The sequence below is a fragment of the Paenibacillus sp. JNUCC32 genome, assembly GCF_014863545.1.
Lineage (GTDB): Bacteria > Bacillota > Bacilli > Paenibacillales > Paenibacillaceae > Paenibacillus_AQ > Paenibacillus_AQ lautus_A.
In genome coordinates this window covers 576716-807401 of record NZ_CP062260.1, presented here as the reverse complement: position 1 = coordinate 807401, position 230686 = coordinate 576716, and the positions used below count along the sequence as shown (strand labels likewise).

213 protein-coding genes, 2 tRNA genes, 1 other RNA gene and 1 riboswitch (2 of these 217 cut by a window edge) are annotated in these 230686 nt (G+C 51.5%); of the genes, 69 read left to right on the top strand and 147 right to left on the bottom strand.

Features of this window, described 5'->3' with window-relative positions; genetic code table 11:
* Positions 1–767, top strand: the 3' portion of a protein-coding gene (locus JNUCC32_RS03635) for a lipase family protein (RefSeq protein WP_192572586.1). It extends 40 nt beyond the left edge of the window; the window shows 767 of its 807 coding nt (coding positions 41–807); its start codon lies beyond the left edge, outside the window; the stop codon is at positions 765–767.
* An 80-nt stretch (positions 768–847) separates the two neighbouring features.
* On the opposite strand, the gene JNUCC32_RS03630 is transcribed toward JNUCC32_RS03635, so the two are convergent.
* The 18 genes from JNUCC32_RS03630 to JNUCC32_RS03545 all read right to left on the bottom strand — a co-directional run bounded on the left by JNUCC32_RS03630 (position 848) and on the right by JNUCC32_RS03545 (position 25147).
* A complete protein-coding gene (locus tag JNUCC32_RS03630) occupies positions 848–1684 on the bottom strand; it encodes a PIG-L deacetylase family protein (RefSeq protein WP_096775941.1) in 837 nt (278 codons plus the stop codon).
* Positions 1685–1732: 48 nt separating this feature from the next.
* On the bottom strand, positions 1733–2155 hold the full coding sequence (locus JNUCC32_RS03625; RefSeq protein ID WP_009589923.1) for a VOC family protein: 423 nt from the start codon (positions 2153–2155) through the stop codon (positions 1733–1735).
* 52 nt (positions 2156–2207) lie between these two features.
* A complete protein-coding gene (locus JNUCC32_RS03620) occupies positions 2208–2582 on the bottom strand; it encodes a VOC family protein (RefSeq protein ID WP_192571128.1) in 375 nt (124 codons plus the stop codon).
* 50 nt (positions 2583–2632) lie between these two features.
* Positions 2633–3190, bottom strand: a complete 558-nt coding sequence (locus JNUCC32_RS03615) for a GNAT family N-acetyltransferase (protein ID WP_192571127.1) — start codon at positions 3188–3190, stop codon at positions 2633–2635.
* A gap of 76 nt (positions 3191–3266) precedes the next feature.
* Entirely contained in the window at positions 3267–3662 is a 396-nt protein-coding gene (locus JNUCC32_RS03610; protein WP_192571126.1) for a DUF6508 domain-containing protein, read from the bottom strand.
* A gap of 75 nt (positions 3663–3737) precedes the next feature.
* Positions 3738–4505: a class I SAM-dependent methyltransferase gene (locus tag JNUCC32_RS03605; protein ID WP_192571125.1), complete on the bottom strand. Its 768-nt coding sequence runs from the start codon at positions 4503–4505 to the stop codon at positions 3738–3740.
* Between the two features lie 66 nt (positions 4506–4571).
* Positions 4572–5495: a DUF7638 domain-containing protein gene (locus tag JNUCC32_RS03600; RefSeq protein ID WP_192571124.1), complete on the bottom strand. Its 924-nt coding sequence runs from the start codon at positions 5493–5495 to the stop codon at positions 4572–4574.
* 333 nt (positions 5496–5828) lie between these two features.
* The gene (locus JNUCC32_RS03595; RefSeq protein ID WP_192571123.1) at positions 5829–6305 is read right to left on the bottom strand and encodes a DinB family protein; all 477 of its coding nucleotides are present in this window, start codon (positions 6303–6305) and stop codon (positions 5829–5831) included.
* Between the two features lie 150 nt (positions 6306–6455).
* The gene (locus JNUCC32_RS03590) at positions 6456–7337 is read right to left on the bottom strand and encodes a carbohydrate ABC transporter permease (protein ID WP_009589917.1); all 882 of its coding nucleotides are present in this window, start codon (positions 7335–7337) and stop codon (positions 6456–6458) included.
* Between the two features lie 17 nt (positions 7338–7354).
* Complete coding sequence (locus tag JNUCC32_RS03585) at positions 7355–8254, bottom strand: ABC transporter permease (RefSeq protein ID WP_009589934.1); 900 nt, start codon at positions 8252–8254, stop codon at positions 7355–7357.
* A 113-nt stretch (positions 8255–8367) separates the two neighbouring features.
* Positions 8368–10050 (bottom strand): extracellular solute-binding protein, encoded by a 1683-nt coding sequence (locus JNUCC32_RS03580; protein WP_192571122.1) that lies wholly within the window; start codon positions 10048–10050, stop codon positions 8368–8370.
* A gap of 94 nt (positions 10051–10144) precedes the next feature.
* The gene (locus tag JNUCC32_RS03575) at positions 10145–11830 is read right to left on the bottom strand and encodes a response regulator (protein WP_192571121.1); all 1686 of its coding nucleotides are present in this window, start codon (positions 11828–11830) and stop codon (positions 10145–10147) included.
* The gene (locus JNUCC32_RS03570) at positions 11796–13601 is read right to left on the bottom strand and encodes a sensor histidine kinase (RefSeq protein ID WP_228468870.1); all 1806 of its coding nucleotides are present in this window, start codon (positions 13599–13601) and stop codon (positions 11796–11798) included. The genes JNUCC32_RS03575 and JNUCC32_RS03570 overlap by 35 nt, the downstream gene beginning before the upstream one ends.
* A 173-nt stretch (positions 13602–13774) precedes the next feature.
* Positions 13775–16066: a glycoside hydrolase family 3 N-terminal domain-containing protein gene (locus tag JNUCC32_RS03565; protein WP_192571120.1), complete on the bottom strand. Its 2292-nt coding sequence runs from the start codon at positions 16064–16066 to the stop codon at positions 13775–13777.
* A gap of 301 nt (positions 16067–16367) precedes the next feature.
* Positions 16368–19484: an alpha-amylase family protein gene (locus tag JNUCC32_RS03560; protein WP_192571119.1), complete on the bottom strand. Its 3117-nt coding sequence runs from the start codon at positions 19482–19484 to the stop codon at positions 16368–16370.
* A 3-nt stretch (positions 19485–19487) separates the two neighbouring features.
* Positions 19488–20861: an alpha-L-fucosidase gene (locus JNUCC32_RS03555; RefSeq protein WP_192571118.1), complete on the bottom strand. Its 1374-nt coding sequence runs from the start codon at positions 20859–20861 to the stop codon at positions 19488–19490.
* Between the two features lie 363 nt (positions 20862–21224).
* Positions 21225–22742, bottom strand: a complete 1518-nt coding sequence (locus JNUCC32_RS03550) for a DUF3502 domain-containing protein (RefSeq protein WP_192571117.1) — start codon at positions 22740–22742, stop codon at positions 21225–21227.
* A gap of 125 nt (positions 22743–22867) precedes the next feature.
* Positions 22868–25147: a helix-turn-helix domain-containing protein gene (locus tag JNUCC32_RS03545; RefSeq protein ID WP_192571116.1), complete on the bottom strand. Its 2280-nt coding sequence runs from the start codon at positions 25145–25147 to the stop codon at positions 22868–22870.
* Positions 25148–25606: 459 nt separating this feature from the next.
* On the opposite strand from JNUCC32_RS03545, the gene JNUCC32_RS03540 reads away from it, so the two are divergent.
* Together JNUCC32_RS03540 and JNUCC32_RS03535 are read left to right on the top strand one after the other, a co-directional pair.
* Positions 25607–26533 (top strand): ABC transporter permease, encoded by a 927-nt coding sequence (locus JNUCC32_RS03540; protein WP_009589944.1) that lies wholly within the window; start codon positions 25607–25609, stop codon positions 26531–26533.
* A gap of 37 nt (positions 26534–26570) precedes the next feature.
* The gene (locus tag JNUCC32_RS03535) at positions 26571–27449 is read left to right on the top strand and encodes a carbohydrate ABC transporter permease (protein WP_009590031.1); all 879 of its coding nucleotides are present in this window, start codon (positions 26571–26573) and stop codon (positions 27447–27449) included.
* Positions 27450–27688: 239 nt separating this feature from the next.
* Here the strand turns inward: JNUCC32_RS03535 and JNUCC32_RS03530 are convergent, their stop codons facing one another.
* The 3 genes from JNUCC32_RS03530 to JNUCC32_RS03520 form a co-directional block, all read right to left on the bottom strand.
* Entirely contained in the window at positions 27689–28093 is a 405-nt protein-coding gene (locus JNUCC32_RS03530) for an NUDIX hydrolase (RefSeq protein WP_192571115.1), read from the bottom strand.
* A 37-nt stretch (positions 28094–28130) separates the two neighbouring features.
* On the bottom strand, positions 28131–28748 hold the full coding sequence (locus tag JNUCC32_RS03525; RefSeq protein ID WP_192571114.1) for an SUKH-4 family immunity protein: 618 nt from the start codon (positions 28746–28748) through the stop codon (positions 28131–28133).
* Between the two features lie 64 nt (positions 28749–28812).
* Complete coding sequence (locus tag JNUCC32_RS03520; RefSeq protein WP_192572584.1) at positions 28813–29607, bottom strand: hypothetical protein; 795 nt, start codon at positions 29605–29607, stop codon at positions 28813–28815.
* 267 nt (positions 29608–29874) lie between these two features.
* Here JNUCC32_RS03520 and JNUCC32_RS03515 point away from each other — a divergent pair, with 267 nt between their 5' ends.
* Positions 29875–32208 (top strand): helix-turn-helix domain-containing protein, encoded by a 2334-nt coding sequence (locus JNUCC32_RS03515; RefSeq protein ID WP_192571113.1) that lies wholly within the window; start codon positions 29875–29877, stop codon positions 32206–32208.
* 56 nt (positions 32209–32264) lie between these two features.
* Here the strand turns inward: JNUCC32_RS03515 and JNUCC32_RS03510 are convergent, their stop codons facing one another.
* From JNUCC32_RS03510 to JNUCC32_RS03485, 6 genes are all read right to left on the bottom strand, one after another.
* On the bottom strand, positions 32265–33281 hold the full coding sequence (locus tag JNUCC32_RS03510) for a glycoside hydrolase family 130 protein (protein WP_192571112.1): 1017 nt from the start codon (positions 33279–33281) through the stop codon (positions 32265–32267).
* A gap of 63 nt (positions 33282–33344) precedes the next feature.
* Positions 33345–34961, bottom strand: coding sequence for an extracellular solute-binding protein (locus JNUCC32_RS03505; RefSeq protein WP_192571111.1), 1617 nt, complete (start codon positions 34959–34961; stop codon positions 33345–33347).
* A gap of 56 nt (positions 34962–35017) precedes the next feature.
* The gene (locus JNUCC32_RS03500) at positions 35018–35929 is read right to left on the bottom strand and encodes a carbohydrate ABC transporter permease (protein ID WP_192571110.1); all 912 of its coding nucleotides are present in this window, start codon (positions 35927–35929) and stop codon (positions 35018–35020) included.
* 16 nt (positions 35930–35945) lie between these two features.
* Positions 35946–36935, bottom strand: coding sequence for an ABC transporter permease (locus tag JNUCC32_RS03495; protein ID WP_096775961.1), 990 nt, complete (start codon positions 36933–36935; stop codon positions 35946–35948).
* A 510-nt stretch (positions 36936–37445) separates the two neighbouring features.
* Complete coding sequence (gene dhaK / locus JNUCC32_RS03490) at positions 37446–39206, bottom strand: dihydroxyacetone kinase subunit DhaK (RefSeq protein WP_192571109.1); 1761 nt, start codon at positions 39204–39206, stop codon at positions 37446–37448.
* 1 nt (position 39207) lies between these two features.
* Positions 39208–40326, bottom strand: coding sequence for a glycerol dehydrogenase (locus JNUCC32_RS03485; protein ID WP_096775963.1), 1119 nt, complete (start codon positions 40324–40326; stop codon positions 39208–39210).
* A 204-nt stretch (positions 40327–40530) separates the two neighbouring features.
* Between JNUCC32_RS03485 and JNUCC32_RS03480 the strand changes: the two genes are divergently transcribed.
* Complete coding sequence (locus tag JNUCC32_RS03480) at positions 40531–41577, top strand: PocR ligand-binding domain-containing protein (RefSeq protein WP_096775964.1); 1047 nt, start codon at positions 40531–40533, stop codon at positions 41575–41577.
* 89 nt (positions 41578–41666) lie between these two features.
* On the opposite strand, the gene JNUCC32_RS03475 is transcribed toward JNUCC32_RS03480, so the two are convergent.
* The 9 genes from JNUCC32_RS03475 to JNUCC32_RS03435 all read right to left on the bottom strand — a co-directional run bounded on the left by JNUCC32_RS03475 (position 41667) and on the right by JNUCC32_RS03435 (position 50255).
* Entirely contained in the window at positions 41667–42245 is a 579-nt protein-coding gene (locus tag JNUCC32_RS03475; protein ID WP_192571108.1) for a GNAT family N-acetyltransferase, read from the bottom strand.
* 5 nt (positions 42246–42250) lie between these two features.
* Entirely contained in the window at positions 42251–43261 is a 1011-nt protein-coding gene (locus JNUCC32_RS31775) for a nucleoside-triphosphatase (RefSeq protein WP_192571107.1), read from the bottom strand.
* Between the two features lie 97 nt (positions 43262–43358).
* Complete coding sequence (locus JNUCC32_RS03465) at positions 43359–44117, bottom strand: ABC transporter ATP-binding protein (protein WP_192571106.1); 759 nt, start codon at positions 44115–44117, stop codon at positions 43359–43361.
* 3 nt (positions 44118–44120) lie between these two features.
* Positions 44121–46436: an ABC transporter permease gene (locus tag JNUCC32_RS03460; protein WP_192571105.1), complete on the bottom strand. Its 2316-nt coding sequence runs from the start codon at positions 46434–46436 to the stop codon at positions 44121–44123.
* 120 nt (positions 46437–46556) lie between these two features.
* The gene (locus tag JNUCC32_RS03455; RefSeq protein ID WP_192571104.1) at positions 46557–47210 is read right to left on the bottom strand and encodes a TetR/AcrR family transcriptional regulator; all 654 of its coding nucleotides are present in this window, start codon (positions 47208–47210) and stop codon (positions 46557–46559) included.
* Positions 47211–47376: 166 nt separating this feature from the next.
* Positions 47377–47751, bottom strand: a complete 375-nt coding sequence (locus tag JNUCC32_RS03450) for a hypothetical protein (RefSeq protein ID WP_192571103.1) — start codon at positions 47749–47751, stop codon at positions 47377–47379.
* 133 nt (positions 47752–47884) lie between these two features.
* The gene (locus JNUCC32_RS03445) at positions 47885–48439 is read right to left on the bottom strand and encodes a GNAT family N-acetyltransferase (RefSeq protein ID WP_096775970.1); all 555 of its coding nucleotides are present in this window, start codon (positions 48437–48439) and stop codon (positions 47885–47887) included.
* Positions 48436–49545 carry a sensor histidine kinase gene (locus tag JNUCC32_RS03440; protein WP_192571102.1) on the bottom strand — a complete coding sequence of 370 codons (1110 nt, stop codon included), beginning with the start codon at positions 49543–49545 and terminating at the stop codon, positions 48436–48438. The genes JNUCC32_RS03445 and JNUCC32_RS03440 overlap by 4 nt, the downstream gene beginning before the upstream one ends.
* Positions 49536–50255, bottom strand: a complete 720-nt coding sequence (locus JNUCC32_RS03435) for a response regulator transcription factor (RefSeq protein ID WP_096775972.1) — start codon at positions 50253–50255, stop codon at positions 49536–49538. The genes JNUCC32_RS03440 and JNUCC32_RS03435 overlap by 10 nt, the downstream gene beginning before the upstream one ends.
* Before the next feature lie 192 nt (positions 50256–50447).
* Here JNUCC32_RS03435 and JNUCC32_RS03430 point away from each other — a divergent pair, with 192 nt between their 5' ends.
* A complete protein-coding gene (locus tag JNUCC32_RS03430; protein WP_228468970.1) occupies positions 50448–51170 on the top strand; it encodes an ABC transporter ATP-binding protein in 723 nt (240 codons plus the stop codon).
* Positions 51163–51861, top strand: a complete 699-nt coding sequence (locus tag JNUCC32_RS03425) for an ABC transporter permease (protein ID WP_192571100.1) — start codon at positions 51163–51165, stop codon at positions 51859–51861. Before JNUCC32_RS03430 ends, JNUCC32_RS03425 begins: the two co-directional genes overlap by 8 nt.
* 265 nt (positions 51862–52126) lie before the next feature.
* Here JNUCC32_RS03425 and JNUCC32_RS03420 read toward each other — a convergent pair whose 3' ends face one another.
* The 4 genes from JNUCC32_RS03420 to JNUCC32_RS03405 form a co-directional block, all read right to left on the bottom strand.
* On the bottom strand, positions 52127–52879 hold the full coding sequence (locus tag JNUCC32_RS03420; RefSeq protein WP_015736603.1) for a hypothetical protein: 753 nt from the start codon (positions 52877–52879) through the stop codon (positions 52127–52129).
* Between the two features lie 56 nt (positions 52880–52935).
* Complete coding sequence (locus JNUCC32_RS03415; RefSeq protein WP_192571099.1) at positions 52936–53400, bottom strand: GyrI-like domain-containing protein; 465 nt, start codon at positions 53398–53400, stop codon at positions 52936–52938.
* 260 nt (positions 53401–53660) lie between these two features.
* Positions 53661–54434 (bottom strand): SDR family NAD(P)-dependent oxidoreductase, encoded by a 774-nt coding sequence (locus JNUCC32_RS03410; protein WP_192571098.1) that lies wholly within the window; start codon positions 54432–54434, stop codon positions 53661–53663.
* A gap of 54 nt (positions 54435–54488) precedes the next feature.
* The gene (locus JNUCC32_RS03405) at positions 54489–55226 is read right to left on the bottom strand and encodes an SDR family NAD(P)-dependent oxidoreductase (RefSeq protein ID WP_096775978.1); all 738 of its coding nucleotides are present in this window, start codon (positions 55224–55226) and stop codon (positions 54489–54491) included.
* A gap of 196 nt (positions 55227–55422) precedes the next feature.
* On the opposite strand from JNUCC32_RS03405, the gene JNUCC32_RS03400 reads away from it, so the two are divergent.
* Entirely contained in the window at positions 55423–56037 is a 615-nt protein-coding gene (locus tag JNUCC32_RS03400) for a TetR/AcrR family transcriptional regulator (RefSeq protein ID WP_192571097.1), read from the top strand.
* A 35-nt stretch (positions 56038–56072) separates the two neighbouring features.
* On the opposite strand, the gene JNUCC32_RS03395 is transcribed toward JNUCC32_RS03400, so the two are convergent.
* The 8 genes from JNUCC32_RS03395 to JNUCC32_RS03360 form a co-directional block, all read right to left on the bottom strand.
* A complete protein-coding gene (locus JNUCC32_RS03395; RefSeq protein ID WP_096775980.1) occupies positions 56073–56720 on the bottom strand; it encodes a FusB/FusC family EF-G-binding protein in 648 nt (215 codons plus the stop codon).
* A gap of 250 nt (positions 56721–56970) precedes the next feature.
* Positions 56971–57429 carry a GyrI-like domain-containing protein gene (locus tag JNUCC32_RS03390; RefSeq protein WP_192571096.1) on the bottom strand — a complete coding sequence of 153 codons (459 nt, stop codon included), beginning with the start codon at positions 57427–57429 and terminating at the stop codon, positions 56971–56973.
* A gap of 46 nt (positions 57430–57475) precedes the next feature.
* Positions 57476–58219, bottom strand: a complete 744-nt coding sequence (locus tag JNUCC32_RS03385; protein WP_192571095.1) for a GNAT family N-acetyltransferase — start codon at positions 58217–58219, stop codon at positions 57476–57478.
* A 51-nt stretch (positions 58220–58270) separates the two neighbouring features.
* A complete protein-coding gene (locus JNUCC32_RS03380; RefSeq protein WP_192571094.1) occupies positions 58271–58810 on the bottom strand; it encodes a DinB family protein in 540 nt (179 codons plus the stop codon).
* A 53-nt stretch (positions 58811–58863) separates the two neighbouring features.
* Positions 58864–59271, bottom strand: coding sequence for an NUDIX hydrolase (locus tag JNUCC32_RS03375; RefSeq protein WP_192571093.1), 408 nt, complete (start codon positions 59269–59271; stop codon positions 58864–58866).
* Positions 59268–59816: an HAD-IIIA family hydrolase gene (locus JNUCC32_RS03370; RefSeq protein ID WP_192571092.1), complete on the bottom strand. Its 549-nt coding sequence runs from the start codon at positions 59814–59816 to the stop codon at positions 59268–59270. The genes JNUCC32_RS03375 and JNUCC32_RS03370 overlap by 4 nt, the downstream gene beginning before the upstream one ends.
* Before the next feature lie 107 nt (positions 59817–59923).
* Positions 59924–60430: a DUF6985 domain-containing protein gene (locus JNUCC32_RS03365; protein ID WP_192571091.1), complete on the bottom strand. Its 507-nt coding sequence runs from the start codon at positions 60428–60430 to the stop codon at positions 59924–59926.
* On the bottom strand, positions 60427–60960 hold the full coding sequence (locus tag JNUCC32_RS03360; protein ID WP_192571090.1) for a GNAT family N-acetyltransferase: 534 nt from the start codon (positions 60958–60960) through the stop codon (positions 60427–60429). Before JNUCC32_RS03360 ends, JNUCC32_RS03365 begins: the two co-directional genes overlap by 4 nt.
* Before the next feature lie 251 nt (positions 60961–61211).
* On the opposite strand from JNUCC32_RS03360, the gene JNUCC32_RS03355 reads away from it, so the two are divergent.
* The 3 genes from JNUCC32_RS03355 (at position 61212) to JNUCC32_RS03345 (ending at position 63287) form a co-directional block, all read left to right on the top strand.
* Positions 61212–61643 carry a BlaI/MecI/CopY family transcriptional regulator gene (locus JNUCC32_RS03355; protein ID WP_192571089.1) on the top strand — a complete coding sequence of 144 codons (432 nt, stop codon included), beginning with the start codon at positions 61212–61214 and terminating at the stop codon, positions 61641–61643.
* Complete coding sequence (locus JNUCC32_RS03350; protein ID WP_192571088.1) at positions 61640–62440, top strand: M56 family metallopeptidase; 801 nt, start codon at positions 61640–61642, stop codon at positions 62438–62440. Before JNUCC32_RS03355 ends, JNUCC32_RS03350 begins: the two co-directional genes overlap by 4 nt.
* 88 nt (positions 62441–62528) lie before the next feature.
* Positions 62529–63287 (top strand): prolipoprotein diacylglyceryl transferase, encoded by a 759-nt coding sequence (locus JNUCC32_RS03345; RefSeq protein ID WP_192571087.1) that lies wholly within the window; start codon positions 62529–62531, stop codon positions 63285–63287.
* Between the two features lie 247 nt (positions 63288–63534).
* Here JNUCC32_RS03345 and JNUCC32_RS03340 read toward each other — a convergent pair whose 3' ends face one another.
* From JNUCC32_RS03340 to JNUCC32_RS03330, 3 genes are all read right to left on the bottom strand, one after another.
* Positions 63535–64719 carry an alanyl-tRNA editing protein gene (locus JNUCC32_RS03340; protein WP_192571086.1) on the bottom strand — a complete coding sequence of 395 codons (1185 nt, stop codon included), beginning with the start codon at positions 64717–64719 and terminating at the stop codon, positions 63535–63537.
* Positions 64720–64940: 221 nt separating this feature from the next.
* The gene (locus tag JNUCC32_RS03335; protein ID WP_051425392.1) at positions 64941–65294 is read right to left on the bottom strand and encodes an acylphosphatase; all 354 of its coding nucleotides are present in this window, start codon (positions 65292–65294) and stop codon (positions 64941–64943) included.
* Positions 65295–65384: 90 nt separating this feature from the next.
* Positions 65385–65933, bottom strand: a complete 549-nt coding sequence (locus JNUCC32_RS03330) for a GNAT family N-acetyltransferase (RefSeq protein WP_192571085.1) — start codon at positions 65931–65933, stop codon at positions 65385–65387.
* Between the two features lie 172 nt (positions 65934–66105).
* Here JNUCC32_RS03330 and JNUCC32_RS31770 point away from each other — a divergent pair, with 172 nt between their 5' ends.
* A complete protein-coding gene (locus tag JNUCC32_RS31770; protein ID WP_375119554.1) occupies positions 66106–66195 on the top strand; it encodes a putative holin-like toxin in 90 nt (29 codons plus the stop codon).
* Between the two features lie 333 nt (positions 66196–66528).
* Here JNUCC32_RS31770 and JNUCC32_RS03325 read toward each other — a convergent pair whose 3' ends face one another.
* The gene (locus tag JNUCC32_RS03325; protein ID WP_192571084.1) at positions 66529–67143 is read right to left on the bottom strand and encodes an alpha/beta hydrolase; all 615 of its coding nucleotides are present in this window, start codon (positions 67141–67143) and stop codon (positions 66529–66531) included.
* A gap of 774 nt (positions 67144–67917) precedes the next feature.
* Between JNUCC32_RS03325 and JNUCC32_RS03320 the strand changes: the two genes are divergently transcribed.
* From JNUCC32_RS03320 to JNUCC32_RS03305, 4 genes are read left to right on the top strand one after another with little or no spacing between them, the layout of a single operon-like run.
* A complete protein-coding gene (locus JNUCC32_RS03320) occupies positions 67918–69081 on the top strand; it encodes an ABC transporter ATP-binding protein (RefSeq protein ID WP_192571083.1) in 1164 nt (387 codons plus the stop codon).
* 1 nt (position 69082) lies between these two features.
* Positions 69083–69748, top strand: a complete 666-nt coding sequence (locus tag JNUCC32_RS03315; RefSeq protein WP_096775994.1) for an ABC transporter permease — start codon at positions 69083–69085, stop codon at positions 69746–69748.
* A gap of 47 nt (positions 69749–69795) precedes the next feature.
* Complete coding sequence (locus JNUCC32_RS03310; protein ID WP_192572583.1) at positions 69796–70698, top strand: glycine betaine ABC transporter substrate-binding protein; 903 nt, start codon at positions 69796–69798, stop codon at positions 70696–70698.
* Between the two features lie 12 nt (positions 70699–70710).
* A complete protein-coding gene (locus JNUCC32_RS03305; protein ID WP_192571082.1) occupies positions 70711–71412 on the top strand; it encodes an ABC transporter permease in 702 nt (233 codons plus the stop codon).
* A gap of 81 nt (positions 71413–71493) precedes the next feature.
* Here the strand turns inward: JNUCC32_RS03305 and JNUCC32_RS03300 are convergent, their stop codons facing one another.
* A complete protein-coding gene (locus JNUCC32_RS03300; protein ID WP_192571081.1) occupies positions 71494–72018 on the bottom strand; it encodes a P-loop nucleotide/nucleoside kinase family protein in 525 nt (174 codons plus the stop codon).
* 188 nt (positions 72019–72206) lie between these two features.
* Positions 72207–72482, bottom strand: coding sequence for a YciI family protein (locus JNUCC32_RS03295; RefSeq protein ID WP_096775998.1), 276 nt, complete (start codon positions 72480–72482; stop codon positions 72207–72209).
* A gap of 197 nt (positions 72483–72679) precedes the next feature.
* On the opposite strand from JNUCC32_RS03295, the gene JNUCC32_RS03290 reads away from it, so the two are divergent.
* The 9 genes from JNUCC32_RS03290 (at position 72680) to JNUCC32_RS03250 (ending at position 83367) form a co-directional block, all read left to right on the top strand.
* A complete protein-coding gene (locus JNUCC32_RS03290) occupies positions 72680–74275 on the top strand; it encodes an extracellular solute-binding protein (protein ID WP_192571080.1) in 1596 nt (531 codons plus the stop codon).
* A 71-nt stretch (positions 74276–74346) separates the two neighbouring features.
* Complete coding sequence (locus JNUCC32_RS03285; RefSeq protein WP_192571079.1) at positions 74347–75309, top strand: ABC transporter permease; 963 nt, start codon at positions 74347–74349, stop codon at positions 75307–75309.
* A 12-nt stretch (positions 75310–75321) separates the two neighbouring features.
* Positions 75322–76203, top strand: a complete 882-nt coding sequence (locus tag JNUCC32_RS03280) for a carbohydrate ABC transporter permease (RefSeq protein ID WP_096776001.1) — start codon at positions 75322–75324, stop codon at positions 76201–76203.
* Between the two features lie 96 nt (positions 76204–76299).
* A complete protein-coding gene (locus JNUCC32_RS03275) occupies positions 76300–78672 on the top strand; it encodes an AraC family transcriptional regulator (protein ID WP_192571078.1) in 2373 nt (790 codons plus the stop codon).
* A gap of 230 nt (positions 78673–78902) precedes the next feature.
* On the top strand, positions 78903–80330 hold the full coding sequence (locus JNUCC32_RS03270; RefSeq protein ID WP_192571077.1) for a PQQ-dependent sugar dehydrogenase: 1428 nt from the start codon (positions 78903–78905) through the stop codon (positions 80328–80330).
* A gap of 140 nt (positions 80331–80470) precedes the next feature.
* Positions 80471–81166 carry an ATP-binding cassette domain-containing protein gene (locus JNUCC32_RS03265; protein WP_267132952.1) on the top strand — a complete coding sequence of 232 codons (696 nt, stop codon included), beginning with the start codon at positions 80471–80473 and terminating at the stop codon, positions 81164–81166.
* On the top strand, positions 81166–82023 hold the full coding sequence (locus tag JNUCC32_RS03260; protein ID WP_192571075.1) for an ATP-binding cassette domain-containing protein: 858 nt from the start codon (positions 81166–81168) through the stop codon (positions 82021–82023). Before JNUCC32_RS03265 ends, JNUCC32_RS03260 begins: the two co-directional genes overlap by 1 nt.
* A 1-nt stretch (position 82024) precedes the next feature.
* The gene (locus JNUCC32_RS03255; RefSeq protein ID WP_192571074.1) at positions 82025–82789 is read left to right on the top strand and encodes an energy-coupling factor transporter transmembrane component T family protein; all 765 of its coding nucleotides are present in this window, start codon (positions 82025–82027) and stop codon (positions 82787–82789) included.
* Positions 82786–83367, top strand: a complete 582-nt coding sequence (locus JNUCC32_RS03250; RefSeq protein ID WP_192571073.1) for a hypothetical protein — start codon at positions 82786–82788, stop codon at positions 83365–83367. The genes JNUCC32_RS03255 and JNUCC32_RS03250 overlap by 4 nt, the downstream gene beginning before the upstream one ends.
* Positions 83368–83448: 81 nt before the next feature.
* On the opposite strand, the gene JNUCC32_RS03245 is transcribed toward JNUCC32_RS03250, so the two are convergent.
* From JNUCC32_RS03245 to JNUCC32_RS03215, 7 genes are all read right to left on the bottom strand, one after another.
* A complete protein-coding gene (locus JNUCC32_RS03245; RefSeq protein WP_192571072.1) occupies positions 83449–84303 on the bottom strand; it encodes a phosphotransferase family protein in 855 nt (284 codons plus the stop codon).
* Between the two features lie 108 nt (positions 84304–84411).
* The gene (locus tag JNUCC32_RS03240) at positions 84412–84918 is read right to left on the bottom strand and encodes a DinB family protein (protein WP_192571071.1); all 507 of its coding nucleotides are present in this window, start codon (positions 84916–84918) and stop codon (positions 84412–84414) included.
* Between the two features lie 388 nt (positions 84919–85306).
* Entirely contained in the window at positions 85307–86362 is a 1056-nt protein-coding gene (locus tag JNUCC32_RS03235) for an ankyrin repeat domain-containing protein (protein WP_192571070.1), read from the bottom strand.
* Between the two features lie 159 nt (positions 86363–86521).
* Entirely contained in the window at positions 86522–86902 is a 381-nt protein-coding gene (locus tag JNUCC32_RS03230; protein WP_192571069.1) for a VOC family protein, read from the bottom strand.
* A 246-nt stretch (positions 86903–87148) separates the two neighbouring features.
* Entirely contained in the window at positions 87149–87622 is a 474-nt protein-coding gene (locus tag JNUCC32_RS03225) for a hypothetical protein (protein WP_192571068.1), read from the bottom strand.
* 721 nt (positions 87623–88343) lie between these two features.
* Entirely contained in the window at positions 88344–89765 is a 1422-nt protein-coding gene (locus tag JNUCC32_RS03220; RefSeq protein ID WP_192571067.1) for a sensor histidine kinase, read from the bottom strand.
* On the bottom strand, positions 89765–90478 hold the full coding sequence (locus tag JNUCC32_RS03215) for a response regulator transcription factor (protein WP_192571066.1): 714 nt from the start codon (positions 90476–90478) through the stop codon (positions 89765–89767). The genes JNUCC32_RS03220 and JNUCC32_RS03215 overlap by 1 nt, the downstream gene beginning before the upstream one ends.
* A gap of 161 nt (positions 90479–90639) precedes the next feature.
* Here JNUCC32_RS03215 and JNUCC32_RS03210 point away from each other — a divergent pair, with 161 nt between their 5' ends.
* Genes JNUCC32_RS03210 through JNUCC32_RS03195 form a run of 4 tightly spaced genes read left to right on the top strand, consistent with a single transcriptional unit; the run spans position 90640 to position 93423 of the window.
* The gene (locus JNUCC32_RS03210; protein WP_192571065.1) at positions 90640–91557 is read left to right on the top strand and encodes an ABC transporter ATP-binding protein; all 918 of its coding nucleotides are present in this window, start codon (positions 90640–90642) and stop codon (positions 91555–91557) included.
* Entirely contained in the window at positions 91554–92306 is a 753-nt protein-coding gene (locus JNUCC32_RS03205; RefSeq protein WP_192571064.1) for an ABC transporter permease, read from the top strand. Before JNUCC32_RS03210 ends, JNUCC32_RS03205 begins: the two co-directional genes overlap by 4 nt.
* A gap of 12 nt (positions 92307–92318) precedes the next feature.
* Positions 92319–93050: an ABC transporter permease gene (locus JNUCC32_RS03200; protein WP_192571063.1), complete on the top strand. Its 732-nt coding sequence runs from the start codon at positions 92319–92321 to the stop codon at positions 93048–93050.
* A gap of 22 nt (positions 93051–93072) precedes the next feature.
* Positions 93073–93423, top strand: a complete 351-nt coding sequence (locus JNUCC32_RS03195) for a YxeA family protein (RefSeq protein ID WP_192571062.1) — start codon at positions 93073–93075, stop codon at positions 93421–93423.
* A 415-nt stretch (positions 93424–93838) separates the two neighbouring features.
* On the opposite strand, the gene JNUCC32_RS03190 is transcribed toward JNUCC32_RS03195, so the two are convergent.
* Positions 93839–95230 (bottom strand): family 4 glycosyl hydrolase, encoded by a 1392-nt coding sequence (locus JNUCC32_RS03190; protein ID WP_192571061.1) that lies wholly within the window; start codon positions 95228–95230, stop codon positions 93839–93841.
* A gap of 173 nt (positions 95231–95403) precedes the next feature.
* On the opposite strand from JNUCC32_RS03190, the gene JNUCC32_RS03185 reads away from it, so the two are divergent.
* Positions 95404–96255 (top strand): AraC family transcriptional regulator, encoded by an 852-nt coding sequence (locus JNUCC32_RS03185; protein WP_192571060.1) that lies wholly within the window; start codon positions 95404–95406, stop codon positions 96253–96255.
* A gap of 377 nt (positions 96256–96632) precedes the next feature.
* Here JNUCC32_RS03185 and JNUCC32_RS03180 read toward each other — a convergent pair whose 3' ends face one another.
* The 8 genes from JNUCC32_RS03180 to JNUCC32_RS03145 all read right to left on the bottom strand — a co-directional run bounded on the left by JNUCC32_RS03180 (position 96633) and on the right by JNUCC32_RS03145 (position 107804).
* Positions 96633–97715, bottom strand: a complete 1083-nt coding sequence (locus tag JNUCC32_RS03180; RefSeq protein WP_096776012.1) for a Gfo/Idh/MocA family protein — start codon at positions 97713–97715, stop codon at positions 96633–96635.
* Between the two features lie 18 nt (positions 97716–97733).
* Positions 97734–98717: a Gfo/Idh/MocA family protein gene (locus tag JNUCC32_RS03175; protein WP_192571059.1), complete on the bottom strand. Its 984-nt coding sequence runs from the start codon at positions 98715–98717 to the stop codon at positions 97734–97736.
* Between the two features lie 40 nt (positions 98718–98757).
* Positions 98758–99546: a phytanoyl-CoA dioxygenase family protein gene (locus JNUCC32_RS03170; RefSeq protein WP_192571058.1), complete on the bottom strand. Its 789-nt coding sequence runs from the start codon at positions 99544–99546 to the stop codon at positions 98758–98760.
* Between the two features lie 94 nt (positions 99547–99640).
* Complete coding sequence (locus JNUCC32_RS03165) at positions 99641–101299, bottom strand: extracellular solute-binding protein (RefSeq protein WP_192571057.1); 1659 nt, start codon at positions 101297–101299, stop codon at positions 99641–99643.
* A 92-nt stretch (positions 101300–101391) separates the two neighbouring features.
* A complete protein-coding gene (locus tag JNUCC32_RS03160; RefSeq protein WP_015736650.1) occupies positions 101392–102312 on the bottom strand; it encodes a carbohydrate ABC transporter permease in 921 nt (306 codons plus the stop codon).
* Between the two features lie 33 nt (positions 102313–102345).
* Complete coding sequence (locus tag JNUCC32_RS03155) at positions 102346–103296, bottom strand: ABC transporter permease (RefSeq protein ID WP_096776017.1); 951 nt, start codon at positions 103294–103296, stop codon at positions 102346–102348.
* A 497-nt stretch (positions 103297–103793) separates the two neighbouring features.
* The gene (locus tag JNUCC32_RS03150; RefSeq protein ID WP_192572582.1) at positions 103794–104936 is read right to left on the bottom strand and encodes a GntR family transcriptional regulator; all 1143 of its coding nucleotides are present in this window, start codon (positions 104934–104936) and stop codon (positions 103794–103796) included.
* Positions 104937–105161: 225 nt separating this feature from the next.
* The gene (locus JNUCC32_RS03145; protein WP_430623460.1) at positions 105162–107804 is read right to left on the bottom strand and encodes an adenosylcobalamin-dependent ribonucleoside-diphosphate reductase; all 2643 of its coding nucleotides are present in this window, start codon (positions 107802–107804) and stop codon (positions 105162–105164) included.
* Positions 107805–108224: 420 nt separating this feature from the next.
* On the opposite strand from JNUCC32_RS03145, the gene JNUCC32_RS03140 reads away from it, so the two are divergent.
* The 3 genes from JNUCC32_RS03140 to JNUCC32_RS03130 all read left to right on the top strand — a co-directional run bounded on the left by JNUCC32_RS03140 (position 108225) and on the right by JNUCC32_RS03130 (position 112207).
* Positions 108225–109982, top strand: coding sequence for a DEAD/DEAH box helicase (locus JNUCC32_RS03140; RefSeq protein ID WP_192571055.1), 1758 nt, complete (start codon positions 108225–108227; stop codon positions 109980–109982).
* A 1-nt stretch (position 109983) separates the two neighbouring features.
* Positions 109984–110946: a YqhG family protein gene (locus tag JNUCC32_RS03135; protein ID WP_192571054.1), complete on the top strand. Its 963-nt coding sequence runs from the start codon at positions 109984–109986 to the stop codon at positions 110944–110946.
* A gap of 145 nt (positions 110947–111091) precedes the next feature.
* Positions 111092–112207 (top strand): hypothetical protein, encoded by a 1116-nt coding sequence (locus tag JNUCC32_RS03130; RefSeq protein WP_228468867.1) that lies wholly within the window; start codon positions 111092–111094, stop codon positions 112205–112207.
* Positions 112208–112505: 298 nt separating this feature from the next.
* Here the strand turns inward: JNUCC32_RS03130 and JNUCC32_RS03125 are convergent, their stop codons facing one another.
* Complete coding sequence (locus tag JNUCC32_RS03125; protein ID WP_036660256.1) at positions 112506–112697, bottom strand: YqzE family protein; 192 nt, start codon at positions 112695–112697, stop codon at positions 112506–112508.
* 147 nt (positions 112698–112844) lie between these two features.
* On the opposite strand from JNUCC32_RS03125, the gene JNUCC32_RS03120 reads away from it, so the two are divergent.
* Together JNUCC32_RS03120 and JNUCC32_RS03115 are read left to right on the top strand one after the other, a co-directional pair.
* A complete protein-coding gene (locus tag JNUCC32_RS03120; RefSeq protein WP_192571052.1) occupies positions 112845–113648 on the top strand; it encodes an N-acetylmuramoyl-L-alanine amidase in 804 nt (267 codons plus the stop codon).
* Positions 113649–113853: 205 nt separating this feature from the next.
* Complete coding sequence (locus tag JNUCC32_RS03115; protein WP_192571051.1) at positions 113854–116094, top strand: methyl-accepting chemotaxis protein; 2241 nt, start codon at positions 113854–113856, stop codon at positions 116092–116094.
* 171 nt (positions 116095–116265) lie between these two features.
* On the opposite strand, the gene JNUCC32_RS03110 is transcribed toward JNUCC32_RS03115, so the two are convergent.
* Together JNUCC32_RS03110 and JNUCC32_RS03105 are read right to left on the bottom strand one after the other, a co-directional pair.
* Positions 116266–117147, bottom strand: coding sequence for a divergent polysaccharide deacetylase family protein (locus JNUCC32_RS03110; protein WP_096776025.1), 882 nt, complete (start codon positions 117145–117147; stop codon positions 116266–116268).
* Positions 117148–117473: 326 nt separating this feature from the next.
* Positions 117474–117557, bottom strand: a tRNA-Leu gene (locus JNUCC32_RS03105).
* 178 nt (positions 117558–117735) lie between these two features.
* Here JNUCC32_RS03105 and JNUCC32_RS03100 point away from each other — a divergent pair.
* The gene (locus JNUCC32_RS03100; protein ID WP_096776026.1) at positions 117736–118155 is read left to right on the top strand and encodes a YhjD family protein; all 420 of its coding nucleotides are present in this window, start codon (positions 117736–117738) and stop codon (positions 118153–118155) included.
* Positions 118156–118236: 81 nt separating this feature from the next.
* On the opposite strand, the gene JNUCC32_RS03095 is transcribed toward JNUCC32_RS03100, so the two are convergent.
* The 4 genes from JNUCC32_RS03095 to JNUCC32_RS03080 form a co-directional block, all read right to left on the bottom strand.
* A complete protein-coding gene (locus tag JNUCC32_RS03095; RefSeq protein ID WP_009594838.1) occupies positions 118237–118566 on the bottom strand; it encodes a carboxymuconolactone decarboxylase family protein in 330 nt (109 codons plus the stop codon).
* Between the two features lie 69 nt (positions 118567–118635).
* A complete protein-coding gene (locus JNUCC32_RS03090) occupies positions 118636–118854 on the bottom strand; it encodes a hypothetical protein (protein ID WP_015736661.1) in 219 nt (72 codons plus the stop codon).
* 118 nt (positions 118855–118972) lie between these two features.
* Positions 118973–119302 (bottom strand): hypothetical protein, encoded by a 330-nt coding sequence (locus JNUCC32_RS03085; RefSeq protein WP_009594840.1) that lies wholly within the window; start codon positions 119300–119302, stop codon positions 118973–118975.
* 211 nt (positions 119303–119513) lie between these two features.
* The gene (locus JNUCC32_RS03080; RefSeq protein WP_119851127.1) at positions 119514–120083 is read right to left on the bottom strand and encodes a xanthine phosphoribosyltransferase; all 570 of its coding nucleotides are present in this window, start codon (positions 120081–120083) and stop codon (positions 119514–119516) included.
* Between the two features lie 252 nt (positions 120084–120335).
* On the opposite strand from JNUCC32_RS03080, the gene JNUCC32_RS03075 reads away from it, so the two are divergent.
* On the top strand, positions 120336–121382 hold the full coding sequence (locus JNUCC32_RS03075; RefSeq protein WP_192571050.1) for a YkvI family membrane protein: 1047 nt from the start codon (positions 120336–120338) through the stop codon (positions 121380–121382).
* A 48-nt stretch (positions 121383–121430) separates the two neighbouring features.
* On the opposite strand, the gene JNUCC32_RS03070 is transcribed toward JNUCC32_RS03075, so the two are convergent.
* The 3 genes from JNUCC32_RS03070 to JNUCC32_RS03060 are packed head-to-tail and all read right to left on the bottom strand — an operon-like array spanning position 121431 to position 127093.
* The gene (locus JNUCC32_RS03070; protein ID WP_228468866.1) at positions 121431–124628 is read right to left on the bottom strand and encodes an AAA family ATPase; all 3198 of its coding nucleotides are present in this window, start codon (positions 124626–124628) and stop codon (positions 121431–121433) included.
* An 11-nt stretch (positions 124629–124639) separates the two neighbouring features.
* Entirely contained in the window at positions 124640–125947 is a 1308-nt protein-coding gene (locus tag JNUCC32_RS03065; protein WP_192571048.1) for a metallophosphoesterase family protein, read from the bottom strand.
* A 9-nt stretch (positions 125948–125956) separates the two neighbouring features.
* Positions 125957–127093, bottom strand: a complete 1137-nt coding sequence (locus JNUCC32_RS03060; protein ID WP_015736665.1) for a glycosyltransferase family 4 protein — start codon at positions 127091–127093, stop codon at positions 125957–125959.
* 108 nt (positions 127094–127201) lie between these two features.
* Between JNUCC32_RS03060 and JNUCC32_RS03055 the strand changes: the two genes are divergently transcribed.
* Positions 127202–128365, top strand: a complete 1164-nt coding sequence (locus JNUCC32_RS03055; protein ID WP_192571047.1) for a GGDEF domain-containing protein — start codon at positions 127202–127204, stop codon at positions 128363–128365.
* A gap of 191 nt (positions 128366–128556) precedes the next feature.
* Positions 128557–129945 (top strand): RsmF rRNA methyltransferase first C-terminal domain-containing protein, encoded by a 1389-nt coding sequence (locus JNUCC32_RS03050; protein ID WP_192571046.1) that lies wholly within the window; start codon positions 128557–128559, stop codon positions 129943–129945.
* A 293-nt stretch (positions 129946–130238) separates the two neighbouring features.
* Here JNUCC32_RS03050 and JNUCC32_RS03045 read toward each other — a convergent pair whose 3' ends face one another.
* The 13 genes from JNUCC32_RS03045 to JNUCC32_RS02985 all read right to left on the bottom strand — a co-directional run bounded on the left by JNUCC32_RS03045 (position 130239) and on the right by JNUCC32_RS02985 (position 150552).
* On the bottom strand, positions 130239–131687 hold the full coding sequence (locus JNUCC32_RS03045) for an MDR family MFS transporter (RefSeq protein ID WP_192571045.1): 1449 nt from the start codon (positions 131685–131687) through the stop codon (positions 130239–130241).
* Complete coding sequence (locus JNUCC32_RS03040; RefSeq protein ID WP_192571044.1) at positions 131684–131911, bottom strand: MbtH family protein; 228 nt, start codon at positions 131909–131911, stop codon at positions 131684–131686. The genes JNUCC32_RS03045 and JNUCC32_RS03040 overlap by 4 nt, the downstream gene beginning before the upstream one ends.
* Positions 131895–139124 carry an amino acid adenylation domain-containing protein gene (locus JNUCC32_RS03035; protein WP_192571043.1) on the bottom strand — a complete coding sequence of 2410 codons (7230 nt, stop codon included), beginning with the start codon at positions 139122–139124 and terminating at the stop codon, positions 131895–131897. Before JNUCC32_RS03035 ends, JNUCC32_RS03040 begins: the two co-directional genes overlap by 17 nt.
* Before the next feature lie 15 nt (positions 139125–139139).
* Positions 139140–140123, bottom strand: coding sequence for an isochorismatase family protein (locus JNUCC32_RS03030; RefSeq protein ID WP_192571042.1), 984 nt, complete (start codon positions 140121–140123; stop codon positions 139140–139142).
* A gap of 21 nt (positions 140124–140144) precedes the next feature.
* Positions 140145–141797 carry a (2,3-dihydroxybenzoyl)adenylate synthase gene (locus tag JNUCC32_RS03025; protein WP_192571041.1) on the bottom strand — a complete coding sequence of 551 codons (1653 nt, stop codon included), beginning with the start codon at positions 141795–141797 and terminating at the stop codon, positions 140145–140147.
* A gap of 3 nt (positions 141798–141800) precedes the next feature.
* Positions 141801–143045, bottom strand: a complete 1245-nt coding sequence (gene dhbC, locus JNUCC32_RS03020; protein WP_192571040.1) for an isochorismate synthase DhbC — start codon at positions 143043–143045, stop codon at positions 141801–141803.
* 78 nt (positions 143046–143123) lie between these two features.
* Positions 143124–143909 (bottom strand): 2,3-dihydro-2,3-dihydroxybenzoate dehydrogenase, encoded by a 786-nt coding sequence (locus tag JNUCC32_RS03015; RefSeq protein ID WP_192571039.1) that lies wholly within the window; start codon positions 143907–143909, stop codon positions 143124–143126.
* Complete coding sequence (locus JNUCC32_RS03010) at positions 143890–144762, bottom strand: alpha/beta hydrolase (protein WP_192571038.1); 873 nt, start codon at positions 144760–144762, stop codon at positions 143890–143892. Before JNUCC32_RS03010 ends, JNUCC32_RS03015 begins: the two co-directional genes overlap by 20 nt.
* Positions 144763–144771: 9 nt before the next feature.
* Positions 144772–145842 carry an ABC transporter substrate-binding protein gene (locus tag JNUCC32_RS03005; protein ID WP_192571037.1) on the bottom strand — a complete coding sequence of 357 codons (1071 nt, stop codon included), beginning with the start codon at positions 145840–145842 and terminating at the stop codon, positions 144772–144774.
* Positions 145843–145890: 48 nt separating this feature from the next.
* Positions 145891–147105: an ABC transporter substrate-binding protein gene (locus JNUCC32_RS03000; RefSeq protein ID WP_192571036.1), complete on the bottom strand. Its 1215-nt coding sequence runs from the start codon at positions 147103–147105 to the stop codon at positions 145891–145893.
* Between the two features lie 253 nt (positions 147106–147358).
* Positions 147359–148159, bottom strand: coding sequence for a Cof-type HAD-IIB family hydrolase (locus JNUCC32_RS02995; RefSeq protein WP_015736678.1), 801 nt, complete (start codon positions 148157–148159; stop codon positions 147359–147361).
* 30 nt (positions 148160–148189) lie between these two features.
* On the bottom strand, positions 148190–148951 hold the full coding sequence (locus JNUCC32_RS02990) for a pseudouridine synthase (RefSeq protein ID WP_096776043.1): 762 nt from the start codon (positions 148949–148951) through the stop codon (positions 148190–148192).
* Entirely contained in the window at positions 148948–150552 is a 1605-nt protein-coding gene (locus JNUCC32_RS02985; protein ID WP_192571035.1) for an RsmB/NOP family class I SAM-dependent RNA methyltransferase, read from the bottom strand. Before JNUCC32_RS02985 ends, JNUCC32_RS02990 begins: the two co-directional genes overlap by 4 nt.
* Positions 150553–150711: 159 nt before the next feature.
* Here JNUCC32_RS02985 and JNUCC32_RS02980 point away from each other — a divergent pair, with 159 nt between their 5' ends.
* Both JNUCC32_RS02980 and JNUCC32_RS02975 read left to right on the top strand, forming a co-directional pair.
* Positions 150712–151239, top strand: coding sequence for a thioredoxin family protein (locus JNUCC32_RS02980; RefSeq protein WP_096776045.1), 528 nt, complete (start codon positions 150712–150714; stop codon positions 151237–151239).
* Positions 151236–151691, top strand: a complete 456-nt coding sequence (locus tag JNUCC32_RS02975) for a PCYCGC motif-containing (lipo)protein (RefSeq protein ID WP_090909435.1) — start codon at positions 151236–151238, stop codon at positions 151689–151691. Before JNUCC32_RS02980 ends, JNUCC32_RS02975 begins: the two co-directional genes overlap by 4 nt.
* Before the next feature lie 88 nt (positions 151692–151779).
* Here JNUCC32_RS02975 and JNUCC32_RS02970 read toward each other — a convergent pair whose 3' ends face one another.
* Genes JNUCC32_RS02970 through JNUCC32_RS02960 form a run of 3 tightly spaced genes read right to left on the bottom strand, consistent with a single transcriptional unit; the run spans position 151780 to position 154145 of the window.
* Complete coding sequence (locus tag JNUCC32_RS02970) at positions 151780–152223, bottom strand: DUF309 domain-containing protein (protein WP_090909553.1); 444 nt, start codon at positions 152221–152223, stop codon at positions 151780–151782.
* Positions 152213–153025, bottom strand: a complete 813-nt coding sequence (locus JNUCC32_RS02965; RefSeq protein ID WP_096776046.1) for a GTP diphosphokinase — start codon at positions 153023–153025, stop codon at positions 152213–152215. Before JNUCC32_RS02965 ends, JNUCC32_RS02970 begins: the two co-directional genes overlap by 11 nt.
* A gap of 25 nt (positions 153026–153050) precedes the next feature.
* Positions 153051–154145: a quinone-dependent dihydroorotate dehydrogenase gene (locus JNUCC32_RS02960; RefSeq protein WP_175320810.1), complete on the bottom strand. Its 1095-nt coding sequence runs from the start codon at positions 154143–154145 to the stop codon at positions 153051–153053.
* A 195-nt stretch (positions 154146–154340) separates the two neighbouring features.
* On the opposite strand from JNUCC32_RS02960, the gene JNUCC32_RS02955 reads away from it, so the two are divergent.
* A complete protein-coding gene (locus JNUCC32_RS02955) occupies positions 154341–154478 on the top strand; it encodes a hypothetical protein (RefSeq protein WP_015736685.1) in 138 nt (45 codons plus the stop codon).
* Here JNUCC32_RS02955 and JNUCC32_RS02950 read toward each other — a convergent pair.
* The 3 genes from JNUCC32_RS02950 to JNUCC32_RS02940 all read right to left on the bottom strand — a co-directional run bounded on the left by JNUCC32_RS02950 (position 154475) and on the right by JNUCC32_RS02940 (position 157795).
* Positions 154475–155878, bottom strand: a complete 1404-nt coding sequence (locus JNUCC32_RS02950) for a L,D-transpeptidase (protein ID WP_192571034.1) — start codon at positions 155876–155878, stop codon at positions 154475–154477. The genes JNUCC32_RS02955 and JNUCC32_RS02950 overlap by 4 nt on opposite strands.
* 167 nt (positions 155879–156045) lie before the next feature.
* Positions 156046–156285: a ferredoxin gene (locus JNUCC32_RS02945; protein WP_009594795.1), complete on the bottom strand. Its 240-nt coding sequence runs from the start codon at positions 156283–156285 to the stop codon at positions 156046–156048.
* Between the two features lie 187 nt (positions 156286–156472).
* Entirely contained in the window at positions 156473–157795 is a 1323-nt protein-coding gene (locus JNUCC32_RS02940; protein ID WP_096776050.1) for a DNA polymerase IV, read from the bottom strand.
* A gap of 352 nt (positions 157796–158147) precedes the next feature.
* Between JNUCC32_RS02940 and cimA the strand changes: the two genes are divergently transcribed.
* The gene (gene cimA / locus JNUCC32_RS02935) at positions 158148–159764 is read left to right on the top strand and encodes a citramalate synthase (protein WP_015736688.1); all 1617 of its coding nucleotides are present in this window, start codon (positions 158148–158150) and stop codon (positions 159762–159764) included.
* Between the two features lie 90 nt (positions 159765–159854).
* On the opposite strand, the gene JNUCC32_RS02930 is transcribed toward cimA, so the two are convergent.
* Positions 159855–160406 carry a TlpA family protein disulfide reductase gene (locus JNUCC32_RS02930; protein WP_096776051.1) on the bottom strand — a complete coding sequence of 184 codons (552 nt, stop codon included), beginning with the start codon at positions 160404–160406 and terminating at the stop codon, positions 159855–159857.
* Between the two features lie 164 nt (positions 160407–160570).
* Here JNUCC32_RS02930 and JNUCC32_RS02925 point away from each other — a divergent pair, with 164 nt between their 5' ends.
* On the top strand, positions 160571–161104 hold the full coding sequence (locus JNUCC32_RS02925; protein ID WP_192571033.1) for a M67 family metallopeptidase: 534 nt from the start codon (positions 160571–160573) through the stop codon (positions 161102–161104).
* A 36-nt stretch (positions 161105–161140) separates the two neighbouring features.
* Here the strand turns inward: JNUCC32_RS02925 and JNUCC32_RS02920 are convergent, their stop codons facing one another.
* From JNUCC32_RS02920 to JNUCC32_RS02910, 3 genes are read right to left on the bottom strand one after another with little or no spacing between them, the layout of a single operon-like run.
* Positions 161141–161881 carry a 3'-5' exonuclease gene (locus JNUCC32_RS02920; protein ID WP_015736691.1) on the bottom strand — a complete coding sequence of 247 codons (741 nt, stop codon included), beginning with the start codon at positions 161879–161881 and terminating at the stop codon, positions 161141–161143.
* The gene (locus tag JNUCC32_RS02915; RefSeq protein ID WP_192571032.1) at positions 161878–162957 is read right to left on the bottom strand and encodes a DUF294 nucleotidyltransferase-like domain-containing protein; all 1080 of its coding nucleotides are present in this window, start codon (positions 162955–162957) and stop codon (positions 161878–161880) included. Before JNUCC32_RS02915 ends, JNUCC32_RS02920 begins: the two co-directional genes overlap by 4 nt.
* Positions 162958–163008: 51 nt before the next feature.
* Positions 163009–164448: an ammonium transporter gene (locus JNUCC32_RS02910; protein WP_096776053.1), complete on the bottom strand. Its 1440-nt coding sequence runs from the start codon at positions 164446–164448 to the stop codon at positions 163009–163011.
* A gap of 316 nt (positions 164449–164764) precedes the next feature.
* Between JNUCC32_RS02910 and JNUCC32_RS02905 the strand changes: the two genes are divergently transcribed.
* Complete coding sequence (locus tag JNUCC32_RS02905) at positions 164765–165214, top strand: MerR family transcriptional regulator (protein WP_009594823.1); 450 nt, start codon at positions 164765–164767, stop codon at positions 165212–165214.
* A 43-nt stretch (positions 165215–165257) separates the two neighbouring features.
* Complete coding sequence (locus JNUCC32_RS02900; protein ID WP_009594846.1) at positions 165258–165938, top strand: zinc metallopeptidase; 681 nt, start codon at positions 165258–165260, stop codon at positions 165936–165938.
* 134 nt (positions 165939–166072) lie between these two features.
* On the opposite strand, the gene JNUCC32_RS02895 is transcribed toward JNUCC32_RS02900, so the two are convergent.
* Positions 166073–166993, bottom strand: coding sequence for a glutamate biosynthesis transcriptional regulator GltC (locus JNUCC32_RS02895; RefSeq protein ID WP_009594790.1), 921 nt, complete (start codon positions 166991–166993; stop codon positions 166073–166075).
* Positions 166994–167084: 91 nt separating this feature from the next.
* Positions 167085–167699 (bottom strand): rhomboid family intramembrane serine protease, encoded by a 615-nt coding sequence (locus JNUCC32_RS02890; RefSeq protein ID WP_096776054.1) that lies wholly within the window; start codon positions 167697–167699, stop codon positions 167085–167087.
* A 122-nt stretch (positions 167700–167821) separates the two neighbouring features.
* Here JNUCC32_RS02890 and tpx point away from each other — a divergent pair, with 122 nt between their 5' ends.
* Positions 167822–168340: a thiol peroxidase gene (gene tpx, locus JNUCC32_RS02885; protein WP_009594784.1), complete on the top strand. Its 519-nt coding sequence runs from the start codon at positions 167822–167824 to the stop codon at positions 168338–168340.
* 72 nt (positions 168341–168412) lie between these two features.
* On the opposite strand, the gene JNUCC32_RS02880 is transcribed toward tpx, so the two are convergent.
* From JNUCC32_RS02880 to JNUCC32_RS02870, 3 genes are all read right to left on the bottom strand, one after another.
* Positions 168413–168805, bottom strand: a complete 393-nt coding sequence (locus JNUCC32_RS02880; RefSeq protein WP_006211699.1) for a DUF1499 domain-containing protein — start codon at positions 168803–168805, stop codon at positions 168413–168415.
* A gap of 145 nt (positions 168806–168950) precedes the next feature.
* Positions 168951–169142: non-coding RNA, 6S RNA (ssrS, locus tag JNUCC32_RS02875), on the bottom strand.
* Between the two features lie 45 nt (positions 169143–169187).
* Positions 169188–169991, bottom strand: a complete 804-nt coding sequence (locus tag JNUCC32_RS02870) for a YesL family protein (protein ID WP_015736695.1) — start codon at positions 169989–169991, stop codon at positions 169188–169190.
* Between the two features lie 188 nt (positions 169992–170179).
* On the opposite strand from JNUCC32_RS02870, the gene JNUCC32_RS02865 reads away from it, so the two are divergent.
* Positions 170180–170281, top strand: a complete 102-nt coding sequence (locus JNUCC32_RS02865; protein WP_015736696.1) for a hypothetical protein — start codon at positions 170180–170182, stop codon at positions 170279–170281.
* Positions 170282–170476: 195 nt separating this feature from the next.
* On the opposite strand, the gene JNUCC32_RS02860 is transcribed toward JNUCC32_RS02865, so the two are convergent.
* A complete protein-coding gene (locus tag JNUCC32_RS02860; protein WP_192571031.1) occupies positions 170477–172078 on the bottom strand; it encodes a degradosome RNA helicase CshA in 1602 nt (533 codons plus the stop codon).
* Between the two features lie 286 nt (positions 172079–172364).
* Between JNUCC32_RS02860 and JNUCC32_RS02855 the strand changes: the two genes are divergently transcribed.
* From JNUCC32_RS02855 to JNUCC32_RS02840, 4 genes are all read left to right on the top strand, one after another.
* The gene (locus JNUCC32_RS02855) at positions 172365–173186 is read left to right on the top strand and encodes a YitT family protein (protein WP_192571030.1); all 822 of its coding nucleotides are present in this window, start codon (positions 172365–172367) and stop codon (positions 173184–173186) included.
* Between the two features lie 173 nt (positions 173187–173359).
* Complete coding sequence (locus tag JNUCC32_RS02850) at positions 173360–173554, top strand: hypothetical protein (RefSeq protein WP_006211704.1); 195 nt, start codon at positions 173360–173362, stop codon at positions 173552–173554.
* Between the two features lie 394 nt (positions 173555–173948).
* Positions 173949–175160 (top strand): putative glycoside hydrolase, encoded by a 1212-nt coding sequence (locus JNUCC32_RS02845; protein WP_015736698.1) that lies wholly within the window; start codon positions 173949–173951, stop codon positions 175158–175160.
* A 272-nt stretch (positions 175161–175432) separates the two neighbouring features.
* Positions 175433–176809 carry an MATE family efflux transporter gene (locus tag JNUCC32_RS02840; protein ID WP_096776058.1) on the top strand — a complete coding sequence of 459 codons (1377 nt, stop codon included), beginning with the start codon at positions 175433–175435 and terminating at the stop codon, positions 176807–176809.
* A gap of 135 nt (positions 176810–176944) precedes the next feature.
* Here the strand turns inward: JNUCC32_RS02840 and pfkA are convergent, their stop codons facing one another.
* Together pfkA and JNUCC32_RS02830 are read right to left on the bottom strand one after the other, a co-directional pair.
* The gene (gene pfkA / locus JNUCC32_RS02835; RefSeq protein WP_009594803.1) at positions 176945–177916 is read right to left on the bottom strand and encodes a 6-phosphofructokinase; all 972 of its coding nucleotides are present in this window, start codon (positions 177914–177916) and stop codon (positions 176945–176947) included.
* 21 nt (positions 177917–177937) lie between these two features.
* The gene (locus JNUCC32_RS02830) at positions 177938–179020 is read right to left on the bottom strand and encodes a tetraprenyl-beta-curcumene synthase family protein (RefSeq protein ID WP_228468865.1); all 1083 of its coding nucleotides are present in this window, start codon (positions 179018–179020) and stop codon (positions 177938–177940) included.
* Between the two features lie 249 nt (positions 179021–179269).
* Here JNUCC32_RS02830 and JNUCC32_RS02825 point away from each other — a divergent pair, with 249 nt between their 5' ends.
* Positions 179270–180460, top strand: coding sequence for an MFS transporter (locus JNUCC32_RS02825; RefSeq protein ID WP_192571029.1), 1191 nt, complete (start codon positions 179270–179272; stop codon positions 180458–180460).
* A 193-nt stretch (positions 180461–180653) separates the two neighbouring features.
* On the opposite strand, the gene JNUCC32_RS02820 is transcribed toward JNUCC32_RS02825, so the two are convergent.
* Complete coding sequence (locus tag JNUCC32_RS02820) at positions 180654–180851, bottom strand: cold shock domain-containing protein (RefSeq protein WP_006211711.1); 198 nt, start codon at positions 180849–180851, stop codon at positions 180654–180656.
* 196 nt (positions 180852–181047) lie between these two features.
* Here JNUCC32_RS02820 and JNUCC32_RS02815 point away from each other — a divergent pair, with 196 nt between their 5' ends.
* The 5 genes from JNUCC32_RS02815 to JNUCC32_RS02795 all read left to right on the top strand — a co-directional run bounded on the left by JNUCC32_RS02815 (position 181048) and on the right by JNUCC32_RS02795 (position 184971).
* The gene (locus tag JNUCC32_RS02815) at positions 181048–181281 is read left to right on the top strand and encodes a hypothetical protein (protein ID WP_009594800.1); all 234 of its coding nucleotides are present in this window, start codon (positions 181048–181050) and stop codon (positions 181279–181281) included.
* A gap of 3 nt (positions 181282–181284) precedes the next feature.
* Positions 181285–181467 (top strand): hypothetical protein, encoded by a 183-nt coding sequence (locus JNUCC32_RS02810; RefSeq protein WP_015736702.1) that lies wholly within the window; start codon positions 181285–181287, stop codon positions 181465–181467.
* Between the two features lie 202 nt (positions 181468–181669).
* Positions 181670–183460 carry an oligoendopeptidase F gene (gene pepF, locus JNUCC32_RS02805; protein ID WP_192571028.1) on the top strand — a complete coding sequence of 597 codons (1791 nt, stop codon included), beginning with the start codon at positions 181670–181672 and terminating at the stop codon, positions 183458–183460.
* A gap of 111 nt (positions 183461–183571) precedes the next feature.
* Positions 183572–183898 carry a LapA family protein gene (locus tag JNUCC32_RS02800; protein ID WP_009594827.1) on the top strand — a complete coding sequence of 109 codons (327 nt, stop codon included), beginning with the start codon at positions 183572–183574 and terminating at the stop codon, positions 183896–183898.
* Between the two features lie 38 nt (positions 183899–183936).
* Positions 183937–184971 carry a M42 family metallopeptidase gene (locus JNUCC32_RS02795; RefSeq protein WP_096776061.1) on the top strand — a complete coding sequence of 345 codons (1035 nt, stop codon included), beginning with the start codon at positions 183937–183939 and terminating at the stop codon, positions 184969–184971.
* Positions 184972–185056: 85 nt separating this feature from the next.
* Here JNUCC32_RS02795 and taeA read toward each other — a convergent pair whose 3' ends face one another.
* The 7 genes from taeA to hemE all read right to left on the bottom strand — a co-directional run bounded on the left by taeA (position 185057) and on the right by hemE (position 192835).
* The gene (gene taeA / locus JNUCC32_RS02790) at positions 185057–186994 is read right to left on the bottom strand and encodes an ABC-F type ribosomal protection protein TaeA (protein WP_192571027.1); all 1938 of its coding nucleotides are present in this window, start codon (positions 186992–186994) and stop codon (positions 185057–185059) included.
* Positions 186995–187059: 65 nt separating this feature from the next.
* Positions 187060–187866 carry a DUF92 domain-containing protein gene (locus tag JNUCC32_RS02785; protein WP_192571026.1) on the bottom strand — a complete coding sequence of 269 codons (807 nt, stop codon included), beginning with the start codon at positions 187864–187866 and terminating at the stop codon, positions 187060–187062.
* Positions 187867–187898: 32 nt separating this feature from the next.
* The gene (locus tag JNUCC32_RS02780) at positions 187899–188522 is read right to left on the bottom strand and encodes a fumarylacetoacetate hydrolase family protein (protein ID WP_015736707.1); all 624 of its coding nucleotides are present in this window, start codon (positions 188520–188522) and stop codon (positions 187899–187901) included.
* A 3-nt stretch (positions 188523–188525) separates the two neighbouring features.
* Entirely contained in the window at positions 188526–189299 is a 774-nt protein-coding gene (locus JNUCC32_RS02775; RefSeq protein WP_009593791.1) for a glycerophosphodiester phosphodiesterase, read from the bottom strand.
* Between the two features lie 32 nt (positions 189300–189331).
* Complete coding sequence (locus JNUCC32_RS02770; protein ID WP_192571025.1) at positions 189332–190651, bottom strand: CapA family protein; 1320 nt, start codon at positions 190649–190651, stop codon at positions 189332–189334.
* Between the two features lie 148 nt (positions 190652–190799).
* Entirely contained in the window at positions 190800–191741 is a 942-nt protein-coding gene (hemH, locus tag JNUCC32_RS02765; RefSeq protein ID WP_096776066.1) for a ferrochelatase, read from the bottom strand.
* A 35-nt stretch (positions 191742–191776) separates the two neighbouring features.
* The gene (hemE, locus tag JNUCC32_RS02760) at positions 191777–192835 is read right to left on the bottom strand and encodes a uroporphyrinogen decarboxylase (protein WP_015736711.1); all 1059 of its coding nucleotides are present in this window, start codon (positions 192833–192835) and stop codon (positions 191777–191779) included.
* Between the two features lie 237 nt (positions 192836–193072).
* On the opposite strand from hemE, the gene JNUCC32_RS02755 reads away from it, so the two are divergent.
* Positions 193073–194284, top strand: a complete 1212-nt coding sequence (locus tag JNUCC32_RS02755) for an MFS transporter (RefSeq protein WP_192571024.1) — start codon at positions 193073–193075, stop codon at positions 194282–194284.
* A 94-nt stretch (positions 194285–194378) separates the two neighbouring features.
* On the opposite strand, the gene JNUCC32_RS02750 is transcribed toward JNUCC32_RS02755, so the two are convergent.
* Complete coding sequence (locus tag JNUCC32_RS02750; RefSeq protein WP_192571023.1) at positions 194379–195014, bottom strand: O-methyltransferase; 636 nt, start codon at positions 195012–195014, stop codon at positions 194379–194381.
* 160 nt (positions 195015–195174) lie between these two features.
* Here JNUCC32_RS02750 and JNUCC32_RS02745 point away from each other — a divergent pair, with 160 nt between their 5' ends.
* Both JNUCC32_RS02745 and JNUCC32_RS02740 read left to right on the top strand, forming a co-directional pair.
* The gene (locus JNUCC32_RS02745; RefSeq protein WP_192571022.1) at positions 195175–196323 is read left to right on the top strand and encodes a THUMP domain-containing class I SAM-dependent RNA methyltransferase; all 1149 of its coding nucleotides are present in this window, start codon (positions 195175–195177) and stop codon (positions 196321–196323) included.
* Positions 196324–196493: 170 nt separating this feature from the next.
* Positions 196494–198479, top strand: a complete 1986-nt coding sequence (locus JNUCC32_RS02740) for an LTA synthase family protein (RefSeq protein ID WP_192571021.1) — start codon at positions 196494–196496, stop codon at positions 198477–198479.
* 322 nt (positions 198480–198801) lie between these two features.
* Here the strand turns inward: JNUCC32_RS02740 and JNUCC32_RS02735 are convergent, their stop codons facing one another.
* The 6 genes from JNUCC32_RS02735 to racE all read right to left on the bottom strand — a co-directional run bounded on the left by JNUCC32_RS02735 (position 198802) and on the right by racE (position 202570).
* Positions 198802–199068 carry a hypothetical protein gene (locus JNUCC32_RS02735; protein ID WP_009593780.1) on the bottom strand — a complete coding sequence of 89 codons (267 nt, stop codon included), beginning with the start codon at positions 199066–199068 and terminating at the stop codon, positions 198802–198804.
* A 127-nt stretch (positions 199069–199195) separates the two neighbouring features.
* The gene (locus JNUCC32_RS02730; RefSeq protein WP_015736716.1) at positions 199196–199417 is read right to left on the bottom strand and encodes a YuzB family protein; all 222 of its coding nucleotides are present in this window, start codon (positions 199415–199417) and stop codon (positions 199196–199198) included.
* A 30-nt stretch (positions 199418–199447) separates the two neighbouring features.
* Complete coding sequence (locus tag JNUCC32_RS02725) at positions 199448–199750, bottom strand: HesB/IscA family protein (RefSeq protein ID WP_009593786.1); 303 nt, start codon at positions 199748–199750, stop codon at positions 199448–199450.
* 103 nt (positions 199751–199853) lie between these two features.
* The gene (locus tag JNUCC32_RS02720) at positions 199854–200129 is read right to left on the bottom strand and encodes a hypothetical protein (protein WP_192571020.1); all 276 of its coding nucleotides are present in this window, start codon (positions 200127–200129) and stop codon (positions 199854–199856) included.
* A gap of 194 nt (positions 200130–200323) precedes the next feature.
* On the bottom strand, positions 200324–201526 hold the full coding sequence (locus JNUCC32_RS02715; protein WP_192572580.1) for a M14 family metallopeptidase: 1203 nt from the start codon (positions 201524–201526) through the stop codon (positions 200324–200326).
* A 237-nt stretch (positions 201527–201763) separates the two neighbouring features.
* Complete coding sequence (racE, locus tag JNUCC32_RS02710) at positions 201764–202570, bottom strand: glutamate racemase (protein ID WP_192571019.1); 807 nt, start codon at positions 202568–202570, stop codon at positions 201764–201766.
* Between the two features lie 231 nt (positions 202571–202801).
* Here racE and JNUCC32_RS02705 point away from each other — a divergent pair, with 231 nt between their 5' ends.
* On the top strand, positions 202802–203899 hold the full coding sequence (locus tag JNUCC32_RS02705) for a nitric oxide synthase oxygenase (protein ID WP_192571018.1): 1098 nt from the start codon (positions 202802–202804) through the stop codon (positions 203897–203899).
* A 128-nt stretch (positions 203900–204027) separates the two neighbouring features.
* Here the strand turns inward: JNUCC32_RS02705 and JNUCC32_RS02700 are convergent, their stop codons facing one another.
* The 5 genes from JNUCC32_RS02700 to JNUCC32_RS02680 all read right to left on the bottom strand — a co-directional run bounded on the left by JNUCC32_RS02700 (position 204028) and on the right by JNUCC32_RS02680 (position 207529).
* Positions 204028–204390 (bottom strand): YtxH domain-containing protein, encoded by a 363-nt coding sequence (locus JNUCC32_RS02700; RefSeq protein WP_036660184.1) that lies wholly within the window; start codon positions 204388–204390, stop codon positions 204028–204030.
* Positions 204391–204405: 15 nt separating this feature from the next.
* Entirely contained in the window at positions 204406–204858 is a 453-nt protein-coding gene (locus tag JNUCC32_RS02695) for a DUF948 domain-containing protein (RefSeq protein ID WP_192571017.1), read from the bottom strand.
* A 278-nt stretch (positions 204859–205136) separates the two neighbouring features.
* Positions 205137–205559, bottom strand: a complete 423-nt coding sequence (locus tag JNUCC32_RS02690) for a DUF86 domain-containing protein (protein WP_009593787.1) — start codon at positions 205557–205559, stop codon at positions 205137–205139.
* Positions 205560–205600: 41 nt separating this feature from the next.
* Positions 205601–205888, bottom strand: a complete 288-nt coding sequence (locus JNUCC32_RS02685) for a Dabb family protein (RefSeq protein WP_015736721.1) — start codon at positions 205886–205888, stop codon at positions 205601–205603.
* A 210-nt stretch (positions 205889–206098) separates the two neighbouring features.
* The gene (locus tag JNUCC32_RS02680) at positions 206099–207529 is read right to left on the bottom strand and encodes an NAD(P)/FAD-dependent oxidoreductase (RefSeq protein ID WP_096776075.1); all 1431 of its coding nucleotides are present in this window, start codon (positions 207527–207529) and stop codon (positions 206099–206101) included.
* A gap of 75 nt (positions 207530–207604) precedes the next feature.
* A riboswitch (purine riboswitch) is annotated at positions 207605–207704 on the bottom strand.
* Positions 207705–207992: 288 nt separating this feature from the next.
* On the opposite strand from JNUCC32_RS02680, the gene JNUCC32_RS02675 reads away from it, so the two are divergent.
* Positions 207993–208592, top strand: coding sequence for a helix-turn-helix domain-containing protein (locus tag JNUCC32_RS02675; protein WP_009593788.1), 600 nt, complete (start codon positions 207993–207995; stop codon positions 208590–208592).
* Positions 208593–208763: 171 nt separating this feature from the next.
* Positions 208764–208955 (top strand): hypothetical protein, encoded by a 192-nt coding sequence (locus JNUCC32_RS02670; RefSeq protein WP_090909398.1) that lies wholly within the window; start codon positions 208764–208766, stop codon positions 208953–208955.
* A gap of 100 nt (positions 208956–209055) precedes the next feature.
* Here JNUCC32_RS02670 and JNUCC32_RS02665 read toward each other — a convergent pair whose 3' ends face one another.
* The 3 genes from JNUCC32_RS02665 to JNUCC32_RS02655 form a co-directional block, all read right to left on the bottom strand.
* On the bottom strand, positions 209056–209781 hold the full coding sequence (locus JNUCC32_RS02665) for a WD40/YVTN/BNR-like repeat-containing protein (protein ID WP_228468864.1): 726 nt from the start codon (positions 209779–209781) through the stop codon (positions 209056–209058).
* Positions 209782–209959: 178 nt separating this feature from the next.
* Positions 209960–210043 (bottom strand) — tRNA-Leu (locus JNUCC32_RS02660).
* A 134-nt stretch (positions 210044–210177) separates the two neighbouring features.
* The gene (locus JNUCC32_RS02655; RefSeq protein WP_192571016.1) at positions 210178–211158 is read right to left on the bottom strand and encodes a copper amine oxidase N-terminal domain-containing protein; all 981 of its coding nucleotides are present in this window, start codon (positions 211156–211158) and stop codon (positions 210178–210180) included.
* Positions 211159–211438: 280 nt separating this feature from the next.
* Here JNUCC32_RS02655 and JNUCC32_RS02650 point away from each other — a divergent pair, with 280 nt between their 5' ends.
* Positions 211439–212122 (top strand): lysoplasmalogenase, encoded by a 684-nt coding sequence (locus tag JNUCC32_RS02650; RefSeq protein WP_192571015.1) that lies wholly within the window; start codon positions 211439–211441, stop codon positions 212120–212122.
* A gap of 126 nt (positions 212123–212248) precedes the next feature.
* On the opposite strand, the gene JNUCC32_RS02645 is transcribed toward JNUCC32_RS02650, so the two are convergent.
* The 5 genes from JNUCC32_RS02645 to JNUCC32_RS02625 all read right to left on the bottom strand — a co-directional run bounded on the left by JNUCC32_RS02645 (position 212249) and on the right by JNUCC32_RS02625 (position 217748).
* Positions 212249–212962, bottom strand: coding sequence for an MgtC/SapB family protein (locus JNUCC32_RS02645; RefSeq protein WP_009593619.1), 714 nt, complete (start codon positions 212960–212962; stop codon positions 212249–212251).
* Between the two features lie 42 nt (positions 212963–213004).
* On the bottom strand, positions 213005–213610 hold the full coding sequence (locus JNUCC32_RS02640; protein ID WP_009593577.1) for a glycerol-3-phosphate responsive antiterminator: 606 nt from the start codon (positions 213608–213610) through the stop codon (positions 213005–213007).
* A 70-nt stretch (positions 213611–213680) separates the two neighbouring features.
* A complete protein-coding gene (locus JNUCC32_RS02635) occupies positions 213681–214490 on the bottom strand; it encodes an HAD-IIA family hydrolase (protein WP_192571014.1) in 810 nt (269 codons plus the stop codon).
* Positions 214491–214815: 325 nt separating this feature from the next.
* Entirely contained in the window at positions 214816–216579 is a 1764-nt protein-coding gene (locus JNUCC32_RS02630) for a glycerol-3-phosphate dehydrogenase/oxidase (RefSeq protein WP_192571013.1), read from the bottom strand.
* A gap of 311 nt (positions 216580–216890) precedes the next feature.
* Positions 216891–217748 carry an AraC family transcriptional regulator gene (locus JNUCC32_RS02625; protein ID WP_096776080.1) on the bottom strand — a complete coding sequence of 286 codons (858 nt, stop codon included), beginning with the start codon at positions 217746–217748 and terminating at the stop codon, positions 216891–216893.
* A 126-nt stretch (positions 217749–217874) separates the two neighbouring features.
* On the opposite strand from JNUCC32_RS02625, the gene JNUCC32_RS02620 reads away from it, so the two are divergent.
* Genes JNUCC32_RS02620 through JNUCC32_RS02610 form a run of 3 tightly spaced genes read left to right on the top strand, consistent with a single transcriptional unit; the run spans position 217875 to position 220733 of the window.
* On the top strand, positions 217875–218933 hold the full coding sequence (locus JNUCC32_RS02620) for a Gfo/Idh/MocA family protein (RefSeq protein WP_015736732.1): 1059 nt from the start codon (positions 217875–217877) through the stop codon (positions 218931–218933).
* Positions 218930–219787, top strand: a complete 858-nt coding sequence (locus JNUCC32_RS02615) for a sugar phosphate isomerase/epimerase family protein (RefSeq protein ID WP_015736733.1) — start codon at positions 218930–218932, stop codon at positions 219785–219787. The genes JNUCC32_RS02620 and JNUCC32_RS02615 overlap by 4 nt, the downstream gene beginning before the upstream one ends.
* A 49-nt stretch (positions 219788–219836) precedes the next feature.
* Positions 219837–220733, top strand: a complete 897-nt coding sequence (locus JNUCC32_RS02610) for a sugar phosphate isomerase/epimerase family protein (protein ID WP_145037202.1) — start codon at positions 219837–219839, stop codon at positions 220731–220733.
* Positions 220734–220886: 153 nt separating this feature from the next.
* Here JNUCC32_RS02610 and JNUCC32_RS02605 read toward each other — a convergent pair whose 3' ends face one another.
* Positions 220887–221918: a Gfo/Idh/MocA family protein gene (locus JNUCC32_RS02605; RefSeq protein WP_096776082.1), complete on the bottom strand. Its 1032-nt coding sequence runs from the start codon at positions 221916–221918 to the stop codon at positions 220887–220889.
* Between the two features lie 26 nt (positions 221919–221944).
* A complete protein-coding gene (locus tag JNUCC32_RS02600; RefSeq protein ID WP_036660164.1) occupies positions 221945–222832 on the bottom strand; it encodes a sugar phosphate isomerase/epimerase family protein in 888 nt (295 codons plus the stop codon).
* A 213-nt stretch (positions 222833–223045) separates the two neighbouring features.
* Between JNUCC32_RS02600 and JNUCC32_RS02595 the strand changes: the two genes are divergently transcribed.
* Complete coding sequence (locus tag JNUCC32_RS02595; RefSeq protein ID WP_192571012.1) at positions 223046–223951, top strand: helix-turn-helix transcriptional regulator; 906 nt, start codon at positions 223046–223048, stop codon at positions 223949–223951.
* Here the strand turns inward: JNUCC32_RS02595 and JNUCC32_RS02590 are convergent.
* The 6 genes from JNUCC32_RS02590 to JNUCC32_RS02565 all read right to left on the bottom strand — a co-directional run.
* Complete coding sequence (locus tag JNUCC32_RS02590) at positions 223937–225139, bottom strand: aminotransferase class I/II-fold pyridoxal phosphate-dependent enzyme (protein WP_192571011.1); 1203 nt, start codon at positions 225137–225139, stop codon at positions 223937–223939. The genes JNUCC32_RS02595 and JNUCC32_RS02590 overlap by 15 nt on opposite strands.
* 6 nt (positions 225140–225145) lie before the next feature.
* A complete protein-coding gene (locus JNUCC32_RS02585) occupies positions 225146–226063 on the bottom strand; it encodes a D-alanine--D-alanine ligase (RefSeq protein ID WP_192571010.1) in 918 nt (305 codons plus the stop codon).
* Between the two features lie 269 nt (positions 226064–226332).
* A complete protein-coding gene (locus JNUCC32_RS02580) occupies positions 226333–227787 on the bottom strand; it encodes an aminotransferase-like domain-containing protein (protein WP_192571009.1) in 1455 nt (484 codons plus the stop codon).
* A gap of 48 nt (positions 227788–227835) precedes the next feature.
* Complete coding sequence (locus JNUCC32_RS02575; protein ID WP_162939100.1) at positions 227836–228000, bottom strand: hypothetical protein; 165 nt, start codon at positions 227998–228000, stop codon at positions 227836–227838.
* Positions 228001–228154: 154 nt separating this feature from the next.
* Positions 228155–229819: a DUF4091 domain-containing protein gene (locus JNUCC32_RS02570; RefSeq protein WP_192571008.1), complete on the bottom strand. Its 1665-nt coding sequence runs from the start codon at positions 229817–229819 to the stop codon at positions 228155–228157.
* A gap of 176 nt (positions 229820–229995) precedes the next feature.
* Positions 229996–230686, bottom strand: partial view of an alpha-L-fucosidase gene (locus JNUCC32_RS02565; protein WP_192571007.1) — the final stretch only. 734 nt of this gene lie beyond the right edge of the window; only the last 691 of its 1425 coding nucleotides appear in the window; its start codon lies off the right edge, out of view; the stop codon is at positions 229996–229998.

Here is a 230686-nt window from a genome sequence, read left to right as displayed (position 1 = left end):
TGGCGGCGATCTGCGGACAAACCTATACACAATTCACCAGCACGGACGGCTCATTTGTCCTTCCGCTAAACTTCTCGCTGTTCGACACCATTGAAGCGAATTCCTTGATCCGCGTGTCGGAACGCTTCGGGTTTATCCTTGAATCGCCGGAGGAGATTATAATCGCCTTTCGGGGTACCATGTCCTCCACGGATTGGATCACGGATGCCATAGCCTCCCAAAAGAACTTCAAATACATCAAAGATCCCGCGCTCACGCACCGCGGCTTCACCAGCATCTACGCTTCCGCCCGCGGGCAGATCATGTCGGCGCTTGCAAGATTGCCTGTCGATAAGACCTTGTTCATTACAGGCCACAGTCTCGGAGGGGCACTTGCTACCTTGTGCGCCGTGGATGTTGCCGCGAACACGGATCACCAATCCCCCCATGTTTTCACTTACGGATCACCGCGCGTAGGGGATCCCGATTTTGCCAAGGCCTTTGCCAAATATGTTCGAAGCAGCTTTCGTATAGCCAACCTGTTCGATGTCGTCACTCATGCACCGCCCAGTATCTACAAACTGCCGAAACGGGAAAAGAAATACTATTACAGTCACGTCCATACTCATTGGCCATTGAACTTCCAGAATGGGTCGGTTAGCGGCAATCATGTAATCAGCAGTTATTATGCGGAGCTTGCCAAGCTCCAGCCGCCATTTGCCGAGCTTTTAAATTCGGCGAATCCCGGATTCTGTCCCGTCACAGAATTACCAATAGAGAAGGTGTAAGCTTATCTGGAGGGTCATATAAAGAAAGCGGATTTCCCTGAAGAGGAAATCCGCTCTTTTATGGCTTAACCGAGAATCGATTACACGCGAGTACCCGTTAGCATCGGGAACAATACCTTCATCTCAGCGTCATTCGGTCTTCGGCCATAATCCGCAATTTCGAAAGGCTCGGCATATTGTACGCCGGCTGCATACTCTTGACCATACAGCTTGGCAAGCGTAGGCAGCATTTCGTCCGACACGCGCAGAAACCGATTCCAAAACTTCAGAATAAAATCCCGCTTCTCTTCCCACGTATCCGGTACGGCATGCAAGAAACCGCCCTGCCAAGGGGCAAACTCGTAAAACTGGGAAGCATGGGCATCGCAGGCCAGCAATTTCTTCTCGATGACGCCTCCGGCATCGATGACCATATCCGGTTGATATGACGCCCGTGCCGCGTAATCCGGCATCAGCAGATAGATCGGGGATTTTTTTAATGACGGTACTTCGGGCACGGCATTAGGTACATTCGCCACAAAATCTGCGGCATCCCGCACGACCTTCCCGGCATTTCGGTTATCCACATGGCCGGGACCGTCCGGATGGAACGTGATGACGATATCCGCCTCCCAGCCGCGGATTTGACGGATCACTTCCTTGCGTACGTCCGGTGTCGGCATCAATTCGCCATCGGGTATGGGCAGAACGACATATTCCAGAACCCCAAGATGCCGGGCAGCCTCATGGGCTTCCCGTATACGACGGTCGATCAGGTCCTGCCCGCTCATTTCATGATGACCGCAGCATCCATCGGTTAACGTAACGAACTTCACCCGATGACCCATCTCTGCGTAGGCTGCGGAGATCGCTCCTGCATAGATTTCGGGTTCATCGGGATGCGCTGCAATGACAATCACATTGAGAATAGTGGACATCTATTGCTTCCTCCTTATCGTTTCTTCAATAAACGATCGATGTATCGATTACTTCAAACGTTTCATCAATGGATGATCTTCTTTCAGCTCCAGCAAATCCCACAGGTTCCCGTACAAATCCTTGAATACCGCTACCATGCCGTAATCCTGCTCTTTCGGCTCTCTTACAAACTCGATTCCCCGCGACACCATTTCGCGATAATCTCTCCAGAAGTCATCGGTATTCAGGAACAGAAACACTCGGCCGCCCGACTGGTTGCCTATAAACGGCTCTTGTTCCGGCTTGGATGCTTTGGCAAGCAATATCGTCGTGCCGACCGACCCGGGAGGAGCAACAACCACCCAGCGTTTGTCTTGTTCGGGCTGATATGTATCTTCGATCAAAGTAAAATTCAGCTTCTCGGTATAAAATGCAATGGCCTCGTCATAGTCCTTCACGACTAACGCGATATGAACAATGGATTGTATCATGTCCTTCCAGCTCCTTAAGGTTGAGTATGCAGCTAGTCTTCAATATTTGTTTCTAGTTATCCTCCTGCACGATCATCATGAGATTCCCGTCGGGATCTTGAATCGAAACAAACGAAATATCCGGAAACCGCTCAATCTCTCCGATGATCGTCACGTCAATGGATTTTAGATATTCGTAGGTTTGGTCAATGTCATCCGTTGGCAGTGCGAATAAAGCCTGCTCTTCAGGCGTAAACCGACCGGATCGGTGGCTGTCCAGCAGGATCAACAGATTGTCCAGCTGGATGCTGTACATCTCCTCATAGGGACCGGATCTGAAAGGCACACCCAGAAGCCTTGCATACCATTCTACAGCTTTTTCCATATCGTTAACATGAATAAATACAGACGCTATCCTTTTCTGAATGGGCATTGGGGTATGAGTCATTATTAAATCCCTCCATCTTATAGATATAGTTCCGTTTCATAATTCACAGCTTACCTAATCCCGTCTTCCTCGTCACCAAAAAACTCTTTTTCAAGAATGGAGTAATAAAACTGGTCCGTCCAGTTCCCATTCCAACATAGTTCTTCTTTAAAAACAGCTTCTTTGGTCATCCCGATATGCTCCATTAGCGCTGCTGAACGATTATTTAGCGAGTTGCACATGCCTACCACTTTATGAGCGCTCAACTGTTCGAAAGCAAACTTCAACAATAGCTTGGCCGCCTCACTCCCGTACCCTTGACCGCTTTGTTCCGGGAGAATAGCGAAGCCTAATTCCCAACTCTTCCTAAAGCCAATATAACTCCATACTTGAGCCAGTCCGATCGGTGCCCGCATCTCATCATCAGCTAATCTGACTATAAAATCATAGGCTGTTGCTTCGCCTCCCTCATTGATTCTGGCCATATATTTGCTGCGAACGACTTGTTGATCTGACTCAACCGATTCTTCAAAATGCCATAGATCCCGATCGCATTCTATTCCGCAAATAAAATCCAGATCATGTATAGTGATTTTTGATAAAATGACGTTCTCTCCAAAGATCTCCATAAAGGCACCTTTCTTATAAGTTTCAGAGTATCAATATATTCAAAAATGCGATATTTCCCCGCTCAACCTTCCAATATTATAACGAGCCCTTCAACTCTCTCAGTCGCAATAAAATTTCAGCAACATATCCTTTCATGCATACGCTGAGGAATAACCCTTCATTGAATCGGTCACCGCGAACATAACTGGTCATCAATTTTCTAAGGGTTACCAGATCGGCGCTGCGAATGCTGCTCCCCACAGGGTTATCTAAATCTCGATAAGCCTCATTCTCCGCTAACCATTCGCTCCAGTTAAATACTATGAGGAAGCCGACGTCATCCAACGCTTTACGAAAACTTCCGATTTCTTTGCTTTCACATCGATATCCATTAACGTCATGGCAAAAAACGGACCCGGGATTTTGGAAATATTCGAGGTATGGGAGCAACCGCTCCACATCTGAAGCAGTTAAGTCTGAGTCATACGGCATACCGTCACCTCATTGATTTTTATTCGTCATCGCGCAAGGTACCCATGGCACCACATATAAACGCCCTGATGCCTGTTAACGCCCCCTTGAAGCCTTCCTAGCCTCGTATGTAATCATCTGACCCGCGTTTACAGGTTGATTCATCCAGCGATAGTCAGCCGACTTCGTAATCTCATCGTATCCCTGCTTCTCTAACATGAGTTCAAACTCATGCATCCCATACCAGCTTAGAGGAAAACGCTGCAGCTCGGTCTGAACCAGATGGCCTTCCTTCCATTTTTCATATTTCAGGATCGATACGATGCGCTGGTCAAGCAGATTGCATTCCGTACGTCTTTCCTCCAAAACGATGACTTCGTTATCGGAAGTTTCCCAGCTTCTAGTCGAGGTGTGATTCGCGTCGAAATCCGTAGGAATATACAAATCCACGATCAACCTGCCCCCAGGCGTCAAATTGGAAGCATAGTGTTCCAGAGCCGATTCAGCCCGCTCGCGTCCTTCCACTAACTGAAAAGATCCTGCTGGAATGATAATGGCGTCAAAGGCAGCCGCCAACGAAAAGTTATGCATCTCGTCTTCAAACAGCTTCGCCTCAAGGCTCAATTCCGCTAATCTTCTTCTGCAGGAGTCCAGCATCGCAGCCGAATTATCCACGCCTTCGATGTTAATGCCTGCTTGGAGCAACGGGATTAATACCCGGCCCGATCCGCATCCAACTTCCAGCACCTTGCCTTCAACGTCTTTTAGGCGCTCTGTATAATATTCCACGTCGCCAAACGAGAAACCTAACGGTTTGCTCAGATCATACACTTCCGTACACAGCGCTCCGTACGAACTATACATTGTAATGGCCTCACTTTCTTTAAAATGTTTTTTGTTTCCCATCCACCCGGCTGATATGATAGCCCACTACACTTCCCGCTTCTCATCCGGCCGATAGAGGATTCTTTGGTAGTCCCAATCTTTAGAATCCATATCACCCAAGTACATCCGCTCATGCTCGGGCACCCGTTCATATTTCTCTCTTAAATGTTCCCTGTAAAACTCGGTGGGATTTTCTAGATATAAATAATAAGCGTCCCTGCATTCTTCATGCGCTGATTTCTCCCCGTTCAATTTCCTGTGGATGTCGATAAGTTCCTTGAACTTCTCCTCCTTGTCTGCCGCATACAACGGTTCAGACAGCGTAACCTCGCCAAGTCCCGCTATGCTAAGAGGCAGCGCGCCATCGAATATCGTGAACAGCGTCCCGTCCTGAAACCATTCGATTAGCTCATCGAGATGGCTGCGGACGTCAAGGGGCAGGTCGTGTACCAAGACTTGACCGTCCTGGTACACATTCAAATAAACTAAATAATTCGCACCCTCATATTTCATGAAAATGTGGAAACCGTCGCCCTCCACCGTTTGATAGAACATTTCATCCTTCACATAAAAATCAGTGGGACGAGGGGAGTGGGCCACTCTTCTGGTCTCCCATTGCTTCTGCTCACGCTCTGAAACTTCATAGATATTCACGAATTCCGGATTCATCACGCGAATGGTCTGCTTAATATGTTCATAATAGCTGTCTGGATGGAATCTCCAGTTCGTTTCCTTGACTCGGAACGCACCCAGTCCATGGATCGACAGATTTTCGCCAAGCGGAACGACAGGCGTCAGCCAGTTCGAATCGATCTTGTTTTTTAGGCCTTTGAGGTCAACCAGCTCCCAGCAATTGATCATGCCGTCTTCATAGATATCTACGCCAATATAAAAGTACTGACCTCCGTTGCAGATTATTCCCGGTATGGAAGTACCTTCAACGATTTTGGATCTCCGAATCTTTTTCATATGAATCACCTTCCGTTTATAGGCAGTATATGGCTTCGTGTTTTGGTATTCCTCGAATGTGTCAGCGATTCACCCGCGTCGCTCTATTGATCCTATGAATTTCTATAGCTATGAGGGCATTCCTTACATCATATAAGAGAGCCGCAGGAAGCTCTATACCAACGATATTTATAAACATTCTCTACCAAAACCGACTCCTCATCATCCCTCTTGTAAACCTGGCATTCTTATTCTATTTTACATCCTCTTTTCCGTTTGGTAAAAATAGCAAAAGAACTACCCGGCTCATGTGATCATGGCAGCAGGAAGTCCCCTATGTGTGGTGCGTTTAAACTACACTCTTAAAAAAGCAATATAATCCGTTATGATTCCTTTGTGTCCCAAATGCCGAAGCATGGTCGTGATATTGCCTCTATGGTAGGTTCCATGATTTACGACCTGCTGGAGAATTTCCGAAATCGAATTCTGAAATGCCTCACCCGCAGTGTTGTGATAAGTCACAACCTTCCCCATATCGCCAACCGATGCCAAATATTCATGGTGCCCGGTTTGGAGCCGGCTCAGGTATTGACGAGCTGCTGCCATATCCCCGAACGGTCTCGCGGCAAGCGACGGAGGTCTTTCCTCCTTGATTCGGGCAAACCAAACTTCCTCCGCAGCTGCAAGGTGACCGAAGACTTCGGCGATGGATGTAAAGCCCAGGTTCACTTCCTGGTGAAACACGCCTTCCGGCAAGGATTGCAAATGGTCCAATAATCTTTCGTTCGCCCAAATGTGATAATCGTACAATTGAAGATACGCTTCGTTCATGGTGCACTCTCCTCTCTTGATCGCTGTATCGGTAAGCCTGAATTGACGATGCTAGCCATAGCACCTAGCCCCTAGCAGCCCACTAGAAAATTATACCATATATAACGAAAAAGCACGGAGATCAAACGAAACACAACGCATATTTTCGGATTACTCTTTGACGCTGCCAAGCACGATGCCTTTGACGAAAAAACGCTGGAGGAAGGGATACAGCAGCAGAATCGGCAGCGAGCCGATGAATATTTGCGCGGCTTTAAACGTTCGGTTGGACACTTCGGAGAGTGCCGCGGCATCGTCTGCATTGATCGACGTCAGGTTGGTCTGCACGATAACGGTCTGAAGATAACTCGACAACGGGTATTTTTCCGGAGAATTCATCAGCAACAGTCCGTCAAACCATTCGTTCCATTGGCCGACGATCGTAAACAGCGTTACGGTAGCCATGGCCGGCAGCGACAGCGGCGCGTATATTTTCCACAGGCTGGTGATGTAGCTCCCGCCGTCAATGAAGCAGGATTCCTCCAGCTCCTTGGGCAGGCCGCGAAAAAAATTGAGCAGCAAAATCACGTTGAACACAGCTACCGCACCCGGGATGACCAATGCCCAAATCGTATCGATCAGTCCGGTATCCCTTATCGTCATATACCTTGGAATAAGGCCTCCGGAGAACAGGGTCGTGAACACGAAGAACCAGGCATATTGCGTGCGGAATTTAAAATCCCGCGGTTCCTTCGACAGCGGATAAGCGATGAGCAGGGTCAGCAGCATGCTGATCCCGGTCCCAAGAACGACGCGCTGCACGGTGACCCACATCGCTACCATAAATTGCGGTTTGTTCAATACGTACTGATAGGAGCTGAGCGTAAAATCGACGGGCCACAGCTTCACGATCCCTGCCGTCGCCGCGCCTTTGGAGCTGAGAGAAACCGCCAGGATATGAACGATGGGAAGAAAGCAGAGCAGCCCCAGACCGATCAGAAAAGCGTAGTTGAAGCCAAGAAAAAATTTGCGGCTGAGTGACGGTTTATGCATACGGGACACCTTCCTTCCTAAAATATTCTGTAATTGGCGAACTTGGATGCCAGGGCGTAGGACGTCACGATAAAGACGAACGAGATCAAGGATTTGAACAGGCCGATCGCCGTGGCTACCCCATACTGGGCACCCTGCATGCCGATCCGGTATATAAACGTATCCAGAATGTCCCCGCTCTCATACACCTGCGGGCTGTACAAGTTGAACACCTGGTCAAAACCGGCATTCAGCACGTTCCCGAGCGAGAGGGTTGCCAGCAAAATGATGATCGGCATCATGCCGGGAAGCGTGATGTGCCAGGTCTGTTTCCAGCGGTTTGCGCCATCGACCGTAGCCGCCTCATACAGGGAAGGATTGATGGAGGTTAACGCGGCCAAATAGACGATGGTGCTAAAGCCGAATTCCTTCCAGATGTCCGTTATGACAAGGGTATAAGGAAACCATTGGTTGCTGCCCAGGAAAAAAATCGGCTCGATGCCGAACCAGCCCAATATTTGGTTCGCGATCCCGTTCGTCGGCGACAAAATGTCGATAAAGATTCCGCCGAGGATGACCCACGACAAAAAATGCGGCAAATAGACGAGCGTCTGCACGCCCCGTTTGATCAGCTCGTTCCTCAGCTCATTCAGCAGCAGCGAAACCAGGATCGGCACGACCAATCCCCCGATGATTTTCATGAAGGCGATAAACACCGTATTCCAAATGATTTGGCCGGTTTCCGGCAGATCGAACACATAGCGGAAATTGTCCAGCCCGATCCAGTCCGAGCCGAATAGGCCTTTGAACGGAACGAATTTCTGAAAGGCCATGGCGATGCCGATCATCGGCCAATAGCTGTAGATCAGTACGATGACGATGCCGGGCAAGATCATCAAATGAAGCGGCCACTGCCGCCGAAATTTTTTGCTTAACATAGCGATCCTCCTGTCTGTCAATGTGTATCCCATTCGCCTTCAGCAGGTGGTGAAATGAGAACAGGGGCGGGTGTCAGAAACCTCCCTCCCCTGTTCCCGTTAGCCGAGCTCCTTTATCTGTCGGCCTTCCATGCATTAACTTCTTCCGTAATCTTGTCGCCGCCGAGCTTCTTCCAATTGGCTACGAACTCATCAAAGGCGTCGATGCTCGCCTCGCCCAAAATGATTTTGATGAACGTTTCCTGTTCCAGCCGGTCGAGCGTCGCTTTTTTGTCGGCCATGGTCTCGGTCGGAGCGCCGACATAACCGTTCGAGATGACTTTGCCCGCATCGTTCAAATCGCGAAGCTGCTTCATGGAGCCTTCCGGCCCGTTGGCGGCATAGCCGGACCAGCCCATCGGGTTGTTGCCTGCGAGATATTCCTGAAATTCCTTGAACATGATCTTCGTTTCGGCGCTGGTGATGTCCGCGTCGCTTTCGGATTCCAGCGCTTTGGCCAGCTCCTCCTGCCGGATCAGGTCTTTGTTCGGATTGACGACCTCGACCAGCGAATATTTGTTGACTCCGATGGATACGCCGTCTTCGATGATTTGGCCGTACTTGTCAAATTCCGCATTGTCGCTGTACAGCTTCTCGTAGTACTGGTTAGCCAGCTTGACGATGACCTCGGGATGCTCGTACCCCTTTTTGACCACGTAATATTGGGATACGGCAAAAGGCATCTGCACCGTCGCCGGACCGCCCTCCAAAGACGGGATAGGGTAGGACTTCCAATTCACCGATTCATCTTCTTTCACCATGTCCCAGAAAGGCCATGCCGGATACCAGCTTGGTCCGATCAGCATGCCGATTTTGTGGGTGGTCACGGATTCAAAGACCTTGACGGTATCCTTTACGCCGAACTCGGGGTCGATCAGCTTGTTCTTGAACATGTCCTGCAGCTTGGCCAGCGCTTCCTTCATCTCCGGCTGAATGCTGCCGAACTGCAGTTGCCCCTCCGCGTCTTCGATCCAAATTTGCGGGAAACCGCCGAAGCCGTTAAAGAAACCTACCGAAGAGCTGTTTAATCCGATATCCTTGGTCAGCGCAAGTCCGTAGGTATCCGCCTTGCCGTTACCGTCCGGATCCTGCTGGGCAAACGCCTCCGCAATGGCCACAAGGTCATCCATCGTGTTCGGTTCAGGCAGATTCAGCTTCTCCATCCAATCCTCCCTGACCCACAGCAGGGGAGCCGAGCCGCCGATTACCGGCTGGGTGGACGGGATCGCCAACAGCTTGCCGTCAAACGTCGCGGAAGGGAGCGCGTTTTTCTCGATCTCCATGACCTTCTTCAGGTCATCGCTGGCGTAATTCTCGAAAGCGGGCGTCAAGTCCGCCAATTGCCCGGCGTCCGCAAGCTGGCGCAGCTGCTCCGGCGTCACCTGCATGATATCCGGGAGGTCATTCGAAGCAATCGCGATATTCATTTTGGATTCATATTGCTCCTGGCCCGTTACCACCCATTTATAGTTGAGGTTGATGCCCATTTCCTTATATAGGTCGGTCCACACGTTGTTTTTAATATCCTGTCCGGACGGGAACTTCACTTCTTCTCCCACAAACCGGACGGCATCCAGCTGAATGGGAGGATCATACTTGCCGAACGGGTCGCCCGGCTCCATGGCCGAGGCTTCGCTATCGGCGGATGAACCAGCAGCGCTGCCTCCGCCTCCTTCCCCTTTGCTGCAAGCGCTTAAAATAAACACGAAAGCCAGCATACTGATCCACAATACGGACAAGATCTTATTTCTCTTCATGTTTGCGACCTCCTTGAATTCGATGTTTGTATAGAGTATAAGGGAACAAAAAAAGAGCTATCTACTTCAAGCTCTTTACTTTGATATCTTCTCTTTACATGTTGTGAAGTTCTCTGTATTCCTGCGGCGTCAAATGGGTCGTTTTTTTGAAAAAGCGGTAAAAATACGGCGGAGAACTGAAACCCACCGCAGCGGCGATGACATGGATTTTGTCCGTCGTCTCCTTCAGCAGCTGCTTCGCTTTGGCCAGCCGTGCCGCATTAATCGACTCGGACAGGCCCTCACCGGTCACTTGTTTGTACAATCTGGACAAATACGAAGGGTTGTGTCCCACGGCCTCCCCGATTTGCGTCAAGGACAGGTCGCCGCTTAAGTGATCCTCGATATACCGCTGAACTTTGGCAATCACTTCATGCTGCTGATCCTGCTTCCCCTGCTCTTTCCGGTTGAAGATGATGTCCGCCAGCCTTTCGAAATATTTGGCCGCCTCCGTCCAGGAATCATGCTCCTCCAAATGAGTCAATGTGATATAATCCACCGCCCCTTCCACGTTCCGGCAGAGAGCTTCCATATCCACCAGGGACGGCATCATCACGGACACCAGGCCGTAATATACCTCCATTTTCAGCAAATATTCAACCTCCGGCGGGAAGGAAGAGGTATCGGTCACCTCATGGAACAGCTCCATGAATTCCTCCCGGTCCCCATTGTCTAAACAGCCGCGCAGCAGCTCCATCCGCTTCAGATGCGAGCGAGAGCGCCCCAGAAAATGCCCCGTACGATCCGGGCGGTTGCGCTCACGGGCTTCGGTCAACAAAGATTCGTGGCCGATCCCGAGGCCGCTGTCCAGCAGCTGCTTCAGTCCTTCGAACTTGTCCGGCAGCCGTTCCCAATCGACCCACTCGCCAGCCATGGCAAACGACGTCTTCAATTTCAGAAGCGTTTTGCAAACGTCCTGAATTTGTTCCAGCATCCCGTGGACAAAACGCTGGACCCGTTCCGCCGCCGGACTTCGAACCTCCTCCGGATGCTCCTCCCCCTCCTCTTTGTGCTGCAATATCCAGATCATCTTGGCCCTGCCGAACTCCACGGCCATGCCGTCGGTCATCGGGCCGAGCAGCTCGCCGATGATATTCTGGACTGCGTACAGCATCAGCGATTGGGCCGATGGACTTTCTTGCCTTTGCCAGCCGTCCAGCCTGCATAACAGCAGCAGGCATGGCTTGCCGGGATCCAGCTTCATCTCCAGCTCCGCAAAGCGCTGCTCCAGCTCCTCCCGCCGAATAGGACCAGGGGCTTTTTGCATCAGCTCCAGAACGTACTGCTGCTGTAAAAAAGGCAGCGCCATGCGCATATTGTCCCTCGCTTTGGCAAGCAGAATGTCTGCTTCCATCTCCTGGTCAAGCAGCTCCACGGTCTTCTCGATCGCGCTCAGCACGGCATCGTTTCCCTCGGCCTTGAGAACGTAATCGACGCTTCCTTGCCGGGTGGCCTCCTGGATATAAGAAAAGTCGTCGTATCCGGTCAAAAAAATCACTTTGCAATGGGGCCACTGCCTGGATATTTCCTTTTGCAGGGCAAGGCCGTTTAACCCCGGCATTTTGATATCCGACAAAACGATGTCCATTTTCGCCCGTTTAAGCCAGCCCAAGGCTTCCGAAGAGGAATAAGCCTTATATACCTCAAGCTCGAGAAACTCCGCGCCAAGGCACAATTCCGCAAGCCCGTTCACGATAAAAGGTTCGTCATCCACGATCAGTATTCTGAACCTGCTCTTCATCCGTCTCGCTCCTTTCTTGCTTTGGCAGTGTCATATCGATTCTCAAACCGCCCAGCCGGCTTCTCGAAAAGGTCAATCCGCCCGCAGGCCCGAATTTTAATCGAAGGCGTCGGTGCACGTTGGATAAACCGGTGATCTCTCCTTTCACGTCCGAATTCTCGATCATGGATTGCAGGTTCCGCAGCCTTTCGTCCGTCAACGTCTCCCCATTATCCTCCACGACGATATGCAGGACATGCCGCTCAGCGGCGATGGTAACCCGGATTTGCCCGTCCGCCTCCTTCTCCTCAAGTCCGTGCTCGTATGCATTTTCGATTAAGGGCTGAAGGATGAGCAGCGGAACGTCCAGTTGCTCCCAATCACCGGGGATGCCATCCCAATAAGCCGATATCCGGTTATGGAAACGGATGGACTGAATGTCCACGTAAGCTTTGGCATGCCCCACTTCCGCCTTCAACGAAACTTCGTCGGCAGCGTTGCGGGTGATGAACCTGAAATATTCCCCCAAATGCCTCGTAAAACGAACGATATTCTCGTAATCCTCCATCTCTCCCATCTGATGAAGCGTAAAGAAGCTGTTATATAAAAAATGGGGGTTGATTTGGGATTGGAGCTGCTTCAGCTCGGAACGCTGCGAGCGGATTTTCTGCTCAAACACTTCGTGGATCAGTACCTGCAGGCGCTTCACCATATGGTTAAACTGCTCGTACAGATAGTGGAACTCGTCATGATGCTTATGGCGCAGCTCCACCCGGGGACTGTCGAAATCGATGTTGCGGAATGCCCTCACCATCCGCTGAAGCGGCTGATGAATTCGGCTGTAGATCCAGCCCGAGAACAGAATAACCACCAGCAGGGAGAAGCCCGACAGCCCGAAAAAGATCATGCGGTATTTCCCCAGCGGGCCCAAGAATTCGGCTTCGGGCACATACACCACCAGGTCGGCATTCAAAAAGGCGGAGCGCTCCACGCTAACCCAATAGTTGGCCCCGTCCGCCTTTACCTTCGTGTTGTAGGGAAGCTTTGAAAACTCGGTGCTTGTTAGCGCTTCCAAGTCAATGCGTTCGGCCAACCGCGGACCGATGCCGCCTCCGTCCTCCTGAGTCAGGACCCAGCTATTGTCCACGCCGATGAGAACGGCGCCCCCGTCCCCCGTGGCCAGCTGCAGGAGCGCCGTTTGCATCTTCGGAACGGAGAGCTCCGCCGCAATCGCAAAATTAGGCGGATGGCCGTTTCGCAATCGTTCCGGGTATACCATACCCAGCAGAAGCTTGTTCTTCCATTCGAAAATGACCCGTTCGGGATGCTCCTCAAGCGCCTTCATCTGCTCTGGCGGCATGGCTCCTTCGTACGACACCTGCTCAATCGTTTTCTCAATCAACGGAATATACGTTTTGGCTTCCTGAACGTATTGATTGGAGCTTTGCAGCAGCCGCATTTTGCCCTGCAGGCGGTTGATCGCCTGAAAATATTCGGAACGGCTCATGGCAGGCGCGATGGTGCTTAGCTTTTGCAGGTCGGAGTCCTGCGACAAATCGTTCATCAGCAGCACCGTCGATCGCAGCTCCTGTTCCAGCGTGCGCATGAAAAAATTAGTCCTCGCATTCAAGGATTGGGTAATTTCCTGCTCCACGCTCGCAAGCCCGGACTCGTTCATGTAGAGGGCAGCGGCGTAAACCGGCATAATGGCCAACAAAAAGCCGGCCACGATTTTGGGATAAATCGATTTGAACCACAGCAGCTTCATCGTTTTCCTCCACTTCGTTACCATGATCGCTTCGCCTTACCGATATACAGGATGAAAACGGACCATAACGGTTAAACGATTGTTCACGACCGGTTAGCCCGGGTAAAGCAAGGACATCCGACAACTTCAGGATATCCGCTTTCGCCGGGTTGAACCTGTATCGTTAAGATTCATTATGTTTGGGAGGGACGGACCGGTTAGCCTTCCACCATCAAGCTTGCGACCTCTCCTCTCGTCGAGTCGGGACCGACCTGAATGCGGAACTCGCCCGGCTCCACCACCGGCTTCAGGTCAAGGCCGATCAATTCCAGCTGCTCGCTGCCGATGGTGAACGTTACTTCCTGCGTTTCCCCGGCCTTCAGGAACACCTTTCGGAACCCTTTCAGGGCCTTCTCGGGACGGGTAACGGAGGCGGCCAGATCCGAGACGTACAGCTGAACGACTTCCGCGCCGTCCCGTGCTCCCGCGTTGGTCACGTCGATCCGGACCGTGGCTTCGCCGCCTATGGGAACAACGGCCGGCTCGACCGTCAGACGGCCGTAACGGAATTCCGTATAGCTTAAGCCGAAGCCGAACGGATACCGCGGCGCAAGATCCGTCTCCAGGTAACGCTTGCCCCGGGTCCGTCTGGCATTATAAGAGACCGGCAGCTGGCCAACCTCCTTCGGAATGGACAGCGGCAGACGGCCGGACGGGTTGATATCGCCAAACAGCAGGTCCGCAATCGCGCTGCCTCCCTCTTGGCCGGGATACCAAGCTTCGACGATCGCCGGAATAAACTCGTCGATCCACGGCTCCGTAATCGGCCGTCCGTTGATATAGACAACAATCACCGGCTTGCCGAGCTTCTGGAGCTCCTGCAGCAGCTCCAGCTGCACGCCCATCAGCGTCAGGGTCGAGCGGTCAATCCCTTCCCCGCATTCCATATCGCTCTCGGCATGTCCGGTCACGACCGAGGCACCGGTTCTCAGATCGATGGTGCCCTCCCCGAAATCCCGTGCGCTGGAGCCGCCAAGCACCATCACGATGACGTCGGCTTGCTCGGCGCATGCCAGCGCCCGAGGAAACCCTTCCCTTGAATCGCCTTGTATGCGGCAGCCCGGCGCATACAGCACGCGGCTGTCTCCCAGCCGTCGGCGGATGCCGTCCAGCACCGTTACGATCTGCCCCGGCGGCTGGGGGGAGGTATAATCGCCAAGCTGATGGTACGGCGCATGGGCGTTGGGGCCAATGACGGCAATGGTTCCGCTGCTCGAATCCAGAGGCAGCAGGTTCCCCTCGTTTTTCAGGAGCACGATGCCTTCAGCCGCCGCCTGGTAGGCCAGAGCGATATGCTCCTTGCAGCCTATGATCTGCTCTGCCCAGGCTGGATCCACATAAGGCCGATCAAAGAGTCCCAGGCGAAACTTCAGCTCCAACACGCGTCCGGCTGCCATATTCAGATCGTCTTCAGTGACCAGCCCTTGCTCCAGCGCTTGCTGAAGATGTGCCCGGAACATGGTCCCGGACATCTCCATGTCGACACCGGCCTTCAGCGACTGGGCCGCCGCCTCCACGCCCGATCCGGCCGTATTGTGACCGCATGCCAACATATGGATCGCGCCGCAATCGGTAATGACGAAGCCGTCAAAGCCCCACGCCTCCCGAAGAACGTCTTGCAGCAGGTACCCGCTGGATGTGCAAGGGACTCCGTCGATTTCATTATAGGCCGTCATGACCGACAAGGCACCCGCTTCAACGGCCTTGCGGAACGGCAGCAAATCGACCTCGTGAAGCTCCCGAAGGCCCATGTGAACAGGGGCCCCATTGCGTCCCCCTTCGGAAGCGCCGTAGCCTACGAAATGCTTCAGCGTAGCCAGCAGGCTGGTATGCGAATCCAGGCGCTCGCCTTGCAGTCCCTGCACGGCGGCAACCGCGAATTCGGCCACCAAATGGGGATCCTCGCCAAAGGTTTCTTCGGTACGGCCCCAGCGGGGATCCCGTACCACGTCCAGCACCGGCGAATAGGTGGCCGCTCCCCCCTGAGCTCTTGTCTCGGCGGCAACGGCGCGGCTTATGCTGCGGAACAGCTCCGTGTTCCAGGTGCTGCCGATCGTAAGCGGTACGGGAAACACCGTCGCCCCGATCGCCATATGCCCGTGGGAGCATTCTTCCCCGAACAGAATCGGAATCCCCAGCCGCGAGTGCTCCATCGCATAACGCTGAATCGCATTAACCGCTTCCGCCCCTTCCCGCGGGGACAGACCGTTCGCCAGCGTCACCCCGGTCCAGGGATCGGCCCGCAGCGTTCCGTACAAGGAACCGATTCCTCCCTCCGCAAGCTGCGACTTGAACTCCTCGGTTAGCTTGATCGTACCGTCGTCGCTTCTTATGTAAGCTTTCCAGCCGAACGGCTGGATCAGCTGCCCGATTTTCTCCTCGACCGTCATCCGCTTCAGCAAGTCCTCGACCCGCCGCGAAACCGGCCATGCAGCGTCCTTGTAGTCCATGGCGCACACCCTTTCCTATTCCTGTTAGATTCGTTCTTATTGATCTCATGCAACCGTTTGTTGAATGTTCCAGCATCCTATGGGGTTTCGGTTTTATGCTCTTCCCCATCGGATTCAGCGCCACACCGCCTAAGCAGCAGCCCTGCCGAAATTCCCGATGGAGGAAAAAGGCTCTCCGGCACGATCCGCTCGGCCGAAGAACCTCCCACTATGCGTATCCTGCAGAATGGCTGCACCGCACCTGGACAAACCAGATCAACGGCTAGAACCGTCTTCCAACCTTTTCATGGGCGAGCACGCCTCAAGATGGTTGGATCTGCCGGATGCGAACCTCCTCCGGCCGGTAAACCGTCTGCACTTGTCCCCCGGCATCGGTCGTAAACATCACGGTCCGCTCCCGTTCCAATTCGAAGGCGTAAACCTTTCCGGTTGCCGGGTCCTTTACCTCGACCTCTGCGCTTGCCCCATGCTCGGAGACGAAGACGTACAAGCTTCCTTGCCCGAACGTCAGCTTGCGGCCGTAAATACCCGGAAGCTCGCCTCCCTTCGGCCATTCCAGCTCAGGCGAAACGGCTGCGGAGCGGATAGCTTCCGCGTACAGCGCCTGGATCGGCTCCCAGCGCTCATTCATCTCGACCGGGAGCGGGCACCAGATGAACCGTCCCGAGCCCAAGGTCACCGTGACGGGTGCCAGCGTCCCATCCAACCGGCCCGCCGGACGATCCACCGCCAGCGCGTTAATCTTCCGCTCCCCGAACGAAACGGCGAAATGCTCTCCCGCCAGCTCCAGCGTTTCTTCCCGAAGAACGTTGGCATGGACGGTTTCGCCGATCTCCTGCTGCAGACGATGCGGTGCCGGTCCCCAATACGCATCGGTGCGAAGCGGGCCGGTCCACAAGACCGTGCTCCCTTCCCTTGCCAAGTCGAGGAGCTGGGCAAAAGCGCCATCGTCGAAATTATGCGCGCTCGGCACAATGATCAGCTTGGCCGGATAGCGCTTCAGGTCCTCCAGCTGATATTCGCCGATGCCCCGCGGATGGACGTTCATGCCGAACGTCAATGCGCGCATGGCTCTCGTCGTCGCTTCGTACGCCAGCTTGCGGCTGGAAAAATCATTCGAATACGGGTAAACGACGGCGATATCCTCCAGCTGCCGTTCATCGTCGAACAGGCCGGCTGCTTCCTTCATGAAGCGGCCGAAGTCATAGGACACATCGGCCTCCGGCTTCTGCGTTCCGTCCGCCCGAAGCGCCCCGATGTTGGATTCGTTGGCATTATCCATGAAGTAGTTAATATTCCAAATCCACTGCACGGCACCCGCGCCCCCGGTCGAAAACGAATACGCGTACTTCCGCTCCAGGATGCTGCGAAGCTCTTCCTCCGTCCGCTTGGCGATGCCGTCCGGACGCTGCACGTGCATGATGCCGGTCTCCTGGATCAGATTCGGCTTGTCCGGCGTTTTCGTAAATATGCCGTCCCAGGCCAGGTGATCGTTCTGCCACCAGGAGTGGACCGTCGTGTAATCGACCGCGGGGCCATAGAACGAAGGCGACGGACGCTGGGAGCAGATGCCCTCATCCTGCCCGACCGTTACCAGCTGGCGGGGATCGGAGCGGCGAATGGTGCCGATGAGCTCGGACGCCCACCGATTATGCATGTCCATGGTGAACAGCGTGAAATCGATCCACGGTCCCCACTTCTTCGGCTGCAGCACGCTGTTGAACAGCTTGTCGTCCGGACTCGGCGCAGGCGCCGACTCGAATGAAGGCAGCTCGCCCGGCGTCATGTTCCAGCGCTCCTGAAGCAGCGCCAGATCATCCCCGTGGCGCTGCCGCAGCCACTCGGACCAGGCCTGCCGCTCGAACCGGTCCCCTATCGATACCGGCCCCTCGAAGATTCGCTTCGGATCGAACAGCGAAGGCTCGTTGATCAGGTCCCAATGCACGTTGGTCGTGCCCCTGTGACGTCCGACGATGGAGGCGACGAAGCGCTTTTGCGCCTCCACCGATCGCGGATCCAGGTAGGGGTTCACGCCTTCCCAGGCTTCGGGCGCAAACGAGAAGAACGTAAACGTCACTTCAAGCTCATGCCGCTTGGCCGTCAGGATAAAGCCATCGATCGCCCGCATGACGTCCTCGGCCGCATGGCCGTCGGCAAACATGATCATCCGGTACCCCGTCCATATGCCCGTCCGGATCAGGTTGATTCCTGCCCGCTTCATCTCCGCCATATCCGCATCCCAACGCTGCACGTTCGGCAGATGGAGGAATTTGCGCGCGACGTCGGAGGTCATGTACGTCATGCCAACGATCGGAACCGTCCGCCCGCCGCGGCGGAAGTAATCGCGCCCGCATTCCAGCCGCTCTCCCGCCTGCAGCAGCGGACGATCGACGCCCCATACCGCCTGGGTCAGGGTGCGGCGCTCCCCGGAATCGGACTCGGCTTCGCAAACGATCCGGTACAAGCCCGCTTCCAGCCGTACGGGTACGGACAAGCGAAGCTGCTGCAGATCCCGCTGTTCCATGCCGGCTTCCGACTTCTCTTGTCCGGTCCAGACGGTCTCGCCGTCGGCTTCCTTGATAAGACTCACTGCAAAATGCCAGGTCTGCGCCGGGGCAGACGTCCGGGACAACGACTGCAGCTGGATCGTCAGCCGCATCTGCTCGCCCGGCTCGTAGGAGGCGTAGTTCGGCTTCAGCCACAGCTCCGTCACGCCTGTTCCCGCGTATTCGGCCAGATCCTTCAGGACGTCCATCCCTTTCGTCTCCCAGAACGATGCCCTCAGCTGCTGGTTGATCAGAATCCAGCGGCCCCCGGCGTAATCGCCCTTATGCTGCTCCAGCATGACGACCGGAGCGGACCGCTCGCGTCGATCACGGTCCATGCCGATCAGCAGCGGCGAGATGACGGCGTCCATCGGACCGCATGCCCCCATCTCGGCCGGGATGTCGCTCGCTTTGGTCGGATGCAGCGTCAAGCCCCAGGTCGGCTCCATGCCGAACAGCTCCTCGCGCCCCAGCAGGATCGGGCATTCGGCGGAGGCCTTCAGCTCCCGGACGCGCGATACGTCAACCGCCAGCGCATCATGGATATCCATTCGCTGATGGTAAGCCAGCTGCTCGCGTTCGGCATGCCAGCTTCCGTTCAGCTCTCGAACCGGCCTGCGGAAAGGCACGCCTCCGGCATGAACCAGACCGCCGCCGGCCTTCAGGTGGGCTTCGATGGCCGCCCAAGCCGCTTTCGGAAAGTATGGCCCGTGCAGATGAACCAGCGCGTCCCAGCCGCCTTCCGTCAGACGATCAGCCACGTCCGCGGCACCTGCGACCACCGCCCATTCCCGCAATCGCTCCAGTGCTTCAGCAGACGGACGTTCGCCTTCGTAAGGAAAATGCTCGTCGTAAAATACCAGCGTTCTCATCGCCTACTCCTTTCTTGTCCGCGGCTGGCCGTCGACGTATACGGATGTACCGCGCGTTCGCGCCCAGTCGGCGATCCGGGAAGGGTCGCCGGTCCAAAGGCGGTTCACTCCCCATGGATTGGTCTGCGGCCGCTCCTCGCATTCGATGCGGATGACCGGGAACAGCTCGGTCGGACGTTCCCGCGGCAGCCCTTCGATCCACAGCACGTCGCCTTCCTGTCGGAACGACAGCTCCTGCCCCGTTGTCAGCAGCGTCACCCGTGATACCGGCGTCACCAGATCCGCCAGCCTCAGCACCGGCCTCCCATCCCAGAAGCGGATGATGAGATACAGCTTGTTGTCTTTCATCGTCTGCCGCCCGTAGGTGATGAACTCCGTGAGGTTCCCGCCGTCGGAGCCGTAGATGGCCTCGCCGTGAACGTCCAGCCACTCCCCGATCTTCAGCGCCCGCTCAACGAACGCCGGCGGAAGCTGTCCGTCGGGCTGCGGTCCGACGTTAAGCAGCAGATTGCCGCCCACGGTCCCCCCTTTTTCCGCGCACTCGCACAGCATGTCGAGCAGAACGTCGGCCGGACGCCATCGTTCGCCGTTCGTGTACCCCCACAGCCTCCACGTGGTGACCTGGCTGGATTCCCACAGCCGCTTCTGATCCGGGACGATGACATGCTCCGGCGAGCCGAAATCGCCCAGCACCTCGGAATCGCCCGAGCCGCCGCCGCCGTCCGCATGCAGCTTCTCCTCCTCGGACAGCCCAAGACGGTTGTTGACCAGGATATCCGGCTGAATCGACTTCATCCGTTCCACAAGCTTGATGCTGTCCAGGTCCTCCGCGGTTCGCGGCCAGACCCCGTCAAAAAAGAAATGATCGATGCGCCCGTATTTCGTGACCAGCTCTTCCACTTGGGCATGCAAATACTGCTTCATCGTCTCCCAGCCCACGGGATCCTTCTCCGGTCCGTCGAAATAAGCCGGGATCCGCCAATCGATCCAGGAATAATATAAGCCGACCCGGAGCCCCTGGGCCCGGAACGCATCGGTAAATTCGCGCACCAGATCCCGGCCGGGCGCCTGCTTCGCGCTGGAATAATCCGTCGTGGCCGTATCCCACAAGCAATACCCGTCATGATGCCGCGTCGTTAAGCAGGCATATCTCATCCCCGCCTTGCGCGCGGTGTACGCCCAAAGCTCGGCGTCAAAGAATTCCGGATTCCACTCGCAGGCCTTCCGCGCGTATTCGGCCTGGTCCAAATGCTCCCGGAACAGAACCTGCTCGCCGCGCCCGTATTGGGCATAAGGCCCGAAATGAATAAACATGCCGTACCGGCTTTCCGTAAACCATTGCCAGCCTTCCCGGATGGCTTGTGTTTGCTTGGTCATGAACTACGTCCTCCTTATTCTGCACGGCTCTTGCCGTGCGGCCAGCCTTAATAAAGACTTTCGCTTCTAACTCTTTGAGCGGTCTCAAGGCTTCTTATGACCTTTACTCTAGCCCGGGAATCCCTGTCTTGAACACTTTACTTTTGAGAGAAAACTTTGATTTTGGCCAATATCGGAGAATTGAAGTCCTAAACGGTAACGTGGATCACTTTCGAATCCCCTTGGAGTCTCCTTCGAATTCCCTCTGTACTCCTCACGGAACGCTCCATGGCGACGCACGAAAAAAAGCAACCCCTTCCCGGTTATCAAACCGGGGAAAGGATTGCCCTGTCCCAATGTTTCTTAGCCGTTAGTGCGCTGACCTTACGACTGACCCGCTCTCCACTCATCGAATTGCCGTTTGTATTCATCAACGACCTCATCGAGACCGGCGGACTTCATTGCGGCCAGCATTTTATCGTAGGCGTCCTCGTATTTCACGACCCCGTGCATGACCGGATAGACGCTGGTCTTCAGCTCGGCGATGCAGTTGGCGTACTGCGAAGCAATGTTGGTCGGATCGAAGGTGAAGCCGATCGTGATGCTGTTCACGGCGTCCTCCGATACCGTCGTGCGCCGCTCCAGTCGCGCTGGGTCCGTATTCGTTGGATAACGGTTCATTTCAACGTGGCCGAGCAGCCAGTATGGAAGCTCATAAGCCGGGGAACCGTTCTCGTTCTTGGCCAGATAGTCCTTGGTATTCTTGCCTGTATCCTTCCAATGCACATCTTTCACGCCGCTTTGGACGAGATCCATGTTCTCCTGGCTGCTGTATACCCAGTTCAAGAATTGAATGCCGGCCTCCGGGTGCGGAGACGTGGCCGAAATCCCGTTGGAATTCCGGATCGCGTAGGATCTGAATTTCGGCTGGTCGGCCAAATAATAAATATCCAGCTTCGCATCCGGGAACGTCTGAAGAATGGCATCGCTCAAGCCAACGTCGCCCGGACGGTAGAGATAACGTCCTGCCAGCTCCTCCTGGTTGATAACCTCCGTCGGCGTCGTAAGTAGATCGCTCATGATCAGCCCGCGCTTGTAAGCCTCGTTCATGAACTTCACGTCTTTTTTGAACTCCTCGGTTTCGAACCAGGACTTCACGTTCCCCTGCTGGTCGATGTAAATCATGTTGTCGGCCACGGTAAACGGATAGGTGTCGTAGGTCGTATGCAGGAAGTAGGCTGGCTCCTCCAGCATCTTGATATATACGTTCTTGTTGTCCTGCGGCCAATTCTTCTGCAGCGTCTCTGCTGCATTGAGCAGCTCTTCCGGCGATGTCGGCGGCTTCAGGCCATTTTTCTCGAGCAGGTCGGTGCGGATCGTGAACATGCCATCGTTATACGCGGTATCCGCCCAGAAGTTCGGCACGTACGTGATCTTGCCGTTGATTTTCGACGACTCCCAGATCCAGTCCGGCATGGAAGCTTTCAGCTCGGTGCCATACTGATCCAGCAGATCGTCGATCGGAATGATACCGCCGCTGCCCGCAAGCACCGTCGGTCCTTTGGTATCGTGCATGATGGCTATCAGCTCGAATTCCTCGCCCGTCGACATCATGAGGTTGGTCTTCTGATCCCATACGTCCCACGCGATGTACGTCGGTTCGTAGGTAAGGTTCAGACCGTCGGCCTCCAGCTTCTCGTTGATCGCTTTGACCGCCGCATCCAAATCCTGCGGCGCGGAGCCCGGAAGCAAATACCGTACCGGCAGCTTGTCCCCTCCGCCGTTCTCCCCGCTCGCCGATCCATTCTCACTGCCGGCGTCGCCGCCGCCGGAGCAGCCCGCGATCACGGAAACCATGAATATCGCGGCCAACCATAGTGCTAGCGCTTTCCTTTTTTTCATGCATGTGTCCCCCTGTCTTCATTTGGTTTAGTCATGCGGTACGATTCCTATCTTAAGGAGACAGTAGGGAAAACGTATACTTCAAAATGATGGTTTTCGCCATTTTAAAACACTGAATCTGCCCGTCACTGCGCCTTTTTCGTCTCGATCGCATGCTGGCTGCGGAACTGGGCCGGCGAGATCTGGTAGTGCTTTTTAAACAGCGTGTAGAAATAGGTCGTATTCAGAATGCCCACCTGCTCGCTGATCGATTGAACCGACTCCTCGGTGCTTGCGAGAAGCTCACGCGCCTTCTCCAGACGAACGGCATTCAGGTAATCGTTGAACGACAGCTCGCAATGCGCCTTGAACAGCTTGCCGACATAGCTGCGGGACAGCTTCACCTCGCCCGCCACCTGCTCGAGCGACATATCCGGCCGTGCATAATGCTTGCGTACGTACATCTGGATAAAATCCACCACCTCCGCATGCCGGACCGCTCCCGATTCCTCGGACAGGCTGCAGAGCCTAAGTGCAAGATCCTTCAGGGCATCCGCGGTTTCCTGCAGCGTCTGAAAGCGGGTAATCCGCCGCGTAAAGTCGAGGAAGAGATCCGCGCTTTCCCGGTTTTTCACCGTATGGACATTGAGCTGCTTGTACAGGCCGCCGATGAACTGGTTGATGAAAAACATGACTTCATGGTAGTTGTAATCGCGTATTTCCTTGATCCACTGATCGATTTCCTTCTCCAATTTATCCCGCTGCTGCAGCTTGATGGCCTCGATGATGCGCTTCTCGCGCTTGTCCGGATACTGCGCCTCGGAATGCTCCGACTCCGCGGCGATGACCGGATCGCCATGGAATATCCTGCCCTTTCCCGCGAAAAAGCGCTGCTGGAAGCAGGACTGCGCGCAATCGAACGATTCGCGCAGCTCCTCGTACGTTTGCGCGGCGGTTCCGATGCCGACGGTGACGGACACGCGGAGCGTGCGGAGCATCTCGCCCTGCAGCTCCTCCAGCATGCCCAAAACATGGAGCGGAAGCCGGCTCTGCTTCATGGAGAGAATGATCGCAATGGTTCCGTCCCCCACCGTTGCCACGCTCGCTCCCTCCGGCTCCAGCATCTGCTGGGCCGCCTGGGCGACGGCCGCGCAGGTATAGGACTGCAGCTCCTCGTCCTCGCCCCCGGGCGAGCCGTCTAAGCTGTCGAGCAGAAGGACGGCCGCCAAGAAATAGGGCCCCTTGCCTTCGCGGGCCAAACGGCGGAATGCCGTCTCGTCGCCGCCTTTCAGCAGCTGCAGCACATGCGCCTGCCGGGCGACGGAAGCCTCGGACTCCATCGACTTCATTTTCTCCGTCATTTCCGCGTAAGTGGTATCCAATATGGCAAATTCGTTGATTTGCCGACGGTTTTCCTTCATCTTCGGAATGGCGCTCATTTTCTCCAGCAGGTGGCGGATCGGGTTGTACGCATGATGCGTCAGCCAGATCGACAAGAACATGCTGACGACGAAGCAGGCCAAAGCGAGAACCAGCGCCGACGTTCGGAGCGCCTGCATGTTGAACAACAGATTTTGATATTGGCTAACGCTGATAAACGTCCAGTTCATATCCTTGGATTTGACATAGGTAACCAGGCTCTTGCGGCCGTCGATGGAGCGGGTGAAGTAACCGCTTTCCGCGTCCGATTCCAGAATGGACTGGACATAGGACTCCTGCGATACATCCTCCATGAACCGGGACCGATCCGAATGGGTGATGATGGTTCCCTTGTCGTCAATGACGTGAAGCGAATCCACCGCTTCGTTGCGGTAGCCTCCGATCAGATCCTGGATGGTGTCGGTGCTCATGTTGATTACGATCGCGCCCTTGGAACTTAGCGGCGAATAATAGCTCGGAAGGAGAACGAAAGTCAGGACGTCTTCGCTCCGCTTCGCCGAAGTGGCGGAAGAGATCTTGCGCGGGAACAGATGAAAATAAGATGTATTTTTGCTGTTGATTTCCTCCAGCAGCGCCTTCTCCTGCTCCTTGGTAATCCCCTTCGTATTCAGGTACGTGTTATTCGAGCCGTTATAGATCCCGATCGAATGGATGAACGGATAGGTGGACTGGACCCGGTTAAGGGTACCGAACACGCCATATTGTTTCAGCGGATCAGCCTCTTTGTCCAATAGGGCGTTCACGATCTCCTTGTCGCTGAGCAGAAGGTTGCCCACGTTATACACCTGGTCGCGGATGACGCTGGATACGGCGCTGTTCTGCTTTAGCATCGACTCGGATATTTTTCCTACCTCCTTCGCGGTGCTCCAGGAGAACATCATGTACAGGACGACGGTTACGAGGGCAATCATGGCTGCCGTGAGCAAAACAAAGCTGAGAAACATATTTCGATACACTGCATAACGGAATAATCGCTGCCGGATCATATTCTCCCTCCTTTATCATTCGGTCTATATAGTAAACTGTGATCTTATCATTCTTGAATATTACTAACATTATATGTAATATTCATGTTAATTTAATGGGGTTGCTTAGCCATCCGATCGCTTGGAACGGATAGATATTTTATTCTCATCTTACATTTGCTCAGGGCATACATCAATATGAAAACGCATTCTTTATTTTCCTCCCCAAACTTCCCTTCATAGGCTTCATCGGCTAAACCCCTTATAAAACCAAGCTTTTCCGGTCATTATTCAATCCTGGCGACACTGTGCGAAATACTCAAATTCGAAGTTTTTGCCGTTTTTTAAAGCAGGCGTTCCCCCTTTCAATCCGCTCAAACTCCATTTTCATAGTTTACTGCACGCGGCAACTCTCTTTACACTCGAAACAGAACTGCTACGCTTGCAGCCCCCATCACTTACGAAAGGACGTGCCTACTCATGAAAAAAAGCCGCTTCGGCTTCCTGCGCGAAATCCGCTCGAACGGATCCGCCTACCTGCTCGTCGTACCGGCTGCCATCTATACGCTGGTCTTCGGTTATTTCACGCTTCCGTACATGCTCATTGCGTTTCAGAAATTCAACTTCAAGACGGGACTTTTCAATTCCGCCTGGGTCGGCTTTGACAATTTCAAGTTCTTCTTCTCGTCGCCCCGGGCTTGGGAGGTCACCTTCAACACCTTGAAGCTCAATTTTCTATTTATCATCGTCGGCACGCTCGCAGCCATGGCGCTGGCCATACTGTTCAACGAGCTCCGCAGCCGCTGGTTCTCGAGGGTGACCCAATCCACGATTTTGTTCCCGCATTTCTTGTCCTGGGTTATCGTGAGTTACATCATCTACAGCTTGCTGTCGACCGACTACGGTATCCTGAACCGGATCCTGGCGTTCTTCCATATCGACCCCGTCAACTGGTACGCCTCTCCGCAATACTGGACGTGGATTCTTACGACCGCGGCGGTGTGGAAGGACCTCGGGATGAACCTCGTCATTTATCTGGCGGCGATCACGGGAATTGACGACAGTTATTACGAAGCCGGCCGGATCGACGGCGCTACCCGTTGGCAGCTCATCCGCCACATCACCATTCCGCTCATGCTGCCGACCATATCCATCTTAACCCTGCTGGCTCTGGGCAAAATCATGTACGGCAGCTTCGACATGATCTATGCCATCGTCAAGGACAACGGGCTGCTGTATCCGACGGTTGACGTCATCGATACGTATGTGTTCCGTTCCCTCCGCACCATCGGGAATCCGGCACAAGCCATGGCCGTCGGACTGTATCAATCCGTGGTCGGCTTTATTCTCGTATGGGGCAGCAACAAAATCGTGAAGAAGGTGAATCCGGACCATGCCTTGTTCTAAAGCAAGCCGGATTCATTCGGAAGGGAGCGAAATCTAGATGACGTCCAGACCTAAATTTTTCGACGCCGTGAATGCCGCGCTGATCGGCATCATCTCCATTCTCTGCATCCTGCCGATGCTGCTTGTGCTCATGGTGTCCTTTACCGACGAAGCCAGCATTAAGCAATTCGGCTACCAGCTGTTCCCGAGCGAGCTGTCGCTGGATGCCTACAAGCTGCTCCTGTTCGGCAGCACGCCGCTGTACCGGAGTTACATGATCTCGATCATCGTGACGGTCGTCGGCACGATCCTTGCGGTCACCATCACGTCCATGGCCGGATATACGCTGGCCGCCAAGCACATCCGTTACCGCAACGGGCTCGGATTGTTCTTTTTCATTACGATGGTGTTTAACACGGGCCTGGTGCCTTGGTATCTGATCAACCTGAATCTCGGCATGAACAACACCATCTGGGCCCTGATCATACCGTCCCTGGTGTTCAACCCGTTCAACCTGTTTCTTGTGCGCAACTACATGTCCCAAATTCCGCCTTCCCTGACGGAGGCGGCCAAGATCGACGGCGCGAGCGACTTCTATATCGCGTTCCGGATCTACTTCCCGCTCTGCATGCCCGTTCTGGCCACGATTACGCTGTTCTACGGCATTGCCTACTGGAACAACTGGTTCAACGCCATCATGCTGGTGGACAACGAGAAGTTGTATCCCCTTCAATACCTGCTGTTTAAGCTGAACTCCGAGATCAGCATGATTCAGCAGATGCAGAGCAGCGGTGCCATCCTCGGCAGCCAGACGCTGCCGCAAGAATCGGTGAAGATGGCCACCGCCATTCTGACGATCGGACCGGTGGTGCTGTTCTATCCGTTCCTGCAGCGGTATTTCATAAAAGGGCTGCTGATTGGCTCTTTGAAGGAGTAAAGGTTTTATCCACATGCCATGATCTCAGGACATAAGCAGGTAACCCGGCTTTACTGAAATCAAAGAGGCTAACCGCTCTCACGGTTAGCCTCTTTTTTTATATGCTGGATGTCTTTATGGATGCAACCTCTGCCGCTTCGGATGGAACATCGTCAACAGAGTTCGTAAGCGTAACCCTGATGTTGTACATCGGGACAGTAACGGTAATCCGGTTTTTTTTAAAAAGAACAGGATGAATGCTAAAACGCCCGGCTTTTGACTTCTCCTTGATAAGCCAATGCATCCTGGGCCCTTAACCGCTGAACCTCGCTCAGCTCCGACAACTCGGCCCATTTGTATTCCGAATGCTCGGAGCTGAGCACGATTTCCTCGTGAAGCGGGATCGAACAGCGGAATATGCCGACCTGCGCGTTGATATGACTGTGATAATAAAATCCGGTCAAGACCGCATCTTGCAGGGTAAGGCCCAGTTCTTCGCGGCATTCGCGAAAAATCGCTTCATGGATCGTTTCGCCGGAATCCACCCCGCCCCCGGGCAAACTCCATCCCTTATTCCCATAGGTCCGTTTTAATAAGAGCAGCTTGCCGTCAGCGTTCGATATGATGGCATGCACACCAAATCTGTACGTGTCATGAAAGCCCAACGTTCATCCTCCCATCCCGTCAATAAATGCTCATCGGCTACCTCAAACGATCCTTCATTTCCTCCAGCACAATTCCCCACCATGAAGAGGAACGTACAGCAGGGAGATCCATCTCTTTCAGCTCCCGCTTCATTAGTTCGAAGGCTGACTTCCACTCGTGCTGAGCCTGCGAGGCGTCCGGACGGGTTCCCGGCTTGATCTCTCCTCTTCTGAACTTCTCAAGTTTCTCGCGAAATTGTTCTGCCGTCAAAATCATGGGAGGTGGATCAGGCTGCAAGCGCTCCGTTTGCTGTTTGAATCGAAGCACACGGTCCATAAAGGAGAGCAGGCTGTCGATGGAGGCGTTTATGTAGGTCGGTTTCTGTGTACCGCCCTCCGTTACTGCCCACACTCCCCCTGTATCCTTTTGGATCGCGACATGCAGCCCTTCGCTCCAGATCTCCCTTCCGATCGCGATATAGGCTCCATGAATATCCTGTAGCGGTAACGCTTCATGAAACAGAAGACCCAACGGTGGCTCCTGCGGATCAAAGACCGGCATTCCCCGATGCACAAGCGTTTCCACCGTCTTATCGTGCATTCCCAGGACGTCCAAGCTTTCCCTCGTATAAGGCAGCACTCCGTGATCATACAGCGTATGATATTGCGGCTCCATTCTAACCCTCCCTTAAACTCCTAAACCGGTACGTATTCTGTAACCTATAATGATGCAGCGCGGTCTACAGATATTCGCCGAAATAAAACTGCAGCGCTTCAGTGGAATATCCGTCGCTTCCCTGCCACTCCGACATCGAGAAGAAATCGTCGTCCCTTCTCGGACGCGTGCGGGGCGTATCCTTCGGAACCAGCACGCCGGCATATCCCAGAATTTCCATCAGCACGTCTCGTTCATGCTTGCTTGAAGGCAGAACATCCTTCAAGCGCTTCTCAAGATGACGCGGGCTTTCTGATTCGGCGCATCCGTCGACGGCTGTCATCAGCTTCCTCAGAATGGCAATATCCTCCTCGTCCACCGTCAGGCCCTCCTCATGGCTCAACAGCTCCAGATCGAGCCAGCAGTAGAGAAGCTGATTCAAGCGGATGCCTCCCCATTTGACCCGTTCGAAATTCAGCACGTTCAGGTCGGCATTCACGTAATTCCGGTCGGACTGGAGCCCGGCATGGTTACAATCTCCGCAGCTGCTGTAATTCGGCATGGCCGAGCGTCGTTCTTCGTACTGATGCAGAGGCAGGCGCGATGTAAGCGCCCAACTGGAAAGCGCGCTTCGCAGATGCACTTGTCTCGTGGACAGGCTGTGCAGAAATGCGGCAGCAGCCCTTTCTTTAGTAACCGTCTTATGTAAGCTATGAAGCCGCTGGTTCAGCTCATCATGTCCGATGGTGATGGGGTCGAACATCAGCCTCATGCTCTTCGCGTAATCAAAGTCCTCCCCGACGAACGGCAAAGGACTGCTTTTCCAGCCGCTGGATGACCAGAACGTTTGAAGTAAAACCTTTTTCGCCTTTTTGTCCACAGCTTCCACTTCCCATTTTTTTCTTGTCCCTATCATAACAAAATCTTCCTATAAAGCGAAGACGATCGAAATCTGACTGAGTTGGATTGAAGCCGTGAGACTATGAAAACTACGAGTTATATCATGTAATGAATAATGATGAATTTATTCTTAATATTTCTCCGAATAATCATTATAATGATATAATGTTTCAAATAACCCTATCCTTGTTGATGAAATCGGAATTTCGCATGACATGAAAAGAATGCAATGGAGGATGCACCCAAAATGACCATTCACAACCTCAAATCATTCATCGTATCCACTTTCACTTTCCGAATAAACTGGAATCACTTTAAGTCGAAGCTGCTCTTAAGATACGTTCTGTCTTATATTCTGATCTTCCTGATTCCTCTGACTGGAGTAACGATGTTTGTTTATGATAGCGCTGTCAGCGGGCTTCGTACCGAGATCGAACAATCCAACATCAATCAATTGAACCAGGTGTCAATGACCATCGACTCCCGTATCGCGGAGCTTCGGGAGCTTTCCGGCCGGATCGCTTACGACAGACGCTTAACCCCTTATATGGTCCGTGATGATTATTACAGAGTGGAAGCCATACAAGCTTTGGCCAACTATAAGGCAAACAGCAGCATTATTGAAGACATCTTCTTATACTATCATAACGACCCGATTATCTACTCTTACCGCGGCCTGACGAATGTTAACGTTGCGTTCGACTCCTTCTATCGTTATGAGAACTGGAGTCTGGAAGATGTCACCCTTGCGCTGAACGAGACGAATCAGATGGTAATACGGCCGGCCGAGAATGTTTTGATCAACAACTCCAGGCAGGAGACGATGCTGACCATCATCGTACCGATCAAGCCCAATGCCCCCTATCCGTACGGGAGCGTCGTATATATGGTGAAAGAGTCCAATCTTACCGGGGTCATGGATTCCATTCTTAGCGATTTCACCGGGAGCAGCTACATTCTCAATCAAAATGATGAAGTGCTTACAGCGAGCAATCATGGCGTAACCCTGTCTCAGGAGCACCTTGGAACATTGGCTGCGCTTGATGCCGGCATACACAATCTCTCCCTGAATAATGACAAGTATTCCGTCGTATCCGTCAAATCCGGGGAGAATGGCTGGAATTACATGACCATCATGCCAAGCTACCAGTTCTTCAGCCGGGTCGCTCATGTACAGACGCTCATTCTGCTGGTGTTTGGCATCGCCGTCATAACCGGAGTGCTTGCCGCTTTTGTGCTGGCTAGACGCCAATATCACCCGATTAAGGATTTGATGGAATTCGCCAAGCTCAGAGTTAGCGATTCCCCAGAGCCCAAAACGCGCAATGAATGGGAATGGATTCGTCAGACCCTTCACGATTACAGCACCCGGATCGATATGCAGGAGCCCTTCGTGCGCAACCAATGCATGCTGCTTCTGCTGAAGCACGGAAAGCCGGATGATCCCGAAATCGAGCGAATGATCGCCGGAGTCGGACTGGAATCTCCCCAAGAACAAGTCATTTATTTCTGTGTGATTCTGTCCTGGGAAGAAAACGATGCGGCCGAGGAAGTCGTCCAGAAGGATCGTCAGCAGGTGCATGAAATTCTCAGCCATGTTGAACCATCAGGGCTTCAAGCGAATATCTATGGCGTTGAATTCTCAGCCGATAATCAATTTGCGCTGATCGTATCGCTTCCTGACCCTGGTCAAGATTCGCTGAAGCTCCGGATGGAGCAGATCATTCGCGCGGTCCAGGGATTGATCTCCGAGAACACTCGGCTCGATCCGAGCATGGGCGTAGGTACGCCCTACCGGGATTTGGGGCAGCTGAACCAATCCTTCATCGAAGCCGCAACCGCACTCGAGCACCGAATGGTCGGCAGCAGCCGGATCACCTATTTCGACCAGTTGGCAGAGCAGAATCATCCTGTCGCCAAAGGCGTATGGCTTCCAAGAAAGTCTTTGCTCAAGCTGGAGCAAAGCCTAAAGCAAGGCAACGAGTCGGTGGCTGTGCAGATGATCGCCGAGATGATGGAGACCATCCGCAGCGAACCGCTGCAAATTCATCTGCTGCGCTGCATTTGCTTCGATCTGCTGAACGCGCTGCTTCGGTCCGCCTCTGAGGTTGGAATGAACGAAGCATTCAGCAGCATCTCGGACTATACGTCGTTTGAGACGCTGGAAGAATTTGAGGACAAGCTGTTGTCGCTCACGACAGAGGTTTGCGACAAGGTTGAACGGAACCATGAACAAGCAGCGCCAAAACTGATCGATGATATCGTACATTATGTAAATCAGCAGTTTGCGGACTATACGCTCAGCCTGGAGCATGTTGCCCTTAAATTTTCCGTCTCTACCTCTTACTTAAGCCGCAGCTTCAAAGAGAAGACCGGGATCAGTTTCTCGCAGTATATCTGGAAGAGGCGTACGGAGGAAGTCATTCGGCTGCTTGTGACGACAAGCGCTCCCCTGAAGGAAATCATCGAACAGGTGGGCTACCTGGATGCACCCAATTTCATCCGCAAATTCAAGAAAGAAACCGGGCTTACGCCCGGTCAGTACCGCAAACAACATCGTTCGAATAGGCTGGATATATAACAGAAGGGCCCTTTAGGAGAACTTGTCTCGAAAGGGCCCGGATGCTTCTACTTCACTCACTGCGGTTCGTTCAAGATATGCTCAACCAGCTCATCGACCGGCACGGTAGCCAGTGCAATTGCTGTGTCGGTCACACCATAATAGATATAGAGCAGACCGTCTTTAACCACGTTTCCTGTCGGGAACACCACATTCGGAATTTGATAACCGAATTTCTCGTAATAGGTATCCGGTTCCATAATGTAATTCTTCGTTCTTGCTATGACCTTCTCAGGGTTGTTCAGGTCAAGAAGCATCGCCCCAACACGGTAAACGACCTGATCATCAACGCCGTGGTAAAGGACCAGCCAGCCTTTATCGGTTCGCACAGGCGGCGTGGCTCCGCCGATTTTCCTGGATTCCCACGCCGGATTCTCGGCTTTGGCCAGAAGTTTCGGCTCTTCCCAATGAACCAGATCCTCGGAGTACGTAATCCATATCGCCGCGCTGTCCGTTCCGTAAGCTGCACCCACGTATTCCTCCGGACGGCGCAGCAATGCATACTTTCCGTTAATCTTCTCAGGGAACAAAATGTTGTCGCGGTCATTGATATCGAGCGGTGTCGTATCGGCAACGAACTCCCAGTCGATCAGATTGTCCGACTTCACGATCGAAGAGCGAGTGAGCCAGTGGCCCTCCTCCTCCCCCCAGCCGTCCGGATATTTGGGTATCGACCGCTCCGGTATCCCCGCTCCCGTCGGATAGTAACTCATGGCGCATGGCCTAAGGGCATAGTTTAGATAGTAAGTCCCGTCGATTTTGACAATCCGCGGGTCCTGGACGCTTCCATATGGAAAGCCCAGCATGTCAGGCGTCACGATCGGCTCGTCTTTCACGTGCGTAAAATTCACCCCGTCTTCGCTCTCCAGCAGTCCCAAAACATTCTTGCAAGGCGTTAGCGAGCCTGCGGTTCGCTCAATCATGTAAAACTTCCCGTTGTCTATAATAACCGCAGGATTGAATACGGTGACTTTACGCCATTCGTACGTTCCCGGAACGACGATCGGATTGTTCGGATGTCTCGTAATTTTCATAGGCTATGCCTCCACATTTGTATAATATTCAGGAGATTTATCAGGCCCTCTATCATTCTATGTTTAGCTCGACTTCCAGCGGTCATATGCGCCTTGATAGATTTCAACAACTCGGTCGGCACCCATTTTCTTCATCGTGTTCAGATAGTTATCCCAATTGGACAACGGTTCTGCGCCGGTTATGAATTTCGCCTCCATCTGTTGTACATACGTGCTCAGATCCGAGTTCAGGCTGTTGATCTCGGTTTGCTCTTCCACGGTAAGGAACAAGGCAGGGAACGGAGGTCTTGCTCCCCGATCGAGCAGTTTCTCCTTCGTTTCCTTTTCAACCCACAGATCAAAGTCGGTCTTCAATCCTTTATTGATATCGTCCGTGTTGATGGTAGGAGCCGGAATGCCGTAGTTTGGCGTCAAAGTCGCGCGGTAATCCTCCATCTCCATGCCGTCCGGCACAGACAAATAGCGTTTCACGCGATTGGCTTCATCCGTGTACTCCCACAGCATCCCTTCCGGTCCTTTGTTGAAAAAAAGCGACCCTTCATAAGAGTAAAGGTAGTCCACCCAACGCATCGATGCTTCAGGAGCAGGATTGGTAGCCGAAATGGCAAAAGCCCCTGTCGTAATCCCTCTGTTCTTGGCGATGGCCGGCTTGTCTACCAAATCGCTTTTCACCGGAGCGAACATCGGATCCTTGGTGGACGGTTCTCCGCCTTTGGTCATGTAAGCATGCCAGTCGGAGAACAGGGCCACCTGATTGTTCTGTGCCTTGGCCTTTTTCTGTTCTGCGGTTTGCGAGAAGCTTTCATGGTCAAGCAGATCCTCTTTCCAAAGACGGTTCATATAGGCCAGATACTCTCGGAAGCCTTCTTCTATCGGGGTATAATGAACAACATCCGCATCGTCTACATAAATTTCGTCTTCATAAACGCCGAAAGCGCCAAGAAGCCAAGTACGCAAATCACGAGCATTGGTCGTAGCCGTCGATACGGAAGAGATCGGGATTTCATCGGCGACTCCATTGCCGTTCGGATCCTCTTCTTTTACCCGCTTCAGGAAGGTGTAGAGCTCCTCGGTCGTCTCCGGAAGCTTGTCGATATTCAGGGCCTCCAGGAAATCACCGTTGTACCACAGCGGGTTGCGATACCAGTGCTGGCTTAAATCGACCGCAGGCAAAGAGTAAATATGCCCATCTGGAGCCGTAATGGATTTACGGATCTCCGGAATCTCGTCCATCAGCGCCTTAAAGTTCGGAGCATATTCCTCGATGAGCTCCTCCAGCGGAATCAGAATACCCTGCTCGCCATAGTTCATCTGTTCGGCCGCGGTCAACCCTGCAGCATAGAAGACATCCGGGTAATCGCCGCTGGCAAATACGAGATTCTTCTTCGTATCAAAGCTATCCTTCGGTGCGTTCAAGTATCGGAATGAAATGCCCGTCTTTTCCTCCATCTGCTGCAGCACGACCATATCCTTCCAGTTCTGAACGCCGACATCAGGTGCCATCATGGTCAGCGTAATCGGTTCATTCATAATCGGGAAGCCTTCCTTATTCACGGCGGCTGCTTCCGTTGACTTTGTTCCGGCAGAATTCGTATCGCCGGCCGAACCGCATCCGGCGAGCAGGGACAGGGCTGTCATCCCCGTCAACACCAGCTTCCAAGGTTTGCTTGTCATCTTCATCCATGTTTCCTCCCTTTGCATACTCAAGCTCATATCTTATAAAACGCTTTCATTCATCATCCTTTTACAGAGCCGATCATAACCCCTTGGACAAAGTATCGCTGTAAAAAAGGATAGAGAGCCACAATCGGCAGCGTAGATACAACGATAACCCCGTATTTGATCAATGATGCGGTTTCGGCTTTGGAATTCATTGCCCTGGCGGCATCCCCGCTGATTCCGGCGCCGGTCGTCTCCGCCGTCATTTCCTGAAGAACCAGAATCTGCCGCAGCACCATCTGCAGAGGATACTTGCTCTCATCGTTGAGATAGATCAGAGCCGGAAAATAGCTGTTCCAGTGACTGACCCCGTAAAATAATGCCATGACTGCAATAATCGGCGCGGACAGCGGCAGAATAATGCGGACGAACAGCTTCAGGTTGGTACAGCCGTCCATATATGCCGCTTCCTGCAGTTCCTTGGGAATCGTCGTCTGGAAGAACGTCCGGGCAACGATGATATTCCATACCGATGCTGCTACGGGAAGAATGAGCGCCCCCATCGTGTTGATCAGTCCCAAATTCCGGACGACGAGATACGTGGGCACAAGCCCTCCGGTAAAGAACATCGTGAACAGAATAAATCCCAAGAACAGTTGACGGCCGACCAAATCCGACCTGCTGAGGGCATAAGCTGCAGGCAGTGTCACGGCCAGGTTCAACAGCGTTCCTATTCCAGTATAGACGATCGTGTTCAGATATCCGTTCCAAATCTTCGGATTTTCGAAGACCAGCTGGTATCCGGCCCAGGTAATCTCCTTGGGAAACAGCCACATCGCACCGGAATTCACCTGCTGCGGGCTGCTGATCGATGCGCTGAGAATATAAACGAGCGGATACAGAACGACAATCAAGGCGATGCATAAATAGATATAGACGCTGCCGAGAAAAATCTTGTCCCCCTTCGATTCCTTCATCGCGGTAACCAATGCACTTTCCTCCTTTCTACCATAGGCTGTTCTCGCTGGTGCGTCTGGCAATCCGGTTGACCGTTACCAATAGAATGACGTTGATCACGGAGTTGAACAGGCCAACGGCTGTCGAGAAGCTGTACTGCGCGTCGACCAGACCGGTCCGGTAAACATAAGTTGAAATGACATCGGAAGATTCCATATTCAGCGAGTTCTGCAGCAGCAGTATTTTTTCGAAGCCAATCGTAAGGATGTTGCCCATGTTCAAAATCAACAAAATGGTGATCGTTGGGAGTATGGCCGGGAGGTTGATGTGCAACAATCGTTTGAAACGACTGGCGCCATCCACAATCGCGGCTTCATGCTGCTGGGGATCGACCCCGGACAGCGCGGCCAGATAGATAATGGTCCCCCATCCGGTGCTTTGCCAGACCCCCGACAGAACGTACACGGTCTTGAACCACGCCGGATCCGACAGAAAGTTCGGCGCATCGATGCCCATCCATTTGATCAATTGGATCAGGATGCCTGTGGACGGCGATAAGAAGGTAATAATCATACCCGCCATGACAACAACGGATATAAAATGAGGCGCATACGTAACGGTCTGGACGATTTTCTTGAAGGGACCCGTCCGGATTTCGTTGAAAGCGAGCGCCAGGATGATCGGCAGCGGAAACCCGATGATCAGCTCGTAGAAGCTGAGGCTGAACGTATTCCAGAGCAGATCCCAGAAATAGTAGGAATTGAAGAAACGCTCGAAATGATCGAAGCCCACCCATGGGCTGTCCATGATTCCTTTGCTAGGGATAAAGTTCTTAAAGGCAATCTGGATGCCGTACATGGGCGCATAGTGAAATACAAGGAAATACAATAAGGCCGGCACCAAGAACAGATAGAGCTCCCAGTTCACCCTGATTCGTTTACCAAGAGACGTTTGGTTTACACCTGGATTAGGCGGCTTCGTTTCGCGATGGATGGAACGTCTTTCGGATATCACAGCAAGCAGTCTTTTTCCCTTCATGTTTCCCCTCCTTTCTTACATATCGATTCATGTCAGGTTATCTGGTTCACTCACGTACATCACGTTTCAGTGATTAACAGGTAACGCTTACATTCCAAAGTGTAGAGAAGACAGCATGACATCGTAAATGTGTAAGATGTGCATTGTCACCCGTCTGTCCGGCGAAATCCCGCTGCTGTCCTTTATTTTTCATCAGAATCTCCGCGATTTTTGATCTTAGTTAATACGGAGTATGTGTAACATATGAACCTGTTATCAGGATTCATATGTTACATATTGTGCTCCATCAAGCGTTGTGCGAACATGGCCTACGAACACCGAATATGCGTTAACTCGCACGAGAACAAGGAAGGGCAGAATGAAAATGTCTCTGTCCATTTCATTCCCTTTGACCATTCACCTATCCAAATAAAAAAAACCACCAACTTTAATTGGTGGTTTTTTTATGAATTCTTTTAGTTAGTAGTAGTAGTAGCGTAGTAGCTTATTGCTGTCTTTCTTGCTTCGGAATTACTTCATCACTTTAGCCAGCTCGGTGAAAATAACCCCGAGCGCATACGCGCCCGCATCCGGGTATCCGATGCTGCGTTCCCCTACCGTGCCCGCTCTACCCATTCGGGCAACGATATCCGCCGTCTTCTGCGCGCCGAGCACCGCCGCTTCGGCCGCTTTGATCGCTGCCGGCTTCATGTCTTCGCCTTGCTCTCCACTCTGCGTCCAGGCATCCGCGAACGGCACGAGCGCATCGATCAGCGTCTTATCGCCGACGACGGCTCCTCTTCCGAAGGATCTTTCGCCCGTATCCTGAATTCCTTTGACGACGGCCTGCATCATCTCCGCGACCTCATGAACGGACAGCTCCTGTTTCTGCCCTGCATATTTGCTTGCGGCTCGGAACGCCGATCCCCAGATCGGTCCCGAAGCCCCGCCGCAGTGCTCCATAATGATCATCGAGCAGGCGTCGAGGAAATCGCCGATATCGCGAAGGTGATGGGTAAGCAGATCGTTCCACTCCGATTTTAGCTGCTTGAAGCCCTTGGCGACGCTCATCCCGAAATCGCCGTCTCCCGCATGGGCGTCGAGCTCGCAGAACGGCACCTCGTTCTCGATGATGACCTCGCTCATCTGATCGATCAGGTACACGATATTTTGCAAGGATAACCGGTTGTTCTTAATCACCGCTGCCGCGGCATCCGTATTGTTTTTATACGATACCGTGCCTTCTGACTTCTCTTGTGGAATCACCTCGGTATAATTCACGGGCTCGAATGCGCCCTTGACCGTTAGTGCCGGCGTATCGCATGGCGCAGACAGCCACTTCTTGAGCGTCTCGTCCAGCTTCATGATCGTTACCGAGGCACCGGCCATATCGATGCTGGTCATATAGTTGCCGACAAATCCTTTGAATACCCGCTTGTTTCGAGCCGTCAATTCACGCGTCACGGAATTGTTCAGCAAATACAGCTCCTGCAGCGGCGTGCCGCCAAACCCGTTGATCAGTACGGCAACTTCGGCTTCCGAAGCATCATCCAGCTCCAGGTTATCCAGCAAAGACGTAACCATCCGCTGCGCCAGCTCATCCGCTGGAACGGCTTTCTCCCTGCGGATTCCCGGTTCGCCGTGAATGCCGACGCCATATTCCATCTCGCCATCCTCGATCTGAAACGTCGGGGTACCTTTCGCGGGAACGGTGCAGGAGCTAAACGCGAAGCCGATGCTGCGGACATGGTTGATCGCATGCTGCGCCGCTTCTTTCACTTCCGGCAGGGACAGTCCCGCTTCCGCGGCCGCTCCGGCCACCTTATGAACGAGCACCGTTCCGGCAACTCCTCTTCTCCCAACCGTATAGAGGCTGTCTTCCACGGCGATGTCATCGTCCACCTTGACGTAATCCACTTCAATGCCGTCTTCGCCTGCGAGATGGGCTGCATTCTTGAAGTTCATGATGTCGCCGCTGTAGTTCTTGATAATAAGCAGCGTCCCCTTATCGCTGGCGGAGCTGCGGATCGCTTGGTACACCTGGATTTGGGATGGGGAAGCAAATACGTCCCCGCAAACCGCCGTATCCAGCATCCCGGTTCCCACAAATCCGGCATGGGCCGGTTCGTGCCCGCTTCCGCCGCCGCTGATCAGGGTGACTTTACCTTGATTGATCTCTTTTTTTGAAATTACTTTGTATTTAGGGTCGAACGCCAGCTCGGGATGCGCCAGTACCAGCCCATTGCACATTTCCCGAACCAAGGTTTCCGGTTTGTTCATGATTTTCTTCATCTTAGATCTCCTTGCTTGATTTATATTGACGGCCCAACTGGTCAGCCGCCATAATGGCCGATGCTACCGCTTCCTCCGAAATCGGGAACGGCATCGAATGAATGGATTCCTCGGCAATGCATGCCTTCTTGGCAACCTCAAGCAATTCCTCGTAAGTGACATGCTCTACGCCGATATCCGCCAGGCATACGGGAAGACCGATCGACAGACAGAAATCCAGCACTTCCTTCATTTCATCCTGTTCCGCATTCTCAAGCACCAATTGGGCAATCGTGCTGAAGGCTACCTTCTCGCCGTGATAATAATGGTGCGTTCCTTCCAAAGCCGTCAAGCCATTGTGAATCGCATGAATCGCTGCCAAACCGCCGCTCTCGAAGCCCAAACCCGATAACAGAATATTCGTCTCGATGATATTCTCCAGCGCAGGCGTCACGATGTTCTGATCGCAGGCCAGTTTCGCCCGATATCCGTTCTCGAGCAGGGTGTCATAACATAGCTTGGCAAGTCCCAATGCGGTGATCGTTCCCTTGGCCTCGCCGCCGCACGGCAAACCGGCATTGACATTGGAGTACGATTGAGCCGTCGCTCTTGCTTCGAAATAAGTCGAGAGCGCATCCCCCATTCCAGCAACAAGGAATCGAGTTGGCGCTTTCGCAATAACCGTTGTATCGATCATGACGACGCTTGGGCTTTGCTTAAAATAAGCGTAATCGTCGAATTCGCCTTCGGGGGTATAGAGAACCGCCGAATGGCTTGTCGGTGCATCGGTTGCCGCAATCGTCGGAACGATAATCAGTGCCTCGCCTTCGGCTACGCATTTTGCCGTATCGATCGCTTTGCCTCCGCCGAGGCCAATCGTGCAGGCACATTGATGCTCCTTGGCCAATGCCTGCAATCTGGCAACCTCCTCCCGGGAGCATTCTCCACGGAATCCGCTTTCAACGAGCGTTATATTAAATGTCTGTTTCGTTGCGTCCAGCTTGTCTTTCACGCGGGCAACGTCATCCGGATGGGCGATCAGCAGCGCGGAATCTCCGAATGTTTTAACGAAATATCCCAGATTCAACAGTTCGTTCTCACCTTGCACATATTTTGTCGGACTGATAAATGCCCTTCTCATTTTTCATTCCTCCTAATTTGACTATATGTATTATTATAGGTTGTGCTCATTCGGGAAGCATGAAACAATGAGATCGGAATAAAGCGTTTTCTTATCGTGTTTTTTTGTCATCTAGATGGCAAATTGTATTATCTTGTCCTTTAGTAGAGTTATTCGCTATAATGATGAATAGAATTTCTATTACGTTCATAGGAGAATATCGTCATGTCCAAATCCCGGTTCGATTTAGAAGAAATCATCGATTTGGAGAAATGGGAGAAGCTGCAGGATTCCTTATCGCTTGTGACCAAAATGGCGATCCTTACGGTCGATTACAAGGGCGTTCCCGTGACCAAGCACAGCTACTGCCAGCCTTTCTGCCAAGGCGTGCGCCAGGATGGCCATCTCTCGCAGTATTGCCAAAAATGCGATGCGCGAGCCGGCATTGAAGCGGTTCGCCAGAACAAGCCATACATCTATCTGTGCCATTTTAACATTATCGATATCGCCATTCCGATCATCATCGATAACCAATATCTTGGCGCGATCATGGCCGGACAGCTCAAGCTCCGGGAGCCTGACGCGCCGATGCTGGAGCAGATCGTGTCCCGGCCGCCCAATGTGGAGTCAAACCGGAAGTTCAAGGAGCTCGAAGAGGATTACAACGCCCTGCCAGTCCTGTCATACGAGGAAGTAACAAGGTGCGTGGATCTGCTGCTACAATTGAGCACGTATATCGTGGAGGAAGCCATTCAAAAGCATACCACGGTGGATATGTACAAAAAAGTGCTCACGTCTAACATGGACGCGCCAGTGTCGGTTGAAACGCTGAGCGAGTCCGATCGCGCGGTCCGCAGCATTCAATCCATCCAGCAGGAGCTGTCAGGGGCGCTGATCGACACCAAATTGAAGAATGGCGCCGGGCGGTTTGCTTCTTCGAATCCGGTGCTTCAGCCCGCGTTTGATTACATTTTTACGCACAAGCATGAAAACTTCAGCCTGAAGGAGATGGCCAAGCTGTGCCACATCAGCCCCAGCTATTTCAGCCGTATATTTACGAAAGAGACCGGGGAGAATTTCTCCGTCTTCATCGCCCGGCTTAAGATTGAATGGGCCAAGCGGCTGCTGGAATCCACCGATTCGCCGATCCATCAAGTGAGCGATGATCTAGGCTTTTGCGACACGGGCTATTTCATCAAAACGTTCAAAAAGTTCGAGAACCTCACCCCGGCCGTGTACCGGAACATGTATGCCGGGATATCCGCGAAGTAATCGTTCCAGGCTGTCGACCATTCATGTAAAAATCCCTTCGTGCATGCACGAAGGGATTTTTGCGATGGCCGTTATCCGGCCAAGCCCCGTTAACGGGGCTTGTTCTGATTCCGGTAGTCATCCACGACAATGGAATATAATTTCAGATCTTCATGTTTGCCTTTCACGAATATCGACTGTCTTATGATTCCCTCAAAGGTCATGCCGGCCTTTTCCATCACTCTGGCTGATCCTAGGTTTGACGGCAGACAGCTGGCTTCGATTCTAACCAGCTTCATTCGTTCAAATCCATAAGAGATGATGGTCCTGATCACTTCGGTCATGTAACCGCGATTCCAATAATCCTTGGACAAGGCATATCCCAGTTCTGCTTTGTCATGATGAACGTTCCAAGCCATAAATCCTGAAGTTCCGATGACCCTTCCGGTTTCTTTGTCCACGATCCCCCACGGGGCCACGGCATGATGGTCGTATTTTTGCAGCACCTTGTTTAGATAATGGCGGGTATCTTCCATCGTTTGATGCGTCGGCCAGGAGGTATATCTCGATACCTCATCATCCGATCCGTAACGAAAGATATCTGGCTCGTCCTCGCTTCTTAATTTTCTTAAAATCGTTCGGCCTGTTTCTAATGTTGGCAGATCCGAGAAGATATCCTCTATCCGCATGTCCCTCATCCCTCCAATGCCTTCAAAATATCCTTTATCAATAATTCCGGCATCCTATCACGATTGAATTCGTTCAAGCTGATGATGCCGACTTCCTTCCGATATTTAATTGCATCTATTTCAGGGTGACTCTCGACGGGTATCGTTCCTAGTACAATCCGGCGATCACTAATAATCTCATGTACCATGCTTTGAAAAGAGGCAGACAGCATCTGCATGAATCCCATTTCGTCAATGACGATGATTTTCTTGGAGGACAAGGCTTCCCGTAGTTTATGAATAGCAAAATCCTCGAATTTCTCAACATCTACGCCGTACCTGCCAATTCGAATATGGCTGGGACTTTCCACATTTGCAATCTCTACGCTTTCTCCATCGACAGCCACGCATCTGAAACCGATTCGATCGCCTGCATTCGTTATTTCCTCCGTATAAAAACCGCCGCAAAGATCAGGGCCGACGAGATGTATGAGTTTCTTGATCAGGGTCGTTTTGCCCATCCTCGGCTTCCCCGTGAGTAAAAATGCCGTTTTGGCATTCAGCGGTTTCCCGTCCAATCTGGACAGCAGCTTATACTGAGGCGGGTTCAAATCCCAAGTCTCATAAGGGACCGAACGCTCTGCACGGATGGCGTCCAACGTGCGCGATTGAATGTGGGGCCTTTTTATGTATTCATCCAGGTTGGAATCTACCAAGTCTACGAATTTCGCTTCCACAATTTCTTCCGGTTGAACGGTTATTTCTCCGCTGACGTATTCCGCATGAAAAACGACGGACAACACGTGCAGCCTCTCATTGTAGTAGACTCCTGAAATGCCTAAAGGGCGTATAACCACGCCCGTCTCCTCCAGAAACTCCCGGCACACGGCTTGATCCAGCGGCTCCCCGGCATCAACGAAGCCTCCGGGCAGTTCCCACGTATCCGAACGCAAATGCGTCCGAACCATCAGCACATGTCCGTCTCTATTCTTCACTAAAGCTGAAACAGCAACCAAATGCTTTGACTGCTCAAACATCGATTAACACCGCCATTTCCATGTTTTATCTATCATTTCAATGACTGATCAAGTGAAGAATTCGTTTGAGGCATTTCTGTTTTTCCATCATTATACATTATATTCCGATCTCCAGCATTCTCGCCCTCACATTCTCAACCCTGCGATCCATATCCGTTCCGTCGTACTTGGGAAGCTTGAGTTCACTGACCATGTTCCCGTCGCGCATAAACATAATGCGCTCCGTCCGGGCCGCCACGTTAGCGTCATGCGTTACAAGCATGACCGCCGTGCCTTCCGCGTTGATTTCGGAGAAAATGTCCATGATTTCCTGCGCCGATTTGGAGTTGAGCGCGCCCGTAGGCTCATCGCCAAAAATGATTCTCGGGCTGTTTATTAGCGCCCGGCAGATTCCAGCACGCTGAAGCTGTCCTCCCGAAACCTGAGTGATGTCTCGCTTTTCCAGCTCTGCGATTCCCACCCTGTTCATAAGAGTTCTTGCTTTTTTTGTTATGGATGCAACGTTTTTTCGTTGGTCCCGCATGGATGGAAGAATGATATTATCGAGGATATTGAGGTTTTTCAGCATCGTTGGCTGCTGGAAGACAAACCCCATATGGGTCCTCCGTATATCTGAAAGCTCATTCTCCGAGGCTGCCGATAAATCCTTGCCGTCAAAAAAGACCGTTCCGCCATTCACGCCATCCGTCCCGCTCAATGCAAACATGAACGTTGATTTTCCCGAACCCGAAGGCCCCATAACCGAAACGAACTCGCCCTCGTGAATGTAGGCGGACACGCCGTCCAGAACACGGCGCTGCTCATCACCTTCGCCGAAAGATTTTACGATATCATCACAGATAATCAACTTTTTCATAAGTTACTCCTTCATATGTTCGGATATTTTGATTCGTCCCGCGCCAGAAACGCCGATCACGGTTGCGAAAAGCACCGCGCCGATCATCAACATGGGGCTGAACAGATACGCCGAAAGCGGATCGATCGCAAAATGAAATGTCGACGCTCCAAACGAGGAAATTGCGGCACCTGCGAGCATCTCACCGACCGTGTTGGCCAGAAGCGTTCCAACCATGATGCCGACAATCAGAACAAATACCGAACGCGAGACATACTGCACCCTCATATCCGAGTTCGTAAAGCCAAAGGCTTTCATGACGGCAATCGCATGCCGGTCCTTGGCAACCAGCATTTTCATAAACAGCAAGGTAACGAGAACCGCTATCATCAGCGCAACCGTAACGGCAGCGTTGGAGGCCGTTTTGACGGAGCTAATCGTCGAGCCGAACGTTTGCGATACAAAGTCGTCAACGTCCGAGATCTTTGCATAATCGAACCTCTCCGCATAGGCGGAGACCTTCTCATGGACAAGCGTTTGATCGGATAGCTCAGCGCAGACAATGCTCCACATCGTGTCCGCCGTATCGTCGGTGAATACAGCCTTTGCGGTTTTGCCGCCGTTGGTAATGTCGGAGTAGATTCCGCTTACCGTGAGGGCTTTCGCCTTCCCTTCGATCACCACCGTGATGATATCGCCGACCTTTTTGCCCATCTCATCGGCGTTTATCGCCGAAAGCGCAATCTCGTCTTCTGCGGGTGCTTTGCCCTTGGCATATGCTATAGGAAACACCGTATGGTCCCCAAGCTCGATTTTGATATTTTCCTCCGTCCCGTCTCCCGTTTTGATTTTGAATGTTTTGGTTGTAAGGACGGCTGTCTTTGTAATGGCAGGGTCGTTGTTCATCGTATATAGAATCTCGGCCGTTTTTTCCGACATTTGCTCGGTCTGCTGAATGTCAACCCGCATGTCGTAGCTTCCGATGCCCATATATTGAATAAAGCTTTTGGACGAGATCGTGTTGTGCAGGTTCTGCGGTACGATCATGATAAATGCCGAGATCACGATTACCGTCAGGCTTGTAGCGTAAAGTCTTTTCCTGGCGAGTACGTCTTTCATCCCGAGAAAAACATTGGTGCTAAACAGCCTGTTTCCGCTCAGATTAAAGCTTCCGGCGCCCGTGTTTTTCTCGGGTGAAGTGCCAAAGCGTATCGCTTCTGAAGCCGATATGGTCCGAAAGCGATTCAGAACTCTGCTTACATAGGCGATGATCGTCAGAAAGACAAGCAGTATGCCGATGAGTCCGAACGGCAAGGCATAAGAAGAATGGCTGCTTTCTCCCATATAGAGACGTATGTTCTCAAGAAGCAATCCTTTGAAAGGCACCGAAAGCGCAAAGCCGAGAATACTGCCTGCCGCGGTAATCGCAGCATATTTCGCGAGATAGATCTTTTTCATGTCGGAAACACGCAGCCCTATCGCCTTCATGACGCCGATTTCACGGTAATCGTCTTCGATTTTGGCTAAGAGGGTAAAGCGTATGCACATCAGAGATATCGCTACGACAAGAATGCTAACGAGAAGGATGACGCCGATCATCATCCCGTCGGAAAGGGCGTTCATCATTTGGAACAGCTTATAGGTAACCGTAGGTCCGTTCGCTTCAAGACCCGCGGAAGCGTAGTCTGCTTCAAATGCGCCTAGCTCCGACAAATCCCTTAGTCTGAACTCAATCAAATATTCCGTACTGCCCGAGTTTTTGATCTCCGCGTAATCCTTGTCACTGACCAGAAAACGCTTGGAGGCGGAGAGCGTGGAATTCATCTGCGAATCGCGGAGGAAACCGGCAACGGTAAATGCCTTCCCGCTGATCATCGCAGCATCGCCAACCCTTGCCATATTGTCTCTCATATAATTTATGGGAACATATAACTCGCCGTCGTCCGCGTGAATGATGTTCCCGTCCAAATCAAGCAGATAATCGAATTTCTTGCTCTGTATGCTGAATCCGTTATCCTGAACGCTATGGGCAAGCGAATGCTCCCCTAACCGAATCCGCGCACCGTCCATGTTGAGAAATTCTGTCACTTGAAAATCTTCGACATTGCCGTGCTGCTCCGCAAAAGCTGCTAGCCGTTCAGTATCGATGTCACCCGAATGCATTTGCATAAAATGCGGGGTTTTGGCTTGCGTCATGAGTGTATGTACCGCTCCGGATAAATTTAAAATGAGCACGGCCGCGAGCGAAACCAGCATCGCTGCTGCCGCAACGAAGATCATGGTCATCAACGTGATCCATTTGCTTTTGGATATATCCCTTCGGATGATTCTGAAATACATAAGGCCCCCCTGTGTTCAAGCATTTTAACCGATGTCAACCATCACAGCTTTCCTAAGATGAAGAGGAGAAAAGACTGCATCTCTGCCGTCGCCTCTGCTGATGAACTTTCCCGCGCTGATTCATGCTTGGCCGTTTTCATCTCCTCCACCAAACATCCCCATAACGTCCATCAGGCTTCCGCTTTCCGCGCCGAGCAGCCTCTCGACGTTGCAAACAAAGGCCAGAACTCGCTGCCCTCGCTCCTCGTCCGTCATCGTTACCAGATCTTCATCAAAAACGGTATTCGCGTAGATCACTACCATTTCCATGCATTCATACGGGAACGGCGTGCTGAACAGCCCCTGCTCGATGCCTTCGCGGATGATGTCCGTCAGGATCGGCGGAACACCATTAATAATGACCTTATGTATCTTTTGATGCATGAGCGCATTCTGAGGCTTGTGAATATGCTCCATGATTTCCTTGCTGCTCTCTCCATCGCCGCTTATGTTCAGCGCCATCACAACGCGGATGATGCGCTCGATTACCGGTATGCTCTTGTCCAAGGCAATGGCCTGTGCCCGATCCAACAATCGGACGGTATAGCGGTCAATCAGCGCATCCATGATATCCTCCTTCGACTTGAAGTGATGATACAAAGTTCCGCGCGCAATGCCGACCTTTTCGAGAATATCGTTGGTACTTGTGCCGTCAAAGCCCTTCTGACCGAAAAGCGTATCCGCTGCGTCAAGGATTTCATTCTTGCGTTCCTCCGCTTTTTTTACGATTCGCATGCTTCTCCCTCCTTTACCAGACCGACTGTCTGTCGGTAATATCATATCATGCCGCTTTCCGTTGTCAAGGCCGTTGTTATCTGAAAAAACAAAAAGCGACCCATCCCGTATTAAGGGATGAGCCGTTTTTTATTTGTGCTTCTGGTTTTTTGCAAAACTGCTTATCTTACTGTCTTATGACGAGGATGTCTTGAGGCGGTCTGGCAGTTCTTTGAATTTGGGTTATTTCTGCGTCCGTAAGGTTGCGTCCTACCACAATGAACGAAGATGTCACGTTGTTGAAATTAAAGTTCTCCAAGTTCGCTACATTTTGGCTTCCTCTGAACACGCGGAACGATCCCCGAAAGTTAATTCCCGAGAACAATACAAGCGTTACTTCAGAACGCTGCACCACATTCCGAAGCCGAAAACTCGAAAGAACGTTGTTAAACCGAAATGCTCCGAGGTCACGAACCGCAACGCCTCCTCGTCTGAAGAGAATCCGACGAACGGAGAAATTAGTACCTGACCAAAGCGCAAGACGCACATCACGATTTGCCATCTATATCACTCCTTAGCTGGGAATGATATAGTATATTACCAGAGTCATAGAATGGTAAAAGACAGAAACCACCGTTTAATCGTTTGTTTTTCGGATGTACCCGCGATCCAGTTTTTGATATCAACCAGAGTCCTTAGCTATTCTCTGATACATACTCTTCCCTCAACAGACCATAATGCGCAAGGTCTTCATATTCACCCCATTTTTTTACATGTTGTCTTAACAGTCCTTCATGCTTCATTCCCAGCTTTAACATGACTTTGCCTGATGCAGGATTGTTCCCCAGATGACGTGCAAAAATGCGGTTTAATCGCATTTCTTCAAACGCATATTGTACGATTCCTTTTGCCGCTTCCGTACAAAAGCCGTGATTCTTGTATTTTCTCCCTATCCAATATCCAAGCTCACCGTGATCAAAATTTCGATTGCAGCCTATACTGATTGCGCCAATTACGTAATTTTCTTCTTTATGTACAATAGCTAGCTCAAGGGATCGATCTTCATTGAAGTTAGCAAAATGGGACTCTATCCATTGTTCTGCCATCCCATCCTCGTACGGGTGCGGAATATATAACGTTGTTTCTGCAATATACTTATCGCCTGCCAGTTCCTGTACAACTCTTGCATCTTCTAAACTGAACGGCCGTAAAATCAACCTTTCTAATTGGATCGTCGGTAGTTTCTTCATCCATATCTCCCTCCTTCTTTCGGCAATCGAATCGTAAACGTTGTCCCTTGCGAAGGCTTGCTCTCCACTGTGATGGTGCCGTCATGAGCTTGAATCAGCTTGTAAACGATCGCCATTCCCAGTCCGGTGCCCTCAGAGGCAGCATCCGTCGTGGTCCCGCGATAATATTGCTGGAACAGATGCGCTACCGTATCGGCCGGCATGCCTATGCCATTGTCCGTAATGCGGATAGCGGCAAACTCTCCTGCGTCCGTGATCCGGACGAAAATCTCCGTAAACTCCGGATTATGAATGATCGAGTTCATCATGATATTTTGCAGGATGCGCTGCATGTATTTCGCATCAAAATCCACGTGCATGGCAGACGAATCCGTTTGAAAATGCAAAAGGTAGTTGCTTGCCTGCGGATTATTGCTGATATCGGCAACCACCCTTTTGGTGAACTCGACGATGTCCTGTTTCGCCTTCTGTAACGGCAGCGCGCCATCAGCCCGGTTGAGCTGCGTAACGAGGCTTAAATCCTGAATCAATTCCTCCATATGCTTCCCTTTATCGTCCATTTCCCGGATGAAAGAGATCGCCTCTTCCTTCGACCATTCGTATTGTTCATTCAATAAGAGAGCCGAATAGCCCTTAATATAGGTTAGAGGTGTTTTCAAATCATGGGATATCCCCGCGATCCATTCCTGTTTGGCCTGTTCGATTTGGGTTCTTTCCGCCTCGTTCGCTTGCAGGACGCTGCCCAAGGACTGAAGATGCTGGAGCACCTCCTGATAGAGGCGGTACCGCATGCGCAGTTTCCCTTTTCGGGTAACGATTTTGGACAAATCGGCCGGTTGCTTGTAATCATCTTTCGAAAGCTGTTGAATCCAGGTCATTATGAATCCGATCGGGCCGCCAAAATACCATCCGAACAGGGCTATACATAGCAGCGTGCTGAATCCGAAGATCGCTCCTACGATAAGCCCTTCGTTATCCTCGCTGAAATGGATACCTAGCATGGGAAGAACACCTTCAAGCAGAATAACAAGGAGAATCCCCGTCCCAAGAATCCACAGAATGAGCCCTGACGCCAAATGTACCGTGAACCGAGTTTTTATTCGCATGCCAGTGCCTCGTTCGGAGGGATGAATTTATAACCGATCCCCCTTAAATTCACGATGATTGCGGGTTTGCGGGTATCATCGCCTATCTTTTTGCGCAGCTTGGAGATATGGATCGTGACCGTTTTTTCTTCCCCGAACACGTCACTCCCCCATACCAGCTCATAAAGCTGAGCCGTCGTGAAGATATGATTGGGATGCTTGCAGAAGAAATGCAGCAGCTCCAGCTCCTTGGCCGTGCAATCTACTGGTTGGCCCTTCACGATTAACGTTGCCGATTCCGGATGAAATGAGAGGTACCCGTAATCGTAGGCCGTGTTTCGTTGAAGTTCGTTCTCCATAATTTTTTGCCTACGAAGAATCGCCTTGATTCGGGCAATGACCTCCAATGGATTAAAGGGCTTTGTTATATAATCGTCCCCGCCGATGCCTAACCCCGTTAACTTATCGAAGTCGGTAGAGCGCGCGCTGATGAAAATGATCGGCGCATTCGTATGTTTCCGGATCTCCGTGCAGAGTTCAAAGCCGCTTAGATCCGGAAGCATAATATCAAGCAGGATCATGTCATATGATTTTTCTTTGACGCGCTGCAGTGCGCCTTTTCCGGATGAGACCGTGTCAATATGCGTAAAGTTTTCTTTTCGGAGCGTAATCTCCAATAACTTCAAAATACCAATCTCGTCATCGACGGCCAATATGGTTGCAGATTCCATTTGCTATTCTTCCCTCGTTTCAAACTAATCCAGAACATGTAATTCTATCTTACCTTATTTCATCGTTTACGAGCTTACGCTATGTCAAATGTTACGAGTTTTTTCCGCTCCGTTTACTTTATTTTTACTTTCGTTCCTTAAGCTAAATGTAGCACATCAATCAGAGAGCGGGAGGAAATCAGAGTGGAAACCATGATTCAAATCCATCAAGTAAGCAAGGTATACAAGGGTACAGAAACCATTACGAACGTCAATATGAACGTTAACAAAGGGGAAATTTACGGGTTTTTGGGTCCGAACGGTGCCGGGAAAACCACCATCATGAAAATGATCTTAAACCTGGTCAAACCGTCTTCCGGTGAAATCCGAGTATTCGATCAACCGGTTCTCCCCACATCGGTTCAATACCTAAAGAGAATAGGCAGCATTATTGAATATCCCGTGTTTTACGACCGGCTTACGGCCGAAGCCAACTTGGATCTTCATTGCAGATACGTCGGATATCACAATAAGTCTGCGATTAAGGAAGCGCTGGAGATCGTAGGCCTTCACGGAGTCGGGAAGAAGAAAATCCATGAATTCTCGCTAGGAATGAAGCAGCGGTTAGGGATTGCACGGGCCATTGTGACGAAACCGGACATCCTCATTCTGGATGAACCGATCAACGGACTGGATCCGATCGGAATTAAGGATATTCGGGAGCTCTTACTGCTATTCAAGAAGAACTACGGAACCACCATTCTCATATCGAGCCATATCGTGTCGGAAATCGAATCGGTTGCCGATACGATCGGCATTATTCATCAGGGGCAATTATTAACGGAAGTAAAGATGGCGGACATCCGGGGACAGCATGCCGGGTCGTTAGAGGCGTATTTCATCAATCTCGTTCATGGAGGCAAACGCTATGCTTAAATTGATACAGCTGGAATGGCAGAAGAATAACCTGTCCGGATATTTCAAGGGATTAGCCATTTGCATTGCGGCTATTTTCGCCGCCGTTACGCTGATGGCGCTGGGTTCCAAAGGGGAACACGAGCCCATGAGTTATGCAGATTTCATATCGTTATCAGGTGTTTTGATTCGAATCACCTATATCATATTCTCAAGCGTTATTCTGTCCCGTTTAGTGATTGACGAATACAAGAGCAGCATGATCCAGGTGTTGTTCACCTACCCGCTGCAGCGAAAAAAAATTATTCAAGCCAAGTTATCGATTGTGTTTGGGTTCTGTTTTTTCAGCATCATCATAACAACGTTCCTGATCCATCTGTTTACGTACTTCTTGAATCCGATGATCGGTTTATTTGACGCGTCTATTCCTGTCGCTGCCATGATGGCCGCTGTTCCGGCCACGGTGCTAAACGCCTTTATGATGGCCGGCATCAGCCTCATTCCGTTATCGTTCGGCATGAGAAAAAAATCGGCGCCTTCCACGATTACTTCGGCTGTCATTATTGGATTCTTGATTAACGCATCGGTGTCCGACGGGGGAAGCTCGTCCAGCTTGTTCCAATTCATCGCCATCCCGATTGTTCTCTGCCTGCTTGGCCTGATCCTTGGCTATCTTGCTTTTAACAAAGTGGATCGAACCGATGTAGCTTAAGATTGATGCAGTATGAACGGAGGTACAGCATTGTCCTGGTAGCCGTCAGCGGGTTGGCGATGGCCTGTCAAGGCATAGGGGAACAAACATTTAATCATGAAGCTTCCTTTGAAGCGAGCCTTATCTTGATATCCATAAGGAAAACGAAACGGACTATTGCCGGCAACCCTAAGCACGGGAAAATTTCCTGAAGCCGCACGGCAATAGCTGTTTTTTCCTTTTGGATGTAACGTTCTCCCCAGTCTAAGGTGTTAAAAGCCTAGCGTTAAGGATGCGAAGACTTCTTCGAGTAAACTTCCAATGCCCGTATGACGACTTCTTCATGGATCCCGCTCATCGTATGTATTCGTTCCGCCCATTCCCCGATATCCTTCAGCTGAGGCTCCGCTATTCTGCCTTCCTTGGAACTTAGGTAGCTTTCGTAATGATCGAATTCCCAATGGAGAACCTCCTGATCCGTAAAAATCCTCTTTTCTACAAGCGGATCGCTGAACAGGCGCTGCGTTTTTTGCCCGGCGATGATCAATGCCTCATCGGATACAGGCGTCAAATCGAATGCTTGGCTGCTTTCCTTTCCGTTTGGCCTTCCGTAGGTTATCAAGAGACGATTCGCTCTGGTGTTCAGTTTAATGCGTGAACCTGGAAAGAAACCGTCGACAAATTCTTCCGTATACGCTTCATGACCCGGTTCCAACAAAATGGGCTCAATCCATTGATCTCCAAGATCGCAGAAATATTTATTGCCCTCTTCGTTGACGGCGACCACGGCGACATGCAAATGCTCCGTCAGAACTCCATAACAGGGGCGTTTGTTCTGTCTGAATTCATCGATTAACCAAATCGCCAAATCAAAACAATTGCCCGACGTTCCATACAATGCGCGATGCTCTTTCATGACATCCGTTGTTCGTTGTTTGCATTCCGGGTCTATTAAGCTGTGCCAGGCTTTCGTTAAGGTTTCCATCGGAAAATCGTTGAACTTCCTCCATACCTGCATGATATCTTCAGTCGCTCGCATATTCCTTCCTCCCTTTACGGCTTCTGTCATCTATGATACATGTTCGGGCATCCTTCCTATTCTTTCGGGTAATAAATTTCCGTCACGCCATTCGGCTGCAAGGTGTCGTTAAAGGTTTCAAATCTTGCCTTGGCAGCATTGACGCCATATTTGCTCCGATGATCGGTTTCGCAGAAATACTGCCAGAATGAACAAATATGTTTCTCCTCGAACCGGAAAACCTCGTATTCCTCTTCCGGAAGATTCAACGATACCATGCCCTCCGGGATCTCCCCGATACGACTTACCATCAAGGCTACCGTCATCTTCGATCCGTCATCATGGATCACCATGTACGTATTCGGATCGGCAGTTTGATGCTGTATTTCGTCTCTTCTGGATCTAAGGGTTGCAAACAAGCGCTGTTCGTCCTCATAGGATTGCGGAAGCGGATTCTGAACGCCGATTAACCATCGATTGCCTAAGCGTTCTCTTCGAACCGACCACAGATCTTCCATATGGACTTGGCTGATCTCCGTCATTTCATATCCCCTTTCTAATTCCAATTAACTGCGCATTACAGTTTTCGGATCCATCGCATGAAGCGGCACAAAGAAATCAGCACCTGCTTTCCCTATCTACACACCATTATATTCCAAAATCCGCATGACCCCAATATGATAAATGACCCACTTATATTCGGGGAGAACAGACCGCTGCACCACCACTCCTAACGAATGTAAAAAAGGCCTTGACCGGTATAAACACCGGACAAGACCCTTTAACTAAGCAATTTGTAAACTTATTGGTTGATTTGGCCGCCATCCACGGTATAAATGGATTGCGTTACATAGGACGCATCATCGGACAGCAAGAAAACAGCTACGTTGGCTACCTCTTCCGCTTCCCCGTATCGTCCGAGCGGAACGGCGGCTCCGAATGCTTTTCTTGCACCTTCGGCATCCTCAGGCACCGTATTTTTCTCGATTTGGCGCATCATGCGGGTATTGATCACTCCAGGCGCTACGGCATTCACTCTCACGCCGAACGGAGCAGCTTCTAATGCAACCACTTTCGTCATGCCGATCACGGCATGCTTGGAGCTATTGTATCCGACAAATCCGGGCGAACCGATAAGGCCTGCGCCGGAGGAGGTATTCACGATGCTGCCGTAACCTTGCTTTTTCATGACGGGAACCACGTATTTCAGTCCAAGGAAAGCACCCTTGACGTTGACATTGAAGACCATTTCAAAGGTTTCGGTCGGATAGTCCTCTACATTGGCAGTGATCCCTTCGATCCCCGCATTATTGAAAAAGCCGTCGATTTTACCGAACTTCTCGACCGTTGCATCCACATACGCTTTGACTTCCTCTTCTTTGGCGACATTGGCCTGCAGCGCAATTGCTCTGGAATCGTCCAGGCCCAAATCGGAAATCACTTGTTGGACGGCTTCCAGGTTCAAATCGACCAGCCCAAGCTTGGCCCCCTGTTCCGCCAGTTTTTTGGCGGCTGCCGTTCCGATCCCGCCTGCTGCGCCAGTAATCACGATCACTTTTCCATCAAATTTGCTCATGGTGTATGCCTCCTAGTAAGATGTCATGATTCTCTGTATGTCTAAGTTCACCCATTATTGGGCTGTATATCCGCCGTCAACCGTCAAGGTATTCCCCGTCATGAACGAGGAGTCATCCGAAGCCATGAACAGAACAGCCTTTGCCATTTCATCGGCTTGTCCCAAACGCTTCATCGGAGTGGCCGCTGCCAGCGCTTGCTTGCTCTCCTCCGGAATGATCGGTGTGTCGATAAAGCCCGGGCACAGCGCATTGATCCGAATATTGTGCTCGGCATACTCCAGTGCCAGGGAACGCGTCAAGTTAATGACTCCTCCTTTAGCGGCGTTATAAGCCGCGGAACCGGGCGAGCCGACCCAACCGTACATGGATGCGGTATTAACGATCGTGCCTCCGCCTGCTTTTAACATTTCACGGATAGCTTCCCGGGCGACCAGGAATACGCCGTCCAAGTCCACGTTTACGGTGTTTCGCCACTCGGAGTACTCTAGATCATGCGAAGAATGAACGCGCCCGATGCCAGCGTTGTTAAATACAACATCCACTTTGCCAAAAGCTTCCGTCGCTTGCTTAAAGATATGGGCTACTTCTTCCTCGCTGGTAATATTCGCTTTAACGAACAACGCCTCATGATGAAGCGCCTTCAATTCGGCTTCAAAGGCCTTGCCTTTGTCCTCATTGAGATCGACAAGCACCACTTTGGCTCCTTCTTCAACGAAAAGACGCGCGGTCGCCGCACCGATGCCGGATGCACCACCGGTAATTACAGCAACCTTGTTTTGTAATTTCCCCATCTTGGATACCCCCGTATAATGGATTAAAATAGTACTATATTGATTACAATTAAATTAAGATATTAAATTTAGTACTATTTTGCTTACAATTCAATTGTACTATTCTGTTCACATTTAACAATCATTAACCTGTGATGAAGTGTCGATCTAGTCAACACTTGGAACCAAACTGTCTTTTTGGGGGGGCGCTCTTTTCGTGAATCATGAACAACTCGTGACATCGGCACGAAGAAATCGGACGAAAGAACATTTGAAATCCGCCTTTATTCAACTTGTAAAAGAGAAGGGTTATCATGCTGTAACGGTGAAAGACATCGTGGATAAGGCTGCTTATAACCGCAGCACCTTCTACGTCCATTACCAGGACAAAATCGAATTAGCCGACGATGTGCTGGCTTCCAAACTCCAGGGCTTGGAAGAATCGGTGGGCAAGCCCTACATACCGGGACACAAAGTGTATACGGCGAACCTCAGTGCCCCGTCCTTTAATATCGTGGCCTACATCTACGAGCACCGCGATTTTTTTGAGCTGATCAAATACGAGGATACCTTGCCGGGATTGCATACGGAATTTCCTCAAACGATCGTAAAAATCTATCAGGAACGATTTATATTCGAAACGATTAACCAGATCCCGGTGAACATGGACTACTTCAAGCGGTACACCGCCTACGGCTTTCATGGGTTGATTCTGAACTGGATTCGAAACGATTTCAGGGAATCGCAGGAGGATTTCATAAAAGAGGTCATTGATCTAACGAGGACGCATATTTACTCGGTGGAGTATGTGAACAAAGCGGACGAAACCTAAATAGGCTGCCTCTAGGGCAGCCTATTTCTAATTTGTTATTTGCTGGCGGAGAGAATGAACTTCTCCAGAGCTGCCGTGTCGGTAATGCTGTGATTGCAGCCTTGGCTCTCCAGACAAACATAATGGCTTATGGCAGACAGATTATCCGCCGAAGCACCGGACGGCTTGGTCTTGACCGAGAACAAGGCGAGCTCTTGATGCCGATTGCAGAAGAGGCAGTACCCTTTCTTGTTGGTCGGGGTGATTCTCCCCTCGATCCCGATGAAGCGTCCTTCGAACGGATATACGATAAATAACCTGTTGCTGGCAATATCGACCCAGCCCAAATAGGTTACGTATCGAAAATCGATCGAGGTCAGATCCGGTAATTTCAATTTCTTATTTTTAGGAAATAACTTCTGAATCTGTTTTGGCGTAATCGTCGGAAACGACTCCAGGTAAGGTTCCAAGTCGTTCAGATATCGCTCGAAATCCTCGGCCTTCTCGAATGTGGAGACTTGGCCCAGCATCCGCTTCTGATCCTCGGTCAGCGATGGAAAGGCATCCATGATGTTGGCAACAGAACTGAACCTGACGGTTTCCAGAACGCGTCGATCCGCAACGGTTCGCAGCGTCTTCAGAAGGAATTCCGATTGTTTTTTAATCACGTTAAACTGGTGGTTTCTAATAAATGTCGTACTCATAGCTTTCAGCCCCTTATTCTTATTCAAGTTCAATAAGGTGCAAAGCCTGTTATTAGAAACGATAAAGTTAAGTTTGGGCGATCGAATTCATCCTATCGCACCCCACGCAAAGTATCGCCCCAGATCAGGCTTTGCATGAGGACTTCCTAGCTAATGAGCAATTCAGCATTGCCATCGGTGTAACCCCCAATCCCATTTCATACGCAAAATTATATCAGCAAGTTATGGAAGGCGCAATTAGCTGCTGCATCTATTTAATGGTGTCATACAAGTCTACTTCGATATGATTGACATCCCCATGTCCCCATTCATCTGAAATCTCCAGATGCCAGGATCTTAGCAATCTTTCATGTTTATTTTCTTTTATCCAGTTGTGGAGCTCGTCATATGTATTTCTAATTTCATAATTAGGTCCCTTATGTCGTTGGACTGCATATTTTTGTTTCGGAACTACTACAGATACCATACCTTCTGGAACTTCCCTTATGTCATTCACTTCAACACATACCCAGTAACCATCCTCCTCTTCCGTTACATCCTCAACGAAGAATGCCCCAATCAATCTTGCTGGTTGTACAACCCCAGATATCTCATTCAGCCTTTCCTTAAGTACGACAGAAGCCTCTGGAATCTCATGGACATACTGGTCGCCAGGGCATACTACTCTTATTCCTACTAAATTCATTCCATTGAGTTCGACAATCTTCATTTTTGGCATACGCCCCCTTCGGTAAATTTATTTTTTGAATATTGGTTTAGTTAGACTCGAAATCCCTAAAATCAACTCGCCAATCCGTCACGAACGCCGGGTAGTATGCCACTCGGTAAGCCACTCTTTGGGAGGCGATATTGCTAGAGATCACATCATAAGTCGGCACGCGTCCGCGATGTAATACCTCAAACGTTAAACGGTTTACAAGATAAGACGCCAATCCCATTTGGCGAAAGCCAGGGAGTACCTCGATTCCGATTTGCCACATCGCGGCACACACGTTACAAGCCCCTGCCATGCCAACAATCCTGCCATTGTGCTTGGCGATTACGGCCAATACCGTCTGATAAGGACGCCCCGGGTCGGTTACAATGGCATCCTCCAATCCCTCAAGCCCCATAAGCCTTGAAATCTCATTCTCCTCCACCACTTCATACGAAACCCCGGCCGGTGGCGGCATCGGCTGGATTCTCTCTAGATCCGGGAGAAAATGCAAATAAAGCCCCCTAATAAACGGCAGCGAAAAAATCGTATCCCTGTCTTTCCCTTGCATAAACGTTTTGGCAATCGCCAGCCGTTCCGGCGTAGCCGACACCACAATCGATTTGCCCATCGACAACATTTCGAAATAACGTTCGTTTCTCGGATACGGTCTCCGCCCTGGATTCTCTCTGGCGTCTACAAAAATCACGCGGTCTTTTTCCCCGTTTAAGTCATCCACCGTACAATTCAGATCAATCGCCAGCTGGGTCTGCACGATATGTATCATTTCTTTATGCGTCATCATGGTTTTATGTCCTTTCTTAGGGGGAAGCTATATTACAAAATAACTTCCCTTCTACTCACTTTCCATTCCACTCCTTTGCTCGGAGTACCACTTTCTAAGCTGATTAATATGGGCCTGATGATAACGGTTATGGTCGGCCATATGCCACAAGCCCCAGCGAAGGGTGGCTTGCTTTTCATTCTCGTGTCCGAATGTGACGATGCGATCCAGATCGGCATCCGTTAACTGCGAGCATGCATCTTTCAGTAAATTGAATACAACTTCATATTTAGATAGGAGCGTGTCCAGAGAGATCCCTCTGACCATTGGCAGCTTGTTATGTTCATCGATCATCGGGCCGTACTCGTCCTTTAACGACGGGGGGAGCACCTCTCTTTTGATCCGATAAACCCAATTCAGATCAACGTACGTGATATGTTTTATTAATTGAGCGGCGCTATTATAATGACCACCAGGTCCCTTATAATCAACTTCCTCTTGCGACATGCCCTCGGATACGGACTTTAGCCTCTCACTGTTCTCTCTGACAGCGCCATATAACATGCCCACGATCGTTGACATATTCCCTTCACCTTGCAAATCATATAGCATCCAAACACAACCTTTCTTGTAAAAATAAGCAGCATTCCGAAACCCTCACGATTCTAGAACTCGACATAGATCGGATGTGCCGCCGGGTTTAAACACATTTCAATTCGCGCCCGAAAGTTCATAAAGTTAACCATCTGCAGTGCTTCTTCGATTGGAAAAAAACCAGTCTCCAAACTCTCTTCGGTTATGATCGGAACTCCTCCAACGGGCTTGGCCAGAAACAATGTATTGCATATACTGTCTTTCACATTATGGAAGATACCGCAAAACTGCATGATTTCTATATCGATCCCCGATTCTTCCTTCGTTTCCCTAATCGCAGCTTGTTCGGGAGATTCTCCGATCTCCACGACGCCCCCAGGCATCTCCCATCCTCGCTGCGGTCCTTTAATGAGCAAAATCTCGTCCTTTTCATTGATTACGATGGCAGCGGCAGACACAAAATGCTTGGCTGGATTCATTTATTTACTCCCCCTTCTAATATCCATGTCACGGCTTCATTCAAGTCTGTCGCGATAAAATCAGGATACGCATCTTTCCATTTGCCGAAGTACTCGTGGTTATTATATTTTTCCAGTTCCTTGGCTCCGGCCCCTGTCATCACTAACGCTTTCTTGCAGCCGGCTTCTTTGGCAGCCACCATATCCGTCCACCTGTCCCCAATGACATAACACTTGGCTAAGTCCAGATGATTGTCTTCTGCGGCTTTCAACAGCATCCCTGCGGATGGCTTTCTACATTCACAACCTGCTCCATGCTCATGCGCACAAAGATAGATCTTGTCAAAACCAAAGGCTGACAATTCCGACTCGAATTCTCCCATCGTTGCTTCGCCACGAGCAATTCCAGGTTGATTCGTAAACGAACAAATAAGCATCCCAGCGGCTCTGAGAGATTGAATCGAATCCTTTACCTTCGGATAAAGCTCAAATTCACCGGGCAAAACAACCCGGTCAGTTCCTCCAAGAGTTCCGTCCCTATCTATAAAAACCGCTTGCCTGACCAAAACACCACCCCCATTTTACAAGCATCACACAGCGCAGACACCTTGTTATAGGATGTCAGAGCCCTAAACGATTTAAAAATCGCTGGCTGCCGATGCACCGCTCTTTCTTATTCACTTTCGTCGGTTTCGCTCCAAATGGCGTCTGCGCCATATCCTAAATACTCACGCACCTCTAGAACCTCACTGCCCCGTATCACAATTTCCAGGCCATTTTCAGAGTCCCACTCTGCTCCTCCACCCAGGATGGCTCCGAAAGTATGATCGTTTCGACCATAAGGATTTCGATAAAGATCAACTTGCTCTACGGACATAAACTCCAAAATATCCGCTCCATACACCTCACCTAACCCGGGAGGATAATCAGCCGTATCGCTGGACATTTTGAGGTCTTTCCACTCGCATGCTTTCTTGCATATTCCATGTACGGTTTCAGCCGGCAGCTGATTCAGCACGTCTTGTATGTAAATTTCCGCTTCCTTCACACTCATGTCTTCCGTGCTGAAACGATATTCGACATTACATTGGAACAACGCAAGATACCCAAACCCCGACATGCCGCTTTCATCTGAAGGATCCTCGACACCAACATTTTTCAACTGAAATCTTTCGGTCACTCTATCCCCTCCTGAATCATCCTTCTATTTTGATTTTTATATAATGTAAAATACATCAAACGATCCTTTAAATCAGGCTCTTTAGTGAATCCCATCTTCTCTAATAACCTTTGTGATTGAACGTTTTCAATTTCCGTTGTCGCTTCGATACAATCAAGTTTCATCAAATTAAACCCTATCGGAATCAGTTCATGCAGAGCCTCTTGCATGAATCCTTTCCCCCAGTAATCCGGGGATAGATCAAAACCGATCTCAGCTCTTGTTTCTTCTTCGTCCTTTATCCAACAATGAAACCCACATGTTCCAATGAGTTCGTTCTTGTCTTTTCCGAACAGCCCGTACCTGCAGCCCGAATCATGGATATGAAACGTAATAATGTCCACTGCTTCATGTATGTCTTTACATGCTTCGATATCCATAAATTTTGTGACTTCGTGGTAAGAAAAGTGCCTGTATATGGATTCAGCATCATCAAGTGTTAATTCTCGCATGAACAGTCTGTTGGTTTCAATCATCGGAAATTCTTCCATTCGTAATCGCCCTTTGCATTAAATTAATCCTCATTGAACTTCTCCTATACTCTTCTATTCTCGACTGCACGGCAAAAAACCTTTTGTCACGGACGTTTTCAGTCACCAGTGCAGCGTCCGACTTATGAAGAATACACTACAGAACGAACAGAGGGAAAAGCTATGATCACCACTTAGGAGGAAAGTGGCTGAAGGGAAGTTGACTTTTGTTCACAGCCATACTACGATGTGTAGTATGAGGTGAGATAGGAATGAAGATTAAGAAAATGAATATCGATGGCGAGGGCCTGAATCGATTTTTTGGACCACTGGAGTCAAGAATTATGGATATTCTCTGGTCTTCGGAAGCACTGAGTATCAAGGAAGTGCAGTCGATCCTGAATCAGGAGAGCCCGATCTCGATCAATACGGTGATGACCGTCATGAATCGTCTTCTGGATAAAGGCCTGCTGACAAAGGCAATGATGGGAACCGGCCGGACACGGGCAGCCAAGTTCAGTCCGCTGCAGTCGAGGGAGCAATTTCTCACCGAACAGACGAAAGAAGTGTCGCAGGGACTCATTCAAGAATATGGGAGCTTGGTCGTGAACCACATGATCGATGCGCTGGATGATGTCGATCCCGAGGTGATCGCAAAGCTGGAGCGTAAATTAAACGATATCAAACGCGGGAAAAAGCAATGAATCCTACCATACGGCTAAGATGTGCCTACGCGCTGATGATCGCATTCGTAGCTGTTGTCATGGTACATATGGGAATGCTCATTACAAACCAGATTCGAAACGGAGTGGTTCAAGGCCCCGTACTGAATTACGCCTTAATCGACATTGTCATTGCGTATACCCTTGGTCAGATCATTTGGCGAAGTACCCGGCAGTTGGTTTTATCGCACAAATGGTTAAGGCACTTCCGTGCCAACAGGCACGACAAATTAACCAAGCGGCTCAATTACAAATACCGCGACTGGGGCACGGAAATCATCGTGGTACAGGACGATGCCTTTGTGGCTCTGACGATGGGTCTTCTGCGACCGAGAATTGTCGTATCCACTACCGTTTTAGCGATGTTTACTGACAAGGAAATAAAGGCGATTTTACTGCATGAACGATATCACTGCTGCAATTACGATGGATTAAAAATGTTTTTTTCGGCCTTGCTGGCAGACGCCTTTGGATATTTGCCGATCGTTAAACCGATTCTTCGCTACTATCAGACGTGGCAAGAGCTGTTTGCTGACCGCTACGCCATCCGGCAGATGGGTACGGAGCAGTATTTAGGCAGCGTCTTATTACAATTAGCGAAACTCGGAAAGCTTCAGCGGTATGAGACAGCCGTGCATTTTGCGAATACGACATTGGAGTACCGGGTCATGCAGGTTCTTGAGCCTGATCGAGGCGTGAATGTTCCGTTAGCCCTGCTGAAGCCTTTTCTGAGATCCTGTTCCATTTTGCTGCTCCTCATGTTGGGCGGGGATTCATAATCCCTTTTTTTGAATAATTACACTACAATATGTAGTTCAATCACATCGCGTTTAGACGGAAGAATTTTATCAAATAGGAGATGAACATATGCACAATGAACTCATTCATATCGGACCTCTGACCATTTACGGCTATGGATTGATGATTGCAATCGGAATCCTGATTGCTTACAAGGTTGTTGCTCATAGAGCAGCTTCCAGACAAGTAGAACTCTCCCATGTTTCCTCTCTGACTTTTTGGAGCTTATTAGGCGGGTTGGTCGGCGCTAAGCTTTTGTTTTGGATCACTCAGATGAACCATATCGTCCAGGATCCTTCGATGGTTCTGAATTTTTCGGAAGGATTCGTGGTGTACGGTGGAATTATTGGGGGGATTGGGGTCGGTTATGCCTATTGTAAGAAGAAAAAGATAAACTTTCTAAAATACCTTGACCTTTTTGTGCCCTCCCTTGCATTAGCGCAGGGCTTTGGAAGAATCGGCTGCCTTCTCGCCGGTTGCTGTTATGGTGAAGAAACGGAGGGGTGGTTTGGAATTACGTTTCACGATTCCGAGCTTGCCCCGAATGATGTCAAACTCATTCCTACGCAAATATTAGAGAGCGTATTCAGCTTTTCTATTTTTTTCTTGCTGATTTATATGGCTAGAAGAAAAAGACCTAACGGCCTAATAGCAGGTCTTTATCTCATACTTTATAGTTTAGGTAGATTTATTATCGAATTTTTCAGAGGCGATATCATCCGAGGCCAGTTCGGTTCTCTTGCTACTTCGCAGTGGATCGCATTAACCGTTGTTTTGCTCACGTGCATCGTATTCTTAACCCGGACTCAAAAAAAGATGACGACTTAAGATACAGATCATGATATTGGTATCCACTAGTACCCGACTTAATTGCATTGTGCTTTCTGACTGAGGCATAGAGAACTCGAAACAGGACGGGGCCCGGCCTTTATCAATGAAAGCCGAGCCCCGAGGGTACCTTCTGTTCGCTAGCCGAAACTGAATCCCCTGTTCACCTCATGTGTGCATTCTTCGTTCATGCTCGACATTAGCATCAAGCATACTGCTGAGGAACGGCTTCTGCTAATCGGATCGCTTATTCCTCTTCTGGCTGACCTAATGATTGCGCCGTAAACCGGTAAAATGCCATGGCATCCTCCACGGTGCTAAAACCAGCTTGGGCAATCTTATCGCTGCCCCCGCCTTTTCCTCGATAATCGGCCAGATGCTGTTTGAAAAAAGCACCGCAAGCAGGTCCGCTCTCCCCTCCTTGGGCGAGAACCACCTTATGGTCCGAGTTGGACGCAAAAAGCACGATAACCTCGGCTTGTTCGGTAAGCTTGGCTGCCAAGTTCTGCATATCCTTCATCGGCTTGTCCGCAAAAACATGTTTGACCAGTCTGCCTTGGCGCTCAGCCAACAGCTTCCCGGCCAGGTAAGCGTCATTCTCGGCCTTCACTGCGTTTAGTTCAGCTTGGAGCTGCTTCTGCTCCTGATCCCATTTGGCAATCCGGTCCAGAATCTCTTCCTTTGCCGTATTGAACCTGGCTGACAGGCTTCCGAGGATCTCCATTCCGGCATTAAATTCTTTCAACGCCCGATACCCGCACTTAAAATAAAGACGCATATGTCCCTTCTGTTTCTCTGCTCTCAGCAGCTTGATCATGCCGATCTCACCCGTTGCCGAGACATGGGTGCCGCCGCATGCGTTATATTCGATACCTTCGATTTCAACGATCCGAATATCGTCGGTTACCTTCGGCTGCTTCACCAGCGGCAGGCCGGCCGCCTGCTCCCGGCTCACAACATAATTCGTTACCTGTCGATTAAGGTAAATCTGGTCGTTGACTTCCAGCTCCAGCATCATCAGCTGATGCTGAGGCAGATCCGATCGGGCGATATCGATGGTGGCATAATCCTGACCCAGGTGGAAGCTGAGCGTCTCCGCCTCGCATACCTGCAGACACATGGCCGACAGCAGGTGCTGACCGCTATGATGCTGCATATGGTCGAACCTTCTGTCCCAATCCAGCCGGCAGGTTACCTCTTCCCTCTCCGGAAAACGTTCAATTTTATGCAGTATCTCTCCGTCCTCCTGAACGACATCAAGAACCGGGATTTTATCGATCCACCCGAGATCACAGGGTTGTCCTCCGCCATGCGGATAAAAGGCCGTCTCTTCCAGTACCAGGTAGGTCCCGTCCTCCCGTTCCAGCTTCTGCGTGATTCGTGTCTCCCACTCCCGGGTATAAGCGGATTCGTAATACAGCTTCTTTGTCATCTTCATGTCCTCACAGTTCCCAAGTTATAAATTCATACTGATATCAGCTTACTATAAAACGGTCCCGCAGCGCCAAATTCCATTCAATAAAAAAAGACCGCCTGCCGGCAATGCCAACAGCACGGTCCTTGAATAAGAGGTTCGGGATTTCATAGATTCCATCCTCTTCCGCAATGTACAAATCATTCCCCATGATGAATCCGGGGCTTGCTGCATGTATTTTATTCTGCGATCATAAAGCTTTCTTCTTCCTCTTTAATAGGCAGATCAGCTACCGTCACCTTCTTTACGGACGCCCGTTTCAATGAACGCATGCAACGGACCAGAAAATCAATTTGTGACGCTTCCCCTTGAAATTCCGCTTCCACACTTCCATCCTGTAAATTTCTCACCCATCCCGTTAAATTCATTCTTCGAGCGATGCAATATATTTCCAAGCGAAATCCTACCTTCTGCACCTTACCGGAAAAAACAGCTTTTTTTCTGACGATGTTGCCCGGTGTGCGTTCAGGTAACTTAACCCGGTTGGCATGCCAAATGACATAGTCATTTCTTAATTTCTTAAGTACGCTCATTTCCCCGCAGCCTCCTTATATAAATTGGGATTCCCTTCATTTCAACATCGTGTGTAAACAACATAATTCACTGATGCATCAAACCACTACTTAACGCGCTTGAAAATCTCTTTTAAGTAATGCATAGATGACCGTATCAACAAATTGATTCCTCCAATAAAAGTGCTGCTTCAATGTCCCTTCTTCATTTAATCCCATCTTCTCCAGCAACTTTCTTGATGCCGTATTCTCTGGCTCTACGAATGCTTCAATCCGGTTTAATTCAAGATGGTTAAATCCGAACTCCATGATCTTCTGAATCGCCTCCGTCATGTAACCTTGCCGCCAATATTCTGGTGCCAGCTCATATCCAATCTCAGCTTTATAGTGATGTTTCATCCAACCATGATATCCGCATGTTCCAATGACTCTGCTTTCCGACCGTAAAGTGATTCCCCAACGAATGGCCTGATAGTTTTCAAACCTTTGATTCCATCTACGAATCAGTTCTTCTGCTTGTTCAATATGCGTAAAACTCTCCACATCATAAAATTTCGTAACGGTGTCCATAGAGAAATAATGAAAGATGTCTCTAGAATCCTCTGGTTTAATTTGTCTTAATACCAATCTTTCCGTTTCTAATAGGGGGAATTGAGGCATGTTGTTCTCCTTACATGGTTTGGGTCATTTCTCTAAACGTTTCTGTATCTACAAACTTATGTATTCCAATTATTAGTATTTCAATGATATGTGTTCTGGTTTTATATGTTATAATTTTCTAGTACAATAATCGGCTATAAGGGCGGTCGGCTAATCTCCCCGAAGGGAGGTGATGCCCATGGAGGTCAAAGATGCTATCTCCTTAATGTTCATGTTCGGCATGTTCATTTTGGCATTGCTCACCTACATGAAAAAGAAATAGACCGCCCTGGCTAAGGTAACGGTCTATTTCTCGACCTAACTAGTGTGGCCGACTGCTCTTTATGCAGTTATTGTACTCTGGAGTCGTGTTCCCGCACGGCTCCTTACTCATTCTTACCTCAGTATAACTCATTTTATAACGGTTTTATAGGATTTTATTAGTTTATTTTTACAGTAGCGTTTCAAATGTATTGTACGCAGCTATCTTACAAAACGTTGTTATCACGAACTCGAGAACTAATATAATAGCTTCACTGCCGGACGAGGGACGAATGTCTCGAATCGTGAATTTGGTGTTAGACAAATTCGTCTTGTTTTTCATACAGAACTTACTCTAATTTAGAAAATTCGTATATATCCCTACCAGTTTGCTTAAAACCTCAACGCTTTCCGAAGCATGATTGGTCTCTAAAGAATGGTTGGCATTAGGAATTTCGATGACCTCTGTGGCCTTGTCTAGTATAACTTGGTTGGCAAGTTCATGATTAAACACTTCATCCTTCGAACCATAAACCACAAGTCCCTTAAACCTGTTGATATAGTGAATGGTGTCTTTAATCGGCGTCAAAAATAGATGTTTTACTGGCATTTCAAGTTTTTCATGAACTTCTCCAGCGACGATTGTGCCTATGCTCTTACTAATAAAAACAACCTCTTTATACTTGCTTATGATTCGTTGAACCGATTCGTGGCACTCTTCTATTACTCTTTGCAGATCATGAATATCCAAATCCGTTCTCGCGGCTTGATATCCATATTCAAGTACCATTAAGTCATAACCACTTTGAATCGCGGAAGTTCCAGCAAAATGTAGAATGGGCTTATCACAGGGATAGTTTTTTCCAGGAAACAGAACAACCAATTTACTATTGTCCTCTTGAAGTTGATAATATTTTTGTTTCATTTCCGTTTTCCAAAACGAGGGCACCGTTAAAATCTCTAATTTCATGGTCTCCATCCTCTCCGGCTTCAGGTGATTTTTCAGCTAACATCTTATCTCCGCACTTCATCAGCACCTCCATATTACGTGTATTCGCGCTCTTCGTAAATACTCCCAGCCATTGGCAGGATATCTCCTACCTCCGAGGACGCTTCTGGCCCCTAGGGACCAAATCTTAAAAATCGTTCGATGTACATGTTTCATCCCTTGACAAAGTGGGTAAATGTATAAAACATATTATTGCACCGTTGCAGTTATACGGTCCTACTCAACAAGGACTCGTTGCCTGCAAACGCATTTTGCATATATCCATTTGGGCTGAGAGAAGCAGTGGCGTAGCTGCTTGATTCTCACAGGTATATCAGGATTCATGGATGAAGACACAAATGATCCTTATATACGAATAGGGGCTAAAAGGCTTGGAATACTTCCTTCGGATGGATGTAATAAGGGATTGCACACCGCTTAGAAAGCTAATATGCATATAAAGGTGGAATTTGGGGCATGTAAGTCTATGCCATAACAAAGATTGCCGGCTTAAATTGTTAATACCCTCAGGGTTTCCTCTTGGTTTTCTCCACCCCTTGATGATGCGCTTAATCCTATTCCATTTTGATTTCTTTTAGAGCTAACTTGCTTAGCTTCATTTCTGTATCTACATAACGAGGCTGCCGCCTTCCCTACTCAGCAATATACTTTTCCTCAACTCTTTTTTGAGTCCCCGATGGATGATATGCCAAATGCTCCGCATAATATGGATACTGCTTGCAAAGGGGCGATTGAATGATAGTACTGGAGCATGTGAATAAGGTTTATGATAATGGCTTTCACGCGCTGAAGGACATTAATCTCGAATTCAAAAAAGGGGAAATTACCGTCCTCATCGGTCCGAGCGGCTGCGGCAAATCAACAACCATGAAGCTGATCAACGCGCTTAATACGCCATCGTCGGGCAAAGTTCTGATTGACGGCCAGGATATCTCCAGATTGAATCCGGTTGAACTGCGGCGCAATATCGGCTATGTCATTCAAAGCGTTGGTTTATTTCCGCATATGAATATATCCAGGAACGCGGGCGTGGTTCCGCGTCTGAAGAAGTGGGATAAAGACAAAACAGATCAAAAAGTAAATGAATTGTTGGACATGGTCGGACTGGATCACACCATTTATGGCACTCGCTATCCATCCGAGCTAAGCGGCGGACAACAGCAGCGCGTAGGCGTCGTGCGGGCGCTTGCGGCGGAACCCGATATCATCCTGATGGACGAGCCGTTCTCCGCACTGGATCCCATCAGCCGCGAGCAGCTTCAGGATGAGCTGATCCGGCTTCAGCAGGAGCTCAATAAGACCATTATTTTTGTAACGCATGATATGGACGAAGCTATTAAAATCGCGGACACCATCGTTCTGATGAAAGATGGCGAAGTGGTTCAAACGGGTAAACCGGACAGCATTTTAAGGCATCCCGCAAATGATTTTGTGCGTGACTTTATCGGTTCGAAACGTCTGCAAAATGAGAATGAAAGCGCCTATGAAATTCCGCTTGTGGATGAAGTGATGATTACGAATCCGGTCACGGCATTCCCGAGCCGGGGATTGGCTGAAGCCATCAAGATGATGGAAATGAAGCGGGTCGATTCGCTGCTGATCGTGGATCGTAACCGTCAGCTTCAAGGCGCGGTTTCGATCTACCGGGTTCTCGACCAATACGGCGAGGAAGGCAAAACCGTGGCGGATGTGATGCATCCGGTCCGTTTTTCCGTGGCTTCGGGAAGCACCCTTGCCCAGGCTATTGAGATCATGGACAGCCATCAGCTCAGCAACCTTCCAGTAGTCGACAGTAATAATCGGTTCCTCGGACTCATTACAAGAGGTAGCGTCGTTAAACATTTGGCAGAGGTTTATCCAACGATCGTTCCTCCGGAGCTGAACGGAGAGGGTGAGTGATATGAATGCATTTTGGAGCTTCATCACGGATCGTTATCCGGATATTCTGAAGGCATTGCAAGAGCATCTGGTCCTCTCATTCTCTGCCGTGCTGCTCGGTACTGTGATTGCCGTACCGATCGGAATCCTGCTGGTCTACAACCGGGTCGGCTGGTTGAACAGCATCACCTTTTTCGTTGCAAATTTGTTTCAGACGGTTCCCAGCCTGGCGCTCCTGGCGATTCTGATTCCGCTGCTCGGGATCGGCATGAAGCCGGCCATACTCGCATTGTTTCTGTATTCCCTGATGCCCATCCTGCGGAATACCTATGACGGTTTTCACTCCGTGGATAAAGGCGTGCTCAATTCAGCCAGGGGGATGGGATACAGCACCGCACAAACGATTTTGAAAATTCAGCTTCCCCTATCGCTTCCTTACATCATGTCCGGTGTCCGCATTACGACCGTGTATATCATCAGCTGGGCAACCCTGGCTTCCTTGATCGGTGCTGGTGGGTTAGGCCAGCTTATCGTATCTGGACTTGGGGTCAACAAGCCCGAGATGATATTCATCGGTGGCATTGGTGCAATTCTGTTGGCGCTTGTAGCTGACGGACTGCTTGGTCTGCTGGAGGGCTGGCTGAGCAAGCACTACCATCAGAATCAAACCCGGGACGCTGCGATATGATTAACTTCAACCGTAAACAGCGGACGGGACGGAACAAGGAAGGCGTGATGAAACTGAACAAGCTGAAAAGGATACCGATGTTAGTCTGCCTGATGGCCCTTGCCGCTTTTACCTCCGCATGCGGAATTCAAAGCGACCTTACCATCGGGACGCAAACCTATACCGAAACCAAGATTATTGCTGAAATGTATAAAGCGCTGATTGAAGACCAAACCGATCTGAAGGTGGATGTTATCCCGGATCTGGCATCAAGTTCATTGGTCATCAATGCGATGAAGCGAAACGACGTTCAGATGGCGACGCTATATACCGGCGAGATATTCAACAACCATTTCCCGATCAGCGGCACCAAAGACCGCGATAAAGTCTTGAAGGAGGCACAAGAGGGATTCCAGGAACACTTCGGGTTCACCTGGATGAATCCGCTGGGTTTTGAGAACACCTACGCGTTCACGGTAAGAAAGGATCTTGCCGAAGCCAACGGGTACACCAAAATTTCCGACGTCAAAAAAGACATGGCCTCCATGAAGCTTGGGGTAGATACGACGTGGCTGGAGAGAAGTACGGATGGATATCCGGCATTCTCCAAAGCATACGACATCAAATTCGGTCAGGTCTTCCCCATGGAAATCAGCCTGGTCTACAGCGCGGTAGCCAATGAGCAGGTGGATATCGTGTTGGCCTATTCCACGGATTCCCGGCTGAAAGCCTACCAATTGCAGACGCTTCAGGATGACCAGCAATTCTTCCCTCCCTATGATGCAAGTCCGGTATTGCGTTCGGACCTTTTGAAGAAGCATCCTGAAATTGAGGATACGATAGCGCCTTTAATCGGTCATCTGGATGCAGATACGATGATATCGCTTAATTATCAGGTGGATATTGAGAAGAAAAGCGAGCGTGAGGTCGCGATCGCGTACTTGAAAGAGCAGGGCTTCTTGAAAAGCTAAAGGAGGGTAAGCATGGAAAGTGAACATTTAACATTTGCCGACTTTTTGTCGTATGTATCACGAAATCAAGAATTGCTCTGGGAGTATTTCATCCAGCATATTACGATGGTGGTTATCGGGCTGGGGCTGGCATTCATCGTCGGGGTGCCGCTTGGCATCCTCTGCTCTAAGAGTAAATGGGCGGCCAAGGTCATTTTGTTTATCACCAACATTCTACAGGTGGTACCAAGCTTGGCCATGCTCGTGGTTCTCATGTTATGGATGGGACTCGGAACGACAACGGTCATGGTGGGACTCTTCCTGTATTCCCTGAATCCAATCGCGCGGAATACGTACGTGGGGTTAAAACAGGTGGATCCCAGCTACCTGGAATCGGGAAAAGGTATCGGGATGAGCCCCTTCCAAATGCTCGTGAAAGTACGTTTTCCGCTGGCGCTGACGTACATCATGTCGGGCCTGCGTATCGCGGCCGTTATTGCCATCGGCGTGGTAACGATCGCTCCCCTCGTGGGAGGAGGCGGTCTGGGACGAGAAATTTACGCTGGACTAAACAGCAACAACTCCCTGCGGATTTTTGCAGGCGCCATTCCTGCCGCGGTGCTGGCAATCGTTGCGGATATCGTGCTCGGCATGCTGCAGCGTAAGCTGGATCTGGCCAAACGGAAGTCAGCCGGTGCGGCTCCATCGCCTGCGAAAATGCAAAATATAAACTGAGGTTTATAGAGGGTACATTCTAAGGGGCATTCCAAGAGATCTTCGATCTTGCGGGGTGCTCTTTTCTTTTTGTTGTTAGTATTATTTTTCCTTTAGATAATCCAAGACATTGTTTAAGTAACTTTCAATGGGTTGCGAAGAATCAATAGTCAGATACTTTATGTCTAATGGTCGTTTACTTTCATTTAAACCAGATATAAATGATTCTTCAGTCGTCTCCGATATTTGGCTTATCATTCGTTTTCGATTTTGAAGCCTGTTACTAATTTCCTTGTAATCGTTAAGGTAACATTCTATATATTTGTACTTGGCGTGATATTTCTTTGCTAATCGCAATCCTTGATCAAGCATCTCCGAATATAAACAAGGAGCATCAAATATAACATCATGACCTTGCGATAAATAAAACTCGACCAAATCCCAATCAACCGTGTATGAAATTTTGCCAAGATGTTTCATTTCAATATCAAGTCCTTCTGTTGACTTTAATATTGCCGTTTTAGATATATCATGGTCAACAATGACAGCCCCAGTTATATTGGCAATTCGTCTAGCAAGCGTTGATTTTCCCGAGCCCGGAAAACCCGACATTTGGAGAAAATACACTTCAGCACCTCGCTTTACTCTTATTTCAACTAATCTAATATTGTTTTTTCTCTAGGTACTGTGCTTATCACAAATTCCTCTCGATCAAAGATGGTTCAACTATATAAGTTTTTCTTCTATAGATCATTTTTTGTCCTTTCTGTTTTTCGGGAATTCCCTAACAGTTGAATTGCAAGATGTATCATATCTTAAAGTAAATAATTATTTTCTTCATTAGCCAGCATTAGCGTTCTGATTTCATATGATTTGCACCCCGATGCAATAAATGGGTCAGAATTGGCAATGTCCGTTGCTTCCATTAAATCCTCTGCTTGAATGATGACGATTCCTCCAGGATAATCCGCAAAAGGGCCACAAAGCATAAGTTTGCCTTGCGATTCTAAGCCTCTTAAATACTCCACATGACCCTTAATGATTTCATGATTTAACGGTTTTTGATTGTTCATTAAATAAACAAATGTCATCTTCTTCCCCTCCTCACACATTCTCCCCACTGTAGAAGGGACAATCTTTAATATGGTCGATTCAGTTTTATATTCGCCAGTGCTTGATCTTAATAATGGCAACCCTTTCCTGATTTTATACGATACCGGAAAAAACAACCATCCTTTATGCTGAATATGGCAAATGCACATCTAAATTGGAGGAGGAGCTACGGTTTATGCAGATGAGCAGAAAAATCTTCAATAAGCTTGTAACGGTTATAACATGTCTGGGACTGGCTGCCACAGCGATGGCCGGCTGCAGCAGTAAGGAGATACCAGAGGGGAGTACGGAATCCACAGCGTCAACCCAACCTTTGAGCAACTTATCGTATTGGAAACAGATGCATCACGACGCAGCCGCCATTATGAAAAGCTATGGAGAGATTACCGCTATTCAAGAAATCGAAAATAAAACCGGTGTCAAAATCGAATACCAACACCCGGCCCAAGGCCAAGCTGGCGAACAATTCAACTTGATGATGGCCTCGAAATCGCTGCCCGATGTCGTTGAGTATACGTGGAATAATTATCCGGGTGGCGCTCAAAAAGCGATTAAGGATGGCAAAATCATTCCATTAAACGACTATTTGGACCATGCGCCTAACTTCAAAAAGCTGCTGGACGAAAACCCGGAATGGAGAAGACAGGCGTCGACGGACGATGGCGATATTATCGGTTTTCCGTTCATCCGCCCCGTGAGAAAACTGCAAACCCACTCCGGCCCGGTTGTACGTAAAGATTGGTTGGACAAGTTGGATTTGCCTATTCCTAGAACCATCGACGAATGGTACACCGTTTTGAAAGCGTTTAAGGAACAAGATCCCAACGGCAACGGAAAGGCGGATGAGATTCCGATTATGATGGGAGCAGGCGAACTCGCCTTCACCGGTGCCTTTGGAATCCCGAACGGCTACTATCACGAAGGAAATACGGTAAAGTACGGCCCCATTCAACCCGAGTTTAAGCAATACCTGGAGACAATGAACCTCTGGTACGAGGAAGGCTTGCTGGACAAAGATTTTGCAGCAAACGACAGCAAAATGTACGATGCCAAAATAACCGGCAATCAGGTCGGTGCGGCTGTTATGGCTGTAGGCGGAGGCATGGGCAGGTTTATGGATTTAATGGAGTCTAAGGAACCGCAATTCAAGCTTGTTGCCACACCCTATCCGACATTACAATCTGGCGATAAACCGATATTCGGTCAAATGGACAATCAGATTGTCGGCATATTCACTGCTATAACTGAAAGCAACAAGCACATCGCTGAAACCGTAAAATTCTTCGATTATTTCTATAGTGAAGAAGGACGAATGATCATGAACTTCGGTAAAGAAGGCACATCCTATACGATGGATGACGGTTATCCGAAGTATATGGATTCCGTCATGAACAATCCGGAAGGATTGCCGCTTGCCCAATCCCTTAAAAAGCATGTCTTGTCCGCTGATGCGGGTCCTTTCTTGCAGGATGTACGCTATATAGAGCAATATGCGGCCAGACCGGAGCAGCAAGAGGCTTTGACCGTCTGGGCAGAACCTTCGAATGAAAAAAGAATGCCTCCAATCACCATCGCCCGGGAAAACAATAGCCGATATGCCTCGATCATGAACGATATCGATACGTATAAAAATGAAATGATCGTTAAATTTATTATGGGCGCAGAATCGCTGGATACGTTCGATGAGTATGTCGCTACCATGAAAAGCATGGGGATCGACGAGGCAATTCAAATGCAGCAATCCGGATTGGAACGCTATAACAACCGATAAAATGCCTACTACACTGGAGACGGAAAGCTTGCGGCTTCCCGTTCTCCAGTATTTGAAGAAGGAGTAAGCCCATGCCTAATGTACAGGGAAACACCGCGAAGACGGCAACGGGGAACCGGGCAGACAAGAAATGGAGCATGATCAAAAAGGACATTGTTCGGAACCGCTACATTTATCTTATTCTGCTGCCCGTCGTTGCCTACTATATCATTTTTCATTATGGACCGATGTATGGTCTGCAAATCGCTTTTAAAGATTACGGACTTGCAGACGGAATTTGGGGAAGCCCTTGGATGGGTTTCGCACATTTTGAAAGTTTTTTTGGAAACTACTACTTCTGGAGACTGATTCGGAACACCCTGCTGATCAATATCTATGAATTGCTGTTTGCGTTCCCCGCTTCGATTATACTGGCCTTATTGCTTAATGAGATTCGCAGGAGTTTTTTCAAACGGATCGTACAGACGATAAGCTATCTCCCGCACTTTATCTCCATCGTCGTTGTGGTCGGGATGATGATCGATTTCTTCGCCCGCGACGGTCTGGTTAATCACCTTCTGGGCATATTCGGACTTGAACCGATTGCGTTCATGCAGGAGCCGGGATGGTTTCGGTTCATGTACGTATCTTCCGGCGTCTGGCAGGGAATCGGATGGGGCTCTATTATCTATCTCGCCGCCATAGCCAACATTGATCCGACTCTCTATGATGCGGCCAGGATTGACGGAGCGGGACGATGGAAACAGACCTTGCATATTACCCTGCCCGGGATCATGCCGACCATTGTGATATTGCTCATTCTCAACATGGGATCCATGCTTTCCGTCGGGAGCGAGAAAATTATTTTGATGTACAATCCGATGACCTATGAGACGGCCGATGTCATCTCTACCTATGTATTCAGGAAAGGTATCCTGGGAGCCGATTTCGGTTATACCGCTGCCGTTGGACTATTCAATTCGGTCATCAGCTTCATTCTGATTGTACTCGCCAATTCCATTAGCAAACGAGTGAGTGAACATAAATTGTGGTAAGGGAGGAACGGTATGTTTCACAAACGCAGTCTGGGTGAATCGATATTTTCCGTCGTCAATACATGCTTCATGCTCCTGCTTTGCTTCGTCACGCTTTATCCGTTCCTTTACGTATTATTCGCATCTTTAAGCGATCCTGCAGAAATCGCCCGATTTCGCGGCATGCTGTTTTTCCCTACCGGATTTAATCTGGATGCGTATAAAGCCGTCATGGATAATCCCATGATTCTGACCGGTTACCGGAACACCCTCTTCTATGTCGCTGGCGGCACAATCATCAACCTATTCATGACAACGCTCGGTGCCTATGCCCTTTCTCGCCGCAACGTCTATTTCAACAATTCCATCATGCTCATCATCGTGATCACGATGGTGTTCAATGGGGGGCTCATTCCAACCTTTCTGCTGGTGAACAGTCTCGGCATGCTGGATACGCCGTGGGCTCTTCTCTTGCCGGGGGCTATCAGTTCATTTAACTTGATCATTATGCGAACCGCCTTTCAAGCGGTACCCGTTAGTTTGGAGGAATCCGCGCGGATCGACGGGGCCAATGATTGGATCATTATGAGCAGAATCATTGTTCCTCTTTCGATGCCCGTTATTGCCGTCATGGTTTTGTGGTATGCAGTGGGACATTGGAATTCATACTTTAGCGCATTGATTTATTTGCGTGATCGGGAGTTATTTCCCTTGCAGTTAGTGCTCCGTGAAATTCTGATCTCGAACAGTACGGACAGTATGACGACCGGCGCAGCAGCCACAGATCGGCTGGACATCGGGATCACGATCAAATATGCGACGATTATCATCTCTACACTTCCGATATTATGCCTGTATCCGTTTCTGCAAAAGTATTTTGTGCACGGTGTCCTGATCGGTGCGTTAAAAGAATGATCATCACACGAATCGGTCATCCAATGAAGGGAGCAAGCTTGCTCTTCCCGAAGTATATGGGACTGAGCAAGCTTTTCTATACTAGGAGTGATCGCCATGTTTTCAATCATTCGAAGAAAGAATGCCGAGAGCAGAAGAAGAAGCCTGTTCATCAGGATGCTCGTATCCAATTGTCTTCTGCTCCTGCTTCCCATCCTGATTTGGTTTGTGTTCTATACCAATATTGAACATATCATGAAATCCAATGCGGAACGGTCCAATCTCGGCATGCTGGAGCAGATGCGTCTCAATATAGACAGCCATTTCAAAGAAATTGAACAGTTATCCCATCAGATTATACTCAATCCGAAGCTGCGTTATTTATTGGATACGGAAATCAAAGACTTGTCAGAACGGTATCATTTGGTCCAGTTTACAAGAGATTATTTAACGATGCATTCGAGAATGACCAAGGATTTTGTGTACGATTTCTATATTTTTTTGGACCGAAGCGATTCTGTGATCAAACCGAATCTCGTAACCGATTCTCACAATTTTTATGATAAATATTATCGCTTTGAACATCTGACCTATGAAGAATGGCGTAAGCAGATGACTAGCTATCATAGTCAAACCTACCTGCCGTCCTCCACCTTACAACGAAACGGCTCCCTGAAGGATGACCCCATGCAAGTGATTACCTTTATGCAATCGTTGCCGGTCGAAGAAACATCCAACATGAAAGGGAGTCTAACGGTTCTGATCGATGAAACCAAGATTCACGAAATGACACGACAAATCGAGTCCGCAAACGGGAGTTCCGTTTATATCGTGAACCAAAATCATGAACTCATCAGCAGTACCCCCGGTGCAAGTCCGTTATCAAACTCGATATTGAATGAACTGAAGTCGAACTCCGGTTTACGCAATTACAATCTGAACGGTCAAGATGTAACGGTATCATTCACAACCTCGGGACAAGTCGGATGGTACTATATTGCTGTGATGCCTTTGAATGTATATTTGCAGAAAGTGAAACAAATGGAGCATCTTGCGCTGTGGCTTCTCTTGCTATGTATCCTTGCGGGGAGCGCGGCTGCATATGGAATCGCGTATAGGAACTATTTTCCAATCAAAAGAATGATAGAGGCGATTCAGGCCGGAAAGTCTCATCCACGTAAACCTGCTGTGAATGAATTTGACTACATCCTGGAAATGATGAAAATTTCCTGGGACGAGGAAAGGCATATTAAAAACAAACTGACTCAACAACTGCCCGTTCTGCGTTCTAACTATTTACATCGAGTGCTTCAAGGCTACTTTGAGCCTCCAGAGCAAATGAAACAATCGCTGGAATTTATGGGCATCCATTTTCCGTTTCCTCATTTTATCGTCATTCTCGTTCAAGTGGACGACATGACCCGGTTCGCACCGAACCAAAGTGAAAAACAATGGGCCTTGGTGCGATTTATCATCTCCAATTTGGCTGAAGATACAGTCTATGAAGGGCATACGATACATACGATCGACTTGGAGAAAGACCGGCTGGCCCTGCTCGTTAATCTATTGCCGGATCAGATGGATCATCCGGCTTGCCGGGTGAAGGACATCGTATCCGAATTGCATCGCATGCTGGAGACTCGGTTCAAGCTGGTGCTCAGCATAGCCGTAAGCGGCGTTCATACGGGCCAGCATCAGATTGGAGAAGCCTATTTGGAAGCGGCTGCCGCCTTGGAGTACAGGATGGTCAATGGGCAGCTGTCGACCTTTTACTATCATGATATTCGCCAGAAAAAGCTGCAGTATTATTACCCTGTCGAAACCGAGCTGCAGTTAATCAACTGTATTCGAAGCGGCGATACAGAGCAAGTGGTCCAGCTGCTCACACAGCTGTTCGATCGAAATTTTCGGGACGAATCCATCACTCCGGAGCTTGGGAGATGCTTATTATTCAGTCTTGCCGGTACCCTGCTGCGTATCATGGCATCGGATTCGGATACGCTGGCCTACCGGAAGCTTACAGAAGGTGACATCCACCCCGTGCGTTTCCTGCTTTCCTGTAAAACAACCGACGAAATGTTTGAAAAAGCGAAGGACCTGTATGTATCGGCCGCCGAATCGTTCAAACTGGAACGAAGCGATCACAATGAACAGCTCCTGCTGCAAATTCAAACCTGCATTCAAGCCAATTACGCCGATCCCAATATGAGCTTGAATTTAGTGTCTGATCATTTGCAGATCACGCCGCAATATATTTCACAATTTTTTAAAAGAGTGAGTGGACAGAACTTCAACGACTACCTGACTGTCGTACGCATGGATCACGCTAAGAAACTGATGTCGGATCCTGGACTGACCAACGCACAGATTGCCAAGATGGTCGGTTATACAAGCGATACGGTATTCATTCGGGTTTTTAAGAAGGTCGAAGGCATTACTCCCGGTAAATATAGAGAGAGTATTACGAAATGTGCTGGATTAAATCAATAGGAATGTTTACTACATTATTTACATTGGCAGCATATCTCTCATTAAAAGAAAGGATGTGCTGCTAATCGTTTTGCGCTCATATTTCTCCGAGGATTTTTATCATTGCTCGTCTTTTCATCCATGGACCGTAGTGCACCATGATATGGACGCTACTAGCCGCTCCTCCGGAATAATAACCGGTTCTAATCATAAGCTTATACAAGAAAGCCATAAAAGGAGGGTTAAGTGAATTGACGAAAGTTAAAGTTAGTTTGCGGCCCATCGTTAGCAAGCTGAATTTACCCACTGTGTTGAAAACAACGATTCTTCCGGGCGACTCCGTCGAAAGATTATTCATTGCGACTCAGGTAGGCGAGATCTTTTACATAGGAAACGGAGTTATAGAGACTTTCTTAGATATTCGTCCGCGAATCCTGAAACTAGGTGGTTCTAGCGGCGGATATGATGAACGGGGACTGCTAGGGCTGGCATTTCATCCCCAATTTTATTATAATCGTCTGTTTTATCTCCATTATTCAGCAGCTGGAACCCAAGGTCCAGGGGCCCTTCCAGGTGCTCCTCCTGAATCTTTTAAGCCTAACCCGTGCGATGCTAGCACCTTAAACCTAAAGTGGGCAAATAGAGAACATCAATACGATCATATCGATACAGTCGAAGAATGGATTCTGCAATCGAATGGCCAACCTCACAAAAGGCGGACGTTACTTAATATCAGAAGGCCATTTTTAAATCATAACGGTGTCAATAGCCTAAACCTTTCCCCTGAAACAGGAAAGCTTGTTTTGACAACCGGTGATGGCGGATCAGGCTATGATCCGTTCAATTTAAGCCAAGACGATATGGAAATCGCAGGTAAAATCATCGAAATTGATGTCGTTAAGAATACGTATATCGATAATCCGCCCGTCGTTACGCGTTTTCATGAACTGCCCGTACCCATTCAGGAGACGCTTACGGTAATCGCCAAAGGCGTTCGCAATATACCCGGCATTTCATTTCAAAGGTTTTACAATCAGTATATCAAATACGTAGGGAATGTCGGACAGGATCTCGTAGAGTCGATTTTTTCGTTCGTTCATTATAAACCGATACCGGTTACTCAGCTTATACAAGCTTCTTTAATGAAAACGGAACCTGACCATGAAGGATTTATTAATTTGGGCTGGCGCGGGTGGGAAGGTGCTTTTCCGACCTCGATCATAACCGGCTGCTCTGCAAGTCCGGCTTTGAACGAGAAAACCATTGCTTATTACGAGGAAGCCGTAAGAACTTCCGTACGGCGTCTTCAGCCTCTGACAAGTTATTTTCATGAAGATTCCCGAACCGATAAGTTTAGAGCAACCGCACTTACAGGAGTACAGCCCTATATGGGATGTGAAATCCCCTCTCTATCAGGAAACGTTGTGTTTACCGACCTGGCTCGAGGGCCTGAATCTCAACTTCCCGTTAGAGGAGTCTTAGCCTACACCAAGGTAAGAACGGATGGTAAGCTAAATGATTTTCATGTTATTGAAACCGATGATCCGTTTGGGTCTCAATCCGCGTATTATGTTAGTCTGGGTACGAATCTGAATCAAACCAGACTCTATTTAGGGGTTTATGGCTCGATGAAAGTGGCTGATGCTAACCAAGGTACCGTTTTTGAAATTATTCCATGATTCATAACGAGCCAAATCCGGCCAGAATGATGGAAAACGTTATTTCGTTCAATAACGTATGGTTCCGGTACGATTCGCACCAGGATTGGACACTTCGGGAAATCAATCTAACCCTTGATGAAGGGGAATGGCTTACGATCGTGGGTGGCAACGGTTCCGGAAAATCAACGTTAGTTCGATTGATTAACGGCCTGCTCCAACCTACATTGGGAGAAGTCGCCGTTTACGGAAAGAAAACATGCGACCATCGGAACTTATGGGATATTCGCCAAACTGTGGGTATGGTGTTCCCCAACGCGGAGAATCAAATTGTTGGCATGACCGTGCAGGAGGACACGGCTTTTGGCTTGTATAATATCGGTGTTTCACCGGAAGAAGCAGAATCCCGGTGCCGATCCGTCTTGCAATTGCTTGGACTCTATGAACTGAAAGATCGTCCTCCATATTTTCTATCCGGCGGGGAAAAACAAAAGTTGGCGATTGCCGGAGTTCTGGCCATGGAGCCCAAAGTGATCATTGTTGACGAGTCCACTTCCATGCTCGATACCCAAAGCGCCCGGCAAATTCATGAGATTATGTCCGAACTGCACCGTAACGGATACACGCTTATCCAGGTGACCCATGAGGTCGAAGAGATTTTCACTGCCGATCGTCTTGTTGTGATGCAGAAAGGCAAGATCCGGTTCGATGGAACGCCCCAAGAAGCGGCGGCAAATTCGTGCGTTTTTACGGACTCCGGCCTTCTCCCTCCATTTTCTGTTCGAATGCGTGATCTTGCCAAGCAAAAAGGGCTGAATGTACCTGCTACGAATGAATTTGAATTTGGGGATGAGTGATGGATATTGTTTTAGAGAACGTCAATTGCATGCTTGCCGCCAGAACCCCTTTTAATACAAAAGCCATTGATCGAATCTCGCTGCATGTTCCTGCAGGGCAGTTCGTGGCGATTATGGGGCCGACCGGGAGCGGAAAAACCACATTGGGACAGTTGATAGGAGGCCTGATCCTCCCTCAATCAGGGGTAGTACGGATCGGACCTTACCGAGTCCATAAAAAGTCCGACCGCCTCCGCCTTTGGAAAACAATCGGATTCTTGTTCCAATTCCCCGAGCACCAAGTCATAGAGGATACGGTTTTCAACCATATCGGAGCCAGACTACATCGACTAAGCACGAGGCGGGAATGGGTTGCCGAGCAAGTGAAACAGACGATGGAAGCCGTAGGGTTGTGCTTTTCGCAGTTCAAAGACCGGTCGCCATTTCAAATCAGCGGCGGTGAATTGCGGCGGATCGCACTGGCAGGAGTACTCATTTCGGAGCCGAAAATTCTCATTCTGGACGAACCGACAGCAGGCCTGGATAACTGGGAACGCAGCAGAATGTTATCGTATATAAAGCAAATTCATGATGAGAAAAAAATGACGGTTCTCTACATGACTCATCGGCTTGAAGAGGCCCTCGAATACGCTGATCGGATTCTCGTGTTGGACCATGGTCAATTATACGCGGATTTCCACCCTTGTAACATTCGGGATCACTGGCAGCGGTTGGAGCGAATCGGTTTTGTGAAAACGCCCCTGCTCCGTTTTATAGATTCACTCGAAGAACGGTCCGCCAACAAACTGCTCGAAAGTGTATATAAAGAGGAGCAATTGATATCATTCATCACAACTCTCTCAAGGGAGGAACTGTGACATGCAATGGTTGAAGCTGCTGTCTTTCGGGCCGTCTATGAACACGCGCTCTTTTTTGCAAGACTTGGATCCTCGTTCAAAACTTATCTTTACAGCGACATATTTATCTTTGGTAACCATCTCAAATGATCTAGTCAGCGTGGTTTTCTATGCAATCGTTGGATTGTCGTTGGTTCTCGCCGCCCGATTGCCGCTAGCTTATTTATGGAACGGTCTGCTGGGTTTGCTTCCCCTGCTGCTCACGCTGTTTTGTTTCCACATGCTATTAGGCAGTCTTAAAAATGCAATTCTCCTGCCTTGCAAGCTCATTTTTTTTATCACAACGGCTATAGCGCTCAATGCAACAACCCCTCCGACCAAGCTGGCAGACGGTTTAGAGGCCATCCTACGCCCGCTTACTCTCGTTCGATTTCCAGTTCAGAATTTCGTATTTATGATCTCGGTGGCCTTCCGGTTTATTCCGCTCTTTATCGATGAAACCGACTCCATGTTGAAATCGCAAAAAGTGAAACACGCGTGTTATAAAGGCGAAGGTCTTCGAACCACAACACAATCTCTTCTCCAGCTTCTCGTTGCTCTGTTCGTTGCCGTGCTTCGCCGTGCGAACCAACTGGCTCTCGCGATGGACGCTCGTTGTTACTTACCGGGAAATAAAATCCGGGCACGCCGTTTACAGTATGGTTGGCGCGATTGGATGACGATCCTTTCTGCGCTGGCTCTGCTTCTGATCCATATGCTGTTGAAAGGAGAAGTTTTTGAACGATGAATTCCATGAAAAATTACTGGCTAAAGCCTGTAAGTGCAGAAGCTTCAGAGATTCACACCCGTTATGGAGCGACACAATTTGCCACAAGAAAAATGATTACGGTAGCTTTTCTTGCCTCGTTATCCGCTATTTTTCAATCCATGGGAGGCTTATTGCCAGGGATAGGCTACTTGATTAGTCCCCTCGCCACAGCCCCCATTGTGTTATGTACGATCCTTTCCGTCGGTTCCGGTCTGACCGCCTATTTGCTCGCGATGCTGCTTGTATTTTTTATCCAACCTAGCGAACTGATCGTTTTTCCTTTTACGACAGGATTATTGGGGCTTGGGATTGGCGGTTCGCTGTTATATTTGAAATTACGCTTGCCGGCCGTGATTGCCGGATCGTTTTCTTTGTGGGCGGGAATCCTTTTGTTGCTATACGTTTTTCGATTTCCTGTTCTGGGCCCTGCAGTTTCATCTACAGTTAGCCTAAGTACGATCTCTATCGTCTATGTGTTCTCGCTTTTCTACAGCTGGCTATGGGTAGAAATAAGCAGGTATCTCATTACGAAAATAAGTAAGGGATTACTTGAATAAGACAGGGCAATCTGTTATCAGGGTTCTCGAAAACCTTCTGCCGGACCGAGGGCCGGATTGCCCCCAGCGTGAAAGAATTGCCTACACTCGATTTTTCTGTTTCCCTAAGTCTCTTCTTATCTCTGCAACTAGCTTCTTCTTCTCAACATCAGATATGGCATCAGCAGACAATTTCCTTGCTAAAATCGGTATTATCCAAGGCTCTACATCATCATAAGAAATCCCAGAGAGTCTATAGTATTCGTCTATAAATATGTCAATTAGATCCTCACGAATCGAATCAAACATATCTCTAGTTTCCTCGGGAAAGGAGGACGGCAATACGGCATATCGAATCATTACAATATACTCAGCAATATCTGCTTCAGGATTTCCTATGGTTGCATTCATCCAGTCTAACAAGATTGCTTCTCCGTCATCCTTGACGATTACGTTGCGTGGATTTGGATCACCATGACACAGGCATTGTTTCGTTTCTAGCGATTCTAATAAGGAAATTGCGCTCTCTTTTTCACTGGCACTCAGGTAATTAACACTCAAAATGTTTGATTTTATTATGCTTTTCTGGCAGGGCAATTCCTTACCTTCAGCTAATGCTTGGTGAACGCGAAATAGTAGTTGAGCTGTAAGCTGGACGTCCGCTTGTTTAACTTCGTTGTTATGGCTAACGATAACCTGATTAAAAAAACGCTCCATCATAGTTTTACCTGCAATATGTTCGAATACAATCCCCGGTCTTCCACTCATTTTCGTTAACTCAAAAGGCTGAGGAATAGGGAGTCCACATTCCCAAGCGATGCAATTATTCAAATACTCTCTTCTTAAAGCTTCGAAACTTGTATTCTCTTTGGCTAGTTTTATGATTCTATTATTCCCTACTTCGAAAACCTCAGAGCATCCACCTTCTCCGATTTTTTGTCCTAATGTATATAACATTAAAGGTAACTCCTGTCTTTTAGGTTTTTGTTGTTTCGGCTAACGTTAATGTATTCACGATGTCCAACTATAGGTTGTATCCACCTTTTTTTCGAATATGCAGCTTATTTACTTAAGTCTATCTATAATTTCATTTATTTGATTAATATGCCTTTGTTCATGTAAGTACAGTGATTTAACCCATTCAATTAATAACATATCTTTAAAGACTGGGTGCATAAAATGTCTTCTACTCAGCACTGACTCGTCTTCTACTGTATTTAATAGCTCAAGTAACTTCTGTCTTGAATTGTTTAGTTTCTCAATGATCTCTTCATATTCTAAAAATTCATCCGTTGGTTTAGCGATGTCAGGAGCTTCTAGCTTTTGACTTCTATCAAGCAGAAATTCGACTGATTTATTTTCTATAAACGAATCTTCTTTGCTCTTTAACCCTTTCTTTATAGCTACGACATATAATTCCTCTGTTTTAAAAAGATGTTGACAGACCTGACTAATACTCCAACTGTTTAAGTCTTTCTGTTGGTTTAATTGATCTCCGCTCAACCCAGTAAGAATTCCAAATAATTCGTCTCTGGTCTCTTTTAATTTTTGTTTGATTTCTTGAAGCTCCATAAAAAACTCCCTTTCTTTAATATTTTGCGGATATTTCCTATAAAGTTCTTGTATTCACGAATCCTAACCCCTTAAAGGAGCAGAGCGACAGGCTACCATGCATTTAGGTGGTGCAGGGTTGTCTGCCTGAAATGACTTCTTCCATGTCTCTGGCAGACCAAGGGGTGTAAGCCGCGTTTCGTGAATATGGTGTTATCAGATGTCAATATCTTCTTCGAGTAATTCTACAACGCACTTCATTAGTTCCTTCATTTCACTTCGCTCTTTACATTTCTTATGTATTAAATTTAAATAATATCCCCTTTTTCTTAGCTACGAAGTGCTTAGAAAAAGGGAATGTATTCTGCTTAAAAATGCTTATTATATACATTGATAAGTCGAATATATGTTATCGCTTATAGTCAGGCTGCTCCAGAGTAATAGGATTCGGATTGCTGAGAACCCAATGCACTGCCAGCTCGCACAGTCTCGCAGGCTCATCGCTGCCATTTCCGTTGTGAAGTTCTTTCGCTAATATTCCTGCCTCCTGAAGTGAAGCGGGATTTAATGGTGTACCCAAGCTAAAGTAATGTATCAAACGATTGAGCATTTTACGATATTGATCATCCCAATTCATACCGCCATTATCTAAAATTTCGTATGACACTTTACCAGTAATCCGGATAACCTCACCCTGTACGGTTTTTGCATGTCCTTTTGAAGGAATGAGTAAATTCCAGAGTTCATGATGTTGTGCCTGCCATCCCTTTGTTGATACTGTTATCGAAGAGGCGCCGTCGTGCGTCTTTCGCTTCTCTACTGGAGGAACATCAAATAGCTCATATAGACGTAAAAGTGCCTCATCGGTTTGATTCAAATATTCTTTATTAAAACCTTCTCTGTGAAATTCAAAGTCGTTTCCGATTCGCTTAATAGAGTCTTGCATCTCCGGCGTTACAGTTGTTCCAGCGTTTAGCAAAATATCGGCAACTTCCGCCATATTGACAATGTCCGCGTTCCTGCACATGGCCAAAGCTTTTTCTAATGGAGTCTGTCTCATTTTATTTATTGCGCTGATATTAGCGCCTTTAGCAACCAACGTGTGAACCGCTTTTGGTTTAAATGAACCTGCGGCGGCAAATAACGGTGTCTCGTTCTGATCATCAACGGCTTCCAGATCTGCACCCAAATCAAGCAGCAGCTCCGTATGACTACACCAACTCATGGCATGTTTGTGCAGAGGCGTTGCTCCGTAATTGTCTCTAGCATTGATATCAGCACCCTGTTCTACGAGCCAGCGAACCAATTCATTCGGTACTTGGTAAAAGCTCAAGGCTGTTGATTTACTGTAACCGCCACGGGCATCCAATTCGCATCGGGTAAATACCTCTTGTAATGCGGATAAATCGCCTGCTTCAATGAGTTCATCAAAATTTTTCGGTAAGTTTTTTTTCTTCTTGCCCATATGTGCTTTCTCTCCTGACGTCAGAATTTATATATCTTCTTCTTTTCGATAAAAACCCTATATTTTACCATTTTCCACTTAGATCGAGAGGAATAGCCCAATGCGTCAATATGATGCTAGTGCCTTCTCCAAAAATACTCGTATAAGTCTATCTCGGCATTAACTGAAACAAGTACAAATCATTAATATATTCCCATCAGGATCTTTAAATGTGAAATCCGATAAATCAGGGAATGTTTGAATTTCAGTTACAATCTCTGCTTCCAATTCTTTTACAAACCGATACGCTGCATTGATATCATCTGCACTCAAATTAAATAATGGTTGATTCGACGTCTTCAGTTCGTACATCTCATCAAAACAATGATTATCAAGTGTTAGCCCAGGGCGTCCAGGTCCCATATCGAAAGTATAAATTGGTCCTTGGATTATATCTTTAACTTCGATTCCAAGGAGTTTGCTGTACCAGTCTACAGACTTCTCTAAGTCTCTTACATGAATAAAGATTGTATCTACCCTGCTTGCAATTGGACTTTGCAATATTAATAACCTCCCATGAAAAACATAAATGATTTGTTGGTTTAATAAGTTGCACTAATTTCTGAATAACGTTCCTTTATTTACGACGAGAGCCGGCCTTAGATAGCTCCTATCTTAGGTCGGCTCGATGTCATCCGAGTTATCTTCCATGATTATACATCGGACGATCGAGGGGTGTAAGCCCCCGCAACGCGAATATTATGTTATAGATGTATCTCCTGCCTTCTTGAACTGCTAACATGATGTTTAGAAAGCGTCATAATAAATGTTTTTTATGTATTTTCGATCCCCATAACGGATTTCTTTTGGATAATCTTCGCTGCTGATCTCCAACTTCAGTAAATCATCATGACTCTCTTTTGTTTTACTTTTAATCTCTGCCCCAGAATGAATATTATATAGTATATTCCTTATCTGTTTATCATATTTAATTTCACAACGCACTCCTAATTTCACCATGTTATGCTGATCGGTAAAATCGTTAAACAAATCTATTAATATAAAACTATCCTTATCATTTTTCTTAAAAAAGACAAAAATGTCTCCCTTTCCTGCCCTAAATGGTCCTTCACCATAAGATAAATACTGGTTATACAATTCCATCTTATTAAAACTAATATCTAGTTGTCTCATTATTTCTTCTAAATTGAATACCTCGTCCGTATCATCTATCAAATCAAAAAACGGTAGATAAAAAGAAAACTCAATATATCTCTTCATACTTAATTCCTTTCATTTCCCTCGGCGCTTTTTAAATAAATATAGAGAAGTATGCTTCCAAAGAATGATATTTCAACTGCCCCGGTAAGAATCCTCATCCATCGCGTTTCTTTAAAATCAAATAAGATATGTCCTATACAGTAAACTGCCGATAGCATGATAACCCATTGAAGTAGTGACTTTTTCATTCGCCAGTCGCTCCTTTTTAGTATAAATCTCCACCTTTAGTCGATAAACCGACCTCTAACAATTATTGCAGATTTCCTCTCAGTTGCTGTTAATTAACAGACGGCTGAAACTTTACATAAACGACTAACCATGCAAGACTGTGGCCACCTCCCCTTTGGGTCTTAGACACCTCATGAATTCAATCAAGTAGTTCTTGATTTCCTGTAGAATAGGATTGAAGCCTTTTGACTCTACTGGAACTTAGATATATAAGCAGAATGAAACGGACTAGCTTGATTAGTCCGTTTCTGTTTGTTCATATTATGCCTTCTTGAGTTATAGCAGGGTTTGCTGAATTTGAAGTTTTGGTCAGCAGAAAGATTGCGGTCAAAGTTATCGGAACAATTAATCAGCTTCATAATCAAAAGCGGGATATAGAGAATCACATCCATTATAAAAGTGGTGGCCATCTCAAATCGCTCCAATTTCGATCTTCCGTGCCAGCTCATCTTTTTCAAGATATCTCCACCTCATTTCAATTGGATTTAGGGTCTCATCGATGGCTACCCCCTTCTTCCACTTTTTCATTCCGTGACTGCACAGGAAATTCCATGATCGCTGTTAGACCTCTTTGGTCCACACCACTTGCAAGAATGAGATGGCCGTGATGCGCCTTCGCAATCCTTGCTACCATCGGAAGCCCCAGACCGTGACCTTGCTTGGCAGGGCGTTTACTCCTTGCAGAAAAGTACAATTCGGTAATCTCCGCCAATTGCTCTTGCGGGATTCCTCGCCCATCATCCCTTACGATCATGCGATATTGGGAGCGGTCTTGGGATAGAGAGGTTTCTATTGTAATTTTGCAGCCCTGCGGGTTATGACGCACACTGTTCTGGACAAGATTGCTGATTGCCCGAAGCAGCAATTTCTCGTCCCCATGAACCCGAATAGCTTCATCGGCTAGTTTTAATTCAATGTCATACCGGTCATCCAAACCATGATTCACAAATTCCGTGACAACCTGCCTACCCAGAACCGATAGCCGGATGTACTTCAAGTGCAAAGGCTGCATCTCATATTCAAGCATAGAGACCAGATTCAGATCGCTTACCAGTGAACGCAGCTTCTCGCCTTGGCTCCGGATAATACCGGCCTGATGCCTCTGCTCCTCCGTCAAGTCCGATTGATCCTCCATTTCGCTGGCATAACCGAGTATGAGGGAGAGCGGCGTCCGAATATCATGAGAGATCCCAGCAATCCAGTTGGCGCGTGCTTCATCCCGTGACTGCAGCGCGGCTGTCTTGTTCTGGAGTATTGCTGACGCTGAATTCATGCTCCGGGCCAAATCACCGAATATCCCTTTGGTGTCCAACTGAACCTCTTGCTCTCTAGCTAAATTGTGGACTCCATCCACCAGAGGCCGTATCTTTCTGATGAGCCGCGTGCCAATGGCAATAGATATCAGTAGAGCCAACGCCAAATTACAAAGTAGCAGCAGCACGATCCGCAGGGGCAACGAGCTTATCCATTCTGCAAGGAAGTCCAATTGATACTTCCAGTGGCTTTCCTTGGGATACCCTACGACCATCAGGCCATTCTGATGTTCCGACGTATAAACCGGATAATCCATGAGGTAGTATCGTGAGAACTTGGCTACATCGACTAGATTGTAGGAATCAGGAACATCATGAGGTAAATGATAATCCCAGATTACATGACCATTTTCACCGAGCAGCATAGCCCAAGCATGATTCTGCCGCAGCAGCTCGGTAGCTTGCCCGTCCAGTTGAAAGCTGTCCTTCTGCTTCTCCAAGCCTTGGGCCACTTGCTGAACCATGCCTTCCGGGGACGAATGCTGGTCATTTTCCGTGAACACTAGCGTGCCTAGTAATACGAAATTAAAAAGAAGCAGAAATAACGATAACAATAGGGTTGCGGCGACAAACCGCCGTAATATGCGAATAATCCCCTCCACTAACGTATCTCCTTCACCATCAGCTTATATCCCAGTCCCCTAACGGTGAGTAGATGAATCGGTCTAGAAGGATCCCGCTCGATTTTTTCGCGTAGCCGTCTGATATGGACCATTAAGGTATTTTCGTATCCGTAGCTGTCATCTCCCCAAACGGCTTGACATAAGGCATCGCTCGTGACGATTCGGCCTTGGTTCTCGTACAACTTCACAAGAATCGCATGCTCCTTTGCCGTCAATGACAGTTCCTTTCGGTTCCTGTGCACGACAGCGCTCTCAAGGTCTATCGTCTGTTCCCCCAATCGGAAGACGGGCAGACGCTCTGCCATGGGAGAGGAGTAAACCCGCTTCAGTATTGCCATAAGCCGTAATACCAGCTCCCTCGGCAGGAAAGGTTTAACAATGTAATCATCTGCCCCCAAACCCAGTCCAAGCAATCGATCTTCATCCTCACCTCGCGCGGTGAGAAAAAGAATCGGTATATCTGTCAACTGTTTAATGGAAGAAAGAAGCGAGAATCCGTCGCCATCAGGCAGCATGACATCGAGAATCGCGATTTCCGGTTTACCCTCTCGGCAGATCGACAGAGCCGAAGCACAGTCGCCTGCCATGTAAATACGGTAAAAGCCCTCTTTTCTTAAAAATCGTTCGATCATAATTCTGATTTCCGGTTCATCATCTACAATTAATATTTTTTTGTCTTTTAAATTCTCCATGCCCCATCACCTGAATTTATTATACATGAACAAGTGGATGAGCCGTCTTTTTCAAAATCTATTTAAGGTTAGCGTAAGGTTGTCTAAAGACTGAAGTAAGGTAGATTCTTTATGGTTGAAACGAAGGAGAAATTAAAGACTGGAATGGAGCTGACTTTCTTATGAGTGCACTCGCGATTGTGCAAACGCAAAATCTGTCTAAAACGTATGGGGCAAATAACAGCGTAAATAAAGTGGATTTACGTGTTCAAGAGGGAGAAATCTATGGATTTCTGGGCCCGAACGGTGCAGGGAAAACAACGACGCTAAAAATGCTGCTCGGTCTCATCAAGCCTACGGAAGGGACCATCCATATTTTCGGGGAAAACCTGAGCAAACATCGGCCATCCATTCTGCAGCGTACCGGGTCGCTGATTGAATCTCCCTCTTATTACGGGCATTTGACCGGGCTTGAGAATATGAAGGTTATGCAGCGCCTTCGGAATGTACCCGATAAAAACGTGCACGAGGCCCTTCGTATTGTGCGGCTGGAAAATCAGAAAAACAAAAAAACGGAACAATATTCGCTAGGAATGAAGCAACGGCTGGGCATCGCGATGGCACTGCTTGCATTCCCCAAGTTGCTGATCCTTGATGAGCCGACAAACGGACTTGACCCCGCAGGCATTGGAGAAATTCGGGAGCTCATCAAGTCATTGCCTGAACGCTATGGAATCACTGTATTGCTCTCCAGCCATCTCCTCTCGGAGATCGAACAAATCGCTACCTCCGTAGGCATTATCACTCAAGGGAATCTACTGTATCAGGGGAGTATGGCAAGTTTGAGGCAACAAAACAGAAACGCCATTTATATGAAAACCGGGGATAATGCTAAAGCCGAGCAGCTACTACTCAATCAAGGATACAACCCGACACAAAGTGGCAGCCGGCTTGAGCTCTGCACGCTACAGGATACGGAAGTGGCGGAGATGAACAGGCTGCTTGTTGAACATAAAATCGAAGTCACTCGGATCGAGGAGCAGAAGAAAAGTTTGGAGGATATATTCCTGGAGCTGACAGGAAAGGGGCGGAGCTTGTGATCAAGTTGTTAGGGCTGGAGTATTATAAAATCCGTCGCAAAAAAATAGGGATCATGATGATATTATTTCTTATCATAGAGATGCTGTGGGCTTTTATGTCCATAAGCAGGTCCATTGCGAGCAACCCGGATCACGCCGTTTGGGAATCCGTTTTTTTTAGTATTTCATCCATGAATGGTTTGTTTATGCCCATTATGTCAGCTGTTGTTGTCTCACGTATTTGTGATATGGAACATAAGGGATCGACCTGGAAAATGCTTGCTGCTACCAATGTGGGACGCGGACGGCTCTACGCAGCGAAGTATATATGCACCAATAGTCTGATCCTGTTTGGAATCGGGGTACAGGCCTTATTCATAATCGTGATCGGTCTCACAAAGGATTTCTCCGGTACGCTGCCTAGCGATTTATTATTCCGGTTCGTTGGAGGCACTCTCCTGACGACCCTTGCTGTCACAGCCCTTCAACAGTGGATTTCTTTTGCTATCAAAAATCAGGCTTTTGCGCTGTGTTTGGGCATGCTGGGCGGCTTCATCGGTATGACCGCCGGATTATTTCCGGCTGCTATTCGACATCTTTTTATTTGGTCTTACTATTTGGATCTCAGCCCGGTTACTTATCTATACACCGAGTCTGCGAGCGTCTACATCGTACAGCCTGAAAGTGTTGGAATCGTACTGGGCTCTTTGATTATGACCGTCCTGTTCTATTTCGCGGGGAACTTCCATGTAAGCAGGCAGGAAATCTGAGGAGGAACGTTTATGAAACGAAGTATTTCTGCTGAATGGCTCAAACTGCGTCATTCTCGAATTGGCCTTATCATCGCTGTACTTCCGATTCTAAGTTTGTTGATTGGATGTGCGAATTATTATTTTAACCAGGACGCCCTGCAAAATGGTTGGTACAGCCTGTGGACCCAGGTCGCACTATTCTACGGTGTGTTTTTCCTGCCTATTCTGATTTCCATCTGCTGTTCTTATATTGGTAGACTGGAGCATTTAAACCGAAATTGGAATATGGTTATGACCTCTCCAGTTTCGATTGCCAGCGTGTTTCTTGCCAAATGGATGGTAGTCGGCGTTTTAATCTTGTTCGCGCAAGTACTGTTCATTGGACTTTATTGGCTTGCAGGCACCTTGTTCTCCTTACCCGGGCCTTTCCCTGTAGAGACTATAGGTTGGATGATCCGTGGATGGTATGCGTGTATGTCCATCGTTGCTCTACAATTGGGACTTTCGCTTCGGATCCGCAGCTTTGCCACACCGATCGGCATTAGTTTGTCCGCGGTCTTTATCGGTCTGGGTATGTATGTTGCCAAGTTGGGCCTATTTTTCCCGTACTCATTACTCAACATCGGGATGAGTGTGATGAGTCAAGACAAGTTAACTGACATGCAAAACATTCTGTTTTGGATGATCAATTTGGCTTTCATTATCATTTTTGCATCGATGTCTATTCGCCGGTTGAAGAATAAAGACATTGTCTCATCCTGATTACGCTTAGGAGGATTTTATATTGAAAAAGACAGTACAAATCCTGGGGCTCATCATCGTGATTGGAGCATGCTTGTGGATGTTCTTCTTCGACTCGGAGAAGCTGACCCCTGAAAATTCTGCAGGAAAAAACATCTATTATACGGTGATAACCGGCCTCGGTATTCAAGATGAGGAAGGACGTTACAACTATGAGCTGACTTCATACAATGAGAAAGGAACTGAACGCAGGCTTGGGTTTTCGGCCGGAAAGCAATTAAGAGAAGGAGCTTATATACAGCTATATCACACGCTGCTTCGGGGGGTCACGCACTGGGAAGAGGTTGCCTTCAAGGAACTGCCTGAGGCGGTTCAGCGGCGATATTCGAGGTGATTGGTTTCCCCGCAAACTTGATTTCAATTTCATAACAGCAGTTCTCTTTTGAATTGATAAGTTTAAGTACTAGGTTATTTTCCAGTGATTCCTTTTCATAGATGAAAATCATATTGTAACCTTGTCTCTAAGCAGAGGTTTTAACGACCCATCGTTTAAAAAACCACTATAAAATTCGAACACCTGAAATCATAAAGTACAAACTTCCGGGCAGGGCAAGCAAATAAAGCTTCCACAACGCAATTCGACAGTATCAAAACCCAAGACCACATGATTCCTGGTAAGGGAATCTTGTGGTCTTATCGCTCTGCTTCTTTAGCTTCGGCGGAAACCTGAGAGCAAATGCTTCACTTAGAGCCAATGGCTTCCTTATAACCGGGGTCCTGATGTACTCCGCATAAACTTTAAGTTCAGGTCAATCCTCGTACCAAGCGTCCGGGATCATCTCACGCTCCAACACTAGCAGTTCTTTGATGATCTGGTCCGCGTCGCTGATGGAATTCACGAGCGGATCCGTCAGCATCGCTCTCCTCAGCTTCTCGTAGCTCTGTTCCACGACGGCCTCAGCCGTAAGCTCATGCGTATCCAGCACAAGCTCCTGCATGCCTCGAATTCCCCGCGGCATCTCGCCTACGTGGACCGGCTTTGCCCCTTCCATGCTTACGTCGCACAGGAGCTCCAGGAACGAGTCGTCGCTCATGTTCGTTACCGCCCCGCGGTTTAGCGTGTTGATGAAGAACCGCTTTCCCAGATTTCCCACCATATTCTCGATAATGTCCGTCGCATGATCCGGGCCGAAAGTGCTCATGTAATCGGCAATCGGAATGTTCCCCGAGAGAAAGTCGTCCACCTGTCGCCACATCTCGTCGTGTCGCTGATATCGGTCCTCCGTCTCCCAAATCGATAACGGCGGAATGGAGTCCTGCGTCTTGCCGAGAGCTTGCCAGTACCGGACATATTCCTTTGTATGGGCCGTGCAGGTAGGAATGTATCCGAAAATATCGTACAGTTCATACGTGATGGCGTCGTTATGAAGCGCTTTTGCGCCGTGGTCGCCGCCGTTGTTCTCTTCGCCAGCCGCCTTGCGCATGGCCTCCGCAATCGTAGGCATGACATTCTTTCCATCGAACTCCGCTTTCAGCAGCCACGTGAAATGATTGACGCCGGCGACGCGGAAGTCGAACTTCCGGTCAATCTCCGCGGTGAACTCGCTTTGGTCCCCGATAATGCCGGCCCGCACGGCATAATGGGCCTTCTTATGCGGCATATGATGGCTGTCGCACAGCGCGAACGATTTTAGCTTCGGCGCATATCGGTGCAATGCGATACCATGGACGGTAGATGGGTTAATATAGTTGATCACCCAGGCGTCGGGGCACAACTCCTCGATGTCTTTGGCGCATTCCATGATGACCGGAAGCTCCCGCATCGCTCGGAATATGCCGCCCGGTCCGATCGTATCTCCGGAGCACATGCGGATGCCGTACTTCAAAGATACTTGGCAATCGATCCCCCGATATTTCACCGACTGTTCGGCAAAGCTGAGTACAACGAAGTCGGCCCCGGGAAGCACCTGTCTTCGGTCCGTCGAGCCCTCCACCTTCAAGGAGACGTTATTCTCCCGGGCCACCATCTGGGCAAGTCGCACCATTTTCGACAGCCTCTCCTCATCCGTATCGACCAAAGCAAGCGTTCCCCGATTCAGGTAGGGGGAGTGGACCATCTGCCATATGGACTGACGACCGAAAAACAGGCTGCCTGCTCCGATGACGACCACCTTCGGCTGCTGCATGTTGGAACCATTCATGATTAACCCTCCTCATAGGATATAAGTCCATTATAGGAGAGTGGCCGAAAAGCGGAATGTACGATGGTTTTCAAAACATGTCATATAGTATGATAATTCACATCTCATAAATTCTTTAGTATACTTGCTTAAAACTAAGAATGTCATGCGGTAGAGGAGACAGTGGAAATCCGATGTGCGCCAAGAAAATGAACATGAGTATAATCAACGAACTCTCGGAGTATATAAGTCTCCGGATGAGCTCCTATTTAGAACAGGCTCATGATCAGGGCTGGATCGAACACAAGTCGCATCCCGATTACGATCTCTGGTTCATTCAATCGGGCTCGGTGAAGATCACCATCGACGGGTTCGAACATACGGCTGTCCCCGGAGATGTCGTGTTTTTTTACCCCGATATGCCCTATATCGCTTCGACGACCGGGGATGTTTGCCGATTTTTATACATACATTTCGATTTCGGGATCGGAGAACAGCAGCGAATTTTGGGCGAGTTTCAACTCCCGGGTATTGTGGCGGGCGACCTGATCCGTGAGGAAGCAACGCTGTTCACCAAGGCTTATCGTCGGTTGAAGCAAGGCAGCGGTACGTCGGGAAACCAACTCTACTTAAAGGCTTCTCTTCTCGTCGTGATAGCTAAGATTCTCGAGCTTCATGGGCAAGGGGCCTACGCCGGTAAGTTCCTGAACGGCAGGAAGCCGAGAAGAACAGAAGGAAGCCTGGATGTCCTGCAGGACGTATTCCAATACGTGGATGCGAACTTGCAGCGTTCCATTCGGATGAACGAGCTCGCGGCGATTGCCGGCGTCTCCGAGAAGTATTTTATCTCCTTGTTCAAGAAAACCGTGGGCATCACGCCGGGGCAATATATTTCTCAAATCAAAATGAACCGAGCAAGAGATTATCTATACGAAAAAAAATATACGATCCAGCAGATTGCCGGCTTCCTCGGATATCCCGATCCGTTCACATTTTCGAAAGCGTTCAAGAAATATTACAACGTGCCTCCTTCGAAATTCGAGTAGCCTAATGTCATCGAATAAATTAAGATTCACTCCAATGTCCTAAGGGGCCACTTCAGCTACACTTAGTTCTGAAAAGAAGCTAAGGTAGCCGTGTTCGCAACTCCAATCATCGTGATGATCAAGGTATTCACCATTGCACCGAGCCAAATGTTTCCTGTCAATTTGTATAAGCTCCGACTAATCATGGCCGCTGCAAATAATAAGAAAATAAAGGGAAGCAAAACCATCGGATAAAGTCTCGTCTCCTGCCAGAATGAATTGCCCGTCGTAAATAAAACAGCATACTGGATTCCATTGATCAACAGTTCATCTAAGGGTTCAGACCGATGACGCAAATAAAAAAGGAGATCCCCGCCTTCGCGGAAATCTCCTGGTCCTTATTCTTTATCAAAATAAACGGTTGTTCCTGTTTCTGCGGATATATACACGGCCTCTAATATTTGTGAAACAATCATCGCTTCCCTCGGTTTAACCAAGGGTTCGGTATCGTTCACGATACTGTGAATCCATTGTTTGGCTTCATACTCGAAATCGGTCAACTCTTCTCCCCTGAATTGTTCTCGCGCATTCGGATTCACCTCGATTTTATTCAGGAACAAGCTTCCGTCCCGCTCGCCATTGATCCGCAGTTCATTTTTAGCAAAATCCGCTCCTCCCTTCGTTCCGCACAGCAGGTTGCCGCCACCTTCCGCAATGTTAAGGGCCCAGCTGGTTTCAATGATGACCGTCGCTCCGTTTTTAAATTTCACATACCCGAAGGCCGAATCCTCTACCTCGAATTCGTTTGGATCCCAGGCCCCCCATTCGTTCGCGGCATTTTCGGTATACTTCAGTTTATGGAAGACACTGCCGACGACGCTCTCCGGTTCATAGTTATCCATCAACCATAGGATCAGATCCAGGGAGTGGGTTCCAATATCGATCATGGGACCGCCACCCTGCTTCTCTTTATCCAGAAACACGCCCCATGTCGGAACGCCTCTTCTTCGGGTAGCGACCGCTTTTGCCAAATAGATATCTCCAAGTTCTCCATCGGCAATCATCTTTTTTAACAGCTGGCTTTTGGCGTTGGAACGATTCTGGTACCCGACGGTGAGCTTCTTGCCTGTTCGCAAGTGGGCTTCGTACATCGCCTTGGCCTCCGCACCTGTGACGGCCATTGGTTTTTCGCACATGACATGTTTGCCGCTTTCGAGCGCATCAATGGAAATCGTCGCGTGCGAGCTGTTCGGTGTTAGCACATGCACGACCTCAATCTCTTCCATGGCAAGCAGATCGTTGTAATTCGTAAACACCTTAGCGCCTTGCGTGCCGTATTTTTTCGCGGCTTCCTCGGCTCTTTCCGGCTTCAAGTCGCAAAAGGCCACCATCTGCACGTTGTCTAACTTGGATAAACACGGCATATGTTTCCCGTTCGCAATCATTCCGCAACCGATGATCCCTACTTTTACGGTTCTCATGGCATTCCCTCCCTCGCGTTATTTGAACTCTACCGTTCGGTTTTCCTTATGAGCGATGTATGCCGCTTCCAATAGCTCCGTCAATTTCGTTCCCTCTTCCAAACCGAAGGGCATCGGCTTGTCATGAATCAATGCATCCGCCCATTGGATGATCGGAAGCGGCTGCTCTTTAGGGAGTTGAGTGGGTGAGATCCATCCGGAAAAGGGGGAATCGAGCTTCTTCGAGATGACTCTAACGGTATCATCCGAGATCATCAAGGTGCCCTCCGTACCGTAAATCTCAAGTGCAGAAGGGGTTCTGTACGTCACAAGGCTTGTTTCGACCAGTGCGACCGCATTGTTGACGAACTCAATGGAGCACTGCGCATTATCTTCCACTGCACGATGGGTGAAATAATGAAACATGGAGGTGATTCGTTTGGGCTGACCCAACATCCAGCTGGCTAAGTACATCGGATGACATCCCAAATCCATCATCGCGCCGCCGCCGGTTTGCTTCTCATCGTACCAGTATTCCGGGAGCCAATTGTTCAATGCGCCGTCGTGGCCGTTCCGAATGCGCAAAAGCGTCACGTCCCCTAATACATGGTCATCGATCAGCTGCTTCGCGAACAATTGGTGAGGCCTTGTGCGAGCCGGAAATGAAATGCAGAACTTGACGCCTGCTTTGCGTACCGCTGCAGAAATTCGATTACATTCTTCTACGGTAAGAGCCATGGCTTTCTCGGTAAAGATGTGTTTGCCGGCCTCAGCGGCAGCTACCATGACGTCAGCGTGCATGCTTGTAGGAGCATCCACCACGACCCCATCGATGTCTTCCCGCTCTAGCAGCGTATCCAAATCCGCTTCAAAATCCGTTCCCAATTGGGCAGCCCATTCGCTTCCCCGTTCAGGCTGTTCGTCCCAGACTGCCGTGAGCTTGACGTTACCGTGCGATAGCAACCTTCTTGCATAATCATCTGCATGCACATGCCACTTACTTAACATCGCAACGTTCAACATGCGTTTCCCCTCCGTCATCGTTTATATTTTTTACAAGATTTTAGTTTTCTTCAAAGGGAGGTGGCGTATAACTTGCTCCAAATGGCGCATCAGGCCTTGAAAAATCCCCCATTAAAGCTCTTCGCACAGGCGTAGTTCTTTGCATAAAGTTGACATCGTTATGAAAACGGTCCGAGGGCTTTACCCACGGAGGGCTATAGATGTAATGCATGGTATAGCGGTCGTAATCCCAATTATGTTCGTGCGCCCGATGCCATACGGCGTTGTGAAACACCAGGACTGATCCTGCAGATGCACATACCACATGGCTGATCGGCGTACCCGAATTTGCAGTCCGGATCGAATCCGGTAGTGGAACGAGACTGCGGTGGCTGCCTGGAATGAACTCCATATTCCCCATGCCGGGTTCATCCTGATCGGTCAATAAAAATGAAGCACGGAGCTGAATAAGGGGGACTGGGTACCCCAGATTCTTAAAATCGAAAGCGCTGGATCCGTCTTGATGCCAGCCTCCCATCCTCCCCCTTGCCGGCTGCATCGTATTCCACCCGGACTGCATAATGAATCGATCGCCAAGTAAACCCCTTATCTTCGGTAAAACCGATGGATGATCCATTAAGTTTTCAAGAGCGTGTTCAGACTCATACCCTCTGCCGACTTGACCCCAACCGACCGTACCTGCCGCTTCATGAATTCGAATGGATGCCTGCAGGCATGCTTTGACCTCCTCTTTCGACAGCACATTCGGAATGACAAAATAACCCCACGATTCGAACATAAACTTATCGAGTTCAGTGAATGCGCCTGCTGAAACGACCGGGTTTAACATGAGTTGTCCCCTCTCTTGCATATTTAAAAGAAGACTGACCTAGTATTCATGAAATATTCGGGATGGCAGTGACACCATCCCGCAAACCTCTTCACTAGAACCCGACATCATCACGTTCTGCAGCTTTTTGAGCCACGAACTCCGCCATTTCTTCCACGCCGGCCGCTCTGAATTTTTCTTGAACGCTATGAAGCATATTGAGAGCTTCTTCATCTGACCCTGCAAAAAACGCTTTCTTAAATTCCTCATCGAAATTCAAACTGCTGGTTTTATCGATATATTCCTGATATTTAGGCCACTCTCTTGCAAGGTAGCTGGCGCTTACTTTGTCTATGATTTTGATAGGCATTTTTGCCGAGAAACTTTCCTCCAGCTTTTGCCACTCCGTTTTTTGATCTTCGGGCGTAGGCCAAGTGACTTCAGAGGAGAATGCTCCGATGAACCTTCCTGGAAGATAATTAAGCCCTGCGTCTCTTTTCAGATCCGGGTTTTCATCGAATTGTTTTTTCACATCAGAGATCCATTGGGGTACCCCGTTTTCCATCGTGTAGTGCATTCCTTCGATTCCGAAATATGCAAGCAATCGGCCTTCTTCGCTGTTGACATAATCAATGTACCGCAATGCGGCATCGGGATCTTTGATGTTAGCGCTTAAGAAAAGGACAGGGAATCCGGAACGGCCGGGTTTTTCCACTTGCGTTCGAATCTCTCCGCTCTTATTCTTCATCGGCCCGAGTAGTTCATATTGCATTTCCGGATTCGTTTTATACAGCGTTTTTTGTAAATCAACTAACATAGGCTGGGCTCCGAATACGGCAAGCTTGCCCGTCGTCAGCTTTTCATTCGCTGTTGTACTCGTATTGTTGAAGGCTTCAAGATCAAACAAACCTTCCGTTAATAACTTTCTCATGTATAACAACCTAGCTTCATGGTCCTTGGACTGCGTCCAGTGAATCAGTTTTCCATCCACTTCACGGTAGTCCGAAATCGTGTAATCCGTCCATCCGGCAAGGAATTGGCCGTAATCCCATCCGTTCCACATGGTTCCGGCAGGGATGACCGGCTTCCCGCCAATATCCTTGAAACCGCCGTCCCGGATCTTGATCAATAGATCCACTAGTTCTTCTTGCGTATCAATATCCTCCGCTTTTACATTTAAAGCTTTCAGGATATCTCCCCTGGCAAAAAGGCCGTAATTCCAATTATGAATGCTCTCAGGGGTACCGTCCGGGGTCTCCGTAGGAATGAGATACGTCTTGCCTTCGAATTCGGGACTATTGAGATCGAACTCGGCAAAATCCTTCGCGATCCCGGTAGTCACAAGTCTTTTAATATTCGGGTATTTATCGAGATAAGGGGTTAAATCCAGAAGCTGCCCTTCCATGGCCGCCTTCTTGATGACTTGTCCTTCTCCTCCTGTCGTAGACCAGAAAGGTGCGTTAACGATATCCGGAACCGTACCGGAAGCAAAAATGGTGTTTAGCTTTTCTACTTCGCTTGTCGTGATGGATTCCAGTTTCAACGTGACCCCGGTTTTTTCCCTGATCTGCCCGGCTACGGGATTATTCTCCTGGTCCTGCGGGAAACCGGCTCCGCCACCGTTCCAAGCACTGAGGAAAGACAAGGTCACCGGTTTTATTTCTTCAGTACCTTGCTCCTTCGGACCTGTGTCAACCGTACCTGCATCCTCCCCTCCGCCTTTTCCCGTACATGCCGTCATGGTTGCTAGAAGCAGTAAAGCGATTAGTGTCATGCCAAGAACACTCCTGCGCTTGTTCTTCCTCATCCTACAATCCCCTTCCATTGGAAGTTTTTTTATATAAAAGGCATAGCCTTCTATACCGACTACTCCTTAAGAGAACCTACCAGTACGCCTTTCACAAAATATTTCTGAAGAAACGGATACACGCAGATGATCGGCGTCGTTATAATGATGACAAACGTCATCCGCAAGGCTTCCGGCGTAACGCCTCGCAGTTCCATCTGCGTCTCGGTCATGTTTTGTATGGCGGATCCGCTATTTCCCGACGACGACGTCATCGACTGGAAAGACGCTTCGCTGATCATCTTGTTCAGGAACGTAGCGGCAGGCTGCAGCTTTTCATTCTGTATGAAAAACTGACCGGTAAACCAGTCATTCCACACGCCCACCCCGACAAACAAAGCAATGGTAGCAAGCACCGGCATCGATAGAGGCAGAATGATTCTGGCAAATACGGACAACTCGCTTGCGCCGTCGATTCGGGCGGATTCCGACAGACCTTCAGGGATCCCGTCGAAGAAGGTTTTCATGATAATCGCATTGAAAAAGTTATATAGGGACGGCAGCACCAGCACCCAAAACGTATCCAGGATGTGGATTTGCCGGAACAGTATGAACGTCGGAATCAGTCCGCCGCTGAACAACGTGGTAAAGAAAAAGAAGAATACGATGTATTTTCTTCCCGGCAAACCTTTCCGCGAAAGGGCGTAGGCTAATAAGGCCGTCAAAAATACGGAGGCAACCGTAACCACAAGGGTTCGGGTAATGGAAATATAGAAGGAATTTAGGATCAACGTGTTGCTAAAAGCTTTTGCATAGTTTTCTAATGTAAACACTCTGGGGAAAAAATAGATTCCCCCCTTCATCGCGTCGTAGCCGTCATTGAAAGACAGGGCTAGAAAATAGATAAATGGATATAACGCCGTAGCGCAGAATAAAAGCAGCGCCGCATAGTTAAGCGTCATATACATTTTGTCTGCCGGCGACAGCCTACTTGCACCCATAACACACACCTCCTCATCTTCAGTGCTAGCTGATTACCATAACGATACGTTACTCACGCGTCTGGATATATTATTGACAGCAACGATGAGCAGCAGCGAGATCGCAGATTTGAATAAACCGATGGCCGTGGAATATGCTAATTGCCCCTGTTGGAGGCCTGTTTTCAAGACATAAGTGTCCAAGATCTCCGAGACGCTTAAGGTTGCCGGGGACTGCATCAGCCAGATTTGGTCAAAACCCGCGTTCAGTATTCCGCTGAGTGAGAAAATAAGCAATATGGCGATCGTTGGCGTAAGACATGGAAGCGTGATCTTGAATAGTTTGCTCCACCTTCCAGCCCCGTCGATTTCCGCAGCTTCATACAAATGTGGATCGATATTCGTTAACGCGGCTAAATAAATGATCGAACCCCAGCCTACGCCTTTCCAGATGTCGGATATGAGGACCAATGGATAGAATAATTCCGGCTTTCCCATAAAAAAGATGGGATCCAAACCCATTTGGTACCTAATGTCATTGATAAGTCCTACGTTCGGAGACAGGATTTTTTGAAGCAAGGTAACGACAACGACCCATGAAACGAAGTGCGGCAGATAGGAAATCGTTTGAAACACTCTTTTGATTTTTTTGTGCATGACGGCATTGAGCATTAAGGCTAGGATCAAGGGAGCTGGAAATCCGAAAATAAGCTTAAGGGCGCTGATAGATAACGTATTTCGGAGCACATCGTAAAAACTGGAATCGTTTAAAAACTGCTCGAAATATTTAAAGCCCGCCCACGGACTCCCCAATATCCCCAAATTGAATTTGTAATCTTTGAATGCGATGATAATGCCGTACATCGGATAGTAAGCAAACACCAGGAACCAGATGATAGCAGGAAGCAAAAATAAGTATATGTGCCTGAAATACCATATTCTAGTTAGTTTCTTATTCTTTTTTAATTGCTCCAATCCAGGGATAAGAGCACCCTTTGGTACCATTCTCCGAACACCTCCTACATCTTCGTCGTACGGTATATAGCGACTGTCTCCCCCTCCTCCATTGCAAGCGGTTTCAATTTTATAGTTTAAATATATTCAATATGGTGTAGGAATCATTCCACAATTTCCTCATTTGGTTAAAAAGTAACCTTAAGTTATAGATAAACGGGGCAAAAGCCCCTATCCCCAACCTTCTTTTCAGGTGTTTTTATTCCTTGGCAAGGATACATTATATTCAATATATCCTTATGAAATGGTCTGATAAAAAGTAATATTCTGAGATGTAGCGACCTGTGTAGGGTTTGATGAGCTTCTGCTGGATTTCTTTATTGATTTGATTTTGGGAAACTATTATGGGGGGAGGATTTCATGAGAGGAAGTTATGGCCGACCTAGTAAAAGAGTCCGCGCAGCCATCGCTTGCATTGTCAGGCTCGAATAGAAAGCGCATCGGACTCGTTATTAGGTTGCATATATAGGAAGAAGCGGGTGTTGGTATCAGAAAGTGGATGAAACGTTTTTTCCCGTCGTCTCGCCAATGACCAATTCCGGCTCCACTAGGGTTTTAAAGTATTTTCCGTCTTGTCCGTCATCACTGTTAATCACCTCAAGCAGCGTGTAAGCTGCACGGTAGCCCATGTCTCGTTCAAACTGTTTAACGTGCGTGAACGTGCTATATCCTTCGATGATGGAAGTCGGATCGTCAAAACTGATGATGGATATGTCCTCAGGCACCTTCAATCCGGCTTGACGCGCAATCTGATAGATTTTTACTCCAAGAATTCCATTAAGCGTAATATAAGCCGTTGCCATCCGATTTTTGATATAGCGGTACAATGGATGGGTTTCAGCTTGCTCAAGGCTTCCGATTTCAAAACCGGTTACGATATGGGCAGGGTTAATGAGTGCTCCCTTTTCCTTGAAGGCATTCATATATCCATCGATCCGTTCTTGAACGGTTACGGTTTGTATGGGCGAATCGGAGCAGATGGCGATTTCACGATGCCCCAGTTCCCACAGGTAATTGACAGCCATGTTAACGCCAAGCCTGCCGTCCGATGCGATATAGTGAGTTTCCACCCCGGGAAGGTAACGGTCGATGAGAACAAACGGAAACCCCGCAAATTTCATGCTTAATATTTCCTCGTTGAATAATTCCTCGTCCACCGGGAAAATCAGCAATCCCTCCACTCCGATGTTACTGCATGTCTGGATCGCCTCTTTTTCCTTATCAATATCGCCCTCTGATAAATAGATAACGCAGCGGTAATCGTTCTCTTTCAGCGCTTGCTGAATACCTTGTATAAGTCGAATCGTAAAATAATCATAAATGCTGGGCATAATGAGCCCGATCAACCGCGTCCCCATTTCTCCGCTAGTCTTATGGACAGGTTTTACGGTACTTATAGGAGGAGTGGCCGGCATTTGAGATTCGGGCTCGCTTACAAAAGTCCCCTTTCCGGGCACCCTGGTTATGATTTTTTCGTTAACCAAGCCGGCCAGGGCATTAACGACCGTAATCTTGCTTACTCCAAAACGCTCCATGAGTTCCTTTTCCGTAGGTATACGATCTCCAACCTTCAGTACCTGCGACGATATCAAGTCGCGTATATACTCTTGAACCCTCTGATACAAAGGCATTCTTTCCGTAGAGCTCAACCGAATCACCACATTTCATTCAATATGTTTAATATATACGTTACGAATGGCGTAAGCGTTTTATTCCATGCTCTAATCATGGAAACAGCGGCAGCCATGGACGAGAAAATCATGTCCTGACTGCCGCTGTTTATTTATTGATCTCTCATATTCGTTAGCTTGCGCGGGAAAATCAAATTTTGGAGGGAGCTCTTCCCTAAGACTTCCTTAAGAGCACTTACTATACCCGCAGTTCCCGCACGTCTTGCATCCCTCGATGTTAATCAAGGATGCCCCGCCGCAGGACGGGCACAGATCCAGCGACATGCTGCCGCCTGCGTGCGCGCCATGTCCGCCGTGGCCCGCGGCTGCCGTTGCCCCGCCTTCGCCTGCATCGGTAGGCGCCATCGTGGCTGCGACCGGTGCCGGATCATGGTCATGATCCGCCTCGGCGTTGTTGGCCACGTGCGTCTCGAGCGCCTTCGCCACGGCGTCGGCGATGGACTCGACGCGGTTCGCGCCGAAGCCGATCGCGCCGGTGCCGCCGATGCCTTTGAGGTGCTTGATCAGCAGCTCCACCTTGTTGCCGTGGTCTCCGTAACGGAGGAACAGGGAGCATACGCGGCCCAGGGCTTCCGCCATCGCGAACACATCCGATCCGGCTTTGCCGACGTTCAGGAAGATTTCGCTTGGAATGCCGTCCAGATCATTGATCGTGATGTACGCCATGCCGAACGGCGTGTTCATTTTATAGGTTGCGCCGCGCAGCACTTGCGGACGCTTCTTGTATTGTTTATCCAGTCCGCTCTTGCTCGGCGAGGCTGTCACGGCCATGCTTGCAGCAGCCGGCTCCACGCTCGCCGTTTCCTCAGCGGCTTGGCCTGCCGCACTTTGCTCCAGCGCCGCTTCCGCGGTAGAAGCTGTTGTCGCTTCGGCGGCTTTGTCTTCTTTTTTCTCCGTCTGCAGGACCTGCACGTCGCGGCTGCCGTCGCGGTAGATCGTTACGCCTTTGCATCCCAGATCGAATGCCAGCTCATACAGGCGTTTCGTATCTTCAACCGTGAAGTCGGACGGACAGTTCGCCGTCTTCGAGATGGAGCTGTCCACCCAGCGCTGAATCGCCGCCTGCACGCGAATGTGATCCTCGGCGGAGAGACTCATCGCGGTGACGTAATAGTCCGGAAGCTCTTCGCCCGGATGGCTGTCCAGCCAATCCTGAGCAATCGGCACGAACTGCTCGTCGAAGCCGAGACGGCTTTGACGGAAGTATTTGAAGGCAAAGTACGGCTCGATGCCCGTCGAAGTTCCAACCATCGTACCCGTGCTTCCCGTCGGCGCTTGGGTAATGACGGTAACGTTGCGGGCGCCTTTTTTGCGGACCGCTTCGGCAACTTCCGGATACACCTCGGCCATATTTTTCATGAAGCCGCTTTGGAGATACAGTTCGGCATCGAATGCCTGGAACGAGCCCTTCTCCTCGGCAATATCCGCGGATGCAAGATACGCTTCGCGCGCGATGAAGCCATACAGCTTATCCAGGAACTCCAGCGATTCCGGGCTGCCGTAACGGATGTTCAGCTTGATCATCAGCTCGGCCAGACCCATTGTTCCGAGGCCTACGCGGCGCTCTTTTTTCTGGTTCAATTCGTTTTCTTCAAAATGGTAAGGCGTCCGGTCGATGACATTATCCAGGAAACGCACGGAGTAACGCGTCGTCGTAGCCAGCTCATCCCATGCAACGTCATGATTCGCTTCATCGTAGAACTTCGACAGGTTCATCGCGGACAGGTTGCATACGCCCCAGCCCGGAAGTCCCTGCTCGCCGCAAGGGTTGGTACAGATGATCGGGTTGAAATACCAGCTGTTGGACATCTGGTTGTAGTATTCCATGAAGACCACGCCCGGCTCTGCCGATTTCCATGCGGATTCGATAATGGTGTGCCATACCTCGCGTGCTTTAACCGTTTTATATGGAATGACGCTGCGTCCGGCTTTCTTCCATTTATCCAAATCGCCGTCCCACAGCTCATCGTAATCGGGATCGGTGGTATCCGGGAACACGAGCTCCCAGTCCAGGTCTTCCTTCACGGCTTTCATGAAAGCGTTGCTGACGCATACCGACAGGTTCGCGTTCGTGACTTGTCCCATCGTCTGCTTCACCGTAATGAAATCCTCCACGTCCGGGTGCCAATCGTTCATCATCAGCATGAGCGCGCCGCGGCGGCTTCCGCCCTGCTCGATCAGGCCTGTCGTATAACTGAACAATCCGCCCCACGATACCGCACCGCTGGAGGAGCCGTTCACGCCTCTAACGATCGCGCGCCGAGGACGAAGGGAAGACAAGTTGATGCCGACACCGCCGCCGCGCGCCATAATCTCGGTCATCTCGCTCAGGGTTTCCATGATGCCGCCCCGACTGTCCTTCGGGGAAGGAATGACGTAACAGTTGAACAGCGTCAATTCATCGCTTGCACCCGCTCCGGCCGCAATCCGTCCGCCCGGCACCAGCTTCCAATCATCCAGAATCTCGCGGAACTTCCCGCGCCACTCTTCCTGCAGTTCCGGCGTTGCCTCAACCGATGACATGGCTGCCGCGAGACGATCCCACATTTCTTCCGGCGTTTTCTCGATGGTTAACGTCAGCTTCTCCACATCCGACTCCACAAGCTCGCCCTTCCGTGTCTTCACGGTGACCTTGCGGCCTTCGCGTTTCACGATTTCGCCAACTTCCTTGGTCGGAAATTTAGGATCATCCTTCGTCAGCACGAGCACCACGTCGCCGACCTTGGCGTTGTTGGTGTCCGCATCCTTCCAGGCATACCGGTCCAAAAAGATCTTCTCGCTTAAACCTTCCAGCCGCTGATTCTGCATCGTACTCAAGTGCAACTACCTCCTATATAAGATATAAAATTTAAAAGATTCCCAAGTATGTGCTCACCAACAACATAACCTGTTATGTAGCCGGTCAAACATCCAAAACCACTATATACACCACATATAGTGCTATTTATTCATTATACTACACTATATATAGGTTAACTATGCCGATAATGTGAAAATTAAGCCGACAGTTCCAAGCTCCCGCGCGCAAGCTTCCGCTTTCTTCCTCTCGCTCTCTTTTTCGCTGATCCCTATGAAAAAAAGGATGAAAATATCCAATTCCAGCAGCCGTGCGCTCTATAGGGTATTCCGCGGCTCCCGAATCCGTGCAAGGTTATGAAGACTTCTTTTTTCGTCCATACTACATATACACCGTTGGCCCGGAATCTTTCATCACAGGAGGAGATCGACATGAACCAACAGCCATCTGCCGACTCAGGCATGATTTTCGACCCGCGCCTTCCCGTTCCATTGCAGATCGACCGTTCTTGGTTTGACGATCTCTCTGGCCGACTGGACAAAGGAGGCCCTTGGGGTGACTATCGTCTGGCCCAGCTTGCCGTTGAGGGCGAGAAATCGCGCCTCGTTACAAGCTTTGAAGAACTGCAGTGCCTCAAGCACCTTGGCGGTTTATCCCCGCTCCCCCATCAGACCGATACCGCAAGACGCGTTTTGTTCGAGATGTCGGGCAGAGCCATTTTGGCGGATGAGGTGGGACTTGGCAAGACGATTGAAGCCGGTCTTATTTTAAAAGAATACATCGTGCGCGGACTGGTATCCAAAGTGCTGATTCTCGTACCTGCTTCCCTGGTTCTCCAATGGGTCCGCGAGCTGAACTCCAAGTTCGGCATTCCCGCGGTCGCGCAGAAAAAAGCGTACTCCTGGGGCAATGACATCGTTGTCGCCTCCATGGATACGGCCAAGCGCGATCCGCATCAGGAGATTTTGCTGAACCAGGAATACGACATGCTCATCATCGATGAAGCCCACAAGCTCAAGAACAAGAAAACATCCAATTATCAATTCATCCAAAAGCTGCGCAAAAAATACTGTCTCCTGCTCACCGCCACGCCGGTGCAGAACGACCTCAGCGAGCTCTTCAATCTCATCACGCTGCTGAAACCGGGCCAGCTTGGCGGCCAGGGACAGTTTGCCGCAAATTTTGTCGTGGATAAACGAAGACCGAAGAACCAAGACCAGCTCAAGGATGAGCTGTCCAAGGTCATGATCCGCAACCGTCGGGGCGAAGGCGAAGTGAAGTTCACGAAGCGGTCCGTCCGCAACGTGGGACTCAGCCTTTCGCCTGAAGAACAGTCATTATACGACGGCGTTACGTCCTTCGTCAAAGATCAGTATCAGGCAGCTGGGGGAAATTTAAGCAGTATGCTGTCGCTCGTCACCCTGCAGCGGGAAGTATGCAGCAGCCGGGATGCCGTCTTCGTGACCCTTGTTAATCTGTCCAAGAAGCTGCCGGAGGACTCTCCGTTGCGCGATAAAATTTGGGAGCTGGTCTATCTCATCAAGGCCATCAAAGCAAACACCAAGGCGGAAAAAGCCATCGAGCTCATTCAGCAAATGAACGAGAAGGTCATCGTGTTCACGGAATATCGGGCCACGCAGGAATACTTGCTCAATTATTTCCGCGATCACGGGCTGGTCTCCGTCCCATACCGGGGCGGCATGAACCGCGGGAAGAAGGACTGGATGATGGACCTTTTCCGCGGCAAGGCGCAGGTCATGATCGCGACGGAAGCCGGCGGCGAAGGCATCAACCTGCAATTCTGCCACCATATGATCAATTTTGACCTGCCCTGGAATCCGATGCGGGTCGAGCAGCGGATCGGACGCGTGCACCGTCTAGGCCAGACCAATGACGTGAAGATCTACAACCTGTCGACTTCGGGAACCATCGAGGAGCATATCCTGAACCTGCTGCACGAGAAGATCAATATGTTCGAGATGGTCATCGGCGGGCTTGACGTTATCCTGGAGCGCTTCGAGAAGAAGGAATCGATCGAGAAGAGCCTGTACAAAATCATGCTGGAGTCCGGCAATGATGATGAAATCCGCCAGCGCATCAGCACATTGGGCGACTCCATTCACCATATCAAGCAGGACGTCGAGCTGGAAAGCACGGCCGAAGAAACTCTCAGAGAGGAAGAAGCCTAATATGACCATGACGCCGCAGGAGGTGCAGCAGCACTTCATGGCCTATTTGGAAGCCACCGAATGCACCGTCATCGAAAAATCGCCCGAGCATGTCACCGTGAAACTGTCGCCGCAGGCCGACAAAATGCTCACCAACCGCCCCTATTACTGGGGGTTCGTGGAACGTACCGGGGCTCCCGCCGAAACGCTGTCGTTCAACTTCGTGTTTGATCCGGAAAAATACGACGAACGGCTCGCCAAGGCGGAAGAAGCCAAAGCCAAAACCCAGCTCAACGCACCTGCGCAGGATCCGCTGCTGGCGCGCTATTACGGGAACGCCCCGGTGCTGCCGATCTTGGGGCCAGGCCGGATTCAGCGGGAGAATATCGGCTACGGCAGCAGCCGGCTCGCCCAGATTTGGAATGCCTCCCGCGAAGAGGGCAAATGCGTGTATCTGTTCCAGCAGCGGGATGCCGAACCGCGTCCCAGGGGCCGTTCCACGCCTTATGAGCAGTGGCTGGGCGTCTGCTTCAAGGTGGAGTTCAGCTGCGATCTGAAGCGCGAGGAATTGTTTTTTCTCGGAATCTCGCTGTCCAGCCGCGCGATTACCGAAGACTTCCCCGCCATTCTGCATGGGCGCGAATTGACTCCACGCCTGCCCGAGAGCGTTCACGTCAGACCGGCGGCTCTCACCCTTGAGCAGGCCGTAGCTGCCCTGGAGAATCATCTGATCAACAAACTGAGCAAGCTGGATTACGATTGGGCGGCGAAAGCTAAGGAACGCCTCGAAGACGAGCTGATGGTCATCGACGGCTACTACGAGGATTTGCTCAAAGAGCAGGACGAAGAGAAAAAGGCGCAAATCGAGGAGCAGTACAAGAACCGCCGGTCGGAAATGCAGTGGCAGTACGAGCCGAAAGTGAGCCTGTCCGCCATAACCTGCGGTCTGTTTCATCTGTGTTCGCCCGTGGGCGCGACTTCATGACGCCTCTCTACAAAAGCAGGCAAAAAAAGAACCATTCTCCCTTCCCCTGCCGCGACAGCTTGCAACAGCCTTTGCAGAGCTTGTCCGATATGATGATTCCATCACATCCATGGCGCGTAAGGGCCAAGGAAAGGCGGTTAGCGATTTGAAGCTGTGGAACATGGAACCCCATTACCAGGATGACAAGGACAACAAGCGCAAACCTAAATCAATCGACAACAAACGCTTTATCCAATATCGAAGGTGGTCTGCCTCCGTCATCGTAACGGCACTCCTGTGGTTCAGCACGACCCACCCGCAGGCAGGCATGGCTGCGGCTCGTGAAGCAGACACCCCCAATCCTGCGAGCGCCGTCCGTGCGGCAGACGCTCTGCTTGCAGTCCAGTCTGCATCCAGCCTCGCCTACAGCAGCGCCCGGGCTCAAGTACCGGAAAGTTTGGTAGACTTTGCAGAACAGACCGTGGATCAACTATCGGTGCATGCGCCATTTACTGCCTGGGACGGAGCAGAGCTGGAATTCACCCCACTTGGTCCGGGCACCCACGGCTGGCTGGTCACGATTTCCGATCAGGGACTGCCTCAGGGCTACATGATTATCAGCGCAGGAGAAGACGGTGGATATATCTTGAGCGAATACGGGATCGGCTCCACCCTTCCCTACAGTCAAGCACCGCTGAATGAACGGCTTGCGGCCGAGGGATTTCTGAAGGCCGGCGGATCTTTGCCGAAGGGAAGCAGCGTGCGCAAGCTGTATGACGTATCCCCTGTCTGGCAGGTTCAGCTTCCCGGCAAGAAGCCGGTTTATATCAGTGCACTGAATAGCGAAGTCCTTCCGGAAGAACTCAAGCAGACAACGACGGCGGTCAAGCCGGCATCGGCTTCGATGCCGGCGGCAAGCAAGGGATTGGTAACTTCATCCGCTCGCTGGATTGCCGGAGCGCCAACCATTGCAGCCGGCGATGCCCGGGATCCTTACGATAATCTGCTGTGGCTGACCTCAAGCAATCTGACGGCCCGAAGCAGTGCCGATCTGCGTAAATTGCTGCAGGAGCACTCCAGCCTGATATTCAAGTCCAAAAATAGCAACGCCGCTTTCGGAGCCCCTTTTACCTTAAACGGGTGGCACCGCTGGTCGACAGGGATTCAGAAGCATTCGGCAGCGCTCTATGTGTCGGTTCCATTGCGGAACACAGATACCTTCCGTTTCCTGCCGGCATCCCGCTTGATCGGACAAGGCCAGTTCTATGCTCAACCCAAATGACGCGAAAGTACAAGTAAGCGGGCTAACAAGTCCGTCATTCATGCGAACCAACCATAAGCCCTCATGCCTTCAGCATCCCAGACGGACAAAAGGACGCGGCCCTGATCAGGGCTCGCGTCCTTCATCGTTTCACCTGTTTTTTTCAGTGCGTACTTCCGTACTTCCAAGCGTAGGCTGCCAGCCAATACAATGCAAAAACATGCCCCAAGTCTGGCATCTGGCTGCACAGGGTGCCGTGCGCACGCTGTACAATAGCTGATTTCGTTAAGGAACATACAGCAAATGAACAGCAGCAGCTTTACTTTTGCCTTTTTTTGCGCTTGGAGGATACGTCGTCTTTCCACAGCGACATGGAGAACGGAATCATGCCGAACCACCTTGTGGTCCAGGATTCCTTCACCTTCGCCCTGCGCCGAACTTCCTTAGGCGTATCTATATAGTTAACCACGCGTTCGGTAATATATTTGATCAATTCATCTCCGCTTGCCATACGAATCAACTCCTTATGGTTTATCCGCTTCCCAGTATCAGTGTGCTCCATTCCGACCGATTCTAGACTCCTGTTTAACGGCATGATTTTTCTGCCTAATGCACATTCTAATAAAGCCGAAATTTTACGTGAAAGAAGGAATCCCTCATGATTAAGTCAGCAGGAGTATGTTTGCTTCTCTTGACGCTGGTACTCCCCGGTTCTGTCACGGAAGCAAGCCCAGTAAAGAAGCAGGCACTGAAGCTTCCAGCACATGCCGTTCATCCGAAAGTGATGCCGGCAGCCCAGCTTATGTCCGAAACGCCGGAATCAACCCATTCCTCAGGACGGGAAATCGACCAATCACAGCTTAGACACCTCCACCCATTTGCACATGATGTCGTGCTGATCGATGTGGGCCATGGCGGAATCGACGGCGGAACGTCGCATGGAGACATTCTCGAAAAAGATATCAATCTGGCCATTTCACGCAGACTGTTCATGCTGCTACGCAAGGAAGGCTATCATGCCGTGCTGAATCGCGACGCCGATTACGCGCTAAGCGACGATAACCGCTGGCATCGAAGCTCCTCCAGGCATCGCCGCGATCTGTCGCAGCGCAAGCAGCTCAGCAGCGAAATCCCGACCAAGCTGGTAGTCAGCGTTCACGTGAATTGGGGAAAAAATGCGTCCAAGCGCGGCGGCATCGTACTGCATCAATCCGAGGGCCGAAGCACCTTGCTCGCGGAAACCATTCAGGAACAATTGAATTTGGTATATCGCAACAACAATGGCATCATGGTAGGCAAGCCTTATTATCTGCTTAATCAAACCCAAGTACCTGCCGTCATCGTGGAAACCGGCTTCCTCAGCAATATGGAGGACCGGAAATTATTGACTAGCCGTAACGGCCAAATGATGATTGCCGAAGCCATTGCTGACGGGATTATCAGTTATTTAACAGCTCTTTAAATAGGAGCTGTTTTTTGTTGGGCGCCTGGCCTATAGAATCCTGATTCCAGGCCTTCGAACCCATTTTTACGTCATAAAAACTAACATTAATATGAAAAAAGCATCATTTTTTTCAAAATTTTTAGTCGATTTTTCCGAAAATTATGGTAGTATATCTAACATACATAAAGATGGATGAATCAAATGGGAATTGGGGGAGATCGTTATGTTTGACTGGCTTGGGTATCGCCAAGGACTTCCGCTTTGGATTTCATGGCGTCTGAATCGTAAATTGAAGGAAGACATCGAAGACATATTCGAAGGCATTGCCGAGACGCGCAAAGAGCTGCTGTTCTCCTGGAGCCATGAATATTGGGGACATCTGGATCGACTGAAGGAGCAGCTGGACAAGGACAAGCCCCATGGTTCATTAGTCGGCGGCGAGCATTCTCATCTCTTCTCTACTAGTGCCCCATTGAGCCAGGAGCAACTCTTCTCCGCTTTGTACTCGCGCGCTGCCGATTTCACGGAATTATTCTTGCTGAACCCTTCGGGTGAGGTCACGTACTCTACATACGCTCCGCACGTTGGAACCAGCTACAGCAAGAGCAGTCCATTGGGACAGGCAATCATTCATCTCGCCGGCTCGGATACCGGCAAATTGCTCTTCGGGCCGTATGCGGATTCCGTCACGTTCACTATCGGTCCCCGCTCCTCTGCTTTTCACGACAAAATGACGCTGCTGTTCATGAATGCCATTTACGTCGACGATACGTTCGCCGGCATCCTCTGCGGCCGGGTGCCAAACGACGTGATCGGGGATTTAATTCAGCGGGAATCCGGCCACGTCTATCCCGATTCCGGCGACAACTATATATTCATGGCCAAGCCCGAGATGAATCGCCATATTGCTCCGGGCACGGCCCTTTCCAGAAGCCGCTTTGAAGACCGGACCTTCACACACGGGGAGAACCTGAAGGACGGTGTAACGACCGACTGGGGGACCGTGTCGGTACAGGAACATACGGAGCTGGAGCTGATGTTCACCGACCCGGCAACGGGTCAGCTTCATCCAGGCGTAGCCAACACCATCGCGAACGGAAGCAATCTGTTCGTGGACTTCCCCGGTTATTCCGATTACCGCCACATTCCGGTGATCGGAAAAGGTGTGACGTTCCGCCTGCCCCATTGTCCGGATGTTTGGGGGATGATGTGCGAAGGGGATCTCGAAGAGGTTTACCGTATTCGCGGCATTCGCTTCAGACATGCTAAGCTCCATGGCTTGTCTACCCTTATCTCGAGCCTCCTGACGGCTGTCATTGTTTTTATTACGGCTGTTTATTTATCTCCGGCATTCGCAGCCATGGCGGGAGGGTTAGCCTGTTTGGTCACCGGCCTTCTCACCTCTTCCCTGGTCGGCCATAAAGAAATTGGACGAATCGCGGATCGTCTACGCAGCCTCAACCGCTTCATCCGCTTGAATGCCGAGGGCAGCGGAGATCTGACGCAGCGGCTGGACCCCCGCCATTTCGATCAGGATGAAACGCGCGAATTAGCCAAATGGATCAACAATATGATCGATTCGCTGGAAAGCATCATGATGCAGGTGAAGTTGACGGCAGGCGATGTTTCCTCCAGCCAACAGGTAATGAACGACACCACCGCCGTCACCGTTACTTCCGCACGGCGTGTCAGCAGCAACATTAGCGAGATGATCCGCAGCATGCGCAGCCAGCTGCAGGATATCGATGCCGTGAAGGACAGCGCGGAACGGATGCGGGAGACGCTCCGCCAGCTGGAACGGCAAGCAAATGAGCAGATTGATGTGGCCAAGAATGAAGTCGTCCGGATCGGAGACAAGATGTCTCATATTTCTGCGAAAGTCGAGGAAACCAATCAGACCATCCGCACGTTCATGGGAACCGTTCAGGAAGTTACAGGCGTACTGCACGCGATCGAACAAATATCCTCCCAAACCCATTTGCTGGCCCTGAATGCTTCCATTGAAGCGGCACGGGTCGGAGAACACGGACAAGGTTTTGCCGTCGTTGCAACCGAAATCCGCAAGCTGTCCGAACTGACCAGACAGTCCACGGAAGAGGTCCACCGGATTATCGGTCATATCTATCAGGACGCCCAGCACGCCGTGCTCTCGATGAAGGAAGGGACCCGGGTCGTGGAAGAAGGAAACCTGCTGGTTTCCGCGGCTTCCGAGCTGCTTGCCGCCGCAGCCGAAGACGATCTCCGCAAGCACCAGGCCGTAGATGAAGTGGTTCAGCTGATGGAGAAAATCGCTTCGGTCAGCAAGGATAACCGAAAGATTTCCAAGGATGTGGAGAGCAAAGTGCAGGAGCTGTCGCAGGAAATCGAAAGCGTAAGGTACACCTCAGGCAATGTCGAAGCCATAGCGAAATCGATGCAGCAGCTGGTAGGTCAATTCAAACTCACCGATGCCCGCATCCGATAATATAGCGCAACATATAAACAGCCTTCCAAGCATGAAACTCTGAATCACCGGGACTCTTGCGCGGAAGGCCGTTCGTTTTATATTCATACCCGGTCTCGGCTGATCTTAACGTTTGGACCTTCCACCGGTCTCGTCACTCGATTCCGGACCTGTTCTGTGCTCAAGGAAGATCTAATACGAGCGCAGCGGATCAGGCCGCCAGCTTGAGTGCTCCCTGACGAGATCGCTGATCCCGACGAACTCCACCTTTTTTTGCAGTTCCGGGATCGTGCCTTTCAGCGCCTCTGCCGTCCGGATTCCATATACGCCAACATGGCCGATTGCAATGCAGGAAGTTCTCTCTTCCGCATGCTGCGCCGCGGTCTGCAGCTGCTTGCTCACATGCTGAACGGTATGAACGTCATCCAGGAAGATATCGTTGGCGATGGAAGGCATTCCCTTCTTCGCTGCCAGTTTGCCGACTACGCTGTAGTAATTCGTTTTGCTGTCGATGAAAAACAGCCCTCTCTCCCTACAAACGTCGAGCACGATGGACATGACCCGTTCATCCCCGGTAACCTTGGAGCCCATGTGATTATTAATCCCAACGGCATAAGGAACCGAATCGATTGCCTCCTCCATGCGTTTACGAATTTCCTCATCGGTGAGCGAACTTAAGATAGCACCCGGTCCAAGCCAGGAAGACCGGCCCTGCTTAGGCTCCATGGGCATATGAATAATGACGTCATGCCCTTGCTGGTGCGCGGCCTCGGCATCTTTCTTGCTCGTCGGCAAAAACGGCATCACGGCCACCGTGATTTTGACAGGCAGATTGAGCATTTCCTCGGTCCCTTTCTGATCATTGCCAAAATCATCGATAATGACAGCCAGCTTATTCGGCTTCTTTTCCTGGCCGGATCTGCTGTGATCGGATTCTTCGTGCATTTTTCGAGTATCATGGTTGAAAGAATCAGGAGCATTGACCACCCCCGCCCCGTACCCGATCTGTGCTCCGTTCGAGATCCCCCATACCAAACACAGCAAGATAATCGATTTTCTATATCTTTTCCGCATTGTTACGCCCCTTTCCACTCATCATCATGATAGCCTTACCTAACCGTATTGTTTGAGAAAAGCTATTCAAATATGTAATTACAGGCATAAATGTTAATCAGTAATCCTCCGCTTCCGCAATCACCTGCAGCGCATTTCCGACGGACTGCAGAAGATTGCCGGCCACCGTAAGATCGTTGGCTCTCCTATTCGTTTCGTGCCGCAGAGGTCAGCGGTAATTTCGGCCTCTGCCGCATTGGCTATCGATTGCATCGAACAGTCCCATAGAATTCCAAAGCAAAAAAGCTCGTAAACTGCAAGAACAGTTTACGAGCTTTCTCATTAGATGCGGTCGAGAGGACTCGAACCTCCACGGGGGTAAGCCCACACGGACCTGAACCGTGCGCGTCTGCCAATTCCGCCACGACCGCATGTATGTTGTCCACCTTCGAGCCAAGCTCTTATCAGCGGCGACAAGATATATAATATCACGCTAAATAAATCGAGTCAACACTTTTTTTGAACTTGATTAAAAACCTTGTTTTCGGTTAAAATAAGAACATAAGTTCTCATTCAATATCCATTTTCTATATAAAGGCGGTGATGTTGATGGCCATTCAGGCTGTTACAACGGAAGAACGGGCGTTGATCAAGAGTTACCTGCTGCTGATGTTCATTCATAAAGTGTTTGAACGGGATTGCCGGATCATTCAGGAGAGCGGGGTATTCAAAACCCCTCAATTGTACGTAGAGGTTGTAGGAAACGGCGCCAAACGTGCTGCAGTGCTTCTTCGCGAGGTGAAGCAGGAATTCACCAAGCGGGCGATCAAGGTATATGACATCGGGCAAAGCAAGGACGGGATTCAGGCACGATATGCTTGCCGGGGGTACATTGGGTCGATGAACATTCTATGGCCATCCTTCCGTGAGGAGATGATGGATCGCATGCGAGCGTATCTCGGACTGGTTCCGCCTGAGAGCGATTCCTCCGAGCAAGCCCATCCTCCTGCCGCTGCTTTCGCGCGCTAACATCGCCGTTCCTTAAACGAAAGAATAACCGCCTCCCCGGCTGTACAAGCGCTGTGGGGGGCGGTTATTTTCTATCACAGATCAATGAAGGTTATGCTGCACGCGGGTCAGTCCCTGCGAGAGAGCATGTCCCGCGCTGGCGGCAGACGCCACGGCTACGGCCTCCATGATCTGAGCATCCGAGGCTCCCTTGGCACGGGCTTCCTCCATATGGTAGAAGGTACACAGCTCATTGTTGGCAAACAATCCGATCCCAAGCGCGATCAGCTGCTTCGTTCTCGCATCCAGCTCGCCATCCTGAAAGCAAACGCCGGTGAACTGATGATACGCTTCTGCCATGTCCGGCATGCTCTGCTTCAAATTCTGAATTTCATTCTTGTATGCCGAGACCTTGTCATTGGACATTTCCATAACCAAAAGCACCTCTTCCCGAAAAAATAGTTCCGAGGTTAAGTTGTCCGACGAATTCGAGATCTATGCTTATTCTTCGACCGGGCTGACTCTTGGCTCTTTTTTGAGCTGGTAGCTGTAGCGCCGATCCAGTTTAACGACCCGCCGGTTTCTGCGGCGGATGATAACCTGCTCCGGGTCCCAGGCTACGACGAACCCTATAATATCATTGGTCTCCAGCCCATCCCGCACAACCCGGACCAGTTCGCCGGAGATCCGCAGCTCATCGAGTCTTTCATCGCTGATCATCGCCATGCCTCCTTCATCACTTACTGTGCAAAAAAAGACCTAAATGAAATCATTTAGGTCTTTTGAATGCGTTGCGATATCGACAAACATCCCGATTAAGAGATGTTCTATATACCCATTAACGCTGAGCCGGCTCGATGCTGTCATTCTTCTCGTACCAATAATCCAGCACGGTGGAAGACATGACGCGCTTCTCGATATATTCGACCTGCTGAGGCGTAAACTGTTCCTTCCATTCGAAGGAAACCTCCTCGCACAATCCGGCAATCGTCAGCAGTTCTGACCAGGCAACATAGCGTTTGTACCAGAAGAACTGAGGATGTTCAATCATATAGGGATATAGATCATCAAACTCCGTATGTTTACAATCCAAAGCACGTTCAAAATGTACCTTCGCTTCATTCAGCTTCTCAATCAAAAACGGCTCGGTTACAGGTTGTTTCCCCATGTTGCTGCCTCCTCTCTCTTGCCTACCTCTTTATTATAAGCGAAAATCACGGAGGCGAAAAGATTTAGTTGAGATTTTAGGCGGAAATCCCATTATCATTCACTTCAAATTACCATTTTTTCTCTTCGTTTAGACTAGGGTACAACCGTTCATGACCTAAGACCCGGCCCGTGACAATCGGTCCAAGACAAGCCTAAGGAGACCTTAAGTTTTAGCTGAACGAAATCTTCCCACCCTCAAGCGACGATATGGTGACAAGCGATTCCACGTGAACATGCTGTTCGCGCAGCGTTCTCGCCCCGGCTTGGAAACTCTTTTCGATCACAACGCCAAGCCCGATTAATTCCGCCCCGGCCCGATCAATGATTTTGATCAGCCCTCTCGCGGCGTCTCCGTTTGCAATAATGTCATCGATGAAGAGCACTTTATCGCCCTCGCCGATAAACTGGCGCGACACCATGATATCCGTGACAATGCCTTTGGTGAAAGACGGCACCCGCTCGCACAAGGCGTCTGGATCGGCGAGCAGCGTTTTTTTGCGCCGGGCGAATACCATGGGGACTCCCAATTCAAGCGCTGCGGCAAAGGCAACCGATATGCCGGAGGATTCCAGCGTAACGACCTTGGTCACGCCGCTCTCTTTAAATCTCGCCGCAAATTCCCGGCCCATGTCCATAATCAATGCCGGATCAACCTGATGCGTCAGCAGGGCATCCAGCTTCAGCACCTGATCCGACAACACGACGCCTTCTTTAACAATCCGCTCCTTTAACCAATCCATCCCAAAGACCTCCCATGATTCCTTTGTCGTAAAAGTAACATATTCCTCCCTGTACGGCAAGTACAAACGGATGCTCCGTCATTTAACTTGCTAGTTCCCGTCATAATTCCTGACATAGCTTTCCGCTTGCTTGGCGCTATGCGTCCAAATCCCCTCCAGTCGAAGGCCTTGGACAGGTAGAAGTCATGTCCCGGCTCAGCCAAGCATACCTTGTACTATGCAGACGATTAACTTTCAAGGGGGACGCGAGGCTTGCGTAATTTTATACGTGTTTTACAGATCGCCTTTACATATATCGGAACCGTCGTTGGCGCTGGCTTTGCTACCGGCCGAGAAATCCTTCAATTCTTTACCCAGTACGGCCACTGGGCTACACTGACCATTGTGCTTACGACGGGATTATTCATCTGGCTCGGCACGAAAATCATGACGATATCGAGGCGGATCGGAGCCAAATCCTTTGAGGATTTGAACAAATTCCTGTTTGGCGAGAAAGCCGGCGTCTGGATCAGCCTCTTCATGTTTGTCATTCTGCTCGGGGTGAACAGCATCATGCTTGCCGGTGCCGGTTCCGTGTTTGTGGAGCATCTGAATTTGAGTTATCAAACCGGATTGTTTGTCACGATGATCGGGACTTATTTTATTCTCAGAAAAGGCATCCAGTCCATCATGACGATGAACAGTCTCGTCGTACCCATGATGCTGACCTTATCGGTCGCGGTGATCTCTCAAACGCTTCAGTCCCCGGGCGCTACCCGTTTTTTAACCTTGACCACCGACCACAGCCTGCCTTCGGTTTGGCTTGCGCCGCTGCTCTACACCGCCTTTAACCTGGTGATGGCGATGCCGGTGCTGGTCCCGCTCGGCAGCCAGACCGAAAGCGTGCGAACCGTAACCTGGGGAGGCATCATTGGAGGGACGGGCGTAGGGTTTATGCTGATGGCGGCGCATTTTGCGATGTCCGCCCATATGCCCGGCATTAGCCAATACGAGATTCCGATGGGCAGCATCGCCAACCAGCTGGGCTGGTTTGTACAGATCATCTATCTCATCCTCATCTTCCTAGAAATTTTCAGCACCTTCGTTGCCAATATTTACGGCATCACCCTGCAGGTTCAGCAGCGAACCTCGCTCTCCCCGAGAGTGATCACCCTTAGCATCATGGTGTTCTGTTATTTCTTCAGCCAGTTCGGCTTCAGCTCCCTGCTTTCTCTGCTCTATCCGATGTTCGGGGGATTGTGCCTGCTCTGGGTGCTCCGGCTGACTTTATTCGGAACACCTGAAATCAGGGGTAAATAAAAGGGCTCTCCCAAAGGTGCGTAACGCCTGCCTTTGGGGAGCCCAATCTTATGGCTGCATCGGGATGAGCCGTGCATCCGGCATGAGTTCCATCGTCTGCTCGGCGACATGTCGATGACACGTCATCATGACAACCTGCCGGTTACGGGACAGCTCCAGGATAGCCCCGAGCGCATGCCGCAGCCGATCACCGTCAAAATTAACGAACAGATCATCAAGCAGCAGCGGCAGGCCCGCCGCATGCGGCATCGATTGGATCAACCCGAGCCGCATGGCCAAATATAGCTGCTCCGCCGTTCCCCGGCTCAATCGGCTGCTCTCCACCAGCTCACCCGTCGGGCGCTCAGCCAGCAGGCTCTGGTCTCCCAAGCGCATCACAACCCGGCTATACGCACCGCCGGTCAGCATCGAGAAGAACCGGGAAGCCAGCTGCAGCACCTGCGGCTGCTTCTCTTCCTCATACAAACGCCTCGTGCGTTTGATAAACTCGGAGGCCATCGAACGCACCGCATATTGGGACACGATTTCCCGCAGAGCGGATCGTTGCTCCTCCAGCTGCTGCAGGGCGGAATCCTGATTGCCCGCCGATTCCAGCGACTCCCTCTCCTGAAGCAGCCGCCCGCGCCGTTCCTGCAGCTCGTCCCTTAGGCTGTGCGCGGCCGATGCGGCCTCCTCCTTCTCGACGCACTGAGCTTCGAGCTCGGCAGCGTCGGTGAGCTCAAGCAGCTGCACCAGCCGCCTGCGGCCCGTTTCGTCCCATCCGCTGAACATGGTAATTTCATGATGGCGGATCGTGCGGACAAGCTCCTCCCTGCGCTTGGCGGCGGCTCCCATGCGAAGAAAGGTTTCCTCGTCCGCCGATCGGGACGTGGCGAGTAATGCCGCTTTGCGCTGCTGCAGCCCTTCCCGCTCCTCTTCCATCGCAGCCGCCTCTTTGCGCAGCTCCTGGATGCGCTCGGATAGGACTTTACGCTGCCTTGAATCCTCTTGGTACGCCTTCCAACGGGAATGGATGCCGCTAAGCTCAGCAACGCCCGGATTTCGGTTGCCGTCAGGGTCGGCTTCGGGATCCGCCGCAATGATCTCATGGCATTGGACGATATAATCCTCGGCCTCTCTTAACAGGACATCCATCTTCAGACCAATCGATTTTTGCTGGCGGATCAGCTCCTGTCCCTGCTCAACCTTCACGAATACATCCAGCATCACATCAGGCGACAGACTCTGCGGGAGTGACCGGGACATCAGCCAGGACTCCCACTGCCGTTCCAGCTCCAAATACCGCTTCTCTTCCTGCTCGATGGCGCTATGGATCGTTTTTAATTCAGCCGCCTGCAGGGCAGACTTCTCCTCAGCCGCCGCACAATCAGACGTCAATCGATCGAGCCGCTGCCGCCAGGCTTGCCAACCCTCCATCACGGACCGAAGCTCGCGCATTCTCGCCTCCACCATGAGGGGGTCACGAGTCAAAACAGCGTTTCGATCCCTTCGGCTGCCCGGAATCGTGCTCCCTGTTGCCGCGGCATAGGGAGCTGAGACCAGACTGGAGTATAGATGGTCCACATGTTCCGTTCCCTGACCGTCCAGCATGGAAGTGCCTTCCGAAGCTTCTTCCTGAATCTCGCGCCCGCGTTGAGCGCTCCAGTATATATATCCCATACCAAGCAGCATCACGATGCCCGAGACCACGGCGGCTTCCGCGGCTCCCGTCCATAACAACACGGCTGCAAGCAGCAGCGTCATGACCGCCATGCCCGATAGCAGCCCCGCATACATCCGGGGGAGTCGTCCTCTCCCCGGCCGGCGTGTCGAAACAGGCACGGGCTCGGCACCGGACAGTCTGCGCTCGCGCCAACGCTCGATTTCCAGCTGCAGCTGATTCCACAGCGCAGCCGTCTCCTGCGGCGCAGCAGGCTTAATCATCGCAAAGGCCTCCTGGCCCCGCTCCGACTCCTCGCGCAGCTGGCGCCTTGCTTCCCGCAGCGTCGATTCGGCTGCAGCCGCCGAGCGCTGGGCCCCGCGCTGTTCAATGAACAGCGCCTCCATCCGGCGATCGTACCCGGCAAAGGCAGCACCGATCCGCCGTACCTCCTCACGGTCTGAGGCGGACACCGGCAACGACAGCAGCTCTTGCCGGGTCCATGCCGGATCGATATCCCGGAGCAGCTGCTCCAGCCGGTTTTCCTGAGCTTTATATTCGGCCGTAAGCTCGGCAAGCTCGCGGTTCCCGGCTTCATGTAGACTTCGTTTTGCCCACAGCTCCTCAATCCGCTCGCCGTATTGTTCCAAGAAATCGTTCACGGGCAGAGCCCCCAGTTTATCCTCCGCATCCTCGATCGCCTGCTCTACGCGGATGGACTGGGCATGAAGGACCCGCTCTTCCTCCAGTATCTTCTCATAACGGGGCATTCCATCCGGGGGGAAATGGCTGCTGTCCATCAGATCCTTCAATTCAACCCCGGCCTCTTGCCATTCCAGCCAAGCCGGACGGATGTCCAGCGCTTTGCGAAGCAGCGATAAATCCTCGCCGGTCCTGGCACGTTCCTGCTCCAGCAAGTTTAAACGGCGCTCTATTTCCAGAATGGAGCTTACGACCTCGTTATAGCGGGATACGTAAGCCCGGCTGTCTGCAACCCGGGTTCTTAAATCCTCGATGGACTGCAGCAGCTTGGCTGTCTGCTGTACCTTCCCGCGAGGCTTATACAGCTTGTCCATCTCTTGGGACAGCTTGCGTTCGGCCTCCAGGATGTTGGCTCCGCCGCCGATCCCGGCATGGAACAGGTAGCCGCTCATCTCGGCGGAGTGCAGACCGCGGATTTCCTGCAGTTCGCTTAAAGAGATGGCAAACAGCTGGCGAAACATGTCCCTGGACACGCCGCCCAAAGCGTATTGTTCCAGCTCCTGCTGCCCGAGCTCGATCACGACCCCATTATCCGCTTGTTTATGAATATGTACACGTTCGCCCTTGCCGGAGGCGGCATTCCCTTCCCTGGACCGGTTATAGCGCCGGACCACCCAAGGTATCCCCTCCTTATCAAGAAAACGCAGCTCGCCTCCGTGAACGCCTTCCCCGGAGGGCTCTCCGCGTTCCGCCGGCGAGCCCTTGCCCGGAAACCCGTAGAGCATGGCGCTGATAAAATGCAGGACCGTGCTCTTCCCCGCTTCATTCGGCCCATACAGCACGGTTACGGGGGCATCGATGGAAATGCTCATGTCCCGGACGGCTCCGAATCCTTGTATGTTCATCCGTTCCAGCCTCATCTTCCGGCACCTTCCTCCCGCGAACGGTCGCGCAGCAATAACCCTAAAGTCAGCTCCTCCGCCCTGCGAACCCAGTCCAGCATTTCCTCCGGGCTCGTCTCGTCAAGCAACGAGCGGATCTCCGCATGTTCCATAAGAGGCTCCAAACCCTTGGCAACAACCCCGTCCGGATCATGAATTCGTTCCTGCTCCTTCCGGACAAGGCGAAGCAAGTCCCCCGTAAAGCTGTCTTCCGCCAACAGCCTCTCCGTATCGATCGCATCCCCGGATTGAAGCGAGAAGCTCTCGATCCAGACGCAGCCCCGATAGCCGCATGTCTTGCCCTTTGCGGCCTCTCTTCTCCGCAGATCGGTCAGCAGCTCGTCCAGCACGTATCCGCCCTCTAGCTGACGGTGAACCGGACTTCGTCCCGTAACCCGAACGCGGATCATGCTTAACCGATCCGCGTTGGCTCTGGCTGTATCGGTGAGGATGGACTCCAGGGAGCGTCGCCAGTCGTCGACGTCCCGGCAAGCATCGATAGGCGCTTCAACGACGTTCCATCGCATCGAATCGAGCTCATGGAAGCTGAGCTTCGTGTTGAAGCTGCCGTCCACATCGACGACGTAACACCCCTTCGGGCCCGTCTCCCGGACATGGCGTCCCTGGATATTGCCCGGGTACACGATATAAGGAGATTCCTGCAGGGTGCGGCGGGAGTGGATATGCCCGAGCGCCCAGTAGTGGAATCCGGCCTGAACCAGCTCCCTTTTCGTACAGGGAGCATAGGTTTCGTGCTGGGGATCTCCGTCCACGTTCGCATGGAGAAGCCCGATATGATAGAGCCCCGGTGATGGAGCGGGATAACGGATCGCAATATTATCCGTGACCTTCGAGGTCGGATACGACATGCCGGCGATGACCGCCACTTCTTGTTGGTCCGAACGGCGAACAGCCGTTACGGCTGCAGGCTCCGCTCCAAACACATGGACATGGGAGGGAAGCGTCATGGACAGCTTCGTGCTGTCGAGCGGATCATGATTGCCGTGGATCACATAAACCGCGATCCCTTCCCGCCCCAAGCGGTTGAGGGAATCCAGGAAGCGAAGCTGGGCCCGCAGCGAAATGTTGGAGCTGTCGTAGACGTCTCCGCTGATGACGATAAAATCAACCTGCTCCCCGATGGCGAGCTCCACAAGCCGCTCCAGCGCACGGAAGGTCGATTCCTGAACGAAAGACCGCAGATCGTCATCGAGTCCGCTGATTCCGATAAACGGACTGTCCAGATGCAAATCCGCAGCGTGAATAAATCGAAAAGAAGCCATAACCGATCCCTAACTCTCTATCTGGGGTTGAAATTTCAAATACATTTTTTTCAGTTCGTTCACGGATCTGGACAAGGAGTATTGGTTCTTTGCCTTATCCGAAGCGGTCCGGGCCAGCTCGTAACGATAGAGCGGATCGCTGATGACCTTCTCGAGCGCCACGCTGAGCGCCATCGGATCTTCAGGCGGTACAAGCAAACCGTTGACCCCGTCCTCAATCTGCTCGGCGATGCCGCCGACGTCGGTCCCTACCAAGGCGAGACAGCTGAGCGCCGCTTCCGCGAACACCGATCCGAACGCCTCTGCTCTCGAAGGCAGGACAAAGATGTCAAAGAACGGCATGAACTCCTCCGGATGCAGCGTATAGCCGTAAAAAATCGTCTCCTGGTAGATGCCCAGCGTTTTGGCCATCTCCTCGAGCTCCTGGCGGGAAGGTCCGTCGCCGATAATATGAAGGACGTAATCATATCCCTTCCGTTTTAGTTCCGCGCAGGCCTGGAGCAGAATATCCAATCCTTTTGCAGGCACCAAACGGCATACCGTAATCAGCTGAGGCACCGCATTTTCATGGGGAACGGGCTTGAATCTCTTATCATCGAATCCGTTATGGATGACGCCGATCGATTCGGGCGTGTTCACGTAGGGAGACATATACGCCTTGAAGGAGTTCGACACGGTCAGCAGCCGGTCGCTGATATGCTCCAGCTCCTTGTACAAAGACACCAGGAACCGGTGTTCCAGCCCTCCCTCCTTGATTCTTCCGTTGAGGATCAGCTCGCGCTCGTAACTGGAGTGCACGGTTTGGATGAGCGGCACCTCGGGAAATACGGCTTTCATCGACATGCCTGCGATCGGATGATGACTATGGATAAGATCATAAGGCTTTTGAATGCGCAGACGGGTCCACCACAGATAATCCCGGTAGGTTTGAAGGTATTTGGCCACGATCGGGCTCCCTTCGAACTCTCTCCAATCAAACGTGTGGAATATCGGATCCTCCTGGCCTTTGTTGCGGATCCGCTTAGGCAGCCAGAACATTTCCATCTCCCAACGGGAGGAATGAAAGCGCTCCTGCAAATATGGAATCATGGACGAGACGCCGCCCGGCTGTTCAGGAGGGAAGAATAATGCCTGAAGAAGTTTCATGGGGATCCCCCTTTCTCTAAATCTCTTTTCAGATTCTTTTTCGATATGATATATTAGAACATATGTTTCATGCAAAGGAAACCTATCCCTATTCAGGAGTGAATCGATTTGTCCTATGAATTGAACTACTGGTCCACTTCTCCACTACCCACCATATTTGCCGTGTGCGGAGCTTATATCGCTCTCATGATGCTGATCATGTGTCTCTTTATGTACAGCAAGCAACGCAAGAATGCTTACATATATATGGCGGCAGCTTTCTTCTTCATTATGACATACGAGGGCCTGAACATCCATTCGGCATGGACGGGAAAACCTGTTTTCTCACCGGAGTCGGACGTTCTGCGTTTCATCCAGCTTTTTTCGTTCGTTCTGCTGAACATCTCGGTTGTCATGCTGTACCGCAAAATCAAAACCATGCATTATTGGCTTCCCTTGTTGTCGGCCGCACTGCTTATGCTTCCATTCATGCTTCCCTCATTCCTTCCATACACCCTTGACCGGATATGGCAAAGCATATATTTTGACGTGCTGCAGCTCGCTGCGCTCTACCTGGCCTACACGCAAGTAACCCCGCGGATCGGACAGCCGATCAAATACGCGCTCGGGCTTGCCGTTTACGTCATCTGGACGATTCTGCAAGCGGTACATACCTATTCCGGCAGCCTGTCGCCTGCGCTTCAGGGACTGGCGCTCGCGCTGCCTGTGCTCTTTTACAGCATCGTGTTCTTCATTCTGTTCAGGCGCATCGTGGAGCTGATGCAGTCCATTTACCGGTCCGCCATTACGGACGGATTAACCGGGCTTTACAACCGCAGGCACTTTATGAAGCATTTGGACCATTACGCGGCGCAGGAGCTGAAGATATCCGCCATCTTCTGCGACATCGACAATTTCAAGAAGCTGAATGATACCCAGGGACACGCCAGAGCCGATGAAGCGCTGAAGCAGGTCGCCGCCATCATGGAGGAAGAGCTTGAAGGCATCGGGATTACGGGCCGGTATGGCGGCGAGGAATTGGTCGCCTTGGTCGTTGACCGCAAAGCCAAACCCGCGCAGGTCGCCGAGAAGATCCGAGCCCGAGTGGCGAGCGAGAGCATCGTAACCATCAGTATCGGATACAGCGTGCTGCGCAAAGGCGTTCGCGGCGATGAGCTGATGAAACAGGCGGACAAAGCCATGTATCATTCCAAGACGACCGGCAAAAACAAGGTGTCCGATTACCGGTCCCTCAAAACCGCATCCACCGAACCAACGGAATCCGCCGGATAACACTGGCGCAGACTGCCCACGATATGAAGGGGGCGGTCTTTTTTTGCCTGACATTTCTTTACTCCCCCTGCGGCAACGTGATAAACTAATGACCGATTCCTTAGAGGCAGAGAAGAAATGGGCTCTGAACAGGGATTAACTGCCTTAACGCAGCAACATGAACCTTATTCTAAAGAAGGAGCTATTAACGAATGGGAAAGGAACTATTGCCTGTCGGTTTCGTCACCAGCATGAACGAAATCCTTGGGGATGCCTCATGTGACTTTTGGGACAGCTACGATTCGCCCCGCACCCATGGGCTGCGTCTTAACCGGCTGAAAGCGGTTCATGCCGCAGACAGCGTCAAGAAACTCATCCGGGACTTCCAACTGACGCCGGTGCCCTGGTGTGATACCGGATACTATTATGATGAAAGCGTTCGTCCAGGAAAGCACCCTTATCATGCCGCCGGACTATATTATATTCAGGAGCCCTCGGCAATGTCCGCGGTGGAACTGCTGAATCCTCAGCCCGGGGAGACCATCCTGGATCTTGCGGCCGCTCCCGGCGGCAAGACAAGCCATATCGCCTCGAAAATGATGGGCCGGGGACTGCTCGTCTCCAACGAGATCCACCCCGAACGGGCGCGCATTCTGGCCGAGAACGTGGAACGTATGGGAATAACGAATACCGTCGTTACGAGTGCGGCACCGGATCAGCTATCCCGCCGTTTCGTTGCCTGCTTTGACCGGATCATGCTAGATGCGCCATGCTCCGGTGAAGGCATGTTTCGAAAGGATGCCGCTGCAATTGCCGAATGGTCGCCTGAACACGTGGATCTGTGCGTTGCGCGGCAGTGGGACATTGTCCAGGAGGCTTACCGGATGCTCAAGCCAGGCGGAACGTTGGCGTATTCCACCTGTACGTTCAACACGGCGGAAAATGAGGAGATGATCGAGCGCATTCTCTCGCAGTATCCCGATTTGGAACTGCAGCAAATGAAGCGCTTATGGCCACATTTGGAGCGGGGCGAGGGGCATTTTGTTGCCATCTTGGTCAAAACGCCGGCTGCCGAGGCTTACAGCGACGATCAAGAGACCATTACCAACAGCGGTAAGGCTCAGGCCAAATCAAACCGGGGCGGCAAACAGGCTCCTGCGCTTTCCGCCCTGGCCGACTTTCAAGACTGGGCGAAGCAGGACCTCCCCGGCTTTGAGCTTGGCGGCGGCACGCCGATATTGTTCGGCGAAGAATTATATTGGCTGCCGGTCAGCGAGAGCGTCCCTTGGCACGATAAGCAGCTGAAGGGGCTGAAGATGCCGCGCGCCGGCCTTCATCTGGCCCACCTGAAGAAGAATCGGATCGAGCCGGCTCACGCCCTCGCCATGTCCTTGAATCCAGGCCAAGCCGCCAGAAGCTGGGACCTGCCTTCAGATTCTGCCGAAACGGCTGCTTATTTGCGGGGAGAGGTGATCTCCATTCCTTCCGAATATCGGGGCTGGACTTTGGTGACTACGGACGGACTCCCCCTCGGCTGGGGCAAAGCCAGCGGCGGCCAGCTCAAGAATCACCTGCCCAAGGGGCTGCGCAATCCCAAGTAGCCCCTTTCTAATTCCCCAAAAAGTGGCGAACAGAGAAAGACTGTCGTTACAGCGGATACGATTTTAAATAACATTCAGCCTACGATAAGGCCAATGGATCAAATTAGCAGACATTGCGTGCTTGCTGATTCATTTCGTAAAAAGGGACTGTACTCTTCTGCACCAGCATGCAGGAGTACAGCCCCTTTTTCACTTGAAATGCTTTTACGGCCATCCGGCCATCGCCGAAAACTAAGCGTATTTCCACTAAATCCAAGGGGATCTCGTCTATGGCATCCGGATGTTTAGCACGGTTATTTCTCGGCTGGAGTCGCCTGTTCCTTGGCCGGTATTGTAGCGGGTTTGCGAATCGTGGACGCCGCATCGGCATCCCGTATCCATAACGCCGCGCCTGCACCGATGAGCAGGAAGCCAGCGGCCCCAAGCAATGCTGCTCGATATGCCGTCAGATTCGGCCCCAACTCCCCCGCCGCGTTTACGGTCTCCGTTCCAACGGCAGCCAAGATGCCTGATAGAACAGCCAGCCCGATGGCGGGACCAAGCCTGTTCTGCACCGTAAACCAGGTGGAAGCGCGCCCCATCGAAGCAGGCGGGATGGTGGCGAAGGCAGCGATCTGAACGGATCCCACGGTTTGACCAAGGAAAATGCCGACGCCAAATAGCAGGGCCCGTATAAACCACGGATTCGTCCCGGCGTCCACCATGCTGAGCATAATAAAAATCAGCGCGGTAACCGCAAATCCCATGATGATCACTCGCCTAGGGCCCATCCTTGGATACGTCCAGGGTACGAGCTGCGAGGCAACCATCAGCCCGATGGCTTCGGGAAACGTCGTCAGCCCCGTATCCAAGGCGGAGACGTGCAGGGCGTTCTGATACATCAAGGGAAATACGTAGAGCATGCCCAGCAGACCTGCAGATGCACACATTGCGATGATACCCGACGTTCGGAACAAGCGATTGCCCAGCAGCCGCAAATCCAGCAGCGGTTTCGCAGCCCTTAGCTCCACCTTCACCAGAGCAGACAACAGCAGGATGCCAGCCAGGCCGGCGCCCCATACCCGCGGGGCGTCCCACCCGTGCAGCGGCCCCTGGCTCAAGGCGAACATCAGCAGGGCAAGCCCCGGCGCGGACAGCAGCAGGCCTGGCACGTCCAGCTTGCCGGCATCCGGCTCCCGATGCTCCTTCAGCCAGAATAATCCGAACACGAGAGCGGGAATGCCGATCGGCAAGCTCACGAAGAAGATCCACCGCCACGTCAAATATTCAAGAAGCAGCCCGCTCACAACCGGGCCGATTGCAGGCGCAATCGCGATAGGCAGGATGAGCGCCCGGGAGATTTTCGCGCGCTCCTGCGGCGGGAACATGCGGAACAGCATCGCCATGCCGACAGGGGTCAGCAAGCCGCCGCCAATGCCTTGGATCACCCGAAAAAGCGTCAACGCAGCCAAGCTGTCTGCAGAGCTGCACAATACGGATGCTCCAGTAAAAAGGCCCAGTGCCAGGAGAAACGTACGCTTCGTTCCCCGTGTATCGCCAAGCCAGCCCGCCATCGGCAGAACGATGGCCAAGCTGACCAAATAACCGACATTCAGCACGCCTGAAGCCGCAGGGGGCACTTCAAGCTCCCTGCTGATCGTCTGAAGCGCCACGTTCAGCACGGTGGCGTCCATGGCAACCACAAACATCGTGGCCACATAGACGATGCATACTACTTTTTTTGGATTCAGCCCATGGCTCATGGTCCGGATTCCGGAATTGCTCCCGCATCGGCATACAAGCTCCGCGGCCGTAAATCGACCCAGTTCTCGTTGATATAGGCGACGCATTCCTCCCGCGTGCTAAGTCCGAGAACCTGGTTCCAGCCGGCCGGAATAGCCGCGAACGCCGGCCAGAGCGAATATTGGCCCTCATGGTTCATCAGTACAAGAAACTTGCCGCCGGCTTGCTCAAAAGGATTGGTCATAGATCAGTTCCCTCCTGTCCCTCGTTGTCTCTGTTTTAGATGCCATTTCTTCAAGCTTGTTTAGAATCGTCTTGCCGATCTCATCCAGAGGTCCCGGCTGGCATAAATCCTTATGACGGCATTCGATATCGTGCCGCTCGATTTTGCCGCCTACGTAAGGCTCCCACATCTCCGGGTCGATGGGGTCAAACCAATCCGGGATGATCGTGGAGTGAAAGAATAACATATCTCCCTCAAACCGCTTCGGAACGTAAGCCTTTAGCAGTTGAACCGAATTTTCATAGGTCGTCTTCAGATTCATGATCGTTTCTTCCTCAAGGGACGAGAGCGCGCTGCTCTCGTTACGCAGCAGTTCAAGGGCAGCCGTTATGGTTAACGGCGCGTCTCCAAGCCCCGCTTCAATGCTCTCCCTGTCGAAGCCTCCAAGCGCCAGCAGCGCGGTCAAAGCCTCGTCTTCGTCGGGTTTTTCCTTGATCGGCAAATAATGGCTCGGATAAGCATCCAATATGGCGAGCAATTCAATGTCCTCACCCGCTTCCTGCAGATGTACCGCAATCGACTGAGCGACATTGCCGCCCAAGGACCAGCCGAGCAGCCGATATGGACCCGCTGGCTGTAGGGAGCGGATATGGCCGATGTAGTCTGCCGTCATCTCTTCCAGCGATCCCGGCAGCTCCTCCGCATGGGCAATGCCCCTTGCCTGCAAGCCGTAAATCGGATAATTCATGCCGAGATGCTTCATCAAACCGGCGTAGCACCAGCTTAATCCTCCTGCCGGATGCACGCAGAACAGCGGGGTTTGATCTCCATGCGACCGAAGCGGAAGCACGACCTGCAGCGCGCTGTTCCCGCCGCCCATCTCAAGCTTGTCGACTAGCCCCGCTACCGTCGGTGCTTCGAACAATGCTGCAATGCTCAATTCTTTGCCGAGCGCTTCGCGAACCCGGCTGATGAGCCGGACCGCCAATAAAGAGTGACCGCCGAGCTCGAAAAAGCTGTCATCGATGCCGACCCGCTTGGCGCCGAGGATTTCGGCAAACAGCTCGCATAACACTTCCTCCTGCGGAGTTCGCGGATTGCGCCCAACCGCATCCGGCGACATATCGGGGGCCGGCAGCGCTTTGCGATCCAGCTTTCCGTTAGGCGTAAGCGGCAGCTTGTCCATCATGACGAAGGCCCATGGAACCATGTAATCAGGAAGCAGCGAAGCGGCATAGCGGCGCAGCTCCGTACCCGAAGGCGATTCACCTGTATTGCCGACGACATAAGCCGCAAGCCGCTGGTCTCCGGGCTGATCCTCACGCACGATGACTGCCGCCTGCGAGAGTGCCTCATGACGCACGAGGACCGATTCGATTTCGCCAAGCTCGATCCGGAAGCCGCGTATCTTCACCTGATGGTCGGACCGTCCCAAATAATCCAGCGTGCCGTCGGCAAAACGTCTCGCCAAATCGCCGGTTCGGTACATTCTTGTCCCCGGCGGGCCGTATGGGTCCGCCACGAACCGGTCGGCGGTAAGGTCGGGACGTCCCCAGTACCCGCGCGCCAATCCTGCGCCGGCGACATACATTTCCCCGATGACGCCATACGGAACGGGCTGAAGCCTGTCATCGAGCACGTACACCCGCAGATCCGGGATCGCTTCGCCGATCAGGCTGCCGGCTCCCGGGAGCGCCAGGTTTCGGTTCAGCTCCATGTAGCTGACATGCACGGTTGTTTCCGTTATGCCGTACATGTTGATCAGACGCGGGGCATCGTCGGCATGGCGCCGATACCAATCCGTAAGCCGGCCAAGCTCCAAGGCTTCGCCTCCGAACACAACGTACCTTAGCGACAACTGCCGACCCGTCTCCGGCTGCTCCCGATCCGCCTGAATCAAAGGATAGAACGCCGACGGCGTCTGATTCAGCACGGTCACGCCTTCCCGGACCAGCAAGCCTATAATCTCTTCAGGCGAACGGCTGACCGTATGCGGAACCACGACCAGCCGGCCGCCGTACAAGAGCGGCCCCCATATTTCCCACACCGAGAAATCGAAGGCATACGAATGGAACAAGGTCCATACATCGGTTTCATTAAACTGGAACCAATGCCGGGTGGAATCGAATAGCCGGACGACATTCTGATGCGGCACCAGCACGCCCTTCGGTTTGCCTGTGGAACCGGAGGTATAAATGATATAAGCGGCATTCTGCGGCATAAGCCGTCCAAGACGCTCACGGTCGCTTGGATTCTCCTTGGAATAACCCTGCCATTGCATAGCCTCTTCAGGTCCATCGATGACAACGCGCAGCCATCGTCCGAAACTCGGCAGCTGATCCATCACGTGAACGCTCGTCATGATGCATACCGGACAAGCATTCTCCAACATGTAAGCCAATCGATCCTCCGGATACTCCGGATCCAGAGGCAGGTAAGCGGCCCCCGCTTTAAGCACGGCTAGAATGCAGACGACCATATCCACCGAACGCGGCAGCGCGAGAGCTACGATCTGCTCCGTACCGACGCCGGAGGCAATCAAGAAATGGGCAAGCCGGTTGGCTCGCTCGTTCAGCTCCTCATAACTCATAGACTGGCCGTCATGGACAATCGCGACCGATTGAGGCGAGCGGCTGACCTGCGCTTCAAACCGCTCGGACAAAGTTGCCTGCTCGGTGACTGGCAGCGGCGCGCTCCATTGTCGACGAATCTCCTCCTGTTCATCAACGGTTAGAATATCCAGTTTGCTGATGGTTTTACTTGGTTCAACGACAGCACTTTCCAATACGCGCACGTATCGTTCCGCCATCGCTTCCGCCGTCCCGCGCTCAAACAAATCCGAGCTGAATTCAATGAAGCCGTCCACTCCGTCCGGCTCGCCGGTTTGATCCCGCCGCTCGGTCAGTTCGAAGGTTAAGTCGAACTTCGAAGTGCCCACGTTTTGCAGCTGCAGCTTCGAGCTGATTCCCGGAAGCTCAAGCGAAGTTTCCGGCGTGTTCTGCAGCACCAGCATCACTTGGAAGAGTGGATGTCTCGCCCGGGAACGCGGAGGATTCAGCGTCTCGACAAGCCGCTCGAACGGCACGTCCTGATGCTCGAAGGCTGCCAAGCTCTTTTCCCGCACCCGTTGCAGCAGCTCATCGAACGTCGGGTCGTTCGACGTATCCACGCGAAACACAAGGGTATTGATGAAGAAACCGATTAAATGATCCAGATTGTCGTCATTCCGACCCGATACGGGGCTACCGATCGGAATGTCCGTACCTGCACCCAGCTTCGTAAACAGCGCAGCCATCGCGGACTGAAATACCATGAATAAAGTCGCCCTGTTGCTCTGCGCGAGCCCATTCAATTGCTGATGCAGCTCACGGGATATCGAAAACGGCACGCTGCCGCCCTGATAGCTGGCCACGGCGGGCCGTGGAAAGTCGGTAGGCAGCTCCAATTGCTCCGGCAAGCCGGAAAGCGCTTCGGTCCAATATTCCAGCTGGCGGTCAATCAGGCTGTTCTCGTCGCCCGAGCGGCCAAACAGCTTCTGCTGCCACATGGCATAATCCGCATATTGTACCGGTAACGGAGTCCATGTCGGCTCGCTCCCCAGGCACCTTGCCGCGTAGGCATCCGCTAGATCCCGCGTCAACGGGGTAAGCGACCAGCCGTCTCCGGCGATATGATGCAGCAGCAACAGCAGGACAAACTCTCGATCGCCCAGCTTGAACAGCTCTGCCCGAAGGGAAGTTTCGGCTGCAAGCTCGAAACGGTACCTGACGGCATCGGCCAATCGATCCGCAAGCTCCGCTTCGCGGATCTCGGTTACCATTAGCTCCGGCCGGGCCCTCTCGGCATCCAAAATGCGCTGATACGAAGCCCCGTCGTGTTCAGGATACACCGTGCGCAGCGACTCATGCCGAGCCACTACATCCCTCAGTGCCATACGCAGCGATGCCAGATCGAGGTCACCCGACAAGCGGGCCACAAGAGGAATATTATAGGTTGGGCTCGGACCCTCCAACCGATATAAAAACCATAACCGCTGCTGCGCAAACGACAACGGCAAGCGCCCGCCTCTTGCCGCGGGACGCACGGCCTGTCTGGCTGCTTGCGCATGATCGAGCCGCTTGACGAGACTCGCGGCCGTTGACGCTTCGAACAGGCTGCCAATGCTTAGCTCTGCGCCGAATGCTTCCCGGATACGGACCATGACCCGGCCGGCTAACAGGGAATGACCGCCAAGCTCGAAGAAATCATCGTCGATGGTAACCCTTGGCAAGCCCAGCACCTCGCCAAAAATCGTGCAAAGCATCTCCTCTTGCGGCGTTCGCGGCATACGCCCGGCCGCCAGCCGGACATCAGGCACGGGAAGCGCTTTGCGATCCACCTTCTTGTTCGGCGTGAGCGGCAGCGCTTCAAGGGCTGCGATGACAGACGGCACCATATACTCCGCCAGTTTCTCTGCGGCATAACTCCGTAAATCTGCCAAACCGATAGGATGTGGCCAGTCTGACGACGGAACGATATAAGCCACAAGCCGGCGATCTCCGACCCGATCCTCGCGAACCATGACAAATGCCTGCTCCACTGCCGGATGAGCCGCAAGCACGGACTCGATCTCGCCGGTCTCGATCCGGAAGCCGCGCAGCTTGATCTGATGGTCGGCGCGTCCCAAATAATCGATCCAGCCTTTCTCCTGCCAGCGGGCAAGGTCGCCAGTTCGATACATCCGGGATCCCGGGGGGCCGTAAGGATCCGCGACAAACCGATCCGCCGTCAAGTCGGGTCTTCCCAAGTACCCCCGGCCAAGCCCCAAGCCCGCAATGTACAGCTCGCCCGTTACGCCTGGCGGAACCGGTGAGAGCGAAGAATCGAGCACATACAGTCTCGTATTCCACAGCGGTCCTCCGATGGATGGCTTTTCTGGTGCTTGATCGAGTTTTGCCGCCGTCGAATAAATCGTTGTCTCCGTCGGACCATATTGATTGTTTACTTCGCAGTTCAGGTCCTGAAGCGCAAGCTTAAGACCGACCGGCAGCGCCTCGCCCCCGGTAATGACTTTGAGCCGCTCAAATTTCCCTGGGCGGCAAGCGACAATCGACTGCCATAACGTCGGGGTCGCCTGCATGATGGTGGTTCTCGTCTCCCGAATTCGTCGTATGAGCGCCGCTGCGTCGAGAATGGTATCCCGCATCACGATGTCGAGCGTCGAACCGCATGCCAGGGGCAGCAGCATCTCCATGACCGAGATATCGAATGACATCGTGGTGACCGACAGCCAGCGGTCCCGCTCCCCGATGCCCAAACGCTCGCGCATATCCGACAGCAGATTGGCAAGGCCTTCGAACGTGAGCATGACCCCCTTGGGTCGGCCGGTTGATCCGGAAGTATAAATAACGTAGGACGGGTGAAGCGGCAGCAGTGGACGTACGCGATCAGCATCGACAGGATTATGAAAGGCCTGCTGCTCCAATCGCTGAAGGGTAGCCGCGGCATCCAACAAGATTACGTCCTTATCTTCCATGACAGCCGCGAAATGTTCAGTTAGCTGCCGGGTCGTTATCAAGCATGCCGGGTTGGCATCGGCAAGCATATAAGCGATCCGATCATCCGGATAGTCCGGATCCAATGGTAAGTATGCCGCCCCGGCCTTATGAACGGCGAGGATGGCAACAAGCATATCCACCGACCGTGGCAGCGACAGGGCAACGATTCGCTCAGGCCCTATTTCCCGGGCAATCAGCAAGCGGGCCAGGCGATTCGCCTGTCTGTTCAGGTCCTCGTAACGAACGGATAGCCCTTCGCATATGACGGCTTCCGCCTGCGGCGTACGCGCAGCCTGCTCCTCGAATAATTGCGGCACGCTGATCTGCGGCAAGGCGCGGGTCGTATCGTTCCACTGAACGAGCACCTTCTCGCGTTCGTCCGGTAAAATATAGTCCAAGCCCCCGACGGGATCATTCGCCTCCGCTTCGGCAAGGCTGTCCAGCAGATACAAATAGCGTTGTAAATGGGACTCTAACTCATCTGCGCCGTAAATCTGCGGATTGGCATCCATGTCGATTCTCAGCCCGTGCCCGCCCAATCCGCCGTACACGTTCATCGTCAAATCATCCACGGGACCGGACGCAAGATTGCGGACGCTGCCTCGGAAACCGCCAACATTCAATTCTTCCGCAAAAGGCATCACATTCACGAGCGGTCCGAATAACCTGCGGTTGTCCGCAAGCAGCTTGAGATCACGCCGGATGTCTTGATGCCTGTAGCGCTGATGCCGCTTGATTTCGCGATTCTCCCGTGCGACCTGCCGCAGCAGATCGATCAGGGTCATATCGGGCCTGACGCGCACCCGGAGCGGGAGCAAATTCATGACCATGCCCGGAATGCGGATGGATGACGAGCCTAAGCGGCACATCACCGGCAATCCAAGCACAACCTCCTCGGCGCCTGTTATACGATGGACATATAGAGCCGCAGCAGCCGCAATCGCATCCGGCCAGCTTGTCCCTGCAGCTTGCGCTGCCGCCTGCAAGCGTTGCATTGAAGATGCCGGGAGCTGCGCCGAACGGCGCAGGAAGCTCCGCGCCGAACGCTGCGCCTGTCCCCCTAAGCTGACCACCTCCGGCTCATCGGCAAAGCGCTGCAGCCAGAATTGGCGATCCGAGTCGAGCTGTTGCGACATGCGGTATGACGCATCTTCTTCCAGGATCGTCCGGAACCTGCCGAACGGGCCTATGCCGGATGTGTCCCCGCCCGTTAAGTCCGTGTAGACCTCGGAAACTTTTTGCAGCAGAAGCGATACGCCGAACCCGTCGATCGCGATATGATGGATGCGTTGGTACCAATAGTAGCGATCGGCGGCGAGCTTGAACAGCGCCTCCGTAAACAGCGGTCCTTGGCTTAGATCGATAGCTTGGGCAAGGTCATGCTCCATCCAGCTTCGGGCAGCAAGATGAGGATCCACCTTCCCGCTGACATCCATCACGTGCAGAGGCCAGTCAGGAGACGGATCGATCGACTGCCAAGGACCGTCCGCATCTTCGCCGAAGCGGGCAAACAGGGCATCGGCCTCCCCCACCACCTGGCGCAAGGCCTTCTCGAAGAGAACCGGATCTACAGGTCCTCGAATCTCAATGCATTCCGCCGTGTTGAATATCGGATTGTCGGGGTCCAGCTGCTGGGCATACCATATCCCCAGCTGCGCTCCGGACAGGGACCAGCGCTCCCTCTTTTGCTCAAGCATACGAATTCCCTCCTTTTACACCGTATAGTAATCATAATTGGGCGGTGACACGCGCACGTTCTGCTTGTCCGACAGCAATCCCCACCAGCCCGCCAGTGTCGGCTGCTCGGCCAACTCCACAAAGCTGATATCCAAGCCCTCGCGCCGGAAGCGCTCGGCCAAACTCATGATGCGAATGGAATCCAGTCCCCAGTATTCAATCAAATGGTCATCCTCGCCGATGCTCGACGGCCGTTCCTGCAGCAATTCCGCTACGTTCTCTCGCAGCGTCTGCAGCGTGAGCGGCGATAGCTCCTCCACAGCATCTGCGGGTCTTCCCTCTCCGGTTCGAGCTTCGGAACGACCCGAGACGGGGTGACGCGCTGGAGTCAGCGAAGCGATCAGTCGTTCCGTGGTCAGCGTAACGGCGCAGCGTTCCGCTGCATAAACAAGTGCCAGACGGTGCTTCTCTAACGAGAAATCCGCAAGGGCATCCGCAATGAAGAACGGCTGTATGTCTTTCATGAAAGCTTCGCCGGCGGTCAACAGACAGCCGATGTGAGCATAGATCCCGCAGATCATCAGCTGGTCGCGGCCGAGCCCGCGCATGATTTCATGCAGATCGGTCTTCTGGAAGGCGCTGTACCTCCATTTGGTCAACAGCATATCCCGTTCCGACGGCGCCACCGCATCCACGAACTTTTTCTGGTAGGGACCGTCGTTGATGCCGGATCCCCAGAAATCCTGCAGCAGGCCGCGCTGCTCCGGTGCCTGGCCCCCGGGCTGGGCCGAATAGATCACGGGAATGCCAAGCTCCGCGCAGCAGGAACGCAGCTTCTGAATATGGGCGATCAGTTCCACGACCGGCGATTGATCAGGCGTGAACGCGTCGATGAAATATTGCTGCATATCGTGGATGAGCAGCACGGCACGGTTCGGATCCGCCGTCCATGCTACCTTGTTCTTGGGCAGGTCGGTCTCCCCTGGCATGGGATAAGGTAAAATCTTAGGAAGTGCCATCCATATCTCCTCATTTCGATATTATTTGGAAAGTTTCAGCCGTGCGTCCTGATTCTGAGCCGCGAGCTCCCGCAGCTGCTTTTTGCTTACTTTGCCGACACCCGTGTGGGGGAAGGAGTCCATAAACTCCACCCGATCCGGGATTTTGTACGCAGCGAGCCCTCTATTCCTGAGAAACGCCTTCAGCTCATTGCCGCTAACCGCGCCATGATGAACGATAACGAAGGCGCAGGTCCGCTCGCCCAGATACTCGTCCGGCATCGCGACCACGGCAGCATCGTGCACGCTGGGATGGGCAAGCAGATGGTTCTCCACCTCTTCGGCTGCAACCTTGTCCCCCCCTCGGTTAATTTGATCCTTGGAACGGCCTTGGATCACCAGGTAACCTGAAGGCGTCATGCTGGCAAGGTCACCCGTGCGATAGAAGCCGTCCGTGGTAAAAGCCTTTTCGTTATGCTTGTCCGCTTTATAGTAGCCGCGAATCGTATAAGGCCCCCGTGTCAGCAATTCCCCGACTTCGCCGGGGGCTACCTCGACATCATCCTCATCGACCAGCTTCACTTCATCGTAAGGGGACATGGGCCGCCCCTGCGTATGCACCGTTATGTCTTCGGGGTCATCCAGCCGGGTATAGTTCACCAAGCCTTCCGCCATCCCGTACACTTGCTGCAGCTTGCATCCCAGCACCGTTTGCACGCGTTTGGCCGCCTCCGCACTGAATTTGGCCCCGCCTACCTGCAGCACCTGCAGATTGGAGAGGTCTTCGGAACGGGATGGTGCCGCTTCAAGCCAAATCATGGCCAGGGGCGGAACGACCGCCGCTATCGTGACGCCCTCGGAAGCGATCAGCGGAAATGCCGCATCCGGACTCGCTGACCGGGCAAGAACAACCCTGCCTCCGGCATACAGCGTCCCGAGCACGCCCGGCGAGCTGAGCGGGAAATTATGCGCGACGGGAAGTACCGCCAAATAAACGCTATCCTTATCCAGCGAGCAGATTTCGGCGCTCATGCGCAAGCTGTAAATATAGTCGTCATGCGTTCGTGGTATGAGCTTCGGCAGTCCGGTCGTCCCGCCCGACAGCTGGAGAAACGCGATATCGCCGGGATCAGGGCCTTCCGCGTCTGATCCGTACAAAGAGCGCTCCGAATCATCGAGGTACAAATCGTCCAGGGATACGAACGCCCCCGGACCCGGGTCGCCGGCTACGATGACATGGCGGAGGGAAGGGACCGATGCCTGAACCTGAGCCGCCAGGTCGCGATAATCGAAGCCCGTTTCCATATCGGGAATGATATACGCGGCGGCGTCGCTAAAGCCGCACAGATATACGATTTCGTTCCGGCGATGAACGGGCAGAGCGAAGACGGGAAGCGCTCCGATCCGGAACAGCGCGAATATCGTATCGAAAAATGAAGCGATATTCGGCAGCTGAACGATAACCCGCTCCTGTGCCTTAATGCCGAGCTTAAGAAATCCCGCGGCCAATCGATCCACCCGGTTGTCCAGCTCGGCGTAGCTTATGTGCCGGTCGCCGCACACGACCGCAACCCGTTCCCCATGCGCTGCAGCCCGTTTACGCAAGAGCTCTCCAAAGGTTTCGCCCTGCCAGCAGCCTGCCTCCCGGTAGCGGGCGGCAAATTCCTCCGGCCAAGCCTTACAACCTGCCAACATTCCTCATTCCTCCTCCAACATCGTTGTTTGTTGCTCATTCAAACCCATCGCGGCCAGAATCGTGCGGAATTTGGCCGAAGTCTCGGCCAGCTCCGCCTCCGCTATGGAACCGGTCACGATTCCTGCACCTGCGAACACCCGCAATAAGGTTCCTTCCGTTTCTGCGCAGCGAATCGTCACCGCCCACTCGCCATCCCCGTTGGCATCCGACCAACCGACGGCTCCCGAGTAGAAGCCGCGATCGAACGGCTCGATCTCTTGTATGGCATCCCGGGCCGCATCGGTCGGCGTGCCGCAGATTGCCGGCGTCGGATGCATCGCCAGGGCAAGCTCCAATGACGTTACCGATTCCTCCTTCAGGACGCCATTGATTTCGGTGGATAGATGCCACATGGCTTGGGTCTGTACGAGCGAAGGTTCGGCGGGAACCTCCAGCTTGCTGCAATAAGGCTGCAAGGCCGATGCCACGGCATCGATTACGATGGCATGCTCATATCGGTCTTTGGCGGATGACAGCAGGGCTGCCGCCCGCCGCTGATCTTCAGCGGGATCGGCGCTTCGTGCCGCAGAGCCCGCCAATGGATTTCCTTTGATTCGCGAACCCTTCTTCGTAATTAAGAGCTCGGGGCTTGCGCCAAACAGCGTCCGGGTGGATGCAACGGCATCCGGGCTTGAAGTGTGGGACAATTCGGGTGCCAACGGTACGGCAAACGTGTAGCCATGGGAGTGGTGATAAGCTAAATGAGTCAATATCTGTGGAATGGACAGGGCATGAGGAAGCGTGATATCCAGCGTTCGGGAAAGCACCGCTTTATGGAGTTTCTTTTGAGAAATGAGGTCCAGCAGCCGGTTCACGCCTTCCTTGAACGCCGTCGACTCCGGAACGGAAAGCACCTTGTAACTGGAAATTCGGGGCATTTCCGGATCCTCGCCTTCAGAGAATAGAAGGGAATCGTGCCACTGGGCCGAAAGCGGAATAAACAGACTGGCCGGTTTTTGAATGTCAAAAGGTATGGCGCCAACAACAACGGCATCCCGCCGTCCCGCTTGCTTCGCGAATTCCAGCAATTCACGGACGCGTTCCGGCAGCGTTCTGTGCCCGGTACCCGAGGAAACCTGCAATCTTGAATACTCTCCATGCGTTAACAGCGTCTTGCGAGGGGATGAGAAGAAGAAAGACGAACCGACCTGGTATTGTTCCATAAGTTGTGCAGCCTCCGCTGCGGTTGGAGCATCATAGCGTAACATTTCAGTCTCCTCTCTGCTTATGAGCCTACCTAGTATATTGAATTTAGAAAATCATCAAGCATGAAAACCCGTAAATGCTCAGCATCCCAACGTCGCGCCGCCATCCACGCATACGTCCTGCATCGTCATGTGCCCGGCCCGATCGGATACAAGGAAAATGACCGCATCCGCAATGTCCGAAGGGATTGCGATTTTGCCAAGCGGTATGCCGAGGCGGAAGGAGTCCGGCGCCCCCTCGATAATGGGCCTTGCACCATGTTCATCCTTCCATAACAAACGCTGCATTTCGGTATCCGTAGAGCCCGGGGAAACCACGTTACAGCGGATATGGTGGCGGGCATATTCGAGCCCCAGGCATTTCGTAAACATCGTGGACGCCGCCTTGGAGGCGGCGTAGGCCGACATTTGGGACCGCGGAACCTTGGACGCATTCGAGCCTACCGTCACGATAGCTCCGGAATGACGGCTCGCCATGCGTCTCACGACGGAGCGCGAGGTGTAGAATACGCCGTGGGTATTGACGTTGAAGTGGGCCTGCCAATCCTCGTCGGTAAGCGACTCGACCCCGCCGACCCGCAGCACTCCCGCAACGTTGACGAGAATCTCGATCGGTCCGAGCTCATCCTCAACCCGTTCGACCATCGCTTCAACCTCGGCACTGCGGCTCACATCCGTCTTGTAAGCCGCGGCATGAACGCCTGATCCGGATAGGTCGGCCGCAAGGCGGAGCAGCTCGGCCTCCTTTCGGTCGCAGGCCGCTACAACGGCTCCTTGCCGGGCAAGGGCCCGTGCCACCGCTTCGCCTATTCCTTGGGCGGCACCGGTCACGAGCGCTACTTTCCCTCTAATGCCTGCGCTCTCCATGGTGATCATCTCCTTCATGTTCAGGGTGAAGGGCAAACCGTAATGCTCTGCTGATGAGGACTGGCAGCACGGATAGATGCCCTTCCCCCTCAAACTCCTTGAATTCGGCATGCATGCCATACTCGGACAGAACAGCCAGACGTTCGGCGAGCTCAGATGCGCGGATGCAATTGCCGGTGACATGGGGCCTTTCGAGCTCTCCTGCGCCAAGCAGCAGCCGGACAGGATAAGGTTGTTCCTTGACCTGATCGGCATAGCGCTGCTCCAGCTCGCGTAAATACTCCGAATTCCAGTGAATAGAAGGGCTGCCGGCGATGTAACACGAGAACGCCTGCGGTTTGCTGAACATGGCATAGAGCGTGAACAGCCCGCCGAGGGAATGGCCGAATATCGTCTGGCGATGCCGGTCAATGTTGAACTCGCCCTCGATCTGCGGTTTCAGCTCCTCCTCGATGAACTGCAGAAACTCAGCCGCTCCCCCCTGCTCCGGCACGGAATCCCCGTCCAGCTTGTTCCTGAACTTCGTGTTTGGATAGGGCGTGTAATCATAGAACCGGTCCGAAGCATACTGCCCCTCCGTCTCGTAACCGATGCCTACAACGACAGCCGGCAATATCCCGGTTTTGTCCGGCCTGTGGCACTGCAGGCGCAGCGTCTCGACCATCGTGTGAAACACGCTGTTGCCGTCCAGTAAATAGATGACCGGATATCCGGACGGCGGGGCCGGTCCCGTCGGCTGTGCCGTTATGATTCGATAGTGGCGCCCGCCCCTCGAGCGCATCCCCCAATGCTCCGCACGGGTCAACACCACGCTGCGCCTCATCATGTCTACGGAAGTCGTATGATGGCTCATATGTTCCTCCTATTGACCCGTAATGGAGCGAACGACGTCATCCACGATTTTCTCGTAAGCGATCAGGCCGCTTCCCAGCCAGTATTCGTTATCGGCTTCATAGACCTGACCGTTCTTGACCGCGGGCATGCCTTTCCAGATCGGGCTTTCCGTCATTTCCTTCATGCGTTCCGTTCCTTGATCATAGGCGTTGATGACGAATATATAGTCCGCATCGAGCTGCGGGAGTATTTCCAGGGATAGGTTAGCTGCATTCTCGTTCTCGACCAGCTTGGACTTGCCCAGTCCCAGGTCCTGATGGATGACATATCCGCACAGGTAATTTCCGCCCATCAAACTGACTCCTCTGGGTGCGAAACGGATAATGGCCACGTTCTTGTCCCCCACCACGGAACTCAGCTTCGCCTTCGCTTCGCTTGCTTTTTGCTGATAATTTTTCAAGGCGGTCTCGGCCTCCGGCGCCTTCCCGAGCAGATCGCCCAGGGTGGTCAGCGATTTCTCGACATTCCCGGAAGCATTTTTGAATACGTACGTCGGCGCGATTTTGGCGTATTTTTCATAGGTGCCGTCCGCCGCGTAAGTCTCCGTGTGAAGCACGATAAGATCCGGTTCGTAGGACATCAGGGCCTCCGGCGAAGGCAAGCCTCCCGAAAAATCGATCAGGGGAATGCCGTCCAGCTCCTCCTGCAAATAAGAGTGTCCTTGCTTGCCGTTGGCCCATTGGGCAACGGGCTTCACGCCGAGCTTCAGCAAGGAATCTTCCATGTTCGGCGCAAACACCTTGTTCACCTCAGCCGGAATCCTCACTTCGTGCCCAAGCTCATCCGTTACCGTACGTTCCTCCTTCGTGGACGTCTCCTCACGGTTCGTCCCTGGTTCCTCCGTCGACGCTTGGCTGCTCCCTGCTTTGCCGGACGTCTCCACCGCTGCGGTCTTCACTGCCTCCTGATCGCCACCAGGCACCTCGGTCTCCGCCTTATCCCCACAGCCTGACAGCAAGCCTATGATGACGGCACAACACGCAAGTGCCGCTATATTGATCCTCCAAATTCTCTTTCCACGATTGAAACGTTTTGCCACAATGTATCTCCTCCTGTGATAATGATTCTCAATTAAGACGAGTATATATTACGTAGCAAACGATTCACCATGGCTTTTATCCAGAACTCCGTTTGGACTATCTCCTGTAAACAGCAGCATCGCCTCGTCCAGCATTCTCGTCACGGCAAGCGCGGAGTATTCGAACCAAGGATCGGACGAGATCGTATAGACCCTTCCTTGAGCGACGGCTCGAAGCCTATGCCACTCGGCGGAATGCTGGAGCGCGAGCCAATAGCGCCGCGATGCGGCTTCCGGGCATACCGCGATCAGAATCCGGTCCGGATCGCACCGCAGCAAATCATCCATCGTTATCTGCTGATTCCGGCTGGCATCAGATCGGCAAGCTCCCTTGAGCTGCAAATCCTGAAACAGCACTTCCTCAAGCCCCCGGTTACCGTAGGAATAGAGATTTTGCCCATATATCCGCAGCGCGGCAACACGATCATTCCCCACCACTTCCTGCATTCGCGAGCGTGCCCGCGCCACTTTCCGCTCATACTGTCCGATCCAGAACTGTGCTTGTTCTTCCTTGTTCAGGAATGCCGCGATCAGCTCCAGCTGCTTCTTCCACCCTGCATGGGACGGAACAATGAAGGTGGGGGCGATAGGCTCCAGCTTGGCGATTTCCTCTTCACCCAGATGATCCATGCCGATAATGACGTCGGGTTTGGCGCGGAACAGCTGCTCGATATTCTCCTCAAAGCGGCTGTCCGGATAAGGGTTCGTCAATTTCAAGCGGGACTTGATCTCCGAATTGTAGGCATTGTAATAAAACGGGGTCCACTTCGCATCAAGCGGCGCGGCGGCTGGAATGACGTTCAGCGCCACCAGCTGCCCGATGATCGCAGAAGAACAGGCCGCGATCAGCTGCCTCGAATTTCGGGCATATTCCGACGGCGACATGCCCACCTTCTTCTTGAATATCCGGCTGAAATAGAACTCGTCCTTATAACCAACCTTCTGTGCGATATCCCGAAGCCGATCGTCCGATTCGGCCAAGTAACGCTTGGCGTGATTCATGCGAACATGCGTCAGGTAATCAATCGTGGTCTGGCCGAATGTCTTCTTGAACAGGTCTACGAAATACTTGGGACAGATATTAGCCATTCCGGCCAGTCTGCCAATGGTTAACGCCTCGTGATAATGGCTGTCGATGTACTCCTTGATCTCCACCAGGCTGGTTTTTCCGCTGCGATCCGAATCCGATGCGTTATCTATGATCTGCTCTTCTTCCGTATGCATGAGCTGCCTCCTTTTTTCGATAAAACGATATGCAGGCGTGGGGTTTCAGATTTTATAAATGATAATGATTATCATTTTCATTTATAAAAATAGCATGATGCTTCTATCGTGTCAATCCAAATCTGGAAGGATATGCTTGTCTTCATCTTCTTAGAGAATGCGGTTAACCGGCTCCCATTCACGCAAAAAACCCGCCTTCGGGCACTTTTTCAAGTGTCCCATGGCGGGTTCTCGCTTCTGCAGTATTCAATTTTTACGACAAGCAGTATTTCACCAGCGCTTCGTGTACGCCGTCCTCGTTATTCGAAGCCGTTACCGCATTGGCGGCGGCCTTGACCTCTACCGGCGAATTATCCATCGCAATGCCCATGCCCGCGTAAGTGAGCATCGTAATATCGTTGAAGTAATTGCCGATGGCCAGCACTTCGTCCGGCCGATAGCCTCTTTTGGCTGCCAGCTGCTTCAGCGCATTTCCCTTGGATGCTTGGCTGTGCATCAGGTCGATAAAGAACTCGCCGCTTCGCAGCATGTTGAAGGGCAGGGTCCACTTGCTCCAATCCGCATAGACGCGGTCGATATCGGCGGATTCGCCGAATACCGTAAATTTCACGACCGGGTCCGACAGCTCCTCCCATGACGGCAGATTGCTTGGCAGCATCAAATAGTTTTCGTACATCGAACGTACCGGTCCGGCAAGCTCATCCACCTGGTCCACGTACATCTCGAAGGCGGTATTCACGTCAAAATGCACCCCGTGCTCACGGCAATATTTCATGAAGGGTTCCAGCTGACCCGGGTCCATGCCGAACTGATGCACGATGTGATGGGTCTCCACTTCGACCGTTGCCGCGCCGTTATGACTGATGACATAACCGCCGAGACCCATGCTTTTCATGAAAGGAATCGAATTCAGCGGCCCTCTGCCCGTGCACAGTACGATCTCTACCCCTTGTTTTGCGGCTTCCATCACGGTGTTCCTGGTCTTCTCCGTAATTTCGTGATGATCATTCAGCAGCGTTCCGTCTACGTCAAGCGCGACCAATTTGTATCCCATTCTCCATCCATCCTTTAAGTCTCTATTTCTCTATTCTGATCCGGCTCTTCCGATCAAAGCCAGTTCTTGCTCGGTCAGCTCCCGGTAAGTTCCGATCTCGAGATTTTCATCCAATCGAAGTTCGCCCATGCTGATTCTTTTGAGATACACGACTTTTTTGCCTACCGCCTCAAACATCCGCTTGACCTGATGAAATTTGCCTTCATGGATGGTCAGCGAGATGCGCGACAGCGAGACTCCGTCGTCCCGTTCCTCATGGGAATGGATCGCCAGCTCTCCGGGCAAGGTTACGTATCCGTCATCCAATGTGACTCCTGCGGCAAACCGACGCACATCCTCTTCGTCCACGCGGCCCTCTACGGTCGCTTCATAAGTCTTGGGAATATGCTTCCGGGGCGACAGCAGCTCATGGGCCAATTTGCCGTCATTCGTAAGCAGCAGCAGTCCTTCCGTGTCTTTATCCAGCCTGCCCACCGGAAACGGCTCAAAGACCCGATATTCCGCATCCAGCAGATCCAGCACCGTACGATCGCGCAGATCCTCGGTTGCCGAGACGACGCCCGGAGGTTTGTGCAGCATGAGATACACGTACTCCCGGTATTGAATGGTTTCCCCTTCAAACTCAATGATATCCGCGTAGGGATCCACATGTTTTCCCGGATCCTTCGTTACCGTTCCGTTGACGACGATGCTCCCCTGCTTCGCTTTTTTCTTTAATTCGGCCCGCGAGCCGAATCCTAGATTGGACAGCACCTTGTCCAGTCTTTGCGTAGTCCTGCCTTTGCCACTCATACCGATGTCCACCTCCACCCTGCCGGATACTCGTTCTTCAACATGCCTGACTGCCATTTGCCCCAGCCGGCCGAGTATCCGTCTATACACACTAACACATAACCCTTCGCTTCAGCACCCGGCCGGCACGTCACGCGTTCCTTCGGAATCGACAAGGTTTCCCCTTTCAAATACCGGACCGCTTCGCCGTCCTGGGAAGACAGGCTCACATGCCGGGCGGCCTCATCCGCTTGCAGCGCCGTGGCCAAAGGATGCCCCGGCACGAATCGTTCATTCTTCAGCTGTCCCATATACCATCCGGGACGGATGGCCTTCAGCTGCTTCAGACGCTCCTCCGGCAGTGGCGATACGTACACATGGCTGCCGTAGACAACGGGATATCCCTGCAGCTTTACGTGCAGCTGCTCTTGGATAAAGGCCTGGAACGGGTCGATCGAAATCGGATTGGATTGACGATCTCCCCCGCTTCGGCGGGATGCCTGCTGACGCGAAGCCCCGTTGCTGCCCCTCCCGGGTTTTCCCGGCCGCTCTTCCCGGAGAGCGGATTTCCCTTTACGCTCTCGGGATGAGTCGGCCCGCGGGGAGACAGCAAGCGAACCGTGGTTCAGGCTGCCTGTCTGGATCCAAGGAGCTTGGTCTTTCTCGGCCTCCCGGAGGTCCAGCTTACCTTCCCGCTGAAGCACGGCCATGAAATGCCCTTCGCCTCTGACCTTATGCGGCCACAATCGAGCGGTGCCGGCTAGCTGTCCCAGCACATCGTCCTTCACGTTCCCTTGGCCCGCCATCCAGTCCGTTTCTCCCGGGGAAAAGAATTCCGAATGATCCACCGGAACCACGCGAAAATCCGGATGTTCGCTCAGAAACTCCGCAATCATCCCTTCATTCTCTTCCGGAGAGAAGGTGCAGGTAGAATACACGAGCCGGCCTCCCGGGCAGAGCATGGCTGCCGCCGATTTCAGGATGTCCCGCTGCATCTCCGCAAACTTGAGCGGAGACGATTCCTCCCAGTACTTCAGCATGGATTCGTCTTTGCGGAACATCCCTTCGCCGGAGCATGGAGCATCAATCAATATTTTCGTGAAAAATTCGGGAAAAGCCCCGGCAATCCGCTCCGGCTCCTCATTCAGCACCACGGCATTCCGCACGCCGTACATCTCCAAATTTTTGGCCAGCGCTTTGGTGCGGTCCGGATGCAGATCATTGCTGATCAGCATCCCCTGCCCCTTCAGCTTCGCCGCAATCTGCGTGGATTTGCCCCCGGGAGCGGCGCACAAATCCAGTACCCGGTCGCCCGGCGTAACATCAAGCAGCTCGACGGGAGCCATGGCGCTCGGCTCCTGGATATAATAAAGCCCTGCATGATAGTAAGGGTGCCGCCCCGGGCGCTCCCCCTCCTGAATATAGTAACCGGTTGGACACCAGGGGATGGGCGCAAGGGCAAAGGGGGATATTTCCAAGAAATCGGACTTGCCGATCTTCAGCGTGTTCACCCGGATGCCGGCAAACGGGGGGTGTTCATAAGACTTCATAAAATTGTCATAGTTTTCGCCGAGCAGCGATTTCATCTTCGCCAGAAACGGCGAAGGCAGACGTAATGCCATACTAAGTACCTACCTGTTCTGTATCGTATCGGTTTGAAGTGTATGTTCGCACAGCCGAAGCGAACTTTCGCATGTTCCGCTGCGACTTTTAATATTGTATAATAAACTACATTAAAAAGGACAAGTCCTTGTTTATATTACTCATTAGGGGGTGGATCCATGAACCGCAAAAAAAAGAATAAATACACCGCGTTATACGCCTTCGGGGGAGTCTTCGTACTGTTGGTTGCCGCACTCGTTTTCTTGAACGGTCAAGGAGAAGCAAGCGATTTATACGGCGGCAAGAAGGTCTCCAGCCTGAACCCGGCTACACAGGAGCTCCTTAATGATCCGAATTACCAGCAAATCATTTTGCCGGATCAGCTGAAGAGCAAGGTCGACAACAAAGAGAACTTTTTCGTGTACTTCTTTGCTTCCGATTGTCCGCACTGCCGGGCGACGACCCCGGAATTGATGCCATTGGCCGATGACGCCGGCATTACGATGCACCAGTACAATCTCCGCGAGTATCAGGAGGGCTGGAGAGAATACAACATCGAGTTCACCCCGACGCTCGTATACTTCGAGAACGGCATAGAGAAGGAACGCATGGTCGGCGGATTGAAACCGGAAGGTTCCAGCGAAGGCTACTCCATCGACGACTTCAAGCAATTCCTGGATAAATACAAAGGGAGCGTGACGAAATGAACCGCACCCGCGCCATTCTCTTTACCTTCGTCATATCGGGCATGCTGCTGACCGCATGCGGCGGCAAAGAATCCGCTGCAAGCCATCAGCACGGCGCCGCTTCCGAACGATACGAGACCACGGCCAGCCTGACGGTGATGCCGGAGTTTCTGTCCAATTACACCGACAATACGCAAGCAACCTATGCCACGGTCGGAGAACTTGAGGACATTATCAAGGAAATCAAGTGCTACTGCGGCTGCATGGACGAGGAGACCGGCTATCATGATTCCCTTCACCGCTGCTTCATCGCCGAGAGCAAGGACGGCGAAGTCAAATGGACGGACCATGGTGCCCAGTGCGGCATCTGCCTGACCGAGCTGCAGGATGCAAAACGGCTCCATGACGAAGGAAAATCCGTCGAGGAAATCAAACAGTTCATCGATGACAAATATAAAGGCACCGAGTCCTGATCCATCGCATGATCATACAAAAAAAAGAGCTGCCCACAGTAGATCCTTCTACAGACGGGCAGCTCTTTTTTTACTTATTCTCTCGGCGCTACTTGGCATGTGCCCGCTCCGGCTTGCGCCGCTGCGGAATGTTCGGCTTGATCCGCTCCGATGCCAACAAAACCGCCCGCTTCAGCTCCGTATCCCCAATTTCGATCGTCAGATCCCTATAGGGGAACGGATGAACGTCATACGATAACAGCTGCTTGGCGTAGTCCCGCACCTCGCCTACCAGCTTCCCCATCGAGATCCCGAGTTCATCACGGGGATAGCTTTCGAGCCGGGAGGCGGCGCTTGTGAACATCTTGTATGCTCCTCGTACGTTGTTGTTCCGGAAGTGAAAGAGCCCGACGGCCACTTGCAGCAGCCCCTTGTACCTGGGATCGCGATCCCGCTCCAGCCACAACTCCTCTAACACCTCATGGCATTCGAAGTAATCCCGGTCCCGGTTGAAATAGACGAGGTAAGCGACATATAGCGGCTCATAGCTCATCTTCATTTACTTTCTTCTTGGCTGCCGCCAACAGCTCCTTCACTTCGTCCAGAAGCACCTTCATCTCATCCATGTCATGATCCTGCCATATCGCATTAAAGCGGCTCTGGAATGCGATCGCTTCATTGACCAGATGGAAAAAGTACAGCTTGTGTATCGCGTTCAGCACCTGCGTCGTAATATTGGAATCGTCCTCGAACTGCCGCTGCGCCTCCAAAATATCCTCACGGATGCTCGACATTTCCGTATCCAGCGTATTGGCCGCTTCTCCGGCCTTCTTCAGCCGCGCCCGAATGTCATCCGGCAGGCTTTCACGGTACTTGTAGCTAAGGGAATGCTCAATTGTAGCCCAGAAGTTCATGGCCAGCGTGCGGATCTGAATTTCGGCAAGCACCTTCTTTTGCCCCAAAGCCGTTTGCACCGGATATTCAATGATCATATGAAAGCTCCGATAGCCGCTCTCTTTGAAATTGGTAATGTAATCCTTCTCGTATAGCACAGTCAGGTCTTTCCGCGCCCGGATATATTCGGCCACCCGCCGAATATCCTCCACGAATTGACACATAATGCGAATGCCTGCGATATCCTCAATCCCGGTTTCCAACTGGTCCATCGGCACATTGAGGCGTTTCGCCTTGTCCAGTATGCTCGAAATCCGTTTGACCCGACCCGTTACGAATTCGATGGGTGCGTATTCCTCCCTTTTTTTCAGTTCGGCACGCATCGTCTTGAATTTGACCTTCAATTCCTCAACGGTCTGCTCATACGGAAGCAAAAATGTCCCCCAGTCTCTAACGTCCATCGCCTTGCCTCCTGTCTTTACCCCTTTACCGATGATTAGCGCCGACGGCTTCGGAAATATGGCTGAAGCCATCCCGTGCAAGCAGCTCCCGGAGACCGGAATGAAGCTTGCGGTTCACCTCTGGCCCTTCATAGATAAGTGCTGTATAAATTTCCACCAGGCTAGCGCCTGCGCGTATTTTGTCATAAGCGTCCCTTGCCGTAAAAATTCCGCCGGATCCGATAATCGGAAGCGAACCGCCGGTTTGCTTGTAGATCCGCGACACGATCTCCGTCGAGCGGTTCCGCAGCGGCTTGCCGCTCAGGCCTCCGGTTTCCTTGGCGTTGCTGTGCGTCAGGCCGTCCCGCGAAAGCGTCGTATTCGTGGCGATAATGCCGGAAACGCCGCTGGCGCTGATCGTATCCACCATGAATTCCAGCTCCTCATCGCTCACGTCCGGCGCAATCTTCACCAGAACGGCCTTCTCGCCCCCATGGATCTTCGCCTGCCGCGACATTTCGTTCATGACGGCTTCCAGCAGGGATGACAATTCGCTTCCATGCTGAAGGCTGCGCAAATCCGGCGTGTTCGGCGAGCTGATGTTGACAACAAAAAAGTCGCCATACGGAAATAAAGCTTGAATGCAAGCTTCATAATCATCGTTGGCTTTCTCGTTTGGCGTCGCCTTGTTCTTCCCGATGTTGACGGCAACCGGAATGCGGCGTTCCTTGAGTGCGGACAGCCTTTTGGCCATGGCCTCGGCCCCTTCGTTATTGAAGCCCATCCGGTTGATGAGCGCCTCATCCGGAGGAAGCCGGAACAATCGCGGCTGTTCATTGCCCGGTTGTCCCTTCGGGGTTACCGTGCCTACTTCCATAAATCCGAAGCCGATGGAGGAGAAGCCTTTGACGGCGTGAGCGTTTTTGTCCAATCCGGCGGCAAGTCCGACCGGCGTCGGGAAATGAAGCCCGAACAGGTCCACTGCCAAATCCGGCGTTTCGTTTACACCGTACATCCCCCGCATGACAGCGTCTGCGCCGACCACGCCGGAGGCACGTCCAAGGCCGCCAACCACAAGGTGGTGGGCTTTTTCGGGGTCCAGTCTAAAAAATATAGGTTTGCCTATGTTGCGGTACAGCACATCCACTCTTCCTCTCATCCAGTTATTTCTCTATCCTTCAGTTTATCCGTTTCTTCCTCAAAAAGAAAGTTCTTCGGCATAAACTGAGCGATCGTCCCGGCTTGAAAGCGATATGGCAATTTTAGGACAAACCCCTTACAATAAAGGAAGATTGCACAAATCATTTCACGATCATGAGAGAAAGAGGGGAAAGACATGTCAGCCAAACGTAAGCCTCCGACCTTGCAGCAGAAAAAAGAAGAGGTTAATAAGAAGGCCATACTATGGATCAGCTCCGGCATCGCTCTTCTGATTATCCTGATTATCGTTCTGATTGTGATCGCCCAGCCTTAATCCAGCCAGTGATACACCTTGCCCGGGTTGGTCTGACCCTGGGTATGCTTGAGCTTAAAACGCTCTTTCGGCGTCCACAGGTCCTCGGGCAGGACCCCTTCCCTTATTTTCACGACGGTTCCCATCGGAACCAGGTCAAACAGCTCCTCCACATCCTCAGTCAGCATACGGATACAGCCCTCGGATTCGTTCGCGCCGATGCTGTCCACGTCCAGCGTCCCATGTATCGCGTACAGCGTATCGGAAAGCTGCATTCCCCGCGTGCCGTAGGGACCCTTCGTGGTTCCGTTCGGATTGACTACCTTATCGTTGATATGAAAATCACCCAGCGGCGTTTTCGCTCCGCCGAGCCCGACCGCATAATTACGCAGCAGGATGCCGCCGCTTACGACGGCCAGCCGATGCCGTTTCCGGTCAATGATGACCTGAAGCGGCTGTTCGAAAAAGGGATCACCGTCCGGCGAAGTCCCCCAATATCCAGGTTCCTCCAAGCTGTTCCCCGGCTGCCCCGGTTGCCCCTGACCGCCAGTTCCTTGGGATTGCTGCCGCATTAACGTTTCGAACATCTGCTCCATCGCTTTCGAGCGGCCGGACAGCCAATTGCTCGGGAACGGTTGCGTCAATTCATCCAAGCTTTTGGGCAGGCGGCCGTGCCGAGCCTTATACTGTTTGGCCGCTTCCTGCAGAACGGCCGTCTCTACCTGCAGATCGGCCCACTGCCCCGCGCTCCGCTTAAGCCTCGAACTGTCCGCAGGCTCGCAATCGCACTCTTCGGCTGCTCCCTCGTAAGGCTGAATAGCGATCGCGCCTTGATCATTCCGATGCAGACCGTATAACCGTTCCATGTCCCGGCTCCACAGCAGCCATTTGCCCGAACGCTTCATCCCCAGCGCAACCGACCAATTCGGCAGCTGCTGCGGATGCTGAAGCAATGAGGACAGCGGACCCGCGGAGTCCTTGCCTTGGCCGGAAGCAACGGCTGTGTACAGCGGTTCCTTGCGCGAATCCGGCTTCTCTTTGTTGAGCGCATTGGCGGACGCCGGCTCATGCGGCGGGAACAAAACTTCCGCAACATTCCCTGTAGCGGAGCCCGGCGCCTGGGCGGGCGGAAGGAAAACCAGCAGGAGCAGCACCAGCGCCGCTAGCAAACGCCGGGTCCTCTTTCGCTTGCGCTCTTTGTCCTTCTCCATCTCCAATAAGCGCTGCTCGTAATTTTTCCATATGTCGGAAGGGACCTGACTCAGCTCAAAGGCTTCGTAGACCCCTTCGGCTTTGTTGTAGCAGTAGTTCGCCTTGCCCTGCTCGCCGGCCTGCTCATACTCCTTGCCCAGCAGGTACCAGGCCATTTTATTATCAGGATGCGTCTCCACATATCTTTTGAGGTACAGCGAATTGTTCATTCGAGAGCCTCCTATAATGACATTTTTACCTCTATTATCCTGTATATCGGAATAAACGCTCCGATTATGTATGAGTCCCCGGATATGAAAAAACGCCCCCTGCCTTAGTCGGGCAGAGGACGTCGGTATGAGTTCAAGATGGAATATCAGGGATCGAGCGGAATTTGTTATTCTGCGTTAAACGGCTCGTCTGCAATCCGAATTGAATCTGTTGGGCAGCCGTCGCAAGCATCCAGCATGTCGTCATGCATATCTTCCGGAATTTCCGTTACCCCGCGGTTGTTGTCCCCGTCGAAAATAACTTCTGCCAGGCCTTCGTCGTCGTAATCGTAAATGTCGGGTGCCGTTGCGCCGCATGCGCCGCATGCGATGCAGGTATCTTTATCTACCCAAGTAAACTTCGCCATAGTCTCTCTTCCTCCTGTATATCTATAAACATCTTTATAAACATAGTATAAGCTGACGGTTCTGCCGCCACCATCTACATATATTAATACAATTGTTTTAGGAATACAAATAAATTTCCTAACATTTTCCGACAAAAATCGGCTGTACTTGCAGGCCAATGAGCTGTTCTGTGACGAACAAAAACGGCTAATCGCGATCTCGGTCCTGACGATCGGTATTTTTATTATCGTTCCCCAGTTCCCTTACAAAATCCATCTGTAAAGAAGTACCTCTCCGCTTATGATTGCGGATTAAGGACGATGGGTCATCGCCCAGCATGCCGGCGGTCAGTACCGCGCTCTCGCCGAATTTATTGCGCAGCTCGTCCATCACCCGGGTCAGCGACTCTTTCTTGGGCTGCTTCTCGTAGTCGAACAGGTCCAGCTGAATGGCGGATTCCTCCTTCGCCGTGAGCTGCTGCAGCGTGACGCCGAGCAGACGGAGCGGCTTGTCCTGCTTCCAATGCCGGTTATACAGCTCGCACGCTTCCCGGTAGATGTCCTCGGTATTTTCCGTCGGGATGGCAAGATGCCTCGACCTGGTGATCGTCTTCATGTCCGGCGTGCGCAGCGTAATTTGAATGCCGCTGGTCACCAAGCCCTGCCTGCGGAGGCGGCGCGCTACCTGATCGCTTAAGTTCAGCAGCACCCTTCTGGCCTCCTCAGCCGAGGTAACATCCTGCGGGAGCGTGGTCGTGTGTCCGATGGACTTGCTTTGTTCCCGCTCCGCGACGACCGGGGCATGATCGATGCCGCTGGCCGCTCGTTTCATCCATGACCCCATCACGCCAAAGGTCGAGGTCAGCAGGCTTTCGTCGGCGGCAGCCAGCTGCCCAATGGTCTGGATGTTCAGCTTGCGCAGCTTGTCGGCCGTCTTGCTCCCAATGCCGAACAGCTCCGCGCAGGGTTTGTTCCAAAGCACCTGCGGGACGTCCCGAATTCGCAGCACGGACAGCCCGTTGGGCTTTTTCATGTCCGAGGCCATCTTGGCCAGCAATTTATTGGGAGCAATGCCGACCGAGCACGGAAGCGACAGCTCCTCGCGGATGCGCTCCTGGATTTCCCGAGCGATATCCAGAGGGGTGCCGAACTGCTTCGAGCCGGTAATATCCAGGTAACATTCATCGATCGAAGTCGCTTCCAGCAGCGGCGTATAAGCATAAGCTATGTTCATGAATGCATTGGAATACTTGCGGTACAGATGGAAATCCGGCTGGATGATCATCAGGTCAGGGTAGATTCGCAGCGCCTGCCTCACGTTCATGCCGGTGCGGATCCCCAGCGACCTCGCCGCGTAGGAGCAGGTGACGATGACGCCTTTGCGCAGCTCGATGCTGCCTGCGACGGCCGTGGCTTTGCCACGATAGAGCTCCGGCTCCTCCGCCTCATGCACGGAGCAGTAAAAAGCATTCATATCCACATGCAGGATAACGCGGCCGCTGGCCGGATAATAATCGTCGATAGGTCCCACGCAGCATTCCTTCTTTCTCGGTACGGTTCTTCATAATTTATAGGGAATAGGGCAGCCCTATTATTTAAGGTTCGGTCTGAATGATGGTTACGGTACTTGAGGCAAATGGTGCCTCTTCCATTATACCGTTTTTAGAGATCGATGCCTGTATGATCTTGTCCGCGAAGCAAATCATGTACGCACGGCTGGCCCCGATTTAACGCCTCCAGCATACCGTCCGCCTTCGCAAGGGTCATGGATGGGCCCCTTGCGGGAAAAGTTTGTTTTACTCTGTTACTTTCCCGCAAAGAAATGCTATAATACAAAATTATAAACAATGCGGTCCAATCCCGGACACCCAAAGGAGGACATCATGTCTAAGTCCATTTCCATCTTTGATACGACACTTCGCGACGGAACCCAGGGCGAAGGAATCAGCTTGTCAGCGGACGACAAGGTCAAAATCGCCAAGAAGCTCGATGCTCTTGGTGTTCATTATATTGAAGGCGGTATCCCGGGAAGCAACAGCAAGGACATCGAATTTTTCAAAAGAGTCCAGGATCTCGGCTTAACCTCAAAAGTAACCGCTTTTGGCAGCACCCGGCGCAAAGGTTCCATTGCCGACCAGGATGCCAATCTGCTTCGCATTCTGGAATCCGGCGTTTCTGCCGCTACCTTGGTCGGGAAGTCTTGGGACTTCCACGTCCATACGGCGCTTCAAACGACACTCGAAGAGAATTTGGCCATGATTTATGATTCCATCGCTTTCCTGAAGCGGAAAGGCCTCGAGGTCATTTTTGATGCCGAGCACTTTTTTGACGGTTTCAAGAACAATCCGGAATATGCTGTTGCCGTATTGTCCAAGGCACGGGAAGCAGGCGCCGACTGGCTTGTCATGTGCGATACGAACGGCGGTAGTCTCCCGCACGAGATTTCGGACATTGTCACGTCGCTGACGGGTCCATTGCCTGGCGCTCCGCTCGGCATTCATACCCACAACGACTGCGAGCTTGCCGTTGCCAACACCCTAAGCGCCGTGCAGGCCGGTGTCCGGCACGTGCAGGGAACGATGAACGGATACGGGGAACGATGCGGGAACGCCAACCTGTGCTCCATCATTCCGAATCTGCAGCTGAAGCTCGGGTATGAGTGCATCGGTGACGACAACCTCCGCACGCTGACGAATACCGCACGGTATATCAGCGAAATCGCCAACGTTAACATGCCGGTTAACCAGCCGTATGTCGGCAACGCCGCCTTCGCCCATAAGGGGGGCATCCACGTTTCGGCGATCCTGCGCGATTCCAGAACGTACGAGCATATCGAACCGGAGAAGGTCGGAAACAAACAGCGCGTGCTGGTCTCCGAGCTCGCGGGGCAGAGCAATATCGTATCGAAGGCGCAGGACATGGGGCTTGACTTTGATCCGGCAAGCGAGCAATCCAAGCATATTATCGGTAAGATCAAGGATCTCGAGCATGAAGGTTATCAATTCGAAGGCGCAGACGCTTCCCTGGAGCTGCTTCTTCGGGAAGCGAACGGAGAGCTCAAGGAGCTGTTTACCTTCGAATCCTTCAAAATGCTGGTCGAGAAGTCGGCCGGACAGCCGGTCGTCTCCGAAGCCTTCGTCAAAGTCAACGTCGCCGGCGAGAGCATTTATACCGCTGCGGAAGGCAACGGTCCGGTCAATGCGCTCGATAATGCGCTGCGTAAAGCGCTGGTCCAATACTTCCCGACGCTCAAGGAAATGCATCTTGCCGACTATAAGGTGCGGGTGCTGGATGACAAGGATGCAACGGCAGCCAAGGTCCGGGTTCTGATCGAATCCAAGAACTTCGAGAATGCCTGGAACACTGTCGGGGTATCCAGCAATGTCATCGAGGCCAGCTGGGAAGCGCTGGTGGACAGTATGCGTTATGCGCTGCTCGGCCAGATTTCCCCGGAGCAAGTGCATGAGTCTGCGGCAAGGCAAGGCTTGGTAAATCATTAGGTTATGTCCAATATAAAAAGCGCGTATCCACCATGTTCAAGACATGGCGGCCGCGCTTTTTTTGGTTTTGTCAGCTGGCTAAGCAAACGATTAATTTATCAGCTTGGCCACCTTTTTACGAAGATCCTTGGGATCGGGAGCGCCCAGAATGATTTCCTGAATCACGCCGTTACGATCGATCAGCACGTTGGTCGGGAAAACCTGCCCTTTATACAGCTCCTCGAACACTTCTCCTTTCGTATCGAGAAGGATCGGGTATTGAAGGTTAAAATCCTGAACAAATTGACGCGCTTTCTTCGCATTGTCATACTTGGACACGTTCACGCCGTAGATTTCGAGCTCACTTGCATACTCTGCAGCCAACTTGTCGAGCTCCGGCGCCTCCTGCTTGCACGGCTCGCACCAGGATGCCCAGAAATTGACAAGCATTGCCTTATCGCGCGCTCCGCCGCCGGAATAGGACTTATCGTCCATCCCCTTCAAGGTAAAGGTCGGGGCAAGCAGGCCGGCTTTGGCCCCCGTCTCCGTCGGAAGCGGCTTCTCCTGCATGAAGACGGCCTGGATATCGTCGCCGGCTTGATTATAGACAACAGCGCCTGCTGCGATAAGAAGCAGGACGATAATGATGATGTTACGTTTCATAGGTATAGGTTCCTTTGCTAAACTTAGTTATAGAGGTTGTTCAAAAAGTCCGCTTTTGAACACGCACTTATAGTCCCTATTGTACCCTGAAACCCCGATCTTTCAAACACGCGATCGACGCCATCATAAGATCGGACCAATTATATGATCCAGGAGGCTTATACATGAACCCGTCTCACGCGTCCCTAGAGCGGCTTCTGCTGCGCGAGGCCGTCAAAGAGCATATGTCGGACCATATGCATCATCGTTTGCCGGAGGAAGCTTGCGGCGTCCTTATCGGGCATGCCGATGAAGCAAGCGAGTCCATAACCGTTACGCAATTTATTCCCGTAAAAAATACAGCGGAATTTCCGCTGCATTCTTTTCATCTGGACCCCGTTCAGTGGACTCGCTTGGTATTGGCTGAAAAAGGCATCGTCGGTTTATTTCACAGTCACCCGCATACCACGCCTGACCCCTCGGGCGAGGATCTGCTTCAGCTCCAATCCTTCGGCGGGTTGCTCCGGGTGTATGCTATTGCTTCTCCTGCAGTTCCCGGCGCCTCCGGCTTAAACGCATTGCAGCTCCATGCCTACAAAATTATCCGGAGTGAGGAAGAACGCGAATCCTTCAGCCAGCTGCCGCCAAGCTCCAAGTCGCTTCCGGGAAGGGCATTTTATTCCCTTGCCCCGGTCCCTTTTGCAATTCTAAAGGAATGACGAACTGGCGGACACCTCCAATCTCCAATCCCAATGCTACCCCTCGCTTAGATAGACGTATAAATCTCCTAGCGTGGTAGCCTGGCCGCGCGCCTGAATGTCTTTCATGTAATCGGCCCACAGCCGGGCGGTCATGCGCGCATCGGACAGAGCATGGTGCCTTCCCTCCACCGGAATGCCGCTGCTTCGCAGCAGCTCATCCAGACTGTAATCCTTCTGTTCGGGATATAACCTCTGCGCGAGCATCATCGTATCGAGCAGCCGATGCGTTAATCGAACCTTGGAGGTCTTCCACAAGGCGGCGTTCAAGAAACCCCGGTCATGCGCGGCGGCATGGGCAACAAGCACCCTCCCCCCTATAAAGGCCATGAAATCATGCAGCCCCTCCATTAAAGGCGGGGCTGCATCAACCATTTGCTGCGTGATACCCGTAAGCTCGGCAATGAATGGAGACACCGGGGCACCGCTGTTCACGATCATATGAAAGGTTTCATTCTCGATCACCTGCTCCCCGATGACCCGGATCGCACCGAAAGACAGTATTTCATCGCCGTGCTGATGGTTGAACCCCGTCGTCTCCAGATCGAACACGACAACCTCCAGCTCGTCCAGCGGGGTGCCCAGAACCTCCGGCCTCCGGTTATCCTTCATCTGGGATCGGATGAATGCCAATTGCTGGGCCGTCTGCGCCCCGCGCATGGAGGCGATGGCGGAATTGATGTTACCCGAACGAAGCGATCTCCAGAAACCGCCGTTCGATTGTACCGGTTCAGTCATGGGCTTCTCCTCTCCGCAAAACGATGCTCGCGCTGCAATGATCGGTGCACCCGTCTCACCACTCCAAGCGTATCGCGAAGCTCGTACTGCATGGTTTTGTTCTTGAGCTGCTCCTGCGGGATATACCCGCTGCTCGTAATCAGCCCGTCCTCCACTCGAATGGGCGTATCGTTTCTCAACCGAAGCGCCGTCAAAAAAGCGCGCTGCACGCTTTCCAGCAGCAGATTCCCGCCTTCAAGCAGCATCACCTTTTCCATGCGTTTTTGCGTCGAGGTTTCGATGATGCCCCGCTGCAGCGCCATGGTGCGTATGCTGTTCACCAGCGGAATATAAACGCCATACTTCACGTCAAACTCGCCGGCATGCTCTCCAAACCGCTCCGTCACGATTCGCCCCATGACATTCAGCGTTGCCTTATGCTTGACCGTATTTCGCAGCACGGCATGGCCGATGTCCGGATGCTGCTCGACGGAGCTGCGGAAATGGTCCACCCACGCCTCCGAAAGCTCGGTATCGCCCGATATATGGCGCAGGTCCGAAGCAATAATGAAGTTTCGTATCGGTTCCCACTGCCGGTCTCCGCACCATTCGCTGATCTGATTCTTCCAATCGCCAAGCCGCTTGCTCCATAATGGCTCGGAACACATCACTTTTCCGGAGCATTTCGGGTACCCGAGATATTCCAGCAGATTCGCCAGCCGAAACCCAAATTCCCGAAAGAAGGGGAGCGCCTCCTCTTCCAGCTCATCGCCAATGATCAAACCGTTGTCCTGATCGCTCCACAGCGTAGCTTCCTGCCTTCCGCAGCTGCCAAAAGCTACGAACGCATAACGCGCAGGAGGCCGGCCAAAGCCAGCCTCCCACATGTCCTGCTCACAGATTGCCGCGGCACGCTGTCCAATCAGATCGTGCATCGTATTCACGGATGCGATCCACTCTCTCAGCTCCATGTTACTGCGCATCTCGATGAGCTGGTTCTGACAAGCGATCCGTTCATCTCGTAATTGCTGGGCTGTTGCTGCTTTCCGAATTTCCGACAATGCCGGAAACAGATTTACGGATTTCAGAGGTTTCATGCCGCGGCCTCCTTCTGACTTGTTTCATGAACAATGATAATGGTGAGCTTCTTATAAAGCCGTGTCGCTACCGGGAACCGCCTTGCTTCCGGAACGAAACTCTGGAGATTTCCCTTCCGATTCCACCAAAAGTTTCATTTGCTCCGGATATCCGTAGGTTCCATGTTCACTGATATCAAGACCCATCAATTCCTCTTCCTCCGTTACGCGGATGCCCATCGTAACTTTCATGATATACAGAATGATGAACGAGATCACCAGAACGAATGCAAACGTGCCGATCAGACCCAGAAGCTGAACGCCGAGCTGGCCGAAGCCCCCGCCGTAGAACAACCCTTCCTTGCCTACGCCGGTGATTTCAACAAGCCTAGGAGCCGCGAACAATCCGGTGGACACGGCACCCCACATACCGGCAATGCCGTGTACGGAGAATGCATATACAGGATCATCGATACCTTTGCGGTCAAACCATTGCGCCGTAAAGAACGTAATCGTACCCGCTACGGCGCCGATCACAACGGCCGCCCAAGGCTCCACGAAAGCACAAGCGCCTGTGATGGCAACGAATGCAGCGAGAATACCGTTCAGCATGCTAGGAATATCCGCTTTGCCAAGAACCGCCCAAGAGATCAGCAATGCGGCCAGTGCGCCTGCCGCTGCCGCGATATTCGTATTCAATGCCACGAAACCGAAGAAACCGTCTGTGAGTGCCGAGATGGTGCTGCCCGGGTTAAACCCGAACCAGCCGATCCAGATGATGAATACGCCGAGTACGGATAAAACTTGATTATGACCCGGTATGCTGTTAGGCTTCCCGTCTTTATTATATTTGCCAAGTCGAGGCTTCAGAAGAATGGTAGCCACCAGTGCTGCTGTTGCGCCTGTCAAGTGAACGACCGTCGATCCGGCAAAGTCCTGCATGCCCAGAGCGCCGAGCCAGCCGCCGCCCCAAACCCAGTGAGCAACGATCGGGTAAATCACGATGGTGAACAGCAATCCAAACACGATATAAACGCTGAGCTTTGCCCGTTCTGCCATACCGCCGCAAGCGATCGCCAAGGATACGGCCGCAAAGGACAGATGGAACAGGAACATGATGGTCGTCGGCACATCGTATGCGGACAAGGAATCAAATGAGCCTGCTGCATTGTCTCCGCTTAAGAAAAAGCCTTCAAATCCGAAAAAGCTGTTGCCGTTACCGAAGGCTAGACCAAACCCTAGCGCCCAGAAGGCTACGATCGAAATGCCGAAGGTCAGAAAGGTCTTGCCTGCGACGTGTCCCGCATTTTTCATGCGTACCGAACCGGCCTCCAGCAGAGCGAACCCTGCTTGCATGAAAAATACGAGCAGCGCTGCCAAGAATACGAATACGGAGTTCAGACCAGCCGTCAATTCAACGTTCGTGGCTCCCCCATCAGCGGCGAACGCGCTCGCCGGGAATGCGAGTAGAGCGATTACTCCCGCCATTAAACCTAGCCATCTTTTTTTCATGTTTTACACTCCCCTTTGTGTTAACTAATATAACATAACCTTGAATTCTTATTGTCATTATAGGGGGGAGATTAAAAATCCGCAACGGTTTTTTTCAAAAAAAACTTCCTTTATGTAATATAATCTAACATTAAGTGCATACAGTGCAAATCGTTTAACATGATGCTCAGTGCAGAATAAACTAGGCTTCAAGGTTTTTTGTCACAACTATGACGTTTGACTGTATGGTTGAAGATCATGTATCATATTTCTATTAAAATGAAAATATAAATGCATTCATTAATGTCCAATTCAATGAAGGCTTGCGAGGTGATGAATGATGGGGATCACGAGCGGAAACCTTTTCCGGATCGGTGAGCTGGCCAAGGCTGCCGGAATCAGCGAAAGAACCATTGACTACTATACGAAGCTGGGTTTGATCTCCCCTGAAAAACGGACGTTAAAAAACTACCGGCTGTACAGTTCTGAAACCTTAAGCACTCTCGAACGTATTAATCAGTTGAAGCAAGAGAAATATACTCTCGATGAGATTAAGGAGAGACTGGATCGCTGGAAGTCGGTTGCCGATGATTCCGAAATGACGGAGAAGCTAACCAAACTCGAAATACAGATGAAACAGCTGGAACGGGATGTCAAGGAGCTCAACCCGCTTCTAAGCGAATTAAAACCCAGTCAAGCACGGGAGGTGCTCGCTAACATTCTTCCTAAGGGAGCTGCCTGTATCGAGTCGCTGCAAATTTTGCTGAACCAGTTCACTTCGATGTAATGATGCAACACCAAATTGACAACTTTGTATGGGGGTATGATAAATGTATTCTGACTGGATGTTTATACTCATTATTATTGCGTTTATATTCTCTCTCTGGGCTCAGTTCCGGGTCAAAGGCACGTTCAACAAATGGGCCAAGGTTGAAAACAGCACCGGCATGACCGGATACGATGCAGCGCGTCATATGCTGGATGCCAACGGACTCCATGACGTACCGATTGAACCGGTGCCAGGCACGCTCTCTGACCACTATGACCCGACCAAACGCGTAGTCCGGTTGTCGGAGCCTGTTTATTACGAACGTACCATCTCGGCCGTCTCCGTCGCTTGTCACGAGGTAGGCCATGCGATCCAGCATGCGGAGCACTATCCGATGCTCGTAGCCCGTCACAAGATGTTCCCGGTCGTTAACTTTGCATCCGGAATCGCTCCGTTTCTCTTGATTGCCGGATTCCTGTTCCAAGCCATGAACCTGGTCGGCCTCGGCATTATCTTCTTCTCTTGCGCCGTTGCCTTCCAGCTTGTCACGCTGCCGGTCGAGTTTAACGCAAGCAACCGTGCCCGTCAGCTGATGGTTCAAGAAGGCTATATTGCCAATGACGAAGAACGCGGAGTCGCTAAGGTATTGAACGCTGCGGCCCTGACCTACGTCGCTGCAGCTTTGATCTCGCTGCTCGAGCTGATCCGTTACATCATGATCTTTACGAGCAACCGCGAATAAACCCGTTTGACATGAAGAACAACGATAAAGGGCTTTCCTCTCTACCTTGATTGGCGGAGACGGAAAGCCCTCTTTTTTTATAATCACTTGATGATGTCCATCTTGAATTCTAGACTCTTAGAAGAAGAGAAGCGTCATTCCGCTTTCTCTTCCTTTTTCGGCGACGGATCAATGCCAAAATATTGAAGCAGAAACGCACGGAAGGCTTGCGCAACCGGTGGCAGCTTCTCGTCCGCGCGGTGAATCAGACCGATGGAACGCGTTACCTTCGGCTCCGAGATTCGGACGCGTGCCGGTTGAAGCGGATTCGTCTGGAACAGCGCCATTTCAGGTAGCAGGCTGACCCCCATGCCGGCAGCAACCAGCCCGCGGATCGTATCCGTCTCCTCGCCTTCAAAAGCAATTTTCGGCGTGAACCCGGCCTCCAGGCAGGCATGCCATACAATCGGGCGCAAGGAGTAGCCCTTGCTGAACAGCACAAAGCGTTCCTCCTTCAATTGCTCCAGCTTGATGGACTGCTCCCCCGCAAGCGGGTGATTCGGCGGCAGGATCGCAAACAGCTCCTCTGTCAACACGATATCTCCGTCCACTTGATCGTGGCGATCCGGAAACGGAGACACAAACGCCAAATCCACTTCAGCCCCGACGACGTCCCGGATCAAAGTCGGGAACATGCCCTGCTTAAACCGGAACTTCACGTTCGGGTACTTCTTCCGAAATTCAGCCACGATGGACGGAATCAAATGTATGCCCAGGCTGTGAGGGAAACCGATACGGATTTCCCCTTGCTCCGGGTCCAGGAATTCATGTATCTCGACGACCGCACGGTCCAAATCCTTCATAATGCTCTCCACCCGTTTGCAAAAAAGCTGGCCTACCGGGGTTAACTGCAGATTCCGGCCTTTTTGCATGAACAAATTAACACCCAGTTCTTCTTCCAACTGATGTATTTGACGGCTGACGGCCGACTGAGCCACATGAAGCTCTTCTGCCGCTTGGGTAACGTGTTCCTTTTGCGCAACCTTTACAAAGTATTGCAACTGTCGTAATTCCACGCCTTTTATCGCTCCATTCTTATTCCCTAGAAGACTTGAAGACTTTATCCAAATCATCCAATTCTATTATAACAGACCCTCTTAGGTCCGATTATGTTCGACGTTTGAATAATCGAATCATGAGACCGTAGAGGAAAAATCCGCCTACCAATCCGCCGACATGGGCTACAAGGCTGACCCCTGGGGTAAACGAGAACAAGATCCCCAATATAAGCAGGGTGAACAGCGTCTTGCGGGACGACTCATCAATGACATGCTGCTGGAACAAGGCGATGTACAGATAAGCGCCATAAGCTCCGTATATGGCTCCTGAGGCGCCTACAAGGAAGGTATAGTCCTCCATGCGCTCATAATAAGCCAATCCGATTACATTACCGAGAACACCGCTGAGCAGATATAGAATGGCAAATTTCCAGCTCCCCATGATTCTCTCCAGCGGGGGAACGAATACCAGCAGTGCGAAGCTGTTGAACAACAAATGGTCAAATCCGTTATGGAGGAACATCGCCGTAAAATATCTCCATGCCTGGTCGACGAACTGCGGCAAATCCGACAAAGCTCCATATTTCAGCAGCGTCATCGGATTCCTCGAACCGCCGTCAAAGGATGTGATTACAAACATCACCAGGTTGATCACAAGCAGCAGCGATGTAACGGGATAATAACGCAAATAACTTTTCCAATTCTCATAACGTACGAATATCATAGCATCCTCCTCATCCTAAACCAGGCCAGGGGTGCCCTTTAGTGGACATTCCCTTTTTAAAAAGATTATAATGTACCATGAACCTGATCACCAAACTTTGATATCCAAGGAGGAGATTTCTCATGGCTCAAGAACGTTCAGGAGCTGCCACTTTCAAGGGCAATCCTATTACACTCATCGGACCACAGCTCAAGGCTGGTGATGCCGCGCCGGATTTTACCGTGAGCAAGAACCTGCTCGAAGACGTATCTCTTAAAGATTATGCAGGTAAAATCAAGCTGATCAGCGTCGTTCCTTCCCTCGACACCGGGGTATGCGACGCACAGACGCGCCGTTTCAACGAAGAGGCCGCCGGACTTGGCGACGATGTCGTGATCCTTACGATCAGTGCCGACCTTCCGTTCGCCCAGGCCCGCTGGTGCGGAGCTGCAGGCGTTGACCGGGTCATTACGCTGTCCGACTATAAATCGCGTTCTTTCGGTGAAGCGTATGGCGTGCTCATCAAGGAGTTTCAGCTCGACATGCGTTCGATCTTCGTCGTGGATGCTAACGATACCATCACCTACGTAGAATACCTTGGCGAAATGACGGAGCACCCGAATTACGAAGCTGCCATCGATGCCGTGAAATCTCTGCGTTAACACGCCGAAGGCTACATATGCGGCACACCTTTAAAAAGCGGGAGAGCAGCTCTCCCGCTTTTTCTTATTCTACTAAGCATCCACTTTATACTTGCTCAGTTTTTTGTCCAGTACAGCGTACAGGTTCAAGATGACCCGGTAGTTCGCCCCCAGATCCCCAAGGGAACCGCGGGATGCCGAATACATGTCAACTGCGCTGCGAACCGGACTGATGCCGAGCACGGATACGGTAATGTCCAGTGTACGTCCAAAGGAGGTTCTTTTCTCTAACGTGATTTCTCCCACGGATTTTACCTCATGCAGAACTTTGTAACCCGGAATTTTTTTCAGTGTCGAGGAAACCTCTTCAAAACACTTTTCTTTTGAAAGATTGTAATAACGCGTCTTCAACTTGGGATCTTTAGCACGGTCGCTTGTGCCGTCATAGCTGCGCACGATACCGATTAGAACTCGTTTTAATGACAAAGACCGTTCCTCCTTTATAAATGACCGTTCCTTTCCATACTCTAGTTTAACATTGTTTATGCTTTCAGCAAACCTTTATATACAGCAAAAAGGCACCTCTTTCACTTCGAATTCGAAATAAAAGAGGTGCCCATTCATTGGCTTGACGAAACCCGCCTATGCCGTCCGGTAAACATTGTCTTCGAACCTGCTATAGCAGGTGGGTGACCGCAGAACCGCTTATGAATTCCCCTTGTCATATAGACAGGGCATTTCAGCCACGATTACGTATAGATCTCCCTAGACATCGTCATTGGTTCAAAACAACGGAAAACCGAAACGAACATCGCAGGATGTAGTCTTATTATAGGGGGTTTTGCCGGAAAAGTAAACCTCTCGTTATTTAAGGTTTCGATCCGTTCTCTCCCTTTTTGGCAGAATCCATGCTTTCCAGAAGAGCTTGCTCGGTTTCCGACTCCTCTTCCTCGGCCTTCTTCATTTTTTCCTGCTGCTCCTGCATTTTGGTAAAGGTCGCATAGAAGTTAAAGAACGCGAACAAGGCCATCAGGCAGAACAGGAAGAACACGAAGAGCACCGGCATTTGCGTGCCGATATACGCCAAGACAGCGCTTCCGATCAAAGTCGAAAATACGCGGAACGGACGAATCAGAGTCAGCAGCACCGCATTTTTTAGGAGCTGGGTCGTTTTCATCTCATAATGAACGGTCATGGAGAAGAAATTAAACAGGGAGACAAACAGTACAATGAGCAGCACCAGCATCACGATGCCGACAAGCTGGAAGCCATCGAGCTGCGTCATATAAACCGTGTAATCCACGTACATAATCACGAACAGCAGCGTATAAAAAATACCGCCGATCATGCTCTGCTTGTAATTTTCCTTATAACCCTTAAAGAACGTTTTGAACACGGACACGTCCGGATTGCCCATTACCCATTTCCGCACAACGGTAAATAAAGCCGCCGTAGCCGGAAATAAAACAAACGGTGATAATATTCCCAGGATCCAGTTCGACAGCAGCTGCTCGTTATGCGCTTCCGGCGTCTGAACGGCCATTAGGAATTTGGTTAGAACGATAAACAGGAAAGGCGATGTACAAATAACCCACAAGATGTTCGAAAAAGCAATACGGGTAATCCACTCGGTGAGCTTATATAAGCCACCCATGGCTCCTTTCATTTCCAAATCCGTTTCCTCCTCACTCAAATCATGCATGTATCTATTAATATACCTTATTTTGTACATGCATTGCCAGAGCCTAATTTATACGAACCTGGGTGTATATCCAATCCAGTGGCCCTGTTTCTCCATACGATATCACGTAATCCATTCAACAAGCTTGAATTTCCAAATTTAAAGAGGAGGGATTATGTATGTCTTGTGAAGGCGGAGGTTACGGCTACGGAAATAACGTTGGTATTGTCCTGGTTCTGTTCATCCTGCTTGTAATTATTCTCAGCACATTCTATATCTAATGTCTCCTTAGTCATTATCGTGAAACAGATGGGCTGATCATGGGTTTAAACTGCGCGGTTAAAGGGGATGCACTCAGGGTGCATCTTCTTTAACCATGGACAAAAAGACGAAGCGCGGCTCCACTTGGCGTGGGCTGCTGCTTCGTCTTTTGGTGTTTTTGGCAGATTACTCCCGGTAAAGGAAGTTAGCCGTTATTATTCGTCCCCGCTCCGGTTAGGACGACGCTCGCCGCCGCTGTAGGAACGCGGTTTGCGGTCACCGCTGTTGTTGCGGTCACGGTTGTAACCACCGCCATCGCGGTCACGGTTATAACCACCACCGCCGTCTCGGCTGTATCCGCCTTTGGAGTAGCCGCCACGGTTACCACCGCCGCCGCTTCCGCCGTCACGGCGATATCCGCCGCTGTTGCCGCGTCCGCCATAACCACCGCTAGGTTTGCGGCCATTACGGATATCCGGCTTCCGGCGTTTGGCGCGGATCGGATCCTCAGGGGTAAGGTGAATATCGGATGCTTCCTTCTTGTCGCCTGTCAGGATTTTCATTGCAGCTGCAAGCAATTGTACGGAATCGTACTGCTCCAGCAATTGAATGGCAAGACCTTTGTACTCGGTCAATTCCCCTTGCTCAATGATTTCAAGCACGCGCTCAGCGATGATGCGCTGCTTACCTTCGATCGCTTCGGCAATCGTTGGCAGCGGCTTGCGCGGAATACGGTGGCGCGTCACACGCTCGATGAAATACAGATGATCCATTTCACGCGGCGTGACGAAGGACCAGGCTGTACCTTCCTTGCCCGCACGGCCCGTACGTCCAATACGGTGTACATAGCTTTCCGGATCTTGCGGCAAGTCAAAGTTTACGACATGGGTAACGCCGGATACGTCGAGACCGCGCGCGGCCACGTCTGTCGCCACGAGCACATCGATGCTGCCGTCGCGGAATTTACGCATGACGGTATCACGTTGGTGCTGGGACAGGTCGCCATGGAGGCCATCTGCCGAATATCCGCGTTTTTGCAGGGCTTCTGCCAATTCGTCGACACGGCGCTTGGTACGTCCGAAGACAATCGCAAGCTCAGGCGACTCCATATCCAGAAGGCGGCTCAAGGCTTCGAATTTTTGACGTTCAGGAACTTCGATATATGCTTGGTCGATCAGTGGAGCACTAACGTGCTTAGGAATAACAGATACATGCTCAGGTTCGTTCAGGAACTGGGATGCCAGCTTCTGAATGTTAGGCGGCATAGTTGCGGAGAACAGCAAGGTTTGACGTTCTTCTGGAACCAGCTTGAGGATCGACTGGATGTCGTCCATGAAGCCCATGTCCAGCATTTCATCCGCTTCGTCCAGCACAACGGTTTGTACGTCATCAAGACGGATGGTTTTTCTGTTGATGTGGTCAAGTAATCGACCCGGTGTACCGATAATAATCTGAGGCTTTCTTTTCAAAGCGCGGATTTGACGCCCGATATCCTGTCCGCCGTAAATGGCCAAGGAACGGATTCCTTTGAAACGGGACAGCTTGCCGATTTCTTCTGCAACCTGAATGGCAAGTTCGCGGGTTGGGGTCATTACGAGAGCGACGATACGCTCTTCTTCTTTGGCGATTTTGTGGATAAGAGGTAGGCCGAATGCTGCTGTCTTACCTGTACCAGTCTGTGCTTGTCCAATCATGTCTTTTCCGGTGAGTGCAATCGGAATCGATTGGGATTGAATCGGTGTGGCTTCCTCGAAGCCAAGCTCAGTGATTGCTTGCAGCACGCGCGGCTCCAAGCCAAAATCTGCAAAATTTTTCAATAGGTTCATACTCCTTCTATCTGTGGACATCCACTTTCTTCTCTGTATTCTTAAGTAGTGGTAACGTTTATAGGCTTTCCCGGCCAGCAGGATTTTCTGCATGAGGTGAACCGGTATATTTCTCTTATCACCAGTATAAAAACTGGTTAATGTATAATCATCCTGATAAGCTTGCAAAGTTATCAATGTAACGGACTACTCAAGAATATCCAATACATTATATCACAAAACAATTCTGGAATACCAGCAAGCTTAAAGAAGTCATAATAACCGGGAGGTGATTCCTATGCTGAAGCGTCTATGGACCTATTTCTCAATCGTATTCGGGGGCATCGTTATCGCCGCCGGATTCAATCTGTTTCTGATTCCCCATCATCTGCTCAGCGGCGGCGTATCGGGCGTGGCCCTCGTGATCGGTTATTTCACGCCGCTTAATATCAGCATCATGTATTTTGTCCTCAACATTCCGATCCTGATCACCGGCTGGTTCAAGCTGGGCAAAAGGTTCGTCGGTCTCAGCATCCTCTCGGTTATCGTCACAACCTTGTTTCTGGAGCTGATCCCGGTGAACTCGGTCGCAACCGACATGCTGCTGTCCTCGGTTTTCGGCGGCGTGCTTGTCGGGTTCGGCACCGGCCTCTCCTTTCGGGTCGGCGGTTCGACCGGGGGCTTCGATATCATCGGCTCCCTGGTCACGAAATATCGGGACTTCCCCGTCGGCAGCGTGCTGGTGACGCTGAACGCCATCGTCATCATGGCTGTAGCTTATCTGGAGCAGGACTGGAACCTGGCCCTCGCTTCCATGGCCTCCATCTATGTTGCCGGTAAAATGGTGGATATGCTTCACATCAGCCACATCAAGGTGACCGTCTTTATCGTGACGAACCGGACGGAGGCCTTGCTGGAGAAGCTGCTCAAGCGCCCCCGCGGCATAACCAAGATCAAAACCCAGGGAGCTTTCAGCCATAAAGAGAAGGATATGCTCATGACCGTCACGACGCGATATGAGCTGGCTGAGCTGAAGCAAATCATTACGGAAACCGACCCCGAGGCTTTCGTCAATATCGTGGAAACGACGGCCGTCATGGGGCAATTCCGCAAGAACTAAATATTTACCAGGTGTGAGGGAGCGGTAAATTTGTGGTATAATATTAGTGCGCGGTTCCTACAATATTCATGAGATCTGATTCCCGGGCGAACGCTCAGGCCCAATTTTAATTGTTTTTCCGTTTTACAAAAGAACGTCCTGCCTAACCAATTCGGAAGGAAAGGGTGATTTTTATGGAAATGGAAACGGTAAAATTGTCACAAATCGTCATGAAGTGGTTCCCGGAAATGATACCGTTCTTCAGACAGAACGAATTGAATTCCATGATCGTTCTTAGGGACGGGCTGAGTATTCTGGAGCAGGAGGACGCTCTTGAGATCATTCAGTTCAGCATTTGCGAGCATCAGAATCAAACTCCGCTTCATTAATTTTAAAGCAACACGCGATCATTGCACGACAAATGCCGTTCTTCTCCGGTCCAGGTAAAATCCACCGGTGAAAAACGGCATTTTTTTATGAGAAACTGTGAATTCTATAGGCACGTCATTACCCGTTAAGCAGCAAAAGGCCGCATGTAACCGCTATCTATCTTCTTTTCTGTTTCTAATCCGACTTGTTACTCCCCATGTTCACACGTTGTTCACGGTAAACTTGCCGCTAATGTCGAACTTTAGCGTTTAAAACGCCCTTCACCCGTTTAATGAACTAGGTACGCTCGCCCACCGTTTCCAATTTATTGTCGTTTGTAACAATCCTGTTCTTTTTGAAGGCAACCGTTCCTTTATAATCATGATGTGAATGTACACAAGGGAGAGAGTAATTATGAATATCATCTTGGCTTTATTCATCTTGGCATCCGCGGGTTTAGGCAGTTCCAGTCCGCAGGAAGGCAATCTTACCGCCAAACTTCAGGCCTCATTAAACACCGCCATGATCCAAGGCATGCACCAAAACAACAGCCAAGGCCACGGCCAAACCGAGGGCAAAGGCCAGGGGCAAAGCGGCATCAAGCCGAATACGACGGCAATCGATCCGCAGGTCGACGCGCCTAAAGTCAAGGGCATTTATGTAACGGCTTATAGCGCAGGTGGCTCCAGAATGAATCAGCTGGTGGATCTTTTGGACAACACCGATCTCAATGCCATGGTCATTGACATCAAGGATGATGAAGGATACATAACGTACAAGACCGATAATCCTAAACTGAAGGAGCTCGGCAAATCCCAGCCGTTTATCAAAGACATCAAGCAGCTGATGAAGCGGTTGGAGAAACACGATATCTATCCGATCGCCAGGGTGGTAGTGTTCAAGGATACCATACTCGCCAAGAAAAACCCGGAGCTTTCCTTCCGTAAAAGCGACGGCACCGTATGGACCAACGGCGGCGGCGACAGCTTCGTCAACCCGTACAGCAAAGAGGTATGGGATTACAACATCGAGATCGCCAAAGAAGCCGCCAAACTCGGATTCAAGGAAATCCAGTTCGATTATGTTCGTTTTCCGGAAGGTTTCGAGAAACGGGCCGATTCCCTGAAATATACCAAGACGGATCAATCGCGCGTGGACGTGGTATCCGATTTTGTGCAGTACGCCCGGGAAGAACTCGCGCCGCTCGGCATCCGCGTCTCCGTTGACATCTTCGGCTATGCGGCCTCCGTGCCTGCGGCAGAAGGCATCGGGCAGGACTTCGTGAAAATCTCCAAAAACGTCGATATCATCAGCCCGATGGTATACCCGAGCCATTACACGGCGGGCTGGTTCGGCTCCCCCGTTCCGGACAAGGCTCCTTACCAGACGATCAAGGGATCCATGGAAGACACCCACAAGAAGCTCGATGAGCTGGGAGAGCAGAAGCCTATCATCCGGCCTTGGATTCAGGACTTTACCGCCAGCTGGCTCGGAAGCGGAAACTATGCCAAATACGGCAAAAAGGAAATCGAGGAGCAGATTCGCGCCCTCAAAGACACGAACGTCGATGAATACTTACTCTGGAATGCTTCCAACCGTTATACGGAAGGCGTCACTCATAAATAATCACTCATTCGTTTGGAAAGGGTCGGCCATCTTTTATGGCTGGCCCTTTCTTCCGTTTGAACGATGGTGAACCCCTCTCTTGACAGCCAATGCTATGATGAAGATTAGGGCCGGACTTCCGGCCCTGAACAAGCAAGCTGACGCACCCCGATTCAAACGCTGGTTGAGTTACGGCTTGCCGCTCAATAAGCCCGTTATTGTACCGCTCAGGGCAGGGTCCTACAATATAGGGACAGCGTCATAAAACTTCAACGAAAGAAAGGCAAATCACAATGCAACCGACCACTACAACACGGGGAAAGCTGAAACAATTCGCGATCATTCTCATCCCCATTCTCGTAACGCAGCTTGCTTTATCGGCCATTACTTTTTTTGACACCAATATGTCGGGAAAATTCAGCTCGGTCGACTTGGCAGGCGTAGCCATCGCTACAAGCATTTGGATTCCGGTCCAAACCGGACTCAGCGGAATTCTCATGGGGATCACCCCCATCGTTTCGCAGCTCGTCGGCGGACGACAGGAACAAAAAGTCGCCTATCAGGTCAACCAGGCGCTCTGGCTGTCCGTCTTACTGGCCATCGTCGTCCTTGCGATCGGGTATGCCGTCGTACCGAGCATTCTTGGTGCCATGAACCTGGAGCCTGAGGTTCGGCGGATTGCTTCCCATTTTCTTGCCGCCATCTCGATCGGCATCATTCCGTTGTTTGCCTACACCGTGCTTCGCAGCTTCATCGATGCGCTCGGGCAAACGAAAATTTCGATGGTCATCACGCTGATCACCCTCCCGGTGAACGTAGGCTTGAATGCCCTGTTGATCTATGGTTATTGGGGCTTTCCGCGATTGGGAGGCGTAGGTGCCGGCCTGGCGTCCGCCATTACCTATTGGACGGTTCTGGCGATCGCCATCGTCATCATCCATAGAAATCACCCATTCTCTCCATTCGGTATCTTCAGGCAGCTTCGGGGAGTATCCCTGAGCGCTTGGAAGGGCTTGTTAAAAATCGGCTTGCCGATCGGGTTCTCGATTTTTCTCGAGACCGCGGTCTTCGCCGCGGTGACTTTGCTCATGAGCAGCTTTGACACGGCTACCATTGCCGCGCATCAGGCCGCCTTGAATTTCGCTACGACACTGTACATGCTGCCGTTAAGCATATGCATGAGCTTAACCATTCTTGTAGGCTTTGAAGCCGGCTCGGGCCGGATGAAGGATGCCTGGAAGTACGCCAAGCTCGGCATCGGCACGGCCGTCATCCTGTCGCTGATCACAGCTGTCGTCCTGTTTATGGCCGGCCGCCAGGTTGCCGGTTTATATTCCAACGAGCCTGAGGTCGTGGCGTTGATCCAGCATTTCCTGCTGTTCGCGATTTTCTTCCAGATCTCGGACGCGATCGCCACGCCGACCCAAGGAGCGCTGCGAGGCTACAAAGACGTTAACGTCGCTTTTATGCTCGCATTTCTATCGTTCTGGGTCATTGGCCTGCCTGTGGGATACGTGCTTGCCAACTATACCGATTGGCAAGCCTTCGGCTACTGGATCGGGTTGATCACGGGTCTTGGGGTAGGCGCGGCCCTGATGCTTATGCGCCTGGTCAAAGTCCAGCGCAAGTTCGCTGGCCAGGCAAAGGCAACGTCCTTATCCGCATCATAAGACAACGGACCGCATTTCGCGGAAGTTGTTATCGCGACATCAGGATGGTCTAACATTTATACTAAAAAAGACCGTCTCCAAGCAGAATGGATTCTGCCATGGAGACGGTCTTTTATCGTTATCGCCAAAACGGACTTATTGGGACAATCGCAATGCCAGATCGTACAGATCCCGGTCAAATTCCTTCTTGGTGTTAACGACCTTGTCAATGTCCGTAAGGACCAGTTCGCCTTTGATGATGCCGCATCCTTTGTCGGATTGGCCATCAATCAGGCTGCGAACCGCAAAATCGCCGAGACGGCTTGCCAAATTGCGGTCAAACGGAGTCGGAGCTCCGCCGCGCTGGATATGACCAAGCACGGTTACGCGGGCATCGATTGACGCATGGCACTCTTTCAGATCGTGGACAACGTCCTCGCCGCGTCCGACGCCTTCCGCTACGATAATGATGCTGTGGCGCTTGCCTTTGGCAAAATTCTCGCGAAGACGCGTCGCCACTTCATCAAGATTGTACTCCACTTCCGGCACCAGGATGGTCTCCGCCCCGGAAGCCAGGCCCGCGTGAAGGGCGATGTCGCCGCAGTGGCGTCCCATAACTTCTACAACCGACGAGCGGGCATGGGAAGACATCGTATCGCGCAATTTGTTTACAGCGTCTACAACGACGCTGACCGCTGTATCAAAACCGATCGTATAGTCGGTAAAGGAAATATCATTATCAATCGTGCCCGGAAGACCCATCGTTTTGATTCCGAGCTTGCTCAGCTTGTTCGCACCTTGGTACGAGCCGTCTCCGCCGATGACGACCAAACCGTCGATGCCGTGCTGATTCAGAATGTCGGCGCCTTTCTGCTGCCCTTCCGCCGTCTTGAACTCCTCACAACGGGCGGAACGAAGAATCGTGCCTCCGCGCTGGATGATATCCCCTACGCTGCGAAGGTCCATTTTGATAATGTCGTTTTCGAGAAGACCTTGGTAACCGCGTTGAATCCCGTATACCTCTAGTCCATAATACAAACCGCTCCGTACAACGGCGCGCAGCGCCGCGTTCATCCCTTGGGAATCGCCACCACTTGTAAGAACTGCAATTTTTTTAACCTCTGCCATGTCTCTTTTCCTCCTTCAATGTCACTCATGCTTATGCTTACGAATCCATCGGCTGTTGACGTAGAAAAAAATCCGGGTCATCGGGCTCTTCTTCATCAAACGTTTGGATACGGTGCGAACCAGTTGCTGCTCGCTGACTTTTGGATCGGATAAATATAACGCCAGTAACCCCTCAATGATCATACGATGAAAAGGGGTCGAGGGAATCGTTCTGACATCCTTCCGGGCCCACTCAACAATGGAAGCTATACGGTTCAGCATCGTATCGGCATCTTCGTAATAATTACAAAAGTTCAGATCGCCGCCCAGCCTGTCTTCGTCTTGATCAATAAGATAATCCAGCATAATGTGGAGACTGCATACATTCGGAAAATAAGACGCATGAATGGACGATGCATCCTCGTCATCCAGAAACGGATCGGTTGCAGCCAAGAACAGCATGAACACACCCAAGGTTGATCCCGTTGCAGCCGCAAACTCGTTCCACCGCAGATGCGGTGTCCGGTGTGCATGCCGGGACCACCATTCAAGCAATGCCGCTTCTCTCTTATCCGGATGGATGTGCTTGTATACCTGCAAATCGGCATAAAGCCCAGCCAAATCCCTTATGTAGGGCTTTGCCGCTTCATATCCTGATAATTGCCCGATGCAATCCCGGCATTTCTGCACAAGACGGAGAAGATAACCTCCGTCCTCCCTTTCGGACCGGAGCGCGTAATAATCAGCCGGCTCCAATTCAGGTGTAACGGCATCCAGCATCGACTGATGGAGCTGTCTGAAATCCGCTGGATCCAGCGAAGTACTGCGGTCACATAAATTATCGAGATAATCGCTAATTGTCTGGTAAGCTACAATCAATGGAATGAGAATGTGCTTTTCCGGCAGATTGGCTGCGGCATACACCGCACCGCCCTGGCAGTGAAATCTTTTGGTATCTATACTGGCCAGTGCCTGCTTTCGTAGCTCCTCATCCGGAATTTGCTCAGCCTCCCGGCGCCACTTCTCCAATTCGCTCCGCACTTCCGGGAGTATGAATTTGTACACCCGGCTCATCAGCCCGACCGGACTGCGCGGAACCTTACGGCTTAGCTCTTGATTATTCAATGAACTCTGCCTCCACATGGTTGTCTTTTTATACCTATCCAAATCAAACCTATTATAATATGATCGCCCATTTTGCACAAATAACACAGATCATTGACGGGGGTGGGCCGTTAACGCATTCTATTATCCATCTATCTCCAATCAGCGATATGTTATATACTAGTCGGAGTTGAACAACAGACCATGAACTTCGCGAATGCCGTTTCATCCACCGGTCCACGGGTTCATGAAAGAACGGAGATCCCCAGCATGAAACTTCCCGCTTCGTCCAGACCGGATCAGAATTGGCTCCGCGCCTTTATGTTTACGATATTCGGCACGACAGCCCTTGTCATTTCTTATTTTCCGCTTTATTACAAAGAGATCGGCTTCAGCAGCGCGCAGATCGGCTATCTGTATGCCATCGGCCCGATGATATCCATGTTCTCCAACATGATTTGGAGCTACACAAGCGACAAATACCGGACCATCAAGCGCATCATGAACATTCTGATAATCGGGCAGCTTGTCACGATGCTTATCCTATGGCAGGTTGCAAGCTTCGGCGTTGTATTGATTACGATCAGCTTGTTTTATTTCTTCTACTACCCGGTCTATCCGTTGGCGGATACGATGGCCATCCAGACGGCGCAGCGGTACGGTCGCAGCTTTACCGTCATCCGCGTATTCGGCTCGCTCGGCTACGCGTTCTTCGCCCTTGGCATTGGATATGCCATCGGTGCAGCGGGCGCTTCGGCTGCGCTGTCGATCGGCATCGGGATCGGCGTGTTTACGCTCATATGCTCCTTTCTTATCCGCGATGGCGTCGCGGCCAAATCAGAGCCTGTGGAACTGGCAGCCCTGCTCAAAATATTGCGTTCGAAAGAAATATTGTGGTTTTTCGGCTGCACCTTCTGTCTTGCCATCGCCCACCGCATGAATGAAGCCTTTCTGACGCTCACCTTATCGGGGCTTGGTGCGGGCGAGGGTCTTATCGGGTGGTCCTTGATGATCTCGGCTGCCAGCGAGATCCCGATTTTTTTCCTGCTGAGCAAGTATGGAGACAAGATGAAGGAGCTGCCGCTGCTCGGCTTTGCAAGCCTGATGTTTGCGCTCCGATTCCTGCTCATGGCGCTGGCGTCCGATCCGTTGTCGGTGCTCGCCGTCCAGTCGCTTCACAGCATTACCTTCGGCGTGTTCTATGTAACCGCGGTCCGTTATATTACCAGGATCATTCCGTGGCAGTACCGGGCGACCGGGATGGCGCTCTTCATTATTTTCTGGTCCAGCGTCTCAGGGCTTCTCAGTGGAGCTTTCGGCGGTTTGCTGTTCGAAGCCGCGGGGAGATCGTCCTTCTACCTGCTTGCAGCCCTCCTGTCCTTCGCTGCCTGCCTCGGCTTTATCTACCGGCACCTCTTCGCCAAGCCGGAGGAGATGCATACCTCTGGATTCGGCGCCTAGAATACAGCGCGAAACGCTCCTGAGTATAAGATCAATAAAGGCAAGTACGGACCGGGTATCGATCCGAACCTGCCTTTGATTGATCCTGACTAGACCTGCTTGACCCAAAAGAATACAAAAAAGCACAGTTCTCGGTAGAGAACTGTGCTTCATGCCTTGGTAATTCTATAAGATCTCCGTATCGGGAGTTAGCTTACAGTTTTGTTACGTTGGCTGCTTGAGGACCACGGTTACCTTCTGTGATGTCGAACTCAACCGCTTGACCTTCTTCCAAACTCTTGAAGCCTTCTTCTTGAATTGCGGAGAAGTGTACGAATACATCCTCGCCACCTTCAACGGAAATGAAGCCGTAACCTTTTTCTGCGTTAAACCATTTAACTGTACCTTTCAAATGAACAACCTCCTAAAAATACCGCCATCTATGGCGAATATCCATATTATATCCCATGTTTTCTGACAATGCAATCCGTCAATTCACCCTAAGGGGCTTTTTTCGGCACACTATTTTAATCAGAAGATGATTTGCTTTTAAGCCCGCGAGTGCGTTATCATTTACCCAAAAGCCTAAGTAGCAAACGGAGATGCATATGATCAAAAAACATGAAATATACAAAAAAGACAAGTGGAACATGATGACGGTCGAAGTTCAGGGCCGATACATCGTTCTTCGCGAAATTTCCGACCAGTGGGGTGAAGAGACCCATACCTTCATGAGTCGGCCAGCCTTGATGCACTGGGCTCAAAACCGCTTTCCCAAAGAAGATTTCGAAGGCCGGGAAGATGAGTGGAGAGAAATGATGGCTGCCTTTAAGCAGGTGTAATGGATGGATTATACGAATATCGTCATCTTCATTATTCTGGCCTTCAGTCTGGGTGCCATCATGATCATGTACCGGGATCGGATACCCCAAAGACTGAGAAGGGGGATGGCCCTGATTGCCGTCGCCTTTATCTTGTTTGCCTTTTACCTTATTGTATACAGTTTCTTGAATCTGGGTTCCTCGTAAATTTATAGGATGAAAGTGGCGGGTACGCGGCATACTATCGCTCGGATGCTTCAATTCGAGGAGGTATTATGCCATGAGAGGCGCCAAGGTGCTCTGCATTACGCTTGCCATCTGCCTGCTAGCTCTATCCGCTGCCCGCTCCGAAGTCTTGTCTGAAGGAACCCGGACTCCAACTAATCCATATCATTCAAGGAGGATTTCCATGGAACAATTGTTGAAACGCGCTGATGTCCCTAAAGAGCATCAATGGAAACTCGAGGATTTATTTGCTGATCAAAAGGCTTGGGATGCAAGCTTTGCGGAGCTGAAGAATCTGCTGAAACGGACCGCCGATTACCAAGGCAAGTTAAACAACGCAGCTTCCATCAAGGAATGCTTCGAGCTCGAAGACGAAATTTCATACCATGCCGAACGCTTATACGTATACGCTCATATGCACCATGACGAAGATACGGCAAACCCTACATATCAGGCACTAACCGCCAAAGCCAAAAAACTGAACGTCGAAGCCGGAGAAGCCCTCTCTTTCATCACGCCTGAAATTCTGTCCCTGTCCGAGGCGGAACTGGATAAACTGATCGAGGACCCTACCCTGAAGGAATTCAAATTCACGTTGACGGAGATGAAACGGGAGAAAGCGCACGTGCTGTCCAAGACGGAAGAAGCGCTGCTGGCTCAAGTCGGCAACCTCTCCTCTGCACCGCAGACCATTTTCGGCATGCTCAACAATGCGGACATGAAATTCCCGAAAATCAAAAACGAGGACGGCAAGGACGTCGAGCTTACGCACGGCAATTATATTCAATTCCTGGAGAGCCCGAACCGCGAGGTTCGCGAGCGTGCCTTCAAAGCCGTCTACGAAACCTACGGCAAGCAGAAAAACACGATTGCGGCTACGCTGAACGCCAACGTTAACAAAAATATGTTCTACTCCCGCGTCCGCAAGTACCCCTCCGTTCTGGAAATGGCTCTCTATGGGGATAACATTCCGAAGGAAGTCTACACGAACCTGATCGACACCATTCACGAGAGCCTGCCGCTCCTTCACCGTTACATGGAGCTCCGCAAGAAGCTGCTGGGCGTGGATGAGCTTCATATGTACGATTTGTTCGCTCCGCTCGTAGAAGAGTACAAATGGGATATCACATACGAGGAAGCGAAACAAATGACCAAGGAAGGCCTTACGCCGCTTGGTGACGATTATCTCAGCAGCCTGCAGGAAGGCTATGACAACGGCTGGATCGACGTGTACGAGAATGAGAACAAACGGACCGGCGCGTACAGCTGGGGCGCATACGGCACCCATCCATATGTTCTGCTGAACCACAAAGATAATCTGAACAGCATGTTTACCCTTGCCCACGAGATGGGTCATGCGCTTCACTCCTACTACTCCGACAACGCCTTGAAATACCGTGATGCGCAGTACACCATCTTCCTGGCCGAAGTGGCGTCCACCACGAACGAGGCGCTGCTGATGGATTACCTGCTGAAGAACGCCAAGGATCCGAAGCAGAAGATGTATCTGCTCACCTACTATGCCGATCAATTCCGGACGACGGTATTCCGTCAAACAATGTTTGCCGAGTTCGAGAAGATCGTGCATGAACGCGTGGAAAGCGGCGACTCCCTGACGCCACAGGATCTTTCCGACATCTACTACGAGCTGAACGTGAAATATCACGGCAAAGGCATGCAGGTGGATAAAGAGATCGGCATGGAATGGGCACGGATTCCTCATTTCTACAACAGCTTTTATGTGTACAAATACGCGACCGGCTTCTCGGCTGCGACCAGTTTCTCCAAGCAAATCCTGGAGGAAGGCCAGCCTGCCGTTGACCGTTATCTCGGCTTCCTGAAGAGCGGAGGCAGCGACTACTCCATCAACATCCTCAAGAAGGCCGGCGTGGATATGTCTTCTCCGGAGCCGATCCGTGAGGCGATGAGCGTGTTTGAAGACGTCATCAACCAGATGGAGCAGTTGACGAAATAAACAGCCCTGCTTTCGAGGGCTTAAGCGAATCTCAATTGACCGGTGGAATAAAATCCCTTGCCCTTTACGGGCGAGGGATTTTATACTGTTTGGAGGAAGGAGGTGTTCCCCATGAAAATTCAATGGTCGTTAATCGCAGCCTTATTGTTTGCCCTGATTACGGCTGTGTTCGCCGTCATCAATGTCAATCCGGTTGCCGTGAACCTGTTATTCGGCACCGTCAACGTACCGCTGATTCTGCTGATTATCGGTTGCTCGCTGATCGGGGGACTGATCGTCGGCACGTTCGGGATTTACCGTCAATATCAAATGCAGAAGGAAATCCGTTCGTTAGCGGAGCAGCTCATACATATCCGTGAAGTAACGGGATACACCCCTGAAATACAAGCTGCGGAAGAGGAAAACAAGAAAGATCAGAAGGACGCTCCCGTTGAATAGGAAGGCTGTCCCATCGAACCAAGGAGGCATAACAACCCGTGTCGATACAACCGAATGAAACTTACGTGCTGGACCTGCTAAAAGAACTGCTGGATACGCCGAGCCCTACCGGATATACCCACGACATCATGAAGCGGATCGAGCAGGAAGCCGCTTCGCTTGGAGTTTCCCTGGAATGGAATGAGAAAGGCGGAGCCATCCTGTCCGTTCCCGGACAAGACGGCAGCCGAACCGTCGGCCTGAGCGCCCATGTGGACACGCTCGGAGCTATGGTTCGTGCCGTGAAATCGGAAGGTACGCTCCGGCTTACCTCCGTCGGCGGATACATGATGAACAGCATCGAGAATGAATACTGCATCATCCATACGCGCAGCGGCAAGAAATATACGGGCACGATCCTGTCCACGCATCCTTCCGTTCACGTGTACAGCGATGCCCGTGATTTCAAGCGCCAGGAAGCCCATATGGAGGTCCGGATCGACGAATGGGTGGAGTCTGCCGAAGATGTGAAGAAACTCGGAATCGGCGTTGGTGATTTTGTGTCCTTTGATGCGCGTGCGGTCATTACGCCGAGCGGTTACATCAAATCGCGCCATCTGGATGACAAAGCCAGCGTCGCCGCCCTCTTCGGCTTGCTCGAAAGCATGAAACGGGATAACTGGAAGCCTGCCTACAATGTGAAGCTTCTTATCTCGAACTATGAAGAGGTCGGACATGGCGCCGCCTACATTCCTGCCGACATCCATGAACTGATTGCGGTCGATATGGGCTGCATCGGCGATGACCTGAGCTGCAAGGAAACCGATGTATCCATCTGCGCAAAGGATTCTTCCGGTCCCTACGACTACGGCATGACCAGCCGTCTGATCCAGCTGGCTGAAAGCGAAGGCATTGCTTATGCGGTGGACGTGTACCCGCATTACGGCTCCGATGCATCCGCGGCACTCTCCGCCGGCAGCAACATCAAGGCTGCGCTGATCGGTCCCGGCGTTCATGCATCCCATGCGATGGAAAGAACGCATAAACAGGCAATTCTTAACACCGTTAAGCTGCTGGCTGCCTACGTGAAATAAGTCATCTCCATACAGAAAAAGGGGCGTCCCGCCAAGGCCATAAGCCTGGGGACGCCCCTTTATTATTGGTGTTACGCTTGCATATTCAAGATTTCTTGCTCTGCTCAATCTTCTCCGCAAGCTCGTTCAGATAGGTCCAGCGCTCCATCAAATGCTCCAGCTCGCCTTCCGTCTCCTCTTGGGACTTCATCAGCTCCTGAAGCCTGGCCGCATCGCTGCCGGCGGTCTCCATCTCCGATTGAATCGAAGCGAGCTTGTTCTCGGCGGCTTCGATAAGACCGTCAATCTGCTCGTACTCCCGCTGTTCTTTATAACTGAATTTCAAGCGCTCCCGCGGCGCTTCCTGAGCGGAACCGCTGCCTGAGCCTCCCGAAGCAGGCTTGGCACTGGATGCTTCCGCCTTGCCCCCGGCGGCTTCGCCGCCATGGCGCTGCATCCATTCGGCATATTCGCTGTAAGAGCCGACATGGACACGGATCTGTCCATTGCCCTCAAACGCCATGATCTTTTCCACCGTTCGATCCAAGAAAAAGCGATCATGGGATACCACGATGCAGACGCCCGGGAATTCATCCAGGTACTGCTCCAGGACGGACAGCGTCTGAATGTCCAGATCATTGGTCGGTTCATCGAGAAGCAGCACGTTCGGCGCGCTCATCAGCACCCGCAGCAGGTACAGCCTGCGCTTTTCGCCCCCGGACAGCTTGGCGATCGGCGTCCACTGCAGCGCCGGCGGGAACAGGAAGCGTTCCAGCATCTGGGCCGCGGTAATGGCCGAGCCGTCCGCCGTGCGGACAACCTCCGCTTCATCCTTGATATACTCAATCACTCGCTGACTGCCGTCCATCTCCTGATGCTCCTGGGTGAAATAACCGAGCTTGACCGTGGGGCCAAGCACGACTTCCCCGGCATCCGGCTGAAGCCGCCCGGCAATCAGATTGAGCAGCGTGGATTTGCCGCTGCCGTTCGGGCCAACGATGCCGATCCGATCCTCGGGAACGGCAATGTAGGAAAGATCCTGAATGAGAACTTTGTCGTCGCTCTTCTTCCGCAGACCTTCAATCTCCAGAATTTTTCGTCCCAGCCGGGTAGAAGCGACCGAGACGTCCAGTTCGCCGGAGCTGTGTACCATCTCCTGATCCTTGAGCTTCTCGAATCGTTCGATCCTCGCCTTCTGCTTGGTCGTACGCGCCTTGGCTCCTCGGCGAATCCAGGCCAGTTCGTTCCGCAGCAAATTCTGGCGCTTCTGCTCGGAAGCAGCCTCACGCTCCTCGCGCTCCGCCTTCAGTTCCAGAAAGCGGCTGTAATTCGCCTCATATCGGAACAGCCGCCCGTGGTCCAGCTCCAGCATGACATTGGCCACCCGGTCCAGAAAATACCGATCATGCGTAATCATGAGCAGCGCACCCCGGCGCTTCTGCAGATACTGTTCCAGCCAGGCCACGGATTCATTGTCGATATGGTTCGTCGGCTCATCCAAGATAAGCAAATCGGAAGGCTGAATCAAGGCCGCAGCCAATGCGACCCGCTTACGCTGGCCGCCTGAGAGCGTCCCCATCTTCGCGTCATAATTCCGGATGCCCAGCTTGGACAGGATGGTTTTCGCATCGCTTTCCAGCTGCCACGCCTGCAGCGTATCCAGCGTCTGATTGAGCTTCAGCAGCTTCTGCTGCAGGTCTTCGCGATTCGGATGCAGCTCCAGCAGTTCCATCGTTTCGGTGTACTCCCGGACCGCCTTCATCTCTGGAAGATCGCCCTCAAATACCTGCTGCAGGACGGTATTGTCCGGATCAAACTCGGGGTTCTGGGCCAGATAACGCACCCGGATGCGATTGCCCATCGATATTTTACCGGCATCCGGCGGCTCAATCCCCGCGATAACGCGCATAAACGTGGATTTCCCCGTGCCGTTTACGCCGATGATCCCGATTTTATCCTGGTCCTCCATCCCGAAGGAAGCATCCTGAAACAGAATTTTGTCTCCATAGCTTTTCGTTACCTGTTCCACGGTCAATATATTCATAGTTATGATCCCTACTTACATTTATAGATTTCGTTGATCGTTCCTTCATCGGTAAGACGGATACATTATAACGCAATCCACGCCGCAATCCCATAAGCTGCCGCGCCGCCAAGCAATGAGCTGACCAGATTGACCGCATCGTTGGACATCCAGGCATGTCCGCGCATGCGCACCGTATCCTGGCCGCAATGTCGAGACACTTCCACCGATTTGCCGCACGCCGGGCAGCGATACATTACCTGCATGGTCGCACCGAGGTACGAATCGGCAAAAGCTCCGACCATGCCGCCCGCAAGGGCAGCCAGGACATACGGCAACAGATCCGCATTCATGCCGCTCCACTCGGCCAGCAGCCATCCGCCTGCCCCAATCAGCATACTCCCTGCCGCCGCCGCCGCGGAGCCGACCCAGGACACGCCGCCGGATTCCCCGGCTGTCAGCACCCTTCCGTTCAGCACGGAACGCGGGGGCTTCCGGCTAAGGCTGCCTACCTCCGTGGCCCAGGTATCCGCCGTCACCGTAGCCATGACGCCTATAAACAGGTACACCCACAGATGGGACGGAATCCATACGTTCAACAGACACAGCACCATGCCGATGCCGCCATTGGCGAAGACCTGACCGGCATCCCGCCGGCCGGTCTTGGCATAGGATTTCTCCAGGTCCGCCTTCCGCTGCTTCCCATGCCGCGAGAGCAGCGTGGACGTTATGAAAAAAAGAAGCAGGGTTCCGAACCAAAACGCGTTCCCTGCTCCGTAATATATGGTACCCATCAGAATAGCGGCTAAGGCTCCGGATTCCGATAACGATCGTTTCCTGTAAGCGGCTCCTGCCACGATGACGGCACCCGCTGCCCCGATCAGCCAATCCATCCGCGATCCCTCCCATAATAAAGCTTGTCAGATTACCCGATTTCGCAGCGGCCCAGACGGACGTCTCCCCAGAACAGTTCGAACACGTCGCCGGATTCCGTGGGTCCCACGCCGGCCGGCGTGCCTGTGAAGATCAAATCCCCTTGGCCAAGACCGTAATGCTCGCCGATGTAATCGATGATGCGCTGAAGAGAGAAGATCATATCCTTCACATTCCCCCGCTGGACCTGGGCGCCGTTCTTCCAGACGGTAAAATCCTTATCCTCAAGCTTGGCGGTTCCCGGGAAAGCAATGGATGGCGTAAGCGGTGCGGAAGATTTAAACGCCTTTGCCGCCGTCCACGGGTGTCCTTTCTCCTTAATGACCGTCTGTACGTCACGCAGCGTGAAATCGATGCCAAGGGCCATCGTTTTTACAAGCTCGTCCACGGTCTTGCCTGGCGCGTAATCCTCTGCAAGCTGAATAACAAGCTCGCCTTCAAAATGAAGGCTGCCCCTGTCCATCGGCAGCTTCAGCACGCTGCCGTCCAGCGGAACGACGGCATGCGAGGGTTTAAGAAAAATCATCGGCTCTTCCGGTACGGCATTGCCGAGCTCCGCCGCATGCAGTTGGTAATTACGTCCTACACAATAAACGTTATTCACTAGGGCACACATCAATTAAAACCTCCATTTTCTTCGCCAGAACGGAACTTTTGGTGCAATTTTATGAATAAAGATTTGGCCCCATGTATCGGGCCGGTTCGTACAGATCATGATGGCGGGATTCATTCGGGCGAGCGACCTCATGCTCTTCGCATCATCCACCGTCCAAGCCATGGGCGTAATGCCGTTCTTCACCAGATCCGACGCAAAAGCCGCATCCAGGTGGGAATAGCCGATGGATAAAAAGGAACATTTCATTTGCTTCAAGCGTGCCAGCAAATTGCGAGGATGCGCATCGATGATAAGTCCGGTTTTCACGTCGGGCTCCAATTCCTTTGCCTTCATCAAAGCTTTCGGTTCAAACGAAGTAAGCACCACGTCCGGCAGCATCCGGTGGGCTTGAATCCGCTCCAGGACAGCGGCTTCCAGGCCGGGATACATGTCCCCGCTCGTTTTGAGTTCGATGTTAAGTTTCAATCGGCCTTTGACCAGCTGCAGGACCTCATCCAGCGATGGAACCTGCTCTCCCCTGAACTGGCGTCCCTTCCATTCTCCGGCGTCCATCCTCCGGATTTGCTGCCAGGTCAGATCCTTCACCTTGCCCTTCCCGGTCGTCGTACGATCCACGCTGAAGTCATGGATCACGACAGGGACCCCGTCCTGAGTCAGCTGCACATCAATCTCCATCCAATGCACGAAGGGCTCATCCATCGCCATCTGAATGGCTGCGCGCGTATTTTCAGGCGCTTTACCGGAAAACCCCCGGTGAGCCACGCATAAATTGTTCATGGTGGGACCTCCTTGATGTAACGTTTAACGAATTAGTCTGCGGCCTTGCCTGCTATAACTTCACCATCACGCGCTATTTTGACGCCGCCGACGGATCGATCCTGGACCTCTTTCAGCAGGGCTTCAGCTTCTTTGCCTTCAAACGGAATGACCTGTCCGATCTCCGTACGGTAAGGCGTCAGCTTCAGGTCGCAGTCTCCTTGCTTGCTGCATGAAGCCCGGAACACGGCTGTTTTCCACGTATCCGCATTCGACGATTTGGTAAAGATGAAATTGCCGGTGCTGTACGCAATCCACTTGCCCTTGTACTGCTCCAATCCCTGCAGCACATGCGGGTGGCCGCCGATAATCAGATCGGCGCCGCCGTCAATGAATGCGCGTGACAGATTGATCTGATGGACATTCGGCGTCTTATGAAGCTCCTCCCCCCAATGGGCGATGACAACCACCAGATCGGCCTTGTTCCTTGCCTCCTGGATCGCTTCAACCGCCTTGGGCAGCACATGGTCATAAGCCCCGGCGACCCCCGGCCTGTTCTCCAGCGCATACCAGGTCGTCTCCGGCAGGACGCGGCTGAACCCAAGCAAGGCAACCGTCATGCCCTGAAGCTCGAAATATTCGGCCGCAAAGGCTTCTTCCTCATTCCGTCCTGCTCCCACATAACGGATATCATGGTCCTTCAGGTGCTTCAAGGTATCCAATAGCCCCTCCTGCCCCTGATCCAGAATGTGATTGTTAGCCAGATTAACGGCTTCCACCCCGGCATCCCGGAGGGCGGGCAATACGTCCGGAGAGGACTTGAATACGAATTTCTTGTTGGCGGCGCCAACGCCTCCGGTCGTAACCGGGGTTTCCAGATTAAGCACGGTTAGGTCGTCCTCCAGAAATGCGGTACCCAGGTGCTTGTAGGGATAATCGTATCCATGCTTCTTCAGCTCAGCCTCCACCTTGCCCGAGAACAACGTGTCCCCTGCAAAATGCATGACCACCCGCGCTGCCATCTCGTCATCGGCAGGTTCATCCGCTGCGCTGCCATCAGGCCCCGTTATAGCGGAATCGGGAGGTTCGCCGGGCTCCGTCGTCGTCGAAGGATCCGAATCCGTTCCCGCGCCTACATCCTGCTGCCCGGAGCCGGTGCTTCCCGCCTGCTCCCCTTCCATGCCAAAGTCCGGCATACCAGGGGGATAAGCCGTTTGCGGAACCGGATCTTCCTTGAATTTAAAATGATAAACAAGCAAAGCAGCGATCATAAAAATCAGGCATAGGTTCAGAATGAGCCAAACCTGTCCGGTTCGCTGCTTACGGGCCTTCTTCTCGGCCTTGCTTTTCTCTGATCGTGACAGATGCTGCATAGGTCACTCCTTTATTCACTCATGAGCTCGCGCAATAAGTCGCTTCCCCCATTATACCAGCTTCCCCATAAAGAATAGAACCCCCCGTCGCCGGGGAGTTCCATATCAAAGCATTCTGTTGAGAAATTCGAAATTCGGGTAATACGGCTTACAGTCCAATCAAGGTGATCACGGAGTCGCTCAGCGCCTCCATATAGAGCGGGTCGCTGTTCAAGGAGTCGATGCGCTCAAGCCGCATATCCATCTCCTTGGCAATGCTTTTAGCTTCGATATCCAAATCGTACAGCACCTCAAGATGGTCCGATACGAAACCGACCGGCGCGACCAGCACGTCCTCCACCTGTTCTTCTTTGTTCAGCGCCTGCAGCGTATCCAGAATGTCCGGGCCCAGCCAAGGCTCCGCCGTCCGGCCGGCGCTTTGCCACGTAAACTGCCACTGCTTCACGCCTGCCTTCTCGGCTACGGCCTTGGATGTCTCAAGCAGCTGATCCTGATAAGGATCTCCGACGGACAAAATGCGTTCCGGAAGGCTGTGGGCACTGAACAGCACCCTCACGCTGTCCCGAACAGCCCCCGCTTGCTCGAACTGGTTCAGCTTCGCCGACACCCGGTCTGCAAAAGCCTCGATCAGTTTCGGATGCATGTGATAGCTCTCCACGAACGAAATCTGAAGTCCCAGCTCATCGGCCTTCGCCTGGGCACGCTTCACGTAGGATCCGATGCTCATGGTGGAGTAGTGGGGAGCCAGCACGATGCCGACGGCTTCCTTGATGCCGTCCCGGACCATTTGCTCCACGCCGTCTTCGATATACGGAGCCGCGTGCTTCAAGCCTTGATAACACACGAACTCAAGATCGATGGCCCGGGGATCCGCATTTAATGTATCCTGCAGCGTGCGGACCTGCCGGTCCGTGTTCTCGCGGAGCGGAAACACGCCTCCCACAATCGCCTCATAGCGGTCCGTCAGCTCCTTGAGCTGCTCTTCCGACGGCTTATTTCCGCGGCGGATATGCGTATAATAACTTTCGATTCCTTCCATGCTCTCCGGCGTGCCGTAGGACATGACCAATACGCCAATCTTATTCTTCATACCATCTCACCTCTGGCTAATAAAATATTCAACGTTTAAGAGCGTTGTGCTCCTGCCTGCAATGCTTGAGCGGAGTATTCGTGAATATACGAGGTCAGCTCACGCAGCTTCTCCAGAGAAGCCTCCGGGAATAAACCGTGTCCTAGATTAAACACAAAGCCCGGCTCCTGAATCCCCTGATCGATAATTTCTTTGGCATACTGCTGAATGACCGGCATCGGCCCGGTCAGAACCGTCGGATCCAAATTGCCCTGAACGGCATATTTATGCTCCAAACGGCGGCGTCCTTCCGTAATGGACACTCGCCAGTCGAGACCGATGACATCCGTGCTGAGATCCGTAAGCGTAGGCAGCAGCTCTCCTGAGCTTACCCCCGGGAAATAGATCTTCGGAACGCTTAGGTCCTGAAGCTCGGCAAAGATACGCTGAATGGTTGGAAGGACAAACGTTTGGAAATCCTTTGGAGACAAAGCTCCAACCCAGCTGTCGAACAATTGAAACGCTTTCCCGCCGTTTGCCACGTGGGCGCGCAAATAAGCGATCACCATGTCGCCGAGCTTGTCCATCAGCGAAAACCATACCTTCGGCTCGCTGTACATAAGCTCTTTCGTGCGAAGATAATTTTTGGAAGGTCTGCCTTCGATGAGATAACTGGCAATCGTGAACGGAGCACCGGCAAACGTAATGAGCGGAACGTCGAGCTCCTTGTCCAGAATGCGGATCGTCTCCAATACATGGCCAAGATCACCTTCCACGTCGATCGGGCGAAGCTTCTCTACATCCGCTGCGGATCGGATCGGATTGTCGATTACGGGACCGATATTTTTCACAATATCGAAGTCTACCCCGATCGAGGCAACGGGATTCATGATATCGGAATATAAAATAGCCGCGTCCACGCCGAGCTTCCGTACCGGCATCAGGGTCACTTCTGCCGCCAGCTCGGGTTGACTGCATATTTCCAGCAGGGAGTACTTTTCTTTAATCTTTCGATACTCCGGGTCGTAGCGTCCCGCTTGTCGCATGTACCATACAGGAACGTGGTCCACTTCCTGCTTGCGGCAAGCGCGGATGAATTGATCGTTATAGGTCATGATTAGGCCCCCATCAATGTGTATAAAGTTTCCTAAAGAACATTATGCCCTTTTTAAAAGTAAGTAACAACCGTCTTACATGGACATCCTATGAAAATCGCATGACAATCTTATGACATTGTTAGCATTTGGCACTTTTTAAATATGTTATACTGGAAGAACGGCTTTTTTAGGGTAATTCCACATACGTCCGGTTCGCGCCGGACCCGACAGCTTAGAAAGGAAGTGAAAGGCACATTGACCAATTGGAAAATCAATCTCATTGTGCTTTGGTTCGGGCAGTTCTTGGTCAACTCCGGGATGACCATGATCACCCCGTTCCTGACATTGTATTTGGCGCAGGACCTGAATGTCGTAGGAGACCGGGAGATAGGCGTATGGGCCGGATTGATCTTTGCGGCCAACTTCCTGACCTCGTTTATTTTTCAGCCGATCTGGGGAAAAGTCGCCGATAAGTACGGACGCAAAATCATGCTGCTGCGCTCCGGCTTCGGCATGGCGCTTGTCATCGCATGCATGGGCTTTGCCACCCATCCGTGGCATCTGCTGGCTCTTCGGCTGCTGAACGGTACCATATCGGGATTTAACCCTGCGGCGATATCGCTCGTATCGGGCACGACGCCCAAGAATCGGATGGGGTTTGCGATGGGCATCATGCAATCCGGACAAGTCGCCGGCACCATACTCGGTCCGTTGATCGGCGGACTCATGGCCAGCTGGGTCGGCTTCCGGCCGATTTTCTATATTACAGGCGGGTTAATCTTTACGGCCTCGCTGCTCGCCTTGTTCCTCGTCAAGGAAAACTTCAACCGCGAGCGGGCGGCCAAGGCGCCGCAGCCATCGGTTATCGCCGGGCTCAAGGAGCTGAGCCACATTCCGCAGCTGCCGGCGTTATTCGCCGTCACGTTCCTGCTTCAATTCGCGATGATCAGCCCTATGGCGCTGCTCCCGCTGTATGTTCAGAAGCTTCATGGATCCGCGGTGGATATCGCGATATGGGCCGGATTCGTCGTGGCGGTCACGGGGCTGTCGAACATGATCGCCTCCCCGATACTCGGCAAGTTCAGCGACAAGGTCGGCGCGCACCGCATACTGACGTACGCCTTGATCGGTACGGGACTTACGTTGATCCCGCAAGCCTTCGTGCAATCCGTGTGGCAGCTGATCATCGTGCGGTTCATGATGGGCGTGTTCATGGGCGGGCTGCTGCCAAGCGTCAACGCGCTGATTCGCTCCTACACGCCGGACGGCATGGAAAGCCGCTCCTTCGGCTTCAACACAAGCTCGCTTGCGCTTGGCAACATGCTGGGCGCGGTAATCGGCGGATTCTTATCCGGATTCATCGGAATCGAAGGATTGTTCATTACATCCGGCTGCCTGCTGATCATCAATATGTTATGGGTGAGACGGAAACTGTTCTCGCATAAGCCTTCGCCCAAATACCGTTGAGCCTGCCAGCAGGCGAGCAGCAACCTGTCTCAATCCAAAAAGGGCTGTCCCGTGGTCTAACCGACCCGAGGACAGCCCCTTTGTGTTATCTGTTTCATTCCTTCACGCGCGCAAGGATCAGCCCGTCATAGGCGGGCAGCAGCGTGCTGATCAGCCTCTCGTCCGTCGCGATGATTTCATTAAAGCGGCGGACGGCCTGAACCGAAGGACCGTTCTTCTCCGAGTTCAGCGTCCGGCCCCGCAAAAAGCAATTGTCTCCGGCAATGAGGGCACCGGGATTGGCAAGCTCCATGGCATATTCCAAGTACAGAGGATAGTTCTCCTTATCCGCATCAATAAAGAAAAAATCGAATGTCCGCCCTTCCTGCTTCAACGCCTCCAGGCTATCCGCCGCCGGACCGATGCGGTACTCCACCTGATCCTTGAATCCGGCCTTCTCCAGATGACGTCCTGCGAGTGCCGCGTATTCTTCCTTCAGCTCTAAGGACGTGAGCTTGCCGTCGGCTGCAAGTCCGCGACACAGACAGATGCCGCTATAGCCGCCAAGGGCGCCGATTTCGAGAATATTCCTTGCGCCGGCAGCCTGTACCAGCATGGTCAGCAGCCGGCCGTATGCCGGTGCCACCGAAACCTCCGGCATCCCATGCTCGCGGATGGCTTCTATTACAAGCCGAAGCTCTTCATCTTCAGGGTATAATTGGTTAACATAATCATCAGGGGTCGTAAGCAATGAAGCTGCCTCCTTTTTCTCATAACATGCCTTGACTCCGTTAAACCTAACGAGAACTATCATATGATAATTGTCTTAGTCAATGCAATCGCCTATACTATATAGATTGAACCGGCGGCGACTCTCGCCGTACACATGTTAAATGGAGTTGACATCGTTAATGCCTCGATTACAATTGATCGCGACGGCCCCGATGGGGCTGGAAGCCGTCGTTGCCCGCGAGTTGAAAGAGCTCGGGTATGCCGACATGGAAGTAGAGAATGGAAGAGTTACCTTTTCGGGTGACCTGATCGATATTTGCCGCTGCAATCTATGGCTCCGGACGTCGGACCGAATCCTCGTCAAGATGGGGGAATTTACGGCCCTGACCTTCGACGAGCTCTTTGAAGGAACAAAAGCGCTGCCGTGGGAGGAATGGATTCCGGCAGATGGCGAATTCCCCGTGGAAGGACGTTCCCATAAATCGCAGCTTAGCAGCGTTCCCGCCTGTCAGGGCATCGTGAAAAAAGCTATCGTGGAGAAGCTGAAGCTCTCGCACCGCACGGAATGGTTCCCCGAGGACGGTCCCCGTTATGTAGTCGAGGTATCTCTCTTGAAGGATCGAGCCATCCTGACGCTGGATACGACAGGGCCAGCCCTGCATAAACGAGGTTACCGCAAGCTGGTGACGGAAGCTCCGCTGAAAGAAACGATGGCTTCCGCCCTGCTGCAGTTAAGCCGCTGGGGCCCGCATCGCCCGCTGTATGACCCGTGCTGCGGTTCGGGCACGATCCTGATTGAAGCCGCCATGATGGCCTGGAACATTGCGCCTGGCCTGCGCCGGTCGTTCCCGTCCGAGCACTGGGATATCATCGGAGACAGCCTGTGGGAGGATGCGCGCGAGGAGGCGTTTGATGCGGTGAAAGACGATATACCGCTCCATATCGCAGGAAGCGATATCGACCCGAAAGCCATCGAAGTAGCCAAAGCCGCTGCCAAAAGCGCGGGGCTTGCCGGCGAAATCGACTTCAGGGTCCTTCCAGCGGCCAAAGCCATCCCTGATGGCGAATTCGGCTGTATTATCACTAATCCGCCTTACGGCGAACGGTTAAGCGAGAAAGAGGAAGTTGAACGTTTGATCCGCCAATTCGGCTCCGTCATGCATTCGCTTCCGACCTGGTCCTTCTTCGCGATCAGCCCGACCAAGCAATTCGAGCATTACTTCGGCCGCAAGGCGGACAAGCGCCGCAAGCTGTTCAACGGCCGGATCGAGTGCCAGTATTATCAATATCTGGGGCCCTTGCCACCGCGTAACAAATCGGCGGAATAACGTCATGACGCCGCTTGAACCGCCGCCTTCGGGCGGCTTTTTTGTCTGCATCGCCGTTTGAATTCATGCCGGGCCAAGCTATAATTAGAAAAGCGTCTATCGACGTTCTTGCATAGAAATCAGACAACGTTTCGAGAATGTTATAGTTTTAGATAAAGGAGGATACCCTCGTGCTCTCATCGCCGTCATGGATCGATATTCGCAGCCGGGTCTCCAGAGGACTGCATTACCGGTACACCGCCTATCTGTTATTCCTTATCCTCATGATGTACAAGCTGATCATGCTGGATCATCAGCTCCATATTGCCAATATGAAGCTGGACCGGGCCGACTATGTGATCGCCGTCGGCTCGCTCCTGCTGATCTCCTTCTGGACCTTATGGCTCCCGGCAAGAGGCCGGCTTGCTTCATTAACCCTACTGAATCTGATATGGACGGGGATCCTGTACGCCGATTTAATCTATTACCGGTACTTCGATGATTTCATAACGGTGCCGGTGCTCATGCAGGCCGGGCAAGTCGGCTCGCTCGGAGACAGCATCCGTTCCCTTATACACGGCGTCGACCTGTTCTTTTTTATCGATTGGCTTGTCATCGTCCCGTTTACGGCCGTGATGGTGTTCCGCAAACGGACATCGACCTCCGAAACGTACGGGTTCCCGGGTGAATTTCAGCGGCATCGGCGGAAACGGGTGTTTGGCCGGTTGGCAGCTGGTACGCTCGTTTTCATCCTTGGCATGGTGATGACTTTCGTCCCCATCAAGAAAGCGTCCGATACTTGGGCTGTCGGCCTCTTTGAAGGCAATTGGTGGAATATTACGCTATATAACGTGACGGGACTGATCGGTTTTCACGGATATGATCTGTACCGTTACGGCCGGGATCATCTCATCGGCCAGCCGAAGCTGGCAGATGAAGAGGTCAACCAGGTCAAGGCATGGTTTGATGCCAAGCATGGGAAAGCATCCGGAACCGGGGCTTTGTTCGGCAAGTATAAAGGCAGCAACGTCATCATGATCCAGACGGAGGCCTTCATGAATTTTGTCATTGGCCAGTCGATTGGGGGGCAGGAAATTACCCCCAACTTCAACCGTTTGATGAAGGACAGCATGTATTTCAGCAATTTCTACCATCAAACCGGGCAAGGACGAACGTCCGATGCGGACTTTGTCACGCACAGCTCCCTGCTTCCCCTGCCCACGGGTTCCGTGTTTACGCGATATGCCGACCGCGAGTACGATACTCTTCCGGAGATTCTGAAGGAGCAGGGTTATGCAGCAAACGTGTTCCATGCCTATGACAGCAGCTTCTGGAACCGGACGACGATGTATCGGGAAATGAACTATGACCGTTTTTACAGCAAGAAGGATTATGAAATGAACGATGTGCTCGGATGGTCGCTGAGCGACAAAGCATTCTTCGCGCAATCGTTGGATCGTATGAAAGGCATCGAGCAGCCCTTCTATTCCTTCCTGATTACGTTAACGAGCCATCATCCGTATTATGTCCCGAAGGATGCCCGCAAGCTGGATACTGGAGAGTTTGAAGGCACGATGTTCGGGGATTATCTGCAGTCGATCCATTATGTGGACGAAGCCTTCGGCCAGTTCGAGGAGCAGATGAAGCAGCAAGGGCTGTGGGATAATACCATACTGCTCATCTATGGCGATCACGATAATTCGATCAAGGAAATATCGGACTATGAGAAGTTTCTTGGACGGGATCTGAACGCACTCGACATGGAACAGATCATGAACCAGGTCCCCCTGCTCATTCGCCTGCCTGACGGCGGGAATGCCGGAGTATATCCCGAGGCCGCCGGCATGATGAACGTGACGCCGAGCATCCTTCATCTTCTCGGCGTATCGGAAGCGCCGTATTACTGGATCGGGGGCCATCTGTTTGATGATAAGCCGCGTCTGATTCCGCTGCGCAGCGGCGCTTTTTCCGAAGAGAAGGTGTTCTACCTGCCTTCTGAAACGGCCGGGCTGGAAGGTGGAACCTGTTATGATCTGACAACGCGTCAGCCAACCGATATCCAGGCCTGCCGTGACGGGTACGACGAAACCCGGAAGCAGCTGCAAATCTCGGACCAAGTCATCACGTACGATCTGTTGAAGTTATTTAAAGCACAGGGCAAGGGTGAAATGGAGTAACAAAACAGCTTCGATTTAGGTTCAACCCAAGACCCAGGCGCCCCGCTTAACCAAAAAAACAGGTTGATCATGATGATCAGCCTGTTTTTTAATGCGATTTTCGATAAGACCATGTCCCCTTACAAGAAGACCCTTATTCTTGCCGCCTGCTTCTTCCACCCTGCCCAATAGAACACTGACTCGAGTCGGTTTCCCATCTTGGCAAACGCTTCACCACATATCACCTGAGCTTCTTCTAGGATGGCCGCCCCAGCTTCATATAAGTTGGCCAAAAAGCCCGTTCAAAGCTTGAAAGCTCTGGAACGGGCTTGCACAGGATGATTTACTTTTTAGCCGAACGAAGCTTGGACAGGCGTTCCTTCTCTTCACCTAACAACTCTTCCGCCAATTCCACGGCGTTTCGGTTCCCCTGCTCGATCACCTGAGCGACCGCTTGCTCTGTATGGGATAACGAATTCTCCGCTTGCTGAATTAACTGTTCCGTCGGATGAGACATGGCCGAGGATACGGCACGGTGCAGTTTCTCCACGGAATCTAACGCGCTGTTACTTGGACTGTTGGAGTGAAGACTGGAATCGTGACTGTTCATGACGGATGCTCCCTTCTAAAGTCGTTGTTCCTGTTGCCCTCTTAGCATGGATGGCTGAGCCAGGAACTATACCCGTAGAAATGGGAAATCCATGAATCTTCGATTGGGGGCCCGAACAGCCCGTTGGTTACTTCACAAACGGCAGCGCCTTTGCCAGCACCTCATCCTCTGTAGGTGCGCTGACATACCGGCCGTTGATATAAATGAATGCGCGTTTGCCGCAAGGACCGCAATAGGATTTGCAGCCGATCTTAATGTCGGCATCCGGCACCATTTTCTGAATCTTCGGGATGATTGTCTTCAATTTCGTATGCCTGCATTTCTCGCAGACGCGAATATCATTAGCCATTATTCATTACCTTCTTTGTTCTGAAGTATCCTAGTGGTCGCCGTGATTCCCTTGGGATGGATTCGTAATGACAAAACCTTCCTCGGGAAAATAAAGATAGTCGATTTTGACGCCGTCCAGAAAAGGTTGTCCAGCCTCCAAAATGACGTCGATCTCTTTATCCGTCGATACGACGACATCGCTTTCCTTAGGTGTGTCCAGATCCAGTCCATAGTGGGCATGATCGCCATGCGCATGGGTAACCAGCACGCGAAGTTTCTTGTCCTTGTTTTCTTCCTTGTCCAGCTCTCGCTTTATCACTTTGGCCGCATTGCGGGTAATTTTACATTTCACGTATATTCATCTCCTCACGGATGTTTCATTCAATATGTTATTGTAGACCCCTGCCGACTTTTTCGCAAGGGTTCTGTCCGTATTGCCGCTGACTGAAGGCCGCTTACCTTGCGCGCTTGACCGTGCCTTGGTTCTCATCGAGCAAACCCGGATATTTCCGTTCGACGCGGGATACGAACCAGTTCATCAGCAGCATCGTGACTCCGATATCATCGATCGGCAGGAAAGGCATGAAATCCGGCAGTACCCAGTACAGCGCAACCGGAACCAGGAATAACAGCTTGTCCCCTAAAGCAACCCGGGAAGAGGCCAAGTACCCGAATATCCGCTGGAATACGTGCGACCAGCGCCGAAGCGACCATAATCTTCTCCACTTCATGGTGCATACCTCCATTCCAATTGCATGAATATATATTACCCAATTCCTGAATCTCTAAGAAATCCCGGCCATTCCTATGCGGCCCGCAATCAATCAGAGGGCGAAAAGAGGCCACTGCCTTGATCCATGACAAGCAGCGGCCGATTCTTCTATCTTTGTATACGTTTAGGAATGCTTCTCGTTTCATTATCAGGTTATTCCAAAGACATGAACGCCGACAGGATCGATCCCACCTCGACGCACAGGTCCTCGAAATCCTCGAGCGGCAGCGGATTAATCCCATAACCGATCTCCACCGTAAAGCCCGGTCTTCTGAAATGCTGAATGAACCAATCCTTGTAGCCCGCATCGCTCCCCTGAAGCTTCACCGGCCTGTAACCGCCCGCCTGACCCATTATTCTGGCCATGTTCTCGCTTTCCGGAGGTTCGTAGTCCCTGTAATTCCAATAAATTTCCCTGCCTTGGCTGTGAAGGGAAACGGCTCGTTCCGGAGAGATCGACAGGGTATGCTGATAGACGGTCTCGGCTTCCGGCTCGCTCAGCGGCTTAGCCCCCGCATAATCCTGCGGAGAAGGGCGCGTTTTGCCCCTGCGAGCAACTTCCTCGTTCCAATGCGCCGGGAATTGGTCCCCCAAATCCACGCCGTTGATATTCGCCTTCCAGCGGCGAAAGTCCTCGCGACCGCCATTCCATTCCAGCAGACGTTCATAATAGGGATGAGGAGGTGTGATTCCTTCTTGTACGAGTTCTACCCCGTCCGGGTTTGCCATCGGGACAACCCACAGCGTATAGTCCTGGTACCAGGCCGTCGGTTCCTGATGATAAACCGTTGAATCTTGGACCAACGCCCTGCCGTACTCCTCCATGAATCGCATCAGACAAGGAGTGGTGATCCATTCATTGGCATGCAGCGCCGCATTCATGTGAAGATTCTTCGGGCCTTTGCCGATTTTGGCCGCATATATGGGTTTGCCGAGCACGCTCCGTCCGATGACGCTCCACTCGATGGCAGGGTAAAGCAGCTGCATCTCTTGGATATCGCGCTCCAGATCCCCCGGCCCATATTCGCCGGTTAACCGTATCAAATGCTTATGCGTTGGGCCCGGCAGAACGATCGTTTTTCCCTGGGGCAGCTGATTAGCCGATAAACCGGGATTCAATTCTTCCAAGGCTTCCTTGCGAAACCGGAACGCACTGGCAATACGATCAAACGTATCATGCTCCTGAATGACATACCGCCGGCGCAGCGATGCAGGAAGATAGAGCATTTGTCCCTGCTGGAGATACGGCTGCTGGGCGGCCCATGGATTTGCCGTAATCAGCTGTTCATACGCCAGACCATGTCTGGCAGCCACGCGTCTTAGTGTATCGCCTTTCTGTACGACATATTGCTGCATAATGGATTCCTTTCCGCGGCTAAGCCGCTTCAATTAGTGTCCAATCCATGTATATGAGCAGCCGCTTGTCCGACATGAGTGATGCAGCCGATCGAAACGGCGCCAAGCCCCTTCCTATCGTATGAAGGCGATCGTGAAACAAAAGAAAGGCAGGAAAGGGCCTCATCCCTTGTCCTGCCTGCCTCGCATACTCGTATTCGTAATCATTCTAATAAGCTTTAAAGTATGAACCGTGAATTATAGCTTCGTAATCTGCCATACCACCGGCGTCCGCTTGATATGCTCACCAAGCCATTCGGTTGCAATGCTCTGAAAAATTTCCGGATCTCCTGTACAGAAAAATTGATGCACCGGCCCTTCCATGCTGCTCGCGAGCTGGCCTTTATCGTACAGAATCGTGCTGACTTCGCGTGCCGTTTCATCGGCGGAGCTGATCAGCTTCACATTCGGCCCCATGACGGTTTGAATCGTATTCATGAGAAACGGATAGTGGGTACAACCCAGGATCAGGCAATCAATGGAGGTATCCTTGATGACTCGTAGCGATCGCTCCACCACCTGCAGGGAATCCTTGGACCGGAACAATCCGTGTTCGACGAGCGGTACCAATTCGGGGCAGGCTTGACTCTCTACCCCGATATATGGTGACAGCTGTTTCAGAGCCGCTGTATACGCTCCGCTGCCAATGGTTCCGACCGTACCGATCACGCCGACGTGTCCGGTCTTCGTTGCGCTTATGGCGGCTCGTGCCCCTGGATGAATGACACCGATGACCGGCACGGGCACTTTGGACGAAATATAATCAAGCGCCGCCGCCGTTGCCGTATTACAGGCGATAACGATCATTTTGGGATCATATTGAATTAAATAATCTACGATTTGCTCCGTAAATAAACGGACTTCTTCCGGTGTACGGGGTCCGTAGGGTGCGCGGGCTGTATCTCCGAAATAAATAATCTTCTCTCTCGGGAGCTGTCTCATCACTTCTTTGGCGACAGTCAGCCCGCCCACACCCGAGTCTAGTATTGCGATTGCTTGCTGCACGAACCCACCGCTTCCTTCTTGTCAAATTCATGGTTTACAGTGATACCATATGTCATTTCGGATCGAAATGTACCTTAAATCTTACCCCAATTCCCCCCTATCTTCAACAAGGGCGCCGTTGTGAAAAACCTTGGATACGATGTTCAAGCAATTGTAGGACTCTTGCTCCAGATGCGGAGCTTAGGTAGTTTATACTATAGTAAGCGCTCGTATAGAAAAGGAGAATCTCACGTGAATGACAGCATACATCGCACGGGCCTTTTTCAGGCTGCGGAGCAGTTTATCGGGCTCTGTTATGCAGAGTTAAACCGGACCGGGGAAGAAGTGCAGTCCCGGATCCGCGACATCCGCTCACAGATCGAGCGGACAGGTACATATGAACATACGATAGAGGAACTGACGCACGGGGCCAAAATGGCCTGGCGAAACAGCAACCGCTGTATCGGGAGACTCTTTTGGGATCGCCTGAAGGTCATTGATGCCAGACACTTAACGGAGACCTCCGACATCTTTTCGGCGCTTCTCCACCATATCGAGAGTGCCACCAATGGCGGAAAGATCATACCTACGATTACCATTTTCAGAGCTGCGCGTCCCGGGGAAGCTCCCCTAATGATCAAAAACCATCAATTGATTCGGTATGCGGGTTACGAAACGCCGGACGGCACGATTGGCGACCCGGCTTCGATCGCCTTCACGAAGGAATGCATGGAGATGGGTTGGCAGGGTGACTTGACCGCCCATGATGTGCTGCCGCTGGTGGTGCAGCAGGGGAATGAGCCGCCCGAGTGGCTGCCGATACCGAAATCCTCCGTGCTGGAGGTCTGCCTGGAGCATCCTGATCTTCCGGAGCTTAAAGAGGAAGGGTTAAAATGGTACGGGGTGCCTCTCATCTCGGACATGCTGCTTGAGATCGGGGGCATTACGTATACGGCCGCTCCGTTCAACGGATGGTATATGGGAACCGAAATCGGTGCCCGCAACCTCGCAGATGAGGCCCGTTACAACAAGCTTCCGCTCATCGCCAAGCTGATGGGACTGGAGACTTCAAGCGAAGCCACCTTGTGGAGGGATCGTGCACTGGTCGAACTCAATGTGGCCGTGCTTTATTCCTACAAAAAGGCGGGCGTCAGCATCGTGGACCATCACTCGGCTGCAGCCCAGTTCGGTCTGTTCGAACGGCGTGAAGCGCAGGCCGGGCGCGAGCTTACCGGAGACTGGAGCTGGCTGATTCCTCCGGTTTCGCCGGCCACCACGCATATTTTTCATGCATCCTATCATAATGACATGCGTTCGCCGAATTTCCATTATAGGAACAAGGAACAATAATCCCGCCTGACCACGCTAAACACTAAACGCAGCAAAGCCGGGGTGTTTGGCGCCGCCCCGGCTTTTCATGTATTTTGGCGTGATCCTTATTCCCGTAATCGATGTGCTGAAGACTGATGATCCTGGTTTTAATCGTTGATCTTCTCTTCCGAAACAGAGGGCACATACGCCTCTTCTTCAAAATCCTCATCAAACGAGGACACCTGTGCGATTTCCTCTTCTGCCAGCCAGCTCTCCTGCCGGTTCCGCCAGGACTGAATGTCGGAGATGACATGCTCGGCACGATCCGTCATGATGCCGATCAGATTAACGCCCTGCTCTCCTACCTTCTCCGCTGCCTCCTGCACCTTGGCACCGATTCCGCGTGCGCCGTCAGCAATGTCATCCCGAAGCTCTTTGCCGGATTTCGGAGCCAGAAGAAGTGCGGTAACAGAACCTGCAACACTGCCGATCAATACTCCCCAGAGGAGTCCTTTGCTCTTCTCTTTCATATCCCATCTCTCCTTCTATTTGGCTTGCCCTTCGCCGGACTTGGAGGCATATTTGTTCCAGGAATGCCAGAGCGTCATCCCGGCATCCACCCAACGGAACATCTCCCCGATCTGCCGTTCATTATCGAGGCGAGCACGTTCCAGATGCTCAATGGCCGTTATGGAAGCTTTTTTCCCAACAGCATGAACCGCATCGGCCGTCTTGGCTACGGCTGTCGCTGCACTGGACATGGAAGCGGCAAAAGCTTCGCCGGCTGCCAGCTGACGCTGTATCATCTCCAAAGAGACGGAAGCCTGCTCAAGCACTTGCGAAGCCTCCTGTGCCAATCGGGCGCTGTCTTCTTCAAGCCGGCCCAGCATGGTCTCAGCCCGCCGCATCAGCTTTCTAATCGACAGCATCATGACCACCGCGGCAACCGCGATCAGCACGATGCCGGCGGCAGCGGCCAGCGCACTCCATTCTGTCATCGGGAACTCCTCCTTTCGTCCGACCGGGCGAATGCCTAGTCGCTTGATGCATTATAAGCAGGTTGGGCTTGTCTTGACACAACATCGGCGATCTTTTTATTTCGGCCAGAGAACAACGAATATCCCCGCCCGCTCAAGGAACATGCGGCAACGGTACGAATTCAACAAAAAACAGACCGTTCAGAGGATTCCCTGAAGGTCTGTTCTTCCATGAGTCATATAGATGAGCGAGCCCATGCGGGCATGGGAGAAATCATTCAAGCTAAGCTAAGCAGCCATCAGTACAGTTCGTTCTTTAAATATTCGCGAACGTTTCCCGCAAACTGCTCCAGCACATCGGGAAGTACGGGCGTTAAAGAATGCAACGCCTGCCGGTCCCAATCATAGTAGTCCTGTACGAGCGGCTTACGTAAACGAACCAGCTCCATCAGAACCTTATGAACCTCTTGCGGAAACACCTTTTCCTCATGATTGATATCCATGATATCTTCGTAACTGCTGGCATCCCGCATAATAAATCCGTCGATCAGGTAGCTTCCCACATCCGTGACGACCTCGATCGCCAGATGAAGCGCACGCTCCTGAACCAGGCCCAGAACCAGGCCTCCGTCCCACGATTGCGCCGCGGCCCGCAAACCTTCCGCAATGTCCGGAATTGCGTTCAGCCGCCGTTCAATTTGCTCTTGATTCACATAATACACCGCAAATCTCCTCCAGCCTGTTGTTGTAAGTCTATCTACGCCTACACTTCAAAATCAACGCTAAGCGTATGATCTTTCACCGTATTGATGTATTGGATCACTTCCTGATGTACGGGGTGAACGGCATAAGCCTGCAAATCTTCAAGATTGTCAACTTCAACGATCAAAGCCAAATCATAAGAGCGCTCGGAGCGGATCACATCGGCACCCGCTTCAAGGGATCTCAGCATCGGAATTTTCCCGTCCATGTCGCGCAGCACCTGCACGGTTTTCTCAATATTCTCTGCGGTTGGATCCTTTAATTTGAAAAAAACAATATGTTTAATCATCGTCCGTTCCTCCATCTCTAGCATATATGTAAAACTAAAACTCTCGTATCTATCATACCCCGTTCGACCGGAAAAAGAAATCGCTCCCACGTACATGAGGAACATCAAGGCTCTCCAGATATAACCAAACAGGAGCATCGACTGGACGGCGCCAGAACGTGCTCCTGAATGAACATCCTATTAAAAAAGCCGGTCATTTGGATTTATGCGCTAAATATGGTTCAGCATGTTCCGGGCAATCCAGACCCCGGCGGCTCCTGCCTGAGCAAGCCCTCGGGTAATTCCGGCGCCATCCCCGCCGCAATACAGCCCCTTGATCTCCGTCTCGAAGGAATCCGACAGCTTCGGCCTTGCGGAGTAAAACTTGGCCTCGACGCCATAGAACAACGTGTGCTCCGACGCGATCCCCGGCGTGACTTGATCAAGCGCTTCAACCATCTCGATCAGACTTTTCATCGTGTTGTAAGGCAGCACCAAGCCAAGATCGCCTGGAACGGCTTCCTTCAGCGTCGGCTCAAGAAACCCTTCGCGGATTCTGCCCTCGGTGGATCTCCGGCCGCGAAGCACGTCGCCGAATTTCTGCACGATGACCCCGCCGCTGGACAGATCATTCGCCCGCTTGCATATTTCGCGCGCGTATTCGTTAGGCTTATCAAACGGCTCCGTAAACTTATGGGATACCAGCAGCGCAAAGTTCGTATTGGCCGAGCCCAACGCCGGATCCTTGTAGGAATGGCCGTTGGCGGCCATGACGCCGCTGTGGTTTTCCACCACGACATGGCCGGAAGGATTACTGCAGAATGTCCGCACGCGGGTCCCGACCGAAGTGTTGAAGATGAATTTGCCTTCATACAAATGCTCGTTGATTTCACGCATGACCACATCCGAGGTTTCGACGCGCACGCCGACATCCACTTGGTTATTATGCATTTTCAATCTGCGTTTTTTAAGAATGCCGGTCAACCAGGCAGACCCGTCGCGGCCGGGGGCAACCATCACCAGATTCGCCTCATGGACCTCTCCGCCCTTCATCGCGATGCCGGTGACGCGGTGGGTGCCGTCCTCCTTGACGGTGACGATGTCCTCGACCTCCGCCCGGAATGCCATATCAATCCTTGTCTTTAAATATTCATAAATCGACTTCAGGATTTCCAAATTCTGCTCGGTTCCAAGATGCCTTACCTGTGCGCGAAGCAGCTTAAGGCCTGCTGCGTATCCTCGCTGTTCAATATCGCGGATCGCATGGGTCGTCGGATCTGTAATGGCAGGCGTCGCCCCATGCTCCAGGTTGATGGCGTCCACATATTGAATGAGCTCCATGACTTTGGATCCGGGCAAATAATCGGTCATCCAGCCGCCAAACTCTGTGGTTATGTTGAATTTGCCGTCACTGTATGCCCCGGCTCCACCAAATCCGGCCGTAATCGAGCAGGCCGGCAGGCAACCGGCGAATTCCTTCCGGCCTACCGCCGGAGGACACAGCTTAATCTTCTCCTCCAGAATCGGACAGCTTCTCCGGTAAATATCATGTCCCTTGTCAACCAGCAGCACCCTGCTGCCCGGTGATTTCAATGTCAGCTCATAACATGCAAAAATTCCCGCAGGACCGGCACCAACAACGATAACATCATATTTGCTCATCATATCCCCCTGTGTGTTTGACTGTCGTTTGCGCACACCGATTTCAGGCACAAAAAAATCCTGCTCCGAATAGGTATGCTTGCGCACCCTATTCGTAGTCAGGAATTTAAGGTCCCTTGTAGAAACCCCTGAACCTTATTTTCAGGGATATACGAATAAGCCTATTTTTCTCTTCAACAACCATAGTTAATATAAAACGGAATTACGAATGAGTCAATACGAATATTTGAAATTGTTCGTCTTTTGCGATAAATTTCGATTTATACAGGGGAATAATCGTTAATTTTTATATAAATACGAACAATGTTCCAACAAGACCAAATACACATTGTAGGTCTATCGAACCACTGCGCCGGCTCCATAAATCATGTAACAACGAAATGGAAACAAATGTTTAGTGATTGGCTATTGAAAAGATAGTGTCGAATATTGTAGTATTGTGTTAAAAAAAATCGGAGGAATTATGCCTACACAACTGCAGCAAGAAAAACACTCCATTGAGGCGTGGTCCCTGATCAACCGTAAATATTTGGGGAAAGGCGTGCGAGTCAAGCGCTTTCGTCGGCCGACCCGCTGCCAAATTCGTAACCGCGTCCTGCTAGCCGTACTTATGGCCAACGATATCAAATTGTCGCAATTGGCCGAGGAACTGGGAGTATCCTCCCGTAGCGTCAGCGCCTGGGTATATGAGGGACGCGTTCCCGGAAAAAACAACCTGGAGAAAGCCTGCGACTACTTGGGTTATCCCCGCCACATTCTCTTCAGAGAAGAATTGCTGGACAAGTCGCCCTTGATCTGTCAGCCAGCGCCTTCCCGATTCATGAAACGCACCCTGACACGCTCTCCGGTCAGCAATCGGATTCTGACAGGCCTGTGCATGGTTCATGATTTGTCGGTGAGCGATGTCAGCCGCTGGATCGGCGTGCATCCCGGCACGTTCCGCAAATGGCTGCACCAAGGCACCGTACCTTCAGCAGCATTTCAGGAGAAAGCGGAACAGTTCTTTCGAATCCCTAAGTCTGTGTTATTCGCAGATTGCGCACTGAAGCAAGAGTCCCGATAAAACTAGCCGTTAAACCAATAACCATACTTATGATCTGACACAAATGCTCTGCTTGCCGGACTCCATTCGGCCAAGCCGGGCTTATTTTGTGTCATGGCATAGTTTGAGGTTTTCAGGGAATACAAGTAACATCGGGCATACGAAAGCATCCAGGAATGAGGTGACTGACCAATGAAGCTGCGTCAGAAGGAAATTGGCGCTTCACTGGGATTGCTGGCTGGAACGACCATGGGAAGCGGCATCGGATTCCTCCTCGGATGGCACTCCTACAATCTGATGGTCCTGGTTTCCCTCTTCGGTTTTTTCGGTATTGCAGCCGGTCTTTGGGCAGGCTCCCGAAGAATATTCAAAGAGCTCCCTTAAAAACCATGTGAGGCTCGTCGTTCTGCCTGATTCTTGCTGAACGTTCAGGCATAAGCTCAAAAAAAGCAGGCCGGTAATTTTCCGGTCTGCTTTGATATGATTAGTTATGGGTCTTCGTCTCGTTTATAACGTACCATTTCCCAGGATTAACGCCATCGTTTTTGAAATGTTGAACGACTCCGTCAATGGCGGCTCTTTGGTCATGGCCTCGGGTGGTCGTATCCGGCATATCCTGAATGCTCCAGGTCTTGCCTCCGTCCTCGGTTTTGGCTTGACCGCTGAATCCCGTTTCGGGCGAGATAAAATGGAGAAAGCCGGCATTCGGCGTGCTTCCTATCCGGTTCCATGTTTCTCCGCCATCCGTTGTACGGTACAGATCGTTATTCTCCATCACGGTCCAGGCCTGCTTTCCGTTCAGCGCAAAGATTTGGCGTACTGTGCCCTTCAGTTGAGCTTGAACCTCCCATTCGGTGCCTCCATCATCACTAAAAGCAATCCAGCCTTCTCCGCCGATCCAGCCTGAGTTATGATTAACGAGCCGGACTGCCGTCACATCCGATAAATCCACATCGGGTTCGGCCGCTGGATCTTCTTGCGTGTCTGCTGCGGAACCGTTTCCTGCGCTGCCATCCGTATGGCCTGAGGTTTCATCCGTGCCGGAAGGCGGCTTTGTCTCAGGAATATCTCCCTTGAGGGAGTTTCCCAATGCCTCAGTCGGCAAAGACCCGGCCCCATTCCCTTTATCCGATGGCTGACATCCGACAGCTACGCTGACTGCGATCAACATCATCAGCATAAAGCCCATCCTGTTTCGAGGTTTTATCATGCGATCACACCCCTTATGTTCTAAATACCAAAACGGCTATTTACGCTTTCGTCCCATTCCATCACCCTCATACGGAACGGTACTCCTATTCAGTATAACGCGATTTCCACATGAAGAGGAACGAAAAAAGCTGTTTTTCAAGTCGAATTCCACTTGAAAAACAGCTTTGCTTCATAGATGCGGTCGAGAGGACTCGAACCTCCACGGGGGTAAGCCCACACGGACCTGAACCGTGCGCGTCTGCCAATTCCGCCACGACCGCATATTATGTAAGTCGTGATCTTGTTGATCACCGTAATTAAGAGTATATTACGCCCCAAGCTAAAAAGCAAGCATTTTTTCAAAAAAAATGTCGAAACCATCATTTCATCATGGTTTCGACTAATCAGGCCAGTCTCAGATCGTCCATTGATCATGTATGATGCCGGACAATACCCAACGATCCTCATACCGCTCAAACACTAGCCGCAGGCTTTCCCAGTCCATGCCCGCATAATCAGGATCAACTCCATCATAATAATACTCAACGATGCAGGCCTCTCTGTACTGGCTGCTGGCATTGTTCACCGTATTTCCTTCGCTCTTCGATTGGTTATATCCGATCCACGGCGCCTTCGCAAAGTCCAGCGAATAAATGAATTTCTTGTAATAGCCATCAAGAGTCATCGAAATCGGTTCTCCGCTGCCGTCAAACTCACCCCATCGGTAAACGGCGTCGTTGTTCAATCCCTGCCGCAGCTGCTGCTTGCTGAGCGTTACGTCCTTCTGCCGGTCGACGTAAGCATACGGAGAGAAGGTGATTCCGTCTGGATGAGCGAGTTCGGCCAGCTTCTCAAAATCCTTGTTTTTCAAAAATGCGATCGCTTCAGCACTGATTTTGGACAGGGCGGCTTCTGCTTCTTTCGGCGTGAGCAGCGGATAAATCATAGCTTCTTTAGCCTTGTTATCCCAGGATACCTTGCCTCCAAGCCCTTCAGCCGAGAAACGGAGCGGGATGTAAACCCGTCCCTCCCTGAGAAGAGGCGGAGCATGCAGGGTCACGACCTTGCCGTCCTTCACGGCACGGGTATGCCCAACGGTATAACTCGTCGTATGTTTGCCATTGCTCACGATCGCCGACCGATCGGCTTGATTCCAACGCACCTCGGCACCCATAGCTTCCGAAATGCCGCGGAATGGCACCATCACCCTCCCTTGATGAATAAAAGCAGGCGAATCCAGCAGCAATTTGCCGCCATTCACCCTAATTTCAATAGGTTTGTCTGAAGATGTACCCGAAGCCCAAACTTCTTCTCCTCCAAACAGGAAACCGGCGATCCCTATCGCTGCCGCCATCATACCGGCCAGCAGCTTTTTCACTCCTTGACGTTTCTTCATCACAAACTATCCCCTCCTTCTGCTCAGTTCACTATCTCTTTTTCCATTTCCATTATAAAATGTCTATAACCCATAGACCCATCCATAAAGCAATTGCCGATTACTCCGTGCAGCCACTGGATATGCACTCCCCTCACGCCCCAGGTTCGCTATGCCTAACCCCCCATTTATATTTACTCAACATACCTTTTATACAGTCAAGGATCAGGAAAGAGGAATTGAGACGCTGAGGAAGAACTTGTCTAAGCATGAGATTATATTTCTACCGGGGGGATTCTTATTGAAACGATATCTGCTGCCATTATTCATCCTGATCATGAGTCTGCTTTACATTTTCTTCATTCCTTCCGAGCCCATGCTCGTCAAACTGCTGTTCAAACTCATCCCCATGTGGCTCATCATCCTGTTTGCATATCGGCAATTCCCGCCCCGTGCCACGAAAGTTCACTATCTTCTGTTATTGGGACTGTTCTTCTGCATGATCGGTGACGGTACGCTGATCTGGTTTGTCGTTGGCCTTACCTTTTTTCTGATCGGTCACCTGTTCTATACGGCCGGCTTTCTGGGACAATGGCGATATTCGCTTCCCCGCCTCCTCAGCATCGTTCCGATTGCGGCCTATTCCGTCTGGATGGGCATTCAATTGGTAACCTCTCTCAACTCAAATGGGGAGCAGGCTTTGATATTTCCCGTCATCGCTTATATTGCGGTCATTTCGACCATGCTCTGGACCTCCGTCATGACCGGAAACCGGTTAGCCATGCTTGGAAGTCTGCTCTTTGTCATCTCGGACTCGATCCTGTCCTGGAACATGTTTGTTTCCGATATCCTTTATTCGAACGTATGGATCATGACCACGTATTATGCAGCCCAGTTTCTGATAGCCAGAAGCATCTCGGCTTTTAACTGGACGAAAGCGCGGAGCAGGGGCGACTCGTCGCTCAATGCTTCCACCATCCATTAGAAAACCAAAAAAAGCCGAGTCCGGGTTCCCCCCGGGCTCAGCTTTTACAGGACATTTCACCGCTTCATGTTCCATGATATGTCGGTCCATAACTCCCCTATCAAGCAACGAAGCAACGCCGAGTCCTCAATCACGCCAGTTCATGCGAACCTGCTTAATCCCCTCTACCTGCCACAACTGCTCGAACAATCCGTTAATTCCCTTGCTGTTGAACGAGTATACCCGGAATTCCATTGTGACCTTGGTCGAATCGTCTTCCGTCGTGTCATTGTTCACGATCATGCCTTCCACCGTCATATTGGCCTTTTGCAGCAATTCCGTAATCGTGCTCACATGTACCGGACGGTCACCCGCCTCGATGATAATCTTTAAGCTGCCGGACTTTTTGATAAAGAGAAACCTCGATTCCAATTTATTCAGCACCAGCGTGCTGACCAGAACGATCGCTGTCGTGATGATCGCAGGCCAGTAAAAACCGGAGCCCACGCTTAAACCAATAGCCGCTGCCACCCATAAAGTGGCGGCCGTGGTCAGACCTGAAATGATATGATTGGAACGCCGCAATATGGCTCCGGCACCAAGAAAACCGATACCGCTTACAACTTGTGCCGCCAGCCGGGCAGGATCAAACCTCGCATTGGGATGATTGATCAGTGCAGAATCAAACCCGTAGATGGAAGTCAGCATAATCAGCGTCGATCCGACGGCCACCAAGAGATGGGTTTTTAACCCGGCCTGCTTATTCCGGCGTTCCCGCTCCCAACCGATCAAACCGCCGAGCAATGCAGCGAACAGCAGCCGCATCAGCATGGTCTCCGTATCCAGTTGAAACACATCCATTCCTAATCTCCACCCATCTTCATCATGTAAGGCGGCTCTTCGTTATGCCATATGTTCATCCTGCCAGCGCCATAACTCTTTGCTGGAGGTGGATATGCCGATTACACCGCTCTTTAGAGCCGTATCAAAATCCTCCAAATCGATCATGAGCCCCCCAGCAATGACAGGCACGTCCACCTCTGCGCGAATACGTTCCATAATCCGCTGGCACACCATGCCCGGGAGCACTTCAATGGCATCGGGATTGGAGGCCTTAATCATCTTGATCCCGTTGTCCAGGGAGACGGAGTCAAATACGAACAGACGCTGAACCGTTAACAAGCCCAGCTTCTTTGCTTCCACAATCGCCGTGTTTTTTGTCGTGACAATCCCGTCGATGCCAACCTTCTCAGCCAAGTACTTAACTCCCGTCTTATCTTTGCCGATCCCTTCAATCAGATCAAAATGCACAAACGAAAGCTTGCCTGCCTCGCGAATCTCCTCGACGATCGATTCAATGATAAAAATATCGGTCTTGAGAATAAATACGATGTTCGATTCGGTCGCTAACACGGCAGGAAGTTCATCCGCATTCATTAATGAAGTAATAATGGGTTTACGCTTCAAGCAATACGAAATTCGTTGTGCACCTTCAACACTGGTTTTCATGTCTTCACCTCGTTGCCGCCGCAACCTCTCCAATTCTCCCGTTGCCCCGGCATATTTTTGTAGATACTCGTCATTGCGCTTCGTTTGCCTGCTGCAAGGCAGTACCGCTGAGATAAATATCGTGAACCGAATTCAGCACATAGGTGGGCTTCACGCTACTGTCCATCAGATCCTCCTTGGTCGACACCCCGGTCAGCACCAAAGCCGTGCTCATTCCCGCCTGATTGCCCATCTTGATATCCGTCTCCAGCCGATCCCCCGACATCAGGCAATCTTCGGCCTTCACTCCCAAAATATCAAGAGCCGTCAATGCCGTCAAGACGGAGGGTTTGCCCATGACCGTCGTAATGGTAATGCCGGCAGTGCCTTCGATGGCACCAATCATGCCGCCGCAATCCGGAACATCGCCGCCAGGCATCGGACATGTTCGATCCGGGTGGGTAGCAATAACCTCAGCGCCCCCCTTGATCGCCTGATATGCAAAATCCAGATGACGATAGTGAAAATCCCGATCCCACGATACGACCACGACGTCGGTTTCCTCCGGGGATGAGGCGAATCGTATCCCATTATCCAGCAGCTCAGCCTTCAATATATCCTCGCCAATGACATATACTTTTGCGTCCGGATGATGCTTCTGAAGATAATGAATCGTAACAAGCGCGGGATTCAGAATATGATTCAATTCAACCTGAATGCCAAGCTTCGCTAATTTCTTCAAATAATTCTCCCTAGAGTCTATCGTTTTGTTGGTCAAAAACAACAGCCTCTTATCCAATCCCTGCAAGTAATGAATGGTCTCCACCGCACCGTCGATGGCCTCGGCCCCAAGATAAATCGTACCGTCCAAATCAAAAATATACCCTGCAAAATGATCCATACTTCGTTCTCCTCTGCATGTTCAATCTGTAATTTCGCCTGCAAACGTCATGGGACAGGTCCGTTCAAATATCTCTGTTATATCTCCAGCCCTTGTCCGTAAGGTATACATATGACAGCGCCATGTCCTTTAGTCCCTGGACCGGCGGTCCCTTGCGGATACAAAAAAATGAGAAGCGCTTTGCATGGAAGAAACCTTCATTCATGACAAATGAAAGATTCTCGTTATGCAAAGGGCTTCTCATCATCTCTGCCCGCTCTATAACTTTATATGGTTATACTACATCCACATTTTACATTTGACAAGATCATCATGATGATAAACCTTATCGGTTCATCGCCGACACGGCCGATGGATGCCCGGCTTCTTCTTTGGAGACCGCATCATTGACGTGTTCCCGATCCGTCGGAGCTGCAGTCAGCTCCATTCTGTTACCTTCCGCTACTCCCCATGCCGCCTGCAATTGGTCCTGCAGCAGCTCCCATTGCCTGTCGACTTCCTCAGAATCCCACTCTAAGTATTCTCCCATCAAGCTCATGACCGAAGCAATGACTCGCTCGGTTTTGGGCCGGTCGAATAACATCCAGCCTGTTCTTCTTAACAGAAAATCCACGGCACTCATCGTCATTTCGCATTCGATGGAATACTCGATTTCGGCACGCAGCAATCTAAATCCGACAGCTTCTGTTTTGTCGGAAGCAGCCTTGATCCGTTTAAACAGTTCAAGGGTATCGGTACCATACCTGGTCATAAGGCGCCTCACGTCATCGTGCCTGATGCCGAGGGATTCGCCCTGTTTAATAAGCTTCTCCTGAGCTTCCGCATAGGTGAGTCCGTTCAAGTCTCCTCCGTTTATCGGAACCCGATCCGTAGTACAAGGAGGATAGATAGTGCCATCGGCGTCCTGAAGCTGTCTGGCAGCAAGGTTAACGACCTTTTCGGCCATTCTCCGGAATCCGGTCAGCTTTCCGCCTGCAATTGTGATCAAACCGGAATCGGATATAAACAACTCATCTTTTCGTGAAATTTCCGAAGGACCTTTTCCTTCCTCGCGAACGAGCGGCCGCAGTCCCGCCCATCCGGATTCGATATCGCTTGGCTTCAGCCCTGCTTCCGGAAACGCATGATTGATCGCATCGATGAGATAGCGCCGGTCTTCCTCGGTAATGCCGGGCGTCTCAATCGACCCTTTATAGACGGTATCAGTCGTTCCGATATACGTCTTGCCCTCCCGCGGAATGGCAAAAATCATACGGCCGCCAGGCACATCAAAATAAGCGGCCTGTCGTACGGGAAGCTTGGCATGATCCACCACCAGGTGAACGCCCTTTGTTAAGAGCAGCTGCTTGCCCTTGAGCGAATGATCCTTCAGCCTGACCTGATCCACCCATGGACCAGCGGCGTTTATGATTTTTTTGGCGTATATCGCATAGGTCTCCCCGCTCAATTGGTCTTCCACCTGTGCTCCTGCTACTTTTCCTCCTCGATAAATGAATTCACGAACCTTGGCGTAATTCGCGATGTGCGCTCCCTTAGCCCTTGCAGACTTTACCACTTCGACCGTCAAACGAGCATCATCGGTGCGGTATTCGTAATAATAACCGGAACCTTTCAATCCCTCCTTCCGAAAGAGTGGTTCAAGGGCCAGGGTGCTCTCCCTCCGAAACATCTTCCGCCGTTCGCTGCGTTTGACACCCGCCAGCCAGTCATACAGATACAACCCGACGCAGCTGGCAAAATAACCATAGGTGCCTTTTTTATAAATAGGGAGCAGCATGGGGATCGGCTCCACCAGGTGCGGAGCGCTGCGGTGAAGCAGCGCCCGTTCGGAGCCCACCTCCCGTACCAGGCCGATTTCCCCTTGCTTCAAATACCGGAGTCCCCCGTGGATCAGCTTCGTTGATCTGCCGCTCGTTCCCGAAGCAAAATCATTCATCTCCACCAAGCCCACGCTCATCCCTCTGCAGCTGGCGTCCCAAGCAATGCCCGCCCCCGTGATACCGCCGCCAATCACCAGCACATCCAGCTTTTTTGCCGACATGTCCTGTAAATAACGGGTCCGCATCTTGGCGGATAAGCTTGTGTCCACCTGACATTCTCCTCTCTCAACATATAATAAGAAAAACATCTATCGACGTACCTTCACAGAAGACAAACCGCATTTAGTGGACGTTTTTCTTGCGATTATCGAATGGGTTCAGCTTCGCTGAAAACTTTTACATTCATAATCTAAAAAAAAGAACCGCTTCTGCTCGGAATGCATACCAAATACGGTATGCATGTAAGCAAAAGGGTTCTCCGTCGTCTCCGCCGCTTTATGCAATCAATATGATTACTCATTATATGTCGCTTTTATATTTATGTCTATATGGAACCTGATAGAACCGCAAAACCTCGGGATCACTTTTTCCGCAAAGCCGATGGAGCCATCCGCTTATATTTCTTGAAGGTCCGGCTGAAATAATAAATATCGTTGAATCCGGTAGCAGCCGCGATTTCCGATACCGTAAGCGGGCTTTCGCGGAGCAGGTAATCCGCCCGGTTGAGCCTGGTTTCATTCACGTACTCCGTTACGGTTCGGCCGCTGATTTCCTTGAACAACCGGCTGAAATGAAAACGGCTGAGGCCGGCCATGCCGGATAACTGCTCCACCGACAGATCCTCCCGGTAATGCTCCTCGATATACTTGAATATCGGTGCAAACCGCTCGACGTTCTTCATCCGCTCGACGTATTCATCCTGCGTCAGAACCGTTGCGACATAACCTCGAAGCAGGAGCGTAAGCAATCGGTACAGCTCCGATTTGATAGCCAGCTCATAACCGAATTCCTGCCGTTCCAGCTCCTTGATAATGGATAGCATGGGCGCCAGCGCATCATCCCCGCTGATTCGGTTTTCGAAGATCAGCCGGTTCTGGGTGATCGGCGTGATGAATTTCATCTCGGGCGCATCCAGGGAATGGCTCTGCAGCAGCGAGAAATCTGCGATTAACGCATAATAAAACAAATGGTCCGACTGGCTGAGGCCATAATGCAGTTCATTTCGGTTAATGACGATCATATCGCCTTCCTTGGCGGTAAAGGTGGTCGAGCCGCATTCCAGCGTCGCTTCCCCCGAAACAAAATATAATATTTCAAGATGCTCATGCCAGTGATGATTAAATAATACCTGTCCCCGGCCATCAAACTCGCAACGATGAACCTTGATCGGAAACTGAGGATCCGGCATCGTCATCGGTTCTCGCAGTGTTTTGTCCAATGCTCTGATCTCCTTCCAGTAAGACAGCACAATTGTACAAACAAACAGCACGGTTTATCATGGTGTCTTCCTCTAAAAGCATTATAATACGAAAGTGTAATGCAGTAAATTCAGAGGAGTGAACTCATGAAATCTATTAATGTTGGCGTCATTGGCACTGGATCAATCTCTGCTATGCATTTGCAATCCTATCAAAAACATGCGAACGCGAATTTGCTCGCCGTGTGCGATTTAAACGAAGAAAGAGCACAGCGCGCAGCTGAAAAATACGGCGCTACCAAAGTCTACACGGACTATAAAGAACTTCTGGCCGATCCGGAAATCGATGCGGTAAGCATCTGTACCTGGAACAATACGCATGCCGAAATCAGCATTGCGGCACTGAATGCCGGCAAACACGTTCTGGTTGAGAAACCGCTTTGCCGCACCGTTGAGGAAGCGCTTCAAGTACAGGAGGCCGTGAAATCCTCCGGCAAGATGCTCCAGGTCGGTTTCGTAAGACGCTATGACCCTAACGCTCAAATGCTCCGCGAGTTTGCAGACAAGGGTGAATTCGGGGAGATCTACTTCGCGAAGGCTTCCTCCATTCGCCGCCTCGGCAATCCGGGCGGCTGGTTCTCCGACATCGAACGTTCCGGCGGCGGACCGCTCATCGATATCGGCGTGCACGTCATCGATCTGTGCTGGTACATGATGGGCCGTCCGAAGCCGGTTGCCGTCAGTGCCAATACATACCGGAAGCTGGGCAATCGCTCAAACGTGCGCAACCTGTCCTTCTATAAAGCAGCTGATTATGATGCTGAGAAGAACACCGTCGAGGATATGGCGAATGCAATGATCCGTTTTGAAAACGGCGCCTCTTTGTTGGTGGACGTAAGCTTCACGCTGCACTCGAAGGAAAATCTGCAATCCGTTAAATTGTATGGAGACAAGGGCGGATTCGAGATCGACCCTGAGGTTTCCATCGTAACCGAGAAGCACGATACCATCATCAACATCCAGCCGCAAACCGACAACAAGGGATTCGACTTCGATGCTGCTTTCCAAAGCGAGGTCAATCACTTCATTTCCTGTATCGAGAACGGCACAACACCGCTCAGCCCGGTTGAAGACGGCGTTGAGATCATGAAGATTCTGTGCGGCATCTATGAATCCGCCGAGAAAGGGGCTGAAGTTCTCCTATGAAACTCGGAATAAGCTCGTACAGCCTGTACCAGGCCATGAACAAAGGCGAAATGACCATTACCGACGTCATCGACTACGTTGCGGAGATCGGCGGAGAGCATATCGAGATCGTTCCGCTCGGCTTTAACCTCAAGGAAACGCCGGAGCTGATCGATACGATCAAATCCCGTGCCGCCTCCAAAGGGCTTGAAATCTCCAACTACGCCATCGGCGCCAATTTTGCGGAATTGGATGACGCTGCTTATGAAGCGGAGATTGAACGAGTTAAAGGCGAAGTGGACATTGCGGCTGCGCTTGGCGTCAAGCTGATGCGCCATGACGTAGGCTCTTCCAAGGACTTGTCCATCACGCATTTCCTGGAGGAACTTCCGCGGCTGGCCAATGCATGCCGCATCATTGCCGATTACGCGGCAGAACGCGGCATTACCACCAGCGTGGAGAACCATGGTTACTTCATTCAGCATAGCGACCGCGTCAAAGCTCTGGTTCAGACCGTGAACCACCCTAATTTCAAAACAACCCTGGACATCGGAAACTTCCTCTGTGCAGACGAGGTATCCACCGTGGCTGTCGCGAACAACATCGGCCTCGCGTCCATGGTTCACTTCAAGGACTTCTACTATCGTCCGGCTAACCGCGCGCCCGGATCCGGCTGGTTTAACACCTCCAGCGGCAACTGGCTGCGTGGCGCGATTGTCGGCCAAGGCGATATCGATATGCCGGAAGTCGTTCGCATCGTGAAGGAATCCGGTTACGACGGCTATATCTCGATTGAATTCGAAGGGATGGAAGATTGCCGCACGGGTGCTAAATTTGGTTTGGAATATGTCCGTAAAGCCTGGAACGAAGCTTAAGGCAGAAGGCTTATGGATCACATAAGGATGATATAAGGGGGATATTAGGATGTCGAAGCCTATCATGCCTAACAAAATTGGCGTTATCGTTGACAGCTTTCGGGTTGGCGTAAGAGAAGGTCTTGTCAAAGCACGGGAGGTCGGGGCGGACGGCGTACAGATTTATGCCGTTCACGGCGAAATGGATCCAGCCAACCTCTCCGCTTCCGCTCGAAAAGAATTGAAGGATTATATCGATTCCCTGGGACTTGAAATTTCCGCCCTCGTCGGTGACCTTGGCGGACACGGCTTTCAGGATCCTGCCGAAAATGCGGCCAAAATCGAAAAATCCAAGCGGATCATGGAGCTCGGTTTGGAGCTTGGAACCAATATCATTACGACCCATATCGGTATCGTGCCGCAGGATCACAACGGCCGCGTATACGAAACGATGCATAAGGCCTGCGTAGAGCTCAGCACCTTCGCAAACTCGATGAACGCGTTTTTTGCCATCGAGACAGGGCCGGAGCCTTCGGCTCACTTGAAATCATTCCTGGACGGCCTGGGTTCCAACGGCGTATCCGTTAACTTTGACCCGGCCAACATGGTCATGGTCACCGGGGACGATCCAGTACAGGGCGTATACAACCTGAAGGATTATATCGTTCATACGCACGCGAAGGACGGAATCAAGCTGGCAGACTACATCGATCCTCGTGACGTATACGGCGATTTCGGATATGAAGCACCCGCGCTTGACCATGACAAAATTGCCGATATGGCGGAATCCGGCGAGAAGTTCCGTGAGGTTCCGCTTGGCGAAGGCGGCGTTAACTGGAATGCTTACCTGCAAGCCCTTAAAGATATCGGCTATACCGGGTATTTGACAATCGAACGCGAAGTGAAGACCAATCCGGAAGCGGACATCAAGCTTGCCGTGGACTTCTTGAAGACGTTCAGAGCATAAACCGACGCAAGCTTTGAGACCGTTCCAAGCAAACCGCAACGTTCGCTTGGAAAGGACTTGATAAACACAAACAACAGGCCGATCAGGAAATTTCCTGATCGGCCTGTTCATTGTCGCACCATGATGTATGTTGGAACTTGAAACTTGTATACCTTAAGATACCGCTTGTTTCCCCGTCACGGTCTCCAAAGCCCCGTTCGCTCTCGCTGAACGGATCTCGGCTTCGATAATTTCCAGCGATCCTGCCGCGCTGTCTGGCGTACATACCGTTACCGGCTTTCCTTGCGCAACATGCTCGATGAAATACTGAAGCTCGCGGTAGTAGCCGGAATCTCCGGACAGTTCGGCTGTAAAGCCCGGTGCGTCTTCAGGATACACCTTCAATTCATTATTCTCGAACACCAGGGTAGCCTCCTCGAAATTTACCCGGTATCCCATATGGAAGCCATGTTCGCCGTGCAGCGTCCAATCCGCATGGGCGTTAATCACTTTCCCGTCAGGGTAAGTGTAATGGGTGGATACGATATCGTACGAGCTTCCTTCAATGATCGTTTTGGCGAATGTGGACACCCGCTCCGGTTTGCCCATCAGCCAGTGGATCATGTCCGCGTCATGCACATGCATGTCCGTGATGCAGCCTCCGCTTTTCTCCCCTTCCAGGAACCAGCCCTTAGGAGGCTCCGATCCCCGGAAGAATTCGCCCGCAACGATGCTGCCGTAGCGGCCGTCCTCCACGCATTCTTTCAAATATTCATAAGCCGGCCAGAAACGCAGGCATTGTCCGATCATCAGCGTTTTGCCCGTGCGTTCCGCTGTTTTCACCATGCGCCAGGCTTCTTCCGAGCTGCCCGCAACGGGTTTCTCGCACAGGACGTGAATGCCGCGCTCCAGCAGCATGCAGGACATATCCGCATGCAAATACGTTGGCAGGCACACATCCACGATATCCAGATCTTCATGCTCGAGCATTTTGTCCACATGGTCGTAAAGACGATAGGGCTCCAGGTCGTAGACATCCCGCTCGGTCGCCATATTCCCGTTGGCTTTGCTGTCTTTAAGCTCATCGATGAGGAGATCGCAAATCGCCACCAGCTCGATGTCTGCGCCTTCTTGAGCCAAACGAAGATAATTGTCGAAATGCATGCGGCCCATGAAACCAAAACCCAATATTCCGATCTTAAGCATTCTCATTCCCTCCGTATCCCTTATGATTATGATTGTCCTTGATGCTGCCGCGCGTCCGGCTTGCGCAAAGACGGCGTCCGTCCAAGAATCGCATCCATCGCATTGGATGTGTTAAATATGATCTGCTCCGAATAATGGGTGTAGGCCGGGATCATCTCTGCCGTGACATAGTTGTCGTAGCCGATCAGGCGCAGAGCTTCCACCACTGCGGGATAATTGACGTCTCCTGCCAGCAGGTCGACAAAGCCGTGCAATCCGCCTGCCTGCCTGCGGTAATCCTTGAAATGGACTTTCTTGATCCGCTCGCCCAAAATCCGAATCCAATGCTCCGGATAACCGTTGTGCACGACGTTGCCTACATCAAAATATGAGCCGACATAGTCGGAACCGATCTCGTCAATGAAGGTCCGCAATTCCAGCGGGGACAACAGGAATTTGTTCCATACATTCTCGAGCGCGATCGAAACGCCGGCGCTTTCCGCGTACGGAACCAGCTTGCGAATGGATTCTTGAGCCCGCTCGTAAGCATATTCGTAATCGATGACTGCCGAACCGGGAACAAAATCGACGCCGACCGCCCCTGGTATCACAAGAATGGCATCCACACCGAATGCAGCCGCGAGCTCCAGCTGCTTTTTGCAAACGTCCATGGCCTTTTCACGGATGGCCGGGTCGTCGCTGGTCATCGGATAGTCCCAATACAAGCCTGTCGCCAATCCTGCAATATCGAGGTCTGCGTCCTTCAGCTGTGCCGTTATGTTCTGCACTTCCTTATCGCCTGCCTGGAGCCCGAGCTCCCCCGTTTGGTTCAGCGACAATTCGATTCCGTCAAAGCCCGCTTCTTTTGCCAATCGGATACAGTCGGAGATGGAAGCCTCTCCCGGGAACGACCAGATATTAATCCCTTTTTTCATCGCAAATCCCTCCTAAAATTCATAGGTTGATGATGTTACAAATGTTTTCTGAAACGCATCATTTGACTTTTTCCGTCAAGTTGTAAATAAACCAATTGGATGTAATAATACTTATATAATAAATAAACATTCCAAGAAATGATTTAGAAAGAAAAGCGATTATTTGGACAATTCCGTTCTATTCTCTTAATAACATTTGGGAGTGAATCTACGATGGCCGATATGGACCCCGATTATCCGGTAAAACGCGAAGCGCCTTTCCGCGAATGGTCGCCCAGCATTCATTATGCACAGTTTCAACGCATGGCGACGGGAGCTCTCCCGCAGCGCAGGTTATATGATTTCGAACTGCTCTATGTATGCCATGGGGAAGCCGTTACCACGTTGTACGGGAACCGGCATGTCGTCGAAGCAGGCCAGCTGATCTTTCTGCCGTCCGGCGTTTACCACCAAAATGAGGTGGTTTCCCATCCCGACGCGCGTTTTCTGGGTATCCATTTTGATTTTTTCGATGAGTTGGACATCCAGACGGAAGCCGATATGATCGTGAACGAAGCCGTGGTGGATACGGATAAGTTCGCGCATGAAGCCGTGTCATCCGCCTTCCCTCCCCTTTCTTCCCGGATTATCTATACGCCTCCCCTGCCATGCGTACAGATGATGGAACGCATCGTAGAGGAATTTACCCTGCGTCCCGCCGGCTACGAGCTTGCCTGCAAGGGTCTGATGCTGGATGTGCTGGTTCAACTGTTTCGGACGCACCCCTCCCGGGCATTGACGGAAACGTCGCCGCACGAGGCCAAGCTGATCGAGCTGATGGCTCAAATCGAAAAAGCTCCAGCCAAAGACTGGAGCAACAAAGTCATCGCGGAGCATTTGATGTTAAGCGCGGATCATACCGCCAAATTGTTTAAGCGCCTTGCCGGGATGCCGCCGAGCGAATTCGTGCAATCCGTTCGTCACCGTGAAGCGCGCCGGCTGCTCCGGGAATCCGACATCTCGATCGAGATGGTTGGCGAAGGCGTCGGATACCCGGACATTCATTATTTCAGCCGTATCTTCCGGAGGCTGGAGGGGATTACCGCTACCGATTACCGGAAGCTGTCAAGAATTCTGTAAGGCATGAAGACCTTCGGCACGTACATGCGTTTGAAGCCAGCGTTCCATTCGTTCGAGCGCTTCGCAGAGTCGAGCGGACGAAGCGGCATACGAGCAGCGGATGAAGCCTTCGCCCCCGGCACCGAATACATGGCCCGGCACAACGGCTACTTTGGCCTCCCGAAGCAATCGCTCCGCGAACTGCTGCGAGCCGAGGCCGGTTCCGGTTATGCTGGGGAATGCATAGAAGGCTCCCTGAGGATCGCGGCAGCTCAGGCCGATATCGCTCAGTCCCTGCACAAACATTTGTCGGCGCTCATCGTAAGCCTGCCTCATCACGTCCCGATCCTCGAGCCCGTTCTTTAAACATTCGATGGCCGCAATCTGTCCCATGATGGGCGCGCAGAGCGCGGTATACTGATGGATCTTGACCATAGCGCCCACCAGCCCGGCTTCGCCGCAGAGGTAGCCGACCCGCCAGCCCGTCATGGCGAAGGCTTTGGAGAATCCGCCGATGATGACGGTCCGCTCCCGCATCCCCGGCAGGGAAGCGACGCTCGTATGCGTGCCGCTATAAGTAAGCTCGGCATACATCTCGTCTGATATCACCACCAAATTGTGCTCGACCGCAAGGCGTGCGATCGGAAGCCAATCCTCATGGGTCATGACGGCTCCTGTCGGATTGCTCGGAAAGTTAACAACGATCGCTTTCGTCCGGGGCGTGATCGCCTGCTGCAGTGCATCCGCCGTCAACTTGAAGCCATGCTCGGCGGATAGCTCCAGCTCGACGACGGTGCCGCCGTTCAATTGCACAAGAGGAGCATAGGCGACATATCCCGGTACGGGAATGATAATTTCATCGCCCGGCGAGATGAGCGCCCGCAGCGCAAGATCAATCGCTTCGCTGCCGCCGACCGTGACCAGGACTTCCCTCGACGGCTCGTATTGCAGCTGGAAGCCGGCATGCAGATAGTCTGCAATTCCTTCCCTCAGCTCCATCAGCCCTTCATTCGGCGTGTACATCGTGCGCCCGTGCTCCAGCGCCTGTTTGCATGCATCGATCGCACACTGGGGCGTCACGAAATCCGGTTCGCCCACGCCGAGCGAAATGACCTCGTCATCCGCTTCCGCAGCATTAAAAAATTGCCGGATGCCGGATGGCGGCATGACTTGCACCGTCGATGTTAGAAAGCTGCTCGTTGTCTTCATATCCTTCTACTCCTTGCCTTCGCTTTTTCGTTCCGATAATGAGGTTTCAATCAAGGCATCCAAAAGTCCGCTGAACGAATATCCCGCCGCTTCCGCGCTTCTTGGCAGCAGACTGGTCTTCGTTAAACCCGGAAGCGTGTTGACCTCCAAAATATAAGGAATCTTTCCCTTCAGGATGATATCGATCCGGGCATATACGCTGCACTTCATCGCCTTATAGCATTGAAGCGCGGCTGTGCGCACCTGCTCCTGAAATTCTGCGGGAAGCTCGATCACCTGCTCATCCGCTTCGCCTTCTTCGTATTTGGATGCATAATCGAAAAACTCCGAGTTCGGCTTGATCGACACAATCGGAAGCATGTCGCCGTTCAGGACCGGGCAGGTGATTTCTTCTCCCTCGATCCATTGCTCGATCATGACGGAGCGGTCCCACCGCAGCGCCTCTTCGACGGCGGATGCAAGGTCAGCCGAGTCGCGCACGATCCGGGTACCGATGCTGGATCCGCCCGCATTCGGCTTCACCACAACGGGAAAACCGAGCCCCTCCACGTCGGCGGCCGCCAGCTCTTCCATGCAGCTGACCATGATCCAGTCAGCCGTATGCAATCCTTCGTAACGCAGCAGCTTCTTGCTCAAATCTTTATCCATGCAGAGACTGCTGGCCAGAACGCCGCTGCCGGTATACGGAATCCCCAACGTATCGAGGGTGCCCTGGACCGTTCCGTCTTCCCCGAACGTGCCGTGCAGGGCGAGCAGCGCAATATCGATGCCTTTGGTTTTGCTGATCAGCTCCCGTTTATCGTGAATCTCGATCGGATAAACCTCGTAGCGGCTTTTATCCAAATGAGCGATCATCTCTTTGCCGGTCATGAGTGAAACTTCCCTCTCGGAGGATACGCCTCCCATGATGACGCCAACCTTCATGATGTAGACCTCCTAAATAAATTCTTCAAGCTGATTGCCTGTACAACACTCCGCATGTGGATGATTATTTTTCCGATCTCTGTTGCCCTAAGATATCCACTGATCTGAATTTTCGTTGTTGAAAACCGACGGCAAAGGAGAACGCTCCGCTTCTCCACAATAATTCCGCCTTCTCCGTTGCAGCCCATGATTTCTCGGAGAAGTATTCTTTTGTATGTTAATCATCACTCCGCATGCGGATTATTCCTCCGATCTCTGTTGCACCCCGATCACACCAGCTTCCTCGCCGCCTCGCCGATAATGCGAATCCCCTTCTCGATGTTCTCGTCGGAGACGCGGGAGAATCCAAGACGCATGGTGTGCTGGCCGCCGCCATCGGTATAGAAAATATCGCCCGGCGTAAACACCACGCCCTGGGCGGAACAGGCCTCCAGCAGCTCCCGCGTCCGGAAGTCCGGACCGAATTCAACGAACAGGTGAAGCCCGCCATCGCCGGACAGCCGTTCCATCGGAATCCACTCCTCGCAGCAGCGGATCGCAAGTTCATATTTTCGCTTGTACTCGGCCTTCGCTCTCTTTAAATACTTCTCGAAGTTGCCATTGTACAGATATTGAAAGAGCAAGGACTGATCCAGAGTCGACGTATGAATGCTGCGGGCCCGCTTCACGCTTTCCAGATAATGAATCAGGGTCTTGTCGGCCAGCACCCATCCGACTCGCAGGCCGGGAAACAGAATCTTGGAGAAGCTGCCCAGGTAAATCACGCTGTTGTTCTCCCCTCCTGCACATGCAACGAGAGGCGCGATGTGGGAGCCCGAATAACGCAGCTCCTCGTTGAAGCCGTCTTCGATCACGGGAATCTCATGCTCGTTCAGCAGCCGCAGCGCTTCCAGCCGCTTCTGGTGGGACATCACGATTCCGGTAGGATTATGATAGGAAGGCACAAGGTACGCCATGTCGTACGACCGCTCCGACAGCTCGCGTGCGAGCCCTGTCAGGCTGATGCCGTCTTGCTCCATCTCGACGCCGGTAATGGCGTACCCGTGCATTTTAAAATTTTTAATGGCGGTATGATGGGTGGGATTCTCGCAGAGAATGCGGCCATGCCCTTGGTTCAAGGCGGATAGCACCAGACTTAAGCCTTCCGTAAAACCGCTGGTGATCAGCATATCTTTGCCCTGAACATTCACCCCTTTGTTCTCCATGTAACGGAGAAGGTAATCAATAAGCGGTTTATAGCCTTTGGCGTAACCGTAATTTAGTAGGATATCGCCTTCAAGCGACATCCGGTCCAGGAATGCACGCTTGACATTGGGCAGGTCGAACAGCTTCTCGTCGGGAGCGATGCTTGTAAACGATATGGAACCCTTCTCAGCACGGATCCCGTGCTTCATCAGATCGTTCGCTTCCGCAAGCCTGGCATACTCGTTCAGGCGAGGACCCCAGTCCAGCCGTTTGCCTTCCGGCTGTGCGGATGCCCCGCTGATCGAAGGGGAAACAAAGTGTCCTTGCCCTTTAACCGCGTAGATATAGCCTTCATCCTCCAAATCGGAGTATGCGCTCAGCACCGTATTGCGGCCCACTCGAAACAGCGCGCTTAGCTCACGCGTGGAGGGAAGCTTCTGATCGGCTTGCAGCGCCCCGGTTGTCATCAAGCGCTTCATGTAATCCTTGACTTGAATATACGCCGGGCGGTCATTCGCCAACTTGAAATCCAAATACATCGTTCATTTCCCCCTTGCTCTTATGATGGCATAATTTCGGCGGCACCACTAGAACCACAGCAGGCCTCTTTCGCCACGGGCGTGGTTTGCCGATATCGTTGGCAGAATCCCGGCCATCTCATCCCTAGGATTGGACTGCCCTTTGCGCCGGTATACCTTGATGACATGCACGTTCTCTATATCATGGAACCATACGGGATCATGCACAAGCAAGAATGAAACATTCTTGGTACCCATCTGGCGAAAAAACAGATCGGAAAATCAAAAACTGCCCCACCTTCTCAAAGGAAGATGGGGCAGTATTACGCCGTATTCGTTCGGCCTATACGGCCCTGATTCGTCTAAATAAGCCGTACTCCCGGCCCGCTTACTTCACAGCCAAGCTTTCCCTGATCTTATCATTGATCCACTGCCGCTTCGACAGCAGCCATTCCGGATCCCTTGGGTACGTCTTGAAGGTGATCGGCTCTTCAAGCCCTTCTTCCAGCGCCTGCAGAACTGCCTCCCTGCCGATCTGGGTTTCCAGCAGTTGAAGCGCTCTCAAATCCTGAAGAGCTTCCTGGAATACCTTCAGCCGAATGGATTCGATCGGCCCTACTTCGCCGGGATATACCACAAATGCATCTCCGGAAGGAAAACCGCAATCCGCATCCGTCACCTTGAACGGATCAATGGCGCGTTTCGAGTATTGCGAATTCCAAAAGTTATATCCCCAATGGAGAAATCCCTCAATGTTAAACTTATACAGCTGAATCCCGATGATCCGGTTTCTCGCCGAAGGCAGATTGAAGAATCGGTTGGACACTTCCTTGTATTGGGAACAGCAATAATAGGTCCACAGCGGGGTTACCTGCTGATCCAGGAAAGGCTCGATGTGGTTGCTGCCCGGAATCGGACGCTTCACCAGCCCCTGCTCATAGAACGAAATATCGGAGAGCGCGTCAATGATCGGGTAATCCGGCAGCAGTTCGTTCATCAACCGGCTTGCATGCCCGTAAGCCTCCAGATGGGACTCGGACGGCTCATCGGATACATGGAAATAACAGCGCTGCTCAAGTCCCCGGCTTTCGATCCAACCGGTCAGGGCAGGAATGAATTGTCTGATGAAGGCATGATACGCTTCTCCAGTCGCATCCGTCTCCCAACCGAACAGCTTCTCCGGCTGTCCGTTCACGTTAGCCATAATCTTCGGCGCATGCCGGGCTCCCCACTGCGTGAAGAGGTGCGAGAATTCCAGATACTGAATGCCATTGGAATCACACAGGTCAGCCCAGCGGTCGAGTTTGTCAAACCCAAACGCATATTTTCCATCTTCGCTCACATCGACATCGACCAGCTGTACCGTCGGCCGCTCTCCGCCCACTTCCGTATCCAGCGGAGGCGTAAACACCGGAGTCAGGATCATATTGATCCCATGCTGTGCCGCGGTCTGCATAAATTGATCGATCAACATCCAGTGCCGCTCGCTAAAAATCCCCACCTCATAGTAGTTTGCCAGGCAATCGGCATGGAACCATTCCGTATGAATGAGCTTCTGCGCAGGTAAGGCTGCCGGAATCACTTCCAGCGTAAATACCTCTTCCCCAAGCGTATCTCCCGATTCCGCTTCAAAACGGATCCGGATTTCATATGTACCTCCCTGGATCTCTTCCTCAGGCTGTACCGTGATCCAGAGGCTTCTCCACTGGCCTGGGCATCCGGTTATAACAGGATCTGATGCCAGAGGCAGCAGCGGGTCCGGATATAGCCCGGGCGTAGCTCTTAAGATAAACTCGTCATGGTCATGATACGTAGGCAGCTCCGACGGAACCAGGCCTACGGAGCGGACGGTCACCCGTTCGCTTAACTCGGATTGCAGAATAACCCGGATGTTTTTCAACAAGCGATTGGAACGGTAGGCAACTTGAAACGAGAATGTCTCATTGCTAAACGCTGCCCCTGCGTCGTACGAGGCTGGGGACAGTTCTTCATCGGCGAATACTTTGGACAGAGAGCTTAACAGCCGGGTTTCAAACGTTATGGAATGACTCATGCAGATTGCATCCTCTCTACAATGGAATGAGGTACTTTCACGTACATCTTACACTAATCTGGATGGAACGGAAGGTAAATTTTGCGTTTTCGAAAAAAAGGAGCCACCGCTCTTTTGCGATGGCCGCCTTATTACTGCCAATCCTTAGGGGAGGCTGCAGATCTGCAGTCCTCCCATCAATCCCTCGAGCTCCGGTAAACTTCCATGCCGGACAGGCGCGGACACCATCTCGATTCCAAAATGGTAAGGCGGATATATTGACTGCGTACGGCGGGAAAGCGGCAGATGCGTTTGCACCCGATTACCGTCCCGGATTGGATCGTGTGCCAGTTCCCGTTTTCCATATATTCAAGCTCGAAGCGCTCGATCCGCTGCCCGTACCGGTATTCGGCCAATACGATATGATCGAAATCGATCGCCCGCCCGAGGTCCAGCTCAATCACGGCGTATTCCGTACCCTCCTCGGGGCTCCAATACGTATCCTTGTTACCATCGACCATATTTCGAGCATCCGATCCGGCTTTCGTTTCGGAAGCCGTAATATCCGCGCCGGCTGCCAAATCGGTATCAAACGTTGTTCGGATGGCGTCCCCGAGTTCCTGCAGACGCCGCAGATCGTTCTCATGAACGAGTCCGCGGGTATCCGGCGGAATATTGAGCAGAAAGGTGGCATTGCCGCCAACCGAGCCGTAATAAATATGCAGCAATTCTTCCAGCGATCGAACCTTATCGTCTTCGGACGCATGGTAGAACCAGCCGGGACGGATCGAGGTATTCACTTCGGCCGGATACCATACCAGCTCCTTCTCGCCTTGAATGACGCTCCGGCTGCCGAGATCCTCTTCGCTGGATTCATAGCGGCGCGCG

Bases quoted from the DNA above. Each gene is read 5' to 3' on its own strand.
- JNUCC32_RS03630 (WP_096775941.1), bottom strand. From the start codon at position 1,684: ATGTCCACTATTCTCAATGTGATTGTCATTGCAGCGCATCCCGATGAA.
- JNUCC32_RS03625 (WP_009589923.1), bottom strand. From the start codon at position 2,155: ATGATACAATCCATTGTTCATATCGCGTTAGTCGTGAAGGACTATGAC.
- JNUCC32_RS03620 (WP_192571128.1), bottom strand. From the start codon at position 2,582: ATGACTCATACCCCAATGCCCATTCAGAAAAGGATAGCGTCTGTATTT.
- JNUCC32_RS03615 (WP_192571127.1), bottom strand. From the start codon at position 3,190: ATGGAGATCTTTGGAGAGAACGTCATTTTATCAAAAATCACTATACAT.
- JNUCC32_RS03610 (WP_192571126.1), bottom strand. From the start codon at position 3,662: ATGCCGTATGACTCAGACTTAACTGCTTCAGATGTGGAGCGGTTGCTC.
- JNUCC32_RS03605 (WP_192571125.1), bottom strand. From the start codon at position 4,505: ATGTATAGTTCGTACGGAGCGCTGTGTACGGAAGTGTATGATCTGAGC.
- JNUCC32_RS03600 (WP_192571124.1), bottom strand. From the start codon at position 5,495: ATGAAAAAGATTCGGAGATCCAAAATCGTTGAAGGTACTTCCATACCG.
- JNUCC32_RS03595 (WP_192571123.1), bottom strand. From the start codon at position 6,305: ATGAACGAAGCGTATCTTCAATTGTACGATTATCACATTTGGGCGAAC.
- JNUCC32_RS03590 (WP_009589917.1), bottom strand. From the start codon at position 7,337: ATGCATAAACCGTCACTCAGCCGCAAATTTTTTCTTGGCTTCAACTAC.
- JNUCC32_RS03585 (WP_009589934.1), bottom strand. From the start codon at position 8,254: ATGTTAAGCAAAAAATTTCGGCGGCAGTGGCCGCTTCATTTGATGATC.
- JNUCC32_RS03580 (WP_192571122.1), bottom strand. From the start codon at position 10,050: ATGAAGAGAAATAAGATCTTGTCCGTATTGTGGATCAGTATGCTGGCT.
- JNUCC32_RS03575 (WP_192571121.1), bottom strand. From the start codon at position 11,830: ATGAAGAGCAGGTTCAGAATACTGATCGTGGATGACGAACCTTTTATC.
- JNUCC32_RS03570 (WP_228468870.1), bottom strand. From the start codon at position 13,601: ATGGTAACGAAGTGGAGGAAAACGATGAAGCTGCTGTGGTTCAAATCG.
- JNUCC32_RS03565 (WP_192571120.1), bottom strand. From the start codon at position 16,066: ATGGACTACAAGGACGCTGCATGGCCGGTTTCGCGGCGGGTCGAGGAC.
- JNUCC32_RS03560 (WP_192571119.1), bottom strand. From the start codon at position 19,484: ATGAGAACGCTGGTATTTTACGACGAGCATTTTCCTTACGAAGGCGAA.
- JNUCC32_RS03555 (WP_192571118.1), bottom strand. From the start codon at position 20,861: ATGACCAAGCAAACACAAGCCATCCGGGAAGGCTGGCAATGGTTTACG.
- JNUCC32_RS03550 (WP_192571117.1), bottom strand. From the start codon at position 22,742: ATGAAAAAAAGGAAAGCGCTAGCACTATGGTTGGCCGCGATATTCATG.
- JNUCC32_RS03545 (WP_192571116.1), bottom strand. From the start codon at position 25,147: ATGATCCGGCAGCGATTATTCCGTTATGCAGTGTATCGAAATATGTTT.
- JNUCC32_RS03540 (WP_009589944.1), top strand. From the start codon at position 25,607: ATGAAAAAAAGCCGCTTCGGCTTCCTGCGCGAAATCCGCTCGAACGGA.
- JNUCC32_RS03535 (WP_009590031.1), top strand. From the start codon at position 26,571: ATGACGTCCAGACCTAAATTTTTCGACGCCGTGAATGCCGCGCTGATC.
- JNUCC32_RS03525 (WP_192571114.1), bottom strand. From the start codon at position 28,748: ATGGAGCCGCAATATCATACGCTGTATGATCACGGAGTGCTGCCTTAT.
- JNUCC32_RS03515 (WP_192571113.1), top strand. From the start codon at position 29,875: ATGACCATTCACAACCTCAAATCATTCATCGTATCCACTTTCACTTTC.
- JNUCC32_RS03510 (WP_192571112.1), bottom strand. From the start codon at position 33,281: ATGAAAATTACGAGACATCCGAACAATCCGATCGTCGTTCCGGGAACG.
- JNUCC32_RS03505 (WP_192571111.1), bottom strand. From the start codon at position 34,961: ATGAAGATGACAAGCAAACCTTGGAAGCTGGTGTTGACGGGGATGACA.
- JNUCC32_RS03495 (WP_096775961.1), bottom strand. From the start codon at position 36,935: ATGAAGGGAAAAAGACTGCTTGCTGTGATATCCGAAAGACGTTCCATC.
- dhaK (WP_192571109.1), bottom strand. From the start codon at position 39,206: ATGAAGAAAATCATGAACAAACCGGAAACCTTGGTTCGGGAAATGTGC.
- JNUCC32_RS03485 (WP_096775963.1), bottom strand. From the start codon at position 40,326: ATGAGAAGGGCATTTATCAGTCCGACAAAATATGTGCAAGGTGAGAAC.
- JNUCC32_RS03480 (WP_096775964.1), top strand. From the start codon at position 40,531: ATGTCCAAATCCCGGTTCGATTTAGAAGAAATCATCGATTTGGAGAAA.
- JNUCC32_RS03475 (WP_192571108.1), bottom strand. From the start codon at position 42,245: ATGCGGATAGAGGATATCTTCTCGGATCTGCCAACATTAGAAACAGGC.
- JNUCC32_RS31775 (WP_192571107.1), bottom strand. From the start codon at position 43,261: ATGTTTGAGCAGTCAAAGCATTTGGTTGCTGTTTCAGCTTTAGTGAAG.
- JNUCC32_RS03465 (WP_192571106.1), bottom strand. From the start codon at position 44,117: ATGAAAAAGTTGATTATCTGTGATGATATCGTAAAATCTTTCGGCGAA.
- JNUCC32_RS03460 (WP_192571105.1), bottom strand. From the start codon at position 46,436: ATGTATTTCAGAATCATCCGAAGGGATATATCCAAAAGCAAATGGATC.
- JNUCC32_RS03455 (WP_192571104.1), bottom strand. From the start codon at position 47,210: ATGCGAATCGTAAAAAAAGCGGAGGAACGCAAGAATGAAATCCTTGAC.
- JNUCC32_RS03450 (WP_192571103.1), bottom strand. From the start codon at position 47,751: ATGGCAAATCGTGATGTGCGTCTTGCGCTTTGGTCAGGTACTAATTTC.
- JNUCC32_RS03445 (WP_096775970.1), bottom strand. From the start codon at position 48,439: ATGAAGAAACTACCGACGATCCAATTAGAAAGGTTGATTTTACGGCCG.
- JNUCC32_RS03440 (WP_192571102.1), bottom strand. From the start codon at position 49,545: ATGCGAATAAAAACTCGGTTCACGGTACATTTGGCGTCAGGGCTCATT.
- JNUCC32_RS03435 (WP_096775972.1), bottom strand. From the start codon at position 50,255: ATGGAATCTGCAACCATATTGGCCGTCGATGACGAGATTGGTATTTTG.
- JNUCC32_RS03430 (WP_228468970.1), top strand. From the start codon at position 50,448: ATGATTCAAATCCATCAAGTAAGCAAGGTATACAAGGGTACAGAAACC.
- JNUCC32_RS03425 (WP_192571100.1), top strand. From the start codon at position 51,163: ATGCTTAAATTGATACAGCTGGAATGGCAGAAGAATAACCTGTCCGGA.
- JNUCC32_RS03420 (WP_015736603.1), bottom strand. From the start codon at position 52,879: ATGCGAGCGACTGAAGATATCATGCAGGTATGGAGGAAGTTCAACGAT.
- JNUCC32_RS03415 (WP_192571099.1), bottom strand. From the start codon at position 53,400: ATGACGGAGATCAGCCAAGTCCATATGGAAGATCTGTGGTCGGTTCGA.
- JNUCC32_RS03410 (WP_192571098.1), bottom strand. From the start codon at position 54,434: ATGAGCAAATTTGATGGAAAAGTGATCGTGATTACTGGCGCAGCAGGC.
- JNUCC32_RS03405 (WP_096775978.1), bottom strand. From the start codon at position 55,226: ATGGGGAAATTACAAAACAAGGTTGCTGTAATTACCGGTGGTGCATCC.
- JNUCC32_RS03395 (WP_096775980.1), bottom strand. From the start codon at position 56,720: ATGAGTACGACATTTATTAGAAACCACCAGTTTAACGTGATTAAAAAA.
- JNUCC32_RS03390 (WP_192571096.1), bottom strand. From the start codon at position 57,429: ATGAAGATTGTCGAACTCAATGGAATGAATTTAGTAGGAATAAGAGTA.
- JNUCC32_RS03385 (WP_192571095.1), bottom strand. From the start codon at position 58,219: ATGATGACGCATAAAGAAATGATACATATCGTGCAGACCCAGCTGGCG.
- JNUCC32_RS03380 (WP_192571094.1), bottom strand. From the start codon at position 58,810: ATGCTATATGATTTGCAAGGTGAAGGGAATATGTCAACGATCGTGGGC.
- JNUCC32_RS03375 (WP_192571093.1), bottom strand. From the start codon at position 59,271: ATGAATCCAGCCAAGCATTTTGTGTCTGCCGCTGCCATCGTAATCAAT.
- JNUCC32_RS03360 (WP_192571090.1), bottom strand. From the start codon at position 60,960: ATGGAAGAATTTCCGATGATTGAAACCAACAGACTGTTCATGCGAGAA.
- JNUCC32_RS03355 (WP_192571089.1), top strand. From the start codon at position 61,212: ATGAAGATTAAGAAAATGAATATCGATGGCGAGGGCCTGAATCGATTT.
- JNUCC32_RS03350 (WP_192571088.1), top strand. From the start codon at position 61,640: ATGAATCCTACCATACGGCTAAGATGTGCCTACGCGCTGATGATCGCA.
- JNUCC32_RS03345 (WP_192571087.1), top strand. From the start codon at position 62,529: ATGCACAATGAACTCATTCATATCGGACCTCTGACCATTTACGGCTAT.
- JNUCC32_RS03340 (WP_192571086.1), bottom strand. From the start codon at position 64,719: ATGACAAAGAAGCTGTATTACGAATCCGCTTATACCCGGGAGTGGGAG.
- JNUCC32_RS03335 (WP_051425392.1), bottom strand. From the start codon at position 65,294: ATGAGCGTACTTAAGAAATTAAGAAATGACTATGTCATTTGGCATGCC.
- JNUCC32_RS03330 (WP_192571085.1), bottom strand. From the start codon at position 65,933: ATGCCTCAATTCCCCCTATTAGAAACGGAAAGATTGGTATTAAGACAA.
- JNUCC32_RS31770 (WP_375119554.1), top strand. From the start codon at position 66,106: ATGCCCATGGAGGTCAAAGATGCTATCTCCTTAATGTTCATGTTCGGC.
- JNUCC32_RS03325 (WP_192571084.1), bottom strand. From the start codon at position 67,143: ATGAAATTAGAGATTTTAACGGTGCCCTCGTTTTGGAAAACGGAAATG.
- JNUCC32_RS03320 (WP_192571083.1), top strand. From the start codon at position 67,918: ATGATAGTACTGGAGCATGTGAATAAGGTTTATGATAATGGCTTTCAC.
- JNUCC32_RS03315 (WP_096775994.1), top strand. From the start codon at position 69,083: ATGAATGCATTTTGGAGCTTCATCACGGATCGTTATCCGGATATTCTG.
- JNUCC32_RS03310 (WP_192572583.1), top strand. From the start codon at position 69,796: ATGAAACTGAACAAGCTGAAAAGGATACCGATGTTAGTCTGCCTGATG.
- JNUCC32_RS03305 (WP_192571082.1), top strand. From the start codon at position 70,711: ATGGAAAGTGAACATTTAACATTTGCCGACTTTTTGTCGTATGTATCA.
- JNUCC32_RS03295 (WP_096775998.1), bottom strand. From the start codon at position 72,482: ATGACATTTGTTTATTTAATGAACAATCAAAAACCGTTAAATCATGAA.
- JNUCC32_RS03290 (WP_192571080.1), top strand. From the start codon at position 72,680: ATGCAGATGAGCAGAAAAATCTTCAATAAGCTTGTAACGGTTATAACA.
- JNUCC32_RS03285 (WP_192571079.1), top strand. From the start codon at position 74,347: ATGCCTAATGTACAGGGAAACACCGCGAAGACGGCAACGGGGAACCGG.
- JNUCC32_RS03280 (WP_096776001.1), top strand. From the start codon at position 75,322: ATGTTTCACAAACGCAGTCTGGGTGAATCGATATTTTCCGTCGTCAAT.
- JNUCC32_RS03275 (WP_192571078.1), top strand. From the start codon at position 76,300: ATGTTTTCAATCATTCGAAGAAAGAATGCCGAGAGCAGAAGAAGAAGC.
- JNUCC32_RS03260 (WP_192571075.1), top strand. From the start codon at position 81,166: ATGGATATTGTTTTAGAGAACGTCAATTGCATGCTTGCCGCCAGAACC.
- JNUCC32_RS03255 (WP_192571074.1), top strand. From the start codon at position 82,025: ATGCAATGGTTGAAGCTGCTGTCTTTCGGGCCGTCTATGAACACGCGC.
- JNUCC32_RS03250 (WP_192571073.1), top strand. From the start codon at position 82,786: ATGAATTCCATGAAAAATTACTGGCTAAAGCCTGTAAGTGCAGAAGCT.
- JNUCC32_RS03245 (WP_192571072.1), bottom strand. From the start codon at position 84,303: ATGTTATATACATTAGGACAAAAAATCGGAGAAGGTGGATGCTCTGAG.
- JNUCC32_RS03240 (WP_192571071.1), bottom strand. From the start codon at position 84,918: ATGGAGCTTCAAGAAATCAAACAAAAATTAAAAGAGACCAGAGACGAA.
- JNUCC32_RS03235 (WP_192571070.1), bottom strand. From the start codon at position 86,362: ATGGGCAAGAAGAAAAAAAACTTACCGAAAAATTTTGATGAACTCATT.
- JNUCC32_RS03225 (WP_192571068.1), bottom strand. From the start codon at position 87,622: ATGAAGAGATATATTGAGTTTTCTTTTTATCTACCGTTTTTTGATTTG.
- JNUCC32_RS03215 (WP_192571066.1), bottom strand. From the start codon at position 90,478: ATGGAGAATTTAAAAGACAAAAAAATATTAATTGTAGATGATGAACCG.
- JNUCC32_RS03210 (WP_192571065.1), top strand. From the start codon at position 90,640: ATGAGTGCACTCGCGATTGTGCAAACGCAAAATCTGTCTAAAACGTAT.
- JNUCC32_RS03200 (WP_192571063.1), top strand. From the start codon at position 92,319: ATGAAACGAAGTATTTCTGCTGAATGGCTCAAACTGCGTCATTCTCGA.
- JNUCC32_RS03190 (WP_192571061.1), bottom strand. From the start codon at position 95,230: ATGAATGGTTCCAACATGCAGCAGCCGAAGGTGGTCGTCATCGGAGCA.
- JNUCC32_RS03185 (WP_192571060.1), top strand. From the start codon at position 95,404: ATGTGCGCCAAGAAAATGAACATGAGTATAATCAACGAACTCTCGGAG.
- JNUCC32_RS03180 (WP_096776012.1), bottom strand. From the start codon at position 97,715: ATGAGAACCGTAAAAGTAGGGATCATCGGTTGCGGAATGATTGCGAAC.
- JNUCC32_RS03175 (WP_192571059.1), bottom strand. From the start codon at position 98,717: ATGTTGAACGTTGCGATGTTAAGTAAGTGGCATGTGCATGCAGATGAT.
- JNUCC32_RS03170 (WP_192571058.1), bottom strand. From the start codon at position 99,546: ATGTTAAACCCGGTCGTTTCAGCAGGCGCATTCACTGAACTCGATAAG.
- JNUCC32_RS03165 (WP_192571057.1), bottom strand. From the start codon at position 101,299: ATGACACTAATCGCTTTACTGCTTCTAGCAACCATGACGGCATGTACG.
- JNUCC32_RS03160 (WP_015736650.1), bottom strand. From the start codon at position 102,312: ATGGGTGCAAGTAGGCTGTCGCCGGCAGACAAAATGTATATGACGCTT.
- JNUCC32_RS03155 (WP_096776017.1), bottom strand. From the start codon at position 103,296: ATGGTACCAAAGGGTGCTCTTATCCCTGGATTGGAGCAATTAAAAAAG.
- JNUCC32_RS03150 (WP_192572582.1), bottom strand. From the start codon at position 104,936: ATGCCTTTGTATCAGAGGGTTCAAGAGTATATACGCGACTTGATATCG.
- JNUCC32_RS03145 (WP_430623460.1), bottom strand. From the start codon at position 107,804: ATGCAGAATCAGCGGCTGGAAGGTTTAAGCGAGAAGATCTTTTTGGAC.
- JNUCC32_RS03140 (WP_192571055.1), top strand. From the start codon at position 108,225: ATGAACCAACAGCCATCTGCCGACTCAGGCATGATTTTCGACCCGCGC.
- JNUCC32_RS03135 (WP_192571054.1), top strand. From the start codon at position 109,984: ATGACCATGACGCCGCAGGAGGTGCAGCAGCACTTCATGGCCTATTTG.
- JNUCC32_RS03125 (WP_036660256.1), bottom strand. From the start codon at position 112,697: ATGGCAAGCGGAGATGAATTGATCAAATATATTACCGAACGCGTGGTT.
- JNUCC32_RS03120 (WP_192571052.1), top strand. From the start codon at position 112,845: ATGATTAAGTCAGCAGGAGTATGTTTGCTTCTCTTGACGCTGGTACTC.
- JNUCC32_RS03115 (WP_192571051.1), top strand. From the start codon at position 113,854: ATGTTTGACTGGCTTGGGTATCGCCAAGGACTTCCGCTTTGGATTTCA.
- JNUCC32_RS03110 (WP_096776025.1), bottom strand. From the start codon at position 117,147: ATGCGGAAAAGATATAGAAAATCGATTATCTTGCTGTGTTTGGTATGG.
- JNUCC32_RS03100 (WP_096776026.1), top strand. From the start codon at position 117,736: ATGGCCATTCAGGCTGTTACAACGGAAGAACGGGCGTTGATCAAGAGT.
- JNUCC32_RS03095 (WP_009594838.1), bottom strand. From the start codon at position 118,566: ATGGAAATGTCCAATGACAAGGTCTCGGCATACAAGAATGAAATTCAG.
- JNUCC32_RS03090 (WP_015736661.1), bottom strand. From the start codon at position 118,854: ATGATCAGCGATGAAAGACTCGATGAGCTGCGGATCTCCGGCGAACTG.
- JNUCC32_RS03085 (WP_009594840.1), bottom strand. From the start codon at position 119,302: ATGGGGAAACAACCTGTAACCGAGCCGTTTTTGATTGAGAAGCTGAAT.
- JNUCC32_RS03080 (WP_119851127.1), bottom strand. From the start codon at position 120,083: ATGGATTGGTTAAAGGAGCGGATTGTTAAAGAAGGCGTCGTGTTGTCG.
- JNUCC32_RS03070 (WP_228468866.1), bottom strand. From the start codon at position 124,628: ATGAACATACAAGGATTCGGAGCCGTCCGGGACATGAGCATTTCCATC.
- JNUCC32_RS03065 (WP_192571048.1), bottom strand. From the start codon at position 125,947: ATGGCTTCTTTTCGATTTATTCACGCTGCGGATTTGCATCTGGACAGT.
- JNUCC32_RS03060 (WP_015736665.1), bottom strand. From the start codon at position 127,093: ATGAAACTTCTTCAGGCATTATTCTTCCCTCCTGAACAGCCGGGCGGC.
- JNUCC32_RS03050 (WP_192571046.1), top strand. From the start codon at position 128,557: ATGGGAAAGGAACTATTGCCTGTCGGTTTCGTCACCAGCATGAACGAA.
- JNUCC32_RS03045 (WP_192571045.1), bottom strand. From the start codon at position 131,687: ATGAGCCATGGGCTGAATCCAAAAAAAGTAGTATGCATCGTCTATGTG.
- JNUCC32_RS03040 (WP_192571044.1), bottom strand. From the start codon at position 131,911: ATGACCAATCCTTTTGAGCAAGCCGGCGGCAAGTTTCTTGTACTGATG.
- JNUCC32_RS03035 (WP_192571043.1), bottom strand. From the start codon at position 139,124: ATGCTTGAGCAAAAGAGGGAGCGCTGGTCCCTGTCCGGAGCGCAGCTG.
- JNUCC32_RS03030 (WP_192571042.1), bottom strand. From the start codon at position 140,123: ATGGCACTTCCTAAGATTTTACCTTATCCCATGCCAGGGGAGACCGAC.
- JNUCC32_RS03025 (WP_192571041.1), bottom strand. From the start codon at position 141,797: ATGTTGGCAGGTTGTAAGGCTTGGCCGGAGGAATTTGCCGCCCGCTAC.
- dhbC (WP_192571040.1), bottom strand. From the start codon at position 143,045: ATGTTACGCTATGATGCTCCAACCGCAGCGGAGGCTGCACAACTTATG.
- JNUCC32_RS03015 (WP_192571039.1), bottom strand. From the start codon at position 143,909: ATGGAGAGCGCAGGCATTAGAGGGAAAGTAGCGCTCGTGACCGGTGCC.
- JNUCC32_RS03010 (WP_192571038.1), bottom strand. From the start codon at position 144,762: ATGAGCCATCATACGACTTCCGTAGACATGATGAGGCGCAGCGTGGTG.
- JNUCC32_RS03000 (WP_192571036.1), bottom strand. From the start codon at position 147,105: ATGCATACGGAAGAAGAGCAGATCATAGATAACGCATCGGATTCGGAT.
- JNUCC32_RS02995 (WP_015736678.1), bottom strand. From the start codon at position 148,159: ATGGGATACAAATTGGTCGCGCTTGACGTAGACGGAACGCTGCTGAAT.
- JNUCC32_RS02990 (WP_096776043.1), bottom strand. From the start codon at position 148,951: ATGAGTGGCAAAGGCAGGACTACGCAAAGACTGGACAAGGTGCTGTCC.
- JNUCC32_RS02985 (WP_192571035.1), bottom strand. From the start codon at position 150,552: ATGGCATTACGTCTGCCTTCGCCGTTTCTGGCGAAGATGAAATCGCTG.
- JNUCC32_RS02980 (WP_096776045.1), top strand. From the start codon at position 150,712: ATGAACCGCAAAAAAAAGAATAAATACACCGCGTTATACGCCTTCGGG.
- JNUCC32_RS02975 (WP_090909435.1), top strand. From the start codon at position 151,236: ATGAACCGCACCCGCGCCATTCTCTTTACCTTCGTCATATCGGGCATG.
- JNUCC32_RS02970 (WP_090909553.1), bottom strand. From the start codon at position 152,223: ATGAGCTATGAGCCGCTATATGTCGCTTACCTCGTCTATTTCAACCGG.
- JNUCC32_RS02965 (WP_096776046.1), bottom strand. From the start codon at position 153,025: ATGGACGTTAGAGACTGGGGGACATTTTTGCTTCCGTATGAGCAGACC.
- JNUCC32_RS02955 (WP_015736685.1), top strand. From the start codon at position 154,341: ATGTCAGCCAAACGTAAGCCTCCGACCTTGCAGCAGAAAAAAGAAGAG.
- JNUCC32_RS02950 (WP_192571034.1), bottom strand. From the start codon at position 155,878: ATGAACAATTCGCTGTACCTCAAAAGATATGTGGAGACGCATCCTGAT.
- JNUCC32_RS02945 (WP_009594795.1), bottom strand. From the start codon at position 156,285: ATGGCGAAGTTTACTTGGGTAGATAAAGATACCTGCATCGCATGCGGC.
- cimA (WP_015736688.1), top strand. From the start codon at position 158,148: ATGTCTAAGTCCATTTCCATCTTTGATACGACACTTCGCGACGGAACC.
- JNUCC32_RS02930 (WP_096776051.1), bottom strand. From the start codon at position 160,406: ATGAAACGTAACATCATCATTATCGTCCTGCTTCTTATCGCAGCAGGC.
- JNUCC32_RS02925 (WP_192571033.1), top strand. From the start codon at position 160,571: ATGAACCCGTCTCACGCGTCCCTAGAGCGGCTTCTGCTGCGCGAGGCC.
- JNUCC32_RS02920 (WP_015736691.1), bottom strand. From the start codon at position 161,881: ATGACTGAACCGGTACAATCGAACGGCGGTTTCTGGAGATCGCTTCGT.
- JNUCC32_RS02915 (WP_192571032.1), bottom strand. From the start codon at position 162,957: ATGAAACCTCTGAAATCCGTAAATCTGTTTCCGGCATTGTCGGAAATT.
- JNUCC32_RS02910 (WP_096776053.1), bottom strand. From the start codon at position 164,448: ATGAAAAAAAGATGGCTAGGTTTAATGGCGGGAGTAATCGCTCTACTC.
- JNUCC32_RS02905 (WP_009594823.1), top strand. From the start codon at position 164,765: ATGATGGGGATCACGAGCGGAAACCTTTTCCGGATCGGTGAGCTGGCC.
- JNUCC32_RS02900 (WP_009594846.1), top strand. From the start codon at position 165,258: ATGTATTCTGACTGGATGTTTATACTCATTATTATTGCGTTTATATTC.
- JNUCC32_RS02890 (WP_096776054.1), bottom strand. From the start codon at position 167,699: ATGATATTCGTACGTTATGAGAATTGGAAAAGTTATTTGCGTTATTAT.
- tpx (WP_009594784.1), top strand. From the start codon at position 167,822: ATGGCTCAAGAACGTTCAGGAGCTGCCACTTTCAAGGGCAATCCTATT.
- JNUCC32_RS02865 (WP_015736696.1), top strand. From the start codon at position 170,180: ATGTCTTGTGAAGGCGGAGGTTACGGCTACGGAAATAACGTTGGTATT.
- JNUCC32_RS02855 (WP_192571030.1), top strand. From the start codon at position 172,365: ATGCTGAAGCGTCTATGGACCTATTTCTCAATCGTATTCGGGGGCATC.
- JNUCC32_RS02850 (WP_006211704.1), top strand. From the start codon at position 173,360: ATGGAAATGGAAACGGTAAAATTGTCACAAATCGTCATGAAGTGGTTC.
- JNUCC32_RS02845 (WP_015736698.1), top strand. From the start codon at position 173,949: ATGAATATCATCTTGGCTTTATTCATCTTGGCATCCGCGGGTTTAGGC.
- JNUCC32_RS02840 (WP_096776058.1), top strand. From the start codon at position 175,433: ATGCAACCGACCACTACAACACGGGGAAAGCTGAAACAATTCGCGATC.
- pfkA (WP_009594803.1), bottom strand. From the start codon at position 177,916: ATGGCAGAGGTTAAAAAAATTGCAGTTCTTACAAGTGGTGGCGATTCC.
- JNUCC32_RS02825 (WP_192571029.1), top strand. From the start codon at position 179,270: ATGAAACTTCCCGCTTCGTCCAGACCGGATCAGAATTGGCTCCGCGCC.
- JNUCC32_RS02815 (WP_009594800.1), top strand. From the start codon at position 181,048: ATGATCAAAAAACATGAAATATACAAAAAAGACAAGTGGAACATGATG.
- JNUCC32_RS02810 (WP_015736702.1), top strand. From the start codon at position 181,285: ATGGATTATACGAATATCGTCATCTTCATTATTCTGGCCTTCAGTCTG.
- pepF (WP_192571028.1), top strand. From the start codon at position 181,670: ATGGAACAATTGTTGAAACGCGCTGATGTCCCTAAAGAGCATCAATGG.
- JNUCC32_RS02800 (WP_009594827.1), top strand. From the start codon at position 183,572: ATGAAAATTCAATGGTCGTTAATCGCAGCCTTATTGTTTGCCCTGATT.
- taeA (WP_192571027.1), bottom strand. From the start codon at position 186,994: ATGAATATATTGACCGTGGAACAGGTAACGAAAAGCTATGGAGACAAA.
- JNUCC32_RS02785 (WP_192571026.1), bottom strand. From the start codon at position 187,866: ATGGATTGGCTGATCGGGGCAGCGGGTGCCGTCATCGTGGCAGGAGCC.
- JNUCC32_RS02780 (WP_015736707.1), bottom strand. From the start codon at position 188,522: ATGTGTGCCCTAGTGAATAACGTTTATTGTGTAGGACGTAATTACCAA.
- JNUCC32_RS02775 (WP_009593791.1), bottom strand. From the start codon at position 189,299: ATGAACAATTTATGCGTGGCTCACCGGGGGTTTTCCGGTAAAGCGCCT.
- JNUCC32_RS02770 (WP_192571025.1), bottom strand. From the start codon at position 190,651: ATGCAGCATCTGTCACGATCAGAGAAAAGCAAGGCCGAGAAGAAGGCC.
- hemH (WP_096776066.1), bottom strand. From the start codon at position 191,741: ATGAAGAATAAGATTGGCGTATTGGTCATGTCCTACGGCACGCCGGAG.
- hemE (WP_015736711.1), bottom strand. From the start codon at position 192,835: ATGACCTATAACGATCAATTCATCCGCGCTTGCCGCAAGCAGGAAGTG.
- JNUCC32_RS02745 (WP_192571022.1), top strand. From the start codon at position 195,175: ATGCCTCGATTACAATTGATCGCGACGGCCCCGATGGGGCTGGAAGCC.
- JNUCC32_RS02735 (WP_009593780.1), bottom strand. From the start codon at position 199,068: ATGAACAGTCACGATTCCAGTCTTCACTCCAACAGTCCAAGTAACAGC.
- JNUCC32_RS02730 (WP_015736716.1), bottom strand. From the start codon at position 199,417: ATGGCTAATGATATTCGCGTCTGCGAGAAATGCAGGCATACGAAATTG.
- JNUCC32_RS02720 (WP_192571020.1), bottom strand. From the start codon at position 200,129: ATGAAGTGGAGAAGATTATGGTCGCTTCGGCGCTGGTCGCACGTATTC.
- JNUCC32_RS02715 (WP_192572580.1), bottom strand. From the start codon at position 201,526: ATGCAGCAATATGTCGTACAGAAAGGCGATACACTAAGACGCGTGGCT.
- JNUCC32_RS02700 (WP_036660184.1), bottom strand. From the start codon at position 204,390: ATGAAAGAGAAGAGCAAAGGACTCCTCTGGGGAGTATTGATCGGCAGT.
- JNUCC32_RS02695 (WP_192571017.1), bottom strand. From the start codon at position 204,858: ATGACAGAATGGAGTGCGCTGGCCGCTGCCGCCGGCATCGTGCTGATC.
- JNUCC32_RS02685 (WP_015736721.1), bottom strand. From the start codon at position 205,888: ATGATTAAACATATTGTTTTTTTCAAATTAAAGGATCCAACCGCAGAG.
- JNUCC32_RS02680 (WP_096776075.1), bottom strand. From the start codon at position 207,529: ATGAGCAAATATGATGTTATCGTTGTTGGTGCCGGTCCTGCGGGAATT.
- JNUCC32_RS02675 (WP_009593788.1), top strand. From the start codon at position 207,993: ATGCCTACACAACTGCAGCAAGAAAAACACTCCATTGAGGCGTGGTCC.
- JNUCC32_RS02670 (WP_090909398.1), top strand. From the start codon at position 208,764: ATGAAGCTGCGTCAGAAGGAAATTGGCGCTTCACTGGGATTGCTGGCT.
- JNUCC32_RS02665 (WP_228468864.1), bottom strand. From the start codon at position 209,781: ATGATAAAACCTCGAAACAGGATGGGCTTTATGCTGATGATGTTGATC.
- JNUCC32_RS02655 (WP_192571016.1), bottom strand. From the start codon at position 211,158: ATGAAGAAACGTCAAGGAGTGAAAAAGCTGCTGGCCGGTATGATGGCG.
- JNUCC32_RS02645 (WP_009593619.1), bottom strand. From the start codon at position 212,962: ATGGATGTGTTTCAACTGGATACGGAGACCATGCTGATGCGGCTGCTG.
- JNUCC32_RS02640 (WP_009593577.1), bottom strand. From the start codon at position 213,610: ATGAAAACCAGTGTTGAAGGTGCACAACGAATTTCGTATTGCTTGAAG.
- JNUCC32_RS02635 (WP_192571014.1), bottom strand. From the start codon at position 214,490: ATGGATCATTTTGCAGGGTATATTTTTGATTTGGACGGTACGATTTAT.
- JNUCC32_RS02620 (WP_015736732.1), top strand. From the start codon at position 217,875: ATGAAATCTATTAATGTTGGCGTCATTGGCACTGGATCAATCTCTGCT.
- JNUCC32_RS02615 (WP_015736733.1), top strand. From the start codon at position 218,930: ATGAAACTCGGAATAAGCTCGTACAGCCTGTACCAGGCCATGAACAAA.
- JNUCC32_RS02610 (WP_145037202.1), top strand. From the start codon at position 219,837: ATGTCGAAGCCTATCATGCCTAACAAAATTGGCGTTATCGTTGACAGC.
- JNUCC32_RS02605 (WP_096776082.1), bottom strand. From the start codon at position 221,918: ATGCTTAAGATCGGAATATTGGGTTTTGGTTTCATGGGCCGCATGCAT.
- JNUCC32_RS02600 (WP_036660164.1), bottom strand. From the start codon at position 222,832: ATGAAAAAAGGGATTAATATCTGGTCGTTCCCGGGAGAGGCTTCCATC.
- JNUCC32_RS02595 (WP_192571012.1), top strand. From the start codon at position 223,046: ATGGCCGATATGGACCCCGATTATCCGGTAAAACGCGAAGCGCCTTTC.
- JNUCC32_RS02590 (WP_192571011.1), bottom strand. From the start codon at position 225,139: ATGAAGACAACGAGCAGCTTTCTAACATCGACGGTGCAAGTCATGCCG.
- JNUCC32_RS02585 (WP_192571010.1), bottom strand. From the start codon at position 226,063: ATGAAGGTTGGCGTCATCATGGGAGGCGTATCCTCCGAGAGGGAAGTT.
- JNUCC32_RS02580 (WP_192571009.1), bottom strand. From the start codon at position 227,787: ATGTATTTGGATTTCAAGTTGGCGAATGACCGCCCGGCGTATATTCAA.
- JNUCC32_RS02570 (WP_192571008.1), bottom strand. From the start codon at position 229,819: ATGAGTCATTCCATAACGTTTGAAACCCGGCTGTTAAGCTCTCTGTCC.